Annotated in this window: 207 protein-coding genes, 4 tRNA genes and 3 pseudogenes (2 of these 214 cut by a window edge); 104 read left to right on the forward strand and 110 right to left on the reverse strand. The window is 62.7% G+C overall.

The genetic code is table 11. The annotated features are described in order from the left end of the window. Window positions 1–138, reverse strand: the start of a protein-coding gene (gene modA, locus ACXJ16_RS03345; protein ID WP_454797327.1) for a molybdate ABC transporter substrate-binding protein. Its footprint begins 633 nt before the window's first position; 138 of the gene's 771 nt are visible here — the first part of the coding sequence; its start codon is at window positions 136–138; its stop codon lies beyond the left edge, outside the window. A 177-nt stretch (window positions 139–315) separates the two neighbouring features. Here modA and ACXJ16_RS03350 point away from each other — a divergent pair, with 177 nt between their 5' ends. Continuing rightward, the gene (locus ACXJ16_RS03350) at window positions 316–624 is read left to right on the forward strand and encodes a hypothetical protein (RefSeq protein WP_292636490.1); all 309 of its coding nucleotides are present in this window, start codon (window positions 316–318) and stop codon (window positions 622–624) included. A gap of 31 nt (window positions 625–655) precedes the next feature. Here ACXJ16_RS03350 and ACXJ16_RS03355 read toward each other — a convergent pair whose 3' ends face one another. The 4 genes from ACXJ16_RS03355 to ACXJ16_RS03370 form a co-directional block, all read right to left on the reverse strand. Continuing rightward, entirely contained in the window at window positions 656–2095 is a 1440-nt protein-coding gene (locus ACXJ16_RS03355; protein ID WP_463921267.1) for an efflux transporter outer membrane subunit, read from the reverse strand. A 1-nt stretch (window position 2096) separates the two neighbouring features. After that, window positions 2097–3629 (reverse strand): DHA2 family efflux MFS transporter permease subunit, encoded by a 1533-nt coding sequence (locus ACXJ16_RS03360; RefSeq protein WP_463921268.1) that lies wholly within the window; start codon window positions 3627–3629, stop codon window positions 2097–2099. Window positions 3630–3658: 29 nt separating this feature from the next. Continuing rightward, a complete protein-coding gene (locus ACXJ16_RS03365) occupies window positions 3659–4765 on the reverse strand; it encodes an HlyD family secretion protein (protein ID WP_324695725.1) in 1107 nt (368 codons plus the stop codon). Between the two features lie 145 nt (window positions 4766–4910). Continuing rightward, the gene (locus ACXJ16_RS03370; RefSeq protein ID WP_463921269.1) at window positions 4911–5789 is read right to left on the reverse strand and encodes an alpha/beta fold hydrolase; all 879 of its coding nucleotides are present in this window, start codon (window positions 5787–5789) and stop codon (window positions 4911–4913) included. Between the two features lie 204 nt (window positions 5790–5993). Here ACXJ16_RS03370 and trxB point away from each other — a divergent pair, with 204 nt between their 5' ends. After that, window positions 5994–6962 carry a thioredoxin-disulfide reductase gene (trxB, locus tag ACXJ16_RS03375; RefSeq protein ID WP_324695721.1) on the forward strand — a complete coding sequence of 323 codons (969 nt, stop codon included), beginning with the start codon at window positions 5994–5996 and terminating at the stop codon, window positions 6960–6962. Between the two features lie 66 nt (window positions 6963–7028). Here trxB and ACXJ16_RS03380 read toward each other — a convergent pair whose 3' ends face one another. From ACXJ16_RS03380 to ACXJ16_RS03395, 4 genes are read right to left on the reverse strand one after another with little or no spacing between them, the layout of a single operon-like run. Beyond that, the gene (locus tag ACXJ16_RS03380) at window positions 7029–7808 is read right to left on the reverse strand and encodes a hydrolase 1, exosortase A system-associated (protein WP_463921271.1); all 780 of its coding nucleotides are present in this window, start codon (window positions 7806–7808) and stop codon (window positions 7029–7031) included. Further along, a complete protein-coding gene (locus ACXJ16_RS03385; RefSeq protein WP_324695717.1) occupies window positions 7805–8476 on the reverse strand; it encodes an alpha/beta hydrolase family protein in 672 nt (223 codons plus the stop codon). The genes ACXJ16_RS03380 and ACXJ16_RS03385 overlap by 4 nt, the downstream gene beginning before the upstream one ends. A 22-nt stretch (window positions 8477–8498) precedes the next feature. Beyond that, a complete protein-coding gene (locus ACXJ16_RS03390) occupies window positions 8499–8762 on the reverse strand; it encodes a phosphopantetheine-binding protein (protein WP_054438776.1) in 264 nt (87 codons plus the stop codon). A gap of 39 nt (window positions 8763–8801) precedes the next feature. Then, entirely contained in the window at window positions 8802–9818 is a 1017-nt protein-coding gene (locus ACXJ16_RS03395) for a GNAT family N-acetyltransferase (protein WP_324695714.1), read from the reverse strand. Window positions 9819–9853: 35 nt separating this feature from the next. On the opposite strand from ACXJ16_RS03395, the gene ACXJ16_RS03400 reads away from it, so the two are divergent. From ACXJ16_RS03400 to ACXJ16_RS03460, 13 genes are all read left to right on the forward strand, one after another. Next, window positions 9854–11386 (forward strand): acyl-CoA ligase (AMP-forming), exosortase A system-associated, encoded by a 1533-nt coding sequence (locus ACXJ16_RS03400; RefSeq protein ID WP_324695712.1) that lies wholly within the window; start codon window positions 9854–9856, stop codon window positions 11384–11386. After that, window positions 11383–12609 (forward strand): pyridoxal-dependent decarboxylase, exosortase A system-associated, encoded by a 1227-nt coding sequence (locus ACXJ16_RS03405; RefSeq protein ID WP_324695710.1) that lies wholly within the window; start codon window positions 11383–11385, stop codon window positions 12607–12609. The genes ACXJ16_RS03400 and ACXJ16_RS03405 overlap by 4 nt, the downstream gene beginning before the upstream one ends. 171 nt (window positions 12610–12780) lie before the next feature. Continuing rightward, window positions 12781–13425, forward strand: a complete 645-nt coding sequence (locus tag ACXJ16_RS03410; RefSeq protein WP_054438768.1) for an XrtA/PEP-CTERM system exopolysaccharide export protein — start codon at window positions 12781–12783, stop codon at window positions 13423–13425. 28 nt (window positions 13426–13453) lie between these two features. After that, entirely contained in the window at window positions 13454–14974 is a 1521-nt protein-coding gene (locus tag ACXJ16_RS03415; RefSeq protein ID WP_324695707.1) for an XrtA system polysaccharide chain length determinant, read from the forward strand. A gap of 9 nt (window positions 14975–14983) precedes the next feature. Then, window positions 14984–16021, forward strand: coding sequence for a P-loop NTPase family protein (locus tag ACXJ16_RS03420; RefSeq protein ID WP_443477877.1), 1038 nt, complete (start codon window positions 14984–14986; stop codon window positions 16019–16021). Beyond that, the gene (locus ACXJ16_RS03425) at window positions 16018–17739 is read left to right on the forward strand and encodes a preprotein translocase subunit YajC (protein ID WP_324695703.1); all 1722 of its coding nucleotides are present in this window, start codon (window positions 16018–16020) and stop codon (window positions 17737–17739) included. The genes ACXJ16_RS03420 and ACXJ16_RS03425 overlap by 4 nt, the downstream gene beginning before the upstream one ends. 18 nt (window positions 17740–17757) lie before the next feature. Beyond that, window positions 17758–18972 carry an XrtA/PEP-CTERM system-associated ATPase gene (locus ACXJ16_RS03430; RefSeq protein WP_324695701.1) on the forward strand — a complete coding sequence of 405 codons (1215 nt, stop codon included), beginning with the start codon at window positions 17758–17760 and terminating at the stop codon, window positions 18970–18972. Window positions 18973–19003: 31 nt separating this feature from the next. Then, window positions 19004–19873 (forward strand): XrtA system polysaccharide deacetylase, encoded by an 870-nt coding sequence (locus ACXJ16_RS03435; RefSeq protein ID WP_185997169.1) that lies wholly within the window; start codon window positions 19004–19006, stop codon window positions 19871–19873. Then, a complete protein-coding gene (locus tag ACXJ16_RS03440; RefSeq protein WP_463921275.1) occupies window positions 19870–20946 on the forward strand; it encodes a FemAB family XrtA/PEP-CTERM system-associated protein in 1077 nt (358 codons plus the stop codon). The genes ACXJ16_RS03435 and ACXJ16_RS03440 overlap by 4 nt, the downstream gene beginning before the upstream one ends. Then, a complete protein-coding gene (locus ACXJ16_RS03445) occupies window positions 20946–22172 on the forward strand; it encodes a TIGR03087 family PEP-CTERM/XrtA system glycosyltransferase (protein ID WP_463921277.1) in 1227 nt (408 codons plus the stop codon). Before ACXJ16_RS03440 ends, ACXJ16_RS03445 begins: the two co-directional genes overlap by 1 nt. Further along, a complete protein-coding gene (xrtA, locus tag ACXJ16_RS03450) occupies window positions 22162–23730 on the forward strand; it encodes an exosortase A (protein WP_463921279.1) in 1569 nt (522 codons plus the stop codon). The genes ACXJ16_RS03445 and xrtA overlap by 11 nt, the downstream gene beginning before the upstream one ends. A gap of 10 nt (window positions 23731–23740) precedes the next feature. Beyond that, window positions 23741–25636: an XrtA/PEP-CTERM system amidotransferase gene (locus ACXJ16_RS03455; RefSeq protein ID WP_324695692.1), complete on the forward strand. Its 1896-nt coding sequence runs from the start codon at window positions 23741–23743 to the stop codon at window positions 25634–25636. Window positions 25637–25874: 238 nt separating this feature from the next. Next, window positions 25875–28175 (forward strand): EAL domain-containing protein, encoded by a 2301-nt coding sequence (locus ACXJ16_RS03460; RefSeq protein ID WP_132468993.1) that lies wholly within the window; start codon window positions 25875–25877, stop codon window positions 28173–28175. Window positions 28176–28577: 402 nt separating this feature from the next. Here the strand turns inward: ACXJ16_RS03460 and zapE are convergent, their stop codons facing one another. From zapE to ACXJ16_RS03480, 4 genes are all read right to left on the reverse strand, one after another. After that, a complete protein-coding gene (gene zapE, locus ACXJ16_RS03465; protein ID WP_185997174.1) occupies window positions 28578–29693 on the reverse strand; it encodes a cell division protein ZapE in 1116 nt (371 codons plus the stop codon). Then, complete coding sequence (locus tag ACXJ16_RS03470; RefSeq protein WP_324695688.1) at window positions 29690–30148, reverse strand: PaaI family thioesterase; 459 nt, start codon at window positions 30146–30148, stop codon at window positions 29690–29692. The genes zapE and ACXJ16_RS03470 overlap by 4 nt, the downstream gene beginning before the upstream one ends. A gap of 35 nt (window positions 30149–30183) precedes the next feature. Beyond that, the gene (locus ACXJ16_RS03475; protein WP_132468994.1) at window positions 30184–30963 is read right to left on the reverse strand and encodes a succinate dehydrogenase iron-sulfur subunit; all 780 of its coding nucleotides are present in this window, start codon (window positions 30961–30963) and stop codon (window positions 30184–30186) included. Window positions 30964–31238: 275 nt separating this feature from the next. Next, the gene (locus ACXJ16_RS03480; protein ID WP_463921281.1) at window positions 31239–34136 is read right to left on the reverse strand and encodes an Rne/Rng family ribonuclease; all 2898 of its coding nucleotides are present in this window, start codon (window positions 34134–34136) and stop codon (window positions 31239–31241) included. A 656-nt stretch (window positions 34137–34792) separates the two neighbouring features. Here ACXJ16_RS03480 and ACXJ16_RS03485 point away from each other — a divergent pair. From ACXJ16_RS03485 to ACXJ16_RS03495, 3 genes are all read left to right on the forward strand, one after another. Further along, window positions 34793–35662, forward strand: a complete 870-nt coding sequence (locus tag ACXJ16_RS03485; RefSeq protein WP_132468996.1) for an N-acetylmuramoyl-L-alanine amidase family protein — start codon at window positions 34793–34795, stop codon at window positions 35660–35662. A 90-nt stretch (window positions 35663–35752) separates the two neighbouring features. Further along, window positions 35753–38299, forward strand: coding sequence for a penicillin-binding protein 1A (locus ACXJ16_RS03490; protein ID WP_324695683.1), 2547 nt, complete (start codon window positions 35753–35755; stop codon window positions 38297–38299). Between the two features lie 94 nt (window positions 38300–38393). Next, window positions 38394–39461 (forward strand): alpha/beta hydrolase, encoded by a 1068-nt coding sequence (locus ACXJ16_RS03495; protein ID WP_463921282.1) that lies wholly within the window; start codon window positions 38394–38396, stop codon window positions 39459–39461. 47 nt (window positions 39462–39508) lie between these two features. Here the strand turns inward: ACXJ16_RS03495 and ACXJ16_RS03500 are convergent, their stop codons facing one another. Further along, a complete protein-coding gene (locus ACXJ16_RS03500; protein WP_324695679.1) occupies window positions 39509–40564 on the reverse strand; it encodes an AraC family transcriptional regulator in 1056 nt (351 codons plus the stop codon). A gap of 178 nt (window positions 40565–40742) precedes the next feature. On the opposite strand from ACXJ16_RS03500, the gene ACXJ16_RS03505 reads away from it, so the two are divergent. From ACXJ16_RS03505 to ACXJ16_RS03515, 3 genes are all read left to right on the forward strand, one after another. After that, window positions 40743–41714 carry an enoyl-CoA hydratase/isomerase family protein gene (locus tag ACXJ16_RS03505; protein WP_463921285.1) on the forward strand — a complete coding sequence of 324 codons (972 nt, stop codon included), beginning with the start codon at window positions 40743–40745 and terminating at the stop codon, window positions 41712–41714. Window positions 41715–41891: 177 nt separating this feature from the next. Continuing rightward, window positions 41892–42944: a helix-turn-helix domain-containing protein gene (locus ACXJ16_RS03510; RefSeq protein WP_324695675.1), complete on the forward strand. Its 1053-nt coding sequence runs from the start codon at window positions 41892–41894 to the stop codon at window positions 42942–42944. Between the two features lie 124 nt (window positions 42945–43068). Next, complete coding sequence (locus tag ACXJ16_RS03515) at window positions 43069–43407, forward strand: DUF4286 family protein (protein WP_054438751.1); 339 nt, start codon at window positions 43069–43071, stop codon at window positions 43405–43407. Between the two features lie 86 nt (window positions 43408–43493). Here ACXJ16_RS03515 and ACXJ16_RS03520 read toward each other — a convergent pair whose 3' ends face one another. Continuing rightward, the gene (locus ACXJ16_RS03520; protein ID WP_324695670.1) at window positions 43494–44300 is read right to left on the reverse strand and encodes an enoyl-CoA hydratase/isomerase family protein; all 807 of its coding nucleotides are present in this window, start codon (window positions 44298–44300) and stop codon (window positions 43494–43496) included. Window positions 44301–44519: 219 nt separating this feature from the next. Between ACXJ16_RS03520 and ACXJ16_RS03525 the strand changes: the two genes are divergently transcribed. The 6 genes from ACXJ16_RS03525 (at window position 44520) to ACXJ16_RS03550 (ending at window position 53322) form a co-directional block, all read left to right on the forward strand. After that, window positions 44520–46208, forward strand: coding sequence for an FAD-binding protein (locus ACXJ16_RS03525; protein ID WP_185997183.1), 1689 nt, complete (start codon window positions 44520–44522; stop codon window positions 46206–46208). A gap of 280 nt (window positions 46209–46488) precedes the next feature. Beyond that, window positions 46489–48219, forward strand: coding sequence for a class I adenylate-forming enzyme family protein (locus tag ACXJ16_RS03530; RefSeq protein WP_324695665.1), 1731 nt, complete (start codon window positions 46489–46491; stop codon window positions 48217–48219). Between the two features lie 85 nt (window positions 48220–48304). After that, complete coding sequence (locus ACXJ16_RS03535) at window positions 48305–49303, forward strand: thiamine pyrophosphate-dependent dehydrogenase E1 component subunit alpha (RefSeq protein WP_132468999.1); 999 nt, start codon at window positions 48305–48307, stop codon at window positions 49301–49303. Continuing rightward, window positions 49300–50322, forward strand: a complete 1023-nt coding sequence (locus ACXJ16_RS03540) for an alpha-ketoacid dehydrogenase subunit beta (RefSeq protein WP_054438747.1) — start codon at window positions 49300–49302, stop codon at window positions 50320–50322. Before ACXJ16_RS03535 ends, ACXJ16_RS03540 begins: the two co-directional genes overlap by 4 nt. Window positions 50323–50621: 299 nt before the next feature. Next, window positions 50622–52841: a catalase/peroxidase HPI gene (katG, locus tag ACXJ16_RS03545; RefSeq protein WP_463921288.1), complete on the forward strand. Its 2220-nt coding sequence runs from the start codon at window positions 50622–50624 to the stop codon at window positions 52839–52841. Window positions 52842–52950: 109 nt separating this feature from the next. Continuing rightward, entirely contained in the window at window positions 52951–53322 is a 372-nt protein-coding gene (locus tag ACXJ16_RS03550) for a c-type cytochrome (protein ID WP_443478167.1), read from the forward strand. 130 nt (window positions 53323–53452) lie between these two features. Here the strand turns inward: ACXJ16_RS03550 and ACXJ16_RS03555 are convergent, their stop codons facing one another. The 4 genes from ACXJ16_RS03555 to ACXJ16_RS03570 form a co-directional block, all read right to left on the reverse strand. Continuing rightward, the gene (locus ACXJ16_RS03555; RefSeq protein ID WP_185997188.1) at window positions 53453–54397 is read right to left on the reverse strand and encodes a cation diffusion facilitator family transporter; all 945 of its coding nucleotides are present in this window, start codon (window positions 54395–54397) and stop codon (window positions 53453–53455) included. Window positions 54398–54474: 77 nt separating this feature from the next. Beyond that, a complete protein-coding gene (locus ACXJ16_RS03560; RefSeq protein WP_324695656.1) occupies window positions 54475–55491 on the reverse strand; it encodes an acyl-CoA dehydrogenase family protein in 1017 nt (338 codons plus the stop codon). A gap of 1 nt (window position 55492) precedes the next feature. Then, window positions 55493–56689 carry an acyl-CoA dehydrogenase family protein gene (locus tag ACXJ16_RS03565; RefSeq protein ID WP_054438739.1) on the reverse strand — a complete coding sequence of 399 codons (1197 nt, stop codon included), beginning with the start codon at window positions 56687–56689 and terminating at the stop codon, window positions 55493–55495. 61 nt (window positions 56690–56750) lie between these two features. Then, a complete protein-coding gene (locus ACXJ16_RS03570; protein ID WP_054438736.1) occupies window positions 56751–57065 on the reverse strand; it encodes a Rieske (2Fe-2S) protein in 315 nt (104 codons plus the stop codon). Window positions 57066–57331: 266 nt separating this feature from the next. Here ACXJ16_RS03570 and ACXJ16_RS03575 point away from each other — a divergent pair, with 266 nt between their 5' ends. Together ACXJ16_RS03575 and ACXJ16_RS03580 are read left to right on the forward strand one after the other, a co-directional pair. Further along, the gene (locus ACXJ16_RS03575) at window positions 57332–59038 is read left to right on the forward strand and encodes an FAD-binding protein (RefSeq protein WP_463921749.1); all 1707 of its coding nucleotides are present in this window, start codon (window positions 57332–57334) and stop codon (window positions 59036–59038) included. Beyond that, window positions 59023–59796: an SDR family NAD(P)-dependent oxidoreductase gene (locus ACXJ16_RS03580; RefSeq protein ID WP_324695649.1), complete on the forward strand. Its 774-nt coding sequence runs from the start codon at window positions 59023–59025 to the stop codon at window positions 59794–59796. Before ACXJ16_RS03575 ends, ACXJ16_RS03580 begins: the two co-directional genes overlap by 16 nt. A gap of 4 nt (window positions 59797–59800) precedes the next feature. On the opposite strand, the gene ACXJ16_RS03585 is transcribed toward ACXJ16_RS03580, so the two are convergent. After that, window positions 59801–60328, reverse strand: a complete 528-nt coding sequence (locus ACXJ16_RS03585; protein ID WP_463921290.1) for a hypothetical protein — start codon at window positions 60326–60328, stop codon at window positions 59801–59803. A 178-nt stretch (window positions 60329–60506) separates the two neighbouring features. Here ACXJ16_RS03585 and ACXJ16_RS03590 point away from each other — a divergent pair, with 178 nt between their 5' ends. The 3 genes from ACXJ16_RS03590 to ACXJ16_RS03600 all read left to right on the forward strand — a co-directional run bounded on the left by ACXJ16_RS03590 (window position 60507) and on the right by ACXJ16_RS03600 (window position 63485). Then, window positions 60507–61652 (forward strand): acyl-CoA dehydrogenase family protein, encoded by a 1146-nt coding sequence (locus ACXJ16_RS03590; protein ID WP_324695645.1) that lies wholly within the window; start codon window positions 60507–60509, stop codon window positions 61650–61652. Continuing rightward, on the forward strand, window positions 61652–62572 hold the full coding sequence (locus tag ACXJ16_RS03595) for an acyl-CoA dehydrogenase family protein (RefSeq protein WP_185997195.1): 921 nt from the start codon (window positions 61652–61654) through the stop codon (window positions 62570–62572). Before ACXJ16_RS03590 ends, ACXJ16_RS03595 begins: the two co-directional genes overlap by 1 nt. 109 nt (window positions 62573–62681) lie before the next feature. Next, window positions 62682–63485, forward strand: coding sequence for an SDR family NAD(P)-dependent oxidoreductase (locus ACXJ16_RS03600; protein ID WP_054438725.1), 804 nt, complete (start codon window positions 62682–62684; stop codon window positions 63483–63485). A 57-nt stretch (window positions 63486–63542) separates the two neighbouring features. Here ACXJ16_RS03600 and ACXJ16_RS03605 read toward each other — a convergent pair whose 3' ends face one another. The 3 genes from ACXJ16_RS03605 to ACXJ16_RS03615 all read right to left on the reverse strand — a co-directional run bounded on the left by ACXJ16_RS03605 (window position 63543) and on the right by ACXJ16_RS03615 (window position 65419). Beyond that, window positions 63543–64070, reverse strand: a complete 528-nt coding sequence (locus tag ACXJ16_RS03605; protein ID WP_324695642.1) for a nuclear transport factor 2 family protein — start codon at window positions 64068–64070, stop codon at window positions 63543–63545. Window positions 64071–64095: 25 nt separating this feature from the next. Continuing rightward, the gene (locus tag ACXJ16_RS03610; RefSeq protein WP_185997197.1) at window positions 64096–64908 is read right to left on the reverse strand and encodes an SDR family NAD(P)-dependent oxidoreductase; all 813 of its coding nucleotides are present in this window, start codon (window positions 64906–64908) and stop codon (window positions 64096–64098) included. A gap of 73 nt (window positions 64909–64981) precedes the next feature. Then, complete coding sequence (locus tag ACXJ16_RS03615; RefSeq protein ID WP_185997198.1) at window positions 64982–65419, reverse strand: hypothetical protein; 438 nt, start codon at window positions 65417–65419, stop codon at window positions 64982–64984. A gap of 105 nt (window positions 65420–65524) precedes the next feature. On the opposite strand from ACXJ16_RS03615, the gene efp reads away from it, so the two are divergent. The 9 genes from efp (at window position 65525) to prsR (ending at window position 76266) form a co-directional block, all read left to right on the forward strand. Then, window positions 65525–66088, forward strand: a complete 564-nt coding sequence (gene efp / locus ACXJ16_RS03620; RefSeq protein WP_054438718.1) for an elongation factor P — start codon at window positions 65525–65527, stop codon at window positions 66086–66088. Further along, a complete protein-coding gene (locus ACXJ16_RS03625) occupies window positions 66088–66492 on the forward strand; it encodes a hypothetical protein (protein ID WP_324695638.1) in 405 nt (134 codons plus the stop codon). The genes efp and ACXJ16_RS03625 overlap by 1 nt, the downstream gene beginning before the upstream one ends. Window positions 66493–66537: 45 nt before the next feature. Next, window positions 66538–67353 carry an inositol monophosphatase family protein gene (locus ACXJ16_RS03630; protein WP_054438714.1) on the forward strand — a complete coding sequence of 272 codons (816 nt, stop codon included), beginning with the start codon at window positions 66538–66540 and terminating at the stop codon, window positions 67351–67353. Between the two features lie 76 nt (window positions 67354–67429). Further along, window positions 67430–67513, forward strand: a tRNA-Leu gene (locus ACXJ16_RS03635). A 593-nt stretch (window positions 67514–68106) separates the two neighbouring features. Further along, on the forward strand, window positions 68107–69819 hold the full coding sequence (locus ACXJ16_RS03640; protein WP_443477870.1) for a tetratricopeptide repeat protein: 1713 nt from the start codon (window positions 68107–68109) through the stop codon (window positions 69817–69819). 44 nt (window positions 69820–69863) lie between these two features. Continuing rightward, complete coding sequence (locus ACXJ16_RS03645; RefSeq protein WP_185997200.1) at window positions 69864–71183, forward strand: amidohydrolase; 1320 nt, start codon at window positions 69864–69866, stop codon at window positions 71181–71183. Between the two features lie 193 nt (window positions 71184–71376). Then, on the forward strand, window positions 71377–72762 hold the full coding sequence (locus tag ACXJ16_RS03650; protein ID WP_185997201.1) for a TIGR03013 family XrtA/PEP-CTERM system glycosyltransferase: 1386 nt from the start codon (window positions 71377–71379) through the stop codon (window positions 72760–72762). Then, window positions 72759–74888 carry an XrtA/PEP-CTERM system histidine kinase PrsK gene (prsK, locus tag ACXJ16_RS03655; protein ID WP_324695630.1) on the forward strand — a complete coding sequence of 710 codons (2130 nt, stop codon included), beginning with the start codon at window positions 72759–72761 and terminating at the stop codon, window positions 74886–74888. The genes ACXJ16_RS03650 and prsK overlap by 4 nt, the downstream gene beginning before the upstream one ends. Before the next feature lies 1 nt (window position 74889). Further along, window positions 74890–76266, forward strand: coding sequence for a PEP-CTERM-box response regulator transcription factor (prsR, locus tag ACXJ16_RS03660; protein WP_454797280.1), 1377 nt, complete (start codon window positions 74890–74892; stop codon window positions 76264–76266). 60 nt (window positions 76267–76326) lie between these two features. On the opposite strand, the gene panB is transcribed toward prsR, so the two are convergent. Then, window positions 76327–77196, reverse strand: a complete 870-nt coding sequence (gene panB, locus ACXJ16_RS03665) for a 3-methyl-2-oxobutanoate hydroxymethyltransferase (protein ID WP_185997204.1) — start codon at window positions 77194–77196, stop codon at window positions 76327–76329. A 202-nt stretch (window positions 77197–77398) separates the two neighbouring features. On the opposite strand from panB, the gene ACXJ16_RS03670 reads away from it, so the two are divergent. From ACXJ16_RS03670 to ACXJ16_RS03685, 4 genes are all read left to right on the forward strand, one after another. Beyond that, a complete protein-coding gene (locus tag ACXJ16_RS03670) occupies window positions 77399–78961 on the forward strand; it encodes an amino acid permease (RefSeq protein WP_463921294.1) in 1563 nt (520 codons plus the stop codon). Window positions 78962–79160: 199 nt separating this feature from the next. Beyond that, on the forward strand, window positions 79161–79358 hold the full coding sequence (locus ACXJ16_RS03675; RefSeq protein WP_463921296.1) for a hypothetical protein: 198 nt from the start codon (window positions 79161–79163) through the stop codon (window positions 79356–79358). A 40-nt stretch (window positions 79359–79398) separates the two neighbouring features. After that, window positions 79399–80118 carry an extensin-like domain-containing protein gene (locus tag ACXJ16_RS03680; RefSeq protein WP_463921298.1) on the forward strand — a complete coding sequence of 240 codons (720 nt, stop codon included), beginning with the start codon at window positions 79399–79401 and terminating at the stop codon, window positions 80116–80118. 91 nt (window positions 80119–80209) lie between these two features. After that, complete coding sequence (locus ACXJ16_RS03685; protein WP_463921299.1) at window positions 80210–81121, forward strand: LysR family transcriptional regulator; 912 nt, start codon at window positions 80210–80212, stop codon at window positions 81119–81121. Between the two features lie 62 nt (window positions 81122–81183). Here the strand turns inward: ACXJ16_RS03685 and ACXJ16_RS03690 are convergent, their stop codons facing one another. From ACXJ16_RS03690 to ACXJ16_RS03710, 5 genes are all read right to left on the reverse strand, one after another. Beyond that, entirely contained in the window at window positions 81184–82017 is an 834-nt protein-coding gene (locus tag ACXJ16_RS03690) for an SDR family oxidoreductase (protein WP_463921301.1), read from the reverse strand. 182 nt (window positions 82018–82199) lie between these two features. Then, window positions 82200–83030, reverse strand: coding sequence for an SDR family oxidoreductase (locus ACXJ16_RS03695; protein WP_185997206.1), 831 nt, complete (start codon window positions 83028–83030; stop codon window positions 82200–82202). A gap of 179 nt (window positions 83031–83209) precedes the next feature. Further along, window positions 83210–84436, reverse strand: coding sequence for a multidrug effflux MFS transporter (locus ACXJ16_RS03700; protein WP_463921303.1), 1227 nt, complete (start codon window positions 84434–84436; stop codon window positions 83210–83212). A gap of 9 nt (window positions 84437–84445) precedes the next feature. Further along, complete coding sequence (locus tag ACXJ16_RS03705) at window positions 84446–84856, reverse strand: (R)-mandelonitrile lyase (protein WP_463921305.1); 411 nt, start codon at window positions 84854–84856, stop codon at window positions 84446–84448. Between the two features lie 22 nt (window positions 84857–84878). Continuing rightward, window positions 84879–85862: an aldo/keto reductase gene (locus tag ACXJ16_RS03710; RefSeq protein ID WP_463921307.1), complete on the reverse strand. Its 984-nt coding sequence runs from the start codon at window positions 85860–85862 to the stop codon at window positions 84879–84881. A gap of 136 nt (window positions 85863–85998) precedes the next feature. On the opposite strand from ACXJ16_RS03710, the gene ACXJ16_RS03715 reads away from it, so the two are divergent. From ACXJ16_RS03715 to ACXJ16_RS03730, 4 genes are all read left to right on the forward strand, one after another. Next, window positions 85999–86892, forward strand: coding sequence for a LysR family transcriptional regulator (locus ACXJ16_RS03715; RefSeq protein ID WP_324695609.1), 894 nt, complete (start codon window positions 85999–86001; stop codon window positions 86890–86892). A 472-nt stretch (window positions 86893–87364) separates the two neighbouring features. Next, on the forward strand, window positions 87365–88720 hold the full coding sequence (locus ACXJ16_RS03720; protein ID WP_463921309.1) for a tyrosine-type recombinase/integrase: 1356 nt from the start codon (window positions 87365–87367) through the stop codon (window positions 88718–88720). Window positions 88721–88839: 119 nt separating this feature from the next. After that, on the forward strand, window positions 88840–89010 hold the full coding sequence (locus tag ACXJ16_RS03725) for a hypothetical protein (protein WP_463921310.1): 171 nt from the start codon (window positions 88840–88842) through the stop codon (window positions 89008–89010). 312 nt (window positions 89011–89322) lie between these two features. Then, window positions 89323–89514: a hypothetical protein gene (locus ACXJ16_RS03730; RefSeq protein WP_185997746.1), complete on the forward strand. Its 192-nt coding sequence runs from the start codon at window positions 89323–89325 to the stop codon at window positions 89512–89514. A gap of 56 nt (window positions 89515–89570) precedes the next feature. Here ACXJ16_RS03730 and ACXJ16_RS03735 read toward each other — a convergent pair whose 3' ends face one another. From ACXJ16_RS03735 to ACXJ16_RS03745, 3 genes are all read right to left on the reverse strand, one after another. Continuing rightward, window positions 89571–90683 carry an IS110 family RNA-guided transposase gene (locus ACXJ16_RS03735; RefSeq protein WP_463921312.1) on the reverse strand — a complete coding sequence of 371 codons (1113 nt, stop codon included), beginning with the start codon at window positions 90681–90683 and terminating at the stop codon, window positions 89571–89573. Between the two features lie 254 nt (window positions 90684–90937). Further along, entirely contained in the window at window positions 90938–91216 is a 279-nt protein-coding gene (locus ACXJ16_RS03740; RefSeq protein WP_463921313.1) for a DUF6340 family protein, read from the reverse strand. 2 nt (window positions 91217–91218) lie between these two features. After that, the gene (locus ACXJ16_RS03745; protein WP_463921314.1) at window positions 91219–101532 is read right to left on the reverse strand and encodes a LysM peptidoglycan-binding domain-containing protein; all 10314 of its coding nucleotides are present in this window, start codon (window positions 101530–101532) and stop codon (window positions 91219–91221) included. Between the two features lie 67 nt (window positions 101533–101599). Here ACXJ16_RS03745 and ACXJ16_RS03750 point away from each other — a divergent pair, with 67 nt between their 5' ends. Further along, window positions 101600–102757 (forward strand): tetratricopeptide repeat protein, encoded by a 1158-nt coding sequence (locus tag ACXJ16_RS03750; protein WP_463921316.1) that lies wholly within the window; start codon window positions 101600–101602, stop codon window positions 102755–102757. Window positions 102758–102766: 9 nt separating this feature from the next. Here the strand turns inward: ACXJ16_RS03750 and ACXJ16_RS03755 are convergent, their stop codons facing one another. The 26 genes from ACXJ16_RS03755 to ACXJ16_RS03880 form a co-directional block, all read right to left on the reverse strand. Beyond that, window positions 102767–103102, reverse strand: a complete 336-nt coding sequence (locus ACXJ16_RS03755) for a hypothetical protein (protein ID WP_463921318.1) — start codon at window positions 103100–103102, stop codon at window positions 102767–102769. A 20-nt stretch (window positions 103103–103122) separates the two neighbouring features. Beyond that, complete coding sequence (locus ACXJ16_RS03760) at window positions 103123–103749, reverse strand: tetratricopeptide repeat protein (RefSeq protein WP_463921319.1); 627 nt, start codon at window positions 103747–103749, stop codon at window positions 103123–103125. Next, the gene (locus ACXJ16_RS03765) at window positions 103715–104476 is read right to left on the reverse strand and encodes a sigma-70 family RNA polymerase sigma factor (RefSeq protein ID WP_463921321.1); all 762 of its coding nucleotides are present in this window, start codon (window positions 104474–104476) and stop codon (window positions 103715–103717) included. The genes ACXJ16_RS03760 and ACXJ16_RS03765 overlap by 35 nt, the downstream gene beginning before the upstream one ends. 11 nt (window positions 104477–104487) lie before the next feature. Further along, the gene (gene fliP / locus ACXJ16_RS03770; RefSeq protein ID WP_463921323.1) at window positions 104488–105354 is read right to left on the reverse strand and encodes a flagellar type III secretion system pore protein FliP; all 867 of its coding nucleotides are present in this window, start codon (window positions 105352–105354) and stop codon (window positions 104488–104490) included. Further along, entirely contained in the window at window positions 105351–105755 is a 405-nt protein-coding gene (locus ACXJ16_RS03775) for a flagellar biosynthetic protein FliO (protein ID WP_463921325.1), read from the reverse strand. Before ACXJ16_RS03775 ends, fliP begins: the two co-directional genes overlap by 4 nt. Continuing rightward, complete coding sequence (locus ACXJ16_RS03780) at window positions 105755–106078, reverse strand: FliM/FliN family flagellar motor switch protein (RefSeq protein WP_463921326.1); 324 nt, start codon at window positions 106076–106078, stop codon at window positions 105755–105757. The genes ACXJ16_RS03775 and ACXJ16_RS03780 overlap by 1 nt, the downstream gene beginning before the upstream one ends. After that, window positions 106075–106803, reverse strand: coding sequence for a FliM/FliN family flagellar motor switch protein (locus ACXJ16_RS03785; protein ID WP_463921327.1), 729 nt, complete (start codon window positions 106801–106803; stop codon window positions 106075–106077). Before ACXJ16_RS03785 ends, ACXJ16_RS03780 begins: the two co-directional genes overlap by 4 nt. Beyond that, entirely contained in the window at window positions 106800–107990 is a 1191-nt protein-coding gene (gene flgF / locus ACXJ16_RS03790; RefSeq protein ID WP_463921328.1) for a flagellar basal-body rod protein FlgF, read from the reverse strand. The genes ACXJ16_RS03785 and flgF overlap by 4 nt, the downstream gene beginning before the upstream one ends. A gap of 20 nt (window positions 107991–108010) precedes the next feature. Continuing rightward, a complete protein-coding gene (locus ACXJ16_RS03795) occupies window positions 108011–108418 on the reverse strand; it encodes a flagellar hook capping FlgD N-terminal domain-containing protein (protein ID WP_463921330.1) in 408 nt (135 codons plus the stop codon). 729 nt (window positions 108419–109147) lie between these two features. Next, on the reverse strand, window positions 109148–109597 hold the full coding sequence (locus ACXJ16_RS03800) for a hypothetical protein (RefSeq protein WP_463921331.1): 450 nt from the start codon (window positions 109595–109597) through the stop codon (window positions 109148–109150). Beyond that, window positions 109594–110913, reverse strand: coding sequence for a FliI/YscN family ATPase (locus tag ACXJ16_RS03805; RefSeq protein WP_463921332.1), 1320 nt, complete (start codon window positions 110911–110913; stop codon window positions 109594–109596). The genes ACXJ16_RS03800 and ACXJ16_RS03805 overlap by 4 nt, the downstream gene beginning before the upstream one ends. Further along, window positions 110910–111647 carry a FliH/SctL family protein gene (locus ACXJ16_RS03810; protein WP_463921333.1) on the reverse strand — a complete coding sequence of 246 codons (738 nt, stop codon included), beginning with the start codon at window positions 111645–111647 and terminating at the stop codon, window positions 110910–110912. The genes ACXJ16_RS03805 and ACXJ16_RS03810 overlap by 4 nt, the downstream gene beginning before the upstream one ends. Beyond that, entirely contained in the window at window positions 111644–111937 is a 294-nt protein-coding gene (locus ACXJ16_RS03815; protein WP_463921334.1) for a hypothetical protein, read from the reverse strand. The genes ACXJ16_RS03810 and ACXJ16_RS03815 overlap by 4 nt, the downstream gene beginning before the upstream one ends. Window positions 111938–111953: 16 nt before the next feature. Continuing rightward, window positions 111954–113216 carry a flagellar basal-body MS-ring/collar protein FliF gene (gene fliF, locus ACXJ16_RS03820; protein WP_463921336.1) on the reverse strand — a complete coding sequence of 421 codons (1263 nt, stop codon included), beginning with the start codon at window positions 113214–113216 and terminating at the stop codon, window positions 111954–111956. A 20-nt stretch (window positions 113217–113236) separates the two neighbouring features. Next, entirely contained in the window at window positions 113237–113545 is a 309-nt protein-coding gene (fliE, locus tag ACXJ16_RS03825) for a flagellar hook-basal body complex protein FliE (protein ID WP_463921337.1), read from the reverse strand. After that, the gene (flgC, locus tag ACXJ16_RS03830) at window positions 113542–113985 is read right to left on the reverse strand and encodes a flagellar basal body rod protein FlgC (protein ID WP_463921338.1); all 444 of its coding nucleotides are present in this window, start codon (window positions 113983–113985) and stop codon (window positions 113542–113544) included. The genes fliE and flgC overlap by 4 nt, the downstream gene beginning before the upstream one ends. Window position 113986: 1 nt before the next feature. Beyond that, window positions 113987–114331 (reverse strand): flagellar basal body rod protein FlgB, encoded by a 345-nt coding sequence (locus tag ACXJ16_RS03835; RefSeq protein ID WP_463921339.1) that lies wholly within the window; start codon window positions 114329–114331, stop codon window positions 113987–113989. A gap of 12 nt (window positions 114332–114343) precedes the next feature. Beyond that, the gene (gene flgI, locus ACXJ16_RS03840; RefSeq protein ID WP_463921341.1) at window positions 114344–115453 is read right to left on the reverse strand and encodes a flagellar basal body P-ring protein FlgI; all 1110 of its coding nucleotides are present in this window, start codon (window positions 115451–115453) and stop codon (window positions 114344–114346) included. Next, window positions 115450–116034, reverse strand: a complete 585-nt coding sequence (locus ACXJ16_RS03845) for a flagellar basal body L-ring protein FlgH (RefSeq protein ID WP_463921342.1) — start codon at window positions 116032–116034, stop codon at window positions 115450–115452. Before ACXJ16_RS03845 ends, flgI begins: the two co-directional genes overlap by 4 nt. After that, window positions 116031–116732 (reverse strand): flagella basal body P-ring formation protein FlgA, encoded by a 702-nt coding sequence (locus ACXJ16_RS03850; RefSeq protein WP_463921343.1) that lies wholly within the window; start codon window positions 116730–116732, stop codon window positions 116031–116033. The genes ACXJ16_RS03845 and ACXJ16_RS03850 overlap by 4 nt, the downstream gene beginning before the upstream one ends. A gap of 10 nt (window positions 116733–116742) precedes the next feature. Beyond that, complete coding sequence (locus ACXJ16_RS03855) at window positions 116743–117507, reverse strand: flagellar hook-basal body protein (RefSeq protein WP_463921345.1); 765 nt, start codon at window positions 117505–117507, stop codon at window positions 116743–116745. A gap of 1 nt (window position 117508) precedes the next feature. Beyond that, window positions 117509–118264: a flagellar hook-basal body protein gene (locus ACXJ16_RS03860; RefSeq protein ID WP_463921346.1), complete on the reverse strand. Its 756-nt coding sequence runs from the start codon at window positions 118262–118264 to the stop codon at window positions 117509–117511. Between the two features lie 12 nt (window positions 118265–118276). Next, entirely contained in the window at window positions 118277–120316 is a 2040-nt protein-coding gene (locus tag ACXJ16_RS03865) for a flagellar biosynthesis protein FlhA (RefSeq protein ID WP_463921348.1), read from the reverse strand. Then, window positions 120306–121391 carry an EscU/YscU/HrcU family type III secretion system export apparatus switch protein gene (locus ACXJ16_RS03870; RefSeq protein ID WP_463921349.1) on the reverse strand — a complete coding sequence of 362 codons (1086 nt, stop codon included), beginning with the start codon at window positions 121389–121391 and terminating at the stop codon, window positions 120306–120308. Before ACXJ16_RS03870 ends, ACXJ16_RS03865 begins: the two co-directional genes overlap by 11 nt. Before the next feature lies 1 nt (window position 121392). Continuing rightward, complete coding sequence (locus tag ACXJ16_RS03875; protein WP_463921351.1) at window positions 121393–122151, reverse strand: flagellar biosynthetic protein FliR; 759 nt, start codon at window positions 122149–122151, stop codon at window positions 121393–121395. A gap of 12 nt (window positions 122152–122163) precedes the next feature. After that, a complete protein-coding gene (locus tag ACXJ16_RS03880) occupies window positions 122164–122430 on the reverse strand; it encodes a flagellar biosynthetic protein FliQ (RefSeq protein ID WP_463921352.1) in 267 nt (88 codons plus the stop codon). An 826-nt stretch (window positions 122431–123256) separates the two neighbouring features. Between ACXJ16_RS03880 and ACXJ16_RS03885 the strand changes: the two genes are divergently transcribed. The 4 genes from ACXJ16_RS03885 (at window position 123257) to ACXJ16_RS03900 (ending at window position 129704) form a co-directional block, all read left to right on the forward strand. Next, complete coding sequence (locus ACXJ16_RS03885; protein WP_463921353.1) at window positions 123257–123829, forward strand: RNA polymerase sigma factor; 573 nt, start codon at window positions 123257–123259, stop codon at window positions 123827–123829. Continuing rightward, window positions 123822–124799, forward strand: a complete 978-nt coding sequence (locus tag ACXJ16_RS03890) for a FecR family protein (protein ID WP_463921354.1) — start codon at window positions 123822–123824, stop codon at window positions 124797–124799. Before ACXJ16_RS03885 ends, ACXJ16_RS03890 begins: the two co-directional genes overlap by 8 nt. Window positions 124800–124902: 103 nt before the next feature. Continuing rightward, window positions 124903–127488 carry a TonB-dependent receptor domain-containing protein gene (locus ACXJ16_RS03895; RefSeq protein ID WP_463921355.1) on the forward strand — a complete coding sequence of 862 codons (2586 nt, stop codon included), beginning with the start codon at window positions 124903–124905 and terminating at the stop codon, window positions 127486–127488. A gap of 182 nt (window positions 127489–127670) precedes the next feature. Then, window positions 127671–129704, forward strand: coding sequence for an Atxe2 family lasso peptide isopeptidase (locus tag ACXJ16_RS03900; protein WP_463921357.1), 2034 nt, complete (start codon window positions 127671–127673; stop codon window positions 129702–129704). Between the two features lie 51 nt (window positions 129705–129755). On the opposite strand, the gene ACXJ16_RS03905 is transcribed toward ACXJ16_RS03900, so the two are convergent. The 9 genes from ACXJ16_RS03905 to ACXJ16_RS03945 all read right to left on the reverse strand — a co-directional run bounded on the left by ACXJ16_RS03905 (window position 129756) and on the right by ACXJ16_RS03945 (window position 136495). Further along, a complete protein-coding gene (locus tag ACXJ16_RS03905; RefSeq protein ID WP_463921359.1) occupies window positions 129756–129887 on the reverse strand; it encodes a benenodin family lasso peptide in 132 nt (43 codons plus the stop codon). Between the two features lie 127 nt (window positions 129888–130014). Next, complete coding sequence (locus tag ACXJ16_RS03910; RefSeq protein WP_463921361.1) at window positions 130015–130563, reverse strand: YfbU family protein; 549 nt, start codon at window positions 130561–130563, stop codon at window positions 130015–130017. A gap of 250 nt (window positions 130564–130813) precedes the next feature. Continuing rightward, window positions 130814–132592 (reverse strand): asparagine synthase-related protein, encoded by a 1779-nt coding sequence (locus tag ACXJ16_RS03915; RefSeq protein WP_463921362.1) that lies wholly within the window; start codon window positions 132590–132592, stop codon window positions 130814–130816. Then, window positions 132592–133257, reverse strand: coding sequence for a lasso peptide biosynthesis B2 protein (locus ACXJ16_RS03920; RefSeq protein ID WP_463921364.1), 666 nt, complete (start codon window positions 133255–133257; stop codon window positions 132592–132594). The genes ACXJ16_RS03915 and ACXJ16_RS03920 overlap by 1 nt, the downstream gene beginning before the upstream one ends. Window positions 133258–133338: 81 nt before the next feature. After that, complete coding sequence (locus tag ACXJ16_RS03925; protein WP_463921365.1) at window positions 133339–133461, reverse strand: benenodin family lasso peptide; 123 nt, start codon at window positions 133459–133461, stop codon at window positions 133339–133341. Window positions 133462–133588: 127 nt separating this feature from the next. Continuing rightward, complete coding sequence (locus tag ACXJ16_RS03930; protein ID WP_463921367.1) at window positions 133589–134194, reverse strand: GntR family transcriptional regulator; 606 nt, start codon at window positions 134192–134194, stop codon at window positions 133589–133591. Further along, window positions 134191–135078: a phytanoyl-CoA dioxygenase family protein gene (locus tag ACXJ16_RS03935; protein WP_463921370.1), complete on the reverse strand. Its 888-nt coding sequence runs from the start codon at window positions 135076–135078 to the stop codon at window positions 134191–134193. The genes ACXJ16_RS03930 and ACXJ16_RS03935 overlap by 4 nt, the downstream gene beginning before the upstream one ends. Window positions 135079–135089: 11 nt before the next feature. Then, a complete protein-coding gene (locus tag ACXJ16_RS03940; protein WP_463921371.1) occupies window positions 135090–135701 on the reverse strand; it encodes an acyl-homoserine-lactone synthase in 612 nt (203 codons plus the stop codon). An 89-nt stretch (window positions 135702–135790) separates the two neighbouring features. Beyond that, on the reverse strand, window positions 135791–136495 hold the full coding sequence (locus ACXJ16_RS03945) for a helix-turn-helix transcriptional regulator (RefSeq protein ID WP_463921372.1): 705 nt from the start codon (window positions 136493–136495) through the stop codon (window positions 135791–135793). Window positions 136496–136791: 296 nt separating this feature from the next. Here ACXJ16_RS03945 and ACXJ16_RS03950 point away from each other — a divergent pair, with 296 nt between their 5' ends. Next, entirely contained in the window at window positions 136792–137271 is a 480-nt protein-coding gene (locus ACXJ16_RS03950; RefSeq protein ID WP_463921374.1) for a transcriptional regulator domain-containing protein, read from the forward strand. A 58-nt stretch (window positions 137272–137329) separates the two neighbouring features. After that, a complete protein-coding gene (locus ACXJ16_RS03955; RefSeq protein WP_463921376.1) occupies window positions 137330–137569 on the forward strand; it encodes a DNA -binding domain-containing protein in 240 nt (79 codons plus the stop codon). Between the two features lie 38 nt (window positions 137570–137607). On the opposite strand, the gene ACXJ16_RS03960 is transcribed toward ACXJ16_RS03955, so the two are convergent. Together ACXJ16_RS03960 and ACXJ16_RS03965 are read right to left on the reverse strand one after the other, a co-directional pair. After that, entirely contained in the window at window positions 137608–137781 is a 174-nt protein-coding gene (locus ACXJ16_RS03960; RefSeq protein WP_463921377.1) for a hypothetical protein, read from the reverse strand. Between the two features lie 588 nt (window positions 137782–138369). After that, entirely contained in the window at window positions 138370–138864 is a 495-nt protein-coding gene (locus tag ACXJ16_RS03965) for a Ros/MucR family transcriptional regulator (RefSeq protein WP_463921378.1), read from the reverse strand. Between the two features lie 599 nt (window positions 138865–139463). On the opposite strand from ACXJ16_RS03965, the gene ACXJ16_RS03970 reads away from it, so the two are divergent. Then, the gene (locus ACXJ16_RS03970) at window positions 139464–139709 is read left to right on the forward strand and encodes a hypothetical protein (protein ID WP_463921380.1); all 246 of its coding nucleotides are present in this window, start codon (window positions 139464–139466) and stop codon (window positions 139707–139709) included. 23 nt (window positions 139710–139732) lie between these two features. On the opposite strand, the gene ACXJ16_RS03975 is transcribed toward ACXJ16_RS03970, so the two are convergent. Further along, window positions 139733–141166 (reverse strand): competence protein CoiA family protein, encoded by a 1434-nt coding sequence (locus ACXJ16_RS03975; RefSeq protein WP_463921382.1) that lies wholly within the window; start codon window positions 141164–141166, stop codon window positions 139733–139735. Beyond that, window positions 141163–141477, reverse strand: coding sequence for a hypothetical protein (locus ACXJ16_RS03980; protein ID WP_463921383.1), 315 nt, complete (start codon window positions 141475–141477; stop codon window positions 141163–141165). The genes ACXJ16_RS03975 and ACXJ16_RS03980 overlap by 4 nt, the downstream gene beginning before the upstream one ends. 220 nt (window positions 141478–141697) lie before the next feature. Between ACXJ16_RS03980 and ACXJ16_RS03985 the strand changes: the two genes are divergently transcribed. Next, entirely contained in the window at window positions 141698–142417 is a 720-nt protein-coding gene (locus ACXJ16_RS03985; protein WP_463921384.1) for a hypothetical protein, read from the forward strand. On the opposite strand, the gene ACXJ16_RS03990 is transcribed toward ACXJ16_RS03985, so the two are convergent. Beyond that, window positions 142395–142919 (reverse strand): hypothetical protein, encoded by a 525-nt coding sequence (locus tag ACXJ16_RS03990; protein WP_463921386.1) that lies wholly within the window; start codon window positions 142917–142919, stop codon window positions 142395–142397. The genes ACXJ16_RS03985 and ACXJ16_RS03990 overlap by 23 nt on opposite strands. 596 nt (window positions 142920–143515) lie before the next feature. On the opposite strand from ACXJ16_RS03990, the gene ACXJ16_RS03995 reads away from it, so the two are divergent. From ACXJ16_RS03995 to ACXJ16_RS04010, 4 genes are all read left to right on the forward strand, one after another. After that, on the forward strand, window positions 143516–144631 hold the full coding sequence (locus tag ACXJ16_RS03995; RefSeq protein ID WP_463921751.1) for an ArdC family protein: 1116 nt from the start codon (window positions 143516–143518) through the stop codon (window positions 144629–144631). Next, a complete protein-coding gene (locus tag ACXJ16_RS04000; protein ID WP_463921388.1) occupies window positions 144628–145032 on the forward strand; it encodes a DUF2958 domain-containing protein in 405 nt (134 codons plus the stop codon). The genes ACXJ16_RS03995 and ACXJ16_RS04000 overlap by 4 nt, the downstream gene beginning before the upstream one ends. A gap of 141 nt (window positions 145033–145173) precedes the next feature. After that, entirely contained in the window at window positions 145174–147249 is a 2076-nt protein-coding gene (locus ACXJ16_RS04005) for a ParB/RepB/Spo0J family partition protein (protein WP_463921391.1), read from the forward strand. 123 nt (window positions 147250–147372) lie between these two features. Then, window positions 147373–147654 carry a hypothetical protein gene (locus ACXJ16_RS04010; protein ID WP_463921393.1) on the forward strand — a complete coding sequence of 94 codons (282 nt, stop codon included), beginning with the start codon at window positions 147373–147375 and terminating at the stop codon, window positions 147652–147654. 412 nt (window positions 147655–148066) lie between these two features. Here the strand turns inward: ACXJ16_RS04010 and ACXJ16_RS04015 are convergent, their stop codons facing one another. Both ACXJ16_RS04015 and ACXJ16_RS04020 read right to left on the reverse strand, forming a co-directional pair. Further along, window positions 148067–148297 (reverse strand): hypothetical protein, encoded by a 231-nt coding sequence (locus ACXJ16_RS04015; RefSeq protein ID WP_463921394.1) that lies wholly within the window; start codon window positions 148295–148297, stop codon window positions 148067–148069. A gap of 370 nt (window positions 148298–148667) precedes the next feature. Continuing rightward, window positions 148668–148901, reverse strand: a complete 234-nt coding sequence (locus ACXJ16_RS04020) for a hypothetical protein (RefSeq protein ID WP_463921395.1) — start codon at window positions 148899–148901, stop codon at window positions 148668–148670. 785 nt (window positions 148902–149686) lie between these two features. Between ACXJ16_RS04020 and ACXJ16_RS04025 the strand changes: the two genes are divergently transcribed. The 6 genes from ACXJ16_RS04025 (at window position 149687) to ACXJ16_RS04050 (ending at window position 154077) form a co-directional block, all read left to right on the forward strand. After that, complete coding sequence (locus ACXJ16_RS04025; RefSeq protein WP_463921396.1) at window positions 149687–150007, forward strand: DUF736 domain-containing protein; 321 nt, start codon at window positions 149687–149689, stop codon at window positions 150005–150007. Between the two features lie 360 nt (window positions 150008–150367). Further along, window positions 150368–150676, forward strand: a complete 309-nt coding sequence (locus ACXJ16_RS04030; RefSeq protein ID WP_463921397.1) for a helix-turn-helix domain-containing protein — start codon at window positions 150368–150370, stop codon at window positions 150674–150676. Further along, entirely contained in the window at window positions 150669–151241 is a 573-nt protein-coding gene (locus tag ACXJ16_RS04035) for a S26 family signal peptidase (RefSeq protein WP_463921399.1), read from the forward strand. Before ACXJ16_RS04030 ends, ACXJ16_RS04035 begins: the two co-directional genes overlap by 8 nt. Then, window positions 151241–151975 (forward strand): lytic transglycosylase domain-containing protein, encoded by a 735-nt coding sequence (locus ACXJ16_RS04040; protein WP_463921752.1) that lies wholly within the window; start codon window positions 151241–151243, stop codon window positions 151973–151975. The genes ACXJ16_RS04035 and ACXJ16_RS04040 overlap by 1 nt, the downstream gene beginning before the upstream one ends. Before the next feature lie 345 nt (window positions 151976–152320). Continuing rightward, the gene (locus tag ACXJ16_RS04045) at window positions 152321–152704 is read left to right on the forward strand and encodes a hypothetical protein (protein WP_463921400.1); all 384 of its coding nucleotides are present in this window, start codon (window positions 152321–152323) and stop codon (window positions 152702–152704) included. A gap of 260 nt (window positions 152705–152964) precedes the next feature. Next, a complete protein-coding gene (locus ACXJ16_RS04050; protein WP_463921312.1) occupies window positions 152965–154077 on the forward strand; it encodes an IS110 family RNA-guided transposase in 1113 nt (370 codons plus the stop codon). Window positions 154078–154133: 56 nt separating this feature from the next. Here the strand turns inward: ACXJ16_RS04050 and ACXJ16_RS04055 are convergent, their stop codons facing one another. Continuing rightward, the gene (locus ACXJ16_RS04055) at window positions 154134–154325 is read right to left on the reverse strand and encodes a hypothetical protein (protein ID WP_185997746.1); all 192 of its coding nucleotides are present in this window, start codon (window positions 154323–154325) and stop codon (window positions 154134–154136) included. A gap of 150 nt (window positions 154326–154475) precedes the next feature. On the opposite strand from ACXJ16_RS04055, the gene rlxS reads away from it, so the two are divergent. Further along, window positions 154476–156671 carry a relaxase/mobilization nuclease RlxS gene (gene rlxS / locus ACXJ16_RS04060; protein WP_463921401.1) on the forward strand — a complete coding sequence of 732 codons (2196 nt, stop codon included), beginning with the start codon at window positions 154476–154478 and terminating at the stop codon, window positions 156669–156671. Window positions 156672–157063: 392 nt separating this feature from the next. Here rlxS and ACXJ16_RS04065 read toward each other — a convergent pair whose 3' ends face one another. Further along, entirely contained in the window at window positions 157064–158119 is a 1056-nt protein-coding gene (locus ACXJ16_RS04065; RefSeq protein WP_463921402.1) for a DUF3800 domain-containing protein, read from the reverse strand. An 84-nt stretch (window positions 158120–158203) separates the two neighbouring features. On the opposite strand from ACXJ16_RS04065, the gene ACXJ16_RS04070 reads away from it, so the two are divergent. The 3 genes from ACXJ16_RS04070 to ACXJ16_RS04080 are packed head-to-tail and all read left to right on the forward strand — an operon-like array spanning window position 158204 to window position 160850. Beyond that, window positions 158204–159691, forward strand: coding sequence for a hypothetical protein (locus tag ACXJ16_RS04070; protein WP_463921404.1), 1488 nt, complete (start codon window positions 158204–158206; stop codon window positions 159689–159691). Further along, a complete protein-coding gene (locus ACXJ16_RS04075; protein WP_463921406.1) occupies window positions 159691–160497 on the forward strand; it encodes a hypothetical protein in 807 nt (268 codons plus the stop codon). The genes ACXJ16_RS04070 and ACXJ16_RS04075 overlap by 1 nt, the downstream gene beginning before the upstream one ends. Continuing rightward, window positions 160494–160850 carry a hypothetical protein gene (locus ACXJ16_RS04080; protein WP_463921407.1) on the forward strand — a complete coding sequence of 119 codons (357 nt, stop codon included), beginning with the start codon at window positions 160494–160496 and terminating at the stop codon, window positions 160848–160850. The genes ACXJ16_RS04075 and ACXJ16_RS04080 overlap by 4 nt, the downstream gene beginning before the upstream one ends. Before the next feature lie 157 nt (window positions 160851–161007). Here ACXJ16_RS04080 and ACXJ16_RS04085 read toward each other — a convergent pair whose 3' ends face one another. Next, on the reverse strand, window positions 161008–161541 hold the full coding sequence (locus ACXJ16_RS04085) for a hypothetical protein (RefSeq protein WP_463921408.1): 534 nt from the start codon (window positions 161539–161541) through the stop codon (window positions 161008–161010). On the opposite strand from ACXJ16_RS04085, the gene ACXJ16_RS04090 reads away from it, so the two are divergent. Beyond that, a complete protein-coding gene (locus ACXJ16_RS04090; RefSeq protein ID WP_463921410.1) occupies window positions 161540–163027 on the forward strand; it encodes a KAP family P-loop NTPase fold protein in 1488 nt (495 codons plus the stop codon). The two genes, ACXJ16_RS04085 and ACXJ16_RS04090, sit on opposite strands and share 2 nt — an antisense overlap. Window positions 163028–163832: 805 nt before the next feature. On the opposite strand, the gene ACXJ16_RS04095 is transcribed toward ACXJ16_RS04090, so the two are convergent. The 7 genes from ACXJ16_RS04095 to ACXJ16_RS04125 all read right to left on the reverse strand — a co-directional run bounded on the left by ACXJ16_RS04095 (window position 163833) and on the right by ACXJ16_RS04125 (window position 172113). Further along, on the reverse strand, window positions 163833–164447 hold the full coding sequence (locus tag ACXJ16_RS04095; RefSeq protein WP_463921411.1) for an NlpC/P60 family protein: 615 nt from the start codon (window positions 164445–164447) through the stop codon (window positions 163833–163835). Between the two features lie 574 nt (window positions 164448–165021). Beyond that, window positions 165022–166554 (reverse strand): hypothetical protein, encoded by a 1533-nt coding sequence (locus ACXJ16_RS04100; protein WP_463921413.1) that lies wholly within the window; start codon window positions 166552–166554, stop codon window positions 165022–165024. 204 nt (window positions 166555–166758) lie between these two features. Beyond that, on the reverse strand, window positions 166759–167580 hold the full coding sequence (locus ACXJ16_RS04105) for an IS5 family transposase (protein WP_463921414.1): 822 nt from the start codon (window positions 167578–167580) through the stop codon (window positions 166759–166761). A gap of 550 nt (window positions 167581–168130) precedes the next feature. After that, window positions 168131–168886 (reverse strand): SDR family NAD(P)-dependent oxidoreductase, encoded by a 756-nt coding sequence (locus ACXJ16_RS04110; RefSeq protein ID WP_463921415.1) that lies wholly within the window; start codon window positions 168884–168886, stop codon window positions 168131–168133. 22 nt (window positions 168887–168908) lie between these two features. After that, window positions 168909–169694, reverse strand: a complete 786-nt coding sequence (locus ACXJ16_RS04115; protein WP_463921416.1) for an SDR family NAD(P)-dependent oxidoreductase — start codon at window positions 169692–169694, stop codon at window positions 168909–168911. A gap of 5 nt (window positions 169695–169699) precedes the next feature. Continuing rightward, on the reverse strand, window positions 169700–171004 hold the full coding sequence (locus ACXJ16_RS04120; RefSeq protein WP_463921417.1) for an acyl-CoA dehydrogenase family protein: 1305 nt from the start codon (window positions 171002–171004) through the stop codon (window positions 169700–169702). 44 nt (window positions 171005–171048) lie between these two features. Next, window positions 171049–172113: a phosphotransferase family protein gene (locus tag ACXJ16_RS04125; protein ID WP_463921418.1), complete on the reverse strand. Its 1065-nt coding sequence runs from the start codon at window positions 172111–172113 to the stop codon at window positions 171049–171051. 136 nt (window positions 172114–172249) lie between these two features. On the opposite strand from ACXJ16_RS04125, the gene ACXJ16_RS04130 reads away from it, so the two are divergent. Together ACXJ16_RS04130 and ACXJ16_RS04135 are read left to right on the forward strand one after the other, a co-directional pair. Then, on the forward strand, window positions 172250–173131 hold the full coding sequence (locus tag ACXJ16_RS04130) for a helix-turn-helix domain-containing protein (RefSeq protein ID WP_463921419.1): 882 nt from the start codon (window positions 172250–172252) through the stop codon (window positions 173129–173131). Between the two features lie 371 nt (window positions 173132–173502). Continuing rightward, window positions 173503–174498 carry an alpha/beta hydrolase gene (locus ACXJ16_RS04135; RefSeq protein WP_463921421.1) on the forward strand — a complete coding sequence of 332 codons (996 nt, stop codon included), beginning with the start codon at window positions 173503–173505 and terminating at the stop codon, window positions 174496–174498. 282 nt (window positions 174499–174780) lie between these two features. Here the strand turns inward: ACXJ16_RS04135 and ACXJ16_RS04140 are convergent, their stop codons facing one another. Both ACXJ16_RS04140 and ACXJ16_RS04145 read right to left on the reverse strand, forming a co-directional pair. After that, entirely contained in the window at window positions 174781–175569 is a 789-nt protein-coding gene (locus ACXJ16_RS04140) for an SDR family oxidoreductase (protein WP_463921422.1), read from the reverse strand. Continuing rightward, the gene (locus ACXJ16_RS04145; protein WP_054436074.1) at window positions 175566–175895 is read right to left on the reverse strand and encodes a nuclear transport factor 2 family protein; all 330 of its coding nucleotides are present in this window, start codon (window positions 175893–175895) and stop codon (window positions 175566–175568) included. Before ACXJ16_RS04145 ends, ACXJ16_RS04140 begins: the two co-directional genes overlap by 4 nt. Window positions 175896–175991: 96 nt before the next feature. Here ACXJ16_RS04145 and ACXJ16_RS04150 point away from each other — a divergent pair, with 96 nt between their 5' ends. Then, window positions 175992–176885 (forward strand): LysR family transcriptional regulator, encoded by an 894-nt coding sequence (locus tag ACXJ16_RS04150; protein WP_463921424.1) that lies wholly within the window; start codon window positions 175992–175994, stop codon window positions 176883–176885. A 551-nt stretch (window positions 176886–177436) separates the two neighbouring features. Here the strand turns inward: ACXJ16_RS04150 and ACXJ16_RS04155 are convergent. The 6 genes from ACXJ16_RS04155 to ACXJ16_RS04180 form a co-directional block, all read right to left on the reverse strand. After that, window positions 177437–179326 carry a DUF7380 domain-containing protein gene (locus ACXJ16_RS04155; RefSeq protein WP_463921425.1) on the reverse strand — a complete coding sequence of 630 codons (1890 nt, stop codon included), beginning with the start codon at window positions 179324–179326 and terminating at the stop codon, window positions 177437–177439. Window positions 179327–179736: 410 nt separating this feature from the next. Next, a complete protein-coding gene (arsH, locus tag ACXJ16_RS04160; RefSeq protein ID WP_463921426.1) occupies window positions 179737–180483 on the reverse strand; it encodes an arsenical resistance protein ArsH in 747 nt (248 codons plus the stop codon). Next, window positions 180480–181508 (reverse strand): ACR3 family arsenite efflux transporter, encoded by a 1029-nt coding sequence (arsB, locus tag ACXJ16_RS04165; protein ID WP_054436077.1) that lies wholly within the window; start codon window positions 181506–181508, stop codon window positions 180480–180482. The genes arsH and arsB overlap by 4 nt, the downstream gene beginning before the upstream one ends. A 5-nt stretch (window positions 181509–181513) precedes the next feature. After that, window positions 181514–182050: a GNAT family N-acetyltransferase gene (locus tag ACXJ16_RS04170; RefSeq protein ID WP_463921427.1), complete on the reverse strand. Its 537-nt coding sequence runs from the start codon at window positions 182048–182050 to the stop codon at window positions 181514–181516. Next, the gene (arsC, locus tag ACXJ16_RS04175) at window positions 182047–182460 is read right to left on the reverse strand and encodes an arsenate reductase (glutaredoxin) (protein ID WP_463921429.1); all 414 of its coding nucleotides are present in this window, start codon (window positions 182458–182460) and stop codon (window positions 182047–182049) included. Before arsC ends, ACXJ16_RS04170 begins: the two co-directional genes overlap by 4 nt. Window positions 182461–182470: 10 nt before the next feature. Continuing rightward, window positions 182471–182800 carry an ArsR/SmtB family transcription factor gene (locus ACXJ16_RS04180; RefSeq protein ID WP_132470072.1) on the reverse strand — a complete coding sequence of 110 codons (330 nt, stop codon included), beginning with the start codon at window positions 182798–182800 and terminating at the stop codon, window positions 182471–182473. A gap of 432 nt (window positions 182801–183232) precedes the next feature. On the opposite strand from ACXJ16_RS04180, the gene ACXJ16_RS04185 reads away from it, so the two are divergent. The 14 genes from ACXJ16_RS04185 to ACXJ16_RS04250 all read left to right on the forward strand — a co-directional run bounded on the left by ACXJ16_RS04185 (window position 183233) and on the right by ACXJ16_RS04250 (window position 196374). Beyond that, window positions 183233–184165 (forward strand): HEPN domain-containing protein, encoded by a 933-nt coding sequence (locus ACXJ16_RS04185; RefSeq protein WP_463921431.1) that lies wholly within the window; start codon window positions 183233–183235, stop codon window positions 184163–184165. Window positions 184166–184281: 116 nt separating this feature from the next. Then, entirely contained in the window at window positions 184282–186306 is a 2025-nt protein-coding gene (locus ACXJ16_RS04190) for a conjugal transfer protein TraG (RefSeq protein ID WP_463921432.1), read from the forward strand. An 8-nt stretch (window positions 186307–186314) separates the two neighbouring features. Next, window positions 186315–186716, forward strand: a complete 402-nt coding sequence (locus tag ACXJ16_RS04195) for a CopG family transcriptional regulator (RefSeq protein WP_463921433.1) — start codon at window positions 186315–186317, stop codon at window positions 186714–186716. Next, window positions 186713–187726: a P-type conjugative transfer ATPase TrbB gene (gene trbB, locus ACXJ16_RS04200; RefSeq protein WP_463921435.1), complete on the forward strand. Its 1014-nt coding sequence runs from the start codon at window positions 186713–186715 to the stop codon at window positions 187724–187726. The genes ACXJ16_RS04195 and trbB overlap by 4 nt, the downstream gene beginning before the upstream one ends. Next, the gene (locus ACXJ16_RS04205; RefSeq protein ID WP_463921436.1) at window positions 187726–188055 is read left to right on the forward strand and encodes a TrbC/VirB2 family type IV secretion system protein; all 330 of its coding nucleotides are present in this window, start codon (window positions 187726–187728) and stop codon (window positions 188053–188055) included. Before trbB ends, ACXJ16_RS04205 begins: the two co-directional genes overlap by 1 nt. Before the next feature lie 56 nt (window positions 188056–188111). Beyond that, window positions 188112–188312, forward strand: a complete 201-nt coding sequence (locus tag ACXJ16_RS04210) for a VirB3 family type IV secretion system protein (protein WP_231635456.1) — start codon at window positions 188112–188114, stop codon at window positions 188310–188312. Then, the gene (trbE, locus tag ACXJ16_RS04215; RefSeq protein ID WP_463921437.1) at window positions 188306–190753 is read left to right on the forward strand and encodes a conjugal transfer protein TrbE; all 2448 of its coding nucleotides are present in this window, start codon (window positions 188306–188308) and stop codon (window positions 190751–190753) included. The genes ACXJ16_RS04210 and trbE overlap by 7 nt, the downstream gene beginning before the upstream one ends. 26 nt (window positions 190754–190779) lie before the next feature. Beyond that, complete coding sequence (gene trbJ / locus ACXJ16_RS04220) at window positions 190780–191529, forward strand: P-type conjugative transfer protein TrbJ (protein WP_463921438.1); 750 nt, start codon at window positions 190780–190782, stop codon at window positions 191527–191529. A 173-nt stretch (window positions 191530–191702) separates the two neighbouring features. Continuing rightward, on the forward strand, window positions 191703–193028 hold the full coding sequence (trbL, locus tag ACXJ16_RS04225; protein WP_463921439.1) for a P-type conjugative transfer protein TrbL: 1326 nt from the start codon (window positions 191703–191705) through the stop codon (window positions 193026–193028). Window positions 193029–193031: 3 nt separating this feature from the next. Next, window positions 193032–193805 (forward strand): conjugal transfer protein TrbF, encoded by a 774-nt coding sequence (gene trbF / locus ACXJ16_RS04230; RefSeq protein ID WP_463921440.1) that lies wholly within the window; start codon window positions 193032–193034, stop codon window positions 193803–193805. Further along, window positions 193802–194659 carry a P-type conjugative transfer protein TrbG gene (gene trbG / locus ACXJ16_RS04235; RefSeq protein ID WP_463921441.1) on the forward strand — a complete coding sequence of 286 codons (858 nt, stop codon included), beginning with the start codon at window positions 193802–193804 and terminating at the stop codon, window positions 194657–194659. The genes trbF and trbG overlap by 4 nt, the downstream gene beginning before the upstream one ends. Continuing rightward, window positions 194656–195948, forward strand: coding sequence for a TraB/TrbI/VirB10 family type IV secretion system protein (locus ACXJ16_RS04240; protein WP_463921443.1), 1293 nt, complete (start codon window positions 194656–194658; stop codon window positions 195946–195948). Before trbG ends, ACXJ16_RS04240 begins: the two co-directional genes overlap by 4 nt. Window positions 195949–195952: 4 nt before the next feature. After that, complete coding sequence (locus tag ACXJ16_RS04245; protein ID WP_463921444.1) at window positions 195953–196186, forward strand: DUF2274 domain-containing protein; 234 nt, start codon at window positions 195953–195955, stop codon at window positions 196184–196186. After that, the gene (locus ACXJ16_RS04250; RefSeq protein WP_463921445.1) at window positions 196183–196374 is read left to right on the forward strand and encodes a helix-turn-helix transcriptional regulator; all 192 of its coding nucleotides are present in this window, start codon (window positions 196183–196185) and stop codon (window positions 196372–196374) included. The genes ACXJ16_RS04245 and ACXJ16_RS04250 overlap by 4 nt, the downstream gene beginning before the upstream one ends. Before the next feature lie 335 nt (window positions 196375–196709). Here the strand turns inward: ACXJ16_RS04250 and groL are convergent, their stop codons facing one another. Together groL and groES are read right to left on the reverse strand one after the other, a co-directional pair. Continuing rightward, window positions 196710–198329, reverse strand: coding sequence for a chaperonin GroEL (gene groL, locus ACXJ16_RS04255; protein WP_463921447.1), 1620 nt, complete (start codon window positions 198327–198329; stop codon window positions 196710–196712). Between the two features lie 56 nt (window positions 198330–198385). Then, window positions 198386–198700, reverse strand: a complete 315-nt coding sequence (gene groES, locus ACXJ16_RS04260) for a co-chaperone GroES (protein ID WP_463921753.1) — start codon at window positions 198698–198700, stop codon at window positions 198386–198388. A 271-nt stretch (window positions 198701–198971) separates the two neighbouring features. Here groES and ACXJ16_RS04265 point away from each other — a divergent pair, with 271 nt between their 5' ends. The 3 genes from ACXJ16_RS04265 (at window position 198972) to ACXJ16_RS04275 (ending at window position 200157) form a co-directional block, all read left to right on the forward strand. Next, window positions 198972–199208 (forward strand): hypothetical protein, encoded by a 237-nt coding sequence (locus ACXJ16_RS04265; protein WP_054436085.1) that lies wholly within the window; start codon window positions 198972–198974, stop codon window positions 199206–199208. Then, entirely contained in the window at window positions 199205–199474 is a 270-nt protein-coding gene (locus ACXJ16_RS04270) for an usg protein (protein WP_054436086.1), read from the forward strand. The genes ACXJ16_RS04265 and ACXJ16_RS04270 overlap by 4 nt, the downstream gene beginning before the upstream one ends. Before the next feature lie 209 nt (window positions 199475–199683). Beyond that, window positions 199684–200157 carry an Hsp20 family protein gene (locus ACXJ16_RS04275; RefSeq protein WP_132470068.1) on the forward strand — a complete coding sequence of 158 codons (474 nt, stop codon included), beginning with the start codon at window positions 199684–199686 and terminating at the stop codon, window positions 200155–200157. Between the two features lie 856 nt (window positions 200158–201013). Here the strand turns inward: ACXJ16_RS04275 and htpG are convergent. The 5 genes from htpG to ACXJ16_RS04300 all read right to left on the reverse strand — a co-directional run bounded on the left by htpG (window position 201014) and on the right by ACXJ16_RS04300 (window position 206456). Beyond that, the gene (htpG, locus tag ACXJ16_RS04280; protein ID WP_463921448.1) at window positions 201014–202894 is read right to left on the reverse strand and encodes a molecular chaperone HtpG; all 1881 of its coding nucleotides are present in this window, start codon (window positions 202892–202894) and stop codon (window positions 201014–201016) included. A 525-nt stretch (window positions 202895–203419) separates the two neighbouring features. Next, entirely contained in the window at window positions 203420–204286 is an 867-nt protein-coding gene (locus ACXJ16_RS04285; protein WP_463921450.1) for a restriction endonuclease, read from the reverse strand. Further along, a complete protein-coding gene (locus tag ACXJ16_RS04290; protein ID WP_463921451.1) occupies window positions 204283–205167 on the reverse strand; it encodes a Shedu immune nuclease family protein in 885 nt (294 codons plus the stop codon). Before ACXJ16_RS04290 ends, ACXJ16_RS04285 begins: the two co-directional genes overlap by 4 nt. Window positions 205168–205231: 64 nt before the next feature. After that, complete coding sequence (locus ACXJ16_RS04295) at window positions 205232–206167, reverse strand: hypothetical protein (RefSeq protein WP_463921453.1); 936 nt, start codon at window positions 206165–206167, stop codon at window positions 205232–205234. Window positions 206168–206270: 103 nt separating this feature from the next. Further along, window positions 206271–206456 (reverse strand): hypothetical protein, encoded by a 186-nt coding sequence (locus ACXJ16_RS04300; RefSeq protein ID WP_463921454.1) that lies wholly within the window; start codon window positions 206454–206456, stop codon window positions 206271–206273. A gap of 188 nt (window positions 206457–206644) precedes the next feature. Here ACXJ16_RS04300 and ACXJ16_RS04305 point away from each other — a divergent pair, with 188 nt between their 5' ends. Continuing rightward, on the forward strand, window positions 206645–207181 hold the full coding sequence (locus ACXJ16_RS04305; RefSeq protein ID WP_463921456.1) for a hypothetical protein: 537 nt from the start codon (window positions 206645–206647) through the stop codon (window positions 207179–207181). Window positions 207182–207195: 14 nt separating this feature from the next. Here the strand turns inward: ACXJ16_RS04305 and tnpC are convergent. The 3 genes and pseudogenes from tnpC to tnpA form a co-directional block, all read right to left on the reverse strand. After that, window positions 207196–208775: pseudogene (gene tnpC, locus ACXJ16_RS04310) on the reverse strand (IS66 family transposase). Window positions 208776–208904: 129 nt separating this feature from the next. Then, window positions 208905–209225 carry an IS66 family insertion sequence element accessory protein TnpB gene (tnpB, locus tag ACXJ16_RS04315; RefSeq protein WP_463921458.1) on the reverse strand — a complete coding sequence of 107 codons (321 nt, stop codon included), beginning with the start codon at window positions 209223–209225 and terminating at the stop codon, window positions 208905–208907. Between the two features lie 29 nt (window positions 209226–209254). Continuing rightward, a complete protein-coding gene (gene tnpA / locus ACXJ16_RS04320) occupies window positions 209255–209713 on the reverse strand; it encodes an IS66-like element accessory protein TnpA (protein WP_443486864.1) in 459 nt (152 codons plus the stop codon). 102 nt (window positions 209714–209815) lie between these two features. On the opposite strand from tnpA, the gene ACXJ16_RS04325 reads away from it, so the two are divergent. Both ACXJ16_RS04325 and ACXJ16_RS04330 read left to right on the forward strand, forming a co-directional pair. Next, window positions 209816–211057, forward strand: a complete 1242-nt coding sequence (locus ACXJ16_RS04325) for an RES family NAD+ phosphorylase (RefSeq protein WP_463921460.1) — start codon at window positions 209816–209818, stop codon at window positions 211055–211057. A gap of 272 nt (window positions 211058–211329) precedes the next feature. Further along, window positions 211330–211485 (forward strand): annotated as a pseudogene (locus ACXJ16_RS04330) (IS3 family transposase); the annotation flags it as partial. A gap of 78 nt (window positions 211486–211563) precedes the next feature. On the opposite strand, the gene ACXJ16_RS04335 reads toward ACXJ16_RS04330, so the two are convergent. Then, window positions 211564–211758, reverse strand: a complete 195-nt coding sequence (locus tag ACXJ16_RS04335) for a hypothetical protein (protein ID WP_463921808.1) — start codon at window positions 211756–211758, stop codon at window positions 211564–211566. On the opposite strand from ACXJ16_RS04335, the gene qatA reads away from it, so the two are divergent. The 4 genes from qatA to qatD are packed head-to-tail and all read left to right on the forward strand — an operon-like array spanning window position 211693 to window position 216562. Then, window positions 211693–213537, forward strand: a complete 1845-nt coding sequence (gene qatA, locus ACXJ16_RS04340; protein WP_463921755.1) for a Qat anti-phage system ATPase QatA — start codon at window positions 211693–211695, stop codon at window positions 213535–213537. The two genes, ACXJ16_RS04335 and qatA, sit on opposite strands and share 66 nt — an antisense overlap. A gap of 45 nt (window positions 213538–213582) precedes the next feature. Continuing rightward, window positions 213583–214404, forward strand: a complete 822-nt coding sequence (gene qatB, locus ACXJ16_RS04345) for a Qat anti-phage system associated protein QatB (protein WP_463921462.1) — start codon at window positions 213583–213585, stop codon at window positions 214402–214404. Next, window positions 214401–215774: a Qat anti-phage system QueC-like protein QatC gene (qatC, locus tag ACXJ16_RS04350; protein ID WP_463921463.1), complete on the forward strand. Its 1374-nt coding sequence runs from the start codon at window positions 214401–214403 to the stop codon at window positions 215772–215774. Before qatB ends, qatC begins: the two co-directional genes overlap by 4 nt. Then, window positions 215771–216562, forward strand: coding sequence for a Qat anti-phage system TatD family nuclease QatD (gene qatD / locus ACXJ16_RS04355; protein WP_463921465.1), 792 nt, complete (start codon window positions 215771–215773; stop codon window positions 216560–216562). Before qatC ends, qatD begins: the two co-directional genes overlap by 4 nt. A 585-nt stretch (window positions 216563–217147) precedes the next feature. Here qatD and ACXJ16_RS04360 read toward each other — a convergent pair. The 4 genes from ACXJ16_RS04360 to recJ form a co-directional block, all read right to left on the reverse strand. After that, window positions 217148–217222 (reverse strand) — tRNA-Glu (locus ACXJ16_RS04360). 37 nt (window positions 217223–217259) lie between these two features. After that, window positions 217260–217334, reverse strand: a tRNA-Glu gene (locus tag ACXJ16_RS04365). A gap of 37 nt (window positions 217335–217371) precedes the next feature. After that, window positions 217372–217446, reverse strand: a tRNA-Glu gene (locus ACXJ16_RS04370). 128 nt (window positions 217447–217574) lie between these two features. Next, complete coding sequence (recJ, locus tag ACXJ16_RS04375) at window positions 217575–219377, reverse strand: single-stranded-DNA-specific exonuclease RecJ (protein WP_454797272.1); 1803 nt, start codon at window positions 219375–219377, stop codon at window positions 217575–217577. Window positions 219378–219457: 80 nt separating this feature from the next. On the opposite strand from recJ, the gene ACXJ16_RS04380 reads away from it, so the two are divergent. From ACXJ16_RS04380 to ACXJ16_RS04390, 3 genes and pseudogenes are all read left to right on the forward strand, one after another. Continuing rightward, on the forward strand, window positions 219458–219931 hold the full coding sequence (locus tag ACXJ16_RS04380) for a flavodoxin family protein (RefSeq protein WP_054437670.1): 474 nt from the start codon (window positions 219458–219460) through the stop codon (window positions 219929–219931). A gap of 17 nt (window positions 219932–219948) precedes the next feature. Next, on the forward strand, window positions 219949–220797 hold the full coding sequence (locus ACXJ16_RS04385) for a hypothetical protein (protein WP_463921466.1): 849 nt from the start codon (window positions 219949–219951) through the stop codon (window positions 220795–220797). A gap of 24 nt (window positions 220798–220821) precedes the next feature. Further along, window positions 220822–221109, forward strand: a pseudogene (locus tag ACXJ16_RS04390) (AHH domain-containing protein); the annotation flags it as partial. A 227-nt stretch (window positions 221110–221336) separates the two neighbouring features. Here the strand turns inward: ACXJ16_RS04390 and ACXJ16_RS04395 are convergent. Further along, on the reverse strand, window positions 221337–222287 hold the full coding sequence (locus ACXJ16_RS04395; RefSeq protein WP_463921467.1) for an NAD(P)H-dependent flavin oxidoreductase: 951 nt from the start codon (window positions 222285–222287) through the stop codon (window positions 221337–221339). A gap of 197 nt (window positions 222288–222484) precedes the next feature. On the opposite strand from ACXJ16_RS04395, the gene ACXJ16_RS04400 reads away from it, so the two are divergent. Further along, a complete protein-coding gene (locus ACXJ16_RS04400) occupies window positions 222485–223660 on the forward strand; it encodes an FAS1-like dehydratase domain-containing protein (RefSeq protein WP_463921468.1) in 1176 nt (391 codons plus the stop codon). 21 nt (window positions 223661–223681) lie between these two features. Here the strand turns inward: ACXJ16_RS04400 and ACXJ16_RS04405 are convergent, their stop codons facing one another. Continuing rightward, window positions 223682–224152 carry a DUF805 domain-containing protein gene (locus tag ACXJ16_RS04405; protein WP_463921469.1) on the reverse strand — a complete coding sequence of 157 codons (471 nt, stop codon included), beginning with the start codon at window positions 224150–224152 and terminating at the stop codon, window positions 223682–223684. After that, window positions 224149–225332: the 3' portion of an ammonium transporter gene (locus ACXJ16_RS04410; protein WP_463921470.1), read on the reverse strand. Its footprint extends 118 nt past the window's final position; only the last 1184 of its 1302 coding nucleotides appear in the window; its start codon lies beyond the right edge, outside the window; its stop codon occupies window positions 224149–224151. Before ACXJ16_RS04410 ends, ACXJ16_RS04405 begins: the two co-directional genes overlap by 4 nt.

Below are 225332 nucleotides of genomic sequence, written 5' to 3' on the forward strand. Positions count from 1 at the left end.
ATCCGCGGCGGCGTTCATCGATTCCTGGAGACTGGCCGCAGCAAGTACGAGCGGACCTGACTGCTGCGCCATGGCCGAAGGCGACAGTGCCGTGAAGGCCGCAAAAAGCGAGATCAGAATGGCGAGAAGCCGGCGCATCTTCGAATGATCTCCAGGTTTGGCTGTATTCGTTCGTATATGGCCTGAGGTCGTGTTTGCAAGGCAATGATGGCTTGGAAATTCATGCGGAGGGCTGGTCTGAATCGGAACATCTTTTCCAAGCGGTCTATGCGGGAGTACTCTGTGCAAGCTCAGGGGAAGGTGTTAGCATCGTCGATGCGCGAACAGTTCCAGGCCGTCACGCCAAAAGACGGACGGGCATGGAACCGGCGGGGAAACCGCCGCGTGCTGGTTGGGATGTCTTGTGGGGATGACTTGATGAAGGTCGCTGAAGAAGGAATTATCCGTTTCGAACGCCGTCCGGACCAGCTTGCTGGCATGCAGATGGGGATCAGTTCGGGATTGGTCTATGCCGGGCAGGACCCAGGATCGCGGGATCAGGTCCATGACGCTCGCGGGTTGTTGATCGCGGTGGGCCTTTGCGCCTGTTGCTGGCTCGGGCTCGGTTACTTCCTGCTTACCTGAGCGCGAAAGCGGCCCGGCTCCGGGTGCCGCGTCAGTTCTCGCTGCTGTCCGTCACCCAGCCTCCCGCCGTGGCGACGTAGAGCCGCGCCACGTTCCGGTATTGGCGGCTGCGCGTGTCGAGCAGGGTAAGCTGCGCACGTTGATAGGCACGGTTGGCGTCGAGAACCTGCAGCACGCCGCTGTTGCCCACCTCGAAGCTGCGGCGTGACAGGTGGAGCGAACGATCGGCCAGATCGGCTGCGGACTGTCGTTCGGCGAATTCACGGTTGTCATTGCCGAGCGCCGAAAGCAGCCCGGAAACCTGCCCGAAAGCTTCCGTCACCACTTGCTGGTACTGCGCCGATGCGCCGCGTGCTTCGGCCTCGGCGCCGCGCTTTTCCGCTTTCAGCGTGCCGCCATGGAAGATCGGGGCCGAGAGGCCCGCGAAAATATCGAAGGCATTGAAGCGACTGCTGGTGATCTGTCCGGGTTGCGAGGTCTGCTGCGTCAGCGACGCGCCGATCGTCACGTCGGGATAGAGTTGGGCCGTCGCCACGCCGACTGCGGCAATGGCGGCATGAAGCCTTGCTTCGGCTTCAAGAATGTCAGGCCGCTTGTGAACCAGCGCCGAAGGCAGGGCGACGGGTACGCGTGCGGGCAGGGTGAACTGCTGCAGGGTGAAGGGAGTAGGGCCGAGTTCGGCGGGCGATATTCCGAGCAGCACGGCCAGCATGGCGCGCCCTTCGACAAGCTGCTGTTCGAACGAAGGCATGTTCGCGCGGTCTTCGGCGAGTTGGCCCTGCGCACTCAGCACTTCCACCAGAGTGCCGTCCCCTCCCTTGCGCCTGGCCTCGGTCAGCGTAACGTTTCGTTCGTCTTCCGAGAGAAGCTGGCGCACCGTGGCGATGCGGTCGTTGAGTGCGGCGATGGCGAGGACCTGTTCGACCACCCGCCCGGCGATGAGCAGGTGCGCGGCCTGCGTGGCGCGGCCCTCGGCCTCGGCTTGCGCCTTGGCCTGTTCCAGCGCACGAGAGTTGCGACCGAACAGGTCGAGGTCGTAACTGATCCCGGCCCCCAGGGTGTAGAGGTCGAATTCGGGATTGGGAATTTCGGCGCCGCCGAAACTGTCGGACAGGCCGAAGGCGGCGAGGTTGACGCGTTGATACTCGGCACGCCCATTGGCGTCGACTTGCGGAAGGCGGCGACCGGCAGCGGCGGCGATGCGCTCCCGCGCCTTTTCCAGCGTCGCGCGGCTTGCGGCGAGCGAATGGTTTCCGGCCAGTGCGCGCTGCACCAGGCTATCCAGTTCGGGAGATGCAAAAGCGTTCCACCAGCCCGCTTGCGGGCCATCTCCCAGCACTGCGCCGGGGTACGCGCCTTGAGCATACCCCGCCGATGCAGAAGGCGGCGGCGGAGCCGCGAAATCCGGGCCAACCTTCATGCAGGCGGCGGTCAGCAGGAGCGGTAGCAGGACGGAGGCCTTGCGGAACACGTTATTCCCCGAGTGCAAGAGTGCTGGTGTCGACATCGTTCGCCTTCTTCACGCGCATCATCAGGACGAGCGGGATGAGGCAGAGCGTCAGCACGAACACCATGTGAAAGAGTGAAATGTCGCCGACCATCGTCGCCTGCCTGACGACCTCGCCGTAGATCCGGGTCAGGGACTGGGTCGAATCGAAGTCGAAACCTGGCCGTGCGTAGTCGAACACGGGATTGTCGGGCCTTATGCCCTGCACCAGTTCGCTGCGTGATGCGGCGATATAGTGGACGAACTGATACTGTATCACCGATATGCCCACGGCATTGCCGACATTGCGCGTGAGTGCGAACATCGAAGCGCCTTCGTTGCGCAGCGCCGGATCGAGCGTGGAGAACACGATGACCGAGAGCGGCACGAAGATCATCCCGCTGCCCAGTCCCTGCACCAGTCCTGCCAGAACGAGCGTGCTCTGGTCGACGTAGAGATCGACGTGAGAATACATCAACATCCCGCAGCCCATCAGTATGAGCCCGGTGACGATGATGACGCGGGTGTCGACGAACTTCACCAGCCGGGTGACCAGCAGCATCGAGATCAGCGTGCCGATCGCGCGGGGCAGACTGATGAACCCGGCCTGGAGCGCGGAATAGCCAAGCAATGACTGGGTCATGACCACGATCATCGGGATCGTGGCGAAGGCGACTATCCCGATCATCATGCTGAAGACCGAACCGATCGCGAAATTCCGGTCGCGGAACAGCTGCGGCCGGATGAAGGTATCCCTTGAAGTCGCCATGTGAACGGCCATGAGGTAGGTCGCGAGAGCGAGAACCACGGCGTAGATGCGGATTTCGGAGGAGTCGAACCAGTCGAGATGCTCTCCCCGGTCGAGCAGGAGCTGGAGCGACGTCAACGCGACCGAGACCATGACGAAGCCCAACAGGTCGAAGCGCGTCTTCACCCGGCTCTTCCGGCGCACGAGGAAGATCGACATGCCGATGAAGGCAAGGATGCCGAAAGGCACGTTGATGAAGAACACCCAGCGCCAGGACATCGCATCGGTAAGATAGCCGCCGAGCGTGGGCCCGACGATCGGTCCCGCCATCGAGCCGAGCGCGAAGATCGCCATGGCTTTGGCATGATCCTCGGGCGGGTTGATATCGAGCAGGATAGCCTGACTGAGCGGGACCAGCCCGGCTCCGCAGGCTCCCTGCAAAAACCGGGCAAGAATGATGGTCTGCAGATCCGTGGCGAGCCCGCAGAGCGCTGACGCGGCAGTGAAGCCGGCTACCGAGAACAGCATGACGTTCTTGCGGCCTACCCGCCCGGCCAGCCAGCCGCTGAGCGGCGTGGCGATGGCCCCGGCAACGAGGTAGCTCGTCAACACCCAGAGCACCTGTTCCTGCGAGGCTGAAAGGCTCGCCTGCATGTGCGGCAGCGCGACATTGGCGATGGTGATGTCCACCGCAACCATGGTCGATGCGATCATCGAAGGGATGGTTATCAGCAGACGCCGCATCGGCGTGGGATAGGGGGATGCGGGCATGGCTGGCACCGCGGAACCGCCGTTCCGGCTCAAGGCCGGCGTGCCGGCGCGGCCGGTGTATCGGCGGCGAACAAGCGACGTTCATGGCGGGTATCGACTTCGACATGGACGCTCAGGCCCGCGCCGAGCGGAAGGTCGCCTGCGGATTCTTCTATCGCGATCTGGACCGGCAGTCGCTGGACGACCTTGACCCAGTTGCCGGTTGCATTGTCCGCCGGAAGCACCGCGAAGCTCGATCCGGTCCCGGGGCTGAAACTTTCGACATGGCCCTTGAAGGCGCGGTCGGGGAAGGCGTCGAGTCTGACCGTGGCGTGCTGGCCCGCGCGCATGTAGCGCAGTTGATCTTCCTTGAAGTTCGCCTGCACCCAGAAACGTTCGCCGGTTAGCATGAAAACGGCGCGGCCCGGGGTGACGTAGTTACCGGGCTGAAGCTGGTTCACGCGTGTCACCACGCCGTCCTGCGGGGCCCGGACGACGGTGTCGGAAAGGTCTATCCGCGCCTGGTCCAGTTTTGCCGCCGCCTTGCGCACTTCGGGCAGGGTTGAGGTGTCACCCTCGATCAGGCCGGCAAGGCTGGCGCGAAGGCTTTCGGCTCGGGCCTCGGCAGCGGCGACGCCTTCGCGGGCGGTGCGCGCTTCGGTTGCAGCCTGTTCGTACTGCGCGCGAGAGGAAATTCCCTCTGCCATGAGCGATTTCTGGCGAGCGGCTTCGCTTGCCGCATAATCCTGTTTCGCCCTTGCCGCGCCGACCTGCGACAGTGCTTCGCGATAGTCTGCCCGCTGCGAACTCGCGTCTGTCCGGGACTTGGCCAGTTCGGCTTCCGCCTCCGACACCGCTGCTGCAAAACTGCCGGACTTGATGCGGAACAGCACGTCACCCTTACGGACGTGCTGATTCTCCCGCACTTCGACGGAAACGACCGTGCCGGCGATGCTGGGGCTGATCGCGACCATGCCGGTCTGAAGCGCCGCATTGTCGGTTTCTTCGTAGCGACCTCCGGCGAGGTAGAACCAGATCACACCCGTCAAGGCGACCAGCGGCCCAGCCAGCATCAGAACCCTTCGCAGACGACGCCTGGCCGGGCGGACGGGCAGGGAAATCTGGTTCTCTGCCGCGATCGTTGTTTCGGCGTTCATGCTTTTTCCAGTGCCTTTCAGGCGAGACTCGTCGTGTCGCGCAGGTACTAAGCATGGTTATTATAAGCAAGAGGAAGGTTGCAAGGGTGTCTATCTGGAATCGCGCTTGCGATGGGTTGGAGGGGCCGTGCGAACAGGGTGGGGTTCAGGGCGCGAGAAATGCCTTCACGTCACCCATGAACCTGTTGAACTGGTCATGATGGAGCCAATGGCCGGCGTCTTCGTATTCGACTAGCCGAGCCGTGGGGAACCAGTCTATCCGCCCGTCGTCGGCCGGGCTCTGCGAGAAGCTGTTCTTGCCCCACAGCATGAGCACGGGGCAGGTGATGGCTTGCCACAAGGCAACCACATCCGAAGTCGGCAGATCCGATACGGACCAGACATTGACGTAGTTGTCGAATTTCCAGCTCCAGGTGCCGTCCTCGTTGCGGCTGGCGCCATGGATCGTCAGATGGCGTGTCTGCTCCTCGGTAAGGAAGGAGTTCTCCTCTTTCATCCGCTGGTAGGCGTCCTTGCGGGTCGCGTACTTGCGCGGCATCCGTCCGGAGGCCCGGCGCTTGTCCTCGATCCATTGTTTCAGCCGGTCGCCGATCCCGCGCTCTTCCATCTGGCGGCGGATGTGCGGTGGCGGGCCGAGCCCTTCGATATTGACGAATTTCTCGACTTTCTCGGGGAACAGGCCGGTGAAGCGCGTTGCGACGTTTCCGCCGAGCGAATGGGCGATGATGGTCACTTTCTCGTGCCCCAACGTATGCACGAGCTGGGCGAAATCGTAGACGAGGGCGTCCATTCCGTAGTGGCCCTCGGGAGACCATTCGGAATCGCCGTGGCCGCGCAGATCCGGACAGATCACGTGCCAGTCCTGTCGCAGTTCCTCGGCCACCCAATCCCAGCTGCGGCAATGGTCGCGCCCGCCGTGCTGGAGAATCAGCGGCGGCGCGTCCGGGTTGCCCCAGTCGACATAGTTGAGCCGCAGGCGCTGCGAGATGAAACGGTTGGAGGTCGGTCCGAGCTGGCTTTTCATGCCGAAATCGTGATCCCCGGCGCGGCGCAGGTCAATGGGGGCACCGGTATTCCGCGCCGCCGCGAGGCGGAAACCCGATCCGCCAAGTGCGGATTTGCGGGGATCAAGATATTCCTTATGCGGCCTGCCGCTTGGCAAACCGGGGTGCTTGGCCCTATCTCGCGCCCCAACGATATTCGACACATTCATGCCGGAGACTTTCACATGGCGACGACGCACAAGACCCGCATGCTCATCATCGGTTCCGGCCCGGCCGGTCTCTCGGCCGCGATCTATGGCGCGCGCGCCGGGATGGAGCCGATCGTTGTGCAGGGTCTGCAGCCCGGCGGCCAGCTTACCATCACCACCGACGTCGAGAATTATCCCGGTTTCCGCGAAGTCATTCAGGGCCCCTGGCTGATGCAGGAAATGGAGGCGCAGGCTGTCCATGTCGGCACCCGCATGATGTACGACATCATCACCTCGGTTGACCTCAACGGCCCGATCTTCAAGGCTGTCGGCGATTCGGGCGATATCTATGAGGGCGATACCCTCGTCATCGCCACCGGCGCACAGGCGCAGTGGCTCGGCGTCCCCGGCGAGCAGGAACTTTCGGGCAAGGGCGTCTCGGCCTGCGCCACGTGCGATGGTTTCTTCTATCGCGGCAAGAAGGTCGTGGTGATCGGCGGCGGCAATACCGCGGTCGAGGAAGCGCTCTACCTCACCAACCATTCCGACGAAGTGACCCTGATCCACCGCCGAGACAGCTTGCGCGCCGAGAAGATCCTGCAGGACCGCCTTTTCGCGAACCCGAAGATCAACGTCGTTTGGGACAAGCGCGTCGAACGCTTCATGGAAGGCGAAAATGGCGAACTGCGCGCCCTTGCGCTGATCGACACCAAGACCGGCGAGCAGAGCGAAATCCTTACGGACGGTGCTTTCGTCGCCATCGGACACGCACCGGCGACGGAACTGTTCAAGGGCAAGCTGGCCATGGACGAGACCGGCTATCTCCTCGTCCAGCCGGGCACGCCCAAGACCGATATCGCCGGCGTTTTCGCTTGCGGCGACGTGATGGATCACGTCTATCGCCAGGCCATTACCGCTGCCGGTACCGGCTGCATGGCGGCGCTCGATGCCGAGCGTTATCTTGCGGCGCGGGATTTCGCCGAAGCGGCGAAGGTCGAAGCCTGACTTTGTAGATAGGAGAGGTCCGGGGCTCAGCCCCCGGGCCTCTCTCGATAGGAACGCCTTGCGCAACTAGGCGTGACGCAAGGCGTCCAGCACTTGCCCGATCAACCAGTCCTGCGCCTCCGGCTCGACGTAGCTGTGCGTGGCGCCGGAACAGCGGCGCACGCGGGTGTCCGATTTGTCCCAATTGGCCAGAAATGCGAGACCCGTGCGGTCCCTTTCGGCGACGAGCAACCGCACCCTACCTGAAAATACGGCGAGGCCGCGCGCCATTTCCTGCGCCAGACCGGCAGGTTCCGCCACGCCCGGACGCGACGCGGCAACGAGGCTGCGGATCAGTTGGGCTATCGCAACTTTTCCCGTGAGGAGGCGCCTGATGGCGGCCGGATCGGTCATCCGGCGGCGATAGTGGCTGCGCACGACTTCGGCCGGAGCGTCCCCGGCCTCGTCCTCGATCGTCCATGGGTTGGACAGTACCAGCGCGCCGAGCCCGTCGCCTTCTGCCAGCATCAGTGCGCTGGCAGCGTCGCAGTTTCCCAGCCCGACGACACGGCGCATTTGCGGGCAAGCCGCGCGAAATGCGCCGAGCGCTGCGCGGATATCCGGCGTGCTCGATCGGAAGCCGCAGTTCTCGCCCTCACTGTCTCCCACGCCGCGCCGGTCGAAACGGAGCACGGGAAACCCTTCGGCAGCAATTCGCACGGCGAGCCGGGCCTGCCCGTTCCACGCGCCGGCGCGTACTTCATTGCCGCCGGACACGATTAGCAGACCGGTGTCTGCCGGCGCTTCATCAAGGCTCGCGGCGAGCTGCGAGCCTTCACAGGGGAAAGTGAAGTGCCGCCGCGTCATGCTCGCAGAGCCTCGCTCAGCAATGCGGCGAGCGCATCGGCCTGAGACGCATCCTCATCCGGTTCCGCTCTCAGCCACAAGCCGCTACCTCCGATCCGCTCCTGCTCGATGATGGGTACGGAGGGATTGGGCTCCAATGTTTCGATCTCCCGGAAAAGCCCGGCGTTCAATGGATATCCGGCGAGCATAATGCCTTCGGTACGGGCCATGTCCGTCAAGGCTTCCCGCGTCTGTTCGCGTCCCGCCTCGCGGTCTGCAAACATGCGGGCGCGCAACATGGAGCGCAGGATCTGGGCGCCCTTTACCGGTGCGTAGTGCCATTTCGGCAGGCTCGGTGTGAACAGGCAGCCTCCGCGAATGCCGAGGACGTGCGTTGCGCCGAAATGCGCGGCAGCCGCGGCCATCGCGGTTCGCCATTGGGCCGGGCCTATCGATTCGAGAGCGAGCACGCTCTCGTTCGTTCCCGGCAGGTCCGGGGCAAGGCTGTCGATCCCGGCGCGGTCAAGGCGTCGCATGACCTCCACCGTGAGGCGGCGCATGCGATTGCCCTCGTCGAACAGGGCAGGAACGATCAGGACCCGCTGCGCCCGCCCGCGATCGAACGCGAGCGCATATTCCTTTTCCATGCCGCCATCGGGCAGGGGGCAGGGCCATGTCGTGGGGGTCATCCTGCGATTCCCCCAGCGCGAATCACGCCGTGGCGCGCTTGGCTTTCGCGAATTCGAGCAGGGCGCCGAAGGTCTCCAGCATCTCGCCGTCGATCTCGTCGTCCTCGATGATGATGTCGAGCCGGTCTTCCAGCTCGGTCAGGAGGCCGGCAACCGCCATCGAGTCCAGTTCGGGCAAATGCCCGAACAGCCCGGTATCGGCATCGAACGTCTCGGCTTGTCCCTGCTTGAGGCCCAGCACATCCGTCAGGATGCGGCGCAGCAACAGGTCGGTTTCGTCTTGCATGGCCCCTCTCTTCGGGCATTTGTCGTTAACCCCGCGCCTCTAGCCGCGCTTCGCGGTTGCGGCAAGGCGCTCAAGCCCTGCCCGCAAGATATCACGCCCCAGACGAGGCCAATTCAGCGGAGACCCGGGGCGGAACATGTCGAGCCGGTATCGCGGACGCACAAATTCCATCCAGTCCCGCTTGTACGGATCGTCGCCTGTACCGAAATCCACGAGTTCGACACCGTCCGTGTCGATCACATGGCGGAAAAGCGCCGCGCTCAGGACCGAACCGGGGGAGAGGTGCTTCGCCGCTTGCCGGTGAGCGAGTTTGTGTATCCATGCCGTGCCATGTTCGACCGTCCACATCTGCGCGGCGATGGCCTGTCCGCCGCAGCGCGCAATGCCCAGCCGCAGTCGTCCCGCAGAACCTTCGGCTTGCGCGAAGGCGCGCAGGAATGCGGGGCTGCCTTCCTCGGGCTTCCAGCTTTCGGCATAGATCGCTTCGTAGGCTGCCCAGGCTGCGGCATCGAAACGGGTGAGAACTTCGATTTCGAGCTTGCCCGCCTTGCGTTTCAGCGTCGTGCGCAAGTTGCCGGGGCGCGAGGCGAGATAGTGCGCGTAGCTGCGACCGGCTACTGGCAGGACATGATTGCTGTCGCAAATCTCACGGCGGACGAGCCAGCCTGCCTTGCGGAAGGCGCGTTCGAGCAGGGCGGCGCTGCCGTCCTCGTCCGGTACGCCGCTCAGCGTGATGCGGCGGGCCTTTCCGGCAAGGTCGCCCGCCAGTACCGCCAATGGCCGTTCTGCGTCTGAACAGAGCGCGCGGAAGCGGAAGGTATACCAGTTCGACAGTGCGTGAAGGTGCCCGGATGCTCCCTGCAGGGGCAGTACCGCAAAATCCTCGCCGTCACACGCCGCGGCGATAAAGGCGTCTGGAGCGCAATGCTCCGCCAGCGCCCGAAACCATTCGATACGGTCGAAAGGGGCGTGCTGGTTGCCCTCGGAAAGCCACAGCGCTAGCTGGCCGTCCGATTGCACTTGCTTAAGATCGCGGTGATAATCGACCTTTGCCACGTCCCGTTCGAACCCTTTCGGAGCCTTTCCCCGTCATGCCCGGCAGTACCGAAAAGCCGATCCTGCCGCTCGACCATCTCGCCCTTCGGGGAGAGGATTCGGCCGAGGCCCTGGTGCTGCGCGGAGAAGTGCTGGACTACAAGGCCTTAAGATCGCGTGTCTCCAGACTTGCGGCGTGGCTCGCAGTGGAAGTTCCGGCAAAAGGCGCGCGTATCGCTTCATGGGCAGCTAAGGGGGAACTGACCTGCCTGCTCCCGTTGGCGGCCGCGCGCGCGGGACTGGTGCATGTGCCGGTCAATCCGTTGCTCAAGCATGGGCAGGTCGCGCATATCCTGGCAGATAGCGGCGCGGTCATGCTGATCGGCACGCCTTCTCGGCTGGCCTCGCTTGCCGAAGCGGATGTGCCTGCCGATTGCCGTCTGGTCGATGAAGCCGCGGCGCTGGCCGATGCTGCAATGCTGGATGGAGAACTGGCGCCTTCGCAGGCCGATCCCGATGATCTGGCGGCGATCCTCTACACCAGCGGCTCCACGGGGCGGCCCAAGGGCGTGATGCTCAGCCATGCCAATATGTGGCTGGGCGCGGAAAGCGTGGCCGACTACCTTGGTCTTGCTCCCGATGACCGGACCCTGGCGGTATTGCCGCTATCGTTCGATTACGGGCAGAACCAGCTTCTTTCGACATGGTACGCCGGTGGCTGCGTGGTTCCGCTGGACTATCTGGTGCCGCGCGATGTCATGAAGGCGGTGGGCCGGCACGGGATCACCACGCTCGCGGCCGTGCCGCCGCTATGGGTGCAGGTCTGCGAGCTGGATTGGCCGGGTGAAACGGCCGGAAAACTGCGCCGATTGACCAACAGCGGCGGTGCGCTCACTGTCGATCTCGTCCGCAGGATGCGCGCGCTGTTCCCCGGTGCCCGCCTTTTCGCGATGTACGGCCTTACGGAGGCGTTCCGTTCCACTTACCTCGACCCTTCGTTGATCGACAGCCATCCCACTTCGATGGGGAAGGCGATCCCGCACGCGGAAGTGCTGGTCGTCAACGATGCGGGCTTTATCGCTGCCGATGACGAGGAAGGTGAACTGGTCCACTGCGGGCCATTGGTGGCGCAAGGCTACTGGCACGATCAGGAGCGCACGGCTGAGCGCTACAAGCTGGCGCCCCTCGGCTCCCACTATGGCGGCATGGCGGTGTGGTCCGGTGACAGGGTGCGGCGCAGTGCGGATGGGCTGCTCTATTTCGTCGGTCGCCGTGACGCCATGATCAAGAGCGCCGGAAACCGCATCAGCCCGCAGGAGGTGGAGGAAGCCGCGCTTGCGACAGGTCTCGTGGTTGAAGCCGTTGCCCTGGGCGTGCCGGACGCGCGCCTTGGGCAGGCGGTGCATCTGGTTGTCCGCGCTGCACCGGGCTTCGAAACAACCTCGGAATTGCCGCGTAAACTCATGCAGGAACTACCGAATTTCATGCAACCCAAAGTGATCCACTGGCGCGATTCAATGCCTGTCGGGCCGAATGGCAAGATCGACAGGAACGGTCTTGCCGCCGAACTCGCGGCGGCAGGCGCATGAAGCCGCTCGGTCCGATTCCGGCGGGCTTCGAAGCTGCGCGCGGTGTTCTGGTGGTGGGCGGCAGGCCGGTTACGGATTGGGTGGAGCAGGCAGGGGATACGCCCCTGTTCCTCTACAGCGCAAATCTCGTGCGCAGGTGCGTTGCCGATATCCGGGTGGCCATGCCGGAGCGGCTGGCGCTGCATTATGCCGTGAAGGCCAATCCTTTCCCGCCCCTGTTGTCGCTGATGGACGGGCTGGTCGACGGTTTCGACATTGCCTCCGGCGGCGAGTTGGCGATCGTGCGGGCGGCAGGCATCGATCCTGCGCAAGTCAGCTTTGCTGGCCCGGGCAAGCGTGACCGTGAACTGGACGCCGCAATCCGCGCCGGCGTGACGCTCAACCTCGAATCGGAGGCCGAGGCCCGCCGCGCCATCGGAATCGCTGAAACGCTTGGCGTTACTCCGCGCCTCGCCATTCGCGTGAACCCCGATTTCGATCTCAAGGGATCGGGCATGAAGATGGGTGGCGGCGCAAAGCCGTTCGGAATCGATGCCGCGCGAGTGCCTGCGCTCGTGCGCGAAGTGGTGTCCAGCGGGGCGGAGTGGCGCGGATTTCACATATTCGCGGGCAGCCAGGCGCTGGACGCATCAGCCATTGCGGAAACGCAGGGGCAGGCGCTCGATCTGGCCGCAAGGCTCGCGGAAGAGAGCGGCACGGCCTTGCCGCACTGCAATCTCGGCGGGGGGCTCGGCATTCCCTACTTCCCGGGAGATACTCCGGTCGATCTGGCCCTTGTCGGCGAGCGTCTGGCCGAGCGTTTCGAGCGCTTGCCCGATGTTCTGCGCGAGACCGCGTTCTGCATCGAACTCGGCCGTTATCTCGTTGGCGAATCAGGTGTTTATATTGCTCGCGTGATTGACCGGAAGGAAAGCCACGGCGAAGTTTTCCTCGTTACCGATGGCGGCCTTCACCATCAGTTGGCCGCGTCCGGAAACTTCGGAACGGTGGTGCGGCGCAACTACCCTTCGGCCATCGCCACGCGCTTCGATGCGCCGGTCGAGGAGGAAGCGTCAATTGTCGGCTGCCTCTGCACTCCGCTGGACAAGCTGGCGGACAAGGGAGGCTTTCCGCGGGCCGAAGTCGGCGATCTGGTCGCGGTGTTCTGTGCCGGCGCTTACGGCGCCTCGGCGAGCCCGGCGCAGTTCCTCGGGCAGGGGGCGGCACTGGAAATGCTGGTCTGAAGCACGGTTAGCATTCGACAGGCATGTTGTCCCAATGCGGGACCGGGTGCCAATCGGTTGGTGAAGGCTAACGCAATGTTCACCCTTTTAGGCGATAGCGCAGGCTGGATTTTGCCACGTTTGCCGCATCGTAACAGCGATCGGCAGGCCGGCGCCTGAAGGGAAGAGCTTATGCCGCACCGCCGTCCGACCCGACTCCTGGCTGCCTCTGCGCTTGCCAGCGTCGTCCTGACCGGCTGTGCGGGGCCTGCGTCCGGCCCCCAGCTTCCGCCCGCGCAGTTCGTTGCGATGCAGGAGGGGCCGAGCGAGGAGTACATCATCGGTCCGCTGGACCAGCTCACCGTGTTCGTCTGGCGCAACCCCGAACTCGGCGCGAAGGTTCAGGTTCGGCCCGATGGCCGCATCACCACGCCGCTGATCGCGGACATGCCTGCGGTGGGCAAGACCCCGGCCATGCTGGCGGAGGATATCCGCCTGCAGCTCTCCCAATATATCGAGGACCCTCTGGTTTCGGTCATCGTGGACGGGTTTGCCGGCACGTACAGCCAGCAGGTCCGCGTCGTCGGCGCGACCGAGAAACCGGCTTCCATTCCCTATCGCGCCAACATGACCGTGCTGGATGCGATGATCGCGGTGGGCGGTCTGTCGGAATATGCTGCGGGCAATCGCGCACGTCTGATCCGCTTCGACAAGACGGCAGGCAAGCAGACGGAATATGCCCTGCGTCTGGGCGATCTGCTCAAGAAGGGCGACAGCAAGGCAAACGTCATGCTGAACCCCGGCGATGTCATTATCATCCCTGAAAGCATGTTCTGAGGATCGGGCGCGAGATGGGATTGGCGCGATGAACGGCCTTTACGAAGAACTGCTCGCCGCCCTCCACAGCGTCTGGCACCGGCGCTGGATCGCGCTTGCGGCGGCCTGGGCGATCTGCCTGCTGGGCTGGCTGGTGGTGGCCCTGATCCCCAATTCCTACGAATCCAAAGCCCGCATCTTCATCCAGCTCGATGACGCCTTGGCCGAGCAGGTGGGTATCGGCGTGGCCGACAAGAAGCGCGATATCGAGCGCATCCGGCAAACCCTGACCAGCGCCGTGAACCTCGAGAAGGTCGTGCGCGGGACGCGGCTGGGCGATACGATCCAGTCTCCCAAGCAGATGGAATCCACGGTTCTCGGCCTTGGCAAGAACGTGTCCGTGGTCAGCCAGCAGGACAACCTGTTCGAGATCACTGCGACCGCGAACTATTCCTCTTTCTCCGATGCCGAGAATGCCCAGCTTGCCCGTGAAGTGGCGCAGAAGCTGATCGACATTTTTCGCGAGGAGAACCTGTCGGGCGATCGCGGTGACATGGTCGAGACGCTGGAGTTCGTGAACCAGCAGCTGCGCCAGCGCGAAAAGGAACTTGAATCGGCGGAACAGCGCCGCACCACTTTCGAGGCCCAGCACCCCGAAATGGCGCTGGGCGGGGCAGCAGTGGCGCAGCGGCTGGAAAGCTCGCGCACGCAGCTTCGCGATCTCGACGCGGATCTCTCCGCTGCCCAGAGCGCGCTTGCCGCGATCGACGGTCAGCTTGCCGGTACGCCCCGCACGATCGCCGGAGGAACTGCCGGCGGGGCTTCGGGCGCATTGGCGCAGGCCCAGTCGGAACTGGCCGGAATGCGCGCGCGCGGCCTGACCGACAGCCATCCAGACGTGATCGCGGCGCGAAACCAGATTGCAGCGCTTCGCGGTCCTGCAGCGCAGGAAGCGGCCAGCGGCACGGGTACGCCGAACCCCGCCTATAGCTCGCTCCAGTCGATCCGTGCCGAGCGGCAGGCCAACGTCCAGGCGCTGACGTCGCGAAAGGCGGCGCTGCAATCGGACGTAGCCTCGCTCACGGCCTCCGCGATCCAGGACCCCGAACTTGCGACCGAGGCCCAGCGCATCAATCGGGACTACGACGTCCTGCGCCAGCAATACGACAAGCTTCTCCAGGACCGGGAGGAACTGCGCCTGCGCGGCGAAGTGAAGACCGGCCGCGAGGCGGTGAAGTTCCAGGTGGTCGATCCGCCGACGACGCCGCGCAAGCCGGTGGCCCCCAATCGGCCCTTGCTGCTGTTCGGCGTGCTGATCGCCGGCGTCGTGGGCGGCTGCGCAGGTGCTTTTGCGCTCAGCAAGGTCCGTTCGGTCTTCGCGACGACCGCGAGTCTCGAACGGGCGACGGGGCTGCCGGTGCTCGGCGCAATCTCGCAAAATCTCACGGATGGCGTGCGCCAGCTTCGCAAGCGCCGCCTCAAGTACTTCATCGGCGCCGGCGCGGCTTTGTGCGGCCTGTTCGTGGTGTTGCTTGCGGTTGAGTTTATCCAGCGCGGCATGGTGGCCTGAGGAACGGTAATGACCGAACACAGCAAAATTCCCGCGCCCGGACAGACCAGAAAGCGCGGCCCCGGCGAATCGCTGATCGAACGCGCTGCCGGACATTTCGATTTCAACAGCATGATCGCTCGGCCGGTTCCGCTTCCGGCCGAGCCTGTTGTCTCCGCAAGGCCCGCTGACGATGCAGCGTCCGCTGCCGAAACACCCGCTGTGTCTTCGCCTGCTTCACCGCCGTTCGCCGCGCCAACGCCCCCTCCAGCGCCAGCGCGCGATGTAGCCGAGCCGGTTGCAGCCGCTTACCCGGCCCCCACGGCCTTCGCCGGTGAGCATCATCCGATCGATCGCGAACTGCTGCGCGAGCAAGGGCTGATCGTGCCGGAGGGCACCGTGACCGCGCTTCTGGAAGAATTCCGCATCGTCAAACGGCAGTTGCTGGTGCAGGCGGCCGATTTGCGGCGTCAGAAAGCAGGCGCCGCCGCACAGCGCGTGCTGATCAGTTCGCCGCATCCGGGCGAGGGCAAGACGTACTGCGCGCTCAATCTCGCGCTGTCGATCGCGGCTGAGAAGGAAAGCGAGGTTCTCCTCGTCGATGCCGATTTCGCCAAGCCTTCGATCCTTTCCGCGCTGGGGCTTCCCGGCGGTCCGGGGTTGATGGACGCATTGATGGACGAGACGATCGATCCCGCCGAATGTGTGCTCGGCACCGATATTCCCGGGCTTTGGGTCATGCCGGCGGGCGATGCGACCATCAATGACAGCGAATATATCGCCTCATCCCGAACCGCGCGGATACTCGACAGGCTGACCGAGAACGCGCCGCATCGCATCGTGATTTTCGATTCGCCGCCCGCCCTTGCGGCATCGCCCGCGGCCGAACTGGCGAAATACGTCGGCCAGACCGTGGTCATCGTGCGCGCGGACCGGACCGGGCAGGGCGCGCTGGAAGATGCGATCTCTTTGCTGGGGGCCTGTCCCAACGTCCAGCTGCTGCTCAATGGTACGCATTTCAGCCCGAGCGGCCGCCGCTTCGGCTCTTATTACGGATACAAGGGATGAAGTCGGTGTTTTCGCCCCCGCTGGGCCTGGGCGCTCTGGCTGCTGCGCTGGCAGCGGCAGCGCCGGTGGAGGCCCAGACGATCGGCTATGACCAGGTCGGCTCGGGTTCCGATGAAGTCGCCGCCTCCGCTCCGTCGTCGGGGCGGCAGGATCGTTCCGGAAAGCGCGGAGGCAAGGGCTCCCGCCGGATCGAGGTGACGCCCTATATCGAGATCGATCAGATCGTCGATGCCCAGCTTTCTCCGGGCAACGACGTGCTCACCTATACTCAGCTCGCGGCGGGCGTCGATGCGGGGATATCCGGGCGCAACAATGCGTTGTCGGCGTCCGTCCGCTATGAACGCTACATCGGCTGGAGCAAGCGCGCAGCCGATGGCGATGCCATCAGCGGCATCGTGCGCGGCTATACCACGATCACGCCGGGCCTGACGCTGGAAGCAGGCGCGCTTGCAACCCAGGCGCGGGTTCAGAACGGCGGCTCTGCGCTTTCGCCCGGTCTGGCGAACGACGGGGGGGCAACCAACGTCTACTCGGTATACGGTGGACCTTCGTTCAGGACGCGCGCGGGCGATGTCGATTTCGCGGCCAATTACCGGGCCGGTTTCACCAAGGTCGAACAGTCGGACGCCTTCGTCGCGACACCCGGCGGCGCGGCGGCCGACGTCTTCGACAAGAGCGTGACGCAGATCGCCGACATCGAGGCGGGCGTGGCGCCTTACGTTATCGCACCGGTGGGGCTGGGCGCTGCGGGCAGCTTCTATCAGGAAGATATCTCCAACCTCGACCAGCGCGTGCGGGACATGCAGGCGCGGGCCCTGGTGACGGTGCCGGTAAGCCGCACGGTGCAGGTGGTGGGCGCCATCGGTTACGAGGACGTGGAAGTGTCCAGCCGCGATGCCCTGCGCGATGCCGATGGCAACCCTGTGATCGGCAGCGACGGTCGCTACAAGACCGACAAGAGCGTCCCGCGCGAACTTGCCTACGACGTCAGCGGCCTGACCTGGGACGTGGCCGTGATGTGGCGGCCGAGCCGCCGCACCTCGCTTTCGGCGCACTTCGGCCGTCGTTATGGATCGACCAGCTTCGGCGGCAACCTCGCCTATGCGCCGGATGATCGCAGCCAGCTCAGCGTCACGGTCTATGACAATGTCAGTGGGTTCGGCGGCCAGCTCAACCGCGCGCTCGATCAGTTGCCGGATGACTTCGTGGCCGTGCGCGATCCCGTGACAGGCGAACTGCGCGGCTGCGTCAGTTCGCTTGACGGCAGCAACTGCTTTTCGGGCGCGCTGGGCTCTGTGCGATCGGCGGTGTTCCGCGGGCGCGGCGTGGCGGCGAGCTATTCGCGCAGGGTCGGCCGCCTCGATGCGGGGATCGGTGGCGGGTACGACCGCCGCGATTTCATCGCTCCGCAGAACACCGTGTTGGCTGCGGCTGACGGGGTGATCGACCAGAACTGGTGGCTCTCGGCCTATCTCAGCGGCCAACTCGGCAGAGAAGCCGGATGGTCGGCGAGCGTCTATGCGAACTGGCTTTCCAGCAACGATCCGCTGGTCGGCAATGTTAACGGTTATGGTGCCACACTCGGCTATTACCGTATGCTGGCCCGCCGCCTCAGGGCGACGGTGGCACTCGGGCTCGACGGCGTGAGCCGTGACGATGCCTTGTATGAAGACTACTGGACCGCGTCCGCCCTCGCCGGCGTGCGCTACAGCTTCTGATTTCGAAGGAGAGCAGGGATGTTCGACCAATTCTACGGGTTCGAGGGCCGGCCCTTCCAGCTTACGCCCGATCCGGCCTTCTATTTCGAGAGCGTGACGCACCGAAAGGCGCTGTCCTATCTCGGCTATGGGCTGGCCCAGGGTGAAGGGTTCGTGGTCATCACCGGTGAAGTCGGTGCAGGCAAATCGACGCTGGTCTCGCACCTCATGGCGACGATAGACCCGGCGCGCCTCACGGCTGCCTGCGTCGTCACCAGCGCGCTTGACGGTGAGGAGATCGTTCACGTCGTCGCTCAAGCGTTCGGCCTTCCGGTCGCCGGGCACGACAAGGCTTCGGCGCTGGGGGCGATCGAGGGCTTTCTCCATGCCGAGGCGCGCGCCGGTCGCCGCTGCCTGCTGATCGTGGATGAGGCCCAGAACCTCTCGGTCGACGCGATCGAGGAACTGCGCATGCTGTCGAACTTCCAGCTCGGCTCGCATCCGTTGCTGCAGACGCTCCTGCTGGGCCAGCCGGAGTTCCGCACGACCCTGCTTGAAAGCGATCAGCTCGAACAGCTTCGCCAGCGCGTGATCGCCACCCATCACCTCACCGCGATGCAGGTGCGCGAAGTGCAGCCCTATATCGAGCATCGCCTGAACTGCGTCGGCTGGAAGGGCAATCCGGGCTTCGATCATCGCGTCTTCGCGGAAATCCACGAGGCGACCGGCGGTATCCCGCGCCGGATCAACCAGATCGTCAACCGCCTGCTGCTGCTTGGTGCGGTTGAGAAGCGTTCGTTGATCGATCTCCAGATGCTGGCCGAAGTGCTGGCCGAATTCGATGAGGATGGCGCCCGCGCGCTCGTCAGCCCGCGAGAGACGGCGGCGGAAGCAGCGCCTGGCGTGCCCGCGGCGCAAGTGGCGGCAGCGCCGGTGCACCATTCCGAAGCCCTCGATGCCAAGGCGGCCATCGCCCTTATCGAGACAGCCTTGGCGGAACGCGATTCGCAGATCGACGAGCTTCAGCATGCCGTGCTGGAACTTGCCGCCCGCGCCGAGCGGGAGAAGGAGGTTGCGGCAGGTTCGGGCAATGATCCCCTCATCGCCGCGCTTCAGGAACAGCTTGAGCAGTCGGCCGCGCATGCGGCCCGTCTGGAAGCCCGTCTCGACGAGCAGGAGCGTACCTTGCGGCACACGCTTACCATGTTGATCGAATGGTTCGAGGGCGGCGAAGGCCAGCGCCAGGCAGCCTGACTGGTCCCCCGCCTTCACGAGGATGGATCCCATGAATGACACAAGACCGGTCAACGGGCTGTCCGTCGATGTGGAGGACTGGTTCCAGGTCGGCGCTTTCGAGACGGTGATCGACCGGGCGGACTGGCCTGCGATACGAACGCGTGTCGAGCGCAACTGCGACGAAATTCTCGCACTGTTCGACGCTGCGGGCGTGAAGGGTACTTTCTTCACGCTGGGCTGGGTCGCGGTGCGTCATCCCGCATTGCTGCGCCGTATCGCCGAGGCGGGGCACGAGCTGGCCAGCCACGGCTGGGACCACGAGCGGGTGTTTCGCATGAATGCCGAGACATTCGGCCGCGATCTCGACATGAGCCGCAACGCCATCGAGGACGCCGCCGGGGTCAAGGTGACCGGATACCGCGCGCCCAGCTTCTCGATAGATGCGCGCACGCCCTGGGCCTTCGAAGTGCTCGCCGGGCGGGGCTACGCCTATAGCTCCAGCGTCGCGCCCATCGCTCACGACCATTACGGCTGGCGCGAGGCCCCTCGCTTCGCCTTCCATCCCCTGGCGGGTAGCGATTTCGTCGAAATCCCGGTGACGACCGCAACGTTTGCCGGACGCAGGCTGGCGGCCGGTGGCGGCGGCTTCTTCCGCGTTTTGCCATACGGTTTTTCGCGTTGGGCGATCCGGCAGGTGAATGCACAGGGGCGCCCGGCAGTGTTCTATTTCCACCCGTGGGAAATAGATCCCGGCCAGCCGCGCGTCGGCAACGCGCCGCTGCGATCGCGGCTGCGGCATTACACCAACCTGGGTGCCATGGCGGGCAAGTTGCGGCACCTGATCGAGGACTTCCGCTGGGGGCGGATGGACGAACTTGCCGCGCGCGAGGCGCAGCACGCGGCGGCACTGGCGGCATGAACGCCCCGTTCGCCCCGGAACAGGGGACGATCAGGCTGGTCGATCTTGCCGATCCGGGCGAAGTGGCGCGGCTGGAGCTGTTCGCCGCCCGTCATCCGCAGGCGACCCCGTTCCACCGTCCGGCCTGGTTCCTCTCTGTCGCCCGCGCAACCGGGAATCGCGCGCTCGCGCTGGTCGAGGAGCGTTGCGGGGAGATCTCGGCCTTTCTGCCGCTTGACGCGATACACTCACCTGTTTTCGGCCGGCTGCTGGCCTCCACCGGTTTTGCGGTCGGCGGGGGGCTTCTCACGGGTGCGCGGACCGATACGGCGGCACTGTTCGCGGCGCTGGAGGAGCTTGCGCTGCGCCACTCCTGCCCGTCGATCGAACTGCGAGGGGGCGAGCTGCCCGATCCGCATGGCGGTTGGGCTATCAAGACCGAAAGCCACTGCAACTTTGCCCGCGCCCTGGCCACGGACGACGAGGCACAATTGCTCGACGTACCGCGCAAGCAGCGCGCCGAAGTCCGCAAGGCACTGGCGAACGACCTGCACGTGGAGATCGGCAGCAGCGAGCGCGATCGCGCCGCGCATTACAGCGTCTTTGCCGAGAGCTATCGCAATCTCGGTACACCGGTTTTCCCGCGCAAGTTGCTCGATGCCGTGCTTGATGCCTTCGGGGACGATGCGGACATCCTCACCGTGCGGCGTCGGGGGCAGGCTGTGGCGAGCGTTATCACGCTTTACCATCGAGGCGCGGCAATGCCTTATTGGGGGGGCGGCACAAGGGAAGCACGCCAGCTGCGCGCCAATGACCGGATGTATTTCGAACTGATGCTCCACGCCCGGCGGCGGGGCTGCACGACGTTCGATTTCGGCCGCTCCAAGACGGACAGCGGCGCCTATCACTTCAAGCGTAACTGGGGTTTCGAACCGGAACCGCTGACATATGCCATCTGGACCGCGCCGGGTGCCGCGAAGCGGGAAGCCGATCCGACGAGCAGCAAGCTCTCGCTTCAGATCAGGCTCTGGCAACGCCTGCCGCTTGCCGTGGCCAATAGGCTGGGCCCGCTGATCGCGCGCGGTATCGGCTGATGGGCGAAATCCTGTTCCTGGCTCACCGCATCCCGTTTCCGCCGGATCGCGGAGACAAGATCCGTTCGCACAACGTGCTCAAGGCGCTGGCCGGGCTGGCTCCCGTTCACGTCGGCTGCTTTGCCGACGACGCGGCCGATCATGGCTGCGAGGCAGAGCTGGCGGGATTATCCGCCAGTCACTTGCTGCTTCCCCGCACGAAATCGCTGCCGGTTGCAGGGCTGGAATCTCTGGCAACCGGACGTCCGCTCAGCCTGACCGCGTTTCACGACCGGCGCATGGCGAACTGGGTGGAGCAGGTGCTCCGTGCCCGGCCGATCGACACCATCTTCGTCTTTTCCGGCCAAGTGGCGCAGTATGTTCCGCAGAGCTTCCGTGGCCGCCTGATCGTCGATCTGGTTGATGTAGATTCCGCCAAGTTCGAGGCTTATGGCGCGGCGGGGCGCGGTTTTCGAAGCTGGATGGAACGGCGCGAAGGGCGGTTGCTGAGGGCGGAGGAAGCCCGGATCGCGCGCCGGGCCGACGTGACCCTGCTGGTGAGCAAGGCCGAAGCGGCGTTGTTCGCCGCAAGGCTGGGCGATTCCGCCTGCGCGGTGGAGCCGATGGGCAACGGATTGGATAGCGCGCTTTTCGATCCGGCGAAGGCGGTGCCTGAGCCACGCATGGCGGCTATCGACGGCCCGCGCCTGATCTTCACCGGTCAGATGGACTATGCGCCGAATGTGGCGGCAGTCGAACGCGCGATCGCGCGAATCCTGCCGCTGGTGCGCCGCCGCCTGCCGGCTGCCAGTCTGCATGTCGTCGGGCGCAATCCGCCAGCCTCGCTCATGGCGCACCACGGGCACGGCGGCGTGCACATATGGGGCCGGGTGGAGGATATCCGCCCCTGGATCGCGGCTGCCGACATGGCGTTGGTTCCGCTCGAAATCGCGCGCGGGGTGCAGAACAAGGTGCTTGAAGCCATGGCGATGGGCCTGCCCACGGTGCTGTCTCCGGGCGCCGCCACGGGGATCGAGGCTGAGGATGGCCGCGATTTTCTCGTGGCGGAAAGCGACGCGGCCCTGGCGGAGGCTATCATCGCACTCGCCGGGGATAGCGCGCGGGCGCAGGCCATGGGCCACAACGCGCGGGAATGGATCGGCGCTCACGCAAGTTGGGGGGCAGCGCTGGCAGACCTTCCACGCCTGATTGCCCTGAAGTCGGAGAGCATGAGCGATGCCGCCTGAAACCGCCACTCTGGAGACTGCCGGCGTACCTGCGAGACGTTGGCACTCGCTGCCAGCCCATTGGCGTGCGGCGCTGATCCGCGCCGGTGCGGTTATGCTGGCGTTGATTGCGGTGTTCCATGACGATTGGGCCGCGATGGGGCGCCAGTGGTGGGACATTTCCACGTACAATCACATCATCCTGATCCCGCCGATTCTGGGCTGGCTTGTCTGGCAGCGCCGCGCGGAACTGGTCCGGCTCATGCCGGAGGCCTGGTGGCCCGGGCTGATCCCGATGAGCGGTGCCGCGTTCCTCTGGGTGCTCGGCGCATTTTCAGGGCTCGACCTTGCGCGTCAGGCGGGGGCGGTGGCCATGCTCGGATCTGCCGTGCCGCTGTTGCTCGGCCCGCGCGTAACGGCAGGCCTGTTCTTTCCGCTCTGTTACATGGCCTTTCTCGTACCCTTAGGGGAGGAACTGGTCGAGGCGCTCCAGACGATCACGGCCGAGATCACCATCGCTCTCACGCACCTGAGCGGCATTCCCGCGACGGTGGACGGCGTCTTTATAGATACGCCTGCCGGTCTGTTCGAAGTGGCCGAGGCCTGTTCCGGGGTGAAGTTCCTGATCGCGATGATCGCGTTCGGTACGCTTGCGGCCAATGTCTGCTTCGTCAGCTGGAAGCGGCGGTCAGCGATGATGGCGGCATGCCTCGTCGTGCCCATCCTCGCCAATGGCGTGCGTGCCTGGGGCACGATCTACGCCGCGCAGATCGTCGGCGTGGAGAAGGCTGCGGGCTTCGATCATATCGTTTACGGCTGGTTCTTCTTCGCCATCGTGCTCGCGCTCGTGATAGCGGGGGCATGGCGCTTCTTCGACCGCCCGCTCGACGGACCGATGATCGATACCGATGCGATCGCCCGGTCGCGCGTGCTGGCATGGCTGGATAAGGGGCGCATCAGCGGCATCGCCGCGATCGTGGGCTTCGCTGTCGTGGTCGTCGCGGCGCAAAGCTGGGCTTTCGCGGCCGAGACTTTGGATGCGGCGCTGCCGCAGGCCATCGAAATGCCGCAGGTGGCAGGCTGGCACCGGGTCGATTACGCTCCGGCGATCTGGTGGGAGCCGCGCGCCGAAGGTGCCGATCACCGGCTGCTTGGCCGCTATGCCGACGGCGAAGGCCATAGCGTGGACGTGTTCATCGCGCTTTACGCGGGGCAGGGCGAGGGGCGGGAGGCAGGCGGTTTCGGGCAGGGGGCGCTGACCCCGTCGAGCCCGTGGTCCTGGCAGGCTCCCGGCACCGCTTTCCCCGACGCCCGCAGCGAGCGCTTGCTTGGACACGGCAAGGTAGAGCGTCTGGCGGTAACCTGGTTCCATACGGGGGACCTGCTAACCGGCAGCAATGCCCGGCTGAAGCTGGCGATCATCGGCGATCACCTCGTATTGCGCGCAAGGCCTACGACGATGCTGATCCTTTCGTCCGAGGACTATCCCGGCCACCGCGCAGCGCAATCCATTGCGCGTTTCATCGCGGCGACCGGCCCGGTGGACTCGTGGATGGACCGCGTCACCGCGCTCCGCTAGGCCATCAGATATGTGTGGCATCGCCGGTATTTACCATCTCGAGACGCCGAAGCCCGTCGATCCCCAGCGGGTGGCGGCCATGTGCGATGCCATGATCCATCGCGGGCCGGACGGGCAGGGTGTCTGGACCGCGCCCGGCGTGGCGCTGGGGCACCGGCGGCTTTCGATCATCGACCTTGCCGGATCGCCGCAGCCGATGCCCTCGCCCGACGGCCGCGCGATGCTGGTGTTCAACGGCGAAATCTACAACTATCGCGAACTGCGCCGTGAACTGCGGGAGAGCGGGGCGGAATTCCGCACCGACGGCGACAGCGAGGTGATCCTTGCCGCATGGCAGCGCTGGGGCCCCGATTGCGTCTCGCGGCTACACGGCATGTTCGCTTTCGCGATCTACGATCTCGAAGCCCGCACCTTGTTCCTCGCACGGGACCGCCTGGGCGTGAAGCCGCTGTTCCTTGCGCCGCTGAGCGACGGGAGCCTCGCTTTCGGGTCCGAACTCAAGGCATTGCTCGCTCACCCGCTGCTGCGCCGCGATATCGATCCGCTCGCGATCGAGGACTATCTGGCGTGGGGTTATGTCCCCGACACCCGTTCCATTCTCAAGGGCGTGACGAAGCTTCCGGCGGGTCATTCGCTGCTGCTGCGGCATGGCGCGCCGATGCCCCGGCCCGCGCAGTGGTGGAACGTGTCTTTCGCCGAAAGGCGCAAGGGCAAGGTCGACGATCTCGAAGCGGAACTGCTCCACCTCATGCGCGAGGCCGTATCCTCTCGCATGGTGGCGGACGTGCCGCTCGGCGCGTTCCTGTCGGGTGGGGTGGATAGTTCCAGTGTCGTCGCGCTGATGGCGGAAAAGAGCACGCAGCCGGTGAAGACCTGCTCGATCGGCTTCGACGTCGCCGCACTCGACGAGACCGGTTACGCCACGCAGATCGCGCGGCAGTTCGCGACCGACCACCGGGCGCGGCAGGTGTCTCCCGACGATTTCGAGGCGATCGACCAGCTTGCGGCGATGTTCGACGAGCCCTTTGCCGATGCTTCCGCACTGCCGACCTTGCGAGTGTGCCAGCTCGCCCGCGAATCGGTGACGGTGGCCTTGTCGGGCGATGGTGCGGACGAGGCGTTCGCGGGCTATCGGCGTCACGTGTTCCAGCATGGCGAGGACCGCGTTCGCAGCCTCTTGCCGCAGGCGATCCGCAGGCCGGTGTTCGGTGCACTGGGGGCGATTTATCCCAAGGCGGATTGGGCGCCGCGTCCGTTGCGCGCCAGGTCCACGCTACTCTCCCTCGTGGGGGACAGCGCCGAGGGATACGCCCGTTCCATCGGCTTCACCCCGCCCGAACTGAGGGATGGGCTCTACTCCGGCGATTTTCGAAAACTGCGCGGCGATTACCGTGCGGAACACGGCCTGCTGGAACTGATGCGCGGTGCACCCGCCCGTTCGGGGCTGGACCGTGCGCAGTACGCCGATCTCAAGCACTGGCTACCGGGCGACATCCTCACCAAGGTGGACCGCACCAGCATGGCGGTGAGCCTTGAAGCGCGAGAGCCGCTGCTCGATCACCGGTTGATCGAATTCGCGGCAAGCCTGCCCGAATCGATGCGCGTGCGCGGGGGGCAGGGCAAGTGGCTGATGAAGCGCACGATGCGGCGGTTCCTGCCCGACCAGATTCTCTACCGCCCCAAGCAGGGTTTCGTCACGCCGATCGCCCAGTGGTTCCGGGGACCGCTTGCACAATCCGCGCGGGAGATCGCCTCGGGTGCGGCGCTGGCCCGCACCGGGTGGCTGGATGGAGCGCGGCTGACGGGCGTGGTGGAGGAACATATCGCCGGGAGGGCGGATCATTCCCGCCTCCTTTGGCAATTGCTCATGCTCGACAAGTCGCTCACCCGTCTGGGTATCGCCTGATTTCGCCGCTGCGCCCGGCTTGAATGCGGGCTAGCAGGGTTACGCGAATTCGATCGTGAAGCCTTGTTAACCTAACCTATTCTTAGGACCTTTGCTCTAACCCGGCATCGAAACGTCATTCGCAGGACGTGCATGAACATAGCAGGTCGCCAGTACATGATTGAAATGCGGACGCTTTCCGTGAAGGGAGGCCGTATCCTGCGAAGGGACGAAGAGGGGATGAGTTTGCGAGGCCATCATGTCTGACCTCGGCGCGCGGGCTGCCAAAGTCTGGAAGAGCGCCAGATTCAGGATCGTCTTCTGGGCGGTGCTGACCGGCGTGTTTCTGGGCGTTACCGGCGCAGGCCTCCCTCTGGAGGACATTCTGGTCAATGGCCGGACATGGCTTCGCATGCACCCGTCCAAGGGCGAGATCGTCATGGTCCTGCAGGACGGAAAGACGCTTGAGGAACTCGAGGTCCTCGACGTTTCGCGTGCGAACGATGCCCAGGTAATCCGCAATCTGATGGATGCCGGCGCGAAGCGGGTCTTCTTCGACCGCTTCCTGAACGATCACGAGAAAACCGTCGGCCGCGACGAACTTCTTGCGACTTTCGCCAAATATCGCGGACGAGTTTTCCTGGGCGCGATGCCCAGCAAGGACGGCGCGATGGGCAATTACGCCTCGGTCATTCCTTCGCGGGGATTGAGAAAGGATGCCGGCGCGGTTTCGCTGCTGGCCCTGGACCATCCGTTCAATCTCAGCACGAGCTTCCCGTTCGCGTCCGACAGTCCGATCGGTGTCATCCCGAGCCTTTCGGCGAAGATCGCCGACGTGCAGGAAGGCACGTCCTCGGTCTACAAGCCGGACTATTCGATCGATTACAAGACGATCCCGACAGCCAGCTATGTGGATGTGCTGATGGGCCGCTTCGATCCGAAATCGGTGCGCGGCAGGGACATCATCATCGCGCCGAGCGCCGAGGTGTTCCACGACGTCCATACGCTGCCGATGCAGGGTTATGTTCCCGGCGGCTACTTCCATGCCATCGCGGCAGAGACCCTGAAGGACGGGGTGCCGTTCGTCCTGGGATGGATTCCCCCGTTCCTGCTGGCGCTGGTCGTCATCGTGACGGGTGTTGGGCGCGGGCGCGTGCTGGACATCTATCGCTTCAGCGGCCTCGTTGTCGTGCTTATCCTGTTCCCGCTGATGCTGGATCATTTCCGCGTCCAGGTGGATGTATTCCCGGCCATCGCGATGGCCACCGTAGCCGTGTTCCGCATGCGCAACCTCGACCGTGTCGAAGTCGCCGGAGAGACAAACTCGGGCTCGGGCCTTCCCAGCGTGCAGGTGCTGCGCAAATACGACGCGGTTTCGAGCCGGATCCTCGTGGCGCTTCAGATCCGCAATTACGGCGCGATCATCGGCAGCTTCGCCGAACACGTGGAGGCGCAAGTCGCGAACGAGATCGTCCGTCGCATCCGCATCAGCGACAGCGAAGTCGTGGTTTACCACGAGGGCGGGATGTTCATGTGGCTCTCCACGATCCGCAGCACTTTCGATCTGTTCGAGAACCTCGAAGGCCTCCACCGGATCGTGCAGAACGGGATCCAGGTGGGCGGGCTCGACATCGATCTCTCGTTCAACTGCGGTATCGATTCGGAATTCGATCGCCCGGTATCCAGCCGCGTCGCCAGTGCGATGCAGTCAGCCGAGGAGGCCGTGCGAAACGACGAACTGGTCTACAAGTTCGACAGCCGCAAGCATGAGGCGCAGTGGGAAATCTCGCTGCTGACCCAGCTCGATCGCGCCATCGACAATGGCGAGGTCTGGGTGGCCTATCAGCCCAAGCTCGACGTGGCGAGCAACCGCGTGACCGGGGCCGAGGCGCTGGTGCGCTGGACTCACCCGGAGCGCGGTCCGATCAGTCCGGACAAGTTCATCCGCATCGCCGAGGAGTTCCACCGGATCGAGCGCATCACGCGCTTTGTCATCGACGATGCCGTGCGTTCCGCCGTCGAACTGCGGCGCAACGGTTTCGACATGACCATGTCGGTCAACATTTCGGCTCAGTTGCTTCGTAATCCCGGCCTGCCCGGCCTGATCGCCGAAATCCTGGAAACGTACGGCCTGCCTGCGGACAAGCTGATCCTGGAGATCACCGAGACGGATCGTCTCGACCGCAGCTCGCGCACGTTCCAGATGCTCCAGAAGCTCGTGCAGTCCGGCGTCCAGCTGTCGATTGACGATTTCGGCACCGGGAACGCGACGATCGACTACCTGCGTTATCTGCCTGCCACCGAGGTCAAGATCGACAAGGTGTTCATCCAGGCGATGGAAGGAAACAAGGAAGACCTCCTGCTCGTCCAGTCGATCATCGAGATGGCGCATTCACAGGACCGGGTCGTCGTGGCCGAGGGTGTGGAGACTCAGGCCGCACTCGACATCCTGCGGACCATGCGGTGCGACGCCATTCAGGGGTACTATGTCAGCCGGCCCGTACCATTCCGGGATTTGCTCACGCAAATCGTGGGGAGGGAGCCCAGACGAACTGGTTAAAAAAGTCTTGATGACTTCTTAACCTGTTGTTATCCATGTCGGCAGCCGCAAAATAGCGGCGGTTCACATGGGGTAATGATATGTACAGCTGGTACTGGGGCAGCTACGGCCGCTAATCACCAAATCGTATGCGGCGTTTCGTGGAACTCTTCTTCGAAACGCCGCATATACTCTTTCCGAATTCAAGAAAAATTGGCGGAAATCCGCTAAAAATTGATAGATAAGGCCACTGATGCGGCCGCCAGCCACGCCCTTTCCACTATTGGAAATCGGGCGTTTTTTATTGCCTTGCGAGGGCTGGGTCTGGGGCTGGGTGCTGAAGCGCAGGCGTGCAAATCCGTTAACGGAAGCGCGCCCTCAAGCGCATTTCCATTAACGACTGATTCGCAAATCGTTAACTTTTCAGTCTTCGCCGTGGCCCATGGCGAGGTAATCGGCGCTCTGCATCTCGTTGAGACGGCTTACCGTGCGCTCGAATTCGAAGTGGCCATCGCCCGCTTCGTAAAGTTCCTCAGGCGAGGCATCCGCCGCCGCGATCAGCTTCACCTTGTTCTCGTAAAGCGCATCGATCAGAGTCACGAAGCGCGCGGCCTCGTTCCGGCGATCCGGCCCCATCCGGGGTATGCCCACCAGAATGACGGTGTGATAGGCGCGTGCGATTGCAAGATAGTCCGCCGCGCCGCGCGCTTCGCCGCACAGGCGCTTGAAGCTGAACACGCCAACGCCCTTGAGGCTCTTGGGTACGTGCAGCATACGCCCGCCGCCGACGTCGAGCTCGGCCGACGGAACGTGGTCGCTGTCCTCTGGAGGATAGTCGGTCAGGCGGTAGAATGCCTCTCGAACCTGCTCGGTCGCCGGCTCTCCTAGCGGGTAGTGCCAGGTCGCCATGCCGCCGAGGCGGTGCAGGCGGTAGTCCGTCGGGCCATTGAGCGTCAGAACGTCCAGTTCCTTCTCGATCAGCGCAATGAAGGGCAGGAAGTGCTCGCGGTTGAGGCCGTTCTTGTAGAGGTCCTTGGGCGCGCGGTTCGACGTGGTGACGATCGTCACGCCCTCGTCGAGGATGAGATGGGTGAACAGCCGGCTCATGATCATGGCGTCGGCGGAATTGTTCACGACCATTTCGTCGAAGGCCAAGACCTTGACGTTGCGCGCGATGGTGGTCGCCACCGGCGGGATCGGATCGCCGCTTTCCTTGCGGCGTTCCTCGCGTAGCAGCGCATGGACTTCCAGCATGAAGGCATGGAAGTGGATTCTGCGCTTTTCCTCGATGTCGAGGGTTTGGTGGAACAGGTCCATCAGCATCGACTTGCCGCGCCCCACACCGCCCCACATGTAGAGACCGCGCGGGGGAGGGGCCTTCTTGCCGAGCAGCTTGCCGAGGAAGCCGGTGGATGTCTGCGCCTTGTAGACTTCGCGCTGAAGCTGGTTGAGCCGTTCCGCCGCGGCCGCCTGCTCGGGGTCGGAGCGCAGTTCGCCGGTGGCTACAAGAGCTTCGTAGCGTTCGAGCATCGCGGTCATCGCTGGCTCGGCTTGCGCAGGGTGCCGACGAAGCTCGACACGAGGTTGTCACCCTGTTCGGCGGTTCCGCGAAGGAACACGAGGCGGCCGGTTTCGCGCATGACCTCGCATACCACGTCCAGCGGCGCGCCGATGCGGCCGGCACCGATAAACTGGTTGTGGAGGTCCAGCGTAACGGAGCCCGTGACTTCGGCGCCCAGGACGCAGAACATCGTCGCGAACATGGCAACGTCGATGAAGGCAAGGGTGACGCCGCCATGCACGTTGCCGTGCATGTTGCTGTGGCGCGTTTCGAGATCGATCAGGCGGACGCGGGCACTACGCTCGCCTTCGCGCCTGATGATCATCGGGCCGAGGCCCACCGCATTGAAGCGGGTGTCGTCTTCAAGGTTCCAGGTAAGCCAGCCCGGGTTCCCCGGAGCCGGCTCATGGATGAATGCTGTATCGGACGACACGTGGGATTCGCTTGCCGGTGATCGAGCCGGGAGGCTCAGACCTGGCGCTCGGCCTGCATCTTCTTGATTTCGGCGATGGCGCGCGCCGGCGACAGGCCCTTGGGGCAGACGTTGGCGCAGTTCATGATGGTGTGGCAGCGATAGAGACGGAAGGGATCTTCCAGCTCGTCAAGGCGCTCGCCGGTCATCTCGTCGCGGCTGTCGGCCAGCCAGCGATAGGCCTGGAGCAGGATCGCCGGGCCGAGGAACTTGTCGGAGTTCCACCAGTAGCTCGGGCAGGAGGTCGAGCAGCAGGCGCACAGGATGCACTCGTAGAGGCCGTCCAGCTTTTCGCGCTGTTCGGGGCTCTGCAGGCGTTCCTTGCCGGGCGTGGTCGAAACCGTCTGCAGCCAGGGGCGGATCGAGGCGTACTGCGCGTAGAAATGCGTGAAGTCGGGGACGAGGTCCTTGATGACTTCCATGTGCGGCAGCGGGGTGATGCGGATATCGCCCTTGAGGTCCTCGATCGCGGTCGTGCAGGCGAGGCCGTTCTTGCCGTTGAGGTTCATCGCGCAGGAACCGCAGATGCCTTCGCGGCACGAACGGCGGAACGTCAGGCTGGGGTCCTGTTCGCTCTTCATCTTGATGAGCGCGTCGAGAACCATCGGGCCGCAATTGTCGAGATCGATCTCGAACGTGTCGTAGCGCGGGTTCTGCCCCGAGTCCGGGTCGTAGCGGTAGACGGTGAACTTCTTCACGCGCGCGGCGCCCTCGGCCTTGTGGACGTTGCCCTGCTTCTTGATCTTGCTGTTGGCCGGGAGGGTGAAGGTCGCCATGAAGAAATCCCCGTGATCTTGCACTGCGGCATGAACCGCGACTGAAAGTCCCCTTAGCGATTCAGTCGCGCGGGGCAAGGGCCAGTGTCAGTGGAATTGCGGTTTCGGCCCTTCGATGGCTTGCATCGTCGGTCGGATGGCGTGCCGGAAATGCATCCTGGCCGACTTCCCGCTGCATCGAACACAGGAAAAAGGCCCCGCACGTCTCCGTGCGAGGCCTTTGATCCTGGGCCTGGGAAAGACCTTTTCAGGTCCTTTCCCGCGGCATGCCTTCGTCAGTTGCCGAAGGTGCGCTGCCACCAGCCGCGACGCGGACCGCCCTGTTCGGCCGAGTCGCCATCTTCGCCGTTCGAGGCTTCAGCGGCGTACTCATCGTTCGCCGGGGCGGTTACTGCCGGTTCCTCTGCCGCGGCCGCGACTTCGGTTGCCGGCTCGGCCTTCTTGCGACGGGTGCGCTTCGGCTTTTCAGCAGCTTCCTCGCCCTCGGCGGGCTTGGCAGCCGAACGGGACCTGGCCGGAGCCTTTGCCGCCTTGGTCGCCGTCTTGGCAGGTGCTGCTGCCGGAGCCTCTTCCGCTTCTGCGGTGTCGGCCTTCTTGCGACGGGTGCGCTTCGGCTTGGCGGGAGCTTCCTCGGCTTCGGCGGCAACCGGCTCGACTGCGACTTCGGCCGGAGCCTCGGCAACTGCCTCTGCGGTGTCGGCCTTCTTGCGACGAGTGCGCTTCGGCTTGGCGGGAGCTTCCTCGGCTTCGGCGGCAACCGGCTCGACTGCGGCTTCGGCCGGAGCCTCGGCAACTGCCTCTGCAGTGTCGGCCTTCTTGCGGCGGCTGCGCTTCGGCTTGGCCGGAGCTTCCTCCGCGGTCACGACAGGCTCTGCCGCTACGACGACTTCGGCGACCACTTCGACAGGAGCTTCCGCTTCGGTGCCTTCTTCGGTGCCTTCGTCACCGGCTTCGGATGCGAAACCGTTCTCGCCGTTTTCGTCACCACGACGTCCACGCCGGCGGCGGCCACCACGGCGGCGACGCTTGCGCGGCGCATCCGATTCGTCACCCTCGGCTGCGGGCGCAGCGCCTTCTTCGGTTGCGTCGGCATCGGCGTCGCTCTCGGCTTCGCCTTCTTCGGTCTCTGCCTCGGCATCGTCCTCGGAGGTTTCGTCCGAACCCTGCTCGTCGCGGCGATCGCGGCCACGGCCACGGCGGCGCTTGCGGCGCTTGCGGCGCGAACCGCCTTCACCGTCGTCACCACGCTCGCGCGCTTCCTCGCGCTCGTTCTCTTCCTCGAGCTCTTCCTCTTCCTCGTCGATGAAATCATCCTCGACGTCTTCGGCGATCGGATCGAAGCGGGGCACGAACTCGTTGCGCGGACCCGACGAGATGACGCGCATCTTCGCGCCTTCGTTCTCGCCCTCGGGGATCACTTCGACGTTGACGCCGTAGCGGTCCTCGATGTCGGCCAGGTCGGTGCGCTTGGCGTTGAGCAGGTAGATCGCCGCTTCGGTCGACGCGAAGAGCGAAACCACGATGCCCTTGCCCTTGGCGGCTTCGTCCTCGATGAGGCGCAGCGCCGAGAGGCCTGCCGAGCTGGCGGTGCGGACGAGACCGGTGCCGTCGCAGTGGGGGCAGGAGCGGGTGGTCGCTTCCAGAACGCCGGTACGCAGGCGCTGGCGGCTCATTTCCATCAGGCCGAAGCTGGAAATGCGACCGACCTGGATGCGGGCGCGATCGTTCTTGAGCGCTTCCTTGACCGCCTTCTCGACCTTGCGGACGTTGGAGCCGTACTCCATGTCGATGAAGTCGATGACGACGAGGCCGGCCATGTCGCGCAGGCGAAGCTGGCGCGCGATTTCCTGCGCGGCTTCGAGGTTGGTGGCGACCGCCGTCTGCTCGATGCCGTGCTCCTTGGTGGCGCGGCCCGAGTTGATGTCGATCGAAACCAGAGCTTCGGTCGGGTTGATGACGATGTAGCCGCCCGAGCGAAGCTGCACGACCGGATCGTACATCGCGGTCAGCTGGTCCTCGGCGCCGAAGCGCTGGAACAGGGGCACCGGATCGGCATAGGGCTTAACCTTGCGGCCATGGCTCGGCATCAGGAGCTTCATGAAGTCCTTTGCCGCGCGATAGCCTTCCTCGCCCTCGACGATCACTTCCTCGATGTCGCGGTTGTAGATGTCGCGGATCGCGCGCTTGATGAGATCGCTGTCCGAGTGGATCAGCGCCGGCGCGGCGGACCGCATCGTCATTTCGCGCAGCTCGTCCCAGAGGCGGGCGAGATAGTCGAAGTCACGCTTGATTTCGGTCTTGGTGCGCTGGAGCCCGGCGGTGCGGACGATGCAGCCCATCGAGCGCGGCAGGTCGAGCTCGGCGATGATCGACTTCAGGCGCTTGCGGTCCGAGGCCGAGCTGATCTTGCGGCTGATGCCGCCGCCATGGCTCGAATTCGGCATGAGCACGCAGTAGCGGCCCGCGAGGCTGAGGTAAGTGGTGAGGGCCGCGCCCTTATTGCCGCGCTCCTCCTTGACGACCTGCACCAGCAGCACCTGGCGGCGGTGGATGACGTCCTGGATCTTGTAGCGGCGACGCAGCGCCATGCGACGGGCGCGCAGGTCATCGGCTTCCTTCGAGCGGCCCGAGTTGCGACCGCCCTGGCGGCGACCACGGCCGCGGCGACCACGGCCCGATGCCTCGCCGTTGCTTTCGTCGGCGGATTCTTCCTCGCCGTCCTCGGCATTGTCGAAGCCGTTCTCGACGTTGCCGTCCTCGATCGTGGCGACATGGTCCTTCTCGGACGTGTCTACCTCGGTCAGGCCGCCGTCGTCGTAGCCTTCGCCGCCTTCCTCGTCCTCGTCATCGCCTTCGGAAGCGCGCAGGGCGGCTTCTTCCTCGGCATGGGCGGCTTCTTCCGCCAGCAGGGCCTCGCGGTCCTCCTTGGGGATCTGGTAATAGTCGGGATGAATTTCGCTGAAGGCGAGGAATCCGTGACGATTGCCGCCGAAATCGACGAAGGCCGCCTGAAGCGAAGGTTCCACGCGGGTGACCTTCGCCAGGTAGATGTTGCCTTTTATCTGCTTCTTGTCGGCTGATTCGAAATCGAACTCTTCAATGCGATTTCCCTTGAGTACCGCCACCCGCGTTTCTTCCGGGTGGCGCGCATCGATGAGCATGCGCGTTGCCATTGTGTATTCTCCAGACGCGCTCTGCTCCGGCCGGATCAGCCGAAGTGGCGCGAGTTTGTTCGATGATGCCCGCTGCGAAAGCCTTGGGTCTGCCGGATGCGGCAGGACGCGTCTCGACGCGGGCGGGGGTAAGTGTGGAAACGGAGCAATCCAGCGCTCCGAGTGCGACTGTTTTCGTGTCTGCCGCCGTCAGGGCGGCGGAGGGGCCGGCAACCTTGCGGATGGCCGGCGTGTCTGCGAGCGGAAGTGCGCGTGGCGAATTCGGACACGCGGAAAATTGCTGCGATACCGCCCACGCCCTTTCGGGGACTGGCTGGCAAAGCGGCAATTGGCTTCTCATCTCTCGCGTCAACCTGTTGGTTCCGGAACGGATTTTCCGGCTTTGACGGCCGGGTTCTGGCTTGACCGATCCTGTCCGGCACCATCCAGTGTGGTGTCTGTCCGGCATGTGAGGACCGAAAGCTTCCGAGCCCCGGGTCGAATTGGCCTAGCATCCATGGCCCGGCACGGCAAGTTCCCATGGTCCCGCAGGGCAAGTTCATTGCCGAACGCCATGCAGGATCACTGCCGGGATTGCGGTTCGAGGCGTAAAAATGGGGGAAAAGGGCAGATCGGCAGTATTGCGGGGGCGATCATGCGATCCTAGTCAAAACGCCATGTCGCGCAGCATCCAGCTGGTCATGATCCTTTCCGCGCCCCTGGCGCTGGCGATCGCATTGGCGGTTGTGGGACCGCGTTTCTTCGTTTCTCCGCGCGATCTCGATTACGTCGTTCGTTTCGACATGCCCGCGGCAGGCACGCCGGTCGATCTGCCGCGCGTCGACGGTCCTGCGGATTCGAGCCGGCCGCTGGTCGTTATCGATGCGGGGCACGGGGGCTTCGATCCCGGAGCCGGGCAGGGCGAGGTCAAGGAAAAGGCGGTTGCGCTGCGGATCGCGCTGATGCTGCGCAATCGTCTGGTCGAGGGCGGCGGGGTGAGGGTAGCGCTGACGCGCGATACCGACCGCTTCATTTCCCTGCCGGACCGGCCCGATATGGCGCGCCGACTTGGAGCGGATCTTTTCGTTTCGATCCATGCGGATAGCGCGGACAGCGATTCGGCGCGCGGCGCGAGCATCTATGTATTGTCGGAAAAAGGGTCGAGCGAGGCGGCCGAGCGTTTTGCCGCGCGGGAGAACGAGGCCGGACGAGTGAACGGCGTCGCTCTTTCGCAGACCAGCCAGAGCGTCGGCGCGATCCTGCTCGACCTGTCGCAGCGCGGAACCCAGGCGGGGTCCACGCAGGCGGGCGAACTGGTGCTGCGCGAACTGCGCGCGGCAGGTCTCGGGCTCCACCGGGAACAGGTGGAGACGGCGGCTCTGGCCGTGCTCAAGGCGCCGGACATCCCCTCGATCCTGTTCGAAACGGGATACATCAACAATCAGGGGGATGCTCAGGTTCTGACTTCGCGGGCCGGTCAACAGGCGCTCGCCGATGCCGCTGCCCGCGCGATCCGCGCGTACTTCGCAAGGAACGGTGGTGGCTGAGCCGCGGGCGCAGGCAGGACGGGCACTGCGACGAAAAGAGCGCGGCGCGTCTGGCCTTGCGCGAAAGGGGCGTGCTAGAGGGCACTCGCAATGACCGACGAGATCATCGAGAACGGCTCCGAACAGCCGCCCGAGGACGCCCATTACCGCATCCGTCGTGGAGCTGGCGGGCGATTTGCAGGCCGTTTTTCAGGCTTGGGCAGGGCTTGGCGCGAACGCAAGGGGCTGCGGCGCCTAAGCTACGTCGCAGGTGCCGGTCTGGTCGTTCTAGGTGGCCTTTGGGTAAGTTTCACGCACGACCTTCCCGACGCCAACAAGCTGCTCGAATACCAGCCGCCGCTGCCGACCATGGTTCGCGGGATCGATGGCGAGATCGTCTACAGTTATGCCCGTGAGCGGCGCGTTCAGCTGCGATATGTCGATTTTCCCAGGCCGCTGGTGGATGCTTTCCTCTCGGCCGAGGACAAGACCTTCTGGACGCACGGCGGTGTCGATGTGACCGGTCTGGCTGGGGCGGTGGTGGACTATGCCTCCAAGCTCGGCACCGGCGGACGGGCCCGGGGCGGTTCGACGATCACCCAGCAGGTCGCCAAGAACATCCTGATCGGTGACGAATATTCGGTCACCCGCAAGCTCAAGGAAATGGTCGTCGCCCGCCGCATCGAAGGCGTGTTGACCAAGCAGCAGATCCTCGAACTCTACCTTAACGAGATTCCCCTCGGGCGGCAGAGCTTCGGCGTTCAGGCTGCGGCACGCGCCTACTTCGGCAAGGACGTAGATCAGCTCCAGCTTCACGAAGTGGCATTCCTGGCGATCCTGCCCAAGGCGCCGGAGCGCTACGGTCGCAAGCAATATGAAGGCATGGCGATCGAGCGCCGCAACTGGGTGCTCGGCCAGATGGTCGAGAATGGCTGGGCCAGCCGCGCCGATGCCGAAGCCGCCAAGTCTCAGCCGCTCGGCCTCATTCCTCGGCGCGCGGAAACCTATCCGACCGGCAATGGCTACTTCATCGAGGAAGTCCGCCGCCGTCTGATCGACCAGTATGGCGAAAAGGCCGAGGATGGGCCGAACAGCGTCTATGCGGGCGGGCTCTGGGTTCGCACCTCCCTTGATACGCAGATGCAGGACGCGGTGCGGGACGGCCTTCGTGCCGGTCTCCTGCGCTATCAGGGCAACCGCGCCTGGGCGCACCCGATTGCCCATATCAACGACCTGGACTCGTGGCAGACCCAGCTGATCGTCTCCAACAAGACGATCGACTACAAGGATTGGCGCATCGGCGTGATCCTCGATCGCAGCGGTTCGACCGGGCGCATCGGGTTCTCGGACGGTAACATCGCCGCGCTCACCAATGTGCCGGACCTTGCCAAGACAGGGGATCTCGTGGCGGCTGCACCTGTTTCTGCAGGCACTTATGCGGTTCGCACTATTCCTGAAGTGTCCGGCGGGATGGTTATCGAACAGCCGGCGACCGGCCGCGTGATGGCGATGCAGGGCGGTTTCGATTCGGGGCTCGATGCCTTCAACCGCGCCATCCAGGCCGAGCGCCAGCCGGGTTCGACGATCAAGCCTTTCGTCTATGCGACCGGTCTCCAATACGGGATGACGCCCGCCACGCAGGTCCTTGATGGAACATTCTGTGTCTATCAGGGTGCGGGACTGGGTGACAAATGCTTCCGCAACTTTGGCGGAGCAGGCGGAAGCGGCAGCCACACGATGCGCTGGGGCCTTGAGCAGTCGCGAAACCTGATGACGGTACGCATTGCCAACGACACCGGGATGTCGCGCGTGGTCAAGACTTTCAAGACGGTGGGTATCGGCGAATACAAGCCGTACCTTTCGTTCGCGCTGGGCGCTGGCGAGACAACTGTGTCACGCATGGTCAACGCTTATTCGGCGCTCGCCAACAACGGTGTCCAGTTCGGTTCCTCGGTGGTCGACTATGTGCAGGATCGCAACGGCAAGGTGATCTGGAAGGCCGACAACCGGCGCTGCGATACCTGCAATATGGCCGAGTGGGACGGCAAACCGATGCCGCGCATAGACCGCAAGGGCAAGCAGGTGATCGATGCGGGCACTGCCTATCAGGTGGTCCACATGCTCGAAGGTGTCGTTACCCGCGGCACGGCCGTTACCCTGCGCGATCTCAACATGCCGATGTTCGGCAAGACCGGTACGACCAACGGCCCGACGGACGTGTGGTTCGTGGGCGGGACGCAGGACTATGTCGGCGGCGTCTATCTCGGCTACGATTCCCCGCGTTCGCTTGGCGGATACGCGCAAGGCGGACGGATTGCGGCGCCGATCTTCAAGCAGGTCGTCCAGGCCACGAGGGCAAGGTGGGGCGTGCAGCCTTTCGTCGCTCCGGCGGGGATCAGGATGGTGCGCATCGATCGGGTGACCGGCAAGCAGGTCATGGGTGTCGAGCCTGGCAACGATCCCAAGGCCGCGGTCATCTGGGAAGCTTTCAAGCCCGATACGGAGCCGCGGCAGTACACGCCGGAAGACGAGTTCGCCCGTCGCCGCGATGCGCTGGTTTCCGAAATTCGCGGTGCCCAGGAAGCACGGCAGGCCTCGGCCGCCGCCGCCGCCGGCGAGGCGCAGGACTTTGCCGAGCAACAGGGCGGCGTTTATTGATGCAGGAGCGGGGGATGCAGTAGTCTCCCGCTCGCCAAGCGTGAAATGCATACGTAAAACAGCCCTCCCTACAGGGGAGGAGAGGATGCATTTCATGACCGATTCGAAGAATCGTGCCTGCCGATCGGGGCTGTTGCTTTCTGTTTTCATGACACTGGCCGCACCGGCCCACCTCGCGGCGAAGGATGCTGCAGTCGGCGTGACGCAGGCGGCGCCTTATGTCCGACCCGATGTGGAGGCTTATCTCAGGGCTTCCAGTGCACAGCCGCTGCCTCCTTTGACCGCCGAAACAATCGCCCAAATTCGCAAGTTGCCGCCCTCGGCAATGCCGTCTCGCGATCTTCCGGTCGGCAATCTTGCGGTTGATCGAAAATTCGAGATGCCGGGGCCGGGCGGTGCGATGGCGCTACGGGTGTTTGACGTTCGCGCCGATCGCGGGCCCGGACCGGTCGTGGTGTTCTATCACGGCGGCGGCTTCGTATTGGGCAGCGTGGAGACTCATGCGGCTCTGGCAGCCGAAATCTCGCGCCAACTGGATCTGCCCGTTGTTTCGGTGGAGTACAGGCTCGCTCCCGAACATCCCTGGCCCGCGGCACCGGACGATGGCGAGGCGGCTGCGCGCTGGATCGCGGGTAACGGCAAGGCGCTTGGTCTCGGTGTCACCGGCCTGGTCCTGAGCGGAGACAGCGCCGGCGGGAACCTGACCCTGATCGTTGCGGCGGCGCTGCGCGACAAGCCGGCGGCAGTTCCGGTCATCATGCAGTTGCCGATCTACCCTGCTGCGGATTTCGTGAACGAGTATCCGTCACTTCGCCAGTTCGGCACGGGCTATGGTCTTGATGACAGCGTTACGGTCTATTTCCGCCAGCACTATGCCGCCGATCCGAAAAGCTTGCGGACGTCGCCATTGCTTGGCGATCTGGCCGGATTGCCGCCGACCGTGCTGGTGACGGCCGGTCTCGATCCGTTGCGGGATCAGGGGCGCGCCTATGCGGCGAAGCTTATCGCGGCAGGCGTTCCAACGACTTACTACGAAGGAAAGGGCCTCGTCCACGGCTTCGCCACTTTCCGTAAGGACATTCCTTCGGCGCAGGTCGATACCCTGAAGTTCCTGAAACTCGCCAGGACGACGCTTGACGAGATCGAGGCCGAACGGAAGTAGTTTCACCGGGCGCCCTGTCCGTCGGGCAGGGCGCTGCAGGCAGTCTTTCAGCAGCCGGCGCGGAACTGCTGCGGTGTCATCCCCGTCCACCGCTTGAAGGCGCGGCCGAAGCTCGTCTGTTCGCCGTAGCCGAGCCGGTCGGCGATTTCGTCAAGCGAGAGCCGGCGGTCGGACAAATGCACGCGCGCAAGGCTTTCGCGCTGTTTCTCCACCAGTTCGGAGAATCGGACGCTCTCGGCGGATAGCCGCGATTGCAGGGTGCGGACGGACATTCCCGTCTTTTCGGCGCAGCGTTCGATCGAACAGGCACCGGATGCCAGCGATCCGCGGATATAGCTGTTCACCTTGTCGACGATGGAAGGGCTGTGGGCCGATTTCACGCGCTGCAGATAGGAGCCGAGCAGTTTGTAGAGCAGCCGGTTGGCGCTCGGCACGGGTTGCTCCAGTGCCCTTACCGGGAAGGCCACGGAATTGCGGCTCGATTGTCCCATGACCTTGCAGCCGAGCAGTTTCTCGATTTCAGGAAGGTCGCTCTGGCGCGGATCGGCGGAGAGGCTGACCCAACTGGGTTTGAATGCGGGACCGCCGATCGCCTGGAGCAGTTTCAGGTTCAGCATCGCCGCCTGATAATTGGCCTGATCGTTCACGCCGATGTCGGCATTGACCAGCCATGTCAGTTCGGCGGTCTCGCGCCCTTCGATCAAGACCACCTCACAGTCGGGCGCGTGAACCACGGGAAGGAAATCGATGAGGCAGCGGATACCGGCACGAACGGTGGGGGCTGAACGGCACAGGGCGGTCACGCAACCGAAGACTTCGGGATCCTGCATGGAGGCGAAATGAAGGCCGAACAGCGGATCGTCGAAGATCGCGCTGCAATATTCGAAAGTGTCGGCCACCTGTTGCGGCGCCACCAGGCTCTCCGGGTCGATCAGGACGCGCGCTTCCATGCCGTGCCGTTCGACGATGCCGCGCGCGTCGCGGCCGTGGCTGCGGGCGAGATTGGCCAGTCCCGCGAAGTTGGCCGCGCGAACCTGGCCTCCACCCGGCGCCACGTCCAGCGGGCCGTCCAGGCTGAAGAAGCTGTTATGTTCCGGTTCCATCCTTTGGTCGCTTCCTCTCGCACCGGGCGTGTTCGCCGCTGATGGGCCGCTGGGCGGCGGCACCCAATATCGAGAAACCCGCGCCTATTGCCAATACCCCCCGGCTTGCCTGTGGCAGCACTCGGGAAAGCCGTGGATCGCAGACAAGGCGGCGCGGGAAGAGGCGCGGGAGAGAGGCATGAAAACGATAGTCGACCACAAGAAGGTCGCGGAGCAGCACGTTCTTTACCAGAAGGACAAGGCTACCAAGATCGCGACGATCACTTTCGACCGGATCGACAAGCACAACACGGCAACGATCGGTATGCGCGCGCGGTTCGGTGAACTGGTCTTTCAGGCCAACATCGACGATGACGTCAAGGTGCTGGTTATCCGGGGGGCGGGCGATAACCTGGGCAGCGGCGGCGACCTTGACGAACACGGCGATCTCTATCTGAACCCCAGGCCGGGCGACGGTTTCCTGACCGATCTCGAGATCGAGGCCCCAGACGTGAAGTACCCACCGCCCGGGTCCTTCCGTTATCTCCATGGACTCACGGATTATTATGCCAAGGCGCGATCGGGGAACCGCCCGCTCCAGGAGTTCAAGAAGATCTCGATCATCGAGGCGAAGGGCTACTGCTATGGCTGGCATTTCTACCAGTGCGCAGATGCCGATATCATCGTTTCCGCGGATGACGCGCTGTTTGGCCATCCTTCGTTCCGTTACGCAGGCTGGGGCCCCCGCATGTGGCAATGGCTGGAGATGGTGGGTTTGCGGCGGTTCTCGGAGATGCTCTTCACCGGCCGGCCCTTCACGGCTGACGAAATGCACCACTGCAACTTCGTGAATTCCGTGGTTACCCGCGACAAGCTGGAAGCGGAGACCGCCAAGTACGCCCATGCCTGCTCGATCACCCGACCTACCGACGTGGTCGTTGCGCAAAAGACCTTCATCGAAGCCTACAAGCAGTACCGCGGCGAATACATGGGAAGCCTGCTCACGGGATGGCTCGAGGGCATGTTGCCGCTGATGAAGGACGATGGCGAGAACGACGTCAATCTCGGCAAGGGCAGCACGTTCAAGCAGGGCATCGGCAAGGTCGTGAAGGGCCACGACACCAATTATCCCCCTGAGTGGCGGCTATCGAAGAAGGGCCGGGAGGGCTGATCTGGCGGTTCGATCCGCATGCAAGGTCAATGGATGCATGCAATGCAGATGCTTCCGCATCGAATGTAGAGTTATGCCGCGTGGTCGTGATACTTTCGACTCGTGCCGCGAGACCGACGGGAATCGGCCGGGGCGCAAGCCGGGAACCACGCGGTTTCCGTACCCAGGGAGAGGGTCATGGCAGAAACCTTGTTCGCGCTAGACAAACGCAATTACCGCGATGGCCAGCGCATGTTCCGTGGCAGCCGGGATCAGGAATATTATCGCGGAGACTTCTGGGTCGAGGATGCGCCAAATGTGGAGGTGCGTTCGGAACGTAAGGCGGTGGGGGCGATGTCGATCATCCGCCAGCGTTCTGCCAGCAACCTCTCGTTCCGCCGGTCCCGGCAACATATCCGGGAGGACGCCACCGACCTGTCGATCCTCTGGTTCGTTCGCAAAGGAGAACTCGGATTTTCGGACCAGTGCGGAAGCAAACTGGCACGCCCGGGCGACCTGATGATAACGCGTTCGATGTCGCCGTTCCTCATCGAATGCCGCACTGACAGTGACGGCGCGCACGAAGTCCTGCATGTCACCGTGCCGACCCATCTGCTGCGTTCCCATATCGCGCAGGATCTCGGCGCAGGCCTGGTTCTGGTGGCCGGTGCACCCGAACTGGCAATGGCCGAGCGCATGCTAGGCGAGGTCTTTGCCGATGATGGGAAACTGGGCGAATCCTCGGCGAGGCTTCTTGTAGAGACCGCGATAGCACTCGTGGCCAATGCCGTGCGGCTGCTCGATCAACTCCAGCCCGCGCGTCAGTCGATAGCCGATCGCAGGCTGGAGGAAGTGCTGCGTTTTATCGAGGTGCATCTCTCCGATCCCCAGCTTTCGACGGCCATGGTTGCGAAAGGTTGCGGTATCTCGCCGCGCTATCTCTCGTTTCTGCTGCGCCTGCGCGATACCTCGTTTTCTGAGCTGGTCTGGGAGCAGCGCCTGACTAAGGCGAGGGACTGGCTCGGCAGGTCCGATCCGCGAGACATCTCGATCAGCGAGATTGCTTATGGCGTGGGCTTCAAGAGCCCGGCTCATTTCAGCCGTATGTTCAAGCGCGTATTCGGCGCCAATCCGCGCGAATATCGCGGGGAATGCGGAGCCGAACTCGCGGTCTGCCAGCATCGTGTCGCGGCCGTGGCGGACAAGGAACCTTTCGTCGAACTCGTGAGCGGAAGCCAGCTCCTCCAGTAGATCGTAGCCGTTCGGGGCGTGGTTCACGCCGAGGCGATGCCTGTACTGTGCTGTGTGGAGAACCTTGCGCCGTCAGTGCGCCGTGAAGGAAGCTCGCGGCCGAGAAAACTCCTGGAGGATGCCCGTGCCCAAGTACAAACTGATCGCACTCACCACGCCGCAGGCTGGCCGAGACGCCGAATACCATGATTGGTACAATAACAATCACTTGCCTGAGCTGGTCAACAAGTTCGGCATGCACGGAGCCCAGCGCTACGAACTGGTCGCCAGGCTGATCGGAAATGACAGCAATCCCTATCTCGCGATCTACGATATCGAGACTGACGATCCGATGGCACTGCTCGGGGCGATCGGGAAGGCAACCGCGGCCGGCGAACTCACTCAGAGCGACGCGCAGGATTTCGGAACATGCTACACGGCACTGTTCACGGAAATGGGGGACCGGGTGGTGCCGGCCGAGTGACCGTCAGATCCGCTATCCCTTAGCGCGTTCCCCAAGGCTGCGATGGGACCGGCTGTACCGTCTCACATCGCAGCCTTGGGGGAACGCTAACGTCCAATGAAACGAGGCGCGCGTTTTTCCTTCAGCGCCTGTATGCCTTCGAGGTGGTCCGCACTTCGGACGGACACGGATTCGTAGGCGATACCGGCATCCATGAGTGCGGTGGCAAGCCGCTTCAATTCCAGATTGGTAAGAACCTTGGTTGCACGGATCGCGACCATCGCGCCGCCGAGCAGTTTTGCGCAGAACGCATCGACACGTGCATCCAGTTCGTCGGCCGGAACGCAGTAATTCACCAGGCCGATCTCCGCCGCGCGGCTTGCGGTCAGCAGGTCGCCGGTCAGCAGGTATTCCTTGGCGCGCGTCAGCCCGATGCGTTGAGCCCAGATCACCGCGCCGCCGTCTCCCGCCACCAGCCCGAGCCCGACATGAGGATCGCCGATCTTCGCGCCTTCCGCGGCGAAGATCACGTCGCAGAGGAGCGCCAGCGTCGCGCCGAGACCGACCGCATGGCCGTTCATCCGGCACACCACCGGCTTGTCGATATCGAGCAGCGTCGAAACGATGCGCTTGGCGACGCGGGCTTCGTGATCGAACAGATGGGGGTTGCGGGCATTGTGCTCGATATGGTCGAGATCGCCCCCGGCGGAGAAGGCGCGGCCGGCTCCTGTGAGCAGGATCACGTCGGAACCCGTATCGGCCTGGGCGAACCACATGGCTTCGGCCAGATCGTCATGGAGCTGAAGGTTCACTGCGTTCATCGCCTCGGGGCGGTTAAGCGTGATGCGCAGCAGGCGGCCTTCGCGTGCCAAGGCGATAGTGCCCAGATGGGGCAGCGGCGGCTTTTCGCTCATATTCGGTCAGTCTCCCTCTCTCTGTTCCGCTCATAGGACTTTGCGGCAGGCAAGGCAGCTTCGAACTTCGCGGAAGGGGCAGCCTTCGCCGGGGCGAAACCTTTGGTCACGAACTGCCTGGCCGGCCTGCGCGCCTTGCCAAGGCGCTACAAGTCCGGTCTACCTCGCTGAACGCTTGCGCAGCATGACTGCGGGCCGGGGAAGAGGAAAAGAACGAAGATGGCGCAGTTCGACGAGAGCTTCGACTGGGTGGTCGTGGGCAGCGGTGCGGGTTCCATGGCTTCGGCGCTGCTGATGAAGCAGGCGGGAAAGTCGGTTCTGATCCTCGAAAAGGCGCCTTGGGTCGGCGGGACCACCGCCAAGTCCGGCGGCGTGATGTGGATTCCCAACAACCGCTTCATGGACCCGGGCGAGGACAGCTTCGAGCAGGCCTGCACCTACCTCGACGCGGTCGTGCCCGATGGTGAAGACAGCCCCGGCACAAGCTCCGAGCGGCGCCGCACCTATGCCCGCGAGGCGACCCGGATGCTCGATTTCATCGTCGGGCAAGGCGTCGCCATGGAGCGGGGTTCGCGGTTCTGGCCTGATTATTACGACGAACTTCCCGGTGGCATGAAGACGAGCCGTACCGTCACGGCTTTGCCCTTCGACAAGAACGTGCTGGGCAAGGAGTGGGCAGGAAAACTTCGGCAGGGCTTTGCGGAAGTGCCTGTGAAGCTCGATGACGGCATGAAGCTGCCTTTCGCGAAGCACTCGTGGGCGATCAAGAAAATCCTCCTCAAGATCGCGGTGAAGGTCGTGATCGGGAAACTGACCGGGAAGCATTGGGTGACTGCCGGTGCGGCGCTGCAGGGCCGTATGCTCAAGGCAGTGCTGGACAGGAATGCGGCTGAAATCCGCACGGACAGCCCTGTAGATGAAACGATCGTGGAGGGCGGGCGCGCCGTTGGCGTGCTTACGCGGAAGGACGGCAAGCCCTGGCGCGTGGGCGCGCGGCTCGGCGTGCTCATGAACGCGGGAGGTTTCTCTCAGAACCAGGCCATGCGCGACAAGTACATGCCCGGGACCCGCAAGGAATGGTCGAACGGCATCGAGAGCGATACCGGCGACATGCACGCCGAACTGGAACGCCATGGGGCCGTTCTTGCGCAAATGGACCAGATGGTCGGCTTCCAGATGTCGGAAGCCCCGGGTTGGGATACGGATTATGTGAAACCCGGCACCCAGAGCACGACCGGCAAGCCCCATGCCATCCAGGTCGACCAGACCGGCGTGCGCTACATGAACGAAGGCGGTTCCTACGAGGAGTTCTGCGAGAACATGTTGGTTCGCAACCGCTCCGTTCCGGCAATTCCGAGCTGGGCGATCATGGACCAGCAATACATGGATGAATATGCCGTCGCCGGTAAGGGGACCGCGAAAAAGAACATGGCGAACTGGCTCTCATCCGGCTGGATGCGCAGAGCGGACAGTGTGGAAGCGCTCGCCTCCGAGATCGGCGTACCGCAGGACGCTCTCAAGGCCACGGTCGAGCGCTGGAACGGCTTCGTGCGCGGCGGGCGGGACGAGGACTTCCACCGCGGCGTTCGCGCCTATGACAACTGGCTCGGTGATCCATTCTTCAAGGATGGCCCTAACGCCTGCATGGGCACCATCGAGAAGGGCCCATTCTATGCAATCCCGGTCGTTCCGGGCGATGTCGGCACTTATGGCGGCGTCGTGTGCGATAGCGATTCCAGGGTTCTCAAGGCGGATGGCACTCCGATCGAGGGGCTTTATGCCTGCGGGGTCGCCACGGCCTCGCCTATGGGCCGGGTATATCCGGGTGCCGGTGCCAGTGTCGGTCCGTCGATGACGTTCGGCTGGATCGCGGCGAAGCACGCCGCTGGATTGGGGAATCAGGTTTAAGCTGGGCCCCGGAAAGGCCGGTTCATAGCAGGCGCTGCCTTTTTGTGTTCCCATCGCGCGGCGTTCCAATGGGAGCGCTGCGTGCCTGGTCTTTCCGTCAGGATTTCCTGCCGGTGACTTCGCACTTGCGGTTCACCTGGGCGATGGCATTGCCTCCAGCGGCGAAAGGGCGTGACTGCCGCACCAAACCGGCTAGCCGCACGTTCCAGCCTCCCGGAGGGCCTGCTAGGCATGGCGAAAGTCAGGCACGCAATGTGCTGTCCGGGGAGAAACCTTACCTATGAGCAGCCCTTCAGTCGTCGCCGGACCGCCGCTTGCCGAAGAACCGGGGCAGGGGGCTCACACGATCGCCGGCTACTTGCGAGAGGTCGCCGCGCGCTATGGCCCTCGAGAGGCCGTGGTGCTGCGCAAGGGCGATCACCGTACTGCATGGACCTACGACGACCTGCTGACGCGCGCGGTGGAAGTGGCCCGTGCATTGGTGGGTTGCGGGATCGGCAAGGGTGAGCGTGTCGGCATCCTGATGACCAACCGGCCCGAGTTTCTTTCCAGCCTGTTCGGCACCGCGCTGGCGGGCGGAGTGCCGGTGGCGCTGAGCACCTTTTCGACGGCGCAGGAACTGGACCATCTCGTCCGCGCATCGCAGGTCTCGTTGCTGCTTTTCGAGCAACAGGTCATCAGGAAGCACTTCGGGACCATGTTGCACGAGCTTGACCCTGAGATTGCGAAATCGCGTCCAGGGGTGCTGGCTTCGGTTCACTTTCCCTATCTGAGGCGCCTCGTTTCGCTCGGCGGGGTTCAGGGCGAAGCCGAGCCGATGGCGGTTGCTGCCGGGGGCGCGGTCGAGACATGGGACGAGTTTCTTTCCCATGGAGCGCGGATCGAAAAGGCGCTCGTGCTGGAGCGGGCGGACAGTGTTCACCCTACCGATCCCGGCGGCATCTTCTTTTCCTCCGGTACCACCAGCCTGCCCAAGGGCGTTGTCCATTCGCAGCGCGCCTTCGCCGTGCAGTGGTGGCGCTGGCCGCGGCTCTTCGCGATGCATGAGCCCGTGCGCAGTTGGACGGGGAACGGCTTCTTCTGGTCGGGCAATGTTTCCATGGTGGTGGGGACGGCGTTCTCGACCGGAGGGACGATAGTTCTCCAGCGGATGTTCGATGCGGACGAGGCGCTGGATCTGGCGGAGCGGGAGCGGGTGACGTTTCTCAATGGCCGCCCGCACCAGTGGGCACGGCTTAAGGCATCTCCGAAGTGGGCCAGGGCAGACCTTTCCAGCGTGAAGTATGTGCCGCGCGGAGAGCTGATCTGGCAGCACCCGACCGTTTCGACCCAATGGGAAGTGCCGATGTCGTTCGGCTGTACCGAGACTATGACGATCTGCACCTCGTTCGTTGCCGACGCTCCTGAAGGCCGGGTGGAGGGATCGTTCGGGACGCCTTTGCCGGGCAATTTCCTAAAAATCGTAGAGCCGATATCGGGCCGTTCAGTCCCCGTGGGAACGGTCGGGGAGATGTGCATCAAGGGGCCGACGCTGATGTCCGGCTACCTCGGCAAGGCGCCTGAAGAGTGCTTCGATGCCGAGGGTTTCTTCTGCACGGGAGACGCAGGTCGGGTCGACGAGGCAGGCCGCTTCTTCTGGGAGGGGCGCATGACCGAGATGATAAAGACGGGAGGCGCAAATGTCGCCCCGATCGAGGTGGACGAGGTGATCGCCCGGATTCCGGGGGTGAAACGCACCCAGACGGTTGGGGTGCCTGACGACCTGCTGGGCGAAATGGTGGTCGCCTGCATCGTCCCGCTAGACGGGGCGCTGCTGGATGAGCAGACCGTTATCGCCTCGTGCAAGGAAGAGATCGCCAGCTTCAAGGTGCCGCGCCGGGTGTTGTTCTTTCGGGACGAGGATTACGCCATCACCGGCAGTGAAAAAGTGAAGTCAAGCGAAGTTCGCGCGATGGCGGTTGCCCGGCTGGACGCGGATAACGCCGAGGCGGTCCGGCCTACTCTTGCGTGATGCCGTCCGTGGCGTACTGAACTCTGGTTCAGCCCGCCCAGCGGGGCGCACCCTCAAGCAAGAGGGGCTGACCTAGAGAGGACCCATGAGCCAGACACTGGAGAACCGGGCCAAGCCCGACGCCAAGACCCAGCTCGACATCTATCGCCGGATGATCCGGATCGAGCGTAACGACGACGCCACCCGCACCCAGATCCGTCGCGGCCGCATCACTGCGCCGTACTATTCGGCGCGCGGGCAGGAATGCATTCCTTCGGCCATCTCGGTGCTGCTGAACGACGACGACAAGATCTGCACGATCTATCGCGGCATCCACGACATGGTCGCCAAGGACATGCCGCTCCGCCCGCTCTGGGCCGAGATCTGCGGCCGTGTCGACGGTACCTGCAAGGGCAAGGGCGGCCCGATGCATCTCACTCACCCGGAAACAGGTGTGATGGTCACTACCGGCATCGTCGGTTCGTCCATGCCGATCGCCAATGGCTTTGGCTGGGCGGCACTGCTGGATGGGACCAAGCAAGTCACGGTCGCCTACTTCGGTGACGGCGCCAGCAACATCGGCGCGTTCCACGAAGCGTTGAACCTGGCATCCGTTTGGAAGCTGCCGGTTATCTTCGTCTGCCAGAACAACGGCTTTGCCGAGCATACTCGCTATGAGAACGGCACTTCCGTCGATCTGATCTCGAAGCGCGCGATCGGTTACGGCATGCCGGGCTACACCGTGGACGGCAACGACCCGGTCGACGTCTACGCTCACGCCCATGCCGCGATCGAGCGTGCCCGCGCGGGCGAGGGGCCGACGCTTCTTGAATGCAAGACCTTCCGCTTCATGGGCCACGTCTTCGGCGATGCCGACGGCTACATGACCAAGGAAGAGAAGGCCGAGGCGATTGCCAGGGACCCGCTGCCGATCTACCGCCAGAAGCTGATCGACGACGGCGTGGCGACGGCCGAGGAACTCGACGCGCTCACCGCGAAGATCGAGGCCGAAGTGAACGACGCCATCGAATTCGCGATGGCCTGCGAATACCCGTCCGACGATGAACTGCGCCGCGACGTCTTTGCCGAGGAGATTCCGGCATGAGCACTGAAACTCTCGAAGCCCCTGCCGTGGAAACGGTGAAGATGAACGGCCTTCAGGCGATCAATGCCGCGCTGATGGAAGCGATGGAGGCCGATCCCAAGGTTCTCGTGCTGGGCGAGGACATTGCGGACAACGAAGGCGGCGGCGTTGTCGGCGTCACGCGCGGTCTTTCGACGAAGTTCGGCACGATGCGCGTGCGCTCCACGCCGATCTCGGAACAGGCGATCATCGGTGCGGCCATCGGTGCGGCCATGGGCGGCTACAAGCCCGTTGCCGAAATCATGCTGATGAATTTCACGACCGTGGCCATGGACATGATCGTGAACCATGCGGCCAAGCTGCGTTTCATGTCGGGCGGGCAGAGCCAGGTGCCGATGGTGATCCGCACGCTGACCGGCGCGGGCAACCAGACCGCGGGCCAGCACGCCGACTTCTACGAGGCTTGGTTCTGCCACACTGCCGGCATCAAGGTGGTGATCCCCTGGACCCCGGCAGACTTCAAGGGCCTCTACCTTTCGGCCATCCAGGATCCGGACCCGGTCATCATCGTCGAAAGCGGCAAGACGCTGTTCGTGCCGATGGACGTGCCGGTCAATCAGGGCCCGATCCCGCTGGGCAAGGCTAACGTCGTTGCGCCGGGCAGTGATATCACCATCGTGTCCTATGGCCAGATGATGTTCACCGTCATGCAGGCCTATGAGGAGCTGACCAAGGCGGGCGTGTCTGTCGAAGTGATCGACTTGCGCACGATTTCGCCGTGGGACAAGGAAACCGTGCTGGCCTCAGCCGAGAAGACCGGCCGCCTGCTCGTGGTTCACGAAGCCGGCCGCAACTTCGGTCCCGGTGCGGAAATTGCCGCGACCGTGCAGGAAACCCTGTTCGGCAAACTGAAGGCTCCAGTCGGCCGACTTGGTGCGCCCTATTGTTCGGTGCCTTTCGCCAAGAAGCTGGAAGACGCCTTCCTCGTACAGCCGCCGGAAATCGTTGCCGAGGCTCAGCGCCTCATTGCGATGAGCTGAGCGCGCAAATAGAATTGACTGAAACGGAAGGGCCTCTGCAGAAATGCGGGGGCCTTTTTTTGCTGCGCTGCGGCTCGAGATCTGCCGCATTGTGAAAAATGCGGCATAAAACGGTCGCTGCTTTGTTTCGCGTTTGCGTTTAACTATTTTTTCATCGTCAATAGCGATCACAATAATTGAATTGTCCGGTTTTTTCGAAATCGGCCACGCCACTATCCGGGGTCTCCAACAGCGTTCGATCAAGCAGGTGGAGAAACCCATGACCAGAATACCGACTAGGCTAAGCGCATTTGCTCGCCATGGCTGCATTTCCTCTGACTTGTGGAACGGTGCATGCAGAGGAAACAGCCAAGGCATCTTCTTCCCCCACCGTGACCGCTGAGGGAGCGAGGCCAATGTCCAACAAGGACTGGTGGCCGGATCGGCTCGATCTTTCACCGCTCCGCCAGCATGACCCGGCTTCGAACCCTTATGGTTCCGATTTCGACTATGCCCGGGAATTCGCATCGTTGGACCTTGATGCCGTCAAGGCAGACATCCGCAAGACGCTGACGACCTCGCAGGCCTGGTGGCCGGCCGATTATGGCCATTACGGCCCCTTCTTCATCCGCATGGCTTGGCACAGTGCGGGCACTTATCGTGTTGGCGACGGTCGCGGAGGTGGTGCAGGCGGCGAGCAGCGTTTCGATCCGCTCAATGCCTGGCCCGACAATGTCAGCCTCGACAAGGCCCGGCGCCTCATCTGGCCCATCAAGCAGAAGTACGGGCGCAAGATTTCCTGGGGCGATCTCATGGTCCTGACAGGTAACGTTGCTCTTGAAGACATGGGCTTCAAGACCCTGGGTTTCGCCGGCGGCCGGGTGGACAGTTGGGAGCCCGACATCGTGTTCTGGGGCCCCGAGCGCAAATGGCTCGGCGATGAGCGCAGGGACGGCAAGGGAGGGCTGAAGGGGCCACTCGCCGCGACGCAGATGGGGCTCATCTATGTCAATCCCGAAGGGCCTAACGGCAATCCCGATCCGCTTGCGGCGGCGGCTGACATTCGGCTCGCCTTTGGCCGCATGGCCATGGATGACGAGGAAACCGCAGCGCTGATTGCAGGCGGGCATACCTTCGGCAAGGCACATGGCGCACACAATCCGCAGGAATGCGTGGGCGCCGATCCGTCAGGCGCCCCGGTCGAGCAGCAAGGACTTGGCTGGGCCAACAAATGCGGCAAGGGCAATGCCGAAGATACCGTCACCAGCGGGCTTGAAGGTGCCTGGTCCGTCGATCCCGTGAAGTTCACGACCCAGTATCTCGACAATCTCTACGGATTCGATTGGGTGAAGACCAAGAGCCCGGCAGGCGCCACGCAATGGATACCGAGCGATGCAAGCGCCGGTCAGCTCGTACCTGATGCGCACCGGCCGGACGTTCGCCATGCGCCGATCATGTTCACGACCGACATTGCGATGAAGGAAGATCCGGGTTTTCGCGCAATCACCACGCGTTGGCGCGAAAATCCTGAACTGTTCGCACAGGCTTTCGCCCGCGCATGGTTCAAGCTGACACACCGCGATATGGGGCCGTCGGCACGTTATCTGGGGGCTGAAGCTCCGCAGGAAAGCTTTGCATGGCAGGACCCGCTGCCAAAGGCTGGCTATACCGCGATCGATTCAACGGATGTTGCTGCTCTCAAGGCCAAGATCCTTGCTTCCGGTATCGCTCCGCGTGAACTGGTCAAGGCGGCCTGGGCTTCGGCGGCGACGTTCCGCGCTACCGACATGCGCGGAGGGCCTAACGGAGGGCGCTTGCGCCTCGATCCCGCGAAGGGATGGGCGGTCAACGATCCGGCCGAGTTGGCGAAAGTGCTGGCCAGGCTTGAACGCGTCCGAAACGAATTCAACGCCTCGGCCAAGGAGGGCAGGCAGGTCTCGATGGCAGACCTGATCGTGCTGGGCGGTAATGCCGCAGTCGAACAGGCTGCAGCGAAGGCGGGATACACCGTGGCGGTGCCGTTCACGCCGGGGCGTGTCGATGCGTCACAGACGCAGACCGACGTGAAGTCCTATGGTTACCTGCGTCCTCGCGCCGACGGTTTCCGCAACTACTATGGAGTGGACAGCGAACATTCACCGGCAGAGATGCTTGTCGACAAGGCCAACCAGCTTGAGTTGACGGTGCCGCAGATGGCCGTTCTGGTAGGAGGCATGCGCGCGCTGGATGCGAACGCCGGCCATTCGCCGAATGGTGTATTGACGGCGAAGCCGGGTACGCTGTCCAACGATTTCTTCGTCAACCTGCTCGACATGGGCACGAAGTGGCAGAAGTCCGCCAAGGCTTCGGGCGTCTACGAGGGCTATGACAGGACCAGCGGCAAGCTGCGGTGGACGGCCAGCCCCGTCGATCTTGTGTTCGGATCGAATTCCGAACTGCGCGCCGTGTCCGAGGCTTACGCTTCCGACGACGCACAGCAGATGTTCGTGAACGACTTCGTGACGGCTTGGGGCAAGGTAATGAACCTGGACAGGTTCTGATGCCTTGAGGCGGCGCCGGTGATACGGCGCCGCCTTTGTCCTGGCTTGCCGCCTTATCCGCAGATAAGGGGCGCCAGTCCTATGAATTGGATTGATTTTTTTCGTGAAGATGATGTCCCTGTCCGCGGTGGGGATCGCGGTTCTGGCCGCTGCCGTGATGGCCGTTCCCGGCTCTGCCGAAAACGCCGCGCCGCGCCCGGCGGCCTTTGCCAATTGCGCGGTCTGCCACGCGACCGAAGCGGGCAAGACCTCCTATGGCCCGAACCTGCACGGCGTGGCGGGTCGCAAGGCGGCGAGCCAGTCCGATTACGCCTTCAGTGCCTCACTAAGGGGCTCGCGTCTGACCTGGGATCGCACCACTCTCGACAGCTGGCTTGCCTCGCCGCAGAAGATGGTTCCCGGCACGAAAATGTCGTTCGCAGGCATTCCTGACCCCGCCAAGCGCAAACAGGTGATCGAGTATCTGGTCACGCTGAAGTAGCGGGAACGGATGCCATTTGGCGCGCCGCAGGGAATGGAGCCTGCTGCTCGGCAGCGCGGATCAGCGTGCTTTAAGCCGCTGCAGAAGGGCGCCGACATCATCCCTATTCGGAATCCCGCGCCGATCCGGTTTACCAGACCATGGCATCCGCACGCTTTTCGGGGCGGATGTAGATCGAAGTGATCCAGGGGGAGAGGGCCTTCATCTGGCACTCCAGTTCCTCGATCAGGGTTTCCGCTTCGCCCATTCGCAGATCGTCGGCGAAGTCTGCGCTGATGGCGACGAAGATTGCCTGAGGGCTCGTGTGGATGGTGCGGATGTGGTTCACGGCGTCGATCCGGTCGTGCCCGTCCAGCACTGCCCGTAGTCTGCCGATCAGATGCGGGTCCGCTGCTTCGCCGATCAGCAGGCCCTTGGATTCGCGGGCAAGCAGCACGGCGACCCCGGCCAGAACCAAACCGATCATGACCGAGGCAATGCCGTCGATCCGCGCATCCTGGAAATGGACGCTGGCCCAGACGCCCAGCGCTGCGATGATGAGGCCTATCAGTGCGGCGCTGTCCTCGAACAATACGATGAATCCCGGAGGATCCTTGCTGCGGTGGATCGCCTGCCACCATGTCTGCTCACCGCGGCTGCGGTTGAATTCGCGAACGGCAATCGCCCATGACGCCCCTTCCATTGCGAACGCTATGCCGAGAACGAGGTAATTGAGGCTGGGGTCTTCGATAGGGTTCGGGGTCTGAATATGCAGCAGGCCCTCGTAGATCGAGACACCTGCGCCGACCGCGAAGATCAGGATGGCGACCACGAACGCCCAGAAATAGAGCTCTCGCCCGTAACCGAAGGGGTGCGATGCATCGGCTTTGCGGCTGGCGCGCTTCTGGCCATAGAGAAGCAGGACCTGGTTGCCGCTGTCCACCAACGAATGGACGCCCTCGGTAAGCATCGAAGACGAGCCACTGATCGCCGCCGCCGCGAACTTGGCGACAGCGATCCCGAGATTTGCGGCCAATGCGCCGTAAAGCACCACGTTCTGCTTGATGTGGGCGGCGACGCCATGCGGCTCGGTCATCGTGGGGCTGGGTCCTTCGGGAATTCCAGAAGGACCAACGGTTCACGCCTGCGAACGTTTCCCCCGGCTGGGCGTTTTCAGGACAGCTGGGCGAAAGCAGTCCTGCCGCGCCGCTCGTTCCACAAGTCCGTGGAACCGCAAAGCTGCGCGTTGAGCATAGCGCGCTTCATGAAGAGATGGCACTGATGCTCCTCTGTGAGGCCAATTCCGCCGTGGAGCTGGATCGATTCCTCGGTCACGAAACGATAGGCCTCGACCGCCAGAGATTTCGCCGAAGCAAGGTCGGTTACGCTGGCATGTTCATCGCGCACCCGGCTGCGAAGCAGTGCTTCGGCAAGGACGATCCTGGTCTTCATGTCGGCGGCACGGTGCTTGAGGGCCTGGAACATGGCGATCGGTCGGTCGAACTGGCGCCGCATCTTCATGTACTCGACAGTCATGTCGAGCACGGCATTGGCGCCTCCGAGGCAATCCGCCGCGAGTGCGATCTGCGCTTCGGCGGAAAGCAGGTCATGCAGCGAACTGGCCGTATCGGCATCGGTGAGCATGAGCGAGGATGCTGGCGAATAGCTTTCCAGTACCACATCGAAAATCCGCCTGCCGGGATCCCAGATCGGGCGTTCGACCCGGCTGACCCCCTGCGCGTCGAGCGGGACCAGCGCATAGCCATTTGGCAGTCGTACCACCACGGCCACTGCCATGTCGGCCTCGAAGACCCCGCTGATCGTGCCGGATACGGTGCCGTCGGGGTTTTGCACGAGGCGTGCGGGAAGCATGTTCAGGGGGGCATAATCCCCGGAGGACAACCGCTCTAGCCATTCGGTACGATCTTCGAAGCTCTCACTCGCAGCCACGGCCTGAAGGCCCAGTTGAGCGGGAATGAGCGGCATGGCAGCCAGAATGCGGCCCATTTCGAGGTGGAGCGCCGTCGAAGCTTCACGGCCGAGACCAAGCCCGCCGTCATCCTCGGGCAGGCGCACCATGAGCCAGCCCATTTCGGCTGCCAGATTCCAGCTCTCGTCACGTTCGGGAGAGAGCTTGTCCGCCGGGAACGCCTTCTGGGCGGCGTCGGTCAGTTCGTTCAGTTCGATCATGTCAGGCCACCCATCCTTTGGGTTCACGCGGCATGTCGAGCATGCGTTCGGCGATGATGTTGCGCTGCACTTCCTCGCTGCCGCCGGCGATGGTCCAGGCGAACGAGTTCATGTAATCCGCCATCCAGTTGCCGGTGTTGAGATCTCCGAAGGTGATCGGCGCGATGTACTGTTCCTCGATACCGCCAAGGCGCAGGCCCAGCAGCGAATAGGCCCTCAGAGCCCGCGAGTAGGCGTTTTTGACGATGGATGCGTCGCCCATGCGCTCGATCCCGTTGATGCGGTTGTCGAGAAACTGGTCCGCTAAGGCGCAGACGGCATCCACTTGCGTCACCAGCGCGCCGAAATCGCGCAGGATGCCGCGATCGTCTTCGTGGCTGTGATCGCGGATGAGGCGGGCAACGCGCGAAAGCGCACCGCGCATCCGGTAGGACAGTTCCATCAGCGTAAGGCCCCGTTCGGAAGCCAGCGTGGCCTGCGCCACGGCCCAACCCTTGCCTTCTTCACCCACGCGTTCCGATACGGGAATTTCCACGTTGTCGAGGAAGATCTCGGCAAATTCCTCGTCGCCTTGGATCTGGTGGATCGGCCGAACCGAGACGCCGGGCATTTTCATGTCCATCAGCAGGTATGTGATGCCAGCCTGCTTGGGACCATCCGACGAGGTACGGACAAGCAGCAGGCACTTGTCAGCGAACTGGGCCATCGTCGACCAGACTTTCTGGCCATTGACCACGTAGACGTCGCCCTTGCGTTCGGCGCGTGTCTTGATCGCGGCGAGATCCGATCCGGCTCCGGGCTCGGAGAAGCCCTGACACCATGTCTCGCCTTCCAGGATTCGTGGAAGATACCTGGCCTGCTGCTCGGCGCTGCCGCATTCGTGCAGAGTGGCGAAAGCGTGGTACGTCGATACGAAGGAAAGCAGCAGGCGCGGACAATCCGCGCGAGCCAGTTCCTCGTAAATGACCTTCTGTTCCGAAAGCGAGCGCCCGCCGCCCGGAAACGCGGCGGGCCAATGCGGGATCGCATAGCCGGCCTTTACCAGTTTCCCGAACCAGTCACGCTGGGTGCGGACGAAATCTTCCTGCGTGGCGCTGGCCTCTCGCCAACCGGATGGCGCGTCGGCAGCGAGGAAGGCGCGGACTTCGGCCCGGAGTCCTTCGAGGTCGAGTTGGTCGAGATCGGGTGTTTCGCTCATGTCCGTTCCTTGCCCAGCGTGCCGCCGGGCGTCCAGACGGGGGCATCCCGCTCGTGCGATATCAGGCAAGCACTTCTATCGTATCGCCCACGATGCGGACCTCGTAAGTCTGGATCGGCATCGTCGCGGGTGGATTGATCGGGTCGCCGGTTTCGAGATCGAAGCGCGCACCGTGAACCGGGCAGGAGATCCAGCCATTGCGCAGTCGGCCGCATTCGAGCGTCTCGTAGGCATGGCTGCACAGGTTCCGGACCGCGAACACCCGATCGAGCGTGTTGCACAGGATCACACTGACGCCGTTCACTTCGACCACCAGCTTTCCGCCGGGAGGTACGTCTTCGACTTTCGCCACGGCGACAAAGCTCTTTTCGGTCATCGTTTTCCCAGTGTCTGGTATCGTTTTTCAGTTCGCCACCTGCTTGTCCTGCCGATGCGAGGCAAGGGCACGGGCAGGCACAGCAGGGCCAAGCAACTCGCTGTACCTTGGCGGTCATTTCTCGGGCAAGCCGCCGACGCGATAAGGCGGGGGGCAGGGCCTTGATCGCGTTCGGGCGATAAGAACAGAAAGCGGCGGGAGAAATGCAGGTGTCGTGGGGTGAAAGCTTCGATGTCGTAGTGGTCGGATCGGGAGCGGCGGGAGCTATGGCTGCGCTGCGCAGTGCCGACAACGGCATGAAGGTGCTGATCGTCGAAAAGGCGCACAAGTTCGGCGGCACGTCGGCCGCATCCGGCGGTGTCATGTGGATACCCAATCATGGGCTTGACGGTGCGCATGGCGACAGCCGCGAGGCAGCCCTGGAATATCTGGGGGCGACGATCGGGGTGCCGGTCAATCGCGAACGGCTGGAAGCCTACGTGGAAGAGGCGCCGGAGATGCTCCGATATCTCAGGAGTACAGGCGTCGACCTGATGGCCGCGGCCTGGCCGGATTATTTTCCGGACAGGCCCGGCGCACGCGCGGATCGTTCCGTGATCGTGCCGACTTTCGATGGACGGCGGCTCGGCGACGGTCGCTACGCATTGATGAGGGAGCAGTACAACCGCTTCAAGCTGTTCGGTCGATATGCGATGGACCTTACCGAGACTTTCGCACTCATGATGCAGTCGAAGGGCTGGCGCCGGGTCGCTGGCAAGATGATCGGGCGCTATTGGCTGGACCGGGGCACCCGCAAGGTTTCGCACAGGGACCGCCGGTTCACTCAGGGTGCGGCGCTGATGGGGGCGACTTACGAGCAGGTCTTCGCGCGCGGTGTGGAATTGCGCCTCGAAACGAGCCTTGAAAGCCTCATCATCGATAAAAGCGGCGGGGTGACGGGCGTTGAGCTTTCCTGTTTCGGGCGGCGCTATCCGGTCCAGGCACGATACGGAGTGGTGCTGGCGGCCGGCGGATTCGAATGGAACCAGACTCTGCGAGACCGTTTCTATCCGGTCCCCGGGCTGACGCGTCATTCGTCCACCCCGGAAGACGGCAATCGCGGCGAAGCACTGATCGCCGCCGAAGCTGTCGGCGCTTCGACGGAGCATACCGAACAGGGCTGGTGGATACCGACCATGACCCTGCCGATGAAGGGGGCTTCCAACTTCCACGAAATCCATCAGGCGGCCTTCGACGTGGGACGACCGTGGAGTGTGGTCGTCAACCGTAACGGCGTCCGTTTCGTTGACGAAGCTTGCGGATACGACCAGTTCGGGCAGGCCATGGTGCGCGATCAGCGTGAAAGCGGGGCGAATTGCCCGTGCTGGCTGATTTTCGACTCCAAGTTTCGGCGCAAGTTCAGCGCGGGCGGTCTGATGCCCACGGTCCACACGGCCGAGCACAAGGTTCCGGCGGATTGGTGGGACCACTACGTCTTCCGTGCCGATACCATCGAGCAGCTCTGTCACAAGATCGGCCTCCCGGTAACCGCGGTGCAGGACACGATTGCCCGGATGAACGTTTATGCGAAGACCGGTGTCGATCCTGAATTCGGACGCGGGATGAACGCCTACGACCGGATGTTCGGCGACCCTGTGTCCCAGCCCAATCCCAACATCGGCCCTATCGACAAGGCACCTTTCTACGCAGTGCCTATCAACAATGGTGATCTCGGCACCAAGGGTGGGCTGCGATGCGATGCGCGGGCCCGCGTTCTGGATGGTGCGGGGCTGCCGATCGCAGGGCTCTACGCCGCCGGCAACAATTCGGGGACGCCGTTTGGCGATACCTATCCGGGGGCAGGAGCGACCATCGGGCCGGCGATGACCTTCGGCTACGTCGCCGCGAACGACATTGCGGAGCGTGCGGACAATCTGCGCAAGGCATCCGGTTCATCTTGCGAAGGGGAGCGATCGGAATGCAAGGCAGGGTAGCAATCGTCACCGGGGCGGCAGGCGGCATTGGGGAGGCCATCGTGCGCGCGCTCGGAGAACAGGGCATGAGCGTTCTTGGCACGGGGCGTAACGCAGGCAAGCTTCAGGCGCTTAAGGATGCGCTCTCAGGCACGGTAGAGTTCGATTTCGTCGCCATCGATGCCACTTCGAGAGAGGCCCCGCGCCTCATCGTCGATGCAGCGGTGGAGAAGTTCGGCCGGCTGGATGTGCTGGTGAACAATGCCGGATCGTTCAACTTCGGGCCGGTCGACAAGACGACGGACGAGATGCTCGATGAAGTTCTGGGGATCTCGCTTCGCGCGCCTTTCCGGCTTTGCCGCGAGGCTCTGGCCATCATGGGGGAGGGAAGCTCCATCCTCTTCATCGGGTCCACCTGGGGGCTGTATGGCACGCCGGGCGGGGGAGCCTATTCCACGGTAAAGGCAGGGCAGATCGGCCTTATGCAAACCATGGCGGCCGAATATGGGCCACGCGGAATTCGTTCAAACTACGTGGCGCCAACAGTGGTGCGGACGGAGATGACCGATGCCTTCTGGAATCTCGATTTCTTCCGGCGCACCAATCATGAACTGACCCCGCTCCAGCGAGACTGTACTGCTGCCGACATCGGCAACATGGTCGCCTTCCTTGCCTCCGACGCGGCGGGTTTCGTCAATGGCCAGACTATTGCCGTGGATGGAGGCATCTCGACTACGCGCTATCTTTCGCCGGCAGCGATCGGCGCAGTACGGCAATAGGGGGTCAGCCAGGAGGTTTGCAGGCCTTGCCTTCGTAAGCAAACCGTACCACGCGATATTCGGTGCCGATCCAGCGCGTGACCGGGAAGCAGAAGCCGGGACCGCCGATCTCAAAGTCGGGATAGCCGTCCGCTCCGCGGGTGTTCAGGAAAGTGGCGACGCCGGTCTGGTCGGTCATGATTTTCCAGCCTCCGGGTACCGGGCGCAGAAGCTGGAAGCCGGTGCCTGCCGCTCCGAAACATTCCGTGCCATCGGCAACGACGATCGCCTCGGGGCGGCCGTCGCCATTGAGGTCGCGCAGTTCGACCGCTTCGCGGGTGACGCTCGTTGAACCGCCGCACCCGCGCCAGGCGTTGCCGGACTTCGAATAACCTGCCGCGCGCATCAGAGGGTCGATCTGGGCGCTGGTGAGAGCGGTAGCTTTCACGTCCTTCGGCCACCCGTCCGTCGGATAGCTCCCGGGCTGCGCGCTTGCTGGAGGGACGAGTGCAAGCGCTGCTGTGAGCAAGGCGAAGGCATGTAATCTGGGCATGGCGATTTCCCTTGTTCGGCCCTGCTGGCCCAACTGCCCCGTGGCTCCATGTTGCTCCCGGTATGCCGCCGCGGTCAACCGGAACCGACGGATTGCGGTTTTCGCCGGGGCGTTGGGCCCAGCCTTGTGGGCGGGAAGTACGCTGGGTAACGCCGGGAGGAGAACAGGGAAGGATGCCATGCAGTTCGAATGGACCGAGGAACAGGACGCCTTCCGGCACAAGATCCGGGACTTCCTCCACGCCAATCTCCCTGAAGACTGGGAGAAGTTCTCCGAGCATGGCCCCGCATCGCCGGCGCTGACGGCGTTCGCGCGCGAATTCTGCGTGAAGCTGGCCGAGGCTGGCATTCTGTTCCCGCACTGGCCCCGCGAAATGGGCGGAGAAGGGCTTGGTCCGTGGGAGCAGCAGATCCTCGCCGAGGAAATGTGGATCGCGGGAGAGCCGCGCGGCGGACAGTACATGAACGTGAACTGGATCGGCCCTACGCTCGAAAAGTATGGCACTGCCGAGCAGAAAGCCCGTTATCTCGAGCCCATCACGCGCGGGGAATCGCTGTGGTGCCAGGGATTTTCGGAGCCTGACGCCGGTTCCGATCTCGCCGCCTTGCGGACGCGTGCAGTTCGCACCGAGGGGCGGTACGTTATCAATGGCCAGAAGATCTGGACATCCTATGCCGGCCTTGCCGACACCTGCTTCCTGCTGACGCGCACCAGTGACGACAGGAAGAAGGGCATCACGATCATCCTCGTGCCCATGGACACACCAGGTATCACGGTACGCCAGATTCCATCGCTGATTGGTGAGGGCGATATCCACGAGGTCTTCTTCGACGATGTCACGGTCCCTGAAACCGCGCGTTTCGGAGATGAAGGGCAGGCCTGGGAAATCATCGCCTATTCCTTGCGCAATGAACGGCTCGGCATTCCTCGCTTCACGCTGGCCCGTGCCGCGCTCGACCGTGCCGTTGCGATGCTGAAAGAACGGGGCGAGTTTGCGCGTGAATACGTCCGCATCGAAGCCGCCCGCTGCGCCGCCCTTTGCGAGGCTGCGGGAACCGCGAACTACGCCGTCGTCCAGAAGCGGGTCGATGGCCTCGCGATCGGCGCCGAATCCAGTTCCGCGCGCTATGGCACGGTCATGGCCGAAAGGGCGGTTTGCGAATTCGTGATTGAGTTCCTGCCAGAAGGGCTGGCGGGAGCCTCGTCTTATCTCAAGATGCACCACCAGCGCGGAATCGTTGCGGGCATTGCCGCCGGATCGGCTGAAATCCAGCTTAACATCATTGCCAGCGAAGTGCTGGATCTGCCCCGGGAACCGCGCTGATGCAGCTTGCCCTCAATGAGGACCAGACCCAGGTACTCGACTTTGTCGACAGTCTCGCCCGGCCGTTTCAGGCGGTGCCGATGCATGACGTGTCCCTGGCACTCGAAAGCGATGAACTGGACGAAGCCCTCGCGGAGAACGGCTTCCTGGACGTCATGGCGGTGGACGAACTCGGCCCCGTGACCGCGGCGCTCGTGGTGGAGAAGCTGGCGCGCCTGCCCTTCGCGGTGGAAGCGGCAGTATCCGCGTTGGTGCGGCCCTTGATCGATCCCGAATTGCCGCGTCCGATTTGCATGGTCGAGGAAGGTCGAACCCATGGGCCGGTGCGTTTCCTGCGACCGGGCGCTACCGTCGTGATGGTCGGGCCTTCAGGCGTGCGCAGTTTTACCGCGGAGGAGGCGATGATCGGCGCGGCGCAGGAGGATACGCTCTATGCTTACCCGGTAGCATTCCTTAAAGCGCTGCCGGATACGATGGTCCATCACGATGCAGATGTCTCGGATGTGATGCGTGCCTGGCGCGTGGCCATTGCGGCAGAGGCGGCAGGGCTGTTGGCCGGAGCGCTGGCGATTACCGTCACTTACGTGTCCGAACGCAAGCAATTCGGCAGGGCGCTGGCGACATTCCAGGGGATGCGGCACCGCCTTGCCGAGGATCAGGTGCTGACCAACAGCGCCTACTGGATGGCGATGCGCGCGGCAGCGAGCGGTGATGCGGCCGATGCGGCGATGGCGCTTCATCACGCGCAGGAAGCGGCCAAACGGGTCTGTTACGATTACCACCAGTTCCTTGGCGGCATGGGCATGACGCTGGAGCATCCGCTGCACTTGTGGACCTATCGCCTCAAGCTCCTGACCGCGGAACTGGGCGGACGGGGCGCGCAGGGGATGGCTGCCGCCCAGGCGCTCTGGGGCTCATAGCCTGCCAGCGATGGCGTAACCGTCGATGCGATATCGATGTTGCGGCCGTCGCTTCCGCAAGGCTGCCATGTACTAATCTGCTCCGACACAGAAACTTGGGGAAGATACCATGGAAGCACGCGATCTGATCGATCTGGGCGGGCAAGTCGCGATCGTCACGGGGGCCGGGCAGAATGCCGGACGCGCGACGGCGCTCGAACTGGCACGGCACAATGCCGGCGGCATTGCAGTGAACGACTTCGTGCCGGAACGTGCGGAAGCGGTTGCGGAGGAAATTCGCGCACTTGGCGTTCCGGCTCTGGCAGTGCCGTTCGACGTCGGCGACCTTGACGCGGTGCGCGCAGCCAATGACGCGATCACGGCGAAGCTTGGCCCGGCCACGATCCTTGTGAACAATGCGGGCATGGCCGGCCCGACGGCTTCGATCCGTCCCTCGCAGAACTTCTGGGAGGAGGACCCGGCGAACTGGGAGCGTTACCTGCGCACCAATCTCTACGGAGTATACAACTGCTGCTTTGCATTCGTTCCCAACATGGTCGAGGCAAAGCGGGGACGGATCGTCACCATAGTCTCGGATTCCGGGCGCATCGGTGAACCCAAGCTCGCCGTCTACGCCTCGGCGAAAGCAGGCGCGCAGGGGTTCGTTCGGTCGATCGCAAAGGAGCTGGGGCGCTACGGGGTCACTTGCAATGCCGTATCCCTGTCAGCCCTGATGCCCGACATGCCGGAGGAACAGCTGGCCGAAGTCATGCAGTCCGATCACGCCAAGGCTATGCTGTCGCGTTACACGATACGTCGATATGGCAAGTCCAGCGATGTAGCCGGGCTGGTCACTTTCCTTTGCTCGAATGCATCGGAGTGGATCACGGGGCAGACATACCCGCTCAACGGCGGTTACGCGCCTTCGATGTAACGAGGTACGGCGTTCCGGGCCTGCCTGCCGTCAAGGGCAGGCAGGCCTTGGGGCGTCTCAGGTTCGGGCGCCGCGTGCGAACAGCGGCTGAAGGCAGGTCCGGTAGCTCGGATCGTCAGGTCCCTGACCGAGCAGACCGCCGCCGTCGAAAGGCCGGCGCAGCTTGAAATCGTAAGTCACGACACGCTTGGAAAATCGCCATTTTCCATCCGGGCACCGGTGATAATTGTCGATATAGCGGACGGCCATGAAGTCCTCTTCCCGAGTGCCGTCGCGTGCCTGGATAAGGTGCCAGGCAAGCGCGTAAACCTCCCCGCTCGCTTCGTCGCCATAGATCGCGATAAGATGGTTGCAGACGTGGTGTCCGGAATAGGGCATGTGCGGAAAGGCATGTGCGATGAACTGGCAATAGTCCTCTGCCGTGCCGTCGAAGCTGTCTCCGTGCGTGTCCGTTGCGTCCTCGGTGTAGAGATCGCGGAGCAGCTCGATGTCCTGCCGGTCGATCGCGCGCGAGTAGAGCAGCACCAGCTCACGGATGGCTTCCTTGTCGATCACGACCTGAAGTGCGGCCTCGTCGATGGCCATCGTTGTTTCTCCCCCTGGAAATGGTTCAGAGCAGGGCGCCCCCGTCGATGGGATAGACCTGCCCGGTAATGAAGCTGGCGCGATTTCCCGCGAGGAAGGCAACCATTCCGGCCATTTCCTCCGGCATCGCGAATGGACGGCCCACAAAAGTGCGGCGCTGCCGCAGCGCCTTGTCTTCCTCGCGGATGGACGCGCCGCCGCCGCTGAACAGGCCGGAATCGGGATGGAACCGGCTGCCCTTGCTGAAAGCAGCGGGATCGCGTGAAATCGTCGCGTATGGCGCTATGGCATTTACGCGGATGCCGTGTTGTCCCACTTCCTTGGCAAGCACCACGGTGAAGCTGTGAACCGCGCCCTTGGCTGCCGAATAGACCGGCAGCATGTAATCGCCGACCAGCGCAGCGGTGGAGCCGACATTGACCACCGCACCTGATTTGCGTTCGATCATGCCGGGCAGGACGGCGTGGGTCATGCGCAGGACGGTGCCGAAATTGAGGTCGATGTCCGCCATCCACTTTCCAGGGTCGGAATCGACGAAGAAGCCCTGATCGACGTTGCCGCCGACATTGTTCACAAGCACTTCGACGTTGCCGAGATTTGCGGCGGATTCCAGAATTTTTGCCGGAGCCTCGGGATCGAGCAGGTTCGCGCTGACGAAGATCGCGCGGCCCGCGCCTCTGGAGAGGCAGTCTTCCACCAGCCTGGCGCCCGCATCCCCGTCTCTGCCGACAAGGACGAGATCAGCCCTTTCGCTTGCGAGTTCGAGAGCTATGGCGCGGCCGATATTGGCGGTTGCGCCTGTTACAATGGCCAGTTTTCCGGCAAGCCCGAGATCCATTGCAGCGCTCCGTCATCCATCTCCATATCGGGAGCTAGGTCGGATCCGTGGAACGGGCAAACCGCAGGGGCGATCAGGTGTCGGGCTGGCCCGAGTTCTTGAGATTGCCTCTGCCGCCGCGCGTCAGGATACAGCGCATGTCGCTGTCCTGGCCATCCGGCCCTGTGAGGCGAAGGAAGCCTTTGGACATGCGGTGCATCCTCATGCCTTTGAGTTCGCCGCCCGTCATCACGACACGGTCACCGGTCATGAGGTAGCTGCCTCGAACGCCGTCCGGTGTCTTGTAGTTCGAGGCGCTCACCACGCGGAAGTCGTACTGCGGAAGGCGGATGCCGACCGGTCCGCCCGCAGTTCCGTCCTTCTCGCAGCTGTATTGGCCAAGTTCCATGGTGCCGATAAGTCCCCCCGGAACCGGCGGGGGCGGCGATTTTGCCTGCAAGGGCGCGATGGCAGGAGCGCCAGATACCAGGGCGAGGGCGAGAAAAGGCGTGTTGCGGAGGGCGCGGGTCATGACCAACCGCTAGCATCGGCGCGAACCAATTGCCACAGGCAGTCTCCTCGGCTAAGGGCCCATGCTTTCCGTACACCGGCTCTTTCCCATCTTAAGGTTCATCCCATGAAGATCAGCGGCGTCGACATTCGTCCCGGCAATATCCTCGAATACGAAAAGGGCATCTGGAAAGTTGCCAAGACGCAGCACACCCAGCCGGGCAAGGGCGGCGCGTTCATGCAGGTCGAGATGAAAAACCTGATCGACGGCCGCAAGACCAACGTCCGCTTCCGCAGCGCCGACACGGTCGAGAAGGTCCGTCTCGACACCAAGGACTTCCAGTTCCTTTACGTCGAGGGCGACCAACTGGTGTTCATGGACATCGAAACCTATGAGCAGATCCAGCTCCCCGCAGATCTTCTCGGCGATGCCGCAGCCTTCCTTCAGGACGGCATGCAGGTGCTTCTCGAGCTTTGGGAAGAGCGTCCGATCTCGGTCCAGCTTCCCGAACAGGTCGAAGCCGTCATCGTCGAGGCAGATGCCGTGGTGAAGGGGCAGACCGCTTCTTCCAGCTACAAGCCTGCCGTGCTCGACAACGGTGTGCGCGTGATGGTGCCGCCGCACATCGAAAGCGGCACGCGCATCGTTGTGGACGTTTACGAGAAGTCCTACGTCAGGAAGGCTGACTGATGCGCCGGCTGGCGTCTTTCGTGGCCGTGGCGGCCCTGTTTTCAGGGCTCGCCGCGCCGACTTACGCCGCGCCGAAGAAGGCCGCCGCCAAGGCTCCGGCCAAGGCGGCGTCTGCTGCAGGGACCGAGCATCCCGGCACTTCTCCCGAAGTGGAAAACGCGATGCTCTATCTCAAGGTGCTGATCAGCGGATTGCAGTCCGAGAAGGTAGAGGCGCCTGCCAAGGGCGCTCTGGTGGGCTGCATCTACAACAATTCGCTTCAGAAGATCAGCGAATCGATGGACAAGATTATCGCCGAGCACCCCGGCAAGGTCCATCGCGACAATCCCACCGAACTGCTCAGCGCCATGGTGGCACTGTGCGGTTACAAGCCCGCTACGCAGCCCGCGCCGCAGGGCCGATAAAATCAGGCCGGCTTCGGCCGGTACTCGAAGGACAAGGTAAGTTTTATGGCCATCTCCGGTCTCATTCGCGTCATGGAAAAAGCGGCCCGCAAGGCGGGCAGCCGCCTGCGCCGCGACTTTGGCGAAATCGAGCACCTTCAGGTCTCGCGCAAGGGACCGGCGGACTTCGTTTCGAAGGCTGACCAGGCTTCGGAGCGCACGATCTGGGACGAACTGCGTGCCGCACGGCCTGAATGGGGCTTCCTGTTCGAGGAGGCCGGCGAGATCGAGGGCGATCCCGACAAGCCGCGCTTCATCGTCGACCCGCTCGACGGCACGACCAATTTCCTTCACGGTATTCCGCACTTCGCGATTTCGATTGCCGTGCAGGAGCCGCGTCTCGACGGAAAGGGCTGGGGCGAGGTAACCGCTGGCCTGATCTACAACCCGGTGACCGACGAAAGCTACTGGGCGGAGAAGAGCCGGGGCGCCTGGCTTCAGGACAAGCGCCTGCGCGTTTCGTCGCGCCGCCACCTTGACGAAAGCGTGATCGCGACCGGCATTCCCTTCGCCGGTCATGGCGATGCGGGCGAATGGACCCGAATCTATCACGCGCTCGCACCGCAGGTTGCCGGCATCCGTCGCTTTGGTTCTGCCGCGCTGGACCTCGCGTGGGTTGCTGCGGGCCGTTACGAAGGCTTCTGGGAAGCCGACCTCAAGCCGTGGGATACCGCGGCCGGGTGCCTGCTCGTGCGTGAGGCCGGTGGCTTCGTTTCCGACTGGAAGGGCCGTTCGCAGCCTTATTGCGACAAGGAAATCCTGGCCGGCAACGACGCGCTGCACTCGCGTCTCCACAAGATCCTTGCAAACGCGCTCAAGTGACTTGAGCCGAAGCCAAGGCGCGGCTAAAGCCTGCCGCGTCGGTGCGTCGCGCGAAGCGGCTGCACCATGCGAAAGTGCCCCTGTGGCGGAATGGTAGACGCGAACGACTCAAAATCGTTTGTCGCAAGGCGTGCCCGTTCGAGTCGGGCCAGGGGCACCACACCGCAAGTTTCGAGCCGCAAACCCTCAGGGGTTTCGCGGCTCTTTTCTTTTCTCCGGGGTGCTCAAAGCGGGCAGGTCGGACGTCGGCTGTGTTCAATAGTGAACGTGCTTACCGCGATGTCGGCGTCCTGGAGGCTTATCTCTTGGAAATTGACGGAATTTAACGGTTAAACACGGATGATTCGGGGCATCTTCCATCTACATTGGTAACAACCTTGAAATTCCACCGCCTGATCGCGGTGGCATTGTCTTTCGAATCCAACTGGGGTCCGATCGACGTCGAGGTCTGCTGGAAGCTCGTTCCGAGCCGAGGAAACGAGGTTCACGGGACACCGGTGGTCCCCTACGCCGCCGGCTTGCTTCCAGCAGTTCTCCGTTTCTCGCCCTTACCGGCACGTGGTGGGGCGGATCGGCTTGACGGACAAGGTTTTGGAGAGCCGCTTCGGGTCGCAACTAAGAAGCGTGTTTGCCAAATCTCCCCCTCCGGACTACTTTGTTCCGGAGGGGGACGATATGGAACCCACTGCCGACCAATATCGTAGCGCTGTATCCAGCGTCATCGCCTCTTCTACTTTCAAGACATCGCCTAGGTTGGCGGAACTTCTGTCCTATCTTGTGGAACAGAAGGTTGCGGGAAATGGAGATCGGCTGAAAGGCTATCCCATCGCGCTCGATGTCTTTGGGCGTGACGAGGATTTCGACGCTTCATCGGATTCGCTCGTCAGGGTGCAGATGACCCGTCTTCGCAAGGCGCTGTCCGAGTACTATGCGAAGGACGGGATCGAGGACCGCTACAGGATCGTCGTGCCGCGCGGCTCCTATGTTCCGGGTCTGGAGCTTCCCAAGGAGCAGCAACTCGGTGCGGGCGGTGAGGAGGCCTCAGGGAATCCTTCCGAGACCGAACCATCGTCCGTCGCCCCGCAACCTTCCGAGATCGTTGCCGATTCGGAGGAGGATATCGTGCGCTCTTCCAGCGCGTTGACCTTGCGGAGGCGCGCGTGGGGCCTTCTGGCGGCCCTTGCACTCATTGCTGCAGTGCTGATCGTTTATTGGCCGGGCGAGGACCGGGATGCGGTGTTCGTCCGGGCCGGCGAGATGCCGACCGGGCCGGTCGTCTATGTCGCGCCTTATGCGTTGAGCGGGGAAACGGGATCGATCGCCCCAATTCGCGAAGGGTTGCGGAACGACCTCATCAATTATCTGTCGCAGCTTCCGAATCTTGCCGTGATCGCTTTCGATGATGACAAGTTGAACGCACCGCACGACTTGCAGGAGAAATCGAAGGCAAGGCGCGGTCTGCCGCCGGCATTCGTGCTTCAAGGCTCGATTGCCGTGGAGGGTGGGAGTTTCCGCGTCAGTTCGCGTCTGGCAAGGATGCCGGGAGGGGTTATCGTGTGGTCCGAGCGCAGCGATCCGATCGACTTCGTTCCCACCAAGATTCTCTCGGTCCAATCCGATATCGCGCTGGGCGTGGCTTCGCGGCTCGGCCAGCCATACGGTGTTATCCATGAGACGATGCGGCAGGATCTGGAAAATCACCGCGATGTCAGCATGGATCATTACTACTGCGAATTGCAGGCCTACCAGTTCATGCGCGCAAGGGAGGAGGGCGGTCTGGATCGCGTGAAGGAATGCCTCGAACGCGCGGTTTACGACAAGCCGAACTACTCCAGTGCCTGGGCGCTGCTTTCCTGGGTGCGTCTTTTCGAGGCGCAGGCTGGGGGGGAGGGCGATTCCCCCGAGGCACTGGAGGCCGCAAAGCGTGCGGTCGCGGCGAATGCCACGAATGCCATTGCGTATACCTACCTGGCCCTGGCTTACTATCGGCACGGCGAGGACGATGCGGCACGGGATGCGATCGGCAAGGCTCTAGAGATCAGTCCGAACAATTCCGAGGTTCTGGCAAACGGGGGACGTCTTCTGAGTGCGCTTGGTGAACGCGAGATCGCACCGGCACTCGCGCGCAAGGCGATCCGGCTCAATCCGGGGCATCCGCCCTGGTACTGGTCTGGCCTGACCATCGATGCGCTCCACCGCAAGGATGGGCCTGAAGCGGTGCACTTCGCCCGGCTCAATGCGGAAGATCGCGGATTGCTCTCCCGTTATCTTCTGGCTTCGGCCTATGCGCTCGACGGGCGCGGAAGGGAGGCTGCGGACGTGCTCGGCCATGCGGCTCGCGCCTTTCCCGATGTGTCGCAGGACCGCTCGGCCGTGGCGCGAGAACTGCGGTTGCCCGATTTCGTGACCGCTCCATTGGTCGATAAGGGTTTGATGCCCGGGCAGAAGCGCGCCGCAGCGCAGTGAGGATGGCTCTTGCCGACCCTGCGCGAGGGCCATACGTTGCCATTATGAAAACACTCGCCGTCATCGCATCCCTCGGTCTCGCCACGGGCTCCCACATCGCCGCTGCGGAGCCTGTCGCCGAAAGGATCTCGGCAGACATTCCCGGGTTGATGACGATCTACCGCGATCTCCATGCCAATCCCGAACTGAGCTATCAGGAGGTGCGCAGCGCCGGGATCATGGCCAAGGCCGCGCGGGATGCTGGTTTCACCGTTACCGAGAAGGTCGGCCAGACCGGTGTGGTTGCGGTTCTCAAGAACGGCGCCGGGCCCACGGTCCTGATCCGTGCGGACATGGACGGTCTGCCTGTCGTCGAGCAGACCGGCCTGGCTTTCGCCTCGAAAAAGCGCGGCGTTTCGACTGCGGGCGTGGAGAGCGGCGTGATGCATGCCTGCGGGCACGATACCCACATGACCGCCTGGATCGAGACCGCGCGGTTGATGGCGGCGCGCAAATCGGAATGGTCTGGCACGCTGGTCATGATCGGTCAGCCGGCGGAGGAAGTCGGCACGGGCGCCGTGGGAATGCTCAAGGACGGTCTCTACACGCGCTTTCCCAAGCCGGACTACACTCTGGCTTTCCACGATTCCGCCGATCTTCCCGCCGGGCAGGTCGGTGCGGCGGTGGGCTGGGCGCTCGCCAATGTCGATAGCGTCGACATCCTCGTGAAGGGCTTGGGCGGCCACGGGGCCTATCCGCAAACGACGAAGGACCCGATCGTGCTCGCCAGCGCGATCGTCATGAAGTTGCAAACGCTCGTGAGCCGGGAAACCAGTCCGCTCGATCCGGCGGTGGTCACGGTCGGATCGTTCCATGCGGGCGCCAAGCACAACATCATTCCCGATCAGGCCAAACTCGAGCTGACCGTGCGCAGCTATTCGGACCAGACGCGTGCGCACCTGTTGGACGGGATCAAGCGCATCGCTCGCGGCGAGGCTATTGCATCCGGTCTTTCCGATGATCTGATGCCCGAAGTTTCGGTGAAGGACATCTACACGCGAGCCACCTGGAACTCGCCGGAGTTCACGCAGGAGGCCGTGGCCGATCTCAAGGCCCGGATGGGCGATGCCAATGTCGTGGTCACGCCGTCGGTCATGGGCGGTGAGGATTTCGGTGAGTTTCGCCGGGCTGACGAGGACCATATCAAGTCGGTGATCTTCTGGGTCGGTGGTGCCGATCCGCAGAAGCTGGCCGCCGCCAAGGCCGGGGGGCCTTCCCTGCCTTCGCTGCACAGTCCGTTCTGGGCTCCGCAGGCCGACAAGGTCATCGCATCGGGCAGCGAGGCCCTGACGCTCACGGCTCTGCGGCTGATGGCGAAGAAGTAGCTCCCTGCTCGCGGGGAAGGCTTGTAAGGCAGTCCGACAGCTCCAGGTGAAAAGCGTTGCGCAACGCATGATTGGCGGCACCCCTGCGGACTGCGGACATTTCCCATGCTGTCAGATTCACCGACAGTTTACGCCTTTGGCCTAAAGAGGACCTCACCGCCGGTTTCGGCTTGGAGAATGGCGCTTCTCGACGATGATTCGTCTGTTCAAACATTATATCCCCCATGCCGTCGCCTTGCTCTGGCTGGTGGACATGATTTTGCTGGCGGGCGCCAATGAGCTTTCATGGCGGCTGCGGGCGGGGCAGATCGGGATCGAACTCGGCACTCTGGGCGAACGGATCGCGCTTCACACCGCCTTCGCCGCCGTCATTTCGTTGTCGATGATCGCAGTGGGCGTCTACGGGGCTGACGCCTTGCGGTCGATGCGCTTCGCGGCGGCGCGGCTGCTGGTGGCGGTTTCGCTCGGCGTCATCGCTCTCGCCTTCTTTGATTTCCTTTTCGCCGGGCAGCATTTCTGGCGCTCGACGCTGGCCTATTCGATGGCTTTCGCGATCGTGCTGTTGATCGCCAACAGGATCCTCCTGAGCGGCTTCCTCGGCACATCTGCGTTCCGTCGCCGCGTCCTCGTGCTGGGCGCCGGGCACCGGGCACAGCGGCTGCGCGATTTGGCCGAGCGTCAGGAAAGCGGCTTCGTCATTGTCGGCTACGTCGGGATGAGCGAAGCCGCGCCGGCCGTCGAGGAAGCGATTTCCCGCGCGGCCATCCACAACCTCACCCGCCATGTCGACAATCTCGGTGTCAGCGAGGTCGTTCTTGCGCTTGAGGAGCGGCGCAATGCGCTTCCGCTCAAGGACCTGTTGCGGATCAAGACTACGGGCGTTCACGTCAACGAGTTCTCCAGCTTTCTGGAACGAGAGACCGGCCGTGTCGATCTCGATACCGTCAATCCGAGCTGGCTGATCTTCTCCGACGGGTTCTCTTCCGGGCGAATGATTTCCAGCGCCGCCAAGCGCTTGTTCGACATTCTTGTCAGCGCCTTGCTGCTTTGCCTCACCGCCCCGATCATCGCGATCTTCGCGTTGCTGGTGAAGATCGACAGCCGGGGACCGGCGTTTTACCGCCAGTCGCGGGTGGGTCTGTTCGGGGAGAACTTCGACGTCATCAAGCTGCGCTCGATGCGGACCGATGCCGAAGCCGGCGGGGTGCAATGGGCCGAAAAGGACGATCCCCGCGTCACCCGGGTGGGACGCTTCATTCGCAAGGTACGCATCGACGAACTGCCGCAGGCATGGAGCGTGCTCAAAGGCGAAATGAGCTTCGTGGGGCCGCGTCCTGAACGCCCCGAGTTCGTTCTCGAGCTGGAAGAGCAGCTCCCCTATTATGCCGAGCGTCACATGGTGAAGCCCGGGATCACCGGTTGGGCGCAGATCAACTATCCCTACGGCGCCTCGATCGAGGATTCGCGCCACAAGCTCGAATACGATCTCTACTACGCGAAGAACTACACACCTTTCCTCGACCTTCTGATCATCTTGCAAACGCTGCGTGTGGTGCTCTGGAGCGAAGGAGCGCGATGAACGCAGGCCATTCCTTCGATATGTGGACCACGGTCGGGGTGATTTTCGACCTCACCGGCGCGATCGCGGTTGCAAGCCTGGCATTATGGCTTTGGCCGCGACGGGATCGTTTCGCCGGGGCGGGTACTGCGGTTTGCGTGGCCCTGTTCGTGACGGCCGGATGGTGCGTGGCGACGGCCGCTGCGGCGACGGCCGAGGCGCCGTTCTTCGCCTCTTTCGCCGAAAGTGCCCGTAACCTTGCATGGCTCGTGGTGATCTATCGCCTTTTCGCCAGCGACGGGCGGCATTCCAGTCTTGCTCCGATCCGGCCGGTGATCTTTGCTCTGGGTTTTGTCGAACTCCTTCATCTGGGCATGACCCTTGCTGTCGCGCGGTTGATGATCGCGGCGGGTCTTGCGAACGTAGGGTTCGAGATCGACGTCATGCTCCGCCTGCTGGTCACGATCGGCGGGCTGGTGCTGGTGCACAATCTCTACGCCGGAGCGCCGCGCGAAATGCGTCCCGCCTTGCGCTGGCCGGCGGTGGGCCTGGCGGTTCTCTGGTCCTTCGACCTCAATCTTTACACGATCGCCTATCTCGGTCGTACCTGGCCGGGCGAAATCGTTGCGCTGCGCGGGATCGCCGCGCTGGTGCTCGCTGCATGCCTGACGATCGCGGCTTCGCGAAACCGCGACGAATTGCGCCTGAAGCCCTCGCGGGCCGTGACTTTCCAGACGTTCTCGCTGCTCGTCATCGGGGCCTACCTTGTGGCGATGGTGGTCGTGGCGCAGTGGCTTTCCTATGCCGGGGGCGACTTTGCGCGCCTCATCGAGATGGCGTTCCTGACCCTTGCAAGCGCGATCGCGCTGGTCGTGCTGCCCTCGCGCCGGGTGCGGAACTGGCTCAAGGTCATACTGGCCAAACACTTCTTCCAGCATCGCTATGATTATCGCGAGGAATGGCTGCGCTTTACCCGAACCATCGGCAAGAACGACGACGAGACGCTCCCGCTGGGCGAGCGCGTTGTACAGTCCGTTGCCGATATCACCGACAGTCCGGGAGGGCTCCTGCTGACTCCCGATGATGGCGGCGACCTGACACTGGCATCGCGCTGGAACTGGGCCGATATCGCCGTTCCCGCGAGCGCCTATCCGCTGAGCGGGCTCCCGGTCTTCGAGCAGGTTTCCTACATTGCCGATCTCGATGACTTGCGTGAGGGCAGCGTTCCTGCGGGTTTCGACGTCGTCGCGCCTGAGTGGCTGCTTCAGGAAAAGCGCGCGTGGGCGCTTGTTCCGCTCGTCCACTACGAACGGCTCGTCGGCATGGTTGTGCTCGCGCGGCCGCCGGTTGCCCGCAAGTTCGACTGGGAGGACTTCGACCTTCTGCGCGTGATCGGCCAGCAGCTTGCCAGTTACCTCGCCGAGAATGCCAGTCAGGAGGCACTGGCGGAATCGAGCCATTTCGAGGATTTCCACCGCCGCATCGCCTTCGTGATGCACGACATCAAGAACCTCGCCAGCCAGTTCAGCCTGCTCGCTCGCAATGCCGAGCTTCATGCCGACAAGGCCGAGTTTCGTGCGGATATGCTCGTCACCCTGCGCAATTCGTCGGACAAGCTGAATGCCTTGCTCGCGCGCCTGTCGCGTTACGGGACCGGGGCGGTGGACCGGCTCGAGAGCGTGCGTGCGGCGGAAGTCGCGCAGGCGGCGATCGGCCGGTTCAACGGCAACCCGCAGATCGTCCTTGCCGAGACGCAGGACCTTGCCATTACCGCCAACCGCCATTCGCTCGAACAGGTGCTTGTCCATCTGATCCAGAACGGCATCGATGCAAGTCAGCCGGAAGCTCCTGTTTTCCTTGCACTTAGTGCTGACGGACTGAACGCGCGATTTGAAGTGATCGATTCCGGTACGGGCATGTCGGCAGAGTTCGTTCGAAACCGCCTGTTCAAGCCTTTCGTCTCCACCAAGAGCGGCGGGTTCGGCATCGGCGCCTTCGAGGCGCGGGAACTCGTGAAGGGCATGAAAGGGCGGCTCGACGTCGAATCGCGGGAAGGGCTGGGGTCGCGCTTCATCGTCCGTATTCCGCTGGCCGCGGCGACAGAGATGTACCTGAACAGCACCTACAAGGACCAGAAGGTAGCCTGAGATGATCGAAACCCGACCCAAGGTGCTTCCCAAGCTCCTCATCGTGGAGGATGACGCGGGTCTCCAGGCGCAGCTCAAATGGGCCTACGAGGATTTCGACGTCATCGTCGCCGGGGACCGTCCGACCGCGCTTGCCTTGCTCCGTTCGGAAACGCCGGATGTGGTGACGCTGGATCTCGGTCTGCCGCCCGATCCCGATGGTACGACCGAGGGCTTCGCGCTGCTCGATGAGATCATGGCGCTGAAGCCGGACACCAAGGTCATCGTCGCCTCCGGTCACGGCGCCCGGGAGTCGGCGCTGCAGGCCATCGCGCATGGGGCTTACGACTTCTACCAGAAGCCGGTCGACATCGACGCCCTGGGCCTCATCGTGCGCCGGGCCTTGCAGCTTCACCGGCTCGAGGATGAAAACCGGCGTCTCGCGTCCCGGGTGGAGAAGGACGAGAAAGTGCTCGGCCGGCTCATCACTGCCGCGCCGGAAATGGTGCGCGTTGCCCGGACCATCGAGCGCGTTGCCGGCACCAATGTCTCGGTCATGCTGCTGGGTGCCAGCGGTACCGGCAAGGAACTGCTGGCGCGGGGGCTTCATGAGGCGAGCGGGCGGGCCAAGGGCCAGTTCGTGGCGATCAACTGCGCGGCGATCCCGGAAAACCTGCTCGAAAGCGAACTGTTCGGCCACGAGAAGGGCGCTTTCACCGGCGCGGTGAAAACCACGCCCGGCAAGATCGAGATGGCCGGCGGCGGCACCCTGTTCCTTGACGAAGTGGGGGACATCCCCCTCCAGCTTCAGGTCAAGCTGCTGCGCTTCCTTCAGGAGCGGGTGATCGAGCGGGTCGGCTCGCGCGAATCCATTGCGGTGGACACCCGCATCGTCTGCGCCACGCACCAGGACCTCGAAGCCATGATCGCCGAGGGGCGCTTCCGCGAGGACCTGTTCTACCGACTCGCCGAAATCGTCGTGAAGATCCCCAGCCTTGCCGAGCGTCCGGGCGATGCGGCGCTGTTGGCGAAGGCGTTTCTTCATCGCTACGCCAAGGAAATGAACCCGCGGGTGCGGGGCTTCGGTTCCGACGCTCTCGCCGCGATCGACGCCTGGGGCTGGCCTGGCAACGTGCGCGAACTGGAAAACCGGGTGAAGCGCGCCGTCATCATGGCGGACGAAAAGCTGGTCAGTGCCGCCGATCTCGACCTTGCCGCGCCGGATGAGCAGGTCATCAACGCGCTCAATCTCAAGACCGCGCGTGAGCAGGCCGACCGCAAGGTGATCCGTCACGCCCTGGCCCGTAGCGAGGGCAATATCTCCAGCACGGCCAAGATGCTCGGGATCAGCCGCCCCACGCTTTATGATCTGCTCAAGCAGTACGACCTGCAAAGCTGACCGCCCACCGGGCCGAGGGCGCGAATCGGGGGCGGGAATATTGCCCCCGATTCGGTGCCGCTACTTGGGCTGGTAGGTCTGCTCGGGGCCGGGGAAGCTGCGGTCGCGCACTTCCGCTGCATATTTCGCGGCCGCTTCGGAAACGAGCCCGGCCATGTCGGCATAGCGCTTCACGAAACGCGGAACGCGGTCGAACATGCCGAGCATGTCCTCGGCAACGAGCACCTGCCCATCGCACTGCGCCGATGCGCCGATGCCGATCACGGGAATGTCGAGGCTGTGTGTCAGCGAGATCGCGATCGGTTCGATCACGCCTTCAACCACGACCGAAAACGCCCCGGCGCCGGCAACCGCCCTGCCGTCGGAGATGATCTTGGCGTGTTCTTCCTGGCTGCGTCCGCGCGCGCCATAGCCGCCCAGCGCGTTCACCGCCTGCGGGGTGAGGCCGATATGCGCCATGACGGGGATGCCCCGTCCGGTGAGGAAGGCGATGGTTTCCGCCATGGCGACGCCGCCTTCGAGCTTGACCGCGGCGCAGCCGGTCTCGGCCATGATCCGCGCGGCGGAAGCAAAGGCCTGCTGCGGGCTTTCCTCATAGGATCCGAACGGCATGTCGACAACGACGAGCGCGTGATAGCTGCCCCGCACGACGGCCGCGCCATGCGCGATCATCATGTCGAGCGTGACAGGCAGGGTGGAGGGGAGGCCGTAGATCACCTGGGCCAGCGAATCTCCCACCAGCAGGATATCGCAATGCTCATCGAGGAGCTGGGCCTGACGGGCCGTATAGGCGGTCAGCATGACGAGCGGCTCTGCGGTCTTGCCCTCCACCTTGCGGCGCTGGATCGAGGGCACCGTCAGCCGTTTCATCGGCGCCGGCGTTGGATTTGCGCGACTTGTCGCGGTGTCGAGCTGGAAGGTCGTGGACATGAAAATGCTTCTAGCGCGGGGTTGGAAGATGCGCAAAAGCGCATTTTCGTTACGGAAGGCCGGAACAAGGTAACCGCAGGGGCGTATTGGGCCCCTCGACTGGGCCAATTACCGTAAAGCTGGGGAACCAATGGCGTTAAGGCTTGCCATGTCATCGCAGCCCGCTAGCGTCGCGCCATACTAAAATTCGGGGGTCCACCGCATGTTCGGACGCGTAAAGCCGCTCGACGCCATTCTGGCGACGGCGGAAAAGAAATCACTTCACAGGTCGCTCGGGCCTGTCCAGCTCACGCTGCTGGGCGTCGGCGCCATCATTGGTACGGGTATTTTCGTTCTCACTGCCGCCGCTGCCCAGAAAGCAGGGCCGGGCATGATGTGGAGCTTCATGATCGCGGGCTTCGTCTGCGCGGTCGCGGCGCTCTGCTACTCGGAACTGGCCTCGATGGTGCCGGTTTCGGGCTCCGCCTATACATATAGCTATGCCGTCGTCGGCGAACTGCTGGCCTGGATGGTCGGTTGGGCGCTGATCCTGGAATATGCCGTTGCCGCCTCTGCCGTTTCAGTGGGTTGGTCCGGCTACTTCATGGGGCTTCTCAAGAGTCTCACCGGGTTCGAGCTACCGGCCCTGTTATCCGCCGGGCCAAGCTGGTCGCTTAGCGGCATCGATTTCAGCCACGGCATCATCAACGTTCCCGCCATCTTCGTGGCGCTGGCCGTTACCGCGCTGCTGGTCATCGGCACCAAGGAAAGCGCCACCGTCAACGCAATCCTGGTCGCCATCAAGGTTGCCGCGCTGACCATGTTCATCGCGCTGACCCTGCCGGCCATGAATTCGGAGCATTTCGCGCCGTTCACGCCCAATGGCTGGTTCGGCCCGGCCGGAACCAGCGGGCTCGGGGTCGTGGGTGCAGCGGCATCGATCTTCTTCGCCTATGTCGGCTTTGACGCGGTTTCCACCGCGGCCGAAGAAACCAAGAACCCGCAGCGCAATGTCCCGATCGGCCTGATCGGCAGCCTTGCGATCTGCACCGTGTTCTACCTGCTCGTCGCCGCCGGTGCGGTTGGCGCCGTCGGTGCCCAGCCGACAGCGCTCGGCGTGCAGCCGGGTTCGCCCGAATTCGCCGCCCAGTGCGCCGCGCTCTCCAAGCAGGGCTCGCTGCCGCTGGTCTGCTCGAACGAGGCGCTGGCCCACGTTCTGCGGTCGATCAACTACACGCGGGCGGGCGATCTCATCGGCCTGGCCGCCAACCTTGCGCTGCCCTCGGTCATCCTGATGATGCTTTACGGCCAGACCCGCATCTTCTTCGTGATGGCGCGCGATGGCCTGCTTCCCGAGAAGCTGGCGACCGTTCATCCCAAGTGGAAGACGCCGCACATCGTCACCATGATCACCGGCGTCTTCGTGGCGATTGCCGCCGCGCTGCTGCCGGTCGGCCAGCTTGCCGACATCTCGAACTCGGGAACGCTCTTCGCGTTCCTGATGGTGTCGATCGCCGTGCTGATCCTGCGCGTGCGCGATCCCAAGCGCCACCGTCCGTTCCGCACCCCGCTGGTGTGGATCGTGTCGCCGGTGGCGATCATCGGCTGCGTCCTGCTGTTCTTCAACCTGCCGGTCGAAGCCATGCTGGTCCTGCCGATCTGGGGCGGGATCGGTCTCGTCGTCTATTTCGCCTATGGCTATCGCAAGAGCCACGTCGGTCGTGGTCTCATCGAGACCCACGAAGCGGACTTCGACGCGCCGTCGCAGCCCTTGCCGCCGATCTGACGATCGGACGACATGCTGAAAACGGGAAAGGGGAGCCATCGGCTCCTCTTTTTCATTTGCGCGGCGGGAATCTCGTCCCCAGGATTTCCCCGCTCTATCCACCGATTTTCCACAGCCTTGCCCCGCTCAGCCTGGTAGGAGCAAATTTACGAATGCGGGGTAGAATCACCACAGTCTTATCCAAAAACCGGGCAATGCTATGTCGGCCATCAAAGCGCTCATCCCAGGGTTCGTGCTGACCTGGGTGGTATCACTGGTCATTGGCTCCCAGGGATCGAGCGGAGGGATGCTCGCGATCACCCATACCTTCTACCAGGGCCACGAGCTCTACTGGTCCTGGCCGCTGTTCTGCGGGGCTACCGCATTGGCCTGGGCGCTGTTCTCGCTCATGGAGTGATGGCGCGGAGCCGGGCGCTGGCCCGCGCGTTGCAGCAGCGATGACATTTCCAATCGGCCGCATAGCCGTATCCCTGGTCCTGCTGGGCGGCGTAGTGCTGGCGGGGAGAAGCTGGCTGCATGCGCATCCCGGCTACGACCCGTGGACGCCGCTGACGCTGAACGAGCAGCCGGGCTGGGCGACCCCGCACAAGTTCGCGAGCCTGCGCGGCGACCGCGACACCTGCCGCGCCTTCCTGGATCGCAGCGGGATCGCCAAGGAGGCGCTGGCGCCTGTGGGCAAGGACCAGTGCCGCCGGGACGATCGAAAGCGCCTTGCGGCGCCTCAGGCGGCCGGAGTGAGCCTCTCTCCCGGCCGTGTGGAGGCGACATGCGCCGTGGATGCCGGACTGGCCTGGTGGCTGCGGCACGGCGTCCAGCCACAGGCTGAGGCGCTGCTGGGCAGCCCGGTGGTGCGCATCGAACAACTCGGCACGTACAACTGCCGCCGGATCGGCAATGGCGACAAGGGGACATGGAGCGAGCACGCCACCGGCAATGCCATCGACGTGTCGGCTTTCGTGCTGGAGGACGGCCGGCGCATCACGGTGCGAGGAGACTGGAAAGGCCAGATGGAGGCAGCGGCATTTCTTCACGCCGTTCGGGATTCGGCCTGCGAGAGTTTCTCGACCGTGCTCTCGCCGGACTACAACGCGGCCCATGCCGATCACCTGCATCTCGATCAGGCGCGAAGGACGGCAGGATGGCGCGCATGCCGCTGATGCGGGGAGCCTGTCGCGGTAGCGTCGTGGCTGCAGGCGACCCGGCCGCGGGACTGGGCAGGGCGGTGTTCTTTGCGCTATCCCGTTGCCTATGCTCACTGACGAACTTGCCGACCTTGCCGTGTTTCTTGCCGTCGCTGAAGCGCGCAGCTTCACGCGTGCGGCGGCGCGCCTTGGCCGCTCGCAATCCGCGCTCAGCCAGACGGTGCGCCGACTTGAGGAGCGGTTGCAATTGCCGCTTCTTACCCGGACGACACGAAGCGTCGCGCCGACATCAATAGGTGAACAACTGCTCGAAGCGCTGAGGCCTGCGTTTGGCGGTATAGAAGAGCGGTTGGCCGCTCTCGGGGAAATGCGCGAACGGCCGGCCGGCGGGCTGCGGCTGACCGCCGGCCGGCATGCGGCGGAAACTGTGCTGTGGCCAGCCGTGCTGAGGCTTACCGAGCGCTATCCGGACATTCAGGTCGAAGTTTCGCTGAGCAGCGCGCTTGTCGATATCGTTTCGGAGCAGTTCGACGCTGGCGTCCGGCTTGGCGAGCAGATCGCCAAGGATATGATCGCTGCCCGCATCGGCCCGGATCTGCGGATGGCCGTGGTTGCCGCGCCTGCCTATTTCGAGCGGTACGGCAAGCCCGAGGCACCCCACGATCTTACCGGCTTTCGTTGCGGCAATATCCGCCTGCCAACTGCAGGGGGCGTCTATATATGGGAGTTCGAAAAGGCGGGACGACCGCTCAACGTTCACGTCAACGGTCCGGTTACCGTCGACGACATGGACCTCCTTGTCACGGCAGCGCTTCACGGGGAGGTCATGATCATGGTCATGGAGGACATGGTCACCCCGTTCATGGCGCAAGGCAGGCTGGAACGGGTGCTGGACGACTGGTGCGCCCCGTTCGCGGGCTACCACCTCTACTATTCCAGCCGCCGCCACGCCTCATCGGCCTTCGTGGCACTTCTTGAGGAATTGCGACGCGGATACCGGGGCATCAATGTTCGCTGATTGATGCCCCGGTCGGCCACTGCTCCTCGTTTCTATAACCGGGGAGCTTGAATGCCGTACCTTCAGCCCGGCGTCGGAAGCTTTCCGGCCCTCATCGCGGCGATGACGCCGCCATCGATGAGAAGGTCACTGCCCGTAATAAAACCTGCGGTGGGACCGAGCAGGAAGGCGGCCGCTTCCGCGATCTCTTCGGGCGGAGCCATGCGCTTCGAGGGCGATGCCTCGACCATTGCGCGAAATATGTCGCCGATTTCCGATTCCAGTTCGTGGCGGCCAAGCGGGGTCACGATGACACCCGGGCTGATCGCGTTGACCCGCGCGCCGCGTTCGCCCCAGTTCATCGCCTCTGCCTGAACCCGAAGGAAGTTCGCACGCTTGGCGAACATGTAGGCGACCAGTGTGTTGGGGATCGCATCGTCCTGAAGGCATGGCAGCGCCAGCAGTTCGTCGGCGGGCGTATAGGCCAGTGCCTTTTCATCCTCTTCGGGGAGCTGGCGCATCATGTGCCCGGCCATGCTCGAGATGAGAACGGTGGCGCCGCCCTGCGCGATGACTTTTCCGAACTCTTCCAGCACAACCGCCGAACCGTAAAGGTCGACCTTCAGGATCTGGGCTACGGGGGCCATGTTGGGGGAGAGGCCGGCGGTGTTGATCACCTGCATGACCGGCCCGAGCGAGGCGGCCTTTTCGGCCAGAGCGCGAACCGAATCGCGCGACCCGACGTCGACCGGCTGGGTTTCGACCACGTAACCGGCGTCGCGCATGGCCTTGGCCGCCGCATCCAGGACTCCCTGGTCGAAATCCGCCAGCAGGACGACTTTGCCAAAACCCTGTCGCTTGGCGATCGCAAGGCCGATCCCGCCCGAACCGATCACCACCACTATGTCCTTCGTCATCTTCATGCCTTTCCCGGCTCACGCCGTGTCGTTGGATTGGCTGAAGGATACGGGCTGTCGTGACCCTCGATTAGACGCTTAAATGTAGTTAGGTTCATTATCTGGGATTATAAATCGTGGGCATCCGCGTGCTGTCCGCGCGCGCGGCAGAACGATAGGCACGGGTGCCACCGGCCGATGGGTCACTCCGGCTGAAGCGCCCCGTAGAACCACGAGGCGGTAACACCGCCATCGATGAGGAAATCCGCGCCGTTGATGAAGGCGCCCTCCGGCCCCATCATCAGGGCGGCGAGCGCGGCGATTTCGTCCGGCGTTCCGGCACGCCCGGCGGGGGAGCCGTCGATCATGCGCTGGTAACCGCCTGCGCGCGGGCCGGACAGTTCGTCGCGGGCGAGCGGGGTCATGACGATGCCGGGGCTGATCGAATTGACCCGTGCACCGCGTGCAGCCCAGCGCGTGGCCGCTTCGGCCCTGACGCGCAGGGCGTTGCAGCGCTTCGAATACTGGTAGGCGAGCAGCGGGTCGGTGATACGGTCGCTCTGCAGCATAGGCAGTGCCAGCAGGTCTTCGACCGGGGTGGTCGCCAGCAGGCGGTCTTCCTCGGGCGTGAGTGCAGGCAGGCGATGGCCGGACTGCGAGGCGACGACGATGCCGCTGCCACCCCTGGCCATCACATCGCCGAACAGTTCGAGTACCAGCGCCGATCCATAGAGATCGACCGCAAGGATCTTTTCGGCAGGCGCCTGCGAGGGGGACAGACCTGCTGCGATGATGACGCCGCTGACATCGCCAAGCGCCTTAGCCTGACCGACCAGTGCCTCTACCGAGGTGCGGGAGGAAATGTCCACAGCGGCCGTGCTCGTCTCGAATCCGGCATCGGCCATGACCTTGGCTGCGGCCGCGACCGGTTCCTCGTGCAAGTCCGCCAGCAGCACACGCTTGCCCGTGCTGATGCGCCGGGCGATGGCGATGCCGATCGAACCGGCACCGATGACAACTACGACTTCGGTCATTGGCATATCCTTTCCAGCAATGTGCAGAAGCTTTCGCGCACGAGGCTTCCGGCCTTTTTCGCAAATCCTGGTGCGACCCCGGCGGTGTCGAACATCGTCATGCCCGTTTCGTGGGCGCCGCGAATGACGCGGACCGGTTTGGCTTCTTCGGCCGATGATCCGCTCTATCCGTCATGCTTTCATAACCCGGAGTGATGAGTGCGCAGACCTGCCAGACAGGCAAGACTGGCAAGCGCGGTGACCAGAATGACGGTTCCCATCGGCGCTGGCGTGCCGTTGGCGAAGGCGCCGATCAGCGCGGAACTGAAGATGCCGCTGCCATACTGAACCGCGCCGACCAGCGCCGAGGCGGCACCGGCTCCCTGCGGGGCTTCCTCAAGCACGCCGGCGATGGAATTGGCGACGATCAGCCCGGTGGCCGAGATATAGAGGAACAGCGCCAGGACCAGGCCGGGAAGGCCGCCCATATCCGTCCACGTCGTTATCGCGATCAGCAGGGCGCTCGCCGTAGCCCAGACGATCCCGGCCTTGAGCATCGTATCGACGCCGAAGCGATGAACCAGCCGGGCATTGATCATGTTCGAACCCATGATACCGACGATGCCCAGCCCGAACAGCAGCCCGTAATACTGCGGCGGCAGACCGTGATAGGTGATGTAAGCGAAGGGCGAACCCGCGACATAGGCGAACATCCCGCCGTAGAAGAAGGCACCCGCCCCGATATAGGCCAGGGTGCGGCGATTGCGCAGCAGGGCGACGTAGCGGGCGATAGCCTCGCCTGCGCCGATGCGGTGGCGGCGTTCGGGCGGCAGCGTTTCGGGCAGGGTGGTCAGCAGCGCCAGCGTGACCATGCCGACCCCCACCAGCACCCAGAAGATCGCGCGCCAACCCATGACGAGCAGCACTTGTCCGCCCACCAGTGGGCCGATCAGCGGCGCGATCGCCATGACCGTCATCAGGGTGGACATCATGCTCGCCGCGCGCGGGCCCTGATAGAGATCGCGCACCATGGCCCGGCCCAGCACGACACCGGCAGAGGCGCCCGCCGCCTGCACCACGCGTGCTGCGATCACCCACCAGATGCCGGTCGCCATCGCGCATCCGGCAGAGCCGAGCACGAACAGCGCGATGCCGGTGGCGACAGGAAGCCTGCGTCCGAAACGGTCGCCCACCGGCCCCCAGAACAATTGTCCCAGCGCGAAGCCGATGAGGTATCCGGAAACGGTCCACTCCGCAGTGCCCATGTCCGCGCCGAGTGCGTGCGACATCGTCGGCATGCCGGGCAGGTAGATGTCGGTGGAGATCGAGGCGAAACCCATCAGCAGGCAGAGAATGCCGAGGACGCGCCAACCGTGGCCGCCGTCCTCTCCCACGGAAAGGACGGTCGGCGCCGTGGTACCGGTCATATCCCGGGTCTATTCCTTTGCCGGGCCGGCGAGATATTGCTCGTCGGTGACATGTTCGAGCCAGTCGACCGCGCGGCCGTCCAGCATTTCGGCAATGGCTATGTGCGTCATCGCCGTTGTCGGCGTGGCGCCGTGCCAGTGCTTGTGACCCGGCGGGCACCAGACGACGTCTCCGGCGCGGATCAGGACGATCTCCTCGCCTTCGCACTGGGTCCAGCCGCAGCCCGAAGTGACGAGCAGCGTCTGGCCGAGCGGATGGGTGTGCCACGCGGTGCGCGCGCCCGGTTCGAAAGTCACGATAGCGCCCCCGGCGCGTGCGGGTGCTTCGCCCTGAAACGGGCTGTCGATGCGCACGTTGCCGGTGAACCAGTCGGCCGGGCCCTTGATCGAGGGCTGGGTGCCATTGCGGATGAGTTTCATGGGGATGTCCTTCGTATCGGAATTAGCGGCCGACCCGGCCCGCGATCGATGCCGGATAGCGCGCGCCCTGCGCCGGGAAGGCGGCAAGCGCTTCGCCAATCACGGTAAGGTCGGTTGCATTCAGCTCGATCTGCGCGGCCTCGAGGTTTTCGTTCAGGCGGTGCAGCTTGGTGGTGCCGGGAATAGGCACGATCCAGGGCTTCTGGGCGAGCAGCCAGGCAATCGCGATCTGCGCCGGAGTGGCGCCGCGATCCAGCGCGATGGTCTTCAGGCGAGCAACGAGCGCTTCGTTGGCCTTGCGGTTTTCCTCCTCGAAGCGCGGGACGACATTGCGGAAATCGCCCTCGCCAAAGGTGGTATCGGCAGTGATCGCGCCGGTCAGGAACCCCTTGCCGAGCGGGCTGAACGGCACGAAACCGATACCCAGTTCCTCGCAGAGCGGCAGTATTTCCGCCTCGGGTTCACGCCACCACATCGAATATTCGCTCTGGAGCGCGGCAACAGGCTGCACCGTATGGGCGCGGCGCAGCGAATCCACGCCCGCCTCGGACATGCCGAAATGGCGCACCTTACCCTCGGCGATCAGGTCGCGAACGGTGCCCGCCACATCCTCGACCGGGACGGCGGGGTCGACGCGGTGCTGGTAGAGCAGGTCGATATGATCGGTTCCCAGACGCTTCAGCGAGGCCTCTGTTACTGCCCGGATCGTTTCGGGACGGCTGTCCAGCCCTTCCATCGGTTTGCCGCCAACAAAGCCGAACTTCGTGGCGATCACCACGGAATCGCGCACATCGGCCAGCGCCCTGCCGAGCAGTTCCTCGTTGGCGTAGGGGCCGTAGGCTTCCGCGGTATCGAAGAACGTCACGCCCTTGTCGAAAGCGGCGCGGATCAGCGCGATGCCGTCGGCTTCCGATACCGGCGGGCCATATCCGTAGCTGAGCCCCATGCAGCCGAGGCCGATAGCCGAGACTTCGAGGCCGCTCTTGCCGAGTTCGCGTTTCTGCATGGGTATCTCCTTGATGCTCCATCGCCGCCGGGCCTGCTTCGGCCGGGCCAGCTTGGTGGATGCCACGAAGATACGTTGCGAGTGGTCCCATGATTAGTGCATCGTTGCCGCATGCAGCTATCGATATGAGTCATCAATGAAGCGCGACGAACTCAACGACCTGAATGCCTTCATAGCCATAGCCGACGAGCGCAGCTTCACGCGGGCGGCGGCCAAGATGGGTATTTCGCAATCGGCGCTGAGCCACAAGATCAGGCGGCTGGAGGCACGGCTTGGCGTGCGCCTGCTCTCACGAACCACCCGCAGTGTTTCGCCGACGGATGTGGGGGAGCGGCTGCTCGCCGGGATCGCGCCGGCTTTCGCGCAGATCGAGGATCAACTCGACCTGCTGGGCGAACTGCGTGAGAAACCGGCGGGGCTGATCCGCATTACCGCACCCGGTCACGCCACGCGGACAGTGCTCTGGCCCGCAGTGACGAAACTGATGCGCGACTATCCCGAGGTCGAGATCGAACTGAGCGTGGATTCGGGGCTGCGCGATATTGTCGAGGACAAGTTCGATGCCGGGGTGCGTCTTGGCGAACAAGTGGCGCGCGACATGATCGCGGTGCGGATCGGCCCAGAACTGCGCATGGCCGCGGTTGCATCCCCGGACTATCTGCAGGCCCACGGCACACCGCGGGTGCCCCAGGACCTTGCCGCGCATCGGTGCGTCAATTTGCGCATGACGACGGCCGGTGGCCTCTATGCCTGGGAATTCGAGAAGGACGGCCGTGAACTCAACGTCCGCGTAGAGGGGCAGTTTACCTCCAACAATGTCGATGTGATCATCGATGCCGCGATCGGCGGGTTCGGACTGGCGTTCGTCCCTGACGATTATGTGCAGGATGCGGTCGACCGGGGCCAACTCGTGCGCGTGCTGGAAAACTGGTGCGAGCCGTTTGCCGGCTACCACCTCTACTATCCGAGCCGCCGGCAGCCCAAGCCCGCCTTTGCCCTGCTGATCGAGGCATTGCGCTATCGAGCCTGACAGGTCCGGCGTCTGGCTGTGTTCGATGCGGACCGATCAAGATGTCCCAAATCCCTAATTCCAGACTGGGACTTGCGCAGAGTTCCACGAACCGCCGAATTGTAGAACAGGGCTCTCGATCCCGGCCATGCCGGCGAGCAGAACCTTGCCGAGAAAAAATGAGCCATCGGAATCATCCGGCATGTCCGCCGGCGGCAGGCGTTATCCGCGCCGGGATATTGGCGCCATCCTGGATGCGGGCGTATTTTCGACGAGGGGAGGCAAGCCAGATGCCTGAAAATTCTGGTGACCCCTACGGGAATCGAACCCGTGTTTCAGCCGTGAGAGCGCGTGAAAATGCGGGGCGTGTCGTTCGCAATTATTCGCAGAAAACCGCGCAAATCCAGAGTCTCATGCACAGTTGTATGCGCCCGTTCGCTCCCGCATATTAGACCCATATTAGATCACGATTTTACGATTCGCCTCACAAACTATGTCCAGATCCATCGACGAAGAAAAAATTGCCGGCCGCGCAGATCGCAAACGCCTTCGTGTGAGAAGGAAGCCATACTGGCGGGCGATCGACCCCGATGTGCACCTCGGATATCGGCGAAGGGAGCAGGGTGGCTTTTGGGTTGTCCGCTGGCGTGAAAACGGTCTCTACAGGCAACAAGCGCTTGGTACCGCCGACGATGAAATCGCGGCTGGCAATCTCGACTATGCAGCTGCGATCCGAAAAGCTCGCAAGTTGGTTTCCATGCGCCGCGACTGTGTTGCAGTTGGAAAGGCCAATCTCGATCCGGTCGCTGAAACCGAGTCGGCCTTGACGGTTAGGGGCGCTGTCGAGACTTATGTTCGGATTCGTGACGCCCGTGATACGGCGAGGAGAGGCCAGCCAACCAGATCGGACGCGAGCATCAGGCTGGGGCGTTATGTGCTAGGCCGATCCGGTTTCGGAGGGCGAAATCAGGGTGCCGAGCCTGCGCTTTCCGCTGTCGCGCTTCAAAACCTGACCGAAGATGATCTGGCTCAATGGCGCGCCGAGCTACCTTCCAGTTTGAAAGAAGCAAGCAAACGTAGGACGGTCAGCGATTTGAAGGCAGCCCTCAATGAAGCGTTCGCAACGAATCGCCGGCGGCTGCCTTCCGGGTTGCCAATGACGATCAAATTTGGACTTCGTGACACGGCTCAAGACCTAGATGGCGGCGAAGACGTCGCTCGAGAAAATCAAATCCTATCAGATTCTCAGGTCGGAACCCTGCTCGGAGCCGCGCGAGAGGTCGATGCCGAACTGGGTTGGCACGGAGATCTGTTCCGTCTCGTTGCGGTTTTGGCTGCCACTGGCGCACGCATGTCACAGGTCGCCCGCATGCGGGTAAATGACGTACAATTCGGCAACTCTCGTTTGATGGTGCCCGCGAGTCGCAAGGGAAGGGGGCGCAAAAGCCCCAATACACCATTTGCGGTTGGAGCCGATATTTTGGAGGTGCTCCGTCCGATTGCAGAGGGTCGCGATCAGACAGACTTCCTTTTAGAGCGCTGGCGATACAAGCAGGCGCCTGGGGGAATTCAATGGGAACAAGACACTCGCGGGCCCTGGTTGAGCGCTTCTGAGCTCGTTCGCCCTTGGAGCGTCATCAGGATCAAAGCCAATTTACCGAATGTAATCCCGTACTCACTGCGGCATTCAAGCATTGTACGCGGACTGCGTGCGAATCAACCTATCCGCCTTGTTGCATCTCGACATGACACTTCAGTCCAGATGATCGAGCGCCATTATGGTAGATATATCGCTGATTTGATGGATGAATTGTCCATGAGAGCGGTCGTGCCGCTCGTGCCAGCATAGATCGGGAAGTCTCGGACGGAAGGCGGATTTGCGTGTCGGCGCCGGATCGTAGGCTTCCAAATTGAGACTAAACCTGCCGATCCGATGTATGTGCTTATGACAAGCGGCAGCTTGCCATCATGATTGCTGATCTGCCCCCTTCTGAGTGGTCCAAAATCTCTGTTATTTTGGACCACTCAGAAGGGGGCAGATCACGGATGGGTACCCTGGGCATCACCATCGACGACGTCGAACTGCACATCGTCACCGCGCTACGGCTTTTTCAGGAAGCCCTGGGCCCTGCCCCCTGATTTCCGGCATGGCTCCATCCGGAACTCGTAAAAGAAGCCGTAATTACAGTGCCTTACAGCCCCTCTATCGCCACGATGGCACCATGAGTCTCCCCATGGTGCCATCAATCTCCTCAAAAAACGATGTGCAGACAACAGGTTACCCCACAGGGGGGAGCGATTCCTTTTATCTTGCCGTCCTAATCGGTTCCGGTGCTGTCGTCTTCGTCGCCATCGCCACTTCTCCATTCTACGCCATCGCAGTCGTCCGCGCCATTCCGCCGAGGTCTCAAGCCGCGCTGGCGCGTCTCCGGTATCGAGGTTCAGTGCGCCGTGCAGTCCTCCGCGCTCAGCGACGGGCTGTTCCAGCTGCATCAAAGCAGCATTCCAACCGCCGCGGCGCACCCTTTGATCGGCAAGACGGAGCAACATCACAGGCATTTGGGCGCGTTCCGGAGCCGCTCGGTGAAGAGCCCCGTTCGCAAGCAAGATATCGCGCTTTCCGTCGTCGATGGTCTGCACTGATCCTCATCCGCCGGAGCGGATCTCCCTATCGGTTGGCGGTCACTCCCATGGCGTTGTCAGCCGTTGGCGACGGGCGCGGTTTTGGCCAGCGCGCCCAGCAACCGACGGTCTTTTACGGTGGCCCGAGCGGCGATGTCCTGCGCGCTCGCCTGCGCATCGCCCATGTAAAACGTGCCGTCCGTCCACATCGCATGCATGATCACCGCCAGCTTGCGGGCAACCGCCACGGTCGCCTTGCGGTGATTGCCGCGCTTGCTCAGCGCCAGCCCCCAGGTGCGCAGTTTGTCCTTGCCCTTGAACCGCGTGAGCAGCGCCGAGGCGGCCTCGTAAAGCGCGCGCCGAACGTCGGCATCGCCCGCCTTGCTGATGCGTCCCTGGACATCGATCGACGACCCCGACTGCCACCGCCGAGAGGTCAGTCCGAAGTAGGCGGCGACATCCCGGGATCGTCGGAATCGGCCCGGATCATCGATCGCCGTCATGAAGCTCAGGGCCGCAATGGGCCCCACCCCCGGGATCTGCAGGAAGCGGCGGCACAACTCGTTTGCCGCGACGACCCGGATCACCAGCTTGTGCAACCGGCCATACTCGATCCACAGGGCTTCGCGCGCGGCCAGCATCGCCTCCATCAGCTCGGCGGTCAACGCGTCGTCCGCTACCGCCTCGCGCACCGCCGGGGCAAAACCAGTGCGGCCAACCCCTTTGATCCGGATGCCGAACGCCTTGAGCGAATGGCGGATGCTGTTCTCGAGATCGAGAAATTTGCGCTTCAGGTTGCGGCGCTGGGTCAACAGCAATCGCAGCCGATAGCACGCCTCGCTTTTCACGAAGGCCGTCCGGTACCAGCCGGTGCGGATGATATGGGCGATCCCCAAGGCGTCCGCCGCGTCGGTCTTGTTGCGCTGCGCCGCCATCGCCGCACGGACATGGCGCGTCTCCAGACAGACCGCAGGGAGGCCCAGCGCCGCCAGTTCCGGATGTAGCCAGGGCGACAGCGCTCCGGCCTCGTGGCCGACCCGCCGCAGCCGCCGCACATAAGGTTTCAACGCCAGGTACACCGCCTCCGGATCCGTCGGCACCGCCACGCGAAGATGCACTTCGCCCTTGTCGTCGACCACACAGATCGCCGTCTCGTCGACCGACACGTCGAGGCCCGCAAAGTACTCCATCGTCCGTCTCCTGCGTTGTTTCACAGGATCAGTTTGTACCGCAGATGCCGCCACCACCGCGCCTCCCGGTTCGCCGGAACCCTTGCCCCGATTACGGAAGGCAGTTCACCCAAATTACGCGCCTCCACCTTGGAACGGCTTAACAGGTGCGTTCGAGATGCCCAGGCTGTTGAGCGTATGAAGGGCACGCTGCGAGATAACGGGACGATCACGGGCATGGGAGAGAGGCATGAAGCATTGAAGTGTGGACGTCTTCAGATATGCCCCAACCTTCGGGCTTCCAGCACTGACGCCAAAGCTTCCGTGAACATGGGGTCGTTGGGAGACAGGGCTATCGCCTGGTGGTAAGCTTCGATCGCCCGGTCAATCTGGCCCACGCATGTATAGCAATCTGCCAAGTTGTAATGAGCATATCCAAGCTCCCATCTCGGATACGCCTCTAAAATCTGCTCCCAGATTTGAATGGCGCGCGTGAAGTCACCTTCCTTACCCGCCGCTAAAGCTTCCGCCTCCCTTTGGCGAACGTCTTCCATGCTTAAGGCCCCTTCGGATAGATGTGGAGATTTTCGATCTGTTGCATACGCGTATCGCCAGGATAGAGGTTACGAGGCGCCCACGTCTCTAGATTGATGTGTGGACCGTTTGGATCGCCGTGAAAGTCATTGATGTCAAAGCGGATCTGCTTCGTTCCATCAGCCGACCTGAAAATCGAGTTGCCAGTCGGACTTTCAATCTTCGCGAAGCCCGGACCGAGATGGCTCTCGAGGTCGCTAGCTAGCCCGGCAATTCTACTACCTGAAGTACCTGCGCTCTCTGCGGCTCTTCCAAGGGATAGTTCAGATGTGAGAGCAGCTCTGGGCTGCCTGAAGCTGGCGCGAGGCCGCAAATGCAGGCCAACACCTGCGTCGTCAATCGCCACACCAAGATCATGGAATGCCAAGGCAGTTTGCTCTGAGCCACCAAAGGCCAGTGTGCCACTGTAAAGCAGGGCGCCAGAGGTGGAATCTGTCAGCGGAGCCATCGCCATATTGAACCGCTGGGCAGCGCTATACGGCGATGACCCGCGATTTGTAGAAATCACCTGCATACCCGCTTTCTGGGCATCGGCGACCGATCGATAGTTCGCATTGCCATAGGAGATAGGCAACGAATACCTGCTCGATCCCAGCGCTCTCAGCTGATCTGTCAGGCTTACGTATTGCGCGTTGAGTTTCGGGCCGCTCTGAGGATTGATGAACTGTGCCCGGGATGCCTCATACATACTCCAAGTAATCTGCGGCCTTGGAGCGGTAACGTAGATGACGTTTTCTGCCGCGTCATAACCTAGAAAATCGCTAGAATCATAATTGGAGAAGCTAGCCCCTCTAGACGCAGAGGTTGCTGTTACATTTCCAACCCCTCCAACGCCTATAGCGAACCCGGACAAATTACCTGTTTCTGCCCATTGCCTTGCGTTCAATCTGGCAAACGCTGCATCCATACCTCGTTTGCTGACGATGATTTCGCCTGCGTTGGGCTTGCCGATGCTGGCTATGCCTTCAGCCGCCAAATTCCCGATGGTATTGCCGATAGTACCGCCAATGCTCCCAATTACTGGAGACAGCCAGTTGCGTGGAACTCCCAGAATTTCGCCAATTGCACCGCCATCTCCTAGGACGCCAAAAAGATTATCTCTTGGCTGACCGATAGCGGAACTGAAACCAATCCCGGCAGTTTGCCCAATTATGGTAGGTAGCGTCGAGATGATATTATCGCCAAAGCTAGTTCCGGAAACGAGTGAAGCAGCAGCGGCGCCGGCGAGGCCTGATGCAGCTTGGCCTGCCATACGTGCGCCAACTTTCCCAAGCGCCTTTTCGACTTTTGCTTTCGAGAACTGTCCTCCGACGCCGTTGCTGATACCTGCGGCAGCGACTCCAGCCCAGCTAAAGCTGCTCTGCATTTTTGTTGCGATAGCAATGCCTTGGACGGCTGCGTTCGAGATTGCTCCATTGATTACGTCGGTTAAGAATACACCTGTTTGACTGGGGGCTAGCGAGTAGCTCAGATAGCTTATTGCCAAAGACTTCCAGCTAAATCCGTCCTGGGTTCCAATAAGATTATTGAAACCTTGGCTGACCAGATTTCCGCCGATTGGGCCAAGAAAATAACTGGCTGCGACCGCCACAGCCATCGAAATAATCTGCCCAAATACGCCGCACTTGTTTTTCTTCGGTGGTTTAGCGGCGGTAGGGGACGTGTCACCGATGGCCTCGTTGGGGTCGTAGACGCGGTATGTATCGGTGGAGTTGTGAGAGTTGTGGACCTTGTTGGGGATGATCAGGCTTTGTCCCGCAACGAGGCTTTCGCTGCTGGGATAGCCGTTGGCATCTGCGATCATGTACCAATAACTGGCATCCCCCCATAGCTGGAGAGCGACCGATTCAAAGGTATCGCCTGCCTGCACGGTGTAGCGTGAGGCGGCGTTCTCGTAATTGAGACCGTTGATCGGATCGTAGCTCTGATCGAAGTCGGCGTAGCTTGTGCCCGACGTTGCGCCATTGCGGAACGGTCCTGTACCGCCCAAGGCCGTATGTTGAGCGATGCTGGTCACGTAATCGACGTCGGACGTGCCGTTGTTCGAGACATCGCCGACGCTTTGCCCGTTAAAATAATAATGCAACTCACGAGGATCGCCAGTCGACAAGTTACTATCATTCTCGTCGCGGCTCATCACAAAGCCATCTGCATTGTTTATAAAGCTAACGGTGCGCGATCGTCCATCCTTGATGTATACAGAATTCAAAACGCCGCTGTTGCTGTAGTAGAAAGTTGAGTTGTTGTCTTTCGAGCCAGATTTGTAATTTGTCTTTGATTGTATCGCAGCATCCCACCACTTGAAGCTATTCGTGGTTGTGCTGCTATCTTGCGACACGTTATCCTTTTTAACCGTTGTGTATACAACGGTGACGGCACCTCCCATGTAAGTGCCGCCGTTTATCACGCCCGTCCATTCTCCGGTGTTGCTATTGGTTAGCGCGGCATTGTACGAATAAGTCGAGGCGTTAACCCATATGCCGTCGCTGCGCACCGAGGTCACGACGTCCGAAATGACTTGCGACTTAGCGTTGTAAACGGCAGTCCGGTTATAGACCCGGTTTGCGGTGACATTAGTGCCATTGTAGCCGCTCGCGCTGTACTCGCTATAATCCGTCACGCGTCCCATGTCATCGCGCGCATACCGCGTCCGAGTGACGTTCACGCCGAGGGGGTTTAGCGTGACGCCCGAAAACCCATTGGCCGTGATGCTTTGCTGCGCAACGTCTACCTGAGACAGATAACCATCTGCGCTGTAGGTGTAGGTTTCTCGGCTTTCCCCATAGAATTCCCAATTATAGCGAGACCAACTTCCTCCCGCGAAATCCTCTGTGGTTGCCCAATACGACGAAACCCCTGAGGGCGATGTGTATTTCCAGACGTATTGTCCAAGTAGCATCGTCTGAGTAACGGTTGTCCTCTGCCCAGCTGAATTATAGGTTATGCGAACACCACCATTGATCGTAGTATTATCGAGGCCGCGGGCGGCGTCGCCAGTGACGATCACTCCAGTCGCGTTTTTACCGGAAAGTGAAGACTTCGTAGTTACGAAGCGGTTCATGCTGTCGTATTTGTACCAGTAGTCCTGAGTGGAGGGGGTGGTCGCGACGACGCCTTGTGCGTCCATGTATCGGAAGGAAGCGTTGGAGCGACGAATGTTTCCGCCCAGATCGTATTCGTAGGCTACGCTCATGGGGGCAGCCGTGCCGGTGCCGGTGTCCGCGATCGAGATGATGCGGTTCAATGCGTCATAGGATGCCTTTGAGTTCTGATAGGGCGTCGTGTAGCTGTAGCTGATCCCCATTTCATAATCGTAATAGGAGCCGTTTATGGCGTGGGTCTCTAGCGTACGGTTACCTGCCGCGTCGTAACGGAACGTCGAAGTGGCGTTCGAACTGTCATAGCCCGTGTCGGCACTGTTGTTGGCGCTGCCAGTCACGATCGAAGCAATGAGACCGGTGTTCCAATAGGTATATGTTGTAGAGAGCCCGGCGGTGTTTGTTATCTTGTTGAGCTGGCCGGCGACGTTGAAGGTGTAGTTGTAATCGTGTCCGCCGAGGTCGAGCTTGTCGACAAGGCGGCCGAAGGTATCGGTCTTTTCGGTCAGGCTCTTGCCTGCGGGGTTAAGAGTGACCTTGGACCAGCCTCCGAAGGTCCCCAGGCCACTGGTCGCGATCGCCGCGTCCCAGCTGTAAGTGTAAGTAGTCGCATCGCCGCCCAGAACGACCGAGGACGTAACACGTCCCAGCGCGTCGTAATCGGTGGTCTCCTTAACACCCGAGCCGAGCTGCGAGTTGTAGTGCCAAATCCGGTTTCCGAGGCTGTCGTAGCCGTAATAGTCGGTTAGCAGGGCTCCGGCTTGGGTGAGCATGAGCCCGCGGTTGTCATAGGTGTAGTTCTTCACCCCACCCACTTCGTTGGTGGTTTTGCGCAGGTCGTTGAAGATGTCGAACTGGTTCTGGAACTTGCCGCCATCGGCGTGGAACTCGGTCAGGGTCAGGGCTTCATCGTCGCCATAACCGGTGCCCGAGAGAATGCTCTTGGTATTGAGGTTGCCGTTGGCATCCCGCACACCGACTACGCGGCCACCGAGGTCGTAGTAGTAAGTCTCGGTTGGGCGGGCATTGGCTTGAGCGCCATTTTCTGCAGTCCAGCTTACCATCGGGCTGAGGCGCTGGATGACCTTACCCATCGTGTTGTAGCTGTAGTCCCACACGCTGCCGCGCGCGTTGATCTCCTGGCTTACCTCGCCGAAGGCATTGTAGACCTTCTGGTTGTTGATGAGCGTTGTGGTTGGCGCGTCGGTGCCATTCGCACTGACGTCGCGCAGCACCTCGCGCGTCTGGGTGAGCTGGCCGCGCTTGTCGTAGACTTGGAGCGTGACCACCATGCCGGAAACCGCGACAGTCCCGATGGAGGCGCCGCCACTGGTCAGCAGGCCGATGGCCTGCGCCGTCGTCAGGGTTGACCAGCTGTAGCCGCTCGGCAGCGCCTTGCCGTCTGAGGTGATGACTGCCGTTTGATTGCCGTTCTTGTCGTAGAGGAACAGCTTGATGACGCCGTCGCCAGCCGTCGAGCGCCAGATGCGCCCCGATGCGTCGTAGTCGAAGGTTTCCTGATAGACGCTAGGTGTGGCATTGGTGGCATTGAGCCCCTTGCCGGTCACCTCGCCGTAAGCGTTGTAGGTAATCCGGGTCTCGACCTCGACGTCGATCACTTCGCCCTGTAGCAGGACCACCCAATTCGTCCCGTTCCAGGTCCGTACCGCCTGCTTGATCACACGGCCGGCAGCGTCGTAACGAGTTTCGTTAGCTTCCCAGACCGGAGTGCCGCCAGCCGAGTTCGAGCGCTGGTAGCGATCGCGGATGACGCGTCCAGCAAGGTCATATTCGTAGTAGTGGGTGATCCCGGCCGCATCGGAGGTTGAGGCCAGGCGCCCGGCCGCATCGTAACGATAGGTTGTCACTCGGGCGCTCTGCAATCCGTAGACTTGATTGTTCGAGGCCAGGAGCCCCCGCTGGCTCGTCGAGGTCAGGTTGCCCAGGCCGTCATAGGCCATGAGCGTGTCACGCTTGATGCTGGTACCGGAATAGTCGGTGTAGGCCGAACTGCGAATGTTCGTCTGGCGGCCCATCAGGTCATAAATGTACGAGGTGCTTTCGCTCCACTCGTCGTCGAGGCTGGTGCTGTTGGCGTTGGTCAGGTTGACGCCGTTAGCCTCGACCTTCTTCGTCACTTCACCGAGAGCATTGTAAGCGTAGCGAATGACCGCCGTCGTCGAGGCAGCGGTGAGTGTGCCGTTGGCCGTATTCACCGTCCAGCCGACGACGTTGAGGCGCTCCTCGGTCAGGCGCTGGCCGTTACGGTCGTACGTGAAGGTGGTTATGCGGTCGGCACCATTGCTCGCCGGAGTGGCCGGCAAGGTGCCGGCTGTTGGCGTGGCGGCGAGCTTCGTGGCGTAGCGGGTCTCGGTGGTGACGTTGCCGTCGGCATCGAGCGCGTAGGCGGTGAAGTAGTTCTCCTGGTCGACCTGCGCGACCTTGCGGCCGAGCTTGTCGTAGAAGAAATAGACCGAGTTGCCGTTGGCATCGGTCTGCTGGATGATGTTGCCGCCCTTGTCGTAGACGTTCTTGACCTCGAGTGTGCTCGTGGCCATCGCGTAGCTCGTACCGTTCCAGGCACCGCTCTGAACGCTGGCAACGGCGGTGGAGGTCAGGCGTCCCGCCGCGTCGTAGGTGAACGTCGTTTGACGATAGCTCTCTGCGTTGACCGAAACGGGGGGCGTTCCGCCAGCGTTTGACGGGATGGCGACCGCATCGCCATAGACCCTGGCACTCGTCGCATTGCCGTTGTCATCATAGGTCCAGGTCGAGAGTGTGCCGACCGGGGAGATCTGCGCGATCTTGCGGTCCAGCACATCGTAATAGAACAGCGTTACTTCGCCGGCGGCATTGGTCGTCTTGATGACATTACCACGCGAATCGTACTGGATCTGATCGACTAGCGCGGTCGAGCCGCTGGCGCCCAACACGGCGTCATCGGCCTTGCCGACACTCATGCCGGTGGTCTGGGTCAGGCGGCCGATCTCGTCGTAGGTGTAAGTGGTAGTGCGCTGTTCGGAGAGGCCCACCGCCTCAATCATCTTCGTGCGGTTGCCGCGGGCATCGTAGGTGAAGCTGTTGGTGACGCTGGTGGCTTGGACAGTACCATCCACATTGGTCGAACTGATCGGCAGGATCTCCGTCAGTAGCAGGCCGCGCCGATCATAGGTGTTTGTCGTCTCCCCGCCCAGCTTGTTACGTACGCTCAGCCTGTTGCCCCAGGCATCGAGCTTATATTCCTCATAATTGCCCAGAGCATCCGTCACCCGGGTGACCCGGCCGAGTTTGTCGCGGGTAAATCTGGTGGTCGCGTCCTCGTCGGATGTTGCCGCGACAGTCGGTACGACAGCACCTCCCGACACCGTGGCCCTGGCTGCATAGCGGGTGACGCTCGCGACTTCATTGCCGATAGTGTAGCTGGTCTGGGTAACGTAGCCCTCGGCATCGACTTGCCAGGTCAGGCGATTGAGCTTGTCGTAAGTCGAATAGCTGACCGCCCCCTTGGGATCGGTCGCGGCGATCACATTGCCGAAGGCATCGTAGGCAAAGCCTGTCGTCGCCGCGATGGTCGTGCCGCTGGCGACGGTCTGGGTCAAAACTTGGCCCAGCACATCGTAGGTATAGGCCGTCGTGCTCGCTTCGGTAGCGCCATAGGCGCTGGTGCGCGTCAGAATCCGGCCGAAGCCATCGTAGGTGTAGTGAGTGGTGGTCGCATCGGCCGTACCGTAAGCGGCGGTCTCATCGGTGACCCGGCCGGCCGCATCGTAGACGTAATGCGTCGTTGAGGCACCGTCGCTGCCGGGAGCCACGGTCCTGTCGGTCACCCGGTCGAGTGCATCGTACTCGAATTTCGTGACGCCTTTCAGCTCATCAGTTGTCGTCGAAAGCCGGCCCAAGGCATCGTAGGTGTAGTTGGTATCGGTCCAATTCGTGCCTTTGACTGCCGCGTCGACGCTCTCGTAGGTCATCGTGTCATCGGCAGTGAAGGGAGTGCCCCAAACGATCGAGCGCGTCAGCTTCCCATTGCGGTCGTAGTCGCTGCGATGGATATAACCTTCGGCGTCGATGGTATAGCGAAGGTCGCTCTTGTCGTAATAATTGCGAGTGACCCGATCTCCGGCGGCACTGCTCGCAGCTGCCCAAGTATCCATTTCCGCAATGCTGGGGTCGCTCGTCGTCGGAAGAAGCGTAGCATATTGGACTGTCTTTGCGATGCGGCCGAGAATATCGTAATTGAAGGCGCTGACTCCGCCCTCTGCGTTGATCGCGTAGGCCAGGCGTCCGGCATTGTCATAGACTGACCAGCTTTTGCGCGTGTTCGCGTTGTTCACCAGAGCGGTGACTTTGCTGGCAATGTAGGCGACAGTGTAATCAGTCGTCGCCGCGATCGAAGCGCCATATTCGTAAGTGTGGGTCAGCCGGCCGGCGCTGTCGTAAACATATTCAGTGGGGCGCAGGTTTGCGTCCAGCGTGTAGCGCAGCAGGCCGTTTGTGTAGTAACCATAGTAAGTGTGGATATCGAGGCTGCTGGAGCCGACACTCGCCACCAGATCGGCGAAGCTCGCCGAGGCGCGCAGCGATGCATCCGTCAAATTCGCAAACAGAACCGTGTGCAGCTTGCGTCCGGCACCGTCATAGACAATCTGGGTGAGATACCCCAGCCCGTCGAGCGCGCCGATCAGGCGCCCATCCTTGTCGTAGAAGTTGCGGCTGACCTCGTCCTTCGCTGCGTTGGCCGTGGGCAAGCGTACGGCCACTGGAGGTATCGTTTTGTAACCGGTGATGTAGGAAGCGGCGATAAGATTGCTGTAGCTGGTCGTCTTGATAAGACTGGAGGTGCCGTCATAGGCAAATACTGTCGCACTTCCGTTGCCGTCGATAACCTCGACCAGACGACCGGCCTTGTCGTAGACTCGCCATTCCCACTGGTCGCCGGCAGCCTGTGCGGGACGAAGTGCCGACAAATCCACATTAGCCGGATTGCCGCTCGCATCTACCAGTGAGGCAAACGCAGCCGCATCCAGCCGGGTTGCGTATCTCACCGTTGCAGAAAGGCGGTTGCCTGCATCATAGACATATTCGGTAATCGCACCGTCAGCGGCGATATCCGCTACCTTCCTGCCAACGGCATCATAGAGCATGTACCTTCTGTTACCAAGAAAATCGGTCGCGATCCGTTGTCGGCCCAGCGTATCGTACTTGTAAGTTACTGTTGTTGTCGGAGCTCCGCTGCCCGAAGTTTGGTACATGACCAGCTGGCTGGCCAGATTGTAGACAGAGGTCTGCACCAGTCCGTTGGCAAGCGTCGTGATTTGCCTGTTGGTCGTGTCGGTATAGGCAAACGTGGTCGTGCCGCCATTCAGATCGACCGAACCAGTCATCCTCCCCAGGCCGTCGTATGTGAAGACCTCGGTATTCGTGGTTCCGCTCGTTTGGCGGGTCAGCAGATTGCCGTACTGATCGTAGGTATAGCTGACTATCGTGGCGGTGCCGGTTCCTGCACCGGAAGTCGTGGAAAGGCTCCAGGTGGTAACGGTCGCGAGGTTGCCGCGAAAATCGTACGTGTAGTCGTTGCGGACTCTGGTGCCTTTGTTAGAAATCGCGTTGGCCCATGAGCTCATCGTCGCTTCGCTCGGCGCATCGGTTTCTGCAAGTGCGCTCGTGTCGAAGACTTGGCCTGGATATGTGAAGCTGTTCGCCAGAGTGCCATTTGCGTTATAAAAGTTGTGCGTGACGCCTCCCTCAGCGCTTATCACGTAACGCAAATGGTACTTTGAATCGTATACGTAGCGGGTCGTCACTGCTCCTGAAGGCAGGCCGGTGCCTGCCCCATCGGGATCGGGCACCGTGTAATGCGTCTCGGTCAGCAGTTCGTTGCCGGTCCCGTAAGTATAGGTGACCGTATTGCCGAGAGCATCGCGGACAAGCGTCAGGTTGCCGTTTGCATCGTATTGGTATGTGGTCGTATTCCCAGATGCATCCATGGCCGTCAGAACGTTGCCGGCGTTGTCGTAAGTGTAGGCCAGAACCTGCCCCAAGGTACCTGCCTGTGCACCAGGCAGTTCCATCCTGATAAGGCGGTTGGAGGCATCGTAGGTAAGGCTGGTGACCTGACCTGCCTGATCGGTGATAGTCGTGATGCCGTTCGCGGTGTCGTAGGCGAGCGTGATCTCGCTCGTCACGCCGCTGGCCAAAGTCTGCTTGTAGCTTCCCACCCGGAGGTCGGAGCCGACCGGGATGTAGAAGAATTCGATCTTGGCGCCGCCCGTTTGACTGATCGTCGCAACCCGGTCGCTGTTTACCCGGTAGGTGTAGGTGGTGACGATCTTGGCATTGTCCGAAACGGAGTTGTCGTCCGGCGTCAGGTCCGTTGTTACTGTCGAAAGGCGGTTCAGCGTGTCATATGTGTACAACGTACGGGACAAGGTCGTGCCGTCAGACCGAGTTGTCACAAGCTGCGTCAGGTTGTTTCCGGACCATGCGAGCTCGGTGTATTCTCCGCTGGCAGTCGTGATCCGGGTCAACAGAGCGCCGGTGTAGCTGTAGCCGAGCTGGTTGCCATCGGTGTCCAGGACGCTCGTCAGGCGACCGGCGTTAAGGTGGTCGTAAGTCTCGCTCGTGCGGCTGTCAGCGTCTTTCCAAGTCCAGACGTTGGATGCGAACGTCAGCAGATCATCCTGATGGCCGGTCTTGGCGCTGACATAGGCCGCCTTTGCCGCATCCCATGTAAAGACGATCGATGAGCCGTCCCAGTCGTACCGGGTCACGGTGCTTCCGGCAGAATTGACCGTTCCCGTGAGCCCTGCAACCCGGCGCTGTGCACCCAGTTGCCAATTGTCTGCGTTATCGTCCGTGGAAAGGCCCAGGCTGTTATAACTGCGGGCTACGACTGCATCGGGACCAAGACCCAGAAGAATCTCGTCGGTCCGGCTGATGAAAAGGTTGCCGGTCGCCGCGTTGATCGTCACGTTTTCGCCATACCGGCCGAACACCGAACTGCCCAGCTGGCCGCGCGACCCAAGGACAAAACCCGAGCCCTGGTCCAGACCAAAACCCGAACCCGTTACTACCGAGACCATCCAAAACCCCCGAGCCGCCAATCGCACAGCGCAAACCTTCGCGCCCTCAATTAACCAATCGGAATATCCCGCCCACAGTTTAGCTATTTTTTTCACACACCTCGCGATCATTGCGACAGGCCCAGGGCAGCGCTACCGTTCCTTCCGAACACCACCTTCTTCTATGGGGCTGACCGACGTGAGCGTGACGAACCTGCAGGCCCCGCAAGCGGAACGGCTCAAGCGGCTTCTGGGTTATCTGGAAAGGGATACGGCCAACCTGGCATTGGTCGAAGATGCCGCTTCCGCGGCGTTTGATATTCGGGAGTTCGAACTTGCTACCGACTTGCTTGGCCGGCGCTTGTCGCTTGCGGGCCCGACGCCGCAGCTGATCAACCTGCGGGCATTGCTCGGTCTTGCGACCGAGCGGTATGAAGAGGCAGAGCAAGACCTTCAGAATTTGCGCTCTGAGGGCAACGATACGCCTGGCATTCGCTTCAATCTTGCCTGGGCCTTGGCCATGCAGGACAAATTTGCCGAGGCAAATGGGTTTTTGGATGATAGCGCCATCGCGGCCTCTCCGCGCGGACCATCGCTCAAGGTACAATCTCTTCATCATCTTGAACTCTATGATGAAGCTCTGGAACGCGGTGCGCAGCTCGCCGCTTTATATCCCGATAATACAGCCTTGATGGGGGCGCTTGCGACCCTTGCCATGGATGCAGAGCAACCCGAACTGGCACGCAGCTATGCGGTGAGGGGAGGCGGCAATGCGGAAGCACTCGCGGCTCTTGGAATGTTCGCTCTCGAAACCCAGGATCGCGAAGAAGCGTCCCGCCTGTTCGACAGCGCACTCGAGCAGGCCCCCCGGAATCCTCGGGCATGGGTTGGCAAGGGGCTGTCGATGCTCGGCTCTCAGGATGCATCGCAAGCTGCCGGCCTTATCGACAAGGGGGCAGGGATCTTCGGCGATCATCTCGGCTCCTGGGTCGCGGCGGGATGGGCTTATTTCATGGCGGGAGATCATGCTGCTGCCCGCGAGCGTTTTGAGCGGGTTGTCGCGCTCGACGGTACATTTGCAGAAGGGCACGGCGGTGTCGCTGTCATCGATGCCGTGAGCGGGAATCTCGCTGCAGCACGGCGTAACTGCGAGATCGCGCTGCGTCTCGATACCGCTTCGATGAGCGGGGTTCTGGCCAAGAGCCTGCTTCTCGAAGCGGATGGAGATGCAGGCGCTGCTCAGAGTATTCGCGCGCGGGCGCTTGAGATGCCAATTGCCCCGGAGGGCAAGACGCTTGCTCAGGTACTGGCTGCTTCGGGCAGCGGATTTCTGCGGCGTTAGCGGAGGGATCTAGCGGGTCTGCAGTTCCGAGATCGCCTGATCCAAAAGACCACGGGCTTCAGCATCACCGTCAATGGCTTCGGTGACCTGGGTCACGACCTGCTGGAACTGCGCGTCGTTGAGCAGGTCGCGGCCGAATTGCTGCACCAGGATCGACTGGATTACCGTGCGACGAAACTGCCGGTCATCGACACCGGCAGTTGCAGCTAGTGCTGACAGCGAGGAACGTTGAGGCGCAGACCCACCCGACCGCGAAGCGACCTTGGATCCTTGCAATTTCGCCCTCTCAAGCAGCTTCTGCCGCAGGATGAGAGCGATGCGGTCTGCGTTGTTGATCGGTTCCATCGTGTTTTCCAGTCGGGCGATCAGTGGCGCGTTGCTCTGAACGAGGCTTGATGGAGCAGCATCTGGGCTGCCGACATGGGTTCTTCGCTCTCGCTGCCGTTCGTCGTTTCAGGTGCCTTCAGCGCACGGATCTCATCTCGCATCAATGCCATGTCCCGGTTGAGCGGCGGTAGTTCGCCGTTCAGTGCGAGGCCCTGTTCGAGCCTGGCGATCGCTTCGGGAAATTCGTCGCGGATCATGTGGCACAGGCCTTCCACGAAAACCCGGAAATAGTTCGTTTCCGGGAGACCGTGGAGGGGCCCCCAGGTTTCCTGCGCGGCAATGGCCTCGCCGCTCGTCAGTTGCAGAAAGCCGAGCTGGAATCGCGCCAGGATGTAGTCGGGCGCAAGATCGAGCGCGCGGCGCATAGCTGCAGTTCCTGCGGCATAATCCTTTGCGGACGCCTTCAGCGAGCCGTCCAGAAAATGCAGGCGCGGGTCGCCGGTGTAGACGGCAAGAAGCTCCAGCAAGCGTCCGTATCCTGCCGTCTCGTCGGTTTCGACGAGAGCAAGCAGAGCCTGCATTGTCTCGTCCGGGCACAGGTCCTGTGTTTCCATGATTCTCGTCCAGCTCCTAGTTTTCGACGCGGAAATGCCCTTGGACGGCAAGTCGCCTGCGGATCTTTTGAAGTGCTTCCTTGTGCAATTGGGATACCCGGCCCTTGGATACACCTAGCAGGGAAGCGATGTGCTCGAAGGCGATGCCTTCGATGTAGTGGCCTTTCAGGATACGTTGCTCCCGCGCGCCTAATCGTTCTAATTCCTGCGCGAGATCCTGGGTGATTTCCTGCCATGCGAGGCTCTCGTACGCTGCCGGTCTATTCGCTTGCGCCTGGACCTCTGACGGATCGGCCTCCTGCTGGAGCAGATTGGTTCCTTCGAGCATAAAGCCGAGTGCAAGACCGGCGGCAAGCTCCGAGAGCGCATCAAGTGCGCTTGTGGTTGATTCGTCCCTGTTTGCCGCCAGCGAGCGGATCCGCTCCTGCCGTATCCTTCGTTTCCAGCTGACTTGCTCGCGGTACTCGCTCGCGTGTGCAATTCCGTCCAGAATATTGCCGCCGATACGTGATGCGGCATAGGCGCGGAAAGGCACGCCTAGGGAGGGATCGAAGCGGTCGATGGCTTCTATGAGTCCTTCGAACGCCAGCTGGGCAAGGTCCTCGAACTCGAGATCGAGCCCGTTTGCCTGGTGACGTCTCGCCAGGCGGCGTGCGTATGGGGCGTGCATTGCAAACAGGGTTGAACGCGCGTCAGTGTCCCCGAGGCCCTTGAACCGGGTCCACAGCTCCTGTTCCGTGCTGTCGCCGCCGACCGGCTCGTTCGGGATCGCACCCACGATCAGCCTGGCTAGTGGACGCTGCCGACGACGCCGAGCAGGACCAGGCTCCAGCCATCGATGAGGACAAACATGAGTACCTTGATCGGCAACGAGATGGTTGTAGGGGGCACCATCAGCATGCCGAGAGCAAGGAGCACGCTGGAGACAACCAGATCGATCAGCAGGAACGGCAGGAGGACAACGAAGCCGATCCTGAACGCGATCCTGAGTTCGCTGAGCATGAAAGCCGGCACAAGCTGCATCATCGACACGTCTTCGGCCCGGTCCGGCAGGGGGCGATGGGCGATCTCGTAGATCGCCTTGATATCCTCGTCGCGCACCTGTCGCAGCATGAAGCTGCGCATCGGTCCGGAACCGGCCTCGATGGCCTGTCGGCTGTCCAGGGTCCCGTCCAGGAAAGGCTGCAGGGCCTGCGAATTGACGGCGTCGAATGTGGGAGCCATCGTGAAGGCCGTTAGGAACAGGGCAAGGGTGACAAGCACCTGGCTAGGGGGCGTTTCCGGCATGCCGAAGGCATGCCTGATCATCGAAAGCACGACGATGATCCTGACAAAACAGGTCGAACTGATCATCACGGCCGGCAGCAGAGCGAGCAGGGAGACGACAAGCCCTATACGCAGGGCGCTATCCGCCTCGCCGCGCGTTTCGGCAGCAACCGGGGCTTTGTCGGCCCTGGGAGTGATGGAGGGCGAGGCTGCCGTGCCGGCGCTCTTGTGCGTTGCGCTGCCGTGCATCAGGCCGGCGTCGGTTCCGCTGGCGTGATGCACACTGCCGGCAATCGTGGCCACCGGCTGAACGGCTGCAGCCGCAGCGGAGGGCAGGGGCGCGAGCATTCCCGCAAAGGCGATGGCTGCCAACAACACGCGCAGGGTCACGCCGCTTCCTCGGGGCCGGAGTTGGGGGAGGAAGCAAGCGAGGGCACTGCATTGACCCGCGATACCGATGTCGGGGTGACCGCAAGCATGTAATCCTGGCCATCGCATCGCACGAGGCACAGCGATACTTGCTGGTTGAGTCTCACGCTCTCGATCAGCTGCATGCGCCGTTCCACCGGTTTCAGGGCAAAGCGCACCGCTCCCGTGCCCATGCGCTTTCGCAGCAAGAAGGCAGCACCGGCGGCCAAGGCAAGGCAGAGCGCCAGCGCCGCGACGACCCGCACATAGGAAAAGCCATCTGCAGGCGCCTGACCGAGGGTCTGCGCGCGGGCTTGAAGCGAGTAGAAGATCAGGATTGAAGCAGCGGCCGGTAGGATGACCGTTCGCGGATGAAAGGGCATCACTTCGTGGTCGCCAGTTCCGTGATGCGAATGCCGTACTTGTCGTCAACGGCCACGATCTCGCCGCGAGCAACCAGTGCATCTTCGAGATAGAGTTCCACGAAGTCGGCAAGGCTGCTTTCCAGCGGGACGATGTCCGCTGTCTTGAGGCCCATCAGCTGTGCCGCCGTCATACGGCCTTCACCGAGCCGGGCGATGAGCCTCACTTTGACCTGCTCGAGTAGCTCCGGGCTGATGCTCGCCAGCTTTTGCGTAGAGGATCCTGCCTGCGGCGAACCTCCGCCGTGCCCTTGCGTCACCGCAATACCTTTCTCATTTGTCATTGAATTTTGAGTCCATTACGTCCCGCCGTATCGACGAGTGCGCCAATTGCGATCTGTGTCCCGCCGCGCGAACGCAGGATCACCGGTGATCCGAGACGGTCCTCGAGAACAAGTATATCGCCGGGGGCAAGGGCGTGCAGATCGGCAAGATCGACCTCGCAGGTTCCAAGATTCGCCCGGACGGCGATCTCGCAGCCGGCAATCGCGGAGACCGCAGGAACGGGAGCACGTAGGCTCGGCGTGCGGCGAATCGCGGCCCGGACCGGCGCAACCAGAGCAGTGGTCGGACAGGCGAACGTAAAGGCGTGGCCGCCGTCGATGTGCACTTCGTATCGGCTGCGCGGAGCGACTTGCGCTGCGCATTCACCGAGCGTCGCGCAAAGCCGCGCTCCAAGATCCCGGGCAACGGTGCGTACCAGATCGTCGATGACGGTGCGGTCCGCAGCCGTGAGCTCGCCTCCCGCCGGTTGTGTTCCGAGCAGGCGCTGGAGAAGCACGCGATGTGCGGTGCGGTGGACATGCAGATCCACCTGCGGCTGGACCGGCAAGACATGCCAGTCCGCCGCAGGTGGGACGCGCGCTTCGTTTTCGTGCAGGGTGAGACTTGCATCCGGCGAGACGAACCAGCGGTCCTTCCATGCACGGAGCACAGGATCCCATGCCCGACCCAATCGCTCGGCCGAGACCGCGCCTGCAGGCAGCCAGTCGGAGATCGTGCTGCTCACCCTTGTCCTCGAATACCGAACAGCTGCTGGATCATGTCGTTGGAAACGCTGACAACCTGGCTCGAGGCCTGGAAGCCGCGCTGGATGAGGATAAGATCGCCGAATTCCTGCGACAGGTCGACGTTGGAGGCCTCAAGCTGCTTGCTCTGGATAGTGCCGATTCCGTCGGCGCCGCTTGCCAGGAGCCTGCTTTCGCCCTTGCCGCCGTAGACAAAACGTCCACCGCCGATGGCCTCGAGCTGCTGCGGATCGCGAAAGTCCGCAACGGCAATGGAACCAAGCAGCTTGGTTTCCTCATTGGAGTAAGTGAGCTTGATCTTGCCGTCGGTATCGACGGTCACGCTGGAAAGCGCGCCCACACCGTGCCCGTCGGTCGAAGCGGCGCGCAGCGTCGATGTCGTGCCGCCCGAATAGGAGGTGACGCCGGAGGAGAAATCGAGCTCGACCGACAGCGGGTCGGCTCCGGTCGGCGTTGTCGTGACTGTCAGCTTCTGGGTCGTGGGATCGACCATCGAGCCGATGAAGCTCAGTGTCGATGTCGCGATCGTGCTGCCGTTCTCGTCGGTGACCTTTACGGCCCAGTCGTCGGTAGCGCCGGTGTCGGATGTCGACTTGGTGAACGAGACGGTCCAGCTGTGTTTGCCGCCGCGCGAGTCGTAGACGATCACGTCGGAGACGGAAGCGCTGGTGGCGGATGAGGAAAGGTTGTCGGCGAACTCGACACGCGTCGTGAGCTCAGGCGCATTGGTCCGCAGATCGTCGATGTTGACCGGCACGGCCTTGCCCGAATCGTCGAGGATTCCGAGGCGGTATTCGGTCCCTTGCTGGGAGATGTAGCCGTCGTCATCGACGACGAACTGACCCGTTCGGGTGTAATAGGTCTTGTCGCCGTCCAGCAGGACAAAGAAACCGCTTCCCTGGATGGCGAGGTCGAGATCGCCGTCCGAGGTGCGCATGTCGCCTTGAGAGAAATTAAGCTGTGCAGCAGTGGTCTTGGTGCCCGCGCCGCTTGCCGAACCTGACGAATAGGTGAGGCCTCCCCCGCCATAGCTGTAGAGGTCGGTGAAGCCGACAGTCGTGGACTTGTATCCCAGCGTGTTCATGTTCGCGACATTGTTGCTGATCGTCTGAAGGCCTTGCGAATAGGCCTTCATGCCGCTGAGACCGATATAGATTGATCCAAGCATTGTGCTTCCCCTTGCTGCCCCTAGCGAATCTGGTTGACGTCGGCGATCGAAAGTCCGCCGATGGTCTGTCCATCGGTCGTCTCGATCGTGAGAACGGGTTGGCCCGTCGAGAAGGAAATCGCCTTGACTGTTCCTGCCAGCGTCGTGTTCGAGCTCGTCCCGATATCGACCGTCCGTCCGAGCAGACTGGTCGCCTGCGTCGCCGCTTGCGCGGAAAGGAGATCGGTTATCTGATCGTTGAGCGTCTGCGACTGCTGCAGTTGGGAAAACTGGGCAAGCTGCGAGACGAACTGGAAATTGTCGACCGGTTTGAGCGGATCCTGGTAGGTCAGCTGCGTCAGGATGATCTGCAGCAACGACTCGAAATCCAGCCCGAAGGCATTCTGGGCGGTGGACGACGTGGTGGAACTAACTCCGGCGATGGCCATGCTGCCCTCCCGTGACTTGCTGATGGAATGAGACATCGCGGCCATTGAGCTGGAGGCTATCGAGGCCAAGACCGAATGATGAAAGCGTACGCCGGATGCTGGCGATGGCGATTTCGGGAAGGGCGCTCGTGCGAACCACGAGGCGTGCGCCTTCCTCGCTGAACCCGAGCATCAATGCAGTTTCCGGCGATGCGGACCCCGCGCTCGCCGGTTTGCCGCCTCCAGGCGCAGCGTTTTGCCTGGGCGCATTCGCCCGATTGGCAGGTTCGTGCCGCGCTCCCGCCTGTGTGCTCCGATAAGTGCCTGTATCGGGGGCTGGCTCAAGCGGGGCCGTGGAAGCCGATGAGGTCGGTGCGGCGGGGGCGCGCACGGGCGAGCTTGGGGCAGGAATTCCCGTCGGACTGGACTCGAGTATCGCGCTCGGTTCCGGCGTGATGACATGCCGATCTATCGCGAGTGAAGATCCGCCGAGGAGAGGGTTCTCCGCGAGGTCGGCAGCTTCCATTTCCGGTTTGCCCCCGGTTAGCATGCGGTCGACGGGCTCGGCCGCATGCCGGGTGTTTCGTGCACGCGCAAACACGCCATAGGCGCCGAAACTGTCGGCGTGACCGGCTGCCAGCGCAGTGCCGCTGTCTAGCAGGCCGGCAAAACCCTGTCCCTCGCTTTGGGGGCGAGGCGCACGGGGAAGTTCGGTTCTTGCCTGAGGCGCGGAGATGTTCGTGACCTTGCTCATCGCCTGCGTCTCCTCCTTGAGCGGATGTCCTCCGCTGCGGCGAGCATCCTGCCCTCGTCCCGTCGCCGGGCCACCGCCCTTGCCTTGCTCAGCAGCACCTCGGCGACGTCTTCCCGGCCGCGGCTGATGGCGAGTGCGGCAAGGGCCGTTTCGTTTGCGCTGTCTGCCTGGTCGCGGCGCCCGGCAACCGTGCCGAGTTGGTTTTGCTGCCTGCGCAGATGCTGGCCTTGCAGTTCTGCGACAGCAGGGTCGAATCCCGGCCCCGAGATTGCTGTACGCCAGTCCGCCTGAGCGGCGTCGCATTGGGTGCGTGCTGCAGAAACATCGCGCTCGGCAGCATTCAGGTCTGCAAGCGCCAGCCCGGCGCGGCGTTCCGCGCGCAGTTTTTGCAAACTGCACAGCTGGGAGAGGGAGGCGGCCTGCCTCAGGTCTCGCTGCGTGCTCACGACCTGCCTCCGCACAGAGCCAGGAGCGCATTTATCGACGTATCGGCTGCAATGCTCTCGCTGCCGCCTTGCTGGAGGAAGCCTGCAATCGGGCCGCGCATAGAGACGGCCCGATCGAGTTCAGGGTTGCTGCCGGCAACGTAGAGCCCGGCATCGATCATCGCGCGCGAGCGCTCGTATTCGCTCATCCATTCGCGCAGTTTGCGCGCGGCGGCAAGTTGGGCAAGCGACATCAACGATCCCGATAGGCGGCTGATGCTGCGCGGAATATCGATTGCCGGGTAGTGCCCCTGGTCGGCAAGTCGCCTGCTGAGGAGGATGTGGCCGTCGAGGATGGATTTCATCATCTCGCATACCGGGTCGTCCATGTCCTCCTGCTCGGCGAGCACGGTCATGACCGCAGTGATGGAGCCACTACCGTAAAGCGCTCCGCAGCGCTCGACGATCTTCGGCATCGCCGCGAACACGCCGGGGGTATAGGCGCGTACGGTCGGCGGTTCGCCGGCGGCCAGACCGATTTCCCGCATGGCCATGGCCAGCCTCGTCACCGAGTCCAGTAGCAGGAGGACATGCTTGCCCAGCGCCCGCCAATGGCCCGCCAGGGCCAGCGCCTGATGGACAGCCCGGACACGCAGGGCCGGTGCCTGATCCGAGGTCGCTGCGACCAGGCATGTCGAGCCGGCCCGATCGGAGCTCGATACCTCGCGCCAGATCGCTTCGACTTCGCGGCCGCGTTCGCCGACGAGGCAGAAGATCGTCACGTCCGCCTTCGCGTGGCGGGCGATCTGCGTCATCAACGAGGTCTTGCCGGCCCCGGCCGGTGCAAAAACACCCATCCGTTGTCCGCGCCCAAGCGGCAGCAAGGCGTCGATACTGCGAATGCCTGTCGCGAGCGCATCGGTGCTTGTTTCGCGTGCGAGAGGGGGAGGCACTGCGGCATGGAGAGGCGCCGCGAGCGTGCCGGCAAGGGGCTTGCCGTCGATCGGCTGGCCCAGCGCATCGACGGCGCGGCCCAGGTACGAATCGCCTACAGGCACCGAGTTACCGTGATCTCGGGCAACGACGCGGGCACCGACAAAACTCGAGGTACTGTCGTCAAATGGCGATAGCGTCACTTCCCCCTGGTCGATCCGGACGACTTCCGCATCTATCGACTCGGCCTGCGCTCCCGAAGCGGTTTCGATCGAGCAGACTGTCCCGAGCGCAACACCGGGCCCATCCGCGACGATGGCGGTGGAGTGAAGCGCGGTCACGCGGCCTGTTCGCCGGACGGGGTCGAGACGTTCGATCTGCCTGAGGAGCGGATGGGCTTTCATGGCAGGGCGGTTTCCGGGGAGGGCGACCAGTTCTCCAGCAGGGCGCGGATGCTTTCCCATTGGACGGCGAGCCCGATTTCGGCTTCGCCCAGCGAAAGCTGTATCACGCATTCGCCGCTCCGCAGCTTCGCGTCCTGGACGATCCGCGATCCCCTGAAGGCAGTTTCCTGTTCCAGATCGGTAAGTGCCTGCGCGGAAGGGAAGTCCTCGCCGGATACACGAATGCCCAGGACTTGCGCGTCCGCGGCTTTTTTAAGCTGCGCCTTTATGAGCTTGCAAACGGTCTCGGCATTGCCGTGCATGTCCGCGAACAGCTTGTCGAGGCTGGTCTGGGCCAGCAGGACGGCGAACGCCTCTGCATCCGTCAGGTTGCGCTCGAACGCGGCGAGGGCTTTGGCCGTTACCTCCCTCAGAAGCGAAAGGCGCTCATGCTCGCGCGTTTGAGCCTCCGCCAGCCCGCGCTTGAACCCTTCGGCCTTGCCCTTCTCGAGCGCTTCGGCAAGCTCGCCGCGATGGCGTTCGATGGCCTTGCGCTGAGCATCGGCCAGCTCTTCAAGCCGGCGGAGCCGCTCGTGCAGGAGGGTCTGTTCGTCGTCCTGCGCCGGAGAGGCGAACGCCGGGCTCGTTTGCCGGGTATCACGCAGCGTGCGCACGATGCCTCCCTGGCTGTCAGGTCCTCCTGGTCCTTCGCGGCCTTGCGGGCGCGGATAGCCCGACTTGATGATGGCGCTCATCGCGGCAAGTCCTCGTGCCCTTTGCCGCTCCGAACATCGCTGCGGAGACGTTCGGCGATGTCTGTGATGGCAATCCGCGTCGCATCGGTAACACGGTGGCGCCCCTCGATCCGATCGATCATCCACGCCGAAAGCCCTTGACGGCGAAGCGCCTCGCCGCGGTTCGCCGGTCGGTCACCGGACGTGCTGCGGGCCAGCAGGGTTTCCGCGTGGTGCCTGACTGCGGGGTCGAGACGTTCGAGCACAGCTGCGATTGCGGGAGGATCCATTTGCGACAGCTTTGCCAGCATCCCTTCCAGTTCGCCTTTAGCCTTCGGCATGGCGTCCGCTTTCTTCGAGGTCGTCCTTGAGGAGTGTATTGAAGCGCCGCGCAAACGCATCCGGGTCCGAGTGACGGCGGCGGCCGGCAAGGCGGGGCAGTAGCAGGGCGGCTATGCCCAGTACCGCCAGAATGCCGCCTGCGATGAGGCCCCAGTTGCCGATCGAGGCCTGTAGCTGGGAATTGGAAGGCCTTGCGGCATCTGCGGTGGCGGCGTTCCGGGCGTTCTGCTGATGGGCAGGGGCGGCCTGGGGCAATTCGGACTCAGCGGGATTCCAGACGCCGAAGGCGATGCTGTCGCCCTTGGCGCCGTCAAAACCGATGGCCTCGCTAGCGGCCTTGCGCAGCGGCTCCTGCTGGTCCTGGGAGACACCGCCGGGCAGCGCCAGCGTGACCTCGAGCCGGAAATTGCGCTTGGCAATGTTCCAGTCGGGCAGGGCGCCGCTGTCCCGTCCGGAATCGGTCGCCCTTGCGGCCGTTACCGAGACGCTGGCTTCATCGGCAGGCGCGAGACCGGCAAGCGCCTGACGAATGCGGGCGGTGAAATAGGCTTCTACTGCGAGGCGTGCATCCGTCTTGGGGGAATGCGTGATATCGCCGTCATTATTTTCAATCGCCTGACTGACGATCCGACCTTCGCCATCGAGAATGACGACGTTGCTGGGATCAAGTTGCTCGATGGCAGCAGCCACGAGTCGCTGGATACCTCGTGCCGTAGCGGCGGGAAGTGCAGAGCCGTCCTTCGTCTCGACGACGATGGATGCCTTGGGAGGAACCCGGTCGGCACGAAACACTCTGTCTTCGCCCAGGGCAAGATGGACCCTGACGGCTTCGACGTTCCGGATTGCCAGGATCGTTCTGGCCAGTTCGCCCTGCAATGCGCGCTGGTAATTGATGCGCTGGGCGAAGTCCGTCATGCCCATGTCGGACTTGGCAAAGAGTTCGAGGCCAACCGTGCCTTTGAGCGGAAGATCGGATCCCAGGACCGCGACCCGCGTGCTGTCGACCTTGTCTTCGGGAACCAGGATTGTTGCGCCGCCGTCCCCGAGGCGGAACGGCACCTTGTCCTTTTCCAGGGCAGCCACGATGCTGGCGGCATCGGCCGGCTGGAGGGAGGTGAAGACCGGGCGATATTCCGTGCGCAGGGCAAAGTACCAGACGGCGCCGATTGCCGACAGGATCGCAAGTGCCAGTACAAGCACGGCGGCGACCTGCCTTGCCGGCGGTGCGTCTCGAAATGAGGAAAACATGTCCGTGGAGGGCCTGACGTTCAAAGCTGCATGTTCATGAGTTGCTGATATCCCTCGATCAGGTGACTGCGCACTTGCGACATCAGTTCAAGGGAGAGCCGTGCCTGCTCGAGTGCGAACGTGACCTGGTGAACCGGGATACTGTCGTCGAGCACGAAGGCGCGCACAGTCTGCTGCGCATCGGTGATACGGCGCGAAGTCGCATCGATACCGTCGAGAAGCATTTCGCCGAAACCGGCTCTGGAGACGGACTGGGCCGCCGGGGCTATCGCTGCAGGCAGGGCAATCTGGCCGACTGCGGCTACGGCTTCGATGGGAACGAAAGTCATGACTGACGTCCCAGTTCCAGAGCCTTGCCGTACATCTGGCGGGCAATGTTGAGGGCGGTGAGATTGGCTTCGTAGTTACGCGATGTCTGGATCATCATCGTCATTTCCCGGGCCTCGTCGATATCGGGAAGGGCTATGAAACCGTCAGCATCGGCCTGCGGATTGCGGGGATCGTAGACCATGCGCGGAATGCGGTCGTCTGTCTCGATGCTGTAGACTTCGACGCCCTGCAGGTCCTTGCGTGACACTGCCTGCGCGCTGGTGCCGGTTTCCAGCATCGCGCGGAAGTCGCCCTTCGGTCCGCTGACAAGGTGGTGCGCCTGGTAGACCTGGCCATTGCCGGTGCGGATCGAGCTGGCATTGGCGAGGTTTTGGGCGATGGTCTCGAGCCGCTGCCATTCGACGTCAAGCGCGCTGAAGCTGATTTCGGTGGCTTTCATCTCAGCGGTCTCCCCGCATGGCAAGCGCGTCGAGCTGCAGGTTGCGCCCCAGCACTTCGATCAGTGCGGCATAGCGGCCGGCCGTGAGTGACGCGGCAGCAAGCTCGAGGTCGATCCTCACTCGGTCCTGTTCCGGGCGCATGGGGGCAAATTCCATGGTCGGACTGACGTTGGAGATGGCTTCCTCGCCTTGCGATGCGGCAGCGCGCAGCTGCTCCTCGAAGGACACCTGAACCGGCCGGTACCCGCGGGTGCCGGCATTGGCGATGTTCTGGGCTATTGCAGAGGCACGCAAGTCGAGGCCGTCGAGCGCTTTCAATGTAATGGCCGCGATTTCATTGGACACAGGCGATAATCCTTACTGCACCACGATGTCGGCGTGGAGCGCGCCGGCGGCCTTCATGGCCTGGAGGATGGCGATAATGTTGCGGGTTCCGACTTTGGCCCGGTTGAGGGCCTGCGCCAGGTCGGCGACGGTCGAACTCGGCAGCTCGACAACCGCGTCGCGGTCCTCGTCGACATCGAGCTTGCTGTTGGTCACGATGAGGCTGCGCGCATCGGGGGCATAGCCGCCGTAGATGAGCGGCTGGGACGCCGTCCGATCAACCGAGATCGAGACACGGACATCGCCCTGGGCGATCACCACGCTCGAGATCATCGCGTTGCCGCCCGCCACGATGGTGCCGGTTCGCTCGTTGATGACGATGCGGGCCTGCCGGTCGGGCATGACCGCAACGTTCTCGATGTTGGCGATCAGACCGCTGATGTCGCCGCCGGCGCTCTGGGTATTGATCAGTACGGCATCGGCCCCGCGCACTCGCGCCGCGCCGGCACCGAGCCGTGCATTGAGGCCGGCCGCGATTTTCGTGGCTGTCGTGAAATCGGGATCCTGGAGAACGAAAGTGAGGTAGCCGTCCGCATCGGTGAGCACGGCCGATACCGGCGTTTCGACAGTCGCGCCGCCGGGCAGCGACGCGGCGGTCGGATAGTTCTTCTGGCGCTGGTTGACGCTATCCTGGAAGTTGTAGCCGCCAACCACGAGCGAGCCCTGGGCAAGGGCATAGCTGCGCCGATCCGGGCCGAGGAGCGGCGTCATCAGCAAAGCGCCGCCGACCAGGCTGCGCGCGTCGCCGATCGAGGTCACGGTCACATCGATGCGGTCGCCGAGATTGGCAGCAGGAGGCAGCGTTGCGGTCACGATCACGGCTGCGACATTGCGGCTCTGCAACTGATCGGGCGGGATGCTGATGCCGAGGCGGCTGAGCACGTTGCTGAGCGTCTGGCGGGTAACCGTGCTGCGCGGCGAGTCCCCGGATCCCGAGAGCCCGGTGACGATGCCGTAGCCGACGAGCGCGTTGTCGCGCCAGCCGAGGAAGCGGCCGAGATCCTTGACGCGAACTTCCTGCGCTACCGATATTGTCGGCAGGGCAAGGGTCAGCAAGGCTGCAACCAGGAAGAAGCGTTTCACAGCAGCCCCAGGAAGTTGAAGATTTGCGAGATGATTCCCGGCCGTGCGCTGCGCGTCACGAAGCCGGAGCCGTCGTAATCGATCGCTGCCTCGGCAAGACGGCTGGAAAGGACCGCGTTCTGCGCTGAAATGTCCGCTGTCCTCACCCGCCCGCGCAGCCGGATGTGGGTAGCCTCGCCGTTGATCTTGAGTGTCTGTTCGCCGGCGACGACAAGGTCGCCGTTGGGCCGCACATCCTCGATGACGGCACTGATCTGGGCCACCATCTTGCCCGCGCGTCCGGTTCCGCCCGAATTGTCCGAGGCACCGGAAAGGCCGAGTTGGGCCGCCTCGTCGAACGACGAACCGCCCGAGATCGAACCTGCGACCTTCATTCCCTTCTTTGAGCCCGAAGTCGCTGAATTGCTCGCCGATGCATTCTCGTAGATCACGATCGTAATGATATCGCCGCGTGACTGTGCCTTGTTGTCCGAGGCCAGCGCCGAAAAACCGCCGGGAGCGTAGAGGTCGCTGGCATCAGCCGCACAGGGCAGGGAGGCAAGGCTCGTGACCGCGATCAGGCATTTCGCAAAGGCATTCATGGCTCGATTGCCCCCACTTGTGCGACCAGCACTTCGCCGTTGGCGGTGCGGACAAAGACTTTGTGCCCAGCTTTTGCTGACTGGAGCGCTTCGACCTTGCGCGTCACGGTGACGGGCCCTGAACGGGCCTGCAGGTTGAGGCTATCGCCCCGTGCTACGGCCTGGCTTCCATAGCCCGAGAAGCGCGCGACGATTTCGCCGGACGCAAGGGGGCGGGTCGTTTGCACGGTGTTGGTCGCGGCATCGAACCCAAAGGCCCGGTCGGGCCTTTGGGATGGGCAGCGTTCGGGCTCGAAATCGGCGGTGCGGACACTGCTTTGGGTCGCAACGGGCCGTTTCGCTCGCAGGCACTGCAGCGTCGGCGACTGGGGGCGCTGGCTCGCATGCACGATATTGAGCTCGACGACACCGTTGGCATGGGCTGGAAGCCAGGCGGAGAGGGCGGGGATGCTTCTGCGCGCCCGGTCGATCAGCAACTGCTTGGGAACAGCGACACGCGAATTCCGGCCATCGAGGCGCAGCAGTGCCACATCGCCTGCTGCGTGCCTTAGATACGCGGGAAGCACTGTCAGGTCGGCAACGTCGCTCAGCTGGACGAGGGGACCATGCAGCGCAGCGCTGTCCACGAGCTCCAGGCGACCAGTGCATGGCGCGTCGCCGCAGATGGCAGCGAGCAGGACGATCGGAAGGAAGGGCATCGCGGCGCGATCAGCGGCGCAGGTTGTTGATGATGGACATCAACTGGTCGCCGGCTTGGACCACCTGGGCATTGGCGGAATAGGCGCGCTGCACCATCAGCAGGGTGACCATTTCATCCGACAGCTGGACGTTGGCGCCCTCGAGCGATCCCTGGACAAGGCGCCCTGCGCCTTCCTCGCCGGGCTGGGCCACCAGGGCGTCGGCTTCATCGACCGAATTGTAGTAGCCGCCGCCAAGATCGGTCAGGTCAGCCTTGTCCTTGGCAACGAATAGGTCGATCCGGCCGAGCGATACGGGGCCGTCCTCGCCGTCCAGCGTTGCGGTGACCGTGCCATCCTCGGCAAAGGCAATGGACTTTGCTTCCTGGGGTACCGAAATCATCGCGCGAAGCTGGGTTCCGTCCGCCGCGACGAGGTAGCCTTCGGAGTTCACCTTGAGCGTGCCCCCCCGCCACAGCAGGGTCTTGCCAGAAGGGCCCATCATCTCGATGAAGCCGGCCCCGTCGATGGCAATGTCCATCACGTTGCCGGTCTGGCGCAGGCTTCCCTGCTCCCAGACTTTCTCCTCGCCCGTCGCGCTGACGCCCAGCGCGTGCGCTCCGCTCGGCAGGATCGGCAGCCCGTTCTCGCCGTTCTGCGCGACCAGATCCTTGAAGCGCACCGCAGAGCGCTTGAAGCCCGTGGTGTTGACGTTGGCGACGTTGTTGGCAGTGACATCAAGCGCCTTCTGCTGCGCGTCGAGGCCGGTTGCCGCAATATAGAATGCACCGTTCATGTCACTGTCCAAATGTCGAGAGCACGCGGCCCAGCAGGTCGTCGTAGACCTGAACTAGGTGGCGGCCGGTTTCGGCCGAGCGCTGGAGTTGCATCATCGAGAGCATTTCATGCGCGCTCGACACGTTCGACGTCTCGAGTTCTTCCTGGCCGATGCGGGCTTCCGACAGGGCATCGATGTTGGCTGCATCCGTGGTGAAATTGGTACCGAGGCGCGTAACCTGTGCTGGATCGACGAAGCGCACCACATCGATTCGGGCCACCGGTTCTCCGCCATCGAGCACAGTGCCATCGGCCATAATCTCGATTGCCTCGCTTCTCACGATAATATCCCCGCTGCCGCCCTGGAGGGCGAGCCCGGACTGGTTCACGAGCCGGCCATCGGCATCGACGTGAAGCTGTCCGCCCCTGCCGAAGACTTGTCCGTTGTCGCCGGAAAATACGAACAGGCCTTCGCCGTGAAGGGCAATGTCGAGAGAGTTGCCGGTCTGGCGGATCTGGCCGTCGGCAAGATCCGTGATCATCTGGAAAGGTTGCGGCCTCTCGAGAGCGGTATCGGCTCCCGAAAGGTACGTCGAAAACGGAATTACAGCCTTGTAACCCGGGGTGGTGACATTTGCGATATTGAGCGCCGCAGTCTCAAGCCGTCTTCCGGCATCCGAGATGAGCACGCCCCCCGCCTCAATGATATGGCCCATATGCTGTTTGCCTATTTGCTTTGTTCGGAGCGCGCAATGTCTGCTCCGATCCGGATGCATTTATCGACAGGCTTATTGGCCATCGAAAGCCACCACGCCGAATGAGGAAAGATCGATGGTGTGAGGAATCTCGCTCACGGACAGCACGGAAAGCCGGGGAACGGTGCGGCGTGTGAACGTCTTGAGGTGGTGGCGAATTTCCGGGCTGGAAAGGAGGACGGGGCTGAGCCCCTTCTGCAGCATCGCGTCGACCATCGGGATCAATTTGCGGATGAACTGCTCGGCGGCTTTCGGATCGAGGATGAAATCGCTCCTTCCGTCCGATCTTCTGAGGTTCTCCGTGATCTGCCCTTCGACGCGGGGATCGAGGCTGAGTACGGACAGATCGTCGTTACGGCCGCGCAGGTGATGACAAATGCTGTGGCTGAGGCGCCTGCGCACCGCTTCGGTCAGTTCGACATGATCCTTGGTGGAGCGCGCGACATCGACCAGCGCTTCCAGGATCTGGTCGATGTTGCGTATGGGAACTTCCTCGGCCATCAGCCCCTGCAGTACGCGCTGCACGTCCGACACCGTCATGATGGCGGGGATCAGTTCCTCGATGAGCCCGGGTTGGCGCGAGCGCACGCCCTCGAGCATGGCGACGACATCGGCGCGGGAGAGCAGCTGTGCCGCTTCGCTGCGGAAGATCTCGGTGGCGTGGGCCATCAGGACGGTTAATGGGTCGATCAGGGTATGACCCGATGTCCGCGCCTTTTCCGCGACATCATCGTCGATCCAGACTGCGGGCAGGCCGAAGGCGGGCTCGCGGGTCTCGATCCCCGGCATCTCTCCGGTGGATCCCGCGGCGCGAATGGCAAGCGTCCTGTCTGGATAGAGCTGACCGTGGCCATAGCGGGCACCATGGATCACGATTTCGTACTGGTTGCGCCCGAGCTGCGAACCGTCCTGGAATACGACGGCTGGAAGGTGAAAGCCGGACGTCTTTTCCTGCTGTTCGCGAAGGGCGGAAATGCGCTCGGCCAAAAGCGCCTTCATCCCCTGCCAATGCTGGCTGAGATCGCGCCCCAGCCGGATCTCGATGGGCGGCAGGGCACGCATTTCGCCGGACTGGCGACCTTCGGCATCGACTTCCTCGAATTCCAGAGAGTCCTGCGACGCTCGCCGTTTGCGGCGGTTTGCCATGAAAAGGGCTGCAGCAATGCCGGTGAGCACGGCGATCGGCCACTTGGGCATGCCGGGCAGCAGCAGCAGCAGGGCCAGGGCGCTAGAAACGATGATCGGGATCTTGGGCACCGAGGCGAGCTGGCTGAAGATCTCGGTGCTGAGCTGCCGGTCGGCGGACGAGCGGGTGACGATGATGCCTGTCGCCACCGAAATGATGAGCGCGGGCACCTGCGTGACGATTCCGTCACCGATTGTCAGCAGCGTGAAGGCCGAGAGCGCTTCGTTCCAGGCCATGTCCATCTGGACGACACCGACGATCCAGCCGGCTATGATGTCAATCAGCAGGATGATGATGCCCGCGACGGCATCGCCCTTCACGAACTTGCTCGCGCCGTCCATCGCGCCATAGAAGGCCGCTTCCTTCTCGAGAGACTTGCGGCGCCTCTTCGCCTCGTTCTGGTCGATCAGCCCCATGTTGAGGTCGGCATCGATGCTCATCTGCTGGCCGGGGACGGAATCCAGCACGAACCGGGCTGCTACTTCGGAAACTCGCTGCGCGCCTGCGGTGACGACGACGTATTGCACGACGACGAGGATGAAGAACACGACGAGCCCGATGACGAAATTGCCCTGTACGGCAAACTCACCGATTGCCCCGATCACTTCACCGGCATTAGCGCCGGTCAGGATGAGGCGCGTCGCCGCGACGTTGAGGGCGAGGCGATAGAGCGTCGCGACCAGGAGTAGCGAGGGAAAGGTCGAGAACTCGACCGGCCGTTCGACATATAGCGTCAGCAGCAGGATCGAGAGCGCGAACGCGACGTTGATGATGATCAGGAGGTCCAGCAGCACCGTCGGGATGGGCGTGAACAGGACCAGCAGGATGGCAATGATCCCGCCGACCAGCACGAGGTCGTGATTCCGCTCGAAGAACTTACTCAGCATGGCTTGCAATGGCTTCTGCCTGACGGCGCTTGCGGCGCAGGCTGTTGTAGACTTCGGCGACCGGAGCATAGCATCCCTCGGGGATGGCCTGTCCCAGCTTCGCTTCGCGGTAGAGTTTCTGTGCCAGGGGCCGGTCCTCGATCACCACGATCCCGTAACTGAGCGCCAGTCGCTTGATTCGCTGGGCCAGGGCGTTCGTGCCGCTCGAGACGACGGTGGGAGCAACCATGCGTGCGGCATCGAAGCGCAAGGCGATGGCGATGTGCTCGGGGTTAGCCAGTACGACGTCGGCCCCCTTGAGGTCGCGCAGGCTCTGACTGGTTTTCACGAACTCTCCGTGGAGTTGCTTGCGCTTTTGCTTGAGCCGCGGTTCGCCTTCACGGTCCCTGTGCTCGCGGCGGACTTCGCGCCGGCTCATTCGCATCTTCTTGCTGAACTGCTTGCGGGAAATCAGCTGGTCGGCGACCGCGAAAATCAGTGCTACTCCGGCAAAGATCGCCAGCAACCGCAGTCCTAGCCCTCCCATGGAGGCGCCCAGCGTGCCACCCTCGACAATGCTTGGCGCTCTCTCGTTCACGGAATTGCGGATCACGAGATAGGAAACGCCGCCGTAGATCGAGAATTTGAGGACGTTCTTGACCGTCTCGATCAGCAACCTTGCGGAAAACAGTCGCTTGAGTCCCTGGGCCGGGTTGAGGCGCGAGAAGTCGGGCTTGAGCGGCTGGGCGGAGAAAACCACGCCCGTCTGCACGATTTCAAGGCCCCCCACGACGACTATCACTGCGAGCAGCAACATGCCGAGCAGCCGAACGATCGGCCAGGCCATCATTCTGAAAAGTTCAACGAGAGGGCCGGTCCCGTCTCCCAGCGTTCCGCTTGAGAGCAGTGCAAGGCGTAGCTGGTTATGGAGCGCTGCCAAGAGGTCTGGTCCCGCCCACCAGGAGTAGGCCAGCAGTACGCAAAGCGCAGACAGGAAGCCGAGGTCCATCCCGCGGGCTACCGTGCCTTTTCGGCGGGCCTGCTGCAGTTTGTAGGAGGTCGGCTGCTCGGACTTTTCCTGTTCGCTGTCTGCCATCTCAGAAGAACCCCGGCATCGCTTCGAGGGTCAGGCGGATCATGCGCACCATCAATGCACCCCCGAACCCGAAGCACAGGGGGAGGACGAGAAACAGGGCGATCGATTTTACTTGCACGCCAAGGATCAGGACGTTCATCTGCGGAACGGTCCGGGCGAGCAGGGCGATGGCGATGTCCGTCAGAAAGAGGGCGAGAATGGCTGCGCCCGCGACGCCGAGCCCGGCCATGAAGATCGCCGACACGAACAGGACGAGATGGTCGAGCGAGGCGGGAGCCGCCCAGCCGCCAAGCGGAACCTTTTCAAGCGAGAGCGACAGGATGCGCAGCAGTTCCAGATGGCCGCCGAGCGAGAAGAAGAGAGCGCCTGTCGCGTAGGCGAACATGGTTCCAACCAACGGTGTCTGTGCACGGGTGCCAGGATCGATCAGAGAGGCTAGGCCATATCCTGCCTGAAGGTCGACGAGGCGTCCGGCAAACTGCAGGGCGGCAAAGCACAGCTGGAACACCAGCACGATCGAAATCCCGAGCGCGAGTTCGGACAGTGCCGCCGGGATCAGGGCGCCGAGCTCGACACTGGAGAGGCGGCGTGACGGCTCGGCCGAAACGAGCGCTATCGAGAGGCCAAGGCCGAACAGCAGCAGGAACAGGCGCGGAAGGCGCGTCAAGGTGAACGGGGGCGCATAGGCAAAAACCGGCGCCACCCGCAGTCCGAGGGCGAGGCAGGACGCAATCCAGGTCTGGATTTCGGGAAGCACCATGGACAGGCAGGCTTATCCTAGCTGTGACAGCGTGCTGATCGTCTGCACGGCGAACTGCGTGATGCGGTTCATCATCCAGTGACCCAATACAATGAGCACGAGTGCGGACACGACCAGTTTGGGGACGTAGCTTAGGGTCATTTCCTGGAGTTGCGTTGCTACCTGGAGAACGCTGATCAGGATGCCGATCAGCAATGCTGCAAGCAAAATGGGGCCCGCAATCACCATTGCGTTCCACAAGAGGCCATTCATCAGGCCAAGCGCTCGATCCCCGTCCATTTTGCCCCAGATTGAAAGTCTCAGGCTCTTTCTAAAATTTCACGTAATTTCACAAGCGGAAAAATAGTGGAATTAACCGTTAAATTACCCGTTCTTGCGACTGAAATTTTTGCATTATCTGTCTCCTGACAGAGTGGATCAGTCTTGGGCTGCAACATTGGTGCTACAATATTCGAGTCGGAGTGGGAGAGAGGCTAAAAAAGCTAATCCGGGGGGCGAAATCCGATTGGTTGATTGAGAGCCCGCAGGTTTGCGCGCACTTCAATTCCCCTACCGCCAATGCCCGCTGCTCGCAGGAACTCATCGGAAGAAGCGAATGATCTGGGTGAGTGCCGTGGCTTTGCCATGGGGCTATGCGAATTGCGCGAGTTGGACAGGAACGACGCTTGAAAAGTTTACCCTACGAATATTTCTACGTTGTCGGTCGATAATTAAGCATGCCCTCCGATAAAAACATGAGAGCCGTCAAAACAAACGCGAATGCGCCACGTTTAGCGGAGCAGGGAAAGGGATGCGTGGCCATAATGGCACACAAAAGCTTGATGCAATTTTGCTGTTGAGGATATGTGCGCTTTAAGTAAGGTTTTCATTGCATCGCCTTTTCAGCGGTGCCGAGGCGTGAGAACCTCGCAAGCGAAAGGAATTCGTCCCACTTTTGTGGGCGTGACGGGTTGTCGGCGGATGTCCAGGTCGCATCGCGACTAAAGCGTCGGCGCATGTGCTTGCATGTTCTCAAGACCCGGGCATTGACCGGCTCCGCTTCGTAAGTCGAGCGGAGCTGGCCAATGCGATTACTTTCAGTCTTTGAAAAACCCGGTGGCAAGTCATGCGATTTGCCCTAAGTCTCGACCAAATTCCTTTAAGTTCGGACGAAGCGCTCCCGCCGCAAGGTGATCTTCCAAGTCGGGCGAACCAGGCGCTCGACCATATATTTCGCGAAGAGCGTTCGGGTCTCCTGGGTTTCGTGAGCCGCCGGTCCCGGCGCCAGGATGCGGAAGATGTCGTCCAGCAGGCGTTTACACGCTTTGCCGCTCGGGAGAATGCCGACCAGATCGAGAATCCGGGCGCCTATCTACGGCAATCGGCTGGCAACCTTTTAAGGGACAATGCGCGCGCCGCCATGCGTGGTTCCACGCCAAACGGTCCGTATGTCGAACCCGACGAGCTGGCCGATTGCGATCCGGTCTCGGCGCTCGAAGCGAGGGACCGCCTGCGGCGGATCGAGAATGCAGTCTTGAAGCTCAAGCCCCTCACGCGGCAGATCTTTCTGGCGCGCAGGGTTTATGGATATAGCCTCGCTGAAATTGCACAGCAGACGGGGCTGAGCCAGAAGGGGGTCGAACGGCATATGGGCATCGCGATCAAGCAACTTGGCCGGCACCTGCGCAGTCATGACTGACGCCGAGGATTATTCGCTCCCGCGCAGCTTCTATGAGGAGGCCAACCGCTGGATCGACCGCCGCGATGCGCAGGAGCCGGGACTCGAGCCTAAGCTGGAGGCTTGGCTGAGGGCCGATCCTCGCAATTTGCAGGCGTTCAAGGAAACCATTGCGGCCCTCGCAGAAACCGGACTGATGTCGAAAGGCGCTGCAGGTTTCGATGGAAAGCTGCCCAAGGCGCCGTTTTACGAGCGCCGCCGCACGCATGTGGCGCTTGCGACAGCAGCTGCGGTTGTCGCGGCGGGCTTTTCGAGCCTATGGCTCAGTTCGCATCGCCTGTTTCCCGAGATCGTCGCGCCGGCTCAGGCCGCGACCTATGAGACCCACATCGGCGAAATCCGTACATTCGGTCTGCCCGATGCAAGTTCGATCACTCTCGATACCGACACTCGGGTGTCGGTATCGATTTCGGGCGAGGTCCGGCGGATTGCTATTCACCGTGGACGCATTCGCATGAATAACGTCGCTGCCGGAGCCTATGTCGTGACCGCCGGGGAGCGCAGCGCCACGTTGGAAACGGGCACTTTCGACGCGCGGCGTGATGGCGCGTCCCTGCGAATATCTGCGCCGCAGAAACCGGTTGAACTGAGCGCGGCGGATCCGGCTTCGGGAGCCCCGCGACAAATTGCCCTGGGTTCCCAGATTGAAATCGGTTCGCGCGGCGCCGCTATTCCGTTGTCTCGCGCCGACGTCGAATGGATTTCCGGCATGCTCGCACTCGACGGGAACCGGCTCGATGACGCGATTGCGGCGATCAATCGCTACAACCGGATAAAGATCGTCCTGGCCGCGAACGATCTGGGCGGGCGAGTGATCACTGGTGGTTTCCGCGCCAATGACCCCGAGGGTTTTGCAGAAGCAGTTTCGCAGATGTTCGACCTCCACGTTGACAGGCCAAATCCTTCGCAAATTGTCCTTTCGCGGCCGTAAAATCGGCTTGCCAAAAATACCTCAAAAAAAGGCGTGGGGCAGTTTAGATATCCATCGTTCTCCCTCCTGACCTGACAATTCAAGTTCAGGGGGGAATCGAAAAATGAAAAGAAGTGCTTATTCCGCCACCCTTTGGCTGGCGTCGACGTCGCTTGTCGCCATTATACTTTGCCCTTCGGTCGCAAAAGCGCAGCAAACTGCGCAATTTACCATCGATCTGCCCGAGCAGCGCCTGGCAGACTCGTTAAGGGCATTGGCGCTGCTCTCGGGCCGAACGGTCCTTGCGGATGACGGGAGCGTTGCCGAGCGGCGCGCTCCCGCTCTGCACGGCTCATTCACGCTCGAGGAAGCTCTTCACAGGCTGCTGTCGGGCAGCGGCCTGGCTGCCAGGCCGACGAGGGGAGGCTTCGTCATTCGGCCGGTATTCGAAGGGAAATCGCAACCCGGTGGCACCGCCTCTTCAGTGGACGATGGCGGATCTACCATCACGGTCACCGGTAGCCGCATTCGTGGTGCTCCCGTCACATCGCCGGTCATCGCCGTCGGCAGCGATGAAATCCAGAAGCAGGGCAAGACGGATCTGGGTGATGTCGTGCGAAGCATTCCCCAATCCTTCGGAGGCGGTCAGAACCCCGGCCTCGGCTCCAACACGCCCACCGCGAGCGGCGTCGATGTGGGCGGGGCATCGACTGTCAATCTTCGGGGCCTGGGAAGCGATGCGACCCTGACACTGATCAACGGTCACCGGCTTGCGTACAACGGCTCGCGGCAGGGCGTCGACATCTCCTCGCTTCCCATGGCGATGGTCGACAGGATCGAGATCGTCGCAGATGGCGCTTCAGCGCTCTATGGCTCTGACGCGGTCGCTGGCGTGGCCAACGTCATGCTTCGCCGGGACTACGACGGCATTCTCGCAACAGCCAATCTCGGCACCTCCACGGAGGGAGGCGATTTTCGGCAGCAATACGGGCTGACCGCAGGAAAGCGCTGGGGCTCGGGCGGGTTTGTCGGATCCTACGAGTTCGCCCGCAATACACAGGTTTTGTCCAATGACCGAGACTTCGCGGCATCGCGTCCCGGCAACACGATCGTGCCGCCGATGAAACGCAATGCCTTTGCCGGTGCGGCGCACCAGGACTTGACCGACACGCTCACATTCGAGGTCGACGGACTCTTCAACAACCGCGACAGTGTGCTTGTCCAGCCCAACAATACGGCGGGCGACCTGTCGATCAGCCACACGGAGAAGGTGTCCCGAAGCAAGTCGTTCTCCGTCGCGCCATCGCTCAAACTGGAACTTCAAGGTGGCTGGCGGCTCGGGCTTTTGGGCGTCTACGGTACCGAGAACGTTCGTCTCTGGAGTGATGCCTATACGGGCAACACCAAGACCAGTACGATCGCGCTATGCTATTGTAACAAGGGTAGTTCGGCGGAGCTGACTGCCGACGGACCCTTGTTCGATCTTCCGGGTGGCCCCGCGAAGATCGCAATGGGGCTCGGCTACCGCTACAACCTGCTCTACATCGATCGCGGCGCCGGGAACGCATTCACCGGCCGCTACTCGCAGGACAGCTACTACGGCTACGGCGAACTCAGCCTACCGGTCATCTCGCCGGATCAAGGGATCTCCTGGATCAATCGGCTCAGTTTCAGCGGCGCGCTCCGGTTCGAGCATTATCCCGGCATCGACAATGTCGTGACGCCGAAATTCGGCGCCATCTACGCACCGGTCAAAGATCTGGCGCTCAAGGCCAACTGGGGCAAATCGTTCCGCGCTCCGACGCTCTACCAGCAGTACCTTGCGCTCAGCGCTCTCTATTACAACGCAACCTCGTTGGGTGGAACGAGCGGCACCGCGCTCTATCTCACCGGTGGCAACCCGGACCTCAAGCCTGAGCGCGCAACCAGCTGGACAGCAACGCTCGGGTACAAGCCGCATCAGATCCCGGGCCTCGCCCTGCAAGTCGGGTACTTCTCGACGCGTTACACCGACCGGATCGTCACCCCGATTACATACTCATCGCAGTCGCTGAGCAATCCGCTCTACGCGCCTTTCGTTCAATGGAATCCCAGCCTTGCGACCATCGAGGCCATCGTTGCCAGTGCAGGCACATTCTACAACGGCGCTGGCGCGCCGTTCGACGCCTCGAAGGTGGTCGCCATCGCCAACAATACGAGCGTGAATGCCGGAAACCAGCGCATCCACGGCGTCGATGTTTTGGCCGACTACGACCATGACCTGGGTGGCGGAGCGGGATCCATCTCGCTGTCGCTCAACGCAAGCTATCTCCACAGCACCCAGACGCTTATTGCCGGCGCTGCGGCAACCCAGCTTGCCGGCACCCTGTTTAATCCTCCGCACTGGCGCGGCCGTGCCAGCGCGACGTGGAGCCTCGACGGCTTCTCGCTGAACACCACCGTGAGCCGGATCGACGGGGTGACAGATACCCGGACCGCCACGCCGGCCGATGTCAGCGGGCAGACCACTGTTGACCTGACTGCTCGATATGCGTTCCAACAGGGTCACGGGCCGCTGCGCGGCCTTGTCCTTAGCCTGACGATCCAGAACCTGCTCAACGACCTGCCGCAGACCATCGCGACATCGAGCATCTACGACATGCCTTTCGACACGACCAATTATTCCGGAATTGGCCGCTACATCGGGATCGGAGTAGCCAAGGCATGGTGATGGAATCAATCACCGGTAAGCCTCGCAGGCTTGCCGGATTGGCCGGGTTCCTTCTTGCTGGCTCCGCATTGTGCCCAGGTGCGGCGAGGGCCGGGTGCGAAGATCTCTTGCCGTCCTTGCGTTCCGGGCGGGATATCGGAGCGAAGGCGGCGGCGCAGGGGCACCATGCCGGTCCCAGATCCGTGACTGCCGACGATCTGCTTCGGCTTCGCGATCTGGGACCGGCGGACGGCTCCGTCACCGACAAGCCCACGCCGTTCGGGGTCTCGCCCGATGGGACGCAAGCCTCATTTGTGCTCAGTCGCGCTGACCCTGCCGCCAATCGCTATTGCCGCGCCCTTGTCGTTCTGCCGCTCAGTCCGAGTGCCGGTGGCAGAGAAGGGGGCAGCGATCATGCGGCGAAGCTTCGGGTAATCGACAGCGGCGGGGATTATATTTCGGATACCATCGCGATTTACGGCAAGCGCATCGAAAACGGCTTCACAGCCGTAGTCACGCCAAGGTGGTCGCCCGATGGCGGGTCGATCGCCTATCTGCGGAGGGATGTCGACCGCGACGGTGGGAAAGTTCAGATCTGGATTGCACGGGCCGACGGTAGCGGCGCAAGCGCGATTACCCATTCGGACGCAGACATCGAAGCTGTGGTCTGGAGCGAAGATGGAAGCCGGCTGATCTATAGGGCCCGCGCCGCTACAGCCCGGGCGGAGCAGGAAGTGACGCAAGAAGGCCGCTCCGGCTGGCTTTACGACGAGCGGTATATGCCGGTGATGCGTGCATTGCCATTTGTCCCGCTGCAGCCCCTGGAAACGCTGTCGCTCGCGCCTGACGGGAGCGGAACCCGGCCAGCTACGCCTGTAGAACTGGAGCAGATCGGCAGGATTGAAGCCTCAGCCATCGGCACGACGGCGCGTGCGCCGGATGGCCGCGTCGCGTCGATTTCGCATCCGCCGGGAAATCCCTACGCAACCACAGAACTCACCGTAACTTCGGACGCGTCCGGTTCGACTGGAACAGAGGTCGTCAAATGCCTGGATCGTGTCTGCAGGGGCGGTTTCAGCGGCGTCTGGTGGCTTCCGGAAGCGCAGGGCTTGTTGTTCCTGCGCCGCGAAGGCTGGGACAAAGGGACGACGGCGCTCTATCGATGGTCGGGAGAGCAAGGCGCCTCCCCGGTGCGTCTGTGGAAGTCCGACGATGTGTTTCTCGGCTGCATGTTTGCCGGAGCAAAACTGCTGTGCGCGCGAGAGAACGCGGCCACACCGCGGCGGGTGGCGACGGTCGACATGCTTACAGGGAAAGTCAGCGACCTCTACGATCCCAATCCGGAGTTTCGCGGCATTGTTCTGGGCAAAGTCGACCGCCTGTACTGGCATAACAATCTCGGTCTTGAAGCGCGCGGAGACCTGGTGCTGCCCCCCGGCTATCGTAAAGGAACACGCTTGCCATTGGTGGTTGTCCAGTATGAGAGCAATGGCTTTCTGCGCGGCGGGACCGGCGACGAGTATCCGGTCCACGCCCTTGCTGCGGCGGGCATCGCGGTTTTGAGCATTCAGCGACCACCGGCGGTTTCTTCGCTTCATCCGGAAGTGAAGTCTTCGTCCGACATGCTGACAGTCCTCACCAAGGACTGGGCAGAGCGACGCAGCATGCAGTCGGCCATCGAAGTGGGAGTGAGAGCTGCGATCGATCAGGGCGTGGCGGATCCCGATCGGCTGGGCATTTCCGGGCTCAGCGATGGGGCCTCGGCGACGCGCTTTGCGCTGATAAATTCGAACCTGTTCAAGGTCGCCTCGATCAGCACCTGCTGCGTCGACGAAAACGCGCTCACCTACAATGGCCTCGCCGTCCAGAAACAGTTCGAGGCGATGGGCTATCCACCACCGGGCCGTGTCGAGGAGACCTTCTGGAAGCCATACTCCCTGGCCTTGAATGCGCCAATCATGAGCCGGCCGCTGCTCATGCAGCTTTCCGACGATGAATACCTCGGCGGCCTCAACGCTTTCGCGGCTCTGAAATCTGCCGGACGGCCGGTCGAAATGTTCGTCTTCGCAGGCGAGCATCACAGGAAATGGCAACCCGCTCACCGCAGCGCCGTCTACCAGCGAAATCTCGACTGGTTCAGGTTCTGGCTCCTGGGTCTGGAAGATCGCGATCCCGAAAAGCGAGCGCAATATGCGCGCTGGGAACTGATGCGAGATCGTTTGCGGCCGCGTCCCTGACCGCAGAACGACGGACCGCGGTCGTCCCGAAGAGACGGCCGCGGTTCGCATTCAATCGTCGCTGAGGCCGGTGGCCGGGCCGCCGAGCACTTCGTCGACCGGCATGGGGCCACCTCCATGCGTTTCGGTGCTCGCCGCGCCGAGTTCGATAAGGTCGTCACACCGTTCGGTATCGCGTTCCATTGTCGTACTCCTCGATAACGCTGCCGGGATTGGCAGCAAGTTCGAGGCTACGGCGGCGACGGCGATATCCGAAATTTATAGCAATTCGATATCGTTAATATCAAATTCGACGCAGGGAGCCTCTTGATCAGCGATTTTCCGGGTGGATGCGAGCATTCATGATGCCAATGATGTCGTCTGCTTCGTAGAGACCGCCGATCAGGTCCGGCAGCCGCTTTTCGTGCTCTTCGACCATACGTTGATGGACCTCGGTATTAGGCGTATGAGCATCCAGCGCGCGGCCAGCAAATTCCTCATAGCGTCCCAGCTTGTTGATGAGTGTCTCGGCAATCGAAACATATTCCGTGTGCCCGTCGAAGCCGTCGAAGCGCGGCGGCTTGCCTTGCGCGCCCGGTGCAGCAACAACCTTGGCCTGGTCTGCGGGCGAAAGGTTTGCGTAGCTCTCTTCAAGAATGCGCCACATCGACAGGGAATCGTGGACGAACTGGATTTCGTCCGGATCGCGCTCCTCGCTAGGCGTGAAGATCCCAGTGTACTTGTCCTTAAGCGCCCACATGTCTCCATAGGCAATTGCATTCTCGGCCAAGTCGAGATCGATAGAGCTATCAACGCCAAGGTGGCGATGAAGATCGGCAAGCAGCGTAAAAATCAGCTTTTCGCCATCGGTAAGAGACATCGTGAACTCCAATTATTGGTAGGACCACGGATATGGGAATAAGCCCGAACGTTTCAAACCATCAAGTTGGTTTATCTCATTAAAAAATAGAAACTTTCTGCGGTGCACGGCCCGAAAACAAAGGCACCTGCAAGATCGGGCACGATGTGACCTGATCAGCAAAATCGAATTCTTCCCCGATCGTCAGAACTTGGACGCGGCCACTGCTCTTGAGTAGGGCTGAGGGGCGCGCCCGCGAGATGGTGGAGTGCTATCGCCAGGAAGCAGCCCACGCCTCGGCTTCGGCGAACTGAAGTACCCTGCGGAAGCGATTGTCGCGGGGCGGATGAGGGGCGTCGAGCACATCGAGCACGGCAGCGCGATCTATGATGCCCTGCCGGGCCAGTTCGCCATCGGCCAGAAGCTCCCTGATCTCTGCACGCCAGGTTTCGAAAATCTCTACAGTGAAACTGTCCGGTGTTCCCTTCGACCGGCGCCAGATGACGTTCTCTGGAAGGTCCGGTACGAAAGCCTGCCGCGCGGGATAGCGATTAAGTCCGTCGTGGAACCACAGCCAGCTTGGAATCCGAAGACAGGTTTCGACGAGAGGCTGGGACAAGAGAGGGGCGACAACCGGCAAGGCGGAACGGGGATCGAGCGTTTCGACATAGCTTTGCCCGGCCAGGATAAGCCGGGAATGTGCCTCTTGTCCTGGGAGGGTTTTGCCGGTTCGCGGGGAAGGGGGCGTGATCTCGTGGTTTTCGAAGCGCGCGGACAGCAGGCTCGTGTCGAAGGTAGCGCCCGGTGCACGCTTGCCCAGCCAGGCCCGCGCTACAGCATCGTGCAGGATCCTGGCCATAGGGACCTGGGTGATCTCGCTCATGCAAGCAGCCATGCTCATGGTGGAGCGTCCCGGCCCGAATGCCCGGAGCGTATCGGCTACAGGGTTTGCGGAGTGGAGCGAACAAAAGACCTGGTCGCCGCCGCCGCCGTTGAAGAGAGCGTCGGCATGGATGTCGGACGCGACTTCGCGCGAATGGCGTACGGATTCCTGCCACATGTATCGTCCGGAGGGGCGCGGCAAGCCGGCGGCACTGCTCCACATCACGTCGATTTCGCGGACATCGCGCTGCCTCTCATGCAGCGGTATTGCGAGACGGCCGCAGACCGAACGGGCGTAATCGCGTTCATCGCCGAGCGGGTCCCGCGTCGTTAGCGCCAGGGCCTCGAAGGAAACGCCGGCTCCGGTGAGCGCCGCGGCGACGATCGAGGAATCGACGCCCCCCGAAAGCTGAAGCAATACTCGTGGGTAGCGCGCGGCGCGCGATGCGACGCACATTCTCGTCGCAGCGGATACGAGTGCGACGGCTTCTTCGCTCGCCTCGATACGCGGCTGTGCAAGGTACTGGAGGGGCGTCCATTTTTGGGTTGTCGAGGGCCCATGGGGCCCAAAGGTCTCCATCGTGCCCCCTCGCAATTCGCGAACGCTCCAAAGGCAAGTTCGCGTGGAGACCGCGTCCTTACGGGTAAGCTGGAGGGCAAGTTCGCTCCAGTCGATCTGAGGATCGTAGAAGCCGAAATCCCTGACCATGTCGACGTCGCTCGCAAGCACATAGGCTTCCCCGAGGGGAACGATCAGGCAAGGCAGTTCCCCAAGCGGCGCGCGCAGGACGTGGGTCTGTCCCGTTTGCGGATCGTGCACGACGGCGACATAGGCACCCCAATAGCAATCAAGGAGTTGCATCAGATCGCTTTTGACGATTTGGGCGACTTCATCGTCTGTAAGACGTGTGACCCTCGATCCGTCTGCCTTGCGGTAGATCTCGCCAAGCACGATGCCGTGCGATCCGATGCCGACGACAGCCTCTTCGCCGGCAGCGACGGCAAGAGGGCCGGTCTCCAGTACGGAACTCAGGCCACCGAATTCGCGCAGAGATAGGGAAAAGCTGCCCTGAAGCATGGGATAGGCCTCAGCCGAAGGCAGCAACAATCCGATGAACCGGGAGCGGGGCCGGGCGGCTCTGGCCGCCAGCAGGGGCGAAGAGGCCATCATACAATCAGGATCGGTGTGAAGGGACGTACGGTGTCGACCCGGTCGTTCAGCAAATGCGATCCCGCCTGGACCCAGCAATGGGCGGCGAAGGGACGAAGCTGGACACCCATCACCAGATCAACCGGCCAGCCTCGCGCAACCGCGTGGCGCGCGAGCGCCAGCGAGCGTGGAAGGCATCGATCATGGGCCTGCGAGAGACGTGCCGTCCATTCGAACTGCGTGACAAGATCCGCCAAGGCGGTCGGGTCGGCCGCCTCGCCTTGGCCAAGCGCAGCCTTGCGCTGCGAAAGTTGCAGGATCGCCGAGTGAAATCGACCGAACCGCAGGGCGTATCTTGCCATGGCAATACTCCCGGCCAGCCGGCCGATCGTTAGCGGACGCGCTCTCTTCTTCGGGCCGTCGAGGAGGCTGCTGCGGGGTGGCTCCAAACGGGTGCAAGCCAGTGCGCCGGTCGGACTGTCCGTCTCGACCAGCAGGCCGGATTGGAGCAAAACGCCGGTTAGGCCGGTGGTGATTTCATCGGCTTCGCCTTGGGCGATCGCCCGAAAGTCGCTTTCTAGGCGGGGGGAGAGGCAGAAATAGCGATCTGCCGGAAGATCTAGGAAAACCAGACGGTCACTGACTTCGCAGTAACTGAGGTCGGTTCGTAGCCTGTAACCCATCCCTGACTCCCGGCAAGTTTCCTGTCAGCCCAGCAAAACGGGCCGCGGCGAGCTCTGAGCCCATCGCGACCCGCTGTGCAGTCAGTCGTCGGAGAGACCGGTCGGCTGACCGAGGATCTCGTCATTGGGCACCGAGCCCTGCCCATGCGTTTCCTCGCTGGCGGCGCCCAGTTCGATCAGGTCTTCGTTGAGTTCGCGTACCATTGTCTTGCTCCTTTCTTGGGCTGCCGGAATTGGCAGCAAGGACAAGGCTATGGTCGTGGTGCGGATATCCGAAACTTATACGGATTTGATCTCGCGAATATCAAATCCGGCGCGATACAGGGTGAGGTCAATCGATCCGGTATCGGCGGCGAAGCAATTCGGCGGCTGCTTTGTCGCGGCGGCGATGGTAAGCCCGCACAAGCCTTCTCACCTCACCCACCCGGTCCTCTCGCATGGCTTCCACCAGGACATCGACTTCCTGGTCGAGGTCGTCGAACATCTCGTGTTCGCCGAGACGGACTGCATGCAGTCTCGCATTCGCCTGGGCTATGGCGGGCGAATATTCGACGTGCTTCGATGCCTCGACGATAGCCATTAAGACGGCGCCGATGCGGTCCGGATAACTCGAACCAGAACCAGAAAATTCCGCCACCGGGACAAACGAGGAGGAGGCGCGTCGGAGCGCGAGGCCCAGGATGTCGCTTGACCACCCTATCAGGTCCTTGAGCGCCGGCTCATCGATCAGCGGCAAGTGATACCCGGTACTGGTCCGCGTCTCGACAAGCCTCTCACCAACGAGGCGGTTGAGGGCTTCGCGCACGGGCGTTGTGCTCGAATTGAGCTGCCTTGCAATCACGCCCGGATCGAGCCGCATGCCAGGCTTGGTTTGGCGGCTGATGACGATATCGCGCAGATCCTCATAGACCCGCTCCGAGAATGGGCCGGCGTTCATGTCCGGTCCAACGAGCCAAAGGTGGGTTCGACTGTGAGCTTTGCGACGAGCTTGGCTTGATCGGGCCGCAAGGCGTCGATCGCGGCCAGGGGGCGGTCGGGATCGTAATTCTGGTCGAGCAGGACCGACGGGCACTGGCCCTCGTAGTTGCCAAGATTGGGCCGGTGCTGCCGGTAGCCGACAAGGGCAGCGAGTTCGGGATCGAACTTGCGCGCAATCCCTGGCGGATAGGCAAGCCACTGGGCTTCGTAAGGCTTCAGCCATCCAAGCGAATAGCCGATGACCACGCCGCGGCGCGCATCGGATGTCCTGTTGCTGCCGGCTCCGTGCAGCGTGGAGCCGAGAAACAACAGCGCGGCGCCCGGCGGAATCTCGATGGCAACCGGCTGCTCGTCCGGTTCCGGCTCGAGAGCGGCGGCGCCATGGCTGCCCGGCCAGACAATGGTCGCCCCGTTCGCCGCTGTGAACGGGGTTAGCGGCCACATGACGTTGACGAGGTACTCCGCCGTTCCCTTCGCCGCCGCCCACATGTCCTGATCGCGGTGAGGCAATTGCGAAGGCGCGCCGCCGTGGACAGCGATCGCCTGCGTTGTATTGAGCTGGATGCAGTCGCACCAGGGCAGGAGTATCTGTTCGACGATCGAGACGATCAGCTTATGTCGAACCAGTGTCTCTGCGTGCGGCGAACGCGCGAGAAGTCGCCCGAAGCGTTTCGTTGTGGCACCATAGAAACCGCCTTCGCAGAACGGAGTTCGATGAAAGCGAGGTGCGATGTCGTCGTCGAGCGCAGCAATGGTTTGAGCCGGCAAGGCGTTCTCGATCACGCAATATCCGTGCTGCTTGAGGTCTGCGGTATAGCGCGCGACCTGGGCATAGAGATCCATGGTCCCCTCCCTCAGTTTGCGCGGCGGCCGGTGCCGCGGTGAGTGGTGGTAATGCCGGCGCGCGCGAGCTTCTCGGGTGTGTCGCGGTTGATGTCGATGCGGATCGCTGCGAGGAGTTCGCTACCGCTGTAACGGGGCGGGCCGATGGGGCGGCAGTCCCAGCCGAATTGCAGTACTTGGCGGAACCAGCGTTCCGAAGCGACCGCGGTATAGGCAGTGATCCCGCCCATCAGCGCCTGGTCGACCAACGCGCAAACAAGCGCATCGCGGGCCTCCCGGCGTTCGGGCGCGGCGAGCCGGCGATCAAGGCAAAAGCGTGTGATCTCCTTTATCGTCGGCCCGCGCGGCACGCCCTCCTCGCAGAGATCGGCATAGAAGCTGTCGAGGATATGAGGGTGGGTTGTCGGGAGGAGCCGCGCCGAAGCATAATGCTCGCAATCGGGCCCCGAGAGGATCACGTACTGACACAGCGGGGTATCGAACTGATCTAGCTCGTACTTGTCTGCCAGGACAGGCAAATCCCATTTGAGAAGGTCGATGAAGACGGACTTGCGCGCCGCCCACATCTGGCGCAGCGCCTCGTCGGGGGCTTCGCGGTTTTCGTAGCTTTGGACATTGAGCATGGAGTGACTCCTTGGGCGTGACGTCTGGTCGCCACGCACCAAGGGTCATCCCGATCGCTGTCCGCGCACCATATCGGAAAACCGATATATCATCGTCGGAAAATCTCGGAGAAAGTCACCGTTCCGTCGAACAGTGCCCGGACCACCAGCAATGTGCGTTTGGAAACGTCGTATCGCTCGCAGGCCTGCCTGAGATGCAGGCCCGCCGTCAGCTTGCTGATTCCGACAATCGATCCGATCTCTCCGTCGCTTTTGCCGCAGGCGGCAAGGAGCGTGCATTGCCGCTGCGCATGGGTGAGCAGAGGGCTGCTGGGCGTGACCATGCCGCGCCCGAGCGTCAGGATGCGCGCCCTTTCGAAGGCCCAGTTGCCGACGAGTTGGGCGAGGAAAAGCATCTCTTCGCGAACGAATGGCGCGCCGGGGCCGACAAAGCTGACCGATCCCCGCGCTTCGCCCGGGACATTGATCGGCACCGTGAAGCCGTCGGCAATTCCCTGACGGCGGCCCCGTTCCATGATATCGACATCCCAGCGGTTGAGACCAATCATTTTCGGGATTTGGCGCCAGGGAAATCCCGCGCTGGTCACATGGCTGGCGCGGTGGACGGGGTCGTTCATCCCCAATCCGGCCTCGTCATAGAATTCTACCCACTTTGCCGGGTAATTGTGCAGGCGCATGAGATTTCCTCCTGCCCGCAAGAGGTCGGTGTGGTGGGTGAGCGCGTAGCGCTGGAAACCCAGCAGCGAAGTGGCTTCTGCAAGGACCAGGGCCAGGTCGTCCATTGTCGTGGCCATGGCTATCAGGCGCCAGAAGCGCGTCATGAGTTCAAGAATGTGCGTGCCCAAGGTTCGACTTCGCGATCGTCGGGGGTGTTGCTTGCCACCGTGGGGCCGGTGATCGCCCTTCCTGTTCTGGTGCCGGGTGTAGGTTTCTCAAGCCGCCATCCGGCAGGTTGTGTCGCAAAAGTGTCATATCATTTCTGCGAACCAATCCGGAATGGGCTATTTCGGACAGATTGTCCGTATATCGATGAAAATTTGTTAATAGCTGTCGATGAGCGTTCCAAATTCGCGATGCCGCAATTGATAAAATGAGCACGCGCGGCCGGTCATACTGGAAAGACGCATCGTCTTACGCATACCTAAAGAATGCTGATCGCACGGGATTGATGTGGGAATGGCTCCGCAGGGAACCTGATTATCTTACATGGTATGCCAAGGCTTCCGCCGTAACTGGCGGTCCCGGTTCCGACGTCTTGAACTGGGGGCTTCACTTTCGCCGAAGAACCGGACCGGGATTGTCTCTCGGCCCGGATAGTCTGGCATGCGACGCGCGATCCCTCGACATTGCGCGTGGAAGCTGTGCCGGGGTCAACCGACGATCCATCCTGCCTCAATGTCGACAGGATCCGGCCGTGGCTAACTGTCATTCCGGCTGGCTCGGGCATGGAACATGCAGTCCTGTCCGACGGAAGTCATCACATTCGGCTCGATGTGGTTTCAGGTTGCCTCAGTCGGCATTCCGCCGTTCGGTTGCGCTTCTGCTTCGACGGGTTCGAAAGAGCAGATGAAGGCGTTCTGCCTTTGCAGCGGCTGCTGGCGCTTCACCGCCATGGCAGGTTCGGGAAGATGCTTTACCCTCGCGATCCCTTTGTCGCGCGCGGGATACTTCTGCTTCGGGTTCACGATGCCTTGAGTGACGGCGCCAGTCAGCGCGACCTTGCCTGTTCGCTCGTGGGCCCGGATATCGTCGAGCAGGACTGGAACGATCCCTCGGACTCTCTTCGCTCGCGCATACGCCGACTGACGCGGCAAGCGAAGGCATTGGCAACGGGCGGATACAAGGATCTTTTGATACGCAAGGGATAGTCGCGGTTGGTTGAATCCGACCTGACCTGTGGAACCATTCAGACCATCTTTTCCGAGAGCTGCGCGAGACGCGCTGCCGCCAGGGCACCGATCATGTAGGGCCCGTCGTCGCGCTTGCCGCTGCGGATTTCCCGTAGGAATTTTCGGTTGTCGAGGCCGCGCTGTTCGAGATCGCTGGCGACGGCGTCGCGGATTTGGTCGATGGTTGTCATATGCTCCGTCCTTTTATGGAACATATATAGAACATCTATGCGCGGTTCAAGCCAGGCGAGGGCGGCCGCGCTTCTTTCGGGGTGGGTCGAGTAACGCGTCGGCGAGCTGTTTCCTTCGCGCAGCAATCTTCGTGTTACAATCATCTCGCCGCCGCCCAACAGCTAGTCCGCCCAACAGGCGAGGCGGGCAAAAAACTCCTTCCGGAGCTGGCCGGTAAGCTCGTCCCGGGCACCTCCCGTCCTCGTTCTTGCTCCCATCACGGCGTACCTGGCGGCATAGTCGGCCGCGATCTTGAGAGTACCGAGCGGCGCGAGCTTCACGCCGCAACCGGACAATTCATCCTGTGCCGACCCTCCGGCCTGAACAACGTGTTCGCGGGCGAGGGTGCGTGGTGATTTTGCCATGTCGGCACTATCTCACCGTCCAACCTGATGGGTCAGCGGACAAATCGCACCGGTTTTTCAGACATCCATGTCCGCTATCGGGTGACATTCCATACCTGGTTGCCGGAATTCCGGTCGAGTGATTCTAGGTTGAAGTGCGGGAGCAGGGGGTCGAAAGCTCCCGCACTTCGTGGACGGTGCCCTTTATTCGGCAGCCGCCTCAGCTTTCTTGCGCGGCTTTGATACCGGCTTCTTCGCGGGCGCCTTCGTGCTTTTTGCCGGCATTGCGGGCTCGGCCGGGGGCGCTGCTTTCTTGCGGCCGAGACCGATCGTCTTGGCCATCTCGCGGCGGCGTTCGGAGTATTCGGATGAAACCATCGGGTAGGTCAGCGGCAGGTTCCAACGTGTCCGGTACTCTTCGGCTGTCAGGCCATGGTCGGAGGCAAGGTGACGCTTCAGCGTCTTGAACTTCGAGCCGCACTCCAGGCAAACAATGCCATCGGGCTTCACCGAAGCGCGCACAGACACTGCAGGCGCCCGAACCTCGTCCTTGGCTGGTTCAGGCTCCTTTCCGAGGCCTGCGAGCGATCCGTAGACTGCTTCGATCAAGCCGGGGACCTGGTCGGTCGGGACGGCATTGTTGCTGACATGCGCGGAAATGATATCCGCTGCGAGGGTAAGAAGTGTTTCGTCTGCCATTTCTTTTACGATTGCCCGAATATTTTATTGGTTCAGGCGCTTTCTTTCATCTGTTCCGCCAGTGCAAGATATCGAGCGGATAAATCGTCCGAAATAATGATCATGTCCTGAAATGGATCGTTTGAGATTACACGGAATGCAGATCGGTTGCACTTCTGTCGTGCCGATCACCATCGTCTGGGTAAATCGGTGTAAACTTGTGAACACGTGTTCGATTTTATCAGTCGCACGCATACCACCTTGAAATTCGCAGTTTTGTTTGCGGGTCGTCCATGCTGATCTGCGTGCCGCGATCGGCTGCGAATGCGACGTTGCAGGCAATCTCTTCCGCTCGGGGATTTGAACCTGTTTTCCTTCGAGGGTCGCGGTCGGGATTCAGTTATCCTCCGCCGTATTTATATTGGAATTCCGGCGAGTCGCGGGGGCATTCCGGATTGTGGATAACCTGTAAGCCACCTGTGGAAAGCCGGGGGATAGGTTGCCCGCTATACTGGCAGGCGGGAGCCGCTTTTCCTACGAGGGGCACCGCTTCCCGACGCCGAATTCGCGTTCGCCGGTCGGGTGGTTCGCCAACCTGTATCTTGACCATGGAGACGTTCATGACTGGGGCCGAACTGGCTCTCGCCCGGAAGAACCGCGGGCTGACCGAAACAGAACTGGGGAAGGCGATCGGCTATCGCGACCCCGCACGCGCCGTGCGCCGCCTCGAGGCTGCCGGCCGCATCAACTCGCGTGCGCTTAACATGATCAAGGTGATCTTCGGCACAGTCGATCAGGACAATGTGCGCGAGCGCGGCGCCCGTCGGCGCCCGGCGCACCCCGACCAGCTCTCGTTTGCGTTCTGACCAGGGGCGGCGGAACTATTCTGTCAGGTCGCAGCCGCGCCGACCGGGATTCTGTCGCACTCCTCGGCTCTCGCCCATTCCGGCAGGCGGCCCAGATCCGACAACTCGGCGCGGATCAGCCCGTCCAGAACGTCGGGAAAAAGTTGGGCCATGGCCTGCCAAAGAGGATGGTGGGTGCCATACTGGCGCACCGATGATCGGCTCTCCTCCAGAATCCGCTGGAGGGACGGGATATCGAGTAAAGGTGCAAGCCTCGTGCGCGAAAGGAAGGCGGCGACGAGGTCGGCGCACGGCCGCAGGTCGGTGGCGGCCAACTTGCCGTTCAGCATCTTCAATACCGCGTTGTCGCCGGTGTTCCGGGTGATGTATATTCTCTGTTCGCCCGCGACCGCGCTGTGGGAAATCGACGTAAGCACCAGAAACAGCGTTGCTGTGAGTTCCCGGCCGCGATCGGCAAAATCGGGCCAGGTTGCCTCCTCCCATTCGACGAGCTCGGGCACTTGCTCCATCAGGGCCTGCCATGGGGCCTCGAATTCCTTCGAATAGTACGGTACTCCCTTGGACTTGAGGGCAGAGCGATAGGCCTTCCACCAGATTGACCGCACCGCTCGGCACCGCTTTTCGAGAACCTCGCTCCGGCGGTCTTCCAGGAATAAAGCGCGCCCGGTGCCGGTCTGGAGATCGTCGAGGGTCACAAGGCGAGGTTCCTCCCAGCCGTCTTCGCCCTCCAGGTAACAGCTGAGAACGATGGTGCCGCGCTCGAATGAGGCTGACTGTGCAGCGCTGTCGAACACAAAGGCATTGCCGCGCTGCATGGTCACCACGTCGCGAAACCCCTGTGGCATCGGATTTTCAAGTTCGCTGAAAACCCACAGCAGGCTTACGCCCTCCCGGTCGTAATGAAGGTGGCGCGCGGCAATCTCCGCGGCGAACGGCTTCGAAAGCTGCACCTCAAGAACAAAGCGCCCAAGTTCGCCCATATCCAGATAGACGTCCGGCCAGCGTCCCCGCTTGTGAATTGCCGGACGGAGATATGTGTCGATTGCCGAATGCCTGTGACGCCCGTCTGCTCTGGCGGCTTGATCGAGCAGGACGCAGAGGCGGCGATGAAGTGCCGATTCCTGGTGTCCCTGGTATTGAGCGGCGCGGGCATCGTCGAGTTTCATCTCGGGCCCGTCGTGCCACGGACAATCCCTGGGGCTGTCCGGGTAGTCGATGAACATCGGAGCGTCGTCTTTCCCGCGACCGGGCGCGCGGATGTAGATCGATCCTTCGCAAAGGCGGCACTGCGCCAGGGGGCGGGTCCGGTCCTCTTCGCGCCGGACGTTGATTTCACCGCGAAGGTGCTCCCAGTCGGCGCGAGGCATTGCCATCAAGCGCTCGATCGTCACTTCCCCGCGCGGGAGTTCGAAGTCGGCGATCCTGATCGTCCGCTGGCGCGGGTTCCTCCGGATCATTCCGGTAGCTCCGGAGCCGCAATCCAGTCGAGCCGCTGGGTGCCGGATGCGACTTCGGCGCCAGGCTGCCTGAGTTCGACGACTCTCGTCTGCTCGACACGGTCGGTGCGGATCAATCCCGCGGTCTCCAGCCGGTCAAACAGGATCGAAAGATCGCTCCGTGACGCCGCCAGCCCGAGACGCTGTAGCCATTCTCCAAGAATGCGCTCGTTTGCCGTACGGTACTCCACCAGGACTTCCAGGACGGCGCGTGCCTGATGGGCGATCCGGATAGCTTCAAAGTCTGGTTGCTGGTTTGTCCCGTCCGTCATTTACCCGCCTGTTGCTCTCTCGTCGCCGCCGTGATTTTCGCCGCCGTCTATCATTTCGGCCGCGCCCGCATGCATGACATGGGTCACGCCTGACCGATGCCGGTCAATCGATGTTTTCCCCTATCATCAGAAGGTTGCCGGCATGAGGCCGACCCGTTCGCGCTTTCCTGCGAAGCGGCTCTCGGCTAGTGCCTGAAAACTCAAAAGGGGGGCGACGCAAATGTTGCAATTGACGATCGGCGATACCGACAAGGGGATGTCGGGATATGAACTGGCATCCTCGCTGGCGGGGCATCTGGGCTGGCCGGTTGCGCTTTGTTTTGCAGCATTCCTCTTCAGGGTGGAACTGCGCGCGCTGATCGACCGGATCAAGGAGGTCGCGCACGGTGACACCAAGGTCACTTTCGGCAGCCGTGTCGCAAAGGCGGAACAAGTGCTGAAAGAAGCGGAAGCCGAACTGCCCGCCGCGGCGGACAGCGCTATCTCGGAAGCTAAAGCTTCTGCCGGCCCCTCTCTCGGAACCGGCTCCGCTCCGGTAGAAGTGACTCCCAAGGCGGCCGTGTCGCTGACCGATGCCGCGGAGGCCGAGATCGTGAAAGGCAGCCGTATTCCCACGAGGAATGTTCTGGCGGCAATCGATCAGGTCACCTCGGCGCCGGCCTCGGCAGTTACCTCCGCGTGGAACCATCTCTCCAAGGATGTCGAAGCGCTGGCCGAACGCCATGGCCTCGCAAGGACGGACCCATATTTGGGACGAACCTTCGATACCGCGAAAAAGCTGAAGAACCTGGGAGTTTTCGACACCAAGATCATGGTACTGCTCGCTGAACTGCGCAAGATCCGCAATGCGGCGGTCCATGGCGAGGCCGTCGATGCCGACAGTGCCTTGCGCTACATCCAGTTGGTCTCGCGTTTCCTCAAACTGATCGAGAACCTCTAGGAACCCTTGCAGCCTGTTTTCGTCTGTTTTTGGCAGATGCTGCCGTTTGGCGGACGTCGTCCGGGATCCGGTATTCGCTCGGGCGGAAAATCTCCCCGAGGTCGAAAATTCTGTCCACGACCGGCACGTGGGCATGGTTCTTGAATTTCTTGCGGACATATTCAGCGCGCTTGACGGTGCGCCGGATCTGCAGCGCGCATAGTAGCCCGGCAGCGGCGAGGACCAGGGTCATTCCGCCGAAGTACCATAGCTTCACCGTCTCGATCCCGCCGCCATCCCCGTCTGGCAGCGCATTCACGAATGCTGCGCCCGAAGCGAGGGCACCTGCAAAGTAGCCAAGCATTATCGCTCTGACGTCGCGCGCGCGGGCATCGAGCGCGGTGTAGATCTGGGCCCAGGACATTGTCTCGTTCTCGGCTGTCTCATTTTGCGGAGGCTTTGGCATTGCTGATTGTCCTGTGGGGTTTTTGAAGCAAGTCACTGATAAGTCGGTCAATTCCATTATAGTCTGCCAAGTGCCTCAGGGGTGGGCATCTGTGGGCTGAAGGCATCTGGCCAGTGGCGTCTCGCGCCGTCCGGCGCGACCGCGCTCTATGCCGCGCGGCGGGGCTCACCGCCCCAGTGGCCACGCGCGGCACCGAGCCCCTTACGGGTCTCGGCCTTGCGGTCACGATCGCTGACGCGAGGCAAGCGGCCGAGCAGGCTCGGCCTTGTGCGGACGTCCTCGGCCGAAGCCTCGGACGGCACCATTTGAGAGCCTCTCCCGGGCAAAGGCGCGGGGTGGGCTGGACGCCCGTCTGGGCCCGCCAGCAGCGATCCGCAAGCCGCTCCTTCGTCGCGGCTCCTCCACCTTCGTTCCGGCCCTGGCCACCCCGATCCCTTCGGAATCGGGGCCCCGGCTGCGCGTGCGGTCGCCGCCTAGCGCGGGCCCTGCGGTCGTCCGGGCCGCCCACCCCCCGCCTTTCCGGGGAGGCCCATGGTGGGTTTTTTGGGTAGGCTTGGAGGTGAGACATGCGCAGCAATCGCAAGGCCTCGTCACACGCGAGGTCGCTATCTGACAAAGCTCGGAGAAGTTCCGGGGATATTCCTCAGTCCGGCATAGGCAGTCCTGACAGGTCCACCGGCGGCGGGCATCCTGCCGGGAGCGCCTCGCTCTATGACGAAGTGACGGCACGGATCATCGCGCAGCTTGAAGAAGGCTGCGTTCCTTGGGTACAGCCATGGGGCAGTCCGGCGCTGGGTGGGGACGCCTCCAGCGGGGGTGGCAGTACTCCGGCAGTGGGCCTTCCGCGCAACGCCCTGACCCGGCGCGCCTATTCGGGGATAAACGTGCTGATCCTGTGGGGCGCGGTGATTGCCAATCGCTGGCCCTCGCAAGGCTGGTTGACCTTCCGGCAGGCGCTCGAGGCAGGCGGCAATGTCCGCAAGGGCGAGCACGGCACGCAGGTGGTCTATGCCGACCGCTTCACGCCCGAGGCCGAGAAGGAACGAGCACGCGGCAGCGGGGGCGAGGCAAGGTCCATTGCCTTCCTGAAGCGTTTCACGGTTTTCAATGTCGCGCAGTGCGAGGGGCTTCGGGAAGATTTGCTGCCCGAGCCGATTGCGCTGCCCGAACGCGAGATCGTGCCCGTGGCCGAGGCGGTGATTGCCGCGAGCGGTGTCGATTTCCGGATCGGCGGCGACAAGGCTTTCTATGCGCCGGGGGCCGACTTCGTGCAGGTGCCGCCGCAACCGGCCTTCCACGATCAGGTGAATTTTTACAGGACGTGCCTGCACGAACTGACCCACGCGACTGGCCATGCCTCGCGACTCGGCAGAAATCTGGCAAATTCATTCGGTTCGAAAGACTACGCGCGCGAGGAACTGGTTGCCGAAATGGGTTCGGCCTTCCTCTGCGCCTCGCTCGGTATCGTGCCGACCGTGCGCCATGCCGATTACATCGGGGCGTGGCTGGAAGTGCTTCGCGAAGACAGCCGGGCGATATTCCGGGCGGCAAGCATGGCGAGCAAGGCGGCTGACTGGTTGCTTGCCCGGCATGAGGAGACGTCCAGATTAGGCGCAGAGGCGGCCCCCTCCGCTTTATCTGCTGGAGGTCTATCCGGCAGAGTTTACGCGCGACAGTGGCAAGGCGGGCTTGACGGGGCGGAGGGTACAAGCATGGGCCTGACCGGCTCGGAACGTTCCGCACCGGGCGAGGGGAGGGCAGAGCCATGACTCTCCTGTCTCGCTCCATCCGCTCGATGCTCAGTGCGAATTTCGAGCATTGCATGGAAAATCCCCGGTTCGATCCGCTGCCGCTGGTCCGCCTGTTCAATCCGATGGGCCGTGCAGTCTGGCTGGTGACCGAACTCTATGCCGACGACGACACCCTCTTCGGGCTGGCGGACCTTGGCTTGGGATGCCCCGAACTCGGCATTTCCTCGCTTCGCGAAATCGAGGCGATCCGCCTGCCGATGGGCCTCTCCATTGAGCGCGATATCGCCTTCAGCACCCGGCACCGGCTTTCGGTCTGGACCGAGGCTGCGCGGCTTGCCGGATCGATACCCGACGCCGCCCTCCTGCTGGACCGGCTCACGCGGGAGGATCCCAACGCCATAAAGCTTCTGCCCCGCTGAGGGGCCGATGACACGGGCGCTTGGAGAAATCCCGCTTCGGGTGCCCGCCCCGCAGGGCAGGCGGTTTTCTGCCCAATCCTAAGCCGGTCCACTGTCTCCCCCCAAGAACACAGTGGACCGGTACTCACACGGAGCAGTCCCATGAAACTCGAATTCATCGCTTTGAGCAACCTTGCCGTCAGCAAATCGAACATGCGCTATGCCAGGAAAGTCCCCGACGTTTCGGACATTCTGCCGACCGTTCGGGCACGCGGTGTCCTCCAGTCGCTCATCGTCCGGCCCAATAGCGAACCCGGCGCTGAGCCGGGGCGCTACGAAGTGATCGCCGGGTTTCGCCGCCTTCGCGCGGCCCAAGTCGTCGCCGCCGAACGGCAGGCGGCGCATTCCGATGCCGGGGAGCCGGACCCCGATGAAACCATGGTGCCCTGTGCCATTTTGGATGATGCCGACGATGCCAGCGCCGTCGAGGCATCGCTGATCGAGAACATGGCACGGCTCGATCCCGACGAGGTTTCACGCTGGGCCTGTTTTGTCCGGTTGGTCAAGGAAGGCCGGAGCATCGGGGATATTTCCCAGACGTTCGGCCTCCCCGAACTCGCCGTTAAGCGCATTCTTGCGCTTGGCAATCTGCTGCCGCGTATCCGGGAAATGTATCGCGCCGAGGAAATCGAGGCGGCCACCATCCGGCACCTGACCCTTGCCAGCAAGAGCCAGCAAAAGGCATGGCTGGCCCTTGTCGACGATCCTGATGCCTACGCGCCGCGCGGACATCAGCTCAAGACCTTCCTGTTCGGCGGTCAGTCGGTCCCGACAGTCCACGCTCTCTTCGATGTCGAGGCGAGCGGCCTTGCCATCGTTGCCGACCTCTTCGGGGAGGACTCTTATTTTGCCGAGATCGATGCGTTCTGGGACCTCCAGAACGCCGCCATCGAGGCGAAGCGCTTGGGATTGATCGAGGCGGGCTGGGCCGATGCCGTGGTGCTGCCTCCCGAGGTCCATTTCCATTCGTGGGAGCATCAAAAGACACCCAAGCGAAAGGGTGGGCGGGTCTATCTCGATGTGCGCGGCAACGGCGAAGTCGTCATCCACGAAGGCTATCTGTCATCCAAGGAAGCAGCGCGGCTGGCGAAGGCCGAGGCTACCGAGGGAGAGGGCATGGTCGTGACAAAGTCCGTGCGGCCCGAACTGACGCAGGTCACCCAGACTTACATTGATCTGCACCGTCATGCCGCCACACGGACCGAATTGCTCGGGCGGCCCGATATCGCCCTGCGGTTGATGGTTGCCCATGCCATTGCCGGTTCCGCGCTGTGGCGTGTCTTGGTCGAGCCGCAGTCGTCCAAGAGCGATGCGGTCCGGGAAAGCGTCGAGAACTGCCGGGCCGAAGCCGTCTTCGATGCGCGGCGCCGGGAGGTGCTTGCCCTGCTGCGTTTGCCCGAAGACGAGCCGACAGTGATGGGTGCGGGGATCGGCGGCACCGGGTACGGCATGCGGGGCGGCTATCGTGGGCTATGTGACGTGTTCGCAGACCTGATCGAACTTTCCGATGCCGAAGTCATGGACGTGCTGGCCCTTGTCATGGGGGAAGCACTGGAAGCGGGTAGCCTCGCAGTGGAAGCTGCCGGGCTCGCCCTCGGCGTTCCGATGGCGGATTGGTGGGAGGCCGACGATGCCTTCCTAGAAACGCTGCGCGACCGCGAAGTGCTGCTCGCAATGGTCGCGGAAGTCGCCGGAAAGCTGGTGGCCGAGGCCAATGCGGGCGAGAAGGCGAAGATCCTTCGCGGGATAATTCGCGATCATCTGGCGGGCACAGGCGGGCGCATCAGGCGAGAAGGCTGGGTGCCGCGCTGGATGACTTTCCCGCCGTCCGCCTACACGCAGCGCGGCGGCGTCGGCACTGTCGAGGCCCATGCGCGCGCCTTTGCCGCCACCGATCCTGATCCCAACCTCGGTTCCGATCCCGATGACCTCGCCCCTGATGATTCTCCTGATGATTGGGCGAACGAACGCTCCGATATCGCGGAGGGCAACCCTGCAAGCGGCGATTCGGAGCCGGAAGCGCGCGGGGAAGGGGAGGGGTGCGAACCGGCTCCGCCCGATCTGGCGCCCGATCTGCTGCCCGATCTTCCGGTGAACTCTCCCGCCGATCCCGAGGCCGATTCGTCCGGTGATCGCTGCGGTGATCCCGGTCCAGGCGACGACCGGATTGCTGCCTGATTAAATCGACCGGAGGCGGACCCATCCGCCTCCGGTCGATCTTCCTGAAGGGAATGAAAAAATCGGCGGCGGGGCCGCGCCCTTAAAGGCGCAGCCCCGCCGCTAACACTAAAAGTTCATTGTTTGCCCCGCATCGTTGCGGCACCGCATACCGGTCACGGCAAGACGCCAGAGACACCAGAAAGGGGCAGGGGCATCACCGAACTTCATTCCATCGAAAAGCTCGTCTCCCGGCTCTCGCCCGAGCCGGTCTGCGACGACTGCATCAGCCAGACCCTTGGCCTTTCACCGCTCGAGAACGCCGACCATGCGGCCCGCGAACTGGCCGGTTCGAACGGCTTCGAGCGTACAAAGGATGCATGCAGTCTGTGCGGAGAAATTCGCCTCGTCACAAAGCGTCATTGAAGCACCGTCACAGATCCGACCCGCTCGACAGGTAGTGTCCTTGCCGGGCTTATCTAGGCAAGGCCGGGGCCGTTGCCGAGCTCATCACGGTGCCAGCGCGTCCGGCTTGCGCGGCGGATTGCCGCCCGGCAATCCTCGCATCTTCCGACATAGCACAGACCGTCCCAGAAGACTTTGCCGTGCTCGGGCCTGTGCCGGTCGAACCGGCAACGCAAGCCTGCCAGAATAGTCGATATCATCGGTGTTCTCCTTCGATTTGCGCCGCGTCCCGCACCACCTATCGAGAGAAATTTCCCTGAATGGTTCCTGTCGCAAACGGCAGAATTCCGCCGCCGATACACTGTAGTGGGCCGCGACAATTGTTGCGCCTGGATGCGCACTGCAATGCGGCCGAAATGAACGGTGAACCAGGTCAGTGGCGCGGGGCGGGGCTCATGCCGTCGGCTGCAGCCTTTTCCGATACCGCCCAGGCTTTGAGGTAGTGCCCGCGCGCATGGTATTGCTCGTCCGCCCTCAGCTGAACCATCGCGGCATGTGCAAGCGAACTGGAAATCTCGGTCGCGGTACAGACCCCCTTTTCGTGGAGGAGGCCGGCTATCGCGGCAAGCGCGCTTCCAAGCGCGAAAACGGCATCTTCATCCATCACCAACTCTCCCTGCGGCAGGATTTTCGCAGCAGAATTCTGCCTTGATCCAGCGCGGCGCACCAGTGCCGATCGGGTGAAGCTGCACATCGTTCGCGCGAAGCGCGGCCGGTGGGACGGGGGCGCCCCGATCTCGCTCCCGCGGCGTAGGGGCCCGGTACGGCGAACGCATGTCGAGTGGCGGGGGGACGCGCTCAGGCCCGTGGAAACACGGTTTTCGCAGGCCTGAGCGCGTGCAGATTATCAGCGACTTCGCCGGATCCGCACCAGCCGGATGCCGGGTAACGCGGCGCTCCGGCGGCCTCGGAACATAGCGGAAATCGCCCGGTAAAGGCCCGCCGATGCTGCGATGCATCGCGGCGTATTCCGGTCAGGCGGTCTGGAACCGCGTCGGGGAAATTCCTTCGGCCATCTCGCGGTTGGTGCGGCGGATAGAGCAGAGCCTGCGGGCGCCCTGCCAAAGTTCCGCCGCCCGGCCACTGCGGACCTCATCGACCTTGCGGTGTGCCAAAACCAGTGCGTCGGCTGCATCTTCCGCGTCGAAGTCGAGACGCAGCGCGCCCGCATTCCCCTCATCGGGGAACTTCAGCGTGTAAATATCCATTCGGGCTCCTCCATCGTGCAGGCCGTTGGAACGTCCTTGTCACGAAGGCGCGAGATAGCATTGTGCTGCGTCGAATTCGAGACAGTCGTGGCTGCTCGGATTGTCCGGCTGCGGCAAACCGCCTTTTAGGCGCGGTCAGCCCAAACCCGCCGCACACAGCCTCATCGAGGACCCGGCGAGGACGCCTTTTTGGGGTGGGCGCAAGCTGGCGGGAGCCGCCCGATCATACGGTCGGCTTCGTCGTCCCGCCCGGCCCGGGGCCGCCGAATCGCGTCAGCGCCTGGGTGCGAATTTTCCAGATCGCACATGCCCGGAAAATCGCTCGTTCAACCGAGGTTTCGCTGCGCCGCTCGGCCACGGCGCGCGCGTCCGCGCCGCATGGAATACCGATTTGACCGGTCTGTGCCCCTCTGGCCTGGGCGAAGGGGCGCGAGGCCGCTCTCGCCGGACGAAAGGCTGCGCCGTTCCACGAAGCTGCAAGCACTCCCGAACAGCATCCGATCATGGCATTTTCTGCGCTCCTGCCATGGGCACCTGGTCCGTTCCCGGATCCAAAAGGCATTGACCTGGAAGCGGTCGCGGTCCCGCCGAAACCATAGGACCCCGCCTTATTTCCCCGCCCGCAAGGCGGGCTCCTCGCGGCCGCTTCGCTCTCAAATAAGGCGGGTTCCTCCGGTCCTCTGCTGCGCGCCGGCCTTACGGTTCGCGGGCCCTGGCGAGCCGTTCCGGGCGGTCTGCCATCGTCCGGGAAATCGGTCCGGGACGCCCCAGACAGGAGACGAACAATGCCTGCAATCGGATACGTCACTCGCGATGGCCGCAGCTTCAAGGGCCAGCTTCGCACGCTCTCGATCCGCGCCGAGATCGAAATCGCGCCCAACCTTCGCAAGACCAGCGACGCCCAGCCCGACTACCGGGTTTCCTCGGGCGGCGTGGAGGTCGGCGCGGGGTGGCTTCGCCGCAGCGAGAGCTCGGGGAACGACTACGTCTCGTTGAGCCTCGCGGCCCCGGAATTCGGACCCCGGCGCCTCTACGCGAACCTCGGCCGGGCCGCCGGGCAGGACGACGAGGACACCTTCGCGATCATCTGGAACCCCGCCGACTGACGGCGCCATCCGCGCTAGCGCGCCCCGTACCGGTCCTCGAAATAGCCCGGTGCGGGGGATCGCTGCGAGCGATCGCCGCGCGGGAAGTTTGCGGCCGAACGCCTCGCCGGTTTGTCCCTCGGGCCATGGCGCATTTGCGGTAGCAGGTCATGCCTACCCTGTCCGCAAGGCGTAGAAGTTGGGGCCGATCCGACCCGTTCGGCGGCTCTCGCCACGATCGATTTTTGCTCGCTGTGTTCGTCCCGGAGAGGGGGGGCGAAATCGCACATGTCGATTTTCGACCCTGCCGCGCTCCTTCCCAAGCCGTCATTCCGCCTCGTCGGCAGGCCGCTTTCCGGCTTGCCTCAAGGGAGCGAAATCATGAGGGACGATCTCGAAAAAAGGCCGGTAGCGCGCGAGCAGAGCGAGCCTCCGGGCAAGCCAGTCGGGCCATTCTCCATGCGCAGGTCCCGGCCAAATTCCCGTGCGCAGGAAGCGCGCAGCGACTGCCCTTTCCTCACCGCCAAGGAGGCTGCGTTCTACCTCGGCCTGGCCGTCGTTACCCTCAAGGGAATGCGCAAGAAAGGGACCGGCCCCAAGTGCCGCAAGCATGGCCGGGATTGGCGATATCACATCGCCGATCTCGATGCCTGGTCGCTCTCCACCTCTACAGGAGGCGGCCATGAATGACGCCCGCAACTTGCCCCTGTTCGCCTGGGGCGATGCCTTGCGCGCGGCCCGTCTCCGCCGCCGCGTGCTGCGCCGCCGCGCCGTGGCCGTGGGGGCGGGAATTGCCGCCCTGAACCTGACACTGGTGTTTCCGCCGACCCCGCGTCTCGTGTGGAACCACAGTGCCAGTGCGCCGGTAGGCCTCTATCTGGTCTCACCCGGCGCGCACCTCGCTCCCGGCGACATGGTCGTCGCCTGGCCGCCCGAACCGGCGCGCACCCTGGCCGCTCATCGGCATTACTTGCCTTCCGGCGTGCCGCTGGTGAAGCGCGTTGCAGGGGCGGCGGGGGACACCGTCTGCGCCCGTGCTGAAATTGTGACGATCGACGGAAAGGTCGCCGCGCACCGGCTTGCGGTTGACCCTTCGGGCCGCCCGTTGCCGCAATGGGAGGGCTGCCTACGCTTGCGGCAAGGCAGCTATTTCCTGCTGATGACGTTGCGGCCCGACAGCTTCGATGGACGCTATTTCGGTATCACCCGAGAAAGCGACATCGTCGGCAAGGCGCGCCCCCTGTGGCTTCCGTGATGCTGCGGCCGCAGCGTGGGCCAGCGCCTCTGGGGCGCCGCACGAGGCAACGATCCATCAAGGTCGTCTTAACTGCTGCGCTGCTTCCGGCCAGTCTCGTTCCGGCGGGGGCGCCTCGCGCGCAAGAGGCCGATGCCGTCTCTCGCTGGCATGCCGAAATCGCCGAGGCGTCCGAGCGGTTCGCTGTGCCCGCCGTCTGGATCGAGCGGGTGATGCGCGCCGAAAGCCGGGGCCGCACGACCCTCGGTGGACGCCCGATCACCTCTCCCGCCGGCGCGATGGGCCTCATGCAACTGATGCCGGAAACATGGGCCGACCTGCGCCGCCGGCTTCGGCTCGGCAGCGATCCGCATGCGCCCCGCGACAATATCCTCGCGGGCACCGCGTACCTCCGCGAGATGTACGATAAGTTCGGCTATCCGGGGCTTTTCGCGGCCTATAATGTCGGCCCAGGTCGATATGCTGCCTCCCTCGCCACGGGGCGGCCGCTGCCTGCCGAGACGCGGGCATACCTGGCATCGGTTGCGGGCACCGGCAGACAGATCGCCGGGGACAATCGGGACATCATCGGGCGAACGGCCATGCCGCGTTCAGGGGCTGAGCAAACGACGTCCCAGACGATCTTCATCGCCACTTCGCAGGCGGGACCGGAAGCATCTCGCGATGAGGAAACCACCCCGGCAGGCATGCCGAACGTGCTTCCCGATCCTCTCTTTGCGGTGAACAATCGCTGACCCACACGGCGTCATGCTCGAAGCGGTGTCGCATGACGAAACCGGGATAGGCGTAGAGCCCAGGCCCCGACCGTGCGCTAGGACGAGAGGTAAGCCGCCCTCCTCGGAATTCCCAGTGTGACGGCCTCTGCGGCGGCTGTAAAGGCCGGCGGCCCCTCCAATTTTGCCCCAGCAATTGAGCGCGCTTCGCGCGCGAGTTTGTTTGTCTTTCTGGAACAAAATCGGTTCCTCCGCCGCCGCTTCGCGGCGCACCGGCAAGCCGGCGCGGCCCTGACAGCCACCGCGCCGACCGTCCGAAGACTGGGGTCCTCGAAGGACGGGGACGCGCTAGCGTAGGAGGTTGTTATGACGGTACGGACGAACATCGGCGTTGCTGCGGATCGGGTGCTTGCGAAGCTTGCGGCGGGGCTGGAGATCGAGTTCGGGCGGGGCGCAGGAGAGGCGCTTGCGGCGCGGTTCGTAGCGGCGGAGGAGGCCGATTTCGTGTGGGAGGCGCGGGTGTGTGAGCGGTGGCTGGGCGCGCTGGAGTGCGGGTGGGAATACGGCGCGGAATGTCCGGAGAGCGACGAGATCGAGCTCGACCGGGTGGCGGTCGTGGGATGCCTGGACGGGGCGTGGTACGCGGCGGTGAGCATCGTGGATGGCGATGGCCGGACGCACGGGCTGATGGCGCGGCGGGCATGCGCGAGCGAAGTTTCCGCGCGCGAGGCATACGCAGCCCTGCGATGAGGCGCGGGCCGGATTTCGGGCCGGGACGTGGGTGCCTTCGGGGCTCGCGTCCCGGCCTTTTTTTGCGAGAACAGCCTCTGGTTGGGGCGGCCTCTAGGAACAGGGCGGCGAGGTGGGATTGCCGGTTGTGAGGGGAGAGAGGGGTGAGCGGGCGTAATGCCTTCCGTAATCGGGGCAAGGGTTCCGGCGAACCGGGAGGCGCGGTGGTGGCGGCATCTGCGGTACAAACTGATCCTGTGAAACAACGCAGGAGACGGACGATGGAGTACTTTGCGGGCCTCGACGTGTCGGTCGACGAGACGGCGATCTGTGTGGTCGACGACAAGGGCGAAGTGCATCTTCGCGTGGCGGTGCCGACGGATCCGGAGGCGGTGTACCTGGCGTTGAAACCTTATGTGCGGCGGCTGCGGCGGGTCGGCCACGAGGCCGGAGCGCTGTCGCCCTGGCTACATCCGGAACTGGCGGCGCTGGGCCTCCCTGCGGTCTGTCTGGAGACGCGCCATGTCCGTGCGGCGATGGCGGCGCAGCGCAACAAGACCGACGCGGCGGACGCCTTGGGGATCGCCCATATCATCCGCACCGGCTGGTACCGGACGGCCTTCGTGAAAAGCGAGGCGTGCTATCGGCTGCGATTGCTGTTGACCCAGCGCCGCAACCTGAAGCGCAAATTTCTCGATCTCGAGAACAGCATCCGCCATTCGCTCAAGGCGTTCGGCATCCGGATCAAAGGGGTTGGCCGCACTGGTTTTGCCCCGGCGGTGCGCGAGGCGGTAGCGGACGACGCGTTGACCGCCGAGCTGATGGAGGCGATGCTGGCCGCGCGCGAAGCCCTGTGGATCGAGTATGGCCGGTTGCACAAGCTGGTGATCCGGGTCGTCGCGGCAAACGAGTTGTGCCGCCGCTTCCTGCAGATCCCGGGGGTGGGGCCCATTGCGGCCCTGAGCTTCATGACGGCGATCGATGATCCGGGCCGATTCCGACGATCCCGGGATGTCGCCGCCTACTTCGGACTGACCTCTCGGCGGTGGCAGTCGGGGTCGTCGATCGATGTCCAGGGACGCATCAGCAAGGCGGGCGATGCCGACGTTCGGCGCGCGCTTTACGAGGCCGCCTCGGCGCTGCTCACGCGGTTCAAGGGCAAGGACAAACTGCGCACCTGGGGGCTGGCGCTGAGCAAGCGCGGCAATCACCGCAAGGCGACCGTGGCGGTTGCCCGCAAGCTGGCGGTGATCATGCATGCGATGTGGACGGACGGCACGTTTTACATGGGCGATGCGCAGGCGAGCGCGCAGGACATCGCCGCTCGGGCCACCGTAAAAGACCGTCGGTTGCTGGGCGCGCTGGCCAAAACCGCGCCCGTCGCCAACGGCTGACAACGCCATGGGAGTGACCGCCAACCGATAGGGAGATCCGCTCCGGCGGATGAGGATCAGTGCAGACCATCGACGACGGAAAGCGCGATATCTTGCTTGCGAACGGGGCTCTTCACCGAGCGGCTCCGGAACGCGCCCAAATGCCTGTGATGTTGCTCCGTCTTGCCGATCAAAGGGTGCGCCGCGGCGGTTGGAATGCTGCTTTGATGCAGCTGGAACAGCCCGTCGCTGAGCGCGGAGGACTGCACGGCGCACTGAACCTCGATACCGGAGACGCGCCAGCGCGGCTTGAGACCTCGGCGGAATGGCGCGGACGACTGCGATGGCGTAGAATGGAGAAGTGGCGATGGCGACGAAGACGACAGCACCGGAACCGATTAGGACGGCAAGATAAAGTCATGGCACTGGTCCGCCATAACCTGTTGTCTGCACGCCATTTTTCAGGTTTTTGGACGGCACTGGCGGCGATTCGGCAGTGTCATGGGGAGCTTGGAGCCAGGGTTTGTGCGGCCCTGGACGGCACCGGTTTCCATGCAGCAAGGCTCAAGGCATCGTCAGGGCAAATCCCCCGATGCGAGCGATCTGCGATGGCTGACGATGAAGATTTTCTCCCCCGACTTGGCCGCCAGAAAGCGCAGGGAAGCAAGGGCGAACGTAGGTACATCGGCAGGGTCCTGGCGGCGGCCAATCTGGCTCGTGGAGGCGCCACAAAAGGACGCAGCAGATCCGGGTTCACGGGCAGCAAAATCGGACGCGGTGCGGGCGTCGGCCGGATGCTTGCCAGCAGGGGCGGAATGGCAGGCTCCCATCGTCGCCGGGTGGTGGTGAAGGCTAGCATTGTCCGGCTGAGCGGGAAGGGGGTTGCGGCGGCAGCCGCTCACCTTCGATATCTTCAGCGCGATGGCACGACCCGCGACGGCGAGCGCGGATCGCTATATGGGCGCGATCTCGATGCGGTGGACGGCAAGGACTTCCTCGAAAAGGGGGCAGGCGATCGCCATCAGTTCCGGTTTATCGTCTCGCCCGAGGACGGGGACCGCTACGAGGATTTGAAGCCACTCACGCGGCGCCTCATGGCACAGATGGAAATGGACCTCGGAACGGAGCTGGATTGGGTCGCGGTCGATCACTTCAATACGGCCCATCCCCACACGCATATCGTGGTTCGCGGAAAGGATGCCGCAGGCAAGGATCTGGTGATCGCCCGCGACTATCTGACGAGCGGCATCCGTGAGCGGGCGGCGGATCTCATCGAGCTCGATTTGGGACCTCGCTCGGACCGGGAAATCGCAGACGGCCTCCGCGCCGAAATCGACCAGCAGCGTCTGACGTCGATCGATCGCGCATTGCTGGCGGAGTTGGGGCCGGACCGGGAGGTCGCCGCGAGATCGCTCGACCCGCTCCAGCAATCGGTAAGGGCCGGGCGCCTTGCCCACCTCGTCCGGATGGATCTGGCCGAACACCTGGGCGGTGATCGCTATCGGCTTAATGCGGGCCTTGAAGACACTCTGCGCGCTATGGGCGAACGGGGCGATGTGATCCGCACCATGCAACGCGAATTCACACGCCTGAAGGTCGCGCGAGCGGCAGTCGATCAGGTGATATACGATCCTTCGCAGGAAGACGCGAGGCCGTTGGTTGGGCGTGTCCTTTCGCGTGGGCTCGCCGATGAATTCGAGGATCGCCATTACCTCATCATCGACGCCGCCGATGGGCGCAGCCACTATGTGCCGATTGGCAAGGCCGGGCAGGGCGGCCTTCACGCCGGGACGGACGAAGCCAGTTCGCTCGCCGGCTCCATCGTCAGGATCCAGCCCCAGCGTCCCAGCGTCCGTGAGGTCGACCGCACGATCGCGGCCGTTGCGGCCGCGAATGGCGGGCATTACGAAATCGATCTCCATCTGCGTCACGATCCCAATGCAACACAGAGCTATGCCAAGGCCCATGTTCGGCGGCTAGAAGCGATGCGCCGGGAAAGCGGTCTGGTCGTGCGTGAACCCACCGGGCGCTGGACGATTTCTGGCGACCATCTTGAACGCGTTGCCACGTGGCAACAGGCACGCGTCAAGGACCGTCCGGTTGCAGTCGAAGTGCTGGCCCGAGAGCCGCTGGCAAAGCTAGAGCGAATGGAGGCGGCGACCTGGATCGATCGCGACCTCGCTTCTGGAGCACCTCAGCCTGCACGTGAGGCCGGCTTTGGGCAGGAATTGTCGAACGCAAGGGACCGGCGGCGGCAGTGGCTGCTGGCACAGGGATTCGCAGAGGAGAGCAAGGGACGGACTGTGTTTGCCGATGGCATGATGGACGCGCTGCGCCGCCGTGAATTGCTGCGGGTATCGGGTGGGCTGGAGGAGGAGTTTGGCAGGCCCTATCGAGAGGCCAGGCAAGGCGAGCGTATCGAGGGTGTTTATCGGCGTTCCGTCGATCTGGTCAGCGGCAAGCATGCGCTGATCGAACGGAGCCGGGATTTTACATTGGTTCCCTGGCGCCCGACATTGGAGAAGCAGGTTGGCAAGACGGTGTCGGGTCTGATGCGGACGGACGGCATCAACTGGACGATCGGGCGGGGGCGGGGAGGACCGGGAATTCAATAAGGCTTAGCCGGCTGTTTTCGGCAAGACCTCGGAATGGCTGACATTGGGACTTTCCGGAATGTCGGCTTCGGAGCGACCTACTGGAGTAAGCTGCCGGTCCTGGCTGCAGTTCGTGAGCATTTCTCGCACGCGAGCACTGGGACACCGCGTAATCGATGTAGCCACCCTCCTGGAGGATACGAAGTCGGACGACCGCTTCATTGCAAGAGGGTGAGCCCGCATTCCAAATCTACACTTCCCCGGCACTCAGAACGTGAGCGAAAGCGTCAGCCCCCAGTTGCGGGGATTGTCGGGCGTCACGCGGTCGATGCCATCCGTGTCCGGGGAATAGCGCCCGTCAAACAGGTTGGCGACGGTGAGTTGTAGCCCCCACCCCCGCGGTGCGTCGTTGCTTACATATCGCGTCCGAATTTCGCCGCGAAGTAGTCGATGACCTCTGCGGCCTGCGTGCCTTTGCGAAACTCCTTGTTCTCGGCAAAATCTACGCTCGGGATCAGGTGGATGAATTGATCCTCGGCGTAGAGCGGCATGAGTTTTTCCGGGTCCAGGCCGTCGGGGCGCAGACCGGTCATGATATTGGCAGCCTCAAGGGCAGCGCCAATCATCACATCCGCAAGCTGGACCGCCGGGCTTGTCTTTGAATCGACCTGCACAACCTCGGTCAATTTAAGCGGGAAGCTGAAGCTGGCGATCCTGGACTGGCGAAGCTCGATCTCTTCGTCATGGTCGATGAGCCGGCGCAGAAGATCGTTGTAGGTTGCCAGGTTCTTGGACTGGTCGTGCTCCACTCGGTAGGGCCCCGAGCACATCACTTCCATGCGCGTGATCAGCGATTGCAGGACCACCATCGCAGCGTCCGTGCTCACGCCATCGGCGGCAATTGCGAAGAGGCATTCGGGCGCCGCGAATTGGGCCAGTGGCCCGAGCGCTTCGGGAAAGGCGTGCCAGGATGTCGCCCGCGCCGCTTGGACCAGCTCCGTTAGGGACGCCGGCGTCTTTTCCTTCACCGCTCGCTGGAATGCGGCAAGCAGCGCTTCGAATTCGCCCTTGCCCAGCAAGGTTGTCCCCGCCGTCGCCAGAAGCGAGGCCATCGCGTAGTTCTGCCCGTCCTCGTAGAAGTTGCAGCCGCGCTCCTTATACCAGGGTTCGACGGCGTAATCACAGAACATGAGGATCAACAAAAACCGTTTGTCGCAGACATACGTCACGGATTTGTATGTGCCCAGCAATTCGGCCAGCAGTTCGAGCAGTCGCGGATGGTTGCTCGCACGGCGCGAAAGCGCGCGGTATTTCAGTTCGCTCGCCTGCAGCTTGGGAAAATAGTGCTTGATGAGGCGGGCAGCGTCCTCGTCCTCGATTGCAATCGCTGCAGCTCCCTGGAAGCGCTGATCGCGGCTCAGGAGGTCGAAGCCGGTGTAGCCGCTCTCGTCGATCCGGAAACACTCCATGGCTCAGGCAGGCTCCCGGCCGCGCCACACCCGAGCAAGGGGGATGGGGGGCAGTCCGCCGATCACGGCGTGGTCGCAAGCGAATTGGATCATACGCTCATCATGTCTTGTACGGCGCGGGCCAGTCCAGTGGTTTTGCACCGGGCACTTCACAGAAAAGCCGCGCCTTGCCACACCATCGCGATTGCATTGCCGCAGGCGGAGGGTACTTTCCTGGCCATGCAGCGTTCCCCGATATGGATAGCACAGCGAGACGGTCAGGATTGGCGCTGCACGGACAGCCTCAATGCGATCGAATGGCTTACCCAGGGTTTCTCGAAGGCCGACTGGGACTTGCGGCTCGAGGCGGTCCGGGAGCGTTTTCATCGCGTGCGCGGGCAATGGCAGGTCGGCAATCGCGTGCCGCTATACGACAGGGATGATCTTGCCGCGTGGTACGTATTCCAGGCGCGTGCCTACGCCAGCGATCGCGCTGACTGGTATGAGCCCGAGGCTTACAGGCTCGCACCGGTGTTTCGCCGCATCGGCCAGTTGCTGCCGCAATTGCAGGCTATCGGCGGGGCGCAGGAGCGAGCCTTTCGGCTGATGAGCGACGGGCGAAAACAGCCCGACGATGGATTTTACGAACTGCTGGTCGCGGCGGCCTACAAGCGGATGGGATGGTCTGAGGTCGAGTTCGTGCCGGAGAGTCCCGGGAAGGGCAAGACTCACGACCTCAATGTTCGCCAGGGCCGTCGGCGCTGGGCGGTGGAATGCAAGCGGGTCGGACCATCGCAATATGCCCTGGGCGAGCGTGAGGAGAGCGAGCGGCTCGCAGCGCCCGTCCATGCGCTCTCGAAGGAAAGGGGGCTTTCGGCGATTATCGACGTCGATTTCCAGGTGGAACTGTCTGCGGTGCCAGACGACTATCTCGTGCGCCGCGCCGCGGACGGTATGCGTGAGGGCCGCGCTGTCGAATGGAGCGATGACACAGCGAGCGGCAGCGTCAGGCCCGTTGCCTGGGAGGATTTGCGCGGGGTGCTCGCATGCGATGATCTGTACTTTGGATCGAGCAGAATGATCGAAGTGGCGACCGGCAGGTACAATGCCAGGGCGGACCACAGCGTGGACGGTGATTGGACGCCCAGCAAGGAGCGACCGTTTCATGCCGCGGACGTATCGCGCCTGAGCGTGGTGCGTTGGCTGAGTTCTTCGCGTGAGGCGGCAAGGCGCAAGGCGAAACATTTTCGCGCGATGGTGGCCAAGGCGTCGCTCCAGCTTCCAGGTGATCGTCCGGGCGTGGTCCATGTGGGCTACGAGCTTGTGGGCGGCAACGGCGCGGACGCGCTGAGAGACTTTCTCAATCGTCTGGAAATTCAGTCTTTCGATGGAGGCGCGAGCCGGCTGCGCTGGGTCTATGGCAATTACATGGTGCCCGAGCACACGACCCACCCCAACGAGTCGTGCGCTCTTACCGAGTCGAGCGCGCCCTACAAGGTTGGCTCGCACGCGACGGCGCAGCCGCTGGCGATGCACCACCTGTTTTCCGAGGGGGCGATGGTCCCTGGCGGCTACTGGCTCTGGCCGCTTTGATGGCCTGCGTAATCTGCGGCGATAGCGCGACTATCGAGGCGCATATCCTGCCTCGGGCCCTCTACCGTACCGTGGCGGGCGATCAGCAGCATGCTTTTGAGGGTAGCCGGTTCAGAGAAGGGGTGAAGTTTCAGGCCAAGGGCCTTTTCGACAAGTCGATCCTGTGTCTGCGGCATGAGGAGATGCTGGGCCCGGCCGATGACTACGGGGTGCGGTTCGTGCGCAATTTCGAGCGGCATGGGACAAGCCTCATGAACGCAGGCTTCTGGAGTGTGCCCAATCCGCGCCCCGATCTTCTGGTGCGCTTTGTCGCCGCGTGCATCTGGCGCCGGGGGATTTCGCAGGTCGGCCGCGATGCGCGCGAGAACTACGACCTGGGCCCGGCCGAACCGCGATTGCGGGGACTGCTGTTTGGCAACCTCACGACATACGACCCGCCTTTGATGCTCAAGCGAAGGCGCTTTGTCAGCCAGGGACAACCTCTTCACGAAGTGATGTGGTCACCGGGCAAGGCGTGGGGGCTTGGGCACAATACCTGGTCGTTCTTTGCCCTGGGATGCGAGTTCTTCATGAAGCTCAATCCGCACAGCCATCCAGCCATTCCCTCCGGCTTTCAGGTCAATCGCCGCGATCCGGCGCTCTGTCTCGACGGCGAGCCGGAAGAGATCTCGAGCGTGGAGGGGATGGTGGAGATCGGCGCCAACATGCTTCGCACCCGCGGTCCCGCTCGTTCGGAGCGATCGGCTGAAAGCCCGGGCGCACGCAAGCGGCGCGTCGCCTCGTCAACCTCAAGGAAACGTCCATGAAAACCAGGGGAATGGTGCAGATCGGCGATAGCGACGCAAAGATCAGCCGGGTGATCCATCACCGTGAAATCAACCTGAAAGCGGGTATCGAAACCGGCTACGCCGAGCATCAGTACGAACCGGTGCCGGTATGGCGCCCGATCAACCCAGCGGCGCTGGGACTCGACCGGTCCTGGAATGACGGGGTCTGGCGCAACATCTATCGGACCCGGCGCGTGCGCGCGCCGGAGGATTCTGATCGCGTCTACGGCATGGCCCCGCATCGCGTCGCTGACCAGGAGATTGAACTTCCGGCGCTGACGCTGGGCCTGTCCGCTGCCCTTGAGCGGTTCTTCCAGCAACACTTGCGCTGAACCGTCGGACCGGCGGCCGACCGCCCACTGACCCATCGTCGCCCTGGCGGCGTACAAAGAAGCCGGCGCGGGCGATATGAGACGGCGCGGCAGCAAAGAAAAAGGGCCGGCGCGCGTGGCCGGCCCAAAAAATCAATGGGTGGGGGATTATGGGGCGTCACAGGGACAGTGCGTCAATGCCAACCGTGTGGAAAAGCACCGTGATCGGTGCTGCTTTCGCGAGTTCGCGGATCATCGATTTGCCCATATCTACCACCTCGTTCTTCTTGTCGTTTCCTTCGTTCGTATCGTTTGCGTTATCGTGCTTTCGCATTCCGGCCTTGTTACCCGGCGCCAGAAACCGGCATGCTGCAAGGATCGCCAGGGCGGTCCAGGTGAGAGCGGGACAAAGCCCGCCTAGGTTCATCACGGCGGCGAGGACGTATCCACCCACGGTCCCTGTGACGCCCCACCACTGGTCTCGCACAAGCGTGTCCCGTGGGGCTTTGGCAAAGTGGGCAGCCCCCCTGACGATTGCAAGGAACGCCCCATAGGCTCGGTCGGATGGATAGGCATGGAAGGGATCGTGCTCGCAACCAGGCCGCACGCCTTTCACATCGCATGCCTTTCGCAAAGCAAGGCTTTCATACAGGAGCTCGGCCTCATAGGCTGCGACCAGGGAACGAGACTTCGCGCTGCTTGAGGACTGCATGGCCACGCAAAAACGCAATCCGGCTGAAATCTGGGCTGATGATCTCTTCTCGCGCCGGGAGGAAGCCGAGCAGCTTATCGCCTACATGGAAAGTGTTGCCGCGCGCCCCGTCATGCGAGAGGACAAGCGTGCCTACACGATCGCGGTCGATGCGCGATATGGCGAGGGGAAGAGTTTTTTCCTGCAACGGCTGGCCGAGCATTTGGGGCTCAATCACCCGGTGGCCTTCGTGGATGCCTGGGCGGACGACCTGACCGATGAACCGCTTACCGCGCTCGCCGCAACCCTGAAGGCGGCGCTCGACCCGTTTGTCACCGATCCGCAGATCGGCCGCCGGGTTCAGGATTTCATGGTGACCTCTGGCCGTGTCGCCAAGATCATGGGCTGGGGACTGTTGCGGCGCGGCGCCGGTCTTCTCATCACGGGAAAGGCGGTCGACGCTGCCGAGGAACTGCTGACAGGCGTCAGCGAGGACGTCAGGGATGCCGTGAATGACGGTCTTGGCGAGGTCGGTAAGGGAACGATCGAGGATGCGGCTGCAGCGCTGAAGGGCGTGGGTAACCACACGCTGATGGCGCAGCGCATAGCTGCATTCGAGGAGGGCAAGGCCGCTGTCCAGCAGATGAAGGAGAGCCTTGCGGCGATTGTCGCATCGCTGGACGGCACAGCGCAGCATGCGCCGATCGTCATCGTCATCGATGAGCTGGATCGCTGCCGACCCACTTATGCCATCCGGTTGCTCGAGGAGATCAAGCATCTCTTCGACGTGCCCGGGTTGATCTTCATCTTTGCCATTCATTCCGAGCAGCTCGCGCGCTCGGTCAGCGGCGCCTATGGCTCAACGTTCGATGGGCGCGCCTATCTGCGCCGCTTCATCGACAGGCAGTACAGCCTCGCGCAGCCCGGTCTCACGCCTTTGGTGGCAAAGCTCTTCGATGAGGCGGCGCTTCGACGCGAGGCCTTTACATGGCCGGGACTGGTGCTGTCGCAGCTGAGGGATCTGGACCCTTCGGTGCCGGAGCTCATTGCCGAGTACATGCGGGTCTACGGGCTGGGTGCACGCGATGCCTTCGCCCTGATCGACGTGCTGCAGACCTCGGCGGTCCTTGCCCAGGGCTCGCTCATCGAATTGCATTTCCTGCTGCCCCTCGCGATCGCGGTCGTGCAGGGGCACCCTCCCGGCACGATCCCGCAGGCTGTCGTGACTAGCAAATGGGTTTACGTTCCCTACTGGACCCCTCAATCTTCGGATGTGACCGAAGTGACGCTTCACGAAATGACGATGCAGCTGCACGAGGCGGCGCAGCTGACGGATCGGGACCTTGAGGAGCGACGGGCCGAGGACCACAGTTATGCCGCGAGATTCATCTCCAGATCGCGCCCAAAGTCTGACGGCTCGTACCCTATAGCCACGCCGAGGGGCTATCCCGGACTGCTGGCGGCAGTGGCGCGCTTCACGAACCCCCAGCTGGAACCTCCTGGATAAACCGGCCTTGCGCAGGAGGGCACCGGCGCCACGTGGCCTGACGCGCAAACGCCTTGCGCCGGAACGAGTCTACTCGAGACGCCGAGGCGAATGAACCTGTAACCGCATCAATGGAGCGAGGAACGCGGCTTGATCGTCGGGTATGTCGGCGGTGCCAGGCGGGCTGACCTGAAGCAATCTGAATGACTACTCCTGTCAGGACTGCGATATCCGTGCAGGTAGAAGCGAACGTCTCAATCGGGTCGGCTGCGATGGGCAGGGCGTGGGACTTTGCTGCCGTTCGCCGCTCCGTAATCTGAAGGCAGCTTCCGATCAAATAGCTGCCCGTCCGGTTACGAGCCGGCCGTGGCCCTTGGGAACGGCTGTGCCGCGGCGTCCGGAAAGGCCAGGTTTGGGGTGCGCCGGGTGGTAAGCGGACGATGATACTGGCATATCTGGAGTATGCTTGTCCGTCACCGCACCAAACCAGACTTCCTTGGGTTCTCGCCCCGCCTTGGCAATCGCACGTCAGAGAGAATGACAAGCACGTCGGCCCAGTGCCCTGTAGAATGATTGAGTTTGGTCGAGATCAGCGTGATAAGGCGCGTAGCGCTGAGTGCGTCTTCGCAGGTTGCGCGCCGCTTGATACAGCGGTCATCGTCGACCTCTCCGGAAACCCTGTTGGAGTCAAGATTTATGCAGGTCACGAAGGCATCTTGACTTTTGGTAAGTCGCCAGCGGACGCACCTCAACCACCCCCTAGTCCAGAATCACGTTTGTCCTCTGTGCAATCTGGTCGCCCTGACGGGTACTGCCGAGGCCGCGGTCAAAAGCGGTGAGATACGAAAAGCTCATGGTCATAGTAGCCATTTTTTGCCCGCGGCCGGGCGCCTGGCTCCCGGACGTCAATAAAAGACACGTCGTCCGATTCTCCTACGTATAGCGCGACGTGTCCGGAACCGGTCGTCGATTGCCAACCCACAATGTTACCGGGCTTTAGTTTGGTGTAAGGCGGTTTGCTGCCGACAGGTTCTGCATCGTCCCCGATAAGTTCATTGGCCTGTTCATGTGAAATACCCAGGACAGCGCAGATGAAGCCGCTGCAGCCGAGTGTGTAGACCTTTCCCTCCTTGAGCAATCGCTTCGCCTCCTTGATCCGATCCGCGGGGGAGCGCGCCATCGCTTGGATCGCGCAGTCCGAAGCAACATCGGCGTTTTCGCCGCCTCCTTCCTTTTTCCGCTCGCGAATGGCGACATCCACCTTGAACACGGGAAGATCCTTTCCTCCCACCGACACGACGAAGGTGATTTCGCCAATGCCGTTGGGGAAGAACTTGCCGCCGCCTTCCAGTGTTCCGCGTAGTTCGGAAAACGACTGCTCCACAATCTGTTTGATTTCATCGGTGCTAACGACCGGTGGATTGACAAGCTCGCCATTCATCCAACAGACTCCTCGCAATACTAAGACTGAAGAAGCGCAAAGACGGCTGCGCCCACGCTGTCAATCTCTAACGAATTCGTGATCGAACTGCCAACGGCTTGCCACAATACAAGACATCCGTCCCCATGCCGTCGCTATTCGTTCCCAATGGCGGGAGGCCATTGTTTTCGAGGCCAGCTTGGACAAATCTCAGGCAAGCCTTGTACTGTTGATATTCGACATCATACCGATTGGGGCCGATACACGCAGAAATGGCCCATACTTGCCTAAGCGCCTTCAATTTGCTGCGTTCTGCCCGAACGATCACAACGCGTTGGGACGGAGAAAATCCAACTCGAGAACGGGGGCCGGCCACTTCCCTGACATAGTCCGTCGTCGCAGCCTGAAGAGTTTGAAATGTTGGATATCTAGGGTCTGGGCCATAGACACACAGCGGGAATGCCCGACTTGTCACGCAGCCAGGCAATGCCAACAACAATCCGACCGGGAGCAATCGCGGGGCCCAACCAGCCCGTGACGGCAGGAAGCCGACCCGTGCTAGCCGCTGTGCCCCTGAATTGCGCATACCGCTCCGTCAGCTTTTCCCAAGGCGCATTTCTTGGGCAATCAGCGCCTCATAGAGGTCGATCACTTTGCCGGCGACATTTTGGCTGCTGATTGCCTCGACGATGCTATCTGACTGCCATGCTGGCTCGTTCATTGCTGAATAGAACGGAGTCGACGAACCCGTATCCAGCGCGGTCGTGCGTAGGCCTACCAAGCGACAGACAGTTGGGTCGTCCCTGAAAGTCACCGTTCTTGCCGTGGTGTCAATCTCGTGATTGTTGTAGCTTGAGCTACTGCCGCCGCTCCCCCCCAACTGAACGCCGAAAACGTTTACCCCTGCGCTTCCGGAGGTTGACGACGATCCCCACTCCTGCACATCGGATGAGTCCGTGAATTCAAGCGTGAGGTTCAGTCCCCGACCGATGATGATGCCGGTCGTCAGGATTGAGAGCTTCTTCGCAAGAGCGGGATTTGATTTCAGGAATTTCCTGACCCTCTTGTTGTCGCTCAACGACGTGGACGCAAACCACTGGTCGCGCATGATCTGCAGTTCACCGAGGTGCTCGAAATTGACCGATACATTTCGGACCTTCGTAAGCGAGGATCGGAAGTGAGTTTCGTTCTGCGTGGAGACCGAACCGCTGAAGAAGGAATACGATCCTCCCACCGAGCCCTGCCATGCCTTGTCATGGGCCTTGGTGATGGTGCTGGTCGTACTGACGCTGTAGCCCCGTTTGCCTGCCCCTTTCAGGATCGTTCGCGGATCCACTATCGACGAGGTGTGAACAGCAATATCCAACACTGCCTGTAAAGCATAGTTGGTAGGATCTTGGATGGTCACCGCATCCCATTTGTGAGTGATTTCGAGGTCGGGTGTGCGAGGTCGTATGACCCTATTTTCCAGAACCCACTCATACTGGTGATAAAGTTGGGCGTAGTCATTATCGGGAAACGCCTTGCGTCGAATTGATCCGATCAGAATTTCCCGCTGCCTGATCTTCGTATTGAAACCATCGATACCCCAGACCCTTTGAGCATACCGACGCGTGGTCAGGAACTTGACCCGTTCGGTGGCATAGCGCTGGCGCACCTTTTCGTCGGTGTCGATCTTTGTGGGATCGATGCCAAGCCGAACCATCTCGGTCGACCAGGCCGTTTCGATTTGATCGAGGTATTTATCGCGATCTGCGGAGATCGCGTCAATCGCAGCCTCGTGCCGTAGTATTTCGTTTTGGCTAGGTTGATCGAGCTCAGCATCGATCGCGGCCACGAGTGAGACCAACATGTCCGTGTAACGCGACGAGTACCGATCTGCGAAATCACCCGCCGCCTGACCTGGTGTGGGCGATACAAGCACGGTGCGATCGGCGAACGCGCGGACGACGAAATCATTGTAAAGCACCGATACAAGATCGATGTCGAACTCGACGAGCGTTCCCAAAATGGCAATGCGATCGTTCGGACCCGGAGGGATATTCGTGACCAAGAAATCGTAAAACATATCGAGAGCGGCAGGAACGGGGGATTTGTTGACCGGGATGTCCAAAGTGATGGTGCCCATTTTTGCAATCCTCCTGCCGTGAGCTATCTCTCTATTTTACGAATCGTTGTTCGGCACTTAATCATGCTGAAGAGATGAATCCAAGATTTTTTTAGCTCTATCTTTGTTATGGTCTAAGTTCTGGCGGCAGCACATGGGTACTCTTCAACAATTACCTAATAAATGGTCCTGTAAGTGTCTGATTCAAAATTGCGGGCGTGGCAATCAGGGCCTTGCGATGCGGCGAGCATATAGCTGGATGGATGCGATAAAGAGCCAAGCTGTGGCGGACGCGATGGTTTCCTCGAAGTCCTTTGCCAGACGCCGGTTGCGGCTCAGCCATGCGAGCGTTCTTTCGACGACCCATCGTCGCGGCAAGACCTCGAAGCCCTTGGCAGTATCGGACCGTTTGATGATTTCGACGGTCCACTTTCCGATCCGGCGCAGGGCCTCCCTGAGCTTGTTTCCGGCATAGCCGCCGTCTGCAAACATGTGACGCAGCCAGGGGAAGCGCCTGACGATTTCTCCAAGGACCAGCGGTGCCCCGTCCCGGTCCTGAATGTCGGCGGCGTGCACAACGGCATGCACAAGATTTCCATCGGTGTCGGTCAGGATGTGCCGTTTGCGTCCTTTGATCTTCTTCCCTGCATCGTAACCGCACAGGCCACCGCTTTCGGTCGTCTTGACCGACTGGCTGTCGATCACGCCAGTGCTGGGAGAAGCCTCTCGCCCATCAGCTTCTCGGGCCATCATCAACAAGGTGTGGTTTATCGTCAGCCACAGCCCGTTGTCTCGCCACAAGTAGAACCAATGCCGCACGCTCGACACCGGCGGAAAGCAAGGCGGCAGCATCCGCCATGGCAGGCCTCCGCGCAGTAGGTACAGAATTGCCTCGACGATGCGTCGTAATGGCCATTTGCGGGGCCGTCCGACACGAGACGCAGGTGGAAGCAATGGCTCCAGCAGCGCCCACTCGGCATCCGTCAAATCGCTTGGCAAAGCTAGCCCTCTTCGCACATGAAGGGCGCGAGTGGTATCGGTCCACATCGTTGAATCCATGGTAGTTTTTGGCGAAACCCATGAATCAATGACAGGCCAAAGCGTCAAGCTAACCTGCTGATACCACTCAACTTATCGCTTATCGATTTGGCGCCCCGACATCATGCGGATGCGTATTTCGTAGTATGGTCAAGTGCTGCATCCGCTGCGGAGCGGCAGCGCGAGGGTTTCATTCAAAAGATCACAATCCTCACCCTGAACATCTCTTTGTTCCGGCCCGTCGATCAGATTCAACCTCCCGCGGAGCGGGTTCATCCATGTCAGCGCATGCTGACCGACTGCTTCAGAAAGTTCGAACGGCCGCTCCTTGCTGCTACCGGTCGTTTAGGTCCTCCGCGCGAACGACGCAGTCTGGTCGACACCTGCCGGAATAGCAGACCGTCAGCAGCTGGGGGTCAAAAATTGGCTGCTGAGAGTCTTAAATGGGTCGGCTGCAGAAACAATGGCTAAGCACAGCGCACTATTGCGAGATTTTGATCGCCGAGGCGGCACCGCAGAAGAGCCGAGCTGTCAGACTGCCCACCCACGCTTTCTCAGGTCATCCACGTGCAATCAGATGCCCACCGTCAACGGCAAGACATGCCCCGGTGACATAGGACGCCAGATCGCTGACCAGATAGACCACGGCGCCAACGATTTCCGCTGTTTCCCCACCGCGGCCGAGCGGCTGGTTCTTGCGGGCGTGTTCGGCAAAGCCTTCGGAGCGAGACCATGCCTTGGTGCCGTCGGTATGAAACGGCCCGGGCATCACCGTGTTGACGCGCACCGTGGGGCCATATTCCTTGGCAAAGCTTTCGGTCAGCGTGTTGAGTCCGGCCTTGGCGGCAGCATAAGGTGCAAAGTAAGGTTCGGGCTTGCGCGATCCGCTGGAACTGACATTGACGATCGCCCCGCCACCGCGCGCCACCATCTGCGCGCCGAACAGTGCCGAAAGCCGGAACGCCGAACGCAGGTTCACCGCAAGGATGAGATCGAACGCGGCCTGAGAGGTTTCCAGCGAGGACGGCTCCACCGGCGACTTTCCGGCATTGTTCACCAGAATATCCGCACCGCCCCAGCGTTCGGTCACTTCGGCGAAAAGGCGGTCGCAGTCTTCCCAGGATGCCGCGTCGAAAGCATGGGCCGAGGCCCGGCCGCCCAGCGCCTCTATCTCCGCGACCAGTGCCGCGCAGCTTTCCCGCTTGCGGCTGGCCACCGCGACGGCCGCGCCGGCCTCCACCAGCCCGAGCGCGATCGCCCGGCCCAGCCCCCGGCTACCGCCGGTAACGACGGCCACGCGGCCGGTAATATCCATGATAATCGGCATAATTCCCCCGTCAGACGTTGCGCACGAGCCGGCCGCCGTCGATCACCAGCGTATCGCCGCTCTGGAATCTGGACGCGTCGGAGGCGAGATAGGCCGCCGGCCCCTCGATATCGGATAGTTCGCCTGGGCGGCCCAGCGGCGTGATCGCGGAAAAGCGCTCGATGATCTGCTTCGTCTCCGGCTTGTCGTCGGTCAGGCCAGTGAGGATGAAGCCCGGCACTAGCATGTTGGCACGCACGCCGAACGGCCCCATCTCCACCGCGAGTCCCTTGATCATCGCCTGCAAGGCGGCCTTGGCGGCGGCGTAGTGCTCCATGCCCGGCAGTCCGTGATAGATCGAAAGGCTGCCGCAGGCGACGATGGAGCCCCCCGGATCGCCCTGCCGCGCCCGCGCCTTCATGTGCCGCACCGCCGCGCGCAGGGTGTAGAAGGCACCGTGAAGGTTCACGTCCAGCAGGCGGTGATAGTCTGCGCTGTCCAGATCGTCGAACCCCGGCGCGCGGTGGCTGATCCCGGCATTGGCGAAAGCGCAATCGATCCGGCCCAGCGCGGCGACGGTGCCGGCAAAAGCGGCTTCCACTGCCGCCTCATCGGTCACGTCCACCGTCTCCACATGGACTTGCCCCGCGCCCAGCGAACGCAGATGCGCGGAGACGGCGTCCGCCTTTGCGGTATCGCGGTCCAGAACCGCCACCGACGCTCCTTGCCGCGCGCAGCCTTGCAGGAAGGCAAGGCCGATCCCGCTCATGCCGCCGGTGGCAAGCACCACCTTGCCGGTAAGATCGAACAGGGACATGGCGCTCAAGCTGCCAGTTCGCGCTCGATCTCGGCCAGTTCGTCGGCATAGCGGGCCTCCGCATCGGCCGTGCGGCTGGGGATGTGCTCGCTGGGGAACAGGCCCTGCGCCGGCGCGGTCTGCTTCAGCAGCGCGTTAGCGATCTGCACCTGATGCACTTCGGTCGGCCCATCGGCCACGGAGAGCATCGGCACGCCCATCCACATGCGCGCCAGCGGCGTCTCATGCGTGGTGCCAAGCGCGCCGTGAAGGTGAACGGCCCGCCGCACGATGTCGTGATAGACGCGCGCCATCGCCACCTTGGCCATCGCGATATGCGTGCGTGCGGCGCCGTGCGGCTGGGTATCGATGATCCACGCGGCCTTCAGTACCAGCAGGCGGTACATCTCCAGTTCCAGCGCGCTGTCCGCAATCATCGCCTTCACCAGCTGGTGATCGCCAAGTTGGCGGCCCTGCGTGCGGCGGGAGACGGCACGTTCCTGCATCATCTCCAGCGCGCGCTGGCACTGGCCAACCACGCGCATGGCGTGGTGGATGCGCCCACCACCCAGCCGCGCCTGCGCCAGCTTGAAGCCCTGGCCCGGCTCGCCCAGCATGGCGTCCAGCGGCACCCGAACCTTGTCGAACCGCAGATAGGCGTGATGGCCGTGATCGACCGGGTCGTTCATCCCCGCCACGTCGCGGATATCGACCAACCCCGGCGTGTCCGAGGGGATGAGAAACATCGACATCCGCTCATGCGGCGCATTTTCGGGATTGGTGACGACCATCGCGATCACGAAGGAGGAAACCTTGAAGTTGGAGGCATACCACTTCTCCCCCTCGATCACCCATTCATCGCCCTCTAGCCAGGCGTGGCAGGTGAACTCCTTGGGATCGGCCCCCGCCTGCGGCTCGGTCATCGCGTAAGTCGAGAAGATTTCGCCATCGAGCAACGGCTGCAGATAGCGCGCCTTCTGCTCGGGCGTGCCGAACATGGCCAGGATTTCGGCATTGCCGGTATCCGGCGCCGCGCAGCCGAAGATCACCGGGCCCCACGATGTGCGGCCAAGGATCTCGTTCATGAGGGCAAGCTTCACCTGCCCATAGCCCTTGCCGCCCAGTTCCGGCGTCAGGTGGCAGGCCCAGAGCCCCTGCGCCTTCACTTGCGCCTGAAGCTTCTTCGCCATGGCGCGCGCCTTGCGGTTGCGAATGTTGAACTGTTCGCTGCCCTGCGGGAACAGAAGGTCCATCGCCTCCACTTCCTCGCGCACGAAGCGGTTCATCCAGTCGAGCTTTTCCTGAAATTCAGGATCGGTCGAAAAGTCCATGTGTGATACTCATCCTCAAATATCGTGATCGTGTTTGGCGGGTCTCAATCCGCGATGATCTGGCGCGCCTTGGTCATCAGCCAGGTGGCATAGCCGTGGACCGATTCCCCCACATTGGGGGGCACCTTTCCGGCCTTGGAAGCGGCGTATGTGCCCTCCAGCAGGCAGGCGAGCTTGTAACAGGCAAGCGCGAAGAACCACGGCATCTCGCTCATGTTCCGCCCGCTGAGCGCGCCGTAGAGTTCCACCAGTTCCTGCCGCGACAGGAAGCCGTCCCAGGGCCGCACCATCGGCGTCTTGCCTTCGGGATCGCCGGCTTCCGACCAGCTGGACAGGATCCAGCCCAGATCGAGCAGCGGATCGCCCAGCGAAACCAGTTCCCAGTCGAGCACGCCGGAAATCTTCGGCGCCTTCAGCGAAAACATGACGTTGGGAAACTGCATGTCGCCATGGACCAGGCCGATCCGGCGATCGGTCGGCAGGTTATCGGCCAGCCAGCGGCCCACTTCATCGACATGCGGAAGTTCGCCCGGATCGTAGCCCGGCGTCGCCGCATAGCCTTCCAGCTGGGATCGCCAGCGCTCGACCTGCCGTTCGTGCCACTGGTCGGGCTTGCCAAGATCGGCAAGGCCCGCCGCGACATGATCGACCGCGCCCAGCGCCGCCGCCGCCATGACCAGTTCCTCCCCCATGGCCCGACGCCAGCCGGCATCGGTGGCATATTGCCCCGGCAACTCGCCCGACTGCGCGAAACCCTCCAGTGGCTCCATCAGGAAGAAGCACGCCCCGATCACGTCCGGATCGGCGCAGGTCGCCAGCACGCGCGGATGCGGCACCGTGCTTCCGTCCAGCGCCGTCAACACGCGTGCCTCGCGCAGCATGGTTTCGTTACTCTTGGGCTTCAGGTGTTTGCCGGGACGGCGCAGGATCAGGTCTTCGCCGCCCCGCGTAATCAGGAAAACGCTGTTCTGAAGGCCGCCCGCTAACCTGCGGACGGCGGTGACCGGGCCGCTTCCCAGCACGTCCTGCGCCGCGATCCATTCGTTGAGGCAGGTCCAATCGATCTGGCCGCCGAAGTCGTCGAGCGCTTCGGCCATCTGCTGCGGCATGGCATCCTCCAGTTTCTGTCTTGCCGCCAGTCTGCGGATCGCGATGCCCCTCCGCAATCGCGTCGTTCATCCCGATCTGGACGTAAGGCGGATATTTGGCCAAATTGCATCGCGGTATTGGACGGGATCGGAGAGCATGGACGAGGCGAGCGACAGACGCGGACGATCAAGGGCGGGAGCGGACCTCAGCTTTTCATCGGCCGAAGTCACTATCGTCCACGGCAGCTTGTCGAGCGGGGGCGCGGCCATGCTGGCAAGCGATCATGCGCTGCTAGACCTTTGCGTCACCCCGCGCCCCGCCAATGCGCGCGGGGCCTTCGCGCCGGACGGATCCGAGAGGCATCGCTTCGAAAGGTTGGGCGATATCGTTTTCGTGCCGCCCGGCCATCCGCTTCAGCTGCGATGGGACGGGGCACAAGCGCAGCATTCGATCCGCTGCGAACTCCGTGGACGGCTGGCGCAGCACCGTTTCGCCGAGCGCATGGAATGGACCGCCCCCCGCCTGGCCGCCGCGCTGGACATCGCCAGCCAGACCGTACGCCTGCTGCTGCGCCGCCTCGCCGAAGAAGCGCGCACGCCGCGCCGGGATTCCAAGCTGCTGGTCGGCTCGATCGCCACCCAGCTGACGATCGAGCTATGTCGCTATTTCGAAGAAATCGGCGAAGAAACCGCGCACGGCGGTCTGGCTTCGTGGCGCCTGCGCGTGATCGACGAGCGGCTGGAGCGCGATGCCATGCCGCCTTCGCTGGAAGAGCTCGCCGCGCTGTGCAGTGTCTCGGTTCGCCAGCTTACACGCGGATTTCTGGGCAGCCGGGGCTGCACCGTGGGGCAATATGTCCATCACCACCGGCTGGAAACGGTGAAACGCCTGCTCGCCACGCAGGAAAGCATCAAGCAAGTGGCCGATGCAGTGGGCTTCGCATCGACCTCCAGCCTTGCCCATGCCTTCCGCCGCGCCACCGGCCTGACACCGCGCCAGTACCAGCAGCGCATCTGGCGTTCGAAAGAACACGTCTGAAACATTTGCGATCATAGCGGCGTGCGTCAGTGAATCCGGCGAGGGACCATTCGTAGGCGTTGCCAGAAGCGTTGGCGATTCGTTGATAAACGGTGCGAACCCAGCGGACTAAAAAACAAAAGCTGACCGTCAACACATGGGACCAAAATATTTGAGCTTCAATGTCGTGAAAGGGTCGGTTCTTCACATGCCCCCCCCCGAATAGTTACTGTGTTACGAACCGGGAAATCTACAATGCAGCTCCGCCGCGTCGTAGCTTGCTGATGCCTGGCGTGGTTTCACGATGCAGTGATTGTCACAGCCGGCCGGCGAGCGTGTGTGCAAGGCACGGAGGTATAGGAAATTACTATGGGATTGCAAAATAAGCGTATTTGACCCTTTACGTTTGTAGATGTCATTCACCTTCCCAACAACAGGGGAGATGGTGGATGGCAACTGGCAAATCCGCATATTTTGTTATGGCAGCAGCATGCGTAGCAGCAGCCGGGAGTGCTGCTGCGCAGCCTGCCGACTATCCTGCACCCGCTCCGGCAAGCGCGCCGGTCGAGATGGGCGCCCTCCCGCTCTATGGCACCAAGACGCCAGGATCTGCCGCCAACGAAAACTGGGCCCGATACTTCGGTAAGGACTATGCGGTCCGCAATGTCACCCGGCCCACCTTGACCCCGGTTCTTCCCGATCCTGCCAAAGCGACCGGCGCCGCTGTGATCGTGGCGCCCGGCGGCGCTTTCATGGCGCTTTCCATGTCGCATGAGGGCTGGGATGTAGCTCAGGCCCTTGCAGATCGCGGTATTGCCGCGTTCGTTCTGAAGTATCGCCTTCTGCCAACCCCCAAAGATGAAGCCGAAGCCGGGAAATATGTCTGGGCCAAGATGATGGAGGGCATTCCCGATCCGACCGAGCAACCGGTGCTCACCAATCCGCAGGCCACTGAAGATGGCCTTGCCGCACTGAAGATGGTGCGCGAAAATGCCGCCAAATGGGGCATCGACCCCGCCCGCGTCGGCATGATCGGTTTTTCGGCAGGCGCCATGACCTCGCTCCAGACCGTCCTTGCCGCGAAGTCCGGCGAACGACCTGCTTTCTTCGGGTACATCTATGGCCCGCAGGCTAAGATCGACGTTCCGGCAGACGCATCGCCGATGTTCGATGCAATCGCTCTCGACGATCCCTTGTTTCCCTCGATGGGCTTTCCGATTGCGCAGGCCTGGCTCGCAGCCAAGCGGCCTGTAGAAGTTCATGGCTACCAGCAGGGGAGCCATGGTTTCGGGCTCGGAAAACCAAACACCACGACAACGCTCGTGCTAGACGAATTCATCGCGTGGCTTTCTATGCAGGGTTTCCTAACCAGAAAGACCGCCCCCTGAGCAGTGAAGCGCCTGAGACCGGCAGGCCTCTTCACGGCCATCCTCTCGGAAGGACGATGGGAAAGCTGCCGGTCCGTTGCTAGGGAGCGAAACTGGAGCGCTGAGTGACCGGGAAGGGTCGCCTGCCGCCGAATAGGCGGGGAAAGGGCACGCTCACGTTCTCCCTTAGCGTGAGGCGCCCATTCCATCCAAGAGGCCACAGCCTCACTCCTCCGGCTCGCATCCTCGCGACGGCAGAAATCGGCGCCCCACGACCGCCATTCTGAGGATGCCGACCCAAGCTCACACGGTGCTGACCGTACCGCCATCTATGACAAATTCAGCGCCGTGGATCGCCCCTGCGCGATCCGAAGCCAAATAGGCGATAAGGTCGGCGACTTCGGAAGGCTTCGCCCCGCGGCCGATTGGAATGCCGCCGAGAGCCTCAAGGACTGACTGCCTCGCATCCTCGATTGTGCCGCCATTCGTGTCCTGCAGGCGCTCCAAGAAGCGGCCCGTCGACTCAGTCATGATCCAGCCAGGGGAGACGACGTTGACCCGCACACCCTTGGGACCAAGCTCCTTGGAGAGCGATTTGCTGTAGGTCCTGAGCGCGGCCTTGGCGGCGGCATAAGCTGTCGTCGATTCCGGCAATGGCAGCACGGACTGGATGGACGTGACATGCACCACGGCGCCGGCACCCTGTTCGATCATCTTGGGCACCAGCAGGCGATCGAGGCGGACGGTCGCCAGAAGGTTGAGGCTCAATTCCGCAAGCCAGTGTTCATCGGTCAAGGCAACGAAGCCGCCGCCCGGCGCGGACGAACCGCCGATGACATGCGCGAGAATGTCAATGCCGCCCAGGCGTTCGAGAGCAGCATCCGCCAGCGCCTTGCTGCCTTCCGGGGTCGCGAGGTCGGCCTGGACGAACTCCACTCCGTCGATGGGCTCCGGCGTTCCGCGCGCGGCGGTGATAACGCGCGCGCCTCCGGCCAGAAACCGGTCTACCGTGGCGCGGCCCGCACCTTTGGTGCCGCCGCTGACGAGTACGCGCTTTCCTGCGAACTCGGTCCGATCAGCCTTGATCGTCATGCCGTGACCTCCACTGCCTTGATCGCATCGGCTTCGATCGCGAAGCAGTAGGTGAAGCGGATGGGACTACCGGGAAAGTCGCCATGGGCGGGGCCTTCGACGACGACCAGACCGTCTTCGCGGCGGATAGCATCCGGCGTGAAGATGGCTTTCACGGCGATGACCTCTTCCTCGAACAGGGTCCGGATCTGGTCGTGGCCTTCAAAGCGCTTCCCATTATCCAGGAAAGCCGCGTCAGCAGCAAACGGCTTGAGCATGGCGTCTGCATCGAGCCGTGCGTTGGCCGCGACATAGTCGGCGATGGGTTTGGGTAGTTCGATCGGCATTGCTACGCTCCTTGCGATGACGAGGAGAATTTAGCGCCGCACAATGATTGTGATAATCGGGCTAAACCGGCATGTGGCGTTGCGAAAGGCGGGACAATGTCGAAACACGGTTTGATCGAATTTGACGCTGTGCTCGCTATAGCGCGGCGGGCATCGTTCCGCGCGGCAGCGCTGGAACTGGGGCTTTCCACCACCGCACTAAGCAATGCCGTCGGCAAGTTGGAAGGGCAGCTTGGCGTCCGACTGTTCAATCGCACGACTCGCAGCGTGTCCCTCACCGATGCTGGACGAAATTTCGTCGAGCAGGTTGGGCCCGCTGTGAGCACCCTGCATGAAGCGATGGGAGCCGCTCGGTCACAGCAGGAAACACCGTCCGGAACTCTGCGGATCAATGCTTTCGCCACAGGCGCACGGGAGATACTCGGACCACTTTTGCTGAAGTTCCTGCGACATTATCCCAAGGTTCACATCGATCTCGTCACCGAGGGCCGGATTGTCGACATCGTCGCTGAGGGGTTCGACCTCGGATTGCGAACCGCGAACCTGGTGCCGACCGACATGATCGCCATTCCAGTCGGACCTCCGCGCAGTTTTGCCGTCGTGGCATCGCCTGAATATTTCAAGGCCAACGACAAACCACGCACACCCCCGGACCTACTTCACCACTCCTGTTTGCGCATCCGGTTGCCAAACGGCGCGCTGCATCGCTGGCACTTCGAGAAGAACGGCCAGCCTGTTTTAATCGATGTTTCCGGCCCCATAACCCTGGACGAGGCGAGCCTCTCGCGCATCGCCGTGCTCGATCATGTCGGCATCGGTTATTTCATGGAAGCCGACGTACGGGACGACATCCAGGCGGGACGCCTGGTCCGTGTCTTGGAAGACTGGACGCCGCCGCTCGCACCCTTGTGCCTCTATTATCCTAGCCGACGAAATGCTTCAGCTGCGTTCAGGGCCCTGATCGAGATGGCGCGACAATCACCCGGGTAACCGACTTGCCGGGACTGCTTTTGCCATCAACTGCCATTCTCCGTGCTAGGCTGAATGGCGGTATCGGGTCGCGACCTGCTGGAATACCGGACGGACCGCAACTGGGCATCGGAGTATAGCGTCCGAACGGCAACAAAGGGTCGACCGCAGAAGCGGCGGTTAGGCGCCCACCTTTGTCGGTCGGCTTCGGCTTTCCAGCGCTAGGAAGCGGACCTTCAGCTATGACGTGGCCTGGGACATTGCCGCCATTCCCAGGCAGGCGTCGAAATGGCGGCTTTCAGCCGAACACCAGACGTTCCAAGAGACAGCAAGTAGCTGCAGGGAACGGGCAACGCGGGCCGGTAGGCGAATGTCCGGTTCGGAGGCGGGTTGGGGAGTAGCTGACGCTCACGCGGAGTCGGCTGCCAACCAAAACCGGCCTTCTAATATATCTATTGTAAAGGTCCGGTTTAGACGGAAGCTGACGATTGCCCCGGTTAAAGCGAACGCTCGGTCACGCGACCAATGCTCTATGCACCACGCCATATGGTCAATGGGCGCCAGCCGAGACGCTAAATTTCTCCGCTCGATGTCATGACATCGATCGCGGGCGCGACGTGGCTGTCCCAATAGCGCAGGATCGGCGCGAGGGTCAGCATGTAGACCATCCAGCATGCGGTAATCGCCTCATCGGTGTAGAATTCGTTCCAGGCGAGCTTGCCGTGGGCGAGCTCGTTGCGAAGCGCGGGTCCGGGGCGGAAGTTGAGCAGGCTGTCGATCTGCCAGACTATGTTCTGGTCGAAAATGACCTCAAGATCGGCGCGATAAAGGGTCAGCAAAACGTTGAGCGGGCGATCGCCCTCGATGCCATCCTCCTCAATCTTGGCGGCGTCGCGCCCCGCCATCTGGAGGATATGCCGCAGAGAATTCTCGACCTGCGGCAGGAGCAGGTGGGTGGCGGTGGCATAGTCGCCCTGCCAGAGCCGCGCGAAGCCGATCGAGAAGATGTGATGGTGACCAGCGGGAATGAAGCTGCTCGCCTGGACGATCGGCAAGAGATGCTGTTCATTCACCGAGTAGCGCTCAAGGACGGCCTGGCGGGCAGGCTCGATATTGCCATGAACGCGGTATCGGCGGATGATGCCGAGATAGCGGATGCCATGCTCCTTGTACCAGGCTTCGGTCGGCTCATCCTGGAAATCGAGCGACGGCCCGCGCGCCACTTCACGTCCCTCACGGTCGGCATAGCTTGCAGCGAATAGGTTCGAGAGCGGGAGCTCCCGGCCCTGCTTGAGTACTGCGGCCTTCAACTCCTCGACATCGTCGGGGATCGAAAAGCCGACCATGGCGCGCATGGCGTCCGAAAGGCTAAGCGCCTTGAATTTATCGAAGGTCTGCACGCGCAACTCGTCGATGCCGTCAAGCGGCACGGAGAAGCTGCCGAATTCGTCGAGCGACATGTCCTGCAACTCGCGCAGGCGCCGACGCATCTCGGTGACGCGCTCGGGCACACCGCCCAAGGCACGGAACTCGCGGAGCGTCTCCTTGACCCAATGGGCCTTCGCCGAACTCTGCGTCACTGTGTCGACCATGGCGAGCGTCTGCTCGATTGCCTTGATCGAGGCTTCGCGGCTAGCCTCGGCATCGCCAGCGCGGTCATAAGCGTCGGCGGCGAGCAGCCAGCATTCCTTGACCGCCAGGCAATAGTCGTCGGGCACCGCGCTGGCAGCTAGATCGGCCGCCTCCGCCGCGACCTCTTCGGCGGGTATCAGCCTGGCCTGGAGCACGCGCCGACCGATCTGGGTCAGAGGAAAATAGGCACGCGCGTCGAGGGCATGGGCGAAGGCAAGGCGGACGGTTTCGGCCAAAGGTTCGACGAGTGTGCCGCGCTTCGCGATCCGCGCATTGACCATGAAGCAGCGCTCGAGCGGCTTCACGCAGTCCATCGCGCGGGTCCCCATTTCAGGAAACTGGAGCTCGGCGCTGCCGTCGGCGAAGCGGCGCGCTACCTCGCAATAGGCCTCGATCGCGGTTCGCCCGGCCCGGCGAACGCCGGTCTCATAGGCGATATCGGCGAAGCGAGCGCGCAGAGTCGGATGACGGATGGTAGGCGCGATATCGGCGAGAACTTCGCTCTGATCGCCGCTGAAATCATGCGGCAGGGCCGTCCGGCGCGCCTCGCTCTGCCACTGCAAGCCGAAGGGATCGCCCTCGGCTTCGACGCGCAGGTGGAGGCCGACGAGGGACGAGACCAGGCGATAAACGCGTTCTGCGACCGCGTCGCCGGCGTCCTGAGCTTCCTTGACCTTGCTCCAGAAAAGATCGACGAGCGCATGGCGATCGAGTCGGCGCAGGCCGGCCGTGAGCGCGTCAAGATCGACCGCAGCGAAATCTTCGCGCGAGACCTGGTCGAAAAGCGGCTGCTCTCCGATGACATCATCTGTAACTGGTTCGTCGTTCATCTTTAACCTGTCAAATTAGACCGAAGGATCGGTAAACGCCAGTGTCTGCTCGTGCCAGAAGCTGCCGTCAGAGAAGACAGAAAAGTCCCAGGCCCGGTCATAATCTGACGGTCCGCTTCCAAGCATCGTAATATTGCGGTCGAACGGCTTGGATGGGCGCGAAGCCGACCGGCCGATTTGTCAGACCCGTATGGCGGGTTTCAGCGAAAGCCGACGCTCGCATCGACCACGCTGAATGTCTTGAGCTGGTCGGCAGGCGACGCAGCGTGAGCGTCAGCTATCCCCGCGTTCCTGCTCCGGATCCGTCAGTCAGCTACCGGCCAGTAGGCGTCGGAGACGGGAAACCTGCCTGTCCGCAGTTGGGTACCAGAAATCGGCCCCTGAACGGCGACAAAGGGTCGACCGCGGAATCAGGACTGGCCTGCTATGGTTTTAGCAGAAAGGTCCGCAGTAGCGTCGATAGGCGCACCCGCCTCCTTCCGTTCAGAGTAGCGGTCCACTAGCTGCGCCGCATGCGGCCGCATCAACACCGTGAAGCGCACCAGCTCCTCCATCACATCGACGATGCGCTCGTAATAGCTCGACGCCCGCATCCGGCCATCTTCGTCGAACTCCTTGTAGGCCATCGCCACCGAGGACTGGTTGGGTATCGTGAACATCCGCATCCACCGGCCTAGCAGGCGCAGCGAATTGAGGGCGTTGAACGATTGCGAGCCGCCGGACACCTGCATGACTGCAAGCGTTCGCCCCTGCGTCGGCCGCATCCCGCGCATCTGGAGCGGGAGGTGATCGATTTGCGTCTTCATGATGCCGCTGATCTGGCCGTGCCGTTCGGGGCTGCACCAGACCATGCCTTCCGACCACAGCGCGTGCTCGCGCAGCTCATGCACTGCCGGGTGATCGTCTCCCGCTATCTGATCGGGTAGCGGCAGATCGCTGGGATCGAAAATCGGCGTCTCGGCGCCGAAGAATTGCAGCAGGCGCGCCGCCTCTTCCACGGCGAGGCGTGAAAACGAGCGCTCCCGCAGCGAGCCGTAGAGCAGCAGAATGCGCGGAGGCGGTTGGTCCGGGCCAAGGCCAGCGGCGGGACGAGCCAGTGCGAAAGCCTTGTCCAAAGCAGGAAGATGATCGGGGGCGGCGAGTTCGCGCAGTCTCATGCGGAAATACCTTTCTCGTACCAGGGGCGGGTCCGCTTCACCAAGGCGACGATCGACAGCATCACCGGCACCTCGACTAGCACGCCCACGACCGTTGCCAGTGCAGCGCCGGAACTGAGGCCAAAGAGGCTGATGGCGGTGGCCACAGCCAGTTCGAAGAAGTTGGAGGCCCCAATCAGTGCAGATGGGCCAGCGACGCACCACGCCACACCGAAACGGCGGCTGAGCCAATAGGCGATGCCGGCATTGAGATAGACCTGAAACAGGATCGGCACGGCAATCAGCGCGATCACCAGCGGTTGCCGGATGATCTGCTCGCCCTGAAAGCCGAACAGCAGCACCAGAGTCAGGAGCAAGCTGGCAAGGCTGATCGGGCCAATGGCTGACAGGAAACGCTGAAGCCGCTGCTCGCCGCCGCGAAGGAGGGCTCGGCGGAGCAGTTGCGAGATGACCACCGGGACGACGATGTAAAGCCCCACCGACAGCGCCAACGTGTTCCACGGCACGGTAATCGATGCCACGCCCAGCAGCAGCCCCACCAGCGGCGCGAAGGCAACGACCATGATCAGGTCGTTCAGCGCCACCTGGCTCAAGGTGTAGTTCGGCTCACCGTCGACGAGGTTGGACCAGACGAAAACCATCGCTGTGCAGGGCGCTGCAGCCAGCAGGATCAGCCCGGCAATGTAGGACGACGATGCGCCTTGAGGTAGCATCGGCGCGAACAGATAGCCGAGGAAGAACGTGCCGAGCAGCGCCATCGAGAACGGTTTGATCGCCCAGTTCACCACGAGGGTGACGCCGATCCCGCGCCAGTGCTGCCGAAGGCTATGGAGCGCGCGGAAATCGACCCGCAACAGCATCGGGATGATCATGAGCCAGATCAGGCCCGCCACCACGAGGTTGACGTTGGCGATCTCCAGCGATGTGATCGCCTCGAAGGCGCCGGGGATCAAATGGCCGAGACCGATCCCGACTACGATGCACAAGGCCACCCACAGCGAGAGATAGCGTTCGAACAGCGACATGGTCGTCAGTCCTTCCCGGAAGGGACAGGCGCGGTCGCGGTGCCACCGCCCAAGGCGATCTGCATGTAAACCGTGTCGAGCCAGCGGCCAGCCTTCCAGCCCATGCCGGTCAGGCGGCCGACATGCTCAAAGCCGCAGGAGCCATGCAGCGCGACCGAGGCCGGTTCGCCGCCGCCGATAACGGCGACCATCTGGCGGAAGCCATAGGCGTCAGCGGCCTTCAGCAATGTCTTGAGCAAAAGCTTGCCAATGCCGCTGCCGCGCCGGTCGTGCGCCACGTAGATGCTGTTCTCGCAGGCATAGGCGTAGGCGGGGCGATCCCGGAACTGCGTGGCGTAGGCATAGCCGACCACTTGATCACCGTCGCAGGCGGCAAGGAACGGCCAGCGGCGGCCGGTCACCGTCAAGATCTTCTCTATGGTCTCGTCCTCGGTCGGTGGCACGACTTCGTAGGTCGCCGTGCCGTGACGGACATGATGCGCATAGATGGCCGCGATGACCTGTGCGTCGTCGACTGTCGCGCGGCGAACTGAAAGGGTCATCGCCGGGTCGCTTTGACGACTTCGCCGTCTTCCTTGACGAAAGTGCCGCACTGCTCGGTGGGCAGGAGGTCCAGCGCTTCTTCGGAAGGGCGGCAGAGCTTCACGCCCAGCGGCGACACCACAAGCGGCCTGTTGATGAGGATGGGATGCTGTATCATTGCGTCGACCAGGGCCTCGTCCGTCAAGGTCTCGTCGCCGAGGCCCAGTTCGGCATAAGGCGTACCCTTCTCGCGCAGCAGAGCGCGCGGGGTGATGCCGGCCCGCGCGATGAGTTCCGTCAGCAGCGCGCGGCTTGGCGGCGTCTTCAGGTACTCGACGACATGAGGCTCGATGCCCGCATTGCGGATCATGGCCAGGGCATTACGAGAGGTCCCGCAAAGCGGGTTATGGTAGATCACGATATCGGTCATTGTTGCCTCTTCAGCAGCAGGTCAGTTCGGCCAGCAGCGGCTCGCACAGTGCGGCGCGCCCCTGGCAGCAATCCTTGGCCAGATAGATCATCAGTCCGCGCAGCGCGTCGAGGTTGGCGCGCTGGATTTGTTGGCGGCCACGCTTCTCGGAAACCACCAGGCCGGCCTTCACCATCACGGCCAGATGCGTCGAAAACGTGCTCTGGGTCAGTCCCGATGCATCTACTAATTCGCCGGTCGACAGGCCATCAGGCTCATGTCGGATCAACAGGCGGAACGCATCGAGCCGCGTATGATGGCCAAGAGCGGAGAGTATCAAGAGTGCATCGCTGGTGTCCATGCATCGTAATTATCCGATGCAATCAAACCAGTCAACAAGCCATCGATAATTGCCGATGCTTTAATCGTCAGGCTTGAGGGCAGCTTGGGACCAATTGCGAAATGGAAGCTGGCATTCCGAGATTGGCTTGACGCGCGGTTGGAACGGAAAACCTCACCGTCTGCTCTGGGGATCAAAAATCGCCCCTTGAACGGCCAATTTGGGTCGGGTCTGTCAAACAGGAAAGGGGCCCGCTTTGGGTGGCCCGCTAGGCGAGGGCGTTCGGTTAGCGATCAAGGACCAAAACGCCCGCCCGGATTTCCGACTTGGCCAACCCAACGCCGCAAGGCTCTGCGGTCAGGTTCGAGCGATGAGGATCGGCTTCAAGTTATCCTGATGAACGGCGGTCGCAGGGGGTTGTCAATCCGGCCCGTTGCGGCGAGAATCCCGTTGATGCGTAAGGATATCGATCACCTGCCGACAGTTCAGCAAGCCGAACTTGAGCGCGCGAAGAACATCTTGATGACCGAATTCGAGGTCGCGATCTCACGTGCCACACAGCCGTGGAAGAAGAACGGTCGCATCCAAAAGATAGTCTTGTTCGGAAGCTATGCCCGTTCGGATTGGGTCGATCGACCGCTCAATGGCTACCAGTCCGACTTCGACTTGCTGATCATCGTGAGCCATCCTAAACTCACAGATATCGCCGAATATTGGCATGTGGCAGACGACAAGATCGCGAGAGATCCGACGATCGAGCGTCAGGTCAATTTTATTGTACACACGATGGATGAGGTCAATCAGGGCCTTAGCCGTGGTGAGTATTTCTGGGTAGACATCGCTAGAGATGGGATTGCCCTGTATGAGCTACCTGGCAGCACGTTCGTCATGCCTAAGTCCCTGACTTCTAATGATGCATACGAAATGGCGTCGGCATATTACAAATCGTGGATGACGAAGGTGAACGATGCGATCGAAATCGCGGAGTTCTGTGTTGCAAAGAACAAGCTTAACGACGCAGCCTTTCTGCTCCATCAGGCGACGGAGCGGGCGTATATTTGTTTTCTTCTGGTTCGAACGCATTATTTCCCACGGTCGCACAACATCAAGTTCCTCAGGTCGTTTGCGGAGGACAAGGAGCCACATTTGATCGGAGCCTGGCCGCGCGAAGCGAAGCTTGATCGTCGGCGCTTCGAGTTGCTCAAGCGCGCATACGTCGAGGCCCGGTATTCAAGCAGCTACGAAATCAGCATCGAAGATCTCGAGGCGATTACGGAGCGCGTTCATGTTCTCCGAGACCTTGTAGACCTCGTCTGCCAAGAACGACTCGCGCAGCTGCGCGAAAAGGCGCGGCACGACATAGGCGGAAATTCGCGGGGGGCCTGACCGGCAATATCCTGCAATATCCAATAAACGCCAATTAGCGCCGTTTAATTTTTTCCCTTCATCACGGATTCTTCCTCCACCCGGATCGCAACGGACGACCGGGCTGGAGAAGCCCCGTGACGCCCACCAAACTCCTTCTCGGTCAGATTCTCGTCGTCTTCGCGATCATGCTCGCGGGGCTTTGGATCTCGACCCAGTGGGCCGCCGCCATGCTGGCCTATCAGCCCGAGCTTGGCGTGGCATCGTTCCACCTGTTGGGTTTCCCTTGCTACCAGCCTTGGGCGCTGTTCGGTTGGTGGTATCATTTCGACGCCTATGCGCCCGAAGTCTTCGACAAGGCGGGCATGCTTGCCGGTGCCAGCGGCTTCCTCGGCTGCGGCTCGGCCGTAGCCGGCTCTCTCTGGCGGGCTCGCCAGAAGGGCAGGGTCACCACATACGGGTCGGCGCGTTGGGCCAGCTACGGTGAGGTGGCCCGCGCCGGCCTTCTCGGCGATGCCGGCCTCATGCTCGGCAAGCTGGGCCGCGAGTATCTGCGTCATAGCGGCCCCGAGCATGTCCTGGCCTTCGCGCCGACCCGGTCCGGCAAGGGCGTGGGTCTTGTGGTGCCGACCTTGCTCACATGGACGGGCTCCGCGGTCATCCACGACATCAAGGGCGAAAACTGGACGCTGACCGCCGGATGGCGCGCGCGGTTCTCGCACTGCCTGTTGTTCAACCCCACCGATGCGGCCTCCGCCCACTACAACCCGCTGCTAGAGGTGCGCCGCGGCGCCAATGAAGTCCGCGATGTCCAGAACATCGCCGATATCCTCGTCGACCCCGAAGGCGCACTCGAACGCCGTAACCACTGGGAAAAGACCAGCCATTCCCTGCTCGTCGGCGCGATCCTCCACATCCTCTATGCCGAGGAACAGAAGACGCTTGCCCGCGTCGCAACGTTCCTTTCGGATCCCCAGCGCTCGTTTGCAGCCACGCTGCGCGCCATGCTCACCACCAATCACCTCGGTGATGCGGAGGCGCCGCGCGTCCACCCGGTGGTCGCGTCGGCGGCGCGGGAGCTTCTCAACAAGAGCGAGAACGAACGCTCGGGCGTGCTTTCGACCGCCATGTCCTTCCTCGGCCTCTACCGCGATCCGACGATCGCGGAGGTGACCTCGCGCTGCGACTGGCGGATTGCCGATCTCGTCGATGCCGAACAGCCGTGCTCGCTGTACCTCGTCATTCCGCCGTCGGACATCAGCCGCACCAAGCCGCTGGTTCGGCTGGTGCTGAACCAGATCGGACGGCGTCTGACCGAGCAGCTCGATGGGCTCGGCGGCGCCGGCCGCAAGCACCAGCTGCTGATGATGCTCGACGAGTTCCCCGCGCTTGGCCGCCTGGACTTCTTCGAGACCAGCCTTGCCTTCATGGCCGGCTACGGGATCCGGGCCTTCCTTATCGCCCAGAGCCTCAATCAGATCGAGAAGGCCTACGGCGAGAACAACTCGATCCTCGACAACTGCCATGTGCGTGTCGCCTTTGCGGCAAATGACGAGCGGACCGCCAAGCGCATCTCCGATGCATTGGGCACCGCCACCGAGCAGCGCGCCATGCGCAACTATGCCGGACACCGTCTCGCACCCTGGCTCGCCCACGTCATGGTCAGCCGCCAGGAGACTGCGCGCCAGCTTCTGACCCCGGGCGAAGTCATGCAGCTTTCGCCCGACGAAGAATTGGTCCTTGTGTCCGGCATGGCGCCGGTGCGGGCATGCAAGCTCCGCTACTTCCGGGACCGGAACTTCACCGAACGCCGGCTTCCTGCCCCAAGCATGGGTGATGGCCTTTATGCCGATCGTCCGGCACCGCGTCCTGACGATTGGCGGGGCATAGCTCAGCCGCAAGACGCCAGGCTGGCCGCGCTGATGGCGCAGGCTGAAGCCGACGACGAAAGCGGACCGCAACAGCAACGCACGCCCGGGCAGGGCGGCGGGCCGCCGATCGCACGGGATGAGCCCGACGTCACCGAGCCCCAGCTTACAAATGACGATGACGGGAACTCGGTCGCCGACAAGCGGGCGATGGAACAGGCGCAGGCCCTGACGCCGGTCGCACGCGGCTTTGCCTTCGACGAGAGCCAGCACACTCGCGACCTCGGATTGTGAGAGAGCCCATGAAAATCCGCCAAAACCTCTACCTCGACATGGATGTGACGGTGGCGCTCGATCGTCTGGCAGCTGGCACCCGCGGTAACAAGAGCCGCTTGGTCAATGACGCGTTGAAGGCATGGATCGCGCGACAAGGCTCGAACGAGATCGACGATCTTCTGCGCCTGCGCTTCGACCGTCTCTCTCGTGAGATAGCTGGCAGCCGGCGCGACATCGACGTCGTCCTCGAAAGCTTGGCCCTCTTCATCCGCTACCAGCTTTCGGTGACGGCCCCGCTGCCCGAAGCAGACGTGGCGGCCCGCGCCGTTGGCCGGGAGCGCTTCGAAGCCTTCGTGGCCCAGGTCGGCCGCCAGATCGCCACCGGAAAGCGGACCCTGCCCGAGCGGAAATCGGGAGAAGGCGCATGACCGAGACGCCCGACGTCGTCTCGGCCGAACGCCGCCGAGCCATGCTGCGAACCGCCATGGGCCCCGCCATTCGCGCCGCGCTCGAAGATCCGCGCATCATCGAGATCATGGTCAACCCGGACGGGGCGTTGCGCGTCGATGTGCTCGGGGAAGGGCGGGTCGATACCGATATCCGCTTCGAACCTGCACAGGTCGAACGCATCGTCCGTCTTGTCGCCTCGCATATCCGTGCCGAAGTCCACGCCGACGCCCCGATCGTCTCGGCTGAACTCCCGGCGCACGGCGCGGGCGCTGGCGAACGCTTTGAGGGCCTTCTTCCTCCAGTCGCCACCGCGCCCTGCTTCTCGATCCGCAAGCCCGCCGCCCGCATCCATACGCTCGCCGATTACGTGCGCGACGGGATCATGACGCTGGAACAGGCCGGGTTCCTTTCGCGCGCGGTTGTCGAACGGGCGAACATTCTCGTCGCCGGGGGCACCAGTTCCGGCAAGACCACGCTTGCCAATGCGCTGCTGGCGGAGATGGCCAGTCTCGATGAGCGGGTGATCCTCATCGAGGACACCCGCGAGTTGCAATCGCCGGCTGCCGATACCGTCGCGCTGCGCACGCGGGTGGGCAAGGTGTCGATGAGCGATCTCGTTCGCTCGACGCTGCGCCTCAGACCGGATCGGATCATCGTCGGCGAAGTGCGTGGGCCCGAAGCGCTCGACATGCTCAAGGCCTGGAACACCGGACATCCCGGCGGGATCGCCACTGTCCACGCCAACAACGCGCGTGCCGCGCTCTACCGGATCGATGGCCTGGTCCAGGAAGCAGTCACCACCGTTCCGCGCCGGCTGATCGCCGAGGCCATCGACATGGTCGTCTTCATTGCAGGCCGCGGCGCTGCTCGCCGGATCGAGACGATCGCCCGCGTCGCGGGCCTCGATGAACGCGGCGAGTACCGCGTCATCGACGCCCTTCGAACTTCCAACACCCCAAACAAGCCTCAACCTGAAGGAGAATGCTAATGCGTGTCTTCCATATCGCTGGCCGGGATCTGAACGGCCTTATCGTCATCGCTATCGCGTCGGTCCTGGCGTCTCCCGTGCTCGCCAGCGGCTCGGGCATGCCTTGGGAGGATCCACTTCAGAAGGTGCTGGAATCGGTCCAGGGGCCGGTCGCCAAGATCGTCGCGGTTTTGATCATCATCACCACCGGCCTGGCGCTGGCGTTCGGCGAGACCGCAGGCGGCTTCCGCAAGCTGATCCAGATCGTTTTCGGTCTGTCGATCGCCTTTGCCGCCTCATCCTTCTTCCTCTCGTTCTTCAGCTTCGGCGGAGGAGCACTCCTTTCGTGAGCCACATCGAAGGCTTCGAGACACCGATCCACGCGAGCCTCGTCCAGCCCATTCTGATGGGCGGGGCTCCGCGCGGGATCGCGATCGTCAACGGGACGCTCGCCGCCGCGCTCGGGCTCGGCCTCCAGCAATGGCCGGTCGGGATCGCGCTTTGGGCGATCGGGCACAGCCTCGCGGTCTTCGCCGCCCGGCGCGATCCCGAATTCGCGAACGTCCTGATCCGCCACCTCCGGCAAAAAGGATACCTGGCATGTTGAACCTTGCCGAATATCGCTCCCGCTTCGACCGGCTTGCCGATCATCTGCCCTGGGCCGCGCTGGTTGCCCCCGGCGTCGTGCTCAATAAGGACGGCAGTTTCCAGCGCAGCTTTGCTTTCCGGGGATCTGACCTCGAAAGCTCGACCGAGGCCGAACTGGTCGGCGCCTGTGCCCGGGCCAACAATGTCCTGCGACGCCTCGGCTCAGGCTGGGCGATATTCTTCGAGGCCCATCGCCGCGAGGTCTCCTCCTACCCGCAGAGCCAGTTCTTCGACGCGGCTTCCTGGCTGATCGACGAGGAGCGCCGCGCGGCGTTCGAGGCCGAAGGCCATCTTTTCGAGAGCGTCTTCACCGGCACGCTGCTCTGGCTGCCACCGGCCGATTCGAGGGACGCTGCTGGTCGCTCGCTGATCGAGCGCCCCGAGGCAGAGGGAGGGGAACGGGGAGGGCGCGACTGGCGCACGGCGCTTGCCGGCTTCATCGCCGAGACCGACCGTATCCTCGATCTCTTCGCCGGGTTCATGCCCGAAGTGCGCGGGCTCTCCAGCGCAGAAACGCTGTCCTACCTTCACGACACGGTGACGGACCGGGCGGTCCAGCTCGCTGTCCCGGAGACGCCGGTCTACCTTGACGCCGTGCTGGCGGACACGCCGTTCATCGGCGGCCTTGAGCCCCGGCTCGGCCGGCTCCACGTTCGCACGTTGACCCTGCCGGGCTTCCCCAATGTGAGCCGCCCGGGTCTACTCGATGCCCTCAATCACCAGGGTTTTGGCTATCGCTGGATGACCCGCTTCATAGCAATGGACCGGTCCGACGCCACCAAAGTGCTGACCAAGCTTCGCCGCCAGTGGTTTAACAAGCGCAAGTCGATCACCGCGCTGCTGCGGGAGGTCATGTACAACCAGCCGACCCAACTGGTGGACAGCGATGCCGACAACAAGGTGATCGATGCCGATACCGCGCTGCAGGCGCTTGGTGGCGATCACGTTTCCTTCGGTTATCTGACCGCGACGATCACCGTTGCCGATGAGGATCGCGCCCGGGTCGAGGAAAAAGTCCGTGCCATCGAACGCGTGGTCAACGGCCTCGGCTTCACCTGCATCCGCGAGGGCGTGAATGCGGTCGAAGCCTGGCTCTCGTCGCTGCCCGGTCAGGTCTACGCCAATGTCCGCCAGCCCCTGGTCCATTCGCTGAACCTCGCACACTTGATGCCGCTCTCGGCCGTCTGGGCCGGGCAGGAGGGGAATACGCATCTCGGCGGCCCGCCTCTCTTCTATGCGCGAACGCAAGGTTCGACTCCGTTCCGCTTCTCAACCCACGTCGGCGATGTGGGGCATATGCTCGTCGTCGGGCCGACCGGAGCGGGCAAGTCCGTGCTGCTGTCGCTGATCGCCTGCCAGTTCCGCCGCTATGCCGGCTCTCAGATTATCATGTTCGACATGGGCCTCTCTGCGCGGGCCGCCGTTCTGGCGATGGGCGGGACGCACCATGCTCTGGGCCAGGGAGCCGATGAACTCCTCGGCCTCAGCTTTCAGCCGCTCCGGGGTATCGACGATCCGGTCGAACGCAGTTGGGCCGCAGACTGGATCCTCGACCTCCTCACCCACGAATTGCTCGTCACCTCTCCGGAAATGCGAGACCACGTCTGGTCGGCACTGACCAACCTCGCCGGCGCGCCCGAGAACGAGCGCACGCTGACCGGGCTATCGCTCCTACTCCAGTCGAACGATCTGAGAAGGGCGCTCGCTCCCTACACCCTCGAAGGTACGTTCGGCGGATTGCTCGATGCGGCCCGCGAGTACCTGGCCAATGACGACGTCCAGTGTTTCGAGACCGAGGCGCTGATGGGAAGGAAGGGGCTGGTCGCGCCGGTCCTAACCTACCTCTTCCACCGCATCGAACAGCGTTTCGATGGGCGGCCAACGCTGCTGGTGCTGGACGAGGCCTGGAGCCTGCTTGATGATCCGATCTTCGCCACCCGCATCCGCGAATGGCTGAAGACACTCAGGAAGAAGAACGTCTCGGTTCTCTTTGCGACGCAGAGCCTGGCCGACGTGGCGCAAAGTTCGATTGCGCCGGCGATCATCGAGAGCTGCCCGCAGCGGATATTCCTGCCCAACGATCGAGCGATCGAGCCGCAATCGCGTGAGGCCTACGAGGCTTTCGGGCTCAACGACCGGCAGATCGAGATCATCGCCCGGGCCACTCCCAAGCATCACTACTACCTCCAGTCGGCACGGGGGAACCGCCTGTTCGAACTTGGGCTCGGCCCCATAGCCCTCGCGCTTTGCGGGTCCTCCGGCCCGGCCGTGCAGCAACGGATCGACCGGATCATCGCCGAACACGGCACTTATGGCTTTCTGCGCCGCTTCCTCGGGGGGAGTGACGCCGCCTGGGCCGCGGACCTTGCTGCCTCGTACCAAGTGCCTGGCGCCTTCTGATCCAGCTTCAACCAAGGAGAAGACCGATGATCGTGAAAACGCGTACTCGCCCCTCGCTCGCCGCCGCCGGATTGATGTCACTTGTAGCGCTCGGCGGGACATTCGCTGCCGTCTCGTTCCCGACAAAGCCGGCCCGCGCGCTGATCGTCTACGACCCGACGAACTACAGTCAGAACCTATTGACGGCAGCCCGCACGCTTCAGCAGGTTAACAATCAAATCAGATCGTTGCAGAACGAAGCGCAGAGCCTTCTGAACCAAGGCAAGAACCTGACGAGGATCGGGTTTCCCGAACTTCAGGCGCTGACGCAGACGCTCCAGCAGATCGATGTCCTGATGGGGCAGGCCCAGGGAATCCGGTTCCAGGTCTCGACGCTGAACCAGCAGTTCCGTCAGCTTTATCCCACCAGCAATGGATCGCTCTCCCTAAGCAGCCAGGTTTCGGCCGCGCGGCAGCGGCTCGATACCGAGATGACCGCCTACCAGCACACCATGACCGTGCAGGCGCAGGTCGTCGAGAACATCCAGAGCGATGCTTCGGCGCTTTCGGGCATGGTTGAGCGCAGCCAGAGCGCTGAAGGCGCGCTCCAGGCGAGCCAGGCGACCAACCAGCTTCTGGCACTGACCGCCAAGCAGCAGTTCCAGATCCAGCAGCTTCTGGCCGCACAGTACCGGGCGGACGCGCTCGAGCGGGCCAACCGCGCGCAGGCGGCCAGCGATGCGCAGGCGGCCACCGCCAAGTTCCTCGGGAGCGGGACGGCCTACACGCCGAACTGACGAGGAGGCCGGCTGCCGCCGGCTCCGTTCCTAACATCGTTTGCGGTGACGGAACGCCTCTCCCGTCACCGCGTCGCGGGACGCGGTTTTCCGCGCCCCTGGCCGCGTCCCGCGACACCCCGGCTTGCCGGATTTCGCCCCAGCATTCGCTCTCGCTTTGAAAGTGCAGCGCCATGAACGACCTCAACGTCATCGACCGCTTCATGACCAGTTTCATCGCCTACATCGACAGTGGGTTCGGGCTGCTGGGCGGCGACGTCCATTTCCTGACCGCGACGCTGATCGGCATCGACATGACCCTGGCGGGGCTGTTCTGGACGATGGGCGGCGAGGACAACATCCTCGGACGCTTCATCCGCAAGATCCTCTACGTCGGCGCCTTCGCCTTCATCATCGGTAATTTCTCTGCGCTCGGCGACATCGTCTTCCGCTCGCTGGCCCAGGCCGGGCTGACGGCGGGCGGAGGCGTGCTGACGGCGGCCGACCTGCTGAAGCCGGGGCGTTTGGCTGGTACGGGCTTCGCGGCGGCATGGCCGCTCGTCGAGTACGCGTCCAAACTGATGAGCGTCACTGGCCTGCTCAACAACTTCCTGCTGATCGTCGTGCTGCTGTTGGCCTGGCTGCTGGTGATCCTCGCCTTCTTCATCCTCGCGGTTCAGATCTTCGTCACCATCCTCGAATTCAAGCTGACCAGCCTCGCCGGCTTCATCCTGGTTCCCTTCGCGCTGTGGAGCCGGACCGCATTTCTGGCCGAACGTGTGCTGGGCAATGTCGTCAGTTCGGGAATCAAGGTGATGGTGTTGGCCGTCATCGTCGGGATCGGCTCGAACTTCTTCGATGAGTTCACGACGGCTCTGCAGGGGCAAGAGCCCGACATTGCGCAGACCTTGAGCCTGGTGCTCGCCAGCCTTGCGCTGTTCGGGCTCGGCATCTTCGGCCCCTCCATCGCCTCGGGCCTCGTCGCCGGCGCGCCGCAGCTTGGTGCCGGCGCTGCGCTTGGCACAGGTGTTGGTGCGGCGGGGATCATCGCCATGGGCGCAGGAGGTGCTGCGGGAGCAGCAAAGCTCGTCGGCGGCGCGGCGCTCGGCGCTGTTCGCGCCGGCACCAGCATGGGGGCGGCGGCTTCGACATCGTGGAGCATGGGCCAATCCGCTGCCAGCTCGCAGAGCGTCGGCGCCGGGCTTGGCGGTATGGCCAAGGCGGCCGGCAGCGCGGCCCGCCAAAAGGCCAGCCAGGCCTTCGGTATTGGTGAGGCCGCAGAGCGCGGACGCTCCGCAGCTCGCGCCGCCTTCGAGGGCGCGGAAGGGTCACCCGGCGGCGACGAGGCCCGAGGCGCTCCCACCAACGCATCCGCAAGCACTTCAGCTCCGGGCTGGGCGCGCGATCTGCGCCGCCAGCAGGACACCCGCCATCACCGCCAAATTGCGCTCTCCACCTTGAAGGATGGTGAGCGCGGAGGTGCCGCCGCCAACCCCGACATCAAGGAAAAGGAGGACTGATCGATGATCTTCAAGCGCGCTGTCCAGCGTTACGGACGAACTCCTGAGCCCGAGACACCATTCCAGCGGGCAGGGCAGGTATGGGACGATCGCATCGGCGCCGCCCGGGTCCAGGCTCGCAACTGGCGGCTGATGGCCTTCGGCACGCTCGGCATGGCCGGCGTCATGGCTTCAGCGCTGGTGTGGCAGTCGCTCCAGAGCCGCGTCGTCCCTTACGTCGTCGAAGTCGATCAGCTCGGCGAGGCGAGGGCTGTCAACGAGGCCGATGTCGGGGCCACGCCGAGCGATCCGCAGATCGCTTGGCACCTGGCCCGGTTCATTGAATGCGTGCGCGGCGTGTCGCTCGATCCGGTACTGATGCGCCGGGATTGGCTCTCGGCCTACGATTTTGCCAGCCAGCGCGGGACACGCTTCCTCGACGGCTACGCCCGCGAGGCCGATCCGTTCGCGAACCTCGGCCAGCATAGCGTTTCTGTCCAGGTGACAAGCGTCGTACGTGCCTCGGACCAGTCGTTCCAGGTGAAATGGATCGAGACGGCATACGAACGCGGCGCGAAAGCGGGCACGAGCCACTGGACCGGGATTCTCACGATCCTGACCCGGCCGCCGCGCAGTGCCGACGTCCTGCGGCGCAATCCCCTCGGGATCTACGTCGATGCCATCGACTGGAGCCGTGAGCTCGAACCGGGGGTGGCGACCGAGCCGGTTGTCGCGCCGCGACCCGCACCGTCGTCGCCCGAACACATCACCCCGCCTGCATCGGAGATACTGCCATGAAACTGCGTTTCCCTCGGCTTGCTTTCGGAGTGGGCTCTCTTCTGCTGCCTGCGCTTTACCAGCCTGCGTTTGCGGCTCCCGCCGACATCTCGCGTGCGGCGATCGTCGACCGGGCCAACCGGGCCGCGACGATCGAACCGCAGGCCAGCCGCTTCGTTCAGGCGGTCCAGCTTCAGGCCTTTGCGGAAGGTGCCATCTACCACGTGATGACGGCTCCTGACCGCGTCACCGATATCGCCCTCCAGCCAGGCGAATCGCTCGTGGCGGTTGCAAGCGGCGATACCGCGCGCTGGGTGATCGGTGATACGACGAGCGGACAGGGCGAGGGCAAGCGAACCCATATTCTCGTGAAGCCCTATTCACAGGGACTCTCGACCAACCTCGTCATAACCACCGACCGGCGCAGCTACCATCTTGCACTTTCGAGCAGCGGCGGTTCGGCGATGTCTGCGCTGTCTTGGACCTATCCCACCGACGAGCTGGTCGCGATCAAGCGGGCGGCAGCCGCTGCCGAAGCTGCCAAGCCAATTGCCGCCGGGCTTTCCGCGGAAAACCTCCACTTCAACTACGAGATCTCCGGCGACAAACCGACCTGGCGACCGCTCCGCGCATTCGACGATGGACACCAGACTTTCATCCAGCTCCCGGCGAGCATCGTGCTCGACGAAGCGCCGCCACTCTTCCTCGTCGACGAGAAGGGAACGGCCCAGCTGGTGAATTACCGCCTCTCGGGCCGTTTCTATGTCGTCGACCGGATTTTCACCGCCGCCGAATTGCGGCTCGGCACGAAGAACCAGCAGGTCGTTCGCATCCAGCGGGTGACTGAGGGCGGAGTTCAGGGGAGGGCGCGATGAGCGAGGAGCTGAAGTCAACGACCGTTCTACCTGAGCAGGCCGGAGGAGCCGAAGCCGTTGAGGCCGTGGATGTCCAAGAAGGTGTGGTAAACCCGCCTGCGGCCGCGCAAGCCAAGGTCGATCCGGAGACACTGGCGCTCCGCTCGAAGCCGCCACGCGCAATCCGCTTCAAGCGGGAAGTAATCGTCGGCATGGCCGGCACGCTTTCGCTCATCGTGGCGGGAACTGCCTGGTATGCGCTAGGTCCCCTCGATCTTCGCCTCGCCGGCGCCCCAGACAATGGCGCCAATGCTGCGAAGGCGCCCAGCGACGCAATCAGCGCGCTCCCCGACAGCTACGACAAAGTTCCGAAGCTGGGGCCCCCGCTGCCCGGCGATCTCGGCCGCGCCATCGTCGAGAAGCAAGGTGCGGCGGTGACGCCGATCTCAACGGTCCTTCCGGGACCGCCTCCGGCACCGCAGCCGGGTACCGATCGGGCAGAGGAGGAGAGGAAGTCGGCGCGGCGGTCCGGCTTGTTCTTCGCCAGCGCAAAGTCCCCAGCTGCGGCGGCGAGCTTGGATCCCGCAGTTCTTCCTACCTCTACCCCCGCCGGCGTTTCCGGGGGAAAACTGGCGATCGACTTCGATGCCGATCCCAATGCGCAGCAGCGCAAGGCTGATTTTGTTTCTGCCAAGGGCACCGGCGGCGATGTTGAGCCGCACGCGCTTACGCCGGCGGCTTCGGCGAACATGCTGTCTGCGGGGAGCGTGATAGCAGGGAGCCTCATCACCGGGCTTCGCTCGGACCTGCCCGGTCTTGTGATTGCTCAAGTGACGCAGCAGGTGTTCGACAGTGCAACGGGACGAACCCTGCTCGTCCCTCAGGGTGCCAGACTGATCGGGAGTTACGACAGCCTTATTGCATTTGGGCAGAAGCGAGCGCTGATCGTCTGGCAGCGCATCGTCATGCCCGACGGCAGTTCGATCCGCCTCGATAACGTGCCCGCGACCGACATGTCCGGATATGCTGGGCTCGAAGATCAGGTCGATGCCCACACCTGGGAGGTCATCAAGGGGGCGGCGATCTCGACGCTCCTCGGGGTGGGCTCAGAGCTGACCTTCACTGGCGAGAGCGACCTGGTGCAGGCAATCCGGCAGTCGACGCAGCAAAGCGTTTCGCGGGCAGGGGATCAGCTTGTTTCTCGCAGCCTGCAGATCCAACCGACAATCACCATCCGTCCCGGAGCTCCGGTACGCCTGGTTGTTCAGCGTGACCTTATCCTAGCGCCTTGGCGCCAACTGAAGGAGTGAGCCGGTGGCGGAAATCAAACTGGCGGCCTTGCCGGATCGGAAACCGATTAAGCTCTCGATTCATGTCATGCCTGAACTGGATGCCGCGTTACGTGACTACGCTCGCATTTATGCTTCGACCTATGGACGCGAAGAGCCGGTTGCGACTTTGATCCCAGCAATCTTGGCCGCATTCCTCAGCAGCGATCGAGCCTTTGCAAAGGCGCGCGCCGAGCTCGACTCGGGAAGCCAATCATGACCGGGCAATCTGGCGATCGCTTTCTCCGGATCCAGGAAGTGGAGGCACGAATCGGATTGGGCCGAACAAGCATCTACAAGCTGATCCAACAGGGCACGTTTCCGCGGCCATATAAGCCAACGAGCTACGCCTCACGATGGAGCGATTTCGAGATTTCCACATGGATGGAAGGTCGGCGACGATCTTGAATGACAGGAACGAAGCTTTGCAGATAATTCGGGAAGTTCGGCTCGTCGGCTCCTTTTCGTGCTTGTTCACTTGAAACGGAGCGTGGCCGCGAAAAGACCCCCAGACTGTGGTCAATCTTCTCTGACTGGCCGCCGTTCATGGCGCTCGTACTGAGATGTCGGTCGTCGACCCTTATCGGGCGTTCAGAGGCAATTTTTGTTGCCCAGGTGCGGACGGGCAGCTTTCCCTCTCAGGGTTCCCAAGCTGCCTGCCAGAAGAGGAGGTCGACGAAGCCCTTGCTTGTCGATGGAATCAGAGACTCCGGGGCCAGCTGGTACGCCGGCCCCGTCTAACGTCAATAATCCATCGCCGGCATCGGGGCAGATTTCTCCTCTTTCGGCAGTTCGGCCACGAGCGCCTCGGTGGTGATGAGCAGCGAAGCGACCGACGCTGCATCCTGGAGCGCAGTACGCACGACCTTTGCCGGATCGATGACGCCAGCCTTTACCAGATCCTCGTACGTGCCGGTGGCAGCGTTGAAACCCCAGTTGTAGTCCTCGCTCTCGAGCAGCTTGCCGACGATAAACGCGCCGTCCTCGCCGGCATTGTCAACGATCTGCTTGACGGGTGCCCGAAGAGCTCGGCGAACGATGTCGATGCCTGACTGCTGATCGTCGTTCGCCACCTTGAGACCATCGAGTGCTTTCAATGCTCGCAGTAGTGCGATCCCGCCGCCCGGCAGGATGCCTTCCTCTACGGCAGCACGGGTCGCATGAAGCGCGTCGTCGACGCGGTCCTTGCGCTCTTTGACCTCCACCTCGGTGGCACCACCGACGCGGATCACGGCCACACCGCCCGCGAGCTTGGCCACACGCTCCTGCAGTTTCTCACGGTCGTAATCGCTGGTCGTGGTTTCGATCTGCGCCCGGATCTGGGCGACGCGGGCATCGATGTCGGAACGCGAGCCCGCGCCATCGACGACGGTCGTGTTATCCTTGTCGATGATGATCTTCTTGGCGCTACCCAGCATCGAGACGGTGACGGTCTCGAGCTTGATCCCGAGATCGTCGCTAACGACATTGCCGCCGGTGAGGACGGCGATGTCTTCGAGCATCGCCTTGCGCCGATCGCCGAAGCCCGGCGCCTTGACCGCCGCGACCTTGAGGCCGCCGCGCAGCCTATTGACGACCAGGGTCGCCAGCGCCTCGCCTTCGACGTCTTCGGCGATGATGAGCAGTGGGCGACCCGACTGCACCACTTTCTCGAGCAGCGGGACGAGCGCTTGCAGATTCGAGAGCTTCTTCTCGTGGATGAGGATATAGGGATCGTCGAACTCGACCTTGAGCTTCTCGGGATCGGTGACGAAGTAGGGCGAGAGATAGCCGCGGTCGAACTGCATGCCCTCGACCGTTTCGAGTTCGGTCGCGAGGCTCTTGGCCTCCTCGACGGTGATGACGCCTTCGTTGCCGACCTTATCCATCGCCTCGGCAAGAATGCGGCCGACTTCCTCGTCGCCATTAGCCGAGATGGTCGCGACCTGCGCGATTTCGCTGTTGGCGCTTACCTTCCTGGCGTGGCTTTCGAGGTCGTTGACGACGGCGTTCACCGCGAGATCGATGCCCCGCTTGACGTCCATCGGGTTCATCCCGGCGGCGACCGCTTTTGAGCCCTCACGAACAATCGCCTGGGCCAGAACGGTGGCGGTGGTGGTGCCGTCACCGGCCTTGTCGTTCTGCTTGTTGGCGACTTCGCGCAACATCTGCGCGCCCATGTTCTCGAACTTGTCCTTGAGTTCGATTTCCTTGGCGACGGTGACGCCGTCCTTGGTGATGCGCGGCGCACCGAACGACTTCTCGATCACGACATTGCGGCCCTTGGGCCCCAGCGTCACCTTCACTGCGTTGGCCAGCGTATCCACGCCGCGCAGCATGCGATCACGCGCATCGGACGCAAACTTTACTTCCTTGGCAGCCATTGCCAAACTCCTTTCCGATTTTTCCTTCCTGAACGTTTGAGGGACGGCAGGCGAGCTCAGGCCGCCTGCTTCAGCTCAGCCTGGGTTTCGACTATGCCAAGGATATCGCTCTCCTTCATGATGAGCAGATCCTCGTCATCGATCTTGACCTCGGTCCCCGACCATTTGCCGAACAGGATCCGGTCACCGACCTTGACGGACAGTTCGGCGAGTTGCCCGCGATCGTCGCGCGCACCAGGACCGACGGCGAGGATTTCGCCTTCTTGCGGCTTTTCCTTGGCGGTGTCGGGGATGATGATGCCGCCTGAAGTCTTCTCTTCAGCTTCAATGCGGCGGACGACCACACGGTCGTGCAAGGGGCGGAAATGCATGGCAAAACCTCCAGATGCAAAACAAGATGTGATGGGCCTATCGCTCTTCTGCGCGACAGGTGCGGGCAAATTATGAAAACCCCTTTTGCGCTTCAAGAGGGTGCCAAAAAAATTTTGGCAGTCCCGCCCAACGAGTGCCAACAGCGCGCGTTCGAGCGGCATGCAGCCACTGCATTGGCATCTTGACGCGACTCAATGAACCACCAAAATATCTCGTGTGCGGCATCACCGCGCACTTGATCACCGCGACTCAAGGAAAGGAGAGACGGCCATGTCGCAGCCATTCTCGCGTTTTCTTCACCCCTTCGATGTTGCACATCACCCGAGCCTGGAGCCGGAAGTGAAGCGTGCCATACTCGCATCGTGGGCTTCCGATCGGTCCGCGGTCCGAAATGAGCCCGCCTTGCGCAAACCGCCCGGTGCGAAACGCGCCGTACCGATCGACGACATCCTTGCCGCAATGCGCGATCTTGAACGAGGCGAGAATCCGATCCGCTCGCGCCAATGATGGACCGCAGCTTTCTGGCGCAGTTGGAAGGTTACGGGCTGACGACTGCGGAAATTCATTTCTACCTTCCGGATGCGCCCTCGATCTTGCAACTGTTCATCTGGCAGGAATACGACCTTGCGCCTGATTTTCCGGTGCTGTTCGACTTTCTCGACCACTGGCGGCGCGAGATCGAGGGCGCTCTCCATTCAGTCAGAATCGCCCATGACCGTCTGATCCGACCGACCGAATGGCGGCCGGTGAACCATGTCCTGCGGCTGGAATGATATTCTGTCGCGCCAGGGATGAGACGCCGTTGCCGCCGATGCATCCCGTTCTGCAAAAAATCTTCGAGCCCCATCTTGAAGCGGAATTCGACTACATTAGCTAGCGATTGCCGGGCGCCGCGTTCGGGCCCGGTGGGTCATGGAGAACGCCGGCTCTTTTGCTACCGGCGTAGCTCATGCCCAGATCGCTCAACAGAGGATTTGGAAAAATGAGAACCAACTTTGACTTTACGCCTTATCAGCGCTCGACGGTCGGTTTTGACCGGTTGTTCAATCTGCTCGAAGCAGGCGCGCGTGAGGAGGACGGCTATCCGCCCTTCGATATTTTGAAGCTCGGCGAGGATAGCTACCGCATTACGCTCGCGGTCGCTGGGTTTAGACCCGAAGATATCGAACTGGTCGCTCAGCAGAACCTGCTCATTGTCACCGGCAAGCGCGCTGAAGACGACAGCAAATGCGAGTATCTGCATCGCGGCATTGCGGCGCGCTCTTTTGAGCGGCGGTTCCAGCTTGCTGATTTCGTCGAAGCCGGAAATGCCACATTCGAAAACGGCTTGCTTTCCGTCGATCTCAAACGTGTCGTGCCCGAGGCGATGAAGCCGCGGCGCATCGAGATCCGCGGCGGCGAGCCGGTCACTGCTCGACTTGGCGAGACGAAGGATCAGGTTAGCGAAGCTGCCTGACCCTGGTTGCTGGCCTGTCGGTGTCGCGTCTTTCCCAATTCCTTTCGCGGCGGCGACAGGCCAGAGTGCCACTCGCGACCGATCCCGCCACGCCGGGGCGCAACGGCGTCCATGGGGGCAGCGAATGACTTGCAGCTCTAATCCACCGAAACGGTGATCTCTCATACGGCAAAGGAGAAGCAGTCCTGGACGATGGTGCAAAGGATTTGTGATGCGAGGGGAAGAGCCGACCGGGACGGCTCCGTACGCTTTTCCGAGGCTTTGCGCGGCAGAGTGGAGACAAAGAGGATGAGACAGATTGATCCCTCGGACCTGACTCTCTATGCGCTGACGAGCACCGAACTCACGCGGTTCTCGCGCGGCGTCGCCCTTGGGCTGCTCGAACCGCCATGTTCCGTGATCCGTCGATCCGACACCGAAATTAGCGTCAGATTTCGCTCCCATCGCGAAGCGGAACGAACGAGAAAGTACATTTCCTAGCACTCGGATTGCTCGGCACTGGTAGCGCAAAGCGGTGCGAATGATCAGTCGGCGGGCCGCGCACCTCGATCAGCCGATATTTGAGGTGGTTGGCCATCCTTATAGGTCGGAAGTCGGGCTTGTGGATCGCAATCCGCCGGCCGTTGGATTATCGGGACGTGCAGAAGCGTTATTATCGGCATGCGTGCGAGACGCGTTCCCTGGTGACAGGGCGTCAATGGCCAATCGATCTGTCGTTCTATATACGACGAAGTTAAACGCGGCTGACGAAGACGCGGGAGTAAGCTCGCGCAGCCACACTACCCTCAGTCACCAAGCTTCTTGGTTGATGAGCGTGGCAAGACGGAGGGGAGCCAAGCGGCTCCCCTCGCCGGCCTCATAGAGATTTGGCCATCAAGCGCTCAAGCCGCTCCACGAATGCCCGTGGGTCGGCCGGCGCTTCACCCTCGGCGATCCGGGCTTCGTCGAGGAGAAGAAACGAAAGGTCGCGCCGTTCATCGTCTGTGGCGCTGCTTTGCGCCAGCTTCCCGATCAGGGTGTGCCCGGCGTTGACTTCCAGGATGGGCTTCGCCCGTTCCGGCGCGCGGCCCGCAGACGCCAGCATCTTCTCGAGCTGGAGGTCCATCGCGTTGTCGGGGGCGACAATACAAACCGCGCTCGTGGTCAGGCGGTCGGAGATCCGAACATCGGAGATATGGTCTGCCAGGGCTTCCTTTGCGAAATCGATGAACTCCGTCACATCTTCCGCGGCCTTGGCTGGCTCGCGACCTTCAGCCAGGGGAATGAGGCTGAGATCGGCCGCACCCTGCGTAACCGACTTGAACGGCTTGCCTTCGTAGTCCGCGCCCATTGACGTCCAGAAGTTGTCGATCTGGTCGGGCAGCAGCAGCACTTCTATGCCGCGTGCCTTGAAACCCTCAAGCTGCGGGGAATCGGCGATCCGTTCGAGGTCCGTCCCCGTCGCATAGTAGATCGCCGTCTGGTTTTCTTTCAGGGACGAGACGTAATCCTTGAGTGAGCGCCAGTCACCGTTCGACGTGGTGGTCTTGAAGCGAGCAAGGCCGAGCAGGGTCTCGCGCCGGGCAAAGTCCTCGTAGAGACCTTCCTTCAGCACGGCCCCGAAGTTCTCCCAGATCGCCGCGTAGCGTTCGGGCTCGGCGTCGGCGAGCTTCTCCAGTTCCGAAAGAACGCGGTTACTCACGCCCTTCTGGATTGCCGAAAGGACGGGGCTGTCCTGGATCATCTCGCGCGACATGTTAAGCGGCATGTCCGCGGAATCGACGAGGCCTCGCACGAAGCGCAGATAGCGCGGCAGGATCTCCGCCTCATCGGTGATGAACACGCGGCGGACGTAAAGCTTGATTCGCCCGCTGCGATCGGGATCGAAAAGGTCGAACGGCTTGCTCTCCGGAATGAAGGTCAGCACCGAATATTCATGCCGTCCCTCTGCCCGGTAATGGAGCGTCAAGGCGGGTTTATCGAACTGGCCTGCCACGCCGCGATAGAAGTCGGTGTACTCTTCCTCGCTGATTTCGGACTTCGGCTTGGTCCACAGCGCCGCGCCGTCCGCGAGTTGCCGCGCTTCCTCGTCGCTTCCGGCTTCCTCGATGAAAATGGGGACTGGGACATGGCCCGACTGGGCCTTGACGATCCGCTCGACGTTGTAGCGCTCCGCATAGCTTTTCGCATCGTCCAGAAGATGGAGAGTGACCTTGGTTCCGCGCGCAGGCGCCTGCGACGCATCAACGGACGCGATGGTGTAAGTGCCAAGTCCATCGGAGGACCAGCTCGCCGCGCTGCTTTCGCCCGCTCGGCGCGAGACGACGTCGACTTTGCCCGCCACCATGAACGCTGAATAGAAACCGACGCCGAACTGACCGATGAACTGCTGGCCTTCTCCATTCTTGTCTGCGGAGAGCCTGTCCATGAACGCCTTGGTCCCGGAGCGAGCGATGGTGCCGAGCGTCTCGCCCATGTCGGCGGCGGTCATGCCGATGCCGTTGTCCGCAACGGTTAGTGTGCCGGCTTCCTTGTCCAGTGTGATGGTGATCCGCGGCTGCGAGCCGTCGCCCAGGAGCGACGGGTTGGCGATCGCTTCATAGCGCAGCTTCTCGCACGCATCGGCGGCATTCGAGATCAGCTCGCGCAGGAATACGTCCCGGTCCGAATAGACCGAATGGACCATCATGTGCAGCAGCTTGGAGACATCCGCCTCGAAGGCGCGGGTTTCAGAGGCGATAGCGGAATCTGTCGTCATCGTATCCTTGGCTCGCATGGTTCAGATTTGCCCCGGTCAGATGGAAAGCCCCTGGGCTCTCGTCAAGGCGTTGAGCGTGATAAGGGTTTATGCGGGAGCCACCGTTCTAAGGCCGACTTGCAGGCGTGTTGGGACCTTGTGAGGGTCAGTCTAGGAGCACCGCCGTTGGGATTTCGATTCTGCGCGCTGCCTGGGCCAAAACAGCTGATCTTCGACCCTGGTCTTGGCACCGCCAAAGTAGGCGATGTTCTCCAGATTCAAAGCGGCTCCGAGTGGCTGGGATGTTGGACTGTCCAGAACGACAGTTTCGAAGACGCGGAACGAGATAGCTGGCATTCGATCGGGTCGGCGTGCGGTTTCGTGACCGACCCTTTGCCGCCATTCAGCCGTCGATTTTGCGTTCCCAGGTGCGGCCCGTCTCCTTTCCCGTTCTGGATACCCAAGGCTGGCCGTTAGTCGAATATCCGGATCGGCTCCGGGTCGCGGAGATCAGCCAGTCGGCTTTGCGCCCGTGCGTTCAACGACTCAGGGAATTAAACCTGCGAGTGGCGCGAATACTTCCCCGGTTTCGGCGGCGCGGCGCACCTTAAGCGCCAGCAGCCGATCGATGCCGATACAGCGGTCCAGCGCATCGTAAAGATCCTTGCCCTCAACACCGATCACGCGTTTGCCGCGACCGAACGCTCTGAGCCCCTCTTCAGTGAAGCCGCCAAAGCTGATGAATACCCCACGCGCCCAAGACGCTTTCTGCTCCACTTTGCCGTGGAAGGTGTGGAGTTCAGCAACGCCGACCCTGCGGTTGAGCCACTTCGCTTCGACTAGGTAGGTCTCGTTTCCGAGTTCGAAGCTGCCATCGATTTGCTCGCCATCGAGGCGGAAGGGCTCGCGTGCTTTCAGACGGAAGGCGTCGAAAAGTTCGGTGAGGAAGCCCTCGAAGTCATAGCCTCGGCGATGCGGCTCAAGATCACGAATGGCGATCAGCCGGTCTCGCAGCCGTGCGAAATCGATCGCATCGAGCATCGGCGCTGGCACAACGTTTTCTGGCGTGAGCGGAGCGGTGCCTTCGAGCCTAGCGATTAATCCGGCGACCTGAGCGGCTGCCCGAGGCATTGGATCCGGCGTGCTAGGCACACGGAACGCCTCACGTTGCTCCCAAAGAACGCGCAGTGTCCGCGCTGCCGTCCCGTCGTCCACTTGCCCCAGAAAGCAGCGCAACCGCTTAGCTTTGGAGGAGCCATCGGCGGCGTATTGAGGGGCGTCGATGTCGACATCGAGCTCCCGCACGAAGAATTCGGCGAAGGTCCGGTTCGAGAAATCGAGCACATAGCCCTTCTCGCCGCCGCGGAAGACCTCGTCGATCATCCCAAGCTCGATTGAGCGCAAGCTGCTCATGGCCTCTTCCCCTTTGATGGACGTGCTCTTTCGGCGGCGCGAATGACACTGCGCACCGCAGGGTGCACGTCGCCAGCCTCCTCGTCGGTCGGCTCGGTTGCCCATTTCTCATTGAAGCACAGCAACTGATTGTTGCGCCACGCGTCCATCTGATAGCCCTCCGCCTTGAGTTGTGCCTCGATCGATGCCGGCACAGTGAGGTGCTCGGGCAGGACATAAGCGAAGATCAGCTTGGGCGGGCCGTCCAAGTGCTTGATCGCATAGCCGGTGGAGCGCGGCGACAGGACGCACTTCTTCTCGCCCCATCCGGATCGGTAGCTCCGCAGGAGCGAGTCGTAGGTGAGGATCTTAATTTTCTGATCCTCCTCGATGCTGGCGATACGATCGCGCTGTGCCTGGCTGAAATCCTTGCCCGTCGACCGACCGATGACCAGCACTCGACGCAGTTCGATACGATTCCGCGCCATGGGGAGCGGGACGAGCAGCGGCAGAAGACGCTCACGCACTTCCTGTTGATGTTGCTCCCAATAGTCGCGCCATACGGTTGTCTGGGCGAGCGCCTCATTGAACGCCGACGAGTTGCCGACATGCTTGCTACTGGAGGTGAAGAGCTGCTTGTTGGCACGCTCGATCTCGACGAGCACAAGGGTCCATCGATCGGATGATTTGGTAAGATAGGCAAAGTCAGCCGTTCGGTCGCCAATCGGGAACTTCGCTATCACACAGTTCATGTGCAGGCGGTGATTGAGCAGCCAAGGGTTAGTGTCGAGCAGCTCGGTGTGCTGTTCTAGGAACGTCTGAATGTCGTTTTCGTCTTTGTCCACGTCGTCGAGAAGGTCCTCGAACGCGGAGGCTAACACTTCGTTGGGCACTTCTCGCATGATGACAGTATCTTGTTCAAGTTGTTAGCGGCGGCGAAACGGGCAACTGCTCGGGGCATGGATCCTATAAGAACTTTTCCGCGACATCGCGGCGGCCGGTGGGGTCCGAATGAGTGATCTTGTCGTCCTTTGGGTAATGGAATCCAGTGACATAGAGGTCGTGTTTGCCGATCTCTATGCGGATGGACAGTTCCATGCCGTCGCTCCAGGTGTCCCGAATGGCGGCTCTGCAGGTCTCGCCGCGGAGCTCGAATTCGAATGAGGGGCTCTCCCCATCCCAGGCGTCTATGGCGGTTCGCAGAAGTGTCCGAGCGACGGCATCGCGTTTCTTGGGTGACAGCATGTCGAGCGAATATTCGAAGACGGGGCCGAACATGCCGCTTGCGTTCATCGCTTCCAGAATTTTTCGCATGTGAAGGCCAGCATGCTGATTTACGAAGAGCGACGATCGCGAACCGTGTGGCTTGCCCAGAATAAGGGAGCGGATGTTCCACCAGGTCTCCGCCACCTGTGCGCCGTTGGCAGAGTCGGCTGCACGCTGCACGAACCATGCGAGCGCGTCTCGGCTCCGGATGGTGCCATCGGCCTCCAGTTCGACATTCATGGCGACGACGACCACTGGGTGGGCATTGTCCATGTAAAGCGGCGTGTCGAGCCTGCGCGCATATAGGCCTGATATTTTCCCAACCGAAGCCACGATCTTATCGGCTCTTTCAGGCGAATAAGGGCAGGTTACGAAGCCGCGGACGAACTCCCGTGTATGGTCGACGCCTTTATAGGCCTCGAGCTGTTCTATGCTGGAGATGTGCTCACTAGCCGGGTGCGCGGGCGCGGTGAGGATGGGATGCCAGTCCGGATAGCGATCAACGGCGTTACCGAGTTCTTGGATCAGTTTATTGACCTGTGCGCGACCGGCGTCCTGGTCTGCGAGGTTCTTGGTGAGATAGGCGATGGCCTCGGCGTTCTGCTGGGCGGCGACGGTAGGCGAGCGGAACTCCATAAGGTATCCCTTCACGTAGAATCATTATTTGACGTATCTAATCCACCTTACGTAAAGTGACAATACTACGCTCACTCGTTAGCGCGATCTTCCGCAGGAGGAATCAATGGCGGATGTTAATGATAATGAGGAACGGGTTTGCCGCAGCTGTGTCGCCGAGGACTTCCTCCGCGGGTTGATCTATCAAGACGGCATCATGGCGGAGTGCGCGTTCTGTGGTGCCGAGGAGGAAGCGACGATTACGGTCGAGGAGCTGGCAGACCAGGTCGAAGGCGCATTCGACCGCCATTTCGAACGTACGTCGCCCGATCCCGATATGTTCGAGGAAAGTAAGCGTCCGGTCTCCGCGAATGGAACCTGCTTTTTGGGTTTCGTTCCGGGAAACAACGGGCGTTCAGTATGGGGAGTTGCTAAGAGGTCACCCCAGAGCAACGATTTTCGTTGCGCTGTTGATTGGATCGGAGGCAAGCAGTGGAAATGCGGCCTGCGATTTCATTGTTGGTGCTTATGGCGATCAGCGGATGCAGCCATCCTGCCGATCGCTACGCGAAAAGATTTGTTGAGTGGGACGCGCGTTCTGATGCCGAGAATGTTGCCGGTGCGGGATGCAATAACGAGTATAAGCTGATTCCTGGCCGATCTGGCTTGCTCGCGGAGGACTATGAGTGCCTGACCACGTCGTTAGGATCGGTGGCGCGCTGGCGTCGTCTGTCTGAAACAGATCAGGGGCCGCGCTTTATCGATCTCTCCTCAGCACAGCGGAATGGCGACGTTGCATCCGTCGACACCGAGTTGAGGATGGAACCCGTTATAAAGCGACGCGAACACTTCGATTGCGCTAGGCGGATGATGCTCGTCGACACCTATATCGTGACGGATTTGCACGACCCCAAACTTGTCCCATCAGGTCAAGATTGGACGCCAGTTACTCAAACTGGAGACGGCGTAACGATGCTGGAAATTGCATGCGGCAACGATCAGACCATGACCACCATTAGGTCCGTCACCCGATAATTGGTGGCCTCATCTCAAGTTACTCGATCCGTTGCCTTCCACGCCCAAGGCAACAGTTCATCGATCCGGTTGATGGGATGGCCCTTGCCGATGCGATCGAGGACGTCAGCCAGCCATTCCTGCGGATTGACGCCGTTGAGTTTGGCCGTCTCCAGAAGCGAATACATCGCGGCGGCGCGCTCACCGCCGCAATCGGCGCCTGCAAAAAGCCAATTCTTCCTGCCGAGACATATACCTCGCAGCGCATTCTCCGCCGGATTGTTGTCGATCTCCAGCCTGCCGTCGTCGGTGTAGGCGAGCAGTTGCGGCTTCAGCTTAACCGCGTAGCGCAGGGCCTCGGCCAGCGGCGATCGGGCTGAGGCTCTGGAAAGCACCTCTTCAGCCCAGGCGAAGAAATCCAGCGCCTTGAGCTTCGAAAGCTTCCGAGCCTTGCGACGAAAATCCGCGGGTTCGCGCACGATCTGCCGCTCGACGTCGTAAAGCTCACCGATCATCTGCAGCCCATCGAGCGCAGCCGAGTTCGGGTCTACTTTGTAGACATCGTTCAGCTTGCGCCGGGTATGGGCCCAACACGCAACCGGCGTGATCGGCGCGGGCTGGCGGTCACTCGCGTAGAGACGCTCGAAACCGGCATAGGCATCCGCCTGCAGGAAGCCTGCAAAGGTCTTGAGATGCTCGCGCGGTCGCTCGCCCTTGCGATCCGGGCTGTAGCGGAACAGCGCTGCCGGTTTGTCCAGATGGCTCCATCGTCGGTTATGCGGAGATACACCCATAGCCTCCCGGTTGCCGTCTTCCCGGTCCCCGGCGCCAGCACCGGGACGGGTGTGTCGTCGGCGTGGAGCTTCACGCTGGCCATGACGTGATCGGCGATCCGATCGACCAGCGGTTGCAGCAACCAGCTTGCCTGCCCCAGCCAGTCCGCCATCGTCGAACGGCTGATCTCGACGCCCTCGCGGGCGTAGATCTGCGACTGGCGGTATAACGGCAGGTGATCGGCGAACTTGGAGACGATGACGTGGGCCAGTAGGCCGGGGCCGGCACGGCCGCGCGGTACGGGAAGCGCCGGAGCCGGGGCTTGGCTGATTACATCGCAGCGGTTGCAGGACAGCTTGGGGCGGACATGACGGACGACGCGGAAGCGACCTGGGACATACTCCAGCACTTCGGTCACGTCCTCGCCGAGCTTGCCCATTGTGCCCCCACAGGCGGAGCAGCCGTCGGCATCCGGCGCTGCGTGCATAACCTCGTCGCGAGGAAGATGGTCGGGCAGCGGAGCACGGCGAGGCTTGCGAGGGGTAACCTTTGCCGGGGCATCGTCGGGCACATGGCCTTCGATCACACACTCAGCATGGGCATGTTCGGCCTCGAGGTCCTCCAGCGTCAGTTCGAGCTGATCGGCCTGTAGCGCAAGGCGCTCCGAAGACTGGCCGAACTTCATGCGCCGAAGGCGGGCCAGCTGGACCTTGAACTTCTCGATCTGGAGCGCCGTCAGCTTGATCGAGTTCTGGGCCGTCTCGAGCTTCTCGCGGGTCGCGTCATGGGCCGCCCGTTCGGCTTCCAGCGCCTGCTCCGAAGCCGCCAGACGTGCGCGCATCGCCTCGGCAAAAGCGCGCAGTTCTGCGGGATCCACAGGGAGTTCGAGATCGTCGGGAGACACGCTTCCTGTTAGCAGAATCCGGCCTTCCGCCCAAGCAGAAAGCCCGGAAATGCGACGATTATCGCGTCAAATCTGCACCGGCAGGCGAGGCGGATCGGGGGGCACCGTGCGCCGCCAATCCATTGATTCGATCAGCAGCGCAAACTGGGCTGGGGTCAGCACGACACCGCCCTCGATGAGCGGCGGCCAGACGAAACGGCTGCGTTCCAAACGCTTGGCGAACAGGCAAAGCCCGGTCCCATCCCAATGCAGCGCCTTCAGGTAGTTGCCGCTCTTGCTCCGGAACAGGAAGACATGGCCCCCGTAGGGCTCGACCGCGAACAGGGGGCGGACCAATGCCGCCAGCCCGTCGAAGCCGAGCCGCATGCTGACCGGCTTGCTTGCCAAGTAGACCTTAGTCCCGGGCGCTAGCGAAATCACGACACGTCCCGGAATGCCCGTAGCACGCGGGCCAATGCCTTCTCGTTGACGTAGCTGTCCACCGACAGGTGAACGCCGCTGGGCAGGTCTATATCTATGGCGCCGGGGCGGGTGCCGGGATGTGGGCGGATCAGTTCCTCCGGCGCGGACGGCATCGACGACGAAACAGGTCGCTGGGCCTTCTGAGGCTCTGACACCGCTGGCGCAGTGACCGGCCCCGTTGTTATGATCGCTCCATAAGGAATGAACTCGAGCGCTTCACTGGCGATGGCTGCTGCCTGACGACGCGCCGATCGCCAGTTGTAAATTAGGCTCTCGGCAATCTCGTGGCGCTCTGCGACCTGACGGACCGATACTCCGTCTGCATCTGCCTCGACGAGGATCGCCGCCTTCTCGGCATCCGAAAACTTCCTGCGCCGATCGGTGCGCGCGATGATCTCCACTCGATCCTTCACTTGGCCTCCTTCTGGAGTCCAGAAAGAGACTCCTTAGCGGAGGTCCATCAGCGCCAAGCCTGAATGCCGCAACACGCGGGAGGCCGTACGCTTACCGAGGAAATGCTGATCCGCGACCGCGAGATCAATTTTGAGTGGTACCGTCACGGCGAACCGGCTCTCTACGCGATAGCCGATGCTGCCTCGATCAGCGAGGAGCTTGCTCAAGCCGTACTCGACATCCTGGAGGAACGACACGCGGATCTCGAAGCGGCGCAGATGGGCGACGAATGCGAGTTCGGAAGCGACAGCCACTATGAGTCGAAGGGGGTTGACGATCGTGAGATCGCGGAAGAGTGGCACGAACTAGAACGCTCGCTGAAGGTCGAGGCGCGCTACTTCAATCCTGCCGCAGAGGCACTGATGGGTCGCCTGTTCGACGAAGTCGACGGGCAGGTCACGCGGGATGGCAAGCCGGTGATCGCGACCGCCGGCCCCGATCACGAGATCAAGACTTTCTTCCGGGCACGGGCGTTCCATTACGACGCCGAGCTGGACGACGCGCTATTGCGTCCGGATCTACACCTAGGCCCCCCGCCGGCCACCAAAGCGAAAGCAGGGCGGATGAACGCTCATGGCATTGCAGCATTCTATGGCGCATCCGACCCCGAGGTGGCGCTCGCCGAGGTGCGACCGCCGGTCGGCAGCAGGGCCGTCATAGGTGAGTTCGAGTTGTTGCGAGACGTGCGTCTCCTGGACGTAACTGCGCTGCAGTCGCTGTATGTCGAGGGCAGCCTGTTCGATCCTGACTATGAGAGGCGCCTTGCGCTTGCGAAATTCATGGCGCGGTTGAGCGACCGGATCACGATGCCCGTGATGCCGGACGACGAGCCGACCGAGTATCTGATCACGCAGATAATTGCAGGCTATCTTGCGCGGCGACCCGCTCCGGGCCTGGACGGAATCCTCTTCCGTTCTGTCCAGCAGCCGGGCGATCAGCGCAATGTCGTGCTTTTTCATCATGCGTCCCGCGTCGATCCTTTGGACATTCCCGATGGCACCGACTTGTCGGTACATCAGTTCTCGACGAGTGACGACGGACCTGAGCCCGATTACGCCGTCTTTGAAGAAGTGCCGCCGACGCCGGAAAAGGCTGAAGAAGAGGCCGACGATTTTGGCTTGGATAACTGGGCGCGATTTCGACCGCACGAGCTTCGATTCGATCCGGATGCTGACGGCCGCGAAGCCTATCTAGGTGTGCGCAAGGATGGGCTGCGGGTCAGGCACGTTAAAGGCGTTACGTTTGACACGGACGTCTTCGAGGTATCACGGTACCGATCCGAAAAGCGCGAGCGTAAATTTTAGCCGGCACCCGCGAAGTTGGTCAGGATTGCGCCGATTACAGACCTCGCACGCGAAACGTAACTAGCGAGAATGCGATTCTCGCCAAAAAAGAAGCTGCCGAGTTGAAGCCCATTCGACAGGTTCGTGGGCATGATCGTCGATATCCCGACCGCCGCCGATTTTAGTCCGCCGGCCTCAAACAGGTTCACCTTGCTTGGCAGATTGCAGTGCAGTCGGTGCACGATTTCGATGAGGCAACCTACTACAAACTTGCCGATGAGCCGTTCCTACCTCGGTTGACAGAATTAGTCCGGCAAGCCTCGAACGACAGCGGCAAATTCTATGGCTACCGCAAGGTACACGACGACTCGCTGGATCAGGACGAGACCTGCTGCCCGAAGCGCGTTGCCCGGCTGACCAGACTGGCAGGTATCAAGGCGCAGATCGGGCGTACTTGATGGGATCGTAGGTTCTTTTAATTTTTCGCGGCCGTGTTTTTCTACAAGCGTTTCAGTTTGTTCACCTAGTCACCCGTTCGATATCTGCGCATAAGTGCGAGGGTTGATGCCGTAGCGTTCGCTCAAACCTCGATCAGGTGGTGCAGGATGTTTCTGAATGACCAGGAGACGGCGACCGATCTCCTCTACTACGAAGCGATCGCGAAGACCGTCGTCCGGCTGATCGCCGACACCGGCCAGGCACCCGTCACGATCGGCGTTCATGGCGACTGGGGGGCTGGCAAGTCGAGCGTCCTGAAGATGACCGAGGCGGCGGTTGCAGACGAGCCGAGCACAGTGTGCATATGGTTCAACGGGTGGACCTTCGAGGGTTTCGACGACGCCAAGACCGTGATCATGGAAACGATCGTGGACGAGCTGCGCCGCGCACGACCGCTTTCGGCGAAAGTCGCGGATGCGGCGAAAAAAGTACTGAAGCGCATCGACTGGCTTAAGCTCGCCCGCAAGGCTGGCGGACTGGCATTCACGGCAGCAACAGGCATACCGACCCTTGATCAGATGCGTCATGTCATTGACCTGGCCGCGTCGGTGATCGCCTCTCCCAAGGATGTTTTCTCCCTGGAGAAGCTGAAAGACGCGGCTAAGGACGCTGGCAACTTCATCAAGGAGGACAAGGAGGACGTCGAACGTCTGCCCGATCACATCCACGCCTTCCGCGAGGAGTTCGTGGAACTGCTCGACGCCGCAGAGATATCGAAGCTGGTGGTGATCGTTGACGATCTGGACCGCTGCCTTCCCAAGACAGCGATCGCCACGCTGGAGGCCATCAGGTTGTTCTTGCTGGTCGAGCGCACCGCTTTCGTGATCGGCGCGGATGAACTGATGATCGAATATGCGGTTCGAGAGCACTTCCCGGACCTGCCGCCCGCCTCGGGACCGATCAGCTACGCGCGCAACTATCTCGAGAAGCTCATACAGGTCCCGTTCCGGGTTCCGGCTCTGGGACCTGCGGAAACACGCGTCTACATCACGCTTCTGCTCGCCGAGGCGGCGCTGGGTTCCGAGGACGACCGGTTCAGGGCGCTGATCGCGGCAGCCCGCGAGGATATGCGCAAGCCCTGGATGAGCCGAGGGCTCGATCACGCGACCGTGCAGAAGGCGTGCGGGGGAACGATCCCTGCGGCCGTCGCCCAGGCTCAGGTGCTCGCTGCGCAGGTGACCGGAATTCTGACGGAGGGAACCGGCGGTAATCCGAGGCAGATCAAGCGCTTCCTGAACACGCTGCTGCTGAGGGAGGCGATCGCGGAAGAACGCCAGCTCTCCGGCGAAATCGCCATCCCGGTGCTGGCTAAGATCATGTTGGCGGAGCGGTTCTATCCGGCCTTCTACGAGCAGGTCAGCAAGGCGGCGGCAGCGGATCCGGGCGGTGTCGTGGAGGCACTTGGAAATCTAGAGGACGAGGTAAGGGGGCCTGGCGCTGGCGTTCCTGCCCCTACCGCATTGGACGGAGACTGGTCCAGGAACGACTGGGCCAGGGGCTGGGCCTCGATCGACCCCACGCTCAAGAACGTGGACCTCAGGCCGTACGTGTTCGTCACGCGCGATAAGCGCGGTGTGCTCGGCGGTCTGGTTGCGGCGAGCCATCTGGAGGCCCTCGTCGAGCGTCTCATGGGCCCGACGCTGACTGCGAAGGGAGCGGCCGACGACGTCGGGCGACTGCCGGCTCCGGAGGCGGAAGAGATCTTCGACGTGATCTGCGGCCGCATCATCGAAACAGACAAATTCGACAGGAAGCCGAAGGGCATCGACGGGCTGGACGTGATCGTGAAGAAGCATCCCGGCCTCCAGCGAAGGATCGTGGACTTCCTGAGGGGGCTGCCCGTGGACAAGCTTGGAACCTGGGCGCCGACGTCATGGGCCAATACATTCACTGAGCCGACCGTGGCAGCCGAGTTTAATGCATTGGCGAGCGAATGGGCACAGTCCGATAACTCGACGCTCAAGACAGCGGCCATCCTCGCCGCCAAGCGGCGGGGGCGTTAGGGTATGGGAACTTCCAAGGGTTACAGCGGTCCCGGTTCGGGTCTCGTGCCATCGTGGGCGGACGATCCCGCCGAGGCGACGAATGCCGAGCCTCAGGGCGGCGGCACCGATGACGGGGGTGGCGGCGAGGCTGCCGATGGTGGCGCGCAAGAACCGGTGCCGGGCACCAAGCCGGACGTGGCTACAGCCGGAACGTTCCAGGGTGCGCGGGGTAACTTCACGCGGTTCGCCAAATCCGGAAGCGATCGCGCGCTGGGGAGTGCAGTGTCGCGCTACGTCCGGACCGGGACGGGCGGGGCGCGGCAGGCGGCCCGCCGGATGGGCTCGTCCCGGGCATCTGCAGCCGGCCTGCTGGGGCTTGCCCGCGACTTCCAGCAGCTCGGCCCGTCCGGCGCACTGGCGCAGTTCAATCTAGCGGCGCTCGCGAACCAGCCCGCGGTCGATGCGTTCACCGCGATCGCGGAATTCGTCTGTCCGCCCGGTGGTTCCGTCGATGAGGCGATCTCCCGCCAGGCCATGTTTGAAGCGATCGGAGACCTGGCCGAACTCGGCGTCGGCAGCTTCGAGACACTGACCCCGGACGAGATGCAGGAGTTCTTCCTGAGCTTCGTGATGCATTCGATCGAAGGCCGGGTGATGGCGGATCTGTGCATCAAGGGCATCACGCTTCCCGACGATCCGTCTGCCGTCGAGGCGATACAGGACCAACTCCATGACTTTATCGAGGGCTGCACCCGGGGCGAGTTCACCCATGATCTGGACCGACTGCCCGATCTCGACGATGCCGAGGTCGCGCGGGTGGTCGACAGCATTTACGAGGACGCATTCGAGCTTATCGCGGCCGCCGGCGAGGATCTGATGAAATGAGGCATCACACCATAGTTTGCCGGCTCGGCGCGGCGGATGTGGCACCGCTCACGCGTTCGAGATCGGACACGCACGTCACAGAGATTTCGTTCGTCGATGGCGAACGACGCCTTGGCTTTGGTCTGGGCGACACACTGGACCATCTCGCCCGTCTGGGGATCGCGCCGTCCGAGCGGTCGATTGATCTCGCATTGCTGGCAGCGGCGGTCACCGCCGCGGACACGCGGATATCGCGGACGACGGAATCGCAGGATCTCTGGACACGCGAAATCGACGTCCACGTGCCGGTCAGCGACGTCAGACGGTGGACCGGCCTCGCGGCGCTCATCAGTCGGACGCTGAACTTTCTTACCGGTGACCACTGGTCGCTCTCCTTTCGACGCAGGCCGGAAGGACTAGAAAGCCTCGCGCTGTCCCCGACGATGCTAAGGCAAGTGAACTCGGACTGCGTTTGCCTCTTCTCGGGCGGCCTCGACAGCTTCATCGGCGCCATTGATCTGCTGCAGGATAACAGGCGGCCGATGCTCATTAGCCACTACTGGGACGGCATCACCAGCAGTCGGCAGACACATTGCGCCGAGGCGCTCAAAACGTATTTTCCGGACCGGCCGTTCGACCATGTCCGAGGGAGGATCGGTTTCCCGAACGGACTGGTGACCGGCTCCAGAGGCGAGGACACCCTCCGTGCGCGTTCCTTCCTGTTCTTCGCATTGGCGGCGATGGCGGCAGATGCGATCGGCGGGGACATGGTGGTGCACGTTCCCGAGAACGGGCTCATTTCACTCAACGTGCCGATCGAACCATCGCGTCTCGGTGCGCTCAGCACTAGGACGACCCATCCGTGGTACATGACAAGGGTCTGCGAGCTCTTGGCAGGCCTCGGGCTGACGGTTCGCCTTCATAACCGCTACAGGTTCAAGACCAAAGGGATGATGGCGAAGGAATGCCGTGCGCAGGATCTGCTCATGGCCGAGGCGATGCATACGATGTCCTGCTCGTCTCCGGCGAAGGCGCGATATGCCCGCAACAAGGCCGACCGCACCCCCAAGCACTGCGGACACTGCGTGCCGTGCCTTATCCGCAGGGCAGCGATCGTCGAGGCCTTCGCGACGGACGACACGCCCTACCAGGTTCCGAGCCTGACAGACCATGTACTCAATTCGGCCAAAGCCGAGGGCAATCATGTACGTGGCTTCCAGGTCGCCTTCGCACGGATGCGAAGGAAGCCCGGCCGGGCTAGGTTCGATATCCATCGACCGGGGCCGCTTACGGATCATCCCGACGACCTTCCCGAATACGAGAAGGTCTATGTCGAGGGGATGAAGGAGGTTCAACGCCTCCTTGCCGGCGTCAGGGCCTGGCCGACGTGAGCGAGGTGACGCGTCCCAGTCTCGTCGATTTCCATTGTCATCTTGACCTCTATCCCGATCACGAGGTCCTGATTGCCGAATGCGATCGGGAGAGGGTCGCCACTCTCACGGTTACGACGACGCCGAAAGCTTGGCCGCGCAATCGCGCGATGGCAGAGCGGTCCGCGCACGTGCGCGTCGCGCTCGGCCTTCATCCCCAGTTGGTCGCCGAGCGTGAGGAGGAGTTCGCGCTGTTCGAACGATACCTGCCCGAGGCGCGCTATGTCGGTGAGGTCGGACTGGACGCGGGGCCCCGCTTCTATCCAAGCTTCAAGGCGCAGGAGCGCATTTTCGAGCGGATACTGCGGGCATGCGCCGAACAGGGCGACAAGATATTAACGGTCCACAGTGTGCGTTCGGTGGGTAAGGTCCTGAGCCATATCGAGCGTAGTCTGCCGCAGGATCGTGGTACGGTGGTGCTGCACTGGTTCACCGGGACGGCTTCGGAGGCTCGCCGGGCGGTGGACCTTGGCTGCTACTTCTCCATAAATTCAGAGATGATGCGTTCCCCCCGGCACCGTGAATTGGTAGCGAGTCTTCCTGCAGACCGGTTGCTAACAGAGACCGATGGGCCGTTCGTGCAGGACGGCGGGCATCCGGTCCGGCCAAAAGACGTCCATCGGACCCTGACTGAAATCGCAGCGCTGCGCAGTATCCCATATGACGACGCGACCGCACTTGTGATCCGTAACCTGAGATCGGTCGTGACGGGGGGCTCTCCCACTGCCCGGATTGTACCCTCCAGCTGACGGGCTCCATCGACGCTCTCCGCGGGCCACAAGCGGCCCGCCGCAGTTCCGACGACTACCCAAGGCATTATAGGAGCGGATGAAGCACCACTTGCTCCGTTCGAAGCTGACGGTTGCGAAAGCCACTATCTGCACTGAAAACGCCGTCGAATTGAAATCATGAACGGCAGCTTATTTGAGCGAACTGATCCGAAGCGGACCGCCCGGAAAGTCCCAAACCACGAATTCCAGGCTGCCAGCTGCAAGGACTTCAAGACCGTCGCTTTAGGGAATACGCCTTCCTGCTCCAGGAACGGGCTTGGCTCGTTATGCGGCCCTGGGACCAGCATTTCGTACGAGGTCGAAGATCAAGGCGACATCAGCAGCGTTAGAAATTTGATGATCGGGGTTCGGCGTAAGCAACGAATCGTCGCAGGCCTTCGCGCGAGGCGTGTCTGCTAGATCGAGCTTTGTTGTGGAAAAACGAGCCCCTGAACCATGCGAGCTGACCGCTGATGGTCGAGATTATTCGCACTCGGATATTAGACCCATATTAGATCGGGCAAATTTTCGGAGGCGGAAAGCAGGCTAAGTGCCTGAAAATACTGGTGACCCCTACGGGAATCGAACCCGTGTTTCAGCCGTGAGAGGGCCGCGTCCTAACCGCTAGACGAAGGGGCCGTTGAGCCAGAATGACCTGCCCGATGGCAGGTGTAAATGGTGACCCCTACGGGAATCGAACCCGTGTTTCAGCCGTGAAAGGGCCGCGTCCTAACCGCTAGACGAAGGGGCCGTTAAGCCATTTAATCTGCCAACACGCACCATCGGAATGGTGACCCCTACGGGAATCGAACCCGTGTTTCAGCCGTGAAAGGGCCGCGTCCTAACCGCTAGACGAAGGGGCCGTACCGGGTTGCGCCGGAGGCAGGACCGGCCCTCTAGCGGCGGTCCCAATGGGGGTCAACCCCCTCATTGCGAATAATTTGAACTCCTTGTGACACTTCCTGCCAGGGTCCTCGAAAACGGGCGGATTTCAGTCCGCGAAAGCGGCATCGTCGATGTGAAGTTCGGCCTGGGGGCGGCTGCCCCAGTCGTCGATCTTGGCCCGTCCTGCGAGCCAGAGACGGCGTCCCTGCGACGCGTGAAGCAGCGCCTGTCCCATTTCGGTCTCGGCAGAGCGGAAGGCCATCGCCTTGAACCGCCCGCCGTCCTGTCCGCCAACGATCAGGCGAACGTGATCGGCGCCAACCGTGTCGGCCTTGATGATGTGTACAGGGCCCACGGCTACGCGCGGGCCGGGCCAGCCCATGCCGAACGGCCCGGCGCTCTCCAGCGTCTCCACCAGCGCCGGGGTGAGCCCTCCGGGAGCCAGCGCGAGGTCGAGCAGCATCGACTGGTTGGCGCTCGCCCGCGAAACATCGGCAGCCAGCAGCGAATCGAGCCATTCCGACAGCGCGTCCAGCTTGTCCGGTGCGATCGTGAGGCCTGCGGCCATGGCGTGGCCGCCACCTGCCACCAGAAGCCCGGCCTCGCGCGCGGCGATGATTGCCGCGCCAAGGTCCACGCCGGGGATCGAGCGGCCCGATCCCTTGCCGTTGCCCGCCTCATCGGCGTCCATGGCGATCACCAGGGTGGGCTTGCCGGTCTTCTCCTTGATCCGCCCGGCGACGATGCCGATCACGCCGGGATGCCAGCCGGCCCCGGAAACGATGATCACTGCCCGGTTGTGCTGGCGTTCGAGCTGCGCCTCGGCGGCTTCCTGCACGACTTGCTCGATCCCGCGCCGCTCGTCGTTCAGGCGGGAAAGCTGGGCCGCGATCTCGCGCGCCTCGTCGGGATTGGTGGTGGTCAGCAGGCGCACGCCGAGGGTCGATTCTCCCACCCGGCCGCCCGCATTGATCCGGGGGCCGAGCGCGAAGCCGAGGTCGGAGCATGTCGGTGCCCGGCTGAGGCGGCTCGCGTCGATCAGGGCCGACATCCCGATATTCTCGCGCTTGGCCATGATCTTGAGCCCCTGCGCCACCAGCGCGCGGTTGAGGCCGTGGAGCGCGGCGACGTCGGCCACGGTGCCCAGGGCCACGAGGTCGAGCAGGGCGAAGAGGTCGGGCTCGCGGCGCCCTTCGAAGAAGCCGCGCTGCCGCAGGGTGCGCACGATGGCGACGGCGAGGAGGAAGGCTACGCCCACGGCGGCGAGATGACCGTGGCCTGCCGCCAGTTCGCTCTCGTCGAGCCGGTTGGGATTGACCAGTGCGGCGGCGCGGGGAAGCACGGGCGCACACTTGTGGTGGTCCACCACGATCACGTCGACGCCCGCACCGTGCGCCATTTCCAGCGCCTCGTAAGCCATGGCGCCGCAGTCCACGGTCACGATCAGGCTGGAGCCTTCCGCCGCGATCCGCACGAGTGCCTCTCCGCTGGGGCCATAGCCTTCGAGCAGCCGGTCGGGGATGTAATATTTCGCTTCGTGGCCGAGCTGGCGCAGGAGCAGGATCAGCAGTGCTGCGCTGGTGGCGCCGTCGACGTCGTAATCGCCGTAGACGGTCACCGTCTCGTTGCTCATCACCGCCTGCGCCACGCGCTCGGCGGCGGCATCCATGTCGCGGAATTCGGATGGGTCGGGCAGGAAGGCGCGCAGCGAAGGGGTGCGGTGGCGCTCCAGATCCTCACGCGGGACACCACGCGAAAGCAGGATCTGGGTGACGATGTCGTCCTCCAGCCCGCCCGGGAAGCCGGAGGAGGAATCCGAAATGTCCATGTTGCCACCTCGCCAGCGCCAGGATTTGCCGGTGAGGGAACGATCTATGCCGAGTACGGAAGGAACGGGTCGCGAAGCCATGCGGACCCGGTTAGACTAACAGCAGGGGCGCGGGAAGGCCGGCGGTTCGATAGTAAGTCGATCGGGACAGGAGAAGGTGCATGCTGGCGATAATCTGGCACAGCCGCACGGGCGCTTCGCGGGCGATGGCTGCGGCGATCGCGCAGGGTGGAGGCGATGGAGCCGTGCTGATCACGGCGGCCGAGGCGATGCCTGCGATCCTGCTGGGCGCCAAGGGCTATGTCTTCGTTTGCCCGGAAAACCTCGGCAGCATGTCCGGGCAGATGAAGGAAATGTTCGACCGCTGCTACTACCCGATGTTGGGCCGGGTCGAGGGGCGGCCTTATGCAACCGCGATTTCCGCCGGATCGGACGGGGTCGGCGCGCAGACCCAGATCGACCGAATCGTCACCGGATGGCGGCTGAAGCGCGTGGCCGAGCCGCTGATCGTGAACCTCGAGGCGCAGACACCCGAACGTATCCGCGCAGAGAAGACCGTGCCGGAAGCGCGCCTACAGGCCTGCCGCGATCTCGGAGCGGCCTTTGCCGAAGGCCTGCAACTCGGCATTTTCTGAAGATTGAACCGAACTGGTTGCACAAAGGACAAACGGGGCTCGACGTGCCGGACGAATTCGTGCCTAGTGGACGGGTGAGAACGCACGTCTCGGAGAATCTGGCTCTGCCCGGCAACTTGCTGCGTGAAAATGCGCCGCGCAACGGCGTGTCATTGCTGTTTCCCGCAGGGTTGCGGCCTTCCGCCGATAGAATAGCGGATCTGCTCGAAACGGCGGATTCTGGCGGGGTAGCCGCCCGCGTCAGCTTTCGCCCACCCCCGGACGAAGGCTGGCTGGAACTGCTTTCCAGCGGGTTGACGTTCGACCTTCTGGGGTTGTCTCCCGCAGGCGCGGCTGCCGCGGTCGAGGCGCCGCACAGCTATGGTTTCGATGACATTCAGGCGCCCTGCGCGCTCGAAGCCGTGGACCTCGTGCCCGGCGGCCATATCGCTGGCGGCGCCGGATTGCTTCCGGTCGTGCGGACGCAGGTGGGTATCGCGGCGGCTTTGGCGCTTGAACTGCCGGTGGCTGCGGTCGCCTGGCAGTCTGCCGGCACGCTGATGGAGCCGCGCTATTTTGCGCGCGTCGTGATGAACTGGCTGGCCGGCGGGGCCTTCCCTGCGCTGGGGCTGACGGCGCTGGCTGCTGGCAGTGACGGAAGCATCGCAACGAAAGGGCTCTCCCGGTTCATCGGGCAGGAGATGCAACTGGAGGCGCGGGACGGGGAGCCGCCGGCTGATGCCATCAAGCTGGCGATCCGGGTGGTTGACTATCTGGTCCGCAATGGCCGCCTGACCGAACCGCGCGAGATCGAAGCGCCGGGCGGGAACCTGTTGGCCGAACCTTCGCAAGTGGGGCGGCAGATCTGGGTCTGGCGCGGCGGCTGACGGCGCGCGCTTCTGGGACAGTTCATTCCTTTCCGTGCGGTCAACCGCAAGGGGCTGCCTGACTATGACGCGGGGCTGCAACGCCACCACCTGCTGCCGCGACAGGTCCTTGTTCGCGGCGTTTTTTCGCCGATGTTCGGGGCGCTGGGCGAACGCAAACGCTTCGCGGACTTTCGGGAGAACGGGTTGCTGCTGCCCTGTGATGAGCGGGCCGCACTGCGCATGGGCCTTCCGCTCCATCGGGGGCCGCACCGGCGCTACACTGAACTGGTGATAGAGCGGGTAGGGCTGATCGAGGCGGACTGGACGGTGCAGCGCCTGCGCGATCCGCGCGGCGCTGCAGTGCGTGCAACGATGAGGCTCGGGTTGTTGCGGCGGGCCTTGCGGCGTCTTCTGCTGGAGGACGGCAGGCGCAAGCCGCTGCTGAACCGGCACGATCCGCTGGGGCAGGGGGTGGACTTCTCCGAACTGGACGCGATGGCGGAGCGTCTGTGGAGCGGGACCGGCAGCGTGCTTGCCCCGCTCACAAACGATGACGTTCAGCCGATGCCCGCCCGGCCGCGCAGTTCTTCCTTCGCCGCACCGTACTGCGCGAGTAGTTCCTCGACCCGCGAAGAGACCGGTTCAACCGCCGAAATCGCGCCGATGCCCTGTCCCGATCCCCAGATGTCCTTCCAGGCCTTGGCCGCGGTATTGCCGCCCGAGCCGAAATCCATCTGGTTCTTGTCGCCCTCGGCAAGGTTGTCCGGGTCGAGCCCGGCCGCGATGATCGAGGGGCGCAGGTAATTGCCGTGAACGCCGGTAAACAGGCTGGAATAGACGATGTCCGCCGCGCTGCCCTCGACGATGGCCTGCTTGTATCCTTCCATGGCATTGGCTTCTGTCGTGGCGATGAAGGGCGTGCCGATATAGGCGAAGTCAGCGCCCATGGCCTGCGCCGCCAGGATCGAACGTCCGCAGGCGATTGCGCCGGACAGGGCCAGCGGTCCATCGAACCATGCGCGGATTTCCTGCATCAGCGCGAAAGGCGATTGCGGTCCGGCATGGCCACCGGCGCCCGCCGCGACCGCGATCAGCCCGTCGGCGCCTTTCTCCACCGCCTTGCGGGCGAAGCGATCGCTGATGACGTCGTGAAGCACCATTCCGCCCCATGAATGGACTGCGGCGTTCACTTCGGAAATTGCGCCGAGCGAAGTGATGACGAGCGGAACCTTGTGCTTTTCCAGCACCTTGAGGTCCTCCTCAAGCCGGTTATTGCTTTTGTGGACGATCAGGTTGACTGCGAAAGGTGCCTCGCAACCTGCTGTTTTTTCTGAAATATCATGAAGCCATTCGTCAAGCTGACTGGCCGGACGGGCATTGAGCGCGGGAAAGCTGCCGACGATCCCCGAGCGGACCTGCGCGACGACCAGTTCGGGGTTCGATACGATGAACATCGGGGCCGCGATCACGGGAAGGCGCAAGTTCGCGAAAGGCGCAGGCAGGGTCATGAGCGGTCCGTTTAAGTGATCGATTAAATGGGCATAGAGAGGCGCGGCGCGCCTGTCGAGAGGGGCGCCATACCGCCATGGCGTTGCAGCGCGCAGGCCTGCGGATAGCGCGTGACCTCCAAAAGGGGCGCATGTAATAGACAGCACTGTCGATCATAAAAAGGCCGCCCGGCGGCCCGTACGAGAGGAAGTCTGCCATGTCCGATCAGGCCGCTGTGGAGTTTGATTGCTCCGATATCGATCAATATCTCGGCAAGGTCATCGATTCGTCGCCGATCCGGGAGCCGCTGGGCAACAACGATATCCGGCGCTGGGTCCAGGGCATGCACTACCCCAACCTGATCCATTTCGATCCGGCCTACGCCGCGGCAAGCCGCTATGGGCGCCTTGTCGCGCCGCAGAGCTTCCCGATCGTCATGGACGATGGTCACGGCACCTCGCCTTCCTGCGTGGGCTGCATTCCCAATTCGCACCTGCTCTTCGGCGGCGATGAGTTCTGGCACTATGGTCCGCGCGTCTTCGGCGGCGATACCATCACCAATGAACGCATTCCGTTCGACTATGTCGTGAAGAACACCGGCTTCGGGCCGACCTGCTTCCAGCGCGGCGACAATTTCTACCGTAACCAGCACGGCGAGCTGATCTCGAAGCAGCGCTCGACCGCGATCCGCTATCTCGCCCATGCCGGCGGCGATACCGTCAACACTGCCGAGTTCGAAGAGCCGGAATGGACTGACGAGGAACTGGAAAAGCTGGAAGAACGCAAGTTCGCGTGGGTCCAGATGCTTCACGATCTCGGGCATGGCGAGCGCTGGTGGGATGACGTTCAGGTGGGTGACAACCTGCCCGAGCGTGTCTTCGGCCCTCATACCGTCGCCAGCTTCACCACCGAATGGCGCTCGTTCCTGTTCACCACCTGGGGCACGCTCGACCGCCGCGAACTGGATCTGGCCGCGCTCGGCTTCACGGCCGAAATGGCCGGGCACGAGAATGATCCCCACATGGAGCGGATCAACCCGGAACTGACCGATGGTGCCTACTTCGGCCCATCGCGCGGGCACCTGTTCCCCAAGTATGCCCGCAGGATCGGTATGCCGCGCGCTTATGGCTATGGTGCGTCGATGGGCGCCTGGGTGACCGACTATCTCGGCGGTTGGGCCGGTGAATGGGGCATGGTCGTCCACTCCACCGCCAATTATCGCGGCCCGGCCCTCTCGGGCGACGTCACGATCCAGACGGCCGAAGTCGTCGACAAGATGGTGGACGAGGAAGGCCGCCACCTCGTGCAGGTGAAGCACAAGATGATGAACCAGAAGGGCACTCTGATGTGCGCAGGCATCGCGGAAATCGCGCTGCCCAAGAAGCCGGACTGACCCGGGAAAAGGCGGGGCGGCTCAGGCTGCCCCGCCAACCGGCCGCGCGGGCCCGGCGCGCTTGCCCGGCCAGGCCAGCAACGCCAGGTATACGAGACCGAAAGCCGGGAAGATCGCCCAGTCCACCCAGCTGACGATGTTCTCCACCGCGCTGCGCACGTTCCATCCGAAGGCGATCTGGAGACCGTCGAGCAGCAGTGCCCGCGATCCGCCGATGACGAGCGCCGCGCTCCACCAGCCGCTGCGACCGAAATCGTGCAAGCGTCGGATGGCGAGGGCCGGCGCGGGAACCGCGCAAGCCAGCCCAATGGCCAGCGCTGCCACGCCGGCGCTCCGGTCATCGACGAACCACGAGATGACTGTCGAAAGCAGCGCAGCGATCATGCTGGCGGCAAGCAGGTAGGCCCAGAGTTCGCCGCGTGATGCCTTGCCGGTGAAATCGAAGCTCGCCCGCAAGGTCGCGCCGATGCCGCGCATATAGCTCGCCATCATGATACGTCCTCGCCATGGCCGTGGTTCGAACGATCGAGACCGGCGCGTTCGGCATCTTCCGATACCCGCATCGGGAAGGCCAGCGAAGCCATGAGCGCGACGATGGCGGTTGCCGCAACGGACCAGACGACCACGATACCAAGTCCGGACACCTGGGCAATAAGCTGTGAAATCATGGTGTTGCCGGGATAATATCCCACGCCTCCGAGGTCTACCGAGAGGAACGGCGCAAGCAGGAGCGCGCCGGCCATGCCGCTGAGCCCCGCCACGGCGAACACGTCCATCGCGTCGTCGATCTGCAGCGCGCGGCGAACGAAGCGCCGGGCCTGATAGCCGACCGCGGCGCCGACGATACCGAACAGGATCGCCGCTCCCGGCGAGACATAGCCTGCGGCAGGTGCGATCACGGCGATCCCGGCGAGCACGCCTTTACCGCTCGCCGCAGCGCTTACCCGGCCGGTGGCAAGGCGTTCGATCCCCAGCCACGTCAGCACGGCGGCCGCTATCGCGAGGTGAGCGGCGATGACGGCGGCTGCCGCATCGTCATTCGCGGAAAGCGCCCAGCCGCCGCACAGGCCGAATGCACCGGCCCACAGGAACGCGGTTCCGGCCAGAGCCATTACGGGATTGTGGGCTCGCCCGGTTTCGCGGGGAAAGCCGATGCGCCGGCCCATCATGACGGCGACGACCAGTGCAGAAACCCCGGCGCTGGTGAACATGGCGAGGCCGCCTGCCCAATCGAGCGTGCCCACCGTGCGCGAGAGCCAGCCGCCGCCCCAGATCCAATGGGCGATCGGTGCCTGAACGACCAGCGTCCAAAGCGCGCAGAACGCCACGACCCAACCGAAACGCGCGCGTTCGGCCCAGGCTCCGGCCATGAGTACCGGGGGCAGCGCGGCGACGGCGATCTGGAACAGCACGAACACGCTTTCCGGCAGTTGGGTGCCGCTACGCACATTCCCGAGGTCGATCAGCATCCAGGCGTTTCCGCCGCCGATCCAGCCACCCGAAAGGTCGCCGAAAGCCAGCGTATAGCCCACGACAGCCCAGAGCAGGGTAACGACCGCAACGATGGCGCCGGACTGGATCAGGACCGAAAGGGCATTGCGGGCGCGGACCGAGCCGGAATGAAGCAGCGCGAGGCCGGGGATCGCCATGAGCAGGACCAGTGCGCTTGCGG

This window comes from Novosphingobium sp. TK71, assembly GCF_055361505.1.

Bases quoted from the DNA above. Each gene is read 5' to 3' on its own strand.
- ACXJ16_RS03350 (WP_292636490.1), top strand. From the start codon at position 316: ATGCGCGAACAGTTCCAGGCCGTCACGCCAAAAGACGGACGGGCATGG.
- ACXJ16_RS03360 (WP_463921268.1), bottom strand. From the start codon at position 3,629: ATGCCCGCATCCCCCTATCCCACGCCGATGCGGCGTCTGCTGATAACC.
- ACXJ16_RS03365 (WP_324695725.1), bottom strand. From the start codon at position 4,765: ATGAACGCCGAAACAACGATCGCGGCAGAGAACCAGATTTCCCTGCCC.
- ACXJ16_RS03370 (WP_463921269.1), bottom strand. From the start codon at position 5,789: ATGAAAAGCCAGCTCGGACCGACCTCCAACCGTTTCATCTCGCAGCGC.
- trxB (WP_324695721.1), top strand. From the start codon at position 5,994: ATGGCGACGACGCACAAGACCCGCATGCTCATCATCGGTTCCGGCCCG.
- ACXJ16_RS03380 (WP_463921271.1), bottom strand. From the start codon at position 7,808: ATGACGCGGCGGCACTTCACTTTCCCCTGTGAAGGCTCGCAGCTCGCC.
- ACXJ16_RS03385 (WP_324695717.1), bottom strand. From the start codon at position 8,476: ATGACCCCCACGACATGGCCCTGCCCCCTGCCCGATGGCGGCATGGAA.
- ACXJ16_RS03390 (WP_054438776.1), bottom strand. From the start codon at position 8,762: ATGCAAGACGAAACCGACCTGTTGCTGCGCCGCATCCTGACGGATGTG.
- ACXJ16_RS03400 (WP_324695712.1), top strand. From the start codon at position 9,854: ATGCCCGGCAGTACCGAAAAGCCGATCCTGCCGCTCGACCATCTCGCC.
- ACXJ16_RS03405 (WP_324695710.1), top strand. From the start codon at position 11,383: ATGAAGCCGCTCGGTCCGATTCCGGCGGGCTTCGAAGCTGCGCGCGGT.
- ACXJ16_RS03410 (WP_054438768.1), top strand. From the start codon at position 12,781: ATGCCGCACCGCCGTCCGACCCGACTCCTGGCTGCCTCTGCGCTTGCC.
- ACXJ16_RS03415 (WP_324695707.1), top strand. From the start codon at position 13,454: ATGAACGGCCTTTACGAAGAACTGCTCGCCGCCCTCCACAGCGTCTGG.
- ACXJ16_RS03420 (WP_443477877.1), top strand. From the start codon at position 14,984: ATGACCGAACACAGCAAAATTCCCGCGCCCGGACAGACCAGAAAGCGC.
- ACXJ16_RS03425 (WP_324695703.1), top strand. From the start codon at position 16,018: ATGAAGTCGGTGTTTTCGCCCCCGCTGGGCCTGGGCGCTCTGGCTGCT.
- ACXJ16_RS03430 (WP_324695701.1), top strand. From the start codon at position 17,758: ATGTTCGACCAATTCTACGGGTTCGAGGGCCGGCCCTTCCAGCTTACG.
- ACXJ16_RS03435 (WP_185997169.1), top strand. From the start codon at position 19,004: ATGAATGACACAAGACCGGTCAACGGGCTGTCCGTCGATGTGGAGGAC.
- ACXJ16_RS03440 (WP_463921275.1), top strand. From the start codon at position 19,870: ATGAACGCCCCGTTCGCCCCGGAACAGGGGACGATCAGGCTGGTCGAT.
- ACXJ16_RS03445 (WP_463921277.1), top strand. From the start codon at position 20,946: ATGGGCGAAATCCTGTTCCTGGCTCACCGCATCCCGTTTCCGCCGGAT.
- xrtA (WP_463921279.1), top strand. From the start codon at position 22,162: ATGCCGCCTGAAACCGCCACTCTGGAGACTGCCGGCGTACCTGCGAGA.
- ACXJ16_RS03455 (WP_324695692.1), top strand. From the start codon at position 23,741: ATGTGTGGCATCGCCGGTATTTACCATCTCGAGACGCCGAAGCCCGTC.
- ACXJ16_RS03460 (WP_132468993.1), top strand. From the start codon at position 25,875: ATGTCTGACCTCGGCGCGCGGGCTGCCAAAGTCTGGAAGAGCGCCAGA.
- zapE (WP_185997174.1), bottom strand. From the start codon at position 29,693: ATGACCGCGATGCTCGAACGCTACGAAGCTCTTGTAGCCACCGGCGAA.
- ACXJ16_RS03475 (WP_132468994.1), bottom strand. From the start codon at position 30,963: ATGGCGACCTTCACCCTCCCGGCCAACAGCAAGATCAAGAAGCAGGGC.
- ACXJ16_RS03480 (WP_463921281.1), bottom strand. From the start codon at position 34,136: ATGGCAACGCGCATGCTCATCGATGCGCGCCACCCGGAAGAAACGCGG.
- ACXJ16_RS03485 (WP_132468996.1), top strand. From the start codon at position 34,793: ATGTCGCGCAGCATCCAGCTGGTCATGATCCTTTCCGCGCCCCTGGCG.
- ACXJ16_RS03490 (WP_324695683.1), top strand. From the start codon at position 35,753: ATGACCGACGAGATCATCGAGAACGGCTCCGAACAGCCGCCCGAGGAC.
- ACXJ16_RS03495 (WP_463921282.1), top strand. From the start codon at position 38,394: ATGACCGATTCGAAGAATCGTGCCTGCCGATCGGGGCTGTTGCTTTCT.
- ACXJ16_RS03500 (WP_324695679.1), bottom strand. From the start codon at position 40,564: ATGGAACCGGAACATAACAGCTTCTTCAGCCTGGACGGCCCGCTGGAC.
- ACXJ16_RS03505 (WP_463921285.1), top strand. From the start codon at position 40,743: ATGAAAACGATAGTCGACCACAAGAAGGTCGCGGAGCAGCACGTTCTT.
- ACXJ16_RS03510 (WP_324695675.1), top strand. From the start codon at position 41,892: ATGGCAGAAACCTTGTTCGCGCTAGACAAACGCAATTACCGCGATGGC.
- ACXJ16_RS03520 (WP_324695670.1), bottom strand. From the start codon at position 44,300: ATGAGCGAAAAGCCGCCGCTGCCCCATCTGGGCACTATCGCCTTGGCA.
- ACXJ16_RS03525 (WP_185997183.1), top strand. From the start codon at position 44,520: ATGGCGCAGTTCGACGAGAGCTTCGACTGGGTGGTCGTGGGCAGCGGT.
- ACXJ16_RS03530 (WP_324695665.1), top strand. From the start codon at position 46,489: ATGAGCAGCCCTTCAGTCGTCGCCGGACCGCCGCTTGCCGAAGAACCG.
- ACXJ16_RS03535 (WP_132468999.1), top strand. From the start codon at position 48,305: ATGAGCCAGACACTGGAGAACCGGGCCAAGCCCGACGCCAAGACCCAG.
- ACXJ16_RS03540 (WP_054438747.1), top strand. From the start codon at position 49,300: ATGAGCACTGAAACTCTCGAAGCCCCTGCCGTGGAAACGGTGAAGATG.
- katG (WP_463921288.1), top strand. From the start codon at position 50,622: ATGGCTGCATTTCCTCTGACTTGTGGAACGGTGCATGCAGAGGAAACA.
- ACXJ16_RS03550 (WP_443478167.1), top strand. From the start codon at position 52,951: ATGATGTCCCTGTCCGCGGTGGGGATCGCGGTTCTGGCCGCTGCCGTG.
- ACXJ16_RS03555 (WP_185997188.1), bottom strand. From the start codon at position 54,397: ATGACCGAGCCGCATGGCGTCGCCGCCCACATCAAGCAGAACGTGGTG.
- ACXJ16_RS03560 (WP_324695656.1), bottom strand. From the start codon at position 55,491: ATGATCGAACTGAACGAACTGACCGACGCCGCCCAGAAGGCGTTCCCG.
- ACXJ16_RS03565 (WP_054438739.1), bottom strand. From the start codon at position 56,689: ATGAGCGAAACACCCGATCTCGACCAACTCGACCTCGAAGGACTCCGG.
- ACXJ16_RS03570 (WP_054438736.1), bottom strand. From the start codon at position 57,065: ATGACCGAAAAGAGCTTTGTCGCCGTGGCGAAAGTCGAAGACGTACCT.
- ACXJ16_RS03575 (WP_463921749.1), top strand. From the start codon at position 57,332: ATGGCTGCGCTGCGCAGTGCCGACAACGGCATGAAGGTGCTGATCGTC.
- ACXJ16_RS03580 (WP_324695649.1), top strand. From the start codon at position 59,023: ATGCAAGGCAGGGTAGCAATCGTCACCGGGGCGGCAGGCGGCATTGGG.
- ACXJ16_RS03585 (WP_463921290.1), bottom strand. From the start codon at position 60,328: ATGCCCAGATTACATGCCTTCGCCTTGCTCACAGCAGCGCTTGCACTC.
- ACXJ16_RS03590 (WP_324695645.1), top strand. From the start codon at position 60,507: ATGCAGTTCGAATGGACCGAGGAACAGGACGCCTTCCGGCACAAGATC.
- ACXJ16_RS03595 (WP_185997195.1), top strand. From the start codon at position 61,652: ATGCAGCTTGCCCTCAATGAGGACCAGACCCAGGTACTCGACTTTGTC.
- ACXJ16_RS03600 (WP_054438725.1), top strand. From the start codon at position 62,682: ATGGAAGCACGCGATCTGATCGATCTGGGCGGGCAAGTCGCGATCGTC.
- ACXJ16_RS03605 (WP_324695642.1), bottom strand. From the start codon at position 64,070: ATGGCCATCGACGAGGCCGCACTTCAGGTCGTGATCGACAAGGAAGCC.
- ACXJ16_RS03610 (WP_185997197.1), bottom strand. From the start codon at position 64,908: ATGGATCTCGGGCTTGCCGGAAAACTGGCCATTGTAACAGGCGCAACC.
- ACXJ16_RS03615 (WP_185997198.1), bottom strand. From the start codon at position 65,419: ATGACCCGCGCCCTCCGCAACACGCCTTTTCTCGCCCTCGCCCTGGTA.
- efp (WP_054438718.1), top strand. From the start codon at position 65,525: ATGAAGATCAGCGGCGTCGACATTCGTCCCGGCAATATCCTCGAATAC.
- ACXJ16_RS03625 (WP_324695638.1), top strand. From the start codon at position 66,088: ATGCGCCGGCTGGCGTCTTTCGTGGCCGTGGCGGCCCTGTTTTCAGGG.
- ACXJ16_RS03630 (WP_054438714.1), top strand. From the start codon at position 66,538: ATGGCCATCTCCGGTCTCATTCGCGTCATGGAAAAAGCGGCCCGCAAG.
- ACXJ16_RS03645 (WP_185997200.1), top strand. From the start codon at position 69,864: ATGAAAACACTCGCCGTCATCGCATCCCTCGGTCTCGCCACGGGCTCC.
- ACXJ16_RS03650 (WP_185997201.1), top strand. From the start codon at position 71,377: ATGATTCGTCTGTTCAAACATTATATCCCCCATGCCGTCGCCTTGCTC.
- prsK (WP_324695630.1), top strand. From the start codon at position 72,759: ATGAACGCAGGCCATTCCTTCGATATGTGGACCACGGTCGGGGTGATT.
- prsR (WP_454797280.1), top strand. From the start codon at position 74,890: ATGATCGAAACCCGACCCAAGGTGCTTCCCAAGCTCCTCATCGTGGAG.
- panB (WP_185997204.1), bottom strand. From the start codon at position 77,196: ATGTCCACGACCTTCCAGCTCGACACCGCGACAAGTCGCGCAAATCCA.
- ACXJ16_RS03670 (WP_463921294.1), top strand. From the start codon at position 77,399: ATGTTCGGACGCGTAAAGCCGCTCGACGCCATTCTGGCGACGGCGGAA.
- ACXJ16_RS03675 (WP_463921296.1), top strand. From the start codon at position 79,161: ATGTCGGCCATCAAAGCGCTCATCCCAGGGTTCGTGCTGACCTGGGTG.
- ACXJ16_RS03680 (WP_463921298.1), top strand. From the start codon at position 79,399: ATGACATTTCCAATCGGCCGCATAGCCGTATCCCTGGTCCTGCTGGGC.
- ACXJ16_RS03685 (WP_463921299.1), top strand. From the start codon at position 80,210: ATGCTCACTGACGAACTTGCCGACCTTGCCGTGTTTCTTGCCGTCGCT.
- ACXJ16_RS03690 (WP_463921301.1), bottom strand. From the start codon at position 82,017: ATGACGAAGGACATAGTGGTGGTGATCGGTTCGGGCGGGATCGGCCTT.
- ACXJ16_RS03695 (WP_185997206.1), bottom strand. From the start codon at position 83,030: ATGACCGAAGTCGTAGTTGTCATCGGTGCCGGTTCGATCGGCATCGCC.
- ACXJ16_RS03700 (WP_463921303.1), bottom strand. From the start codon at position 84,436: ATGACCGGTACCACGGCGCCGACCGTCCTTTCCGTGGGAGAGGACGGC.
- ACXJ16_RS03705 (WP_463921305.1), bottom strand. From the start codon at position 84,856: ATGAAACTCATCCGCAATGGCACCCAGCCCTCGATCAAGGGCCCGGCC.
- ACXJ16_RS03710 (WP_463921307.1), bottom strand. From the start codon at position 85,862: ATGCAGAAACGCGAACTCGGCAAGAGCGGCCTCGAAGTCTCGGCTATC.
- ACXJ16_RS03715 (WP_324695609.1), top strand. From the start codon at position 85,999: ATGAAGCGCGACGAACTCAACGACCTGAATGCCTTCATAGCCATAGCC.
- ACXJ16_RS03720 (WP_463921309.1), top strand. From the start codon at position 87,365: ATGTCCAGATCCATCGACGAAGAAAAAATTGCCGGCCGCGCAGATCGC.
- ACXJ16_RS03725 (WP_463921310.1), top strand. From the start codon at position 88,840: ATGATTGCTGATCTGCCCCCTTCTGAGTGGTCCAAAATCTCTGTTATT.
- ACXJ16_RS03735 (WP_463921312.1), bottom strand. From the start codon at position 90,683: ATGGAGTACTTTGCGGGCCTCGACGTGTCGGTCGACGAGACGGCGATC.
- ACXJ16_RS03740 (WP_463921313.1), bottom strand. From the start codon at position 91,216: ATGGAAGACGTTCGCCAAAGGGAGGCGGAAGCTTTAGCGGCGGGTAAG.
- ACXJ16_RS03750 (WP_463921316.1), top strand. From the start codon at position 101,600: ATGGGGCTGACCGACGTGAGCGTGACGAACCTGCAGGCCCCGCAAGCG.
- ACXJ16_RS03755 (WP_463921318.1), bottom strand. From the start codon at position 103,102: ATGGAACCGATCAACAACGCAGACCGCATCGCTCTCATCCTGCGGCAG.
- ACXJ16_RS03775 (WP_463921325.1), bottom strand. From the start codon at position 105,755: ATGCCCTTTCATCCGCGAACGGTCATCCTACCGGCCGCTGCTTCAATC.
- ACXJ16_RS03780 (WP_463921326.1), bottom strand. From the start codon at position 106,078: ATGACAAATGAGAAAGGTATTGCGGTGACGCAAGGGCACGGCGGAGGT.
- flgF (WP_463921328.1), bottom strand. From the start codon at position 107,990: ATGCTTGGATCAATCTATATCGGTCTCAGCGGCATGAAGGCCTATTCG.
- ACXJ16_RS03795 (WP_463921330.1), bottom strand. From the start codon at position 108,418: ATGGCCATCGCCGGAGTTAGTTCCACCACGTCGTCCACCGCCCAGAAT.
- ACXJ16_RS03805 (WP_463921332.1), bottom strand. From the start codon at position 110,913: ATGAAAGCCCATCCGCTCCTCAGGCAGATCGAACGTCTCGACCCCGTC.
- ACXJ16_RS03810 (WP_463921333.1), bottom strand. From the start codon at position 111,647: ATGAGCGCCATCATCAAGTCGGGCTATCCGCGCCCGCAAGGCCGCGAA.
- ACXJ16_RS03815 (WP_463921334.1), bottom strand. From the start codon at position 111,937: ATGCTGGCAAAGCTGTCGCAAATGGATCCTCCCGCAATCGCAGCTGTG.
- fliF (WP_463921336.1), bottom strand. From the start codon at position 113,216: ATGTTTTCCTCATTTCGAGACGCACCGCCGGCAAGGCAGGTCGCCGCC.
- fliE (WP_463921337.1), bottom strand. From the start codon at position 113,545: ATGACTTTCGTTCCCATCGAAGCCGTAGCCGCAGTCGGCCAGATTGCC.
- flgC (WP_463921338.1), bottom strand. From the start codon at position 113,985: ATGAAAGCCACCGAAATCAGCTTCAGCGCGCTTGACGTCGAATGGCAG.
- ACXJ16_RS03845 (WP_463921342.1), bottom strand. From the start codon at position 116,034: ATGAATGCCTTTGCGAAATGCCTGATCGCGGTCACGAGCCTTGCCTCC.
- ACXJ16_RS03850 (WP_463921343.1), bottom strand. From the start codon at position 116,732: ATGCCCTTCCTTCCGATCGTCCTGCTCGCTGCCATCTGCGGCGACGCG.
- ACXJ16_RS03855 (WP_463921345.1), bottom strand. From the start codon at position 117,507: ATGAACGGTGCATTCTATATTGCGGCAACCGGCCTCGACGCGCAGCAG.
- ACXJ16_RS03860 (WP_463921346.1), bottom strand. From the start codon at position 118,264: ATGCATCCGGATCGGAGCAGACATTGCGCGCTCCGAACAAAGCAAATA.
- ACXJ16_RS03865 (WP_463921348.1), bottom strand. From the start codon at position 120,316: ATGCTGAGTAAGTTCTTCGAGCGGAATCACGACCTCGTGCTGGTCGGC.
- ACXJ16_RS03870 (WP_463921349.1), bottom strand. From the start codon at position 121,391: ATGGCAGACAGCGAACAGGAAAAGTCCGAGCAGCCGACCTCCTACAAA.
- ACXJ16_RS03875 (WP_463921351.1), bottom strand. From the start codon at position 122,151: ATGGTGCTTCCCGAAATCCAGACCTGGATTGCGTCCTGCCTCGCCCTC.
- ACXJ16_RS03880 (WP_463921352.1), bottom strand. From the start codon at position 122,430: ATGGACGGGGATCGAGCGCTTGGCCTGATGAATGGCCTCTTGTGGAAC.
- ACXJ16_RS03885 (WP_463921353.1), top strand. From the start codon at position 123,257: ATGCGATTTGCCCTAAGTCTCGACCAAATTCCTTTAAGTTCGGACGAA.
- ACXJ16_RS03890 (WP_463921354.1), top strand. From the start codon at position 123,822: ATGACTGACGCCGAGGATTATTCGCTCCCGCGCAGCTTCTATGAGGAG.
- ACXJ16_RS03895 (WP_463921355.1), top strand. From the start codon at position 124,903: ATGAAAAGAAGTGCTTATTCCGCCACCCTTTGGCTGGCGTCGACGTCG.
- ACXJ16_RS03905 (WP_463921359.1), bottom strand. From the start codon at position 129,887: ATGGAACGCGATACCGAACGGTGTGACGACCTTATCGAACTCGGCGCG.
- ACXJ16_RS03910 (WP_463921361.1), bottom strand. From the start codon at position 130,563: ATGTCTCTTACCGATGGCGAAAAGCTGATTTTTACGCTGCTTGCCGAT.
- ACXJ16_RS03915 (WP_463921362.1), bottom strand. From the start codon at position 132,592: ATGGCCTCTTCGCCCCTGCTGGCGGCCAGAGCCGCCCGGCCCCGCTCC.
- ACXJ16_RS03920 (WP_463921364.1), bottom strand. From the start codon at position 133,257: ATGGGTTACAGGCTACGAACCGACCTCAGTTACTGCGAAGTCAGTGAC.
- ACXJ16_RS03925 (WP_463921365.1), bottom strand. From the start codon at position 133,461: ATGGTACGCGAACTCAACGAAGACCTGATCGAACTGGGCGCCGCCAGC.
- ACXJ16_RS03930 (WP_463921367.1), bottom strand. From the start codon at position 134,194: ATGAACGCCGGCCCATTCTCGGAGCGGGTCTATGAGGATCTGCGCGAT.
- ACXJ16_RS03935 (WP_463921370.1), bottom strand. From the start codon at position 135,078: ATGGATCTCTATGCCCAGGTCGCGCGCTATACCGCAGACCTCAAGCAG.
- ACXJ16_RS03940 (WP_463921371.1), bottom strand. From the start codon at position 135,701: ATGCTCAATGTCCAAAGCTACGAAAACCGCGAAGCCCCCGACGAGGCG.
- ACXJ16_RS03945 (WP_463921372.1), bottom strand. From the start codon at position 136,495: ATGGCCACGACAATGGACGACCTGGCCCTGGTCCTTGCAGAAGCCACT.
- ACXJ16_RS03950 (WP_463921374.1), top strand. From the start codon at position 136,792: ATGAGCACGCGCGGCCGGTCATACTGGAAAGACGCATCGTCTTACGCA.
- ACXJ16_RS03955 (WP_463921376.1), top strand. From the start codon at position 137,330: ATGCTTTACCCTCGCGATCCCTTTGTCGCGCGCGGGATACTTCTGCTT.
- ACXJ16_RS03960 (WP_463921377.1), bottom strand. From the start codon at position 137,781: ATGACAACCATCGACCAAATCCGCGACGCCGTCGCCAGCGATCTCGAA.
- ACXJ16_RS03965 (WP_463921378.1), bottom strand. From the start codon at position 138,864: ATGGCAGACGAAACACTTCTTACCCTCGCAGCGGATATCATTTCCGCG.
- ACXJ16_RS03970 (WP_463921380.1), top strand. From the start codon at position 139,464: ATGACTGGGGCCGAACTGGCTCTCGCCCGGAAGAACCGCGGGCTGACC.
- ACXJ16_RS03975 (WP_463921382.1), bottom strand. From the start codon at position 141,166: ATGATCCGGAGGAACCCGCGCCAGCGGACGATCAGGATCGCCGACTTC.
- ACXJ16_RS03980 (WP_463921383.1), bottom strand. From the start codon at position 141,477: ATGACGGACGGGACAAACCAGCAACCAGACTTTGAAGCTATCCGGATC.
- ACXJ16_RS03985 (WP_463921384.1), top strand. From the start codon at position 141,698: ATGTTGCAATTGACGATCGGCGATACCGACAAGGGGATGTCGGGATAT.
- ACXJ16_RS03990 (WP_463921386.1), bottom strand. From the start codon at position 142,919: ATGGAATTGACCGACTTATCAGTGACTTGCTTCAAAAACCCCACAGGA.
- ACXJ16_RS04000 (WP_463921388.1), top strand. From the start codon at position 144,628: ATGACTCTCCTGTCTCGCTCCATCCGCTCGATGCTCAGTGCGAATTTC.
- ACXJ16_RS04005 (WP_463921391.1), top strand. From the start codon at position 145,174: ATGAAACTCGAATTCATCGCTTTGAGCAACCTTGCCGTCAGCAAATCG.
- ACXJ16_RS04015 (WP_463921394.1), bottom strand. From the start codon at position 148,297: ATGGATGAAGATGCCGTTTTCGCGCTTGGAAGCGCGCTTGCCGCGATA.
- ACXJ16_RS04020 (WP_463921395.1), bottom strand. From the start codon at position 148,901: ATGGATATTTACACGCTGAAGTTCCCCGATGAGGGGAATGCGGGCGCG.
- ACXJ16_RS04025 (WP_463921396.1), top strand. From the start codon at position 149,687: ATGCCTGCAATCGGATACGTCACTCGCGATGGCCGCAGCTTCAAGGGC.
- ACXJ16_RS04030 (WP_463921397.1), top strand. From the start codon at position 150,368: ATGAGGGACGATCTCGAAAAAAGGCCGGTAGCGCGCGAGCAGAGCGAG.
- ACXJ16_RS04035 (WP_463921399.1), top strand. From the start codon at position 150,669: ATGAATGACGCCCGCAACTTGCCCCTGTTCGCCTGGGGCGATGCCTTG.
- ACXJ16_RS04040 (WP_463921752.1), top strand. From the start codon at position 151,241: ATGCTGCGGCCGCAGCGTGGGCCAGCGCCTCTGGGGCGCCGCACGAGG.
- ACXJ16_RS04045 (WP_463921400.1), top strand. From the start codon at position 152,321: ATGACGGTACGGACGAACATCGGCGTTGCTGCGGATCGGGTGCTTGCG.
- ACXJ16_RS04050 (WP_463921312.1), top strand. From the start codon at position 152,965: ATGGAGTACTTTGCGGGCCTCGACGTGTCGGTCGACGAGACGGCGATC.
- rlxS (WP_463921401.1), top strand. From the start codon at position 154,476: ATGGCACTGGTCCGCCATAACCTGTTGTCTGCACGCCATTTTTCAGGT.
- ACXJ16_RS04065 (WP_463921402.1), bottom strand. From the start codon at position 158,119: ATGGAGTGTTTCCGGATCGACGAGAGCGGCTACACCGGCTTCGACCTC.
- ACXJ16_RS04075 (WP_463921406.1), top strand. From the start codon at position 159,691: ATGGCCTGCGTAATCTGCGGCGATAGCGCGACTATCGAGGCGCATATC.
- ACXJ16_RS04080 (WP_463921407.1), top strand. From the start codon at position 160,494: ATGAAAACCAGGGGAATGGTGCAGATCGGCGATAGCGACGCAAAGATC.
- ACXJ16_RS04090 (WP_463921410.1), top strand. From the start codon at position 161,540: ATGGCCACGCAAAAACGCAATCCGGCTGAAATCTGGGCTGATGATCTC.
- ACXJ16_RS04085 (WP_463921408.1), bottom strand. From the start codon at position 161,541: ATGCAGTCCTCAAGCAGCGCGAAGTCTCGTTCCCTGGTCGCAGCCTAT.
- ACXJ16_RS04095 (WP_463921411.1), bottom strand. From the start codon at position 164,447: ATGAATGGCGAGCTTGTCAATCCACCGGTCGTTAGCACCGATGAAATC.
- ACXJ16_RS04100 (WP_463921413.1), bottom strand. From the start codon at position 166,554: ATGGGCACCATCACTTTGGACATCCCGGTCAACAAATCCCCCGTTCCT.
- ACXJ16_RS04105 (WP_463921414.1), bottom strand. From the start codon at position 167,580: ATGTGGACCGATACCACTCGCGCCCTTCATGTGCGAAGAGGGCTAGCT.
- ACXJ16_RS04110 (WP_463921415.1), bottom strand. From the start codon at position 168,886: ATGGATATTACCGGCCGCGTGGCCGTCGTTACCGGCGGTAGCCGGGGG.
- ACXJ16_RS04115 (WP_463921416.1), bottom strand. From the start codon at position 169,694: ATGTCCCTGTTCGATCTTACCGGCAAGGTGGTGCTTGCCACCGGCGGC.
- ACXJ16_RS04120 (WP_463921417.1), bottom strand. From the start codon at position 171,004: ATGGACTTTTCGACCGATCCTGAATTTCAGGAAAAGCTCGACTGGATG.
- ACXJ16_RS04125 (WP_463921418.1), bottom strand. From the start codon at position 172,113: ATGCCGCAGCAGATGGCCGAAGCGCTCGACGACTTCGGCGGCCAGATC.
- ACXJ16_RS04130 (WP_463921419.1), top strand. From the start codon at position 172,250: ATGGACGAGGCGAGCGACAGACGCGGACGATCAAGGGCGGGAGCGGAC.
- ACXJ16_RS04140 (WP_463921422.1), bottom strand. From the start codon at position 175,569: ATGACGATCAAGGCTGATCGGACCGAGTTCGCAGGAAAGCGCGTACTC.
- ACXJ16_RS04145 (WP_054436074.1), bottom strand. From the start codon at position 175,895: ATGCCGATCGAACTACCCAAACCCATCGCCGACTATGTCGCGGCCAAC.
- ACXJ16_RS04150 (WP_463921424.1), top strand. From the start codon at position 175,992: ATGTCGAAACACGGTTTGATCGAATTTGACGCTGTGCTCGCTATAGCG.
- ACXJ16_RS04155 (WP_463921425.1), bottom strand. From the start codon at position 179,326: ATGAACGACGAACCAGTTACAGATGATGTCATCGGAGAGCAGCCGCTT.
- arsH (WP_463921426.1), bottom strand. From the start codon at position 180,483: ATGAGACTGCGCGAACTCGCCGCCCCCGATCATCTTCCTGCTTTGGAC.
- arsB (WP_054436077.1), bottom strand. From the start codon at position 181,508: ATGTCGCTGTTCGAACGCTATCTCTCGCTGTGGGTGGCCTTGTGCATC.
- ACXJ16_RS04170 (WP_463921427.1), bottom strand. From the start codon at position 182,050: ATGACCCTTTCAGTTCGCCGCGCGACAGTCGACGACGCACAGGTCATC.
- arsC (WP_463921429.1), bottom strand. From the start codon at position 182,460: ATGACCGATATCGTGATCTACCATAACCCGCTTTGCGGGACCTCTCGT.
- ACXJ16_RS04180 (WP_132470072.1), bottom strand. From the start codon at position 182,800: ATGGACACCAGCGATGCACTCTTGATACTCTCCGCTCTTGGCCATCAT.
- ACXJ16_RS04185 (WP_463921431.1), top strand. From the start codon at position 183,233: ATGCGTAAGGATATCGATCACCTGCCGACAGTTCAGCAAGCCGAACTT.
- ACXJ16_RS04195 (WP_463921433.1), top strand. From the start codon at position 186,315: ATGAAAATCCGCCAAAACCTCTACCTCGACATGGATGTGACGGTGGCG.
- trbB (WP_463921435.1), top strand. From the start codon at position 186,713: ATGACCGAGACGCCCGACGTCGTCTCGGCCGAACGCCGCCGAGCCATG.
- ACXJ16_RS04205 (WP_463921436.1), top strand. From the start codon at position 187,726: ATGCGTGTCTTCCATATCGCTGGCCGGGATCTGAACGGCCTTATCGTC.
- ACXJ16_RS04210 (WP_231635456.1), top strand. From the start codon at position 188,112: ATGGGCGGGGCTCCGCGCGGGATCGCGATCGTCAACGGGACGCTCGCC.
- trbE (WP_463921437.1), top strand. From the start codon at position 188,306: ATGTTGAACCTTGCCGAATATCGCTCCCGCTTCGACCGGCTTGCCGAT.
- trbJ (WP_463921438.1), top strand. From the start codon at position 190,780: ATGATCGTGAAAACGCGTACTCGCCCCTCGCTCGCCGCCGCCGGATTG.
- trbL (WP_463921439.1), top strand. From the start codon at position 191,703: ATGAACGACCTCAACGTCATCGACCGCTTCATGACCAGTTTCATCGCC.
- trbF (WP_463921440.1), top strand. From the start codon at position 193,032: ATGATCTTCAAGCGCGCTGTCCAGCGTTACGGACGAACTCCTGAGCCC.
- trbG (WP_463921441.1), top strand. From the start codon at position 193,802: ATGAAACTGCGTTTCCCTCGGCTTGCTTTCGGAGTGGGCTCTCTTCTG.
- ACXJ16_RS04240 (WP_463921443.1), top strand. From the start codon at position 194,656: ATGAGCGAGGAGCTGAAGTCAACGACCGTTCTACCTGAGCAGGCCGGA.
- ACXJ16_RS04250 (WP_463921445.1), top strand. From the start codon at position 196,183: ATGACCGGGCAATCTGGCGATCGCTTTCTCCGGATCCAGGAAGTGGAG.
- groL (WP_463921447.1), bottom strand. From the start codon at position 198,329: ATGGCTGCCAAGGAAGTAAAGTTTGCGTCCGATGCGCGTGATCGCATG.
- groES (WP_463921753.1), bottom strand. From the start codon at position 198,700: ATGCATTTCCGCCCCTTGCACGACCGTGTGGTCGTCCGCCGCATTGAA.
- ACXJ16_RS04265 (WP_054436085.1), top strand. From the start codon at position 198,972: ATGTCGCAGCCATTCTCGCGTTTTCTTCACCCCTTCGATGTTGCACAT.
- ACXJ16_RS04270 (WP_054436086.1), top strand. From the start codon at position 199,205: ATGATGGACCGCAGCTTTCTGGCGCAGTTGGAAGGTTACGGGCTGACG.
- ACXJ16_RS04275 (WP_132470068.1), top strand. From the start codon at position 199,684: ATGAGAACCAACTTTGACTTTACGCCTTATCAGCGCTCGACGGTCGGT.
- htpG (WP_463921448.1), bottom strand. From the start codon at position 202,894: ATGACGACAGATTCCGCTATCGCCTCTGAAACCCGCGCCTTCGAGGCG.
- ACXJ16_RS04285 (WP_463921450.1), bottom strand. From the start codon at position 204,286: ATGAGCAGCTTGCGCTCAATCGAGCTTGGGATGATCGACGAGGTCTTC.
- ACXJ16_RS04290 (WP_463921451.1), bottom strand. From the start codon at position 205,167: ATGCGAGAAGTGCCCAACGAAGTGTTAGCCTCCGCGTTCGAGGACCTT.
- ACXJ16_RS04295 (WP_463921453.1), bottom strand. From the start codon at position 206,167: ATGGAGTTCCGCTCGCCTACCGTCGCCGCCCAGCAGAACGCCGAGGCC.
- ACXJ16_RS04300 (WP_463921454.1), bottom strand. From the start codon at position 206,456: ATGGCGGTCGAATGCGCCTTCGACCTGGTCTGCCAGCTCCTCGACCGT.
- ACXJ16_RS04305 (WP_463921456.1), top strand. From the start codon at position 206,645: ATGCGGCCTGCGATTTCATTGTTGGTGCTTATGGCGATCAGCGGATGC.
- ACXJ16_RS04325 (WP_463921460.1), top strand. From the start codon at position 209,816: ATGCTGATCCGCGACCGCGAGATCAATTTTGAGTGGTACCGTCACGGC.
- ACXJ16_RS04335 (WP_463921808.1), bottom strand. From the start codon at position 211,758: ATGAACGCCGATCGTGACGGGTGCCTGGCCGGTGTCGGCGATCAGCCG.
- qatC (WP_463921463.1), top strand. From the start codon at position 214,401: ATGAGGCATCACACCATAGTTTGCCGGCTCGGCGCGGCGGATGTGGCA.
- recJ (WP_454797272.1), bottom strand. From the start codon at position 219,377: ATGGCTTCGCGACCCGTTCCTTCCGTACTCGGCATAGATCGTTCCCTC.
- ACXJ16_RS04380 (WP_054437670.1), top strand. From the start codon at position 219,458: ATGCTGGCGATAATCTGGCACAGCCGCACGGGCGCTTCGCGGGCGATG.
- ACXJ16_RS04395 (WP_463921467.1), bottom strand. From the start codon at position 222,287: ATGACCCTGCCTGCGCCTTTCGCGAACTTGCGCCTTCCCGTGATCGCG.
- ACXJ16_RS04400 (WP_463921468.1), top strand. From the start codon at position 222,485: ATGTCCGATCAGGCCGCTGTGGAGTTTGATTGCTCCGATATCGATCAA.
- ACXJ16_RS04405 (WP_463921469.1), bottom strand. From the start codon at position 224,152: ATGATGGCGAGCTATATGCGCGGCATCGGCGCGACCTTGCGGGCGAGC.